We start from the raw sequence: 228,609 nt of genomic DNA on the forward strand, positions 1-228,609 counted from the left end.
GATGTACACGGGAACATGTTGCTTGCCGTTGTGAACCGCGATCGTCAGGCCGATGAACTCGGGCAGGATCGTGGAACGACGCGACCAGGTCTTGATCGGCTTCTTGTCTTTGCCCGCGACGGCCGTGTCCACCTTTTTGATCAGGTGAGCATCGACAAACGGGCCTTTCTTGATCGAACGTGACATAGTGTTCGCCTCTTACTTGCGCTTGCGCCGTTGGACGATCATATTGTTCGTCCGCTTGTTGCGACGGGTCTTGAAACCCTTCGCCGGGGTGCCCCACGGGCTGACCGGCTCGCGTGCTTCACCGGTACGGCCTTCGCCGCCACCGTGCGGGTGATCCACCGGGTTCATGGCAACGCCACGAACCGTCGGGCGGATACCACGCCAACGCATTGCACCGGCCTTGCCGATTTGGCGCAGGCTGTGTTCTTCGTTACCGACTTCACCAATGGTGGCGCGGCATTCGATGTGCACACGGCGAACTTCACCCGAGCGCAGACGAACCTGAGCGTAGATGCCTTCGCGAGCCAGCAGGACGGCGGAAGCGCCGGCCGAACGGACCATTTGAGCACCCTTGCCAGGCAGCATTTCGACGCAGTGAATCGTCGTACCCACCGGGATGTTGCGGATCGGCAGCGTGTTACCAGCGCGGATCGGAGCATCGGTGCCCGACAGCAAGGTAGCACCCACTTCCAGACCACGCGGAGCGATGATGTAACGACGTTCGCCGTCGGCGTAGCACAGCAGTGCAATGTGCGCCGTACGGTTGGGGTCATATTCCAGACGCTCGACCTTTGCCGGGATACCGTCCTTGTCGCGACGGAAGTCGACGACACGGTAGTGTTGCTTGTGACCACCACCACGGTGACGGATCGTGATGTGACCGTTGTTGTTACGGCCAGAACCACGGGTCTTCTTTTCCAGCAGCGGCGCGTAGGGCTCACCCTTGTGCAGGTTCGGGCTAACAACCTTCACCATGCCACGGCGGCCAGCCGAAGTCGGCTTAACTTTTACGAGGGCCATTTACTTCACCTCCGCAAAGTCGATTTCCTGGCCGTCCTTGAGCGACACGTAAGCCTTGCGCTCATTACGGCGACGGCCAACGAATCGGCCAAAGCGCTTGACTTTGCCCTTACGGTTGAGGACCTGCACGGACTCGACCTGCACCTTGAAGAGCAGTTCGACGGCAGCCTTGATTTCCGGCTTGGTAGCGTCAGCCACGACACGGAAAGCGACTTGCTGATTCTTCTCAGCGACGAACGTGGCCTTTTCGGTCACGATCGGAGCCAGAATGACTTGCATCAAGCGTTCAGCGTTCATCCCAGCATCTCCTCGAGTTGAGCGATGGCCGGCTTGGTGATCAGCACTTTCTTGTAGTGGACCAGCGACAACGGATCGGCATAACGGGGCTCGACAACAGCAACGTGCGGCAGGTTGCGGGTGGCGAGGTAAACATTCTCATCAACGCTGTCGGTGATGATCAGGACCGAGTCCAGGCCCAGGCTCTTCAGCTTTGCAGCAGCAGCCTTGGTCTTGGGCGATTCCAGATCAAAGGATTCGACAACGGCGATACGGTCTTCGCGAGCCAGTTGCGACAAGATCGAACGGATCCCGGCGCGGTACATCTTCTTGTTGACCTTCTGGCTGAAGTTCTCTTCGGGCGAGTTCGGGAAAATCCGACCACCGCCACGCCACAGCGGCGACGAAGTCATACCAGCGCGTGCGCGGCCGGTACCCTTCTGGCGCCAGGGCTTCTTGGTCGAGTGCTTAACTTCGGCACGATCCTTCTGAGCGCGGTTGCCGGCACGGGCATTGGCTTGGAAAGCCACCACGATCTGATGAATCAGTGCTTCGTTGAAGTCACGGCCGAAGATCGTATCGGGCGCGCTGAACGTAGCAGCGGCCTGACCTTGGTCGTTCAGGAGCTTGAGATCCATTTACTTACGCTCCCTTCTTGGCCGGGGCCTTGATGGCCGGGCGCACGACGATGTCGGCGCCAGCGTGGCCGGGGACAGCGCCCTTGACCAGCAGCAGGCCACGCTCAACGTCAACGCGAACGACGTCGAGGTTTTGAACGGTGCGGGTGACATCACCCAGGTGACCAGCCATCTTCTTACCCGGGAACACGCGGCCCGGATCTTGAGCTTGGCCAATCGAGCCGGGAACGCGGTGCGAACGGGAGTTACCGTGCGACGCGCGTTGCGAACCGAAGTGGTGACGCTTGATGGTACCGGCGAAGCCTTTACCAATGGTCGTGCCCGTCACGTCGACCTGTTGGCCGGCTTCGAACACGGATTCCACGGCGATCACGGCACCGGCTGCAAATTCAGCAGCGCGAGCGGGATCAAGGCGGAATTCTTTGAGGATGCTACCGGCTTCAGTGCCGGCTTTGGCGTAGTGGCCCGTTTGCGGCTGAGCCACACGCGAGGCACGACGAGTGCCATAAGCCACTTGGATCGCGGCGTAGCCGTCGGTTTCCAGCGACTTAACTTGGGTCACGCGGTTGTTAGACACGTCCAGCACGGTTACCGGGATGGATTCACCTTCCTCGGTAAAAATGCGGGTCATGCCGACCTTGCGACCCACCAGCCCCAGCCGGTGAGCGGCGGGCGTGGGTGTCGAATTCGACATCGTTTTCTCCATTCCTGACTGCGATTGGTCAGGGCTAATCAGGCAAAAGGTAACGGCCTTTGCCCTACGACTATGTTCAACCTGGTTGGTGTTGCCTCTAGCGACTTCTTTGCCTTGCAGCAAAGGAGCAATTCAAGCCAATCCGCCCATAGTTAGACTCGCCACAAAATGGCAAGCTTGGCATATTAGCATGATTTTTTCAGGCGGCACAAGCACTTAGCCCGCTTTGGGCCTGGGGAAGTGGGCTGTTTTGCCACACTTCAAACGGGCAAAATCGGTTACCGAACAGGTTCCCGGTTGGGTTGCCCAACAGGCGGCCCCGCGAACAGGGCGCCCTTGGGATAGTGAGTGACCGCTTACCTGGCGACGACGCTCGCCTCAGGGTCGCGATTCAAGCCGTTTTCCTGGCCCTGCCCGACTCGTGCCAGGGGATCAGCACCTTGCGAAGCGATCCCACCGCGAAGTACAGCGCAAAGCCGATCATGGCCAGCAACAGCACCACGGCGAATAGCGTGTCGACCTCCATGTCCTGCAACTTGACGGTGGCCAGGTAGCCCAGCCCTCGCGAGCCGGCCACGAACTCCGACACCACCGCGCCGATGATGGACAACACGATCGCCATTTCCATGCCCGTCAATATATAGGGCAGCGACGCCGGTATCACCAGCAGGCGGAAACGTTTGCGGCCGGTCGCGTTGCCCACCTGAAAGACCTCGACCAGGCCGGTGTCGACCGATTTCGCTCCCAGATAGCTATTGGCAAACACGGGAAAGAACGCCATCAGCGCCGAGATCACGATCTTGGATTCGATGCCAAAGCCGAACCAGAGGATAAATAGCGGAATCAGCGCAACCTTGGGCGTCAGTTGCAAGGCGACGACGAATGGCTTGAAGATCGTGTCCAGCAGTTCGACCCTGCCCAGCACCTGGCCGATCAACGTACCCGTCACCACCGCGATCACGAACCCGCCCAGGCATTCGGCCAGTGTCGTATAGATGTGGAAATAGGTATCGGGCCGCTGCATCAACTGCACCAGCGCGGCCAGCACGTCCTCGGGCGGCGGCAACACCAGCGGCGACACGTCAAAAAGCGTCACATAGCTTTTCCACAGAACAAAGAACACCACCACGGAACAGAGTTGAATGGCGAAGCGTTTCATTCAGATCTCCAGGTGCTTGCGCAGTTCGGCGCACAGCCGCGCATAGTCGGGGTGTTCGCGCTGCTCGGTGCGCGGACGCGGCAGATCCACGCGGATCTCCGCCGCCACGCGGCCCGGACGGGCAGACATGACAATGACGCGGTCGGCCAGATGTACGGCCTCGCTGATCGAGTGAGTAATCAGGAACGCCGCAAAGCCCTCGCGCATCCAGATGCGTTCGGCGTCCGCAATGATCTGCTCGCGAGTCAGTGCATCCAACGCACCGAAGGGTTCGTCCAGCAGCAGCAACTCGGGGTTTGAGAACAGCGCCCGTGCGAACGAGGCCCGCTGGCGCATGCCGCCCGATAGCTCCGACGGATTGCGCTTTTCGAATCCGCCAAGGCCCACCATGGCGCACAACTGCCGTGCGCGCTCCAGATCGGCGGACGTCGCCCCCGTGGTCATCAGTTTGGGCAGGGCCACGTTCTGCTCGATGTTCAGCCATGGCAGCAAACGATGCTCTTGAAAGGCGACGCCGAAGCGAACCGGATTGGAAGCGCCCCGCCCCGGCCAGGCGATCTGGCCTTCGCTGGGCGACTCCAGGCCGCACAGCAGCCGCAGCAGGGTGGACTTGCCGCAGCCAGACGGCCCGATGATGGCAACGAACTCGCCCGGCGCGATATGTTGGTTCACCCCCTGCAAGGCGGTGGTCACGCCTGAGTCGGTCTTGAATTTCTTGGTGACGTCGATAAAGCGGACGATCGCCGTGCCCGCATCCACCGCCGGCGCTATGGATAGGGCTTCAGGCAACAGCGCTCTCCCAGATGTCGTTGGTATAGAGCTTGCGATCGGTTGCGCGCATCAGGCCGGCGTCCAACAGCAGCTTGCTGCCTTCCTGCCATTGCTTGGGATCGTTGCGCACCGCCTGGTCCGCGCCATGGCTCAGCCACAGTTCGCGGTTGCCGCGCAGGTCTTGCAGCGCGATATCGGTCTTCTCGATACCGGGGATATCGAACGCGCCCCCCATCAGCACGATGGCTTGCATCAAGGCTGCGTCATCCATCGTGGCCAGCTCCCTCACGGCTTGCACCACGCCACGGATGAAGGCGACATAGGCGTCACGGTTTGCCGCCAGTTCACTTTCGCGCGCCACATAGACCTGGCCGGGCACGCCATCGTCGGCGTGCATGACCGAGATCGCCAGCTTTTGCGCCCGCAAACGCGACACTGTGCTGGTATTGCCAAAGAATGCGTGCAGGCGGCCTGCCTCGATCATCGCGAACGACGCGGGGCCATCAGCGACCCGCTCCCGGCGCACCGACTTCGGGTCGACGCCGGCGTGCGCCAGCATCAGGTTCAAGGTGGCTTCCATCGAGCCTCCAAACGAGGCCAGCCCGACGATCTTGCCGGCCAATTCGCGAGCGTCCGCGATCGGCGCGCGCTCGGCGGACACCACGACGAAGGGCGAAATCTGGGCGATGGTGCCGAAGGCGACGACGTCGGAGTTACCTTGCGCGCGGGCGGACATGTAGTTGGCGGCACCCGTGCGGCCGGCGCTGACTTGGCCCGCCGCGGCCAGTTGCACGACTTGCGCCGCGCCGCGGCCGACTTCCACGCGCAGGTCCAGGCTTTGCGCCTTGAACTTGCCGGACGCCGATGCATACAGCACAGGCGCAAATGCCAAGGACAAGGTGAACGGCGTCAGGAACGTGAATTTGCCGCCCGGTGCGGCACGCACCGCACCCGCCGCGGGCAACATCAGGGCGCCCGCCATGCCGGCGGCCGCCCTCAGGATAGATCTGCGATTCATCAAGGGGTCTCCAAACGGGGACTTCATACAGGGGCTAAATTCGGGGGCTCATTTCGGCAGATGCTGCAAGACACATGCATCACGCCTTCGCCGCTGCCGCAGCGCGTTTACGCTCCGCCTTGGCGATGGCGATCGGATGGTCGGCGGGATAGTCCGGCAGGTCCGGGCGGTTCGCGCCCAGCATCACGCACATCAGCGCTTCTTCCTGGCCTTCGTTGCGCAGCCCGCGATAGATGCCCGGCGGCACCGAGATCACGTCGCGTTCGCTCAGCACGGTTTCGAAGGTCTCGCCCTGGTATTCCAGGTACAAGCGGATGTTGTGGCCGCGCAGGATGAAAAAGGCCTCTTCGACATCCGGGTGTACGTGCATGGGACCTTCGCAGCCGGCGGGCAGCACCATCGTGGAGAACGTGAAGTGCTCGGCCGGAATCGAGTTCTGATCATCGCGCACGCCAGCCGCGCCGGTGCCGATGTAGCGCGTTTGCGCACGGCGATAGACGGGGTCGACTTCGGCCTGCCAGCCCAGCGCGTTCCAGTCGTAGGACCGCGTCGCGCGGCGGGCGACCCGAGTCTCCATCCATTCGCCCAGTGACTTGTCCTTGGGACGCTTCCAACTGGCGAATTGGGGGTTCTCCTGATCGGGAACGGGAATCTCGTGGTTTTGGGGTGCAGCATTCATGGCGTTTCCTTTTGGTCACGTTCGGCCAGGCGATTCCTGGCGGGAAAAGACGGGGATTGCGATCAGAACGAGTGCTGGATGCCGACGCCAAACTGGCGACGGCTGATGTCGTCGCCAGTGGTGTGGTCGCGCGTGTCGGTATCGTTGAAGAGCACGTACAGGTTTGTGCGCTTGGACAGGTAGTGCTGGTAGGCCACCCCCACGCCGGATGCCTGGGACAGTACGGCGTGCTGGTAGCTGGCCATGACGCGGCCGCGACCCGCCGGAACGCTGACGCCGAACGTGTAGACGCGGTCGCGGTCGCCACCGGCGGCGACGTAGCCGGGCGCGGGGTTCAGATTGATGTCGCGCTGTTCGTTGTAGCCGGCGTGCAGCTTCAAGATCTCGAAATCGTAGGCGGCGGCCAACTGTAGATTCTTGGCGTCGCGGCGTGCTGGCGTCAGGTTCGACGCGTTCAGTTGCTCGTAGGTGGCGGCCAGCTTCAGCGGGCCGTGGCCGTAGCGCAGGCCGGCCGTCACCACGCGGTCATTGTCAGCCGTCCGGAAGCCCTGCTCCGCATCGGGCGAAAAGCTGTAGCCGATGCCGGCCTCGAGCCCATTCCAGGCTGGCGTGAAGTACAGGACGGAATTGCTGATGCGACCGTCGACGCCGAAATCGCCGGATTTATAGCCAAAGGTGTTGCCGATCGAATTGCGTGACCACGACACGCCGAACGGGCTGGCGACAAACGGTGTCCATGCATAGCCGAACACCACTTGGCGTCCCACCCGTACCTCGCCGAATCCGCCCTTCAATCCGACCGTGGCCTGGCGGCCGAACAGCCGGCCTTGTGTGTTGGTGCCGTTGTCGCCGTTGAAGCCGCTTTCCAGCTGAAAGGTAGCCGCCAGGCCATTGCCCAGGTCCTCGACCCCGCGCAGGCCCCATCGCGACTGGCTCGAAATACCGCTGTCGACACTGAGCTTGGTGGCGTGGTCATTGGTGTCCGATCGGAAGCCCATGTCAATCAGGCCGTAGAGGGTGATGGACGATGCCTCCACGGCCGGCGTCGCGTGCACGGTATGGGTGACGATGGGCGCCAGGCTGGCGAAGGCGACGGCGAGGCCGACGGAAACCGCACGGCGCGGCGAGTACTGGGTCATGCTGGTATTCCCCTGGGTCTGTACTTCCACGCGTTAGGGTCGGGCGGCTGGCGCTGCTGCCCGGCCGTTGCGACATCGGAGTGGCGTACGTTTTATTGGTGAAACGTTGATTTGCAAATGAGACGAACGCAGTATAATTGCGCTGCATCAAAAACCATTCCCGGGATTACCCGTATGCCCACTGCACTCATTTCTTCCGTGTCGCCAACGGGATCTGGCCTGGGGCCCGACCCAACGCGCGCCCTGTCCGCCCGACTTGAAGACCTGGATGAAGGCTTCCCTTTGCACCAGGCGCCCTCGGCGATCGGCACCCTCACCTACCGAAGCGCGGGCACCGGCCCCGCCGTGGTTTTGCTGCACGGCATCGGGTCTGCCGCCGGCTGCTGGCTGGATGTCGCGCTGATGTTGCGCGACGGGTTTCGCGTCATCGCCTGGAACGCGCCAGGCTATGCCGGTTCCACGCCGCTGCCCCAGGCGCATCCGTCGGCCGACGATTACGCCGACGCCTTGCATCAGTTGCTGGCGCACGCGGGGGTGTCGGAATGCGTGCTTGTGGGCCATTCCCTTGGCGCCATCGTGGCGGGCGCTTATGCGGCGCGCGGGGCCGGCAACGCGCACGTCGCGATTCGGCGACTGGTGCTGCTCAGTCCCGCCCAAGGGTATGCAAGCCATGACGAGGCACAACGCGAGGCCGTACGCACGCGCCGCTTGACCTTATTAGAGGCAGAAGGCATCGAGGGCATCGCCGCGCAACGGGCTGCTGCATTGCTATCGAATGCGGCGACGCCAGCCATGCGGGAATGGGCGAGCTGGAACATGCGCCAGATTTCGCCGGCCGGGTACCGCCAAGCGGTCAGCGTTTTGTGCGACAGCGACCTCCTGTCCCGTCAAGCACCCGCCATGCCGGTGGACGTGCGGGTGGGCAATCACGACGTCATCACGCCCGCCGCTCAAGGCCAAACCGTGGCACAAGCCTGGCACGCTTCGTTTGCACTGATCGACGGCGCGGGCCATGCCTGCCATATCGAGCGCCCCGCACAAGTCGCCGAGATCGTGCGCGGCTCGGCCAGGAACGACGGCGGCGTCAAGACGGAGTCCCCTTTTGCTTGAAGACACCAACGTGAATGAAGACAAGCGCTACACCGTACCGGCGCTTGAGCGAGGCTTGCGGCTGCTGGGCGAATTCAACCGTCAAGATCGTGTGCTGGGCGCCCCGGAATTGGCGCGCCGGTTGAACATTCCACGCTCGACCGTGTTCCGGATGTTGAACACGCTCGAGACCCTGGGTTTCGTCCGCAAGGCCGACGGCGGCGCGGCGTACAGGCTGGACATGGCCGTGCTGCGCCTGGGCTTTGAGTATCTGGCGTCGCTGGAACTCACCGACCTGGGCCGGCCGTTGTTGGAACGTCTGCGTGACGCTACCGGCTATTCCACCAATCTGGTGGTGCGCGACCGCCGCTCCGCGGTCGTCGTTGCCAAGGTTTCCGCGCCTACGCCCTTCGTCAGTACGGTCTTCGTCGGCACCCGCCTGCCGACCCATGCAACGCTGCTCGGCCGGGCGGTCATGTGCGACCTTTCCCTGCCCGAACTACTTGATCTTTATGGCGCCGATCCCTTGCCGCCACACTCAGCGCACACGCCGCGCAGCGTGCCGGCGCTGCACGCCTTGCTTCAGGAAGATCTGGCGCGAGGCTATGTGATCGAACGCGGCTTCTATGAAGCTATCGTCGGCAGCATTGCGGCGCCCGTGCGCGACGCCAGCGGCCGAGTCGTCGCGGCGTTGGGCGTCACCATACCCACCCAAGGGCCTGAAAAACCGACGATCGACGAAGCCTCCGTCATCCACGCGGTATGCGCCGCTGCGCATGAACTGTCCGTCTCGCTCGATTATGTGCCGCCAGTGGCAGAGCACAACGTCGTCTCCGGAAGGACCTGACCCTGAACCCGTACCAATTTGAGGATGTACCGATGTTGAAGATAGCCATGGTGGGCTGCGGCGCAATCGGCGTCGCCGCGCTTGAGTTGCTTGCCAACCGTACTGACTTGGCGGTGACTACGGTGCTTGCGCCCGCATCGCATCTGGACGATGCGCGCCAGCGAATCCAGCCCTGGGCGCCGCAGGCCACCATTCACGCCGCGCTTGACGCGGCGCCCACGCGTCCGGACTTGCTGGTGGAATGCGCTGGCCACAGCGCCATCATTGAGCATGTGTTGCCCGCCCTGCGCGCGGGAATCCCATGCGTCGTCGCCTCGGTAGGCGCCTTGGCGGCGCCAGGGCTCATTGAAGCGTTGGAACAAGCCGCGCGCGCCGGCCAGACGCGCGTGCAACTGCTGTCAGGTGCGATCGGCGCCATTGATGCGCTGGCTGCGGCACGGCATGGCGGTCTGGACGACGTGGTGTACACCGGCCGCAAACCGCCGCTTGCCTGGCGCGGCACACCAGCGGATAAGCAGTTCGATCTGACAGCGCTGGACCACGGCGCTACGGTCATTTTCGAAGGCACCGCGCGCGAGGCCGCGGCCACCTATCCGAAAAACGCCAACGTGGCAGCCACGCTGGCACTAGCCGGCCTCGGGTTGGACCGTACACGTGTGCGCCTGTTGGCCGACCCCGATGTGCAGGACAACGTGCATCACGTTCATGCCAAGGGTGCGTTCGGCGAGCTTGAACTGACGATGCGCGGCAAGCCGTTGGCCGCAAACCCAAAGACCTCGTCGTTGACCGTCTACAGCCTGGTGCGAGCCATCTGCAATGCCGTGGAGCCGGTGGTGATCTGAACACATCGGCCGCAGGCTACGCCGCAAAAACAAAATGGCCGCATTCCCTGGGGAATACGGCCATTTTTTACGAGCCTACCGGCGAAGGTAGCAGGCTCGGTTCGCCTTACTGCAGCGCGATTTCGACGTCGACGCCGGCCGGCAGGTCCAGACGCATCAGGGCGTCAACGGTCTTGTCGGTGGGATCAACGATGTCCATCAGGCGCTGGTGCGTACGAATTTCGAACTGGTCGCGCGACGTCTTGTTGACGTGCGGCGAACGCAGGACGTCGTAGCGACGGATACGCGTGGGCAGCGGCACCGGGCCGCGGACAACGGCGCCGGTACGCTTGGCGGTGTCGACGATTTCAGCGGCCGATTGATCGATCAGCTTGTAATCGAAAGCTTTCAAGCGGATACGGATCTTTTGGTTTTTCATGGCGTTTCCTAAAGAACGAGAGGCGAAGGCGACGAGGCGCCCTCGCTGGTTGTTTGCTGCTTAAGTGATCCGAATTACTTCAGGATCTTGGCGACGACGCCGGCGCCGACGGTACGACCGCCTTCACGGATGGCGAAACGCAGGCCTTCTTCCATGGCGATCGGAGCCAACAGCTTGACCGTCATGGCCACGTTGTCGCCCGGCAGAACCATTTCCTTGTCGGCCGGCAGCTCGATCGTGCCCGTCACGTCCGTCGTGCGGAAGTAGAACTGGGGACGATAGCCTTGGAAGAACGGAGTGTGACGGCCGCCTTCTTCCTTGGACAGGATGTACACCTCGGACGTGAAGTCCGTGTGCGGCGTGATCGAACCCGGCTTGGCCAACACTTGGCCACGCTGGACGTCTTCACGCTTGGTGCCGCGCAGCAGAATGCCCACGTTGTCGCCGGCTTGACCTTGGTCCAGCAGCTTGCGGAACATTTCAACGCCCGTGCAAGTCGTCTTGACCGTCGGCACCAGGCCCACGATTTCGATTTCTTCGCCGACCTTCACGATGCCGCGTTCGATACGGCCGGTAACCACCGTGCCACGACCCGAGATCGAGAACACGTCTTCAACCGGCATCAGGAACGTGCCGTCCACGGCGCGCTCGGGCGTCGGGATGTACGAATCCAGTGCAGCGGCCAAAGCCATGATGGCTTGCTCGCCCAGTTCGCCCTTGTCGCCTTCCAGCGCCAGCTTGGCCGAACCCTTGACGATCGGGGTGTCATCACCCGGGAAGTCGTACTTCGACAGAAGTTCGCGAACTTCCATTTCCACCAGCTCGAGCAGCTCGGCGTCGTCAACCATGTCAGCCTTGTTCAGGAAGACGATGATGTACGGCACGCCAACCTGGCGGCTCAGCAGGATGTGTTCACGCGTTTGCGGCATCGGGCCGTCAGCGGCCGACACAACCAGGATCGCGCCGTCCATTTGCGCGGCGCCCGTGATCATGTTCTTCACATAGTCAGCGTGGCCCGGGCAGTCAACGTGAGCGTAGTGACGCGCTTCCGTTTCGTACTCGACGTGGGCGGTGTTGATCGTGATGCCGCGAGCCTTTTCTTCAGGAGTCGCATCGATCTGGTCGTAGCCCTTGGCTTCGCCACCGAACTTGTTCGACAGAACGGTCGTGATAGCTGCCGTCAACGTCGTTTTGCCGTGGTCAACGTGACCAATCGTACCCACGTTCACGTGCGGCTTGGTACGTTCAAACTTGCCTTTTGCCATGATCTCTATCCTTTAACTTTCAAGGAAACTTGAATCTGCCAGGCCACCCGGATGGGCGGACCTGGCTAGGGTTATTTACTTGGCCCGAGCGGCGATGACTTCGTCAGCGACGTTCTTGGGAGCCTCGGAGTAATGCTTGAATTCCATCGTGTACGTGGCACGACCTTGCGTCAACGAACGCAGGTTCGTGGCGTAACCGAACATCTCGGCCAGGGGCACTTCAGCCTTGATGGTCTTGCCGCCACCGACCATGTCATCCATGCCTTGGACCATGCCGCGACGCGAGGACAGATCGCCCATCACGGTACCAGCGTAGTCTTCCGGCGTTTCGACTTCAACGGCCATCATCGGTTCCAGCAGCACGGGGCTAGCCTTGCGCAGACCTTCCTTGAATGCCATGGAGCCGGCCATCTTGAACGCGTTTTCGTTCGAGTCCACATCGTGGTACGAACCGAAGAACAGCGTGCACTTGACGTCGACGATCGGGTAGCCAGCCAACACGCCCGAAGGCAGCGTTTCCTGAATGCCCTTGTCCACCGCGGGGATGTATTCGCGAGGAACCACACCGCCCTTGATGGCGTCCACGAATTCGTAGCCACCGCCAGGAGGCAACGGCTCGACCTTCAGCACCACGTGACCGTACTGGCCACGGCCGCCCGACTGCTTGACGAACTTACCTTCAACTTCGTCGCAGGTCTTGCGGATGGTTTCACGGTAGGCCACTTGCGGCTTGCCGACGTTGGCTTCAACGCCGAACTCACGCTTCATGCGGTCGACCAGAATTTCCAGGTGAAGCTCGCCCATACCGGAAATGATGGTTTGGCCGGATTCTTCGTCGCTGCGCACGCGGAACGACGGATCTTCCTGAGCCAGACGCGACAGCGCCAGACCCATCTTTTCCTGGTCAGCCTTCGACTTCGGTTCCACGGCCTGCGAAATCACGGGCTCGGGGAAAATCATGCGTTCGAGCAGGATGTGGGAGTCGGTGTCGCACAGCGTTTCGCCGGTGGTCACGTCTTTCAGACCCACCACGGCGGCGATGTCGCCTGCCAACACTTCCTTGATTTCTTCGCGGTTGTTCGCGTGCATCTGCAGAATGCGACCGATACGTTCCTTCTTGCCCTTGATGGGGTTGTAGACCGTATCGCCCGACTTCAGGACGCCCGAGTAAACGCGCACGAAGGTCAATTGACCCACGAACGGATCGCTCATCAGCTTGAATGCCAGCGCCGAGAACTTCTCGCCGTCGTCAGCTTCGCGCGTGATGGGATTGCCATCGTCGTCCTGGCCGTCAACCGCGGGAATATCCACGGGCGAAGGCAGGTAGTCGATGACCGCGTCCAGCATGCGCTGCACGCCCTTGTTCTTGAAGGCGGTGCCGCACAGCATCGGCTGGATTTCGCCAGCGATGGTGCGTTGGCGGATGGCCAGGTTGATTTCGGCTTCGTCCAAGGAACCCGTTTCCAGGTACTTGTTCATCAGCTCTTCCGACGACTCAGCGGCGGCTTCAACCAGCTTTTCACGCCATTCGTTGGCCAGGCCTTCCAGCTCGGCGGGAATATCGTGGTAGTCGAACTTGATGCCTTGGCTGGCTTCGTCCCAAATGATCGCCTTCATCTTGACCAGGTCGACCACGCCTTGGAACGTGTCTTCGGCGCCGATCGGGATCACGATCGGCACGGGATTGGCGCGCAGGCGGTTCTTCAGCTGGTCATAGACCTTGAAGAAGTTGGCGCCGGTGCGGTCCATCTTGTTGACGAAGGCCAGACGCGGCACGCCGTACTTGTTGGCTTGGCGCCACACGGTTTCGGACTGGGGCTGAACGCCACCCACCGCGCAATAGACCATGCAAGCACCGTCCAGGACGCGCATGGAACGCTCCACCTCAATGGTGAAGTCCACGTGACCCGGGGTGTCGATGATGTTGATGCGGTGTTCGGGATAGTTCTTCGCCATGCCACGCCAAAACGCCGTCGTAGCTGCCGACGTAATGGTGATGCCACGCTCTTGTTCTTGTTCCATCCAGTCCATGGTGGCAGCGCCATCATGCACTTCGCCAATCTTGTGATTGACGCCGGTGTAGAACAGGATACGTTCGGTCGTGGTGGTTTTCCCTGCATCGATGTGCGCAGAGATACCAATGTTGCGATAGCGCTCGATCGGGGTTTTGCGGGCCATGGTGGATTAGTCCTTAAATTACCAGCGGAAATGGCTGAAGGCCTTGTTGGCCTCTGCCATCTTGTGCGTGTCTTCGCGCTTCTTCATCGCGGCGCCACGACCTTCGGAGGCGTCGATCAGTTCGCCAGCAAGACGCAGATCCATCGACTTCTCGCCACGCTTCTTGGCGGCTTCACGGAGCCAACGCATAGCCAGGGCCAGGCGGCGCACGGGGCGCACTTCAACCGGCACTTGGTAGTTGGCACCGCCAACGCGGCGGCTCTTCACTTCGACGATCGGCTTGATGTTGTTGATCGCCAGGCTGAAAACTTCGATCGGCTCTTTGCCGGTCTTGGTTTGCACTTGCTCGAGGGCACCGTAAACGATGCGCTCGGCGACGGCCTTCTTGCCGTCCAGCATGACGACGTTCATGAACTTGGCGAGCTCGACGCTACCGAACTTGGGATCGGGCAGAATCTCGCGCTTGGGTACTTCGCGACGACGGGGCATTGTTGCTTCCTTGTGTCTGTTCAGTTGAACCGTGTTTCATTACACGGCCATGGCCGCCCATTGGGACGACCCCTTACGTGCCGCGCTCCATCCCAAAAGCCGGAGGGCGCGGTCGCACTTCCCTAGTGACGGGCTTCCGCCACACGGGGGTACTGCTGACTCGTTATTAAGCCTTCTTCGGGCGCTTGGCGCCGTACTTCGAGCGGGCTTGCTTACGATCCTTGACGCCTTGCAGGTCGAGGGAACCGCGCACGATGTGATAACGCACACCGGGCAAGTCCTTCACACGACCGCCACGCACCAGAACCACCGAGTGCTCTTGCAGGTTGTGGCCTTCACCGCCGATGTACGAAATGACTTCGTAACCGTTGGTCAGACGCACTTTGGCAACCTTGCGCAGAGCAGAGTTCGGCTTCTTGGGGGTGGTGGTGTACACGCGAGTGCACACGCCGCGACGTTGCGGGCAGTTTTCGAGCGCGGGGCTCTTGCTTTTGATGATGCTGACTTCGCGCGGCTTGCGCACGAGTTGGCTAATGGTAGGCATGACCTTTGAAATCCCTTTTACGTACCACTGGTAAGTACTTACGTACTCGTCTCCAGAAGAGTGTCTTTCGGAGAAGGCAGTTCGCGCAAAACCGCCTCAAACGTTCATGTACGTAAAAGAGCGGGCTTGCCAACAAACTATGACAAACGCACAAAACTGATAGCGGCCGGGCAGCCAAGAGGTAGTTGCAACTGATGGACCCGAAACTGATGGCCCTGAAACAAAAGGCTCGTGACGCACCTTGGTTTCAGACCGGGTTTCAGACCCTGACTAAGCTCTTGAACTGTTTGCCTTTAGCGTACAGATTTTGCGCGCGAAATAAAGCAGTAAGCCCTTTAGCATAACTGAGATCAAGGCGTACTGTCAAAGTTTTTTGTAAGTCGAGCGACGCGGCGCGCAAATTGCGAAAAGCCGGCGAAAAGGCAGCGACTTGGACGGTGCTTGTGAAAAATGGGGCCGCGTTGCCGGAGAGATTCGACATACCGACAGGCCGGGAAACCCTGCCTGCGAAGAGGCAAGCTGCGGGTAAACCATGGGGTTCAGCGCATTCGGCAGTGTAGCGCCAGGTGGCGGCTTAGCGGTCGGCGAACAAGTAACCGCTGCCGTACACCGTGCGGATCGGCAACATCACCCCCGCCAGTTCGGCCTTGCGGCGCAGGCGGCTGACGATGACGTCGATGCTGCGCGACCCACTGGCGCGCGCCCCGCCTCCTTCGACCCGCAGTTCATCGCCCAATTCAGAGCGTCCGACCGCCCTGCCCGCCACCTCAAGCAGCGCCCGGACGATCAGGCGCTCATTGGCCGACAGCGAGATCGTCGCCCCCGATGGGGCAACCAGTGTCCAGCCCTGATCGCGCAGTTCCCATTGACCGGTCACCGCGTCATCAGCCGCCGGGGTCTCTTGACTGGGCGGCAAGCGCCGCGCCAGCGCCAGCAGGATGCATGCGAGTTCGCGCGGATCCTGGGGATCGGGCAAGCAGGCGTCGGCGCCGCTTTGCAAGCAACGCAGCCGGCTATCCACGGAAATGCCCCTGCCTGTCACCACGATTCCCATGGGCGAAGACCCATGCAACCGGGCGACGAGCGCATAGCCGATTTCCCCCAACGTACCAACGTCCAGGACAACGGCATCGTAGACACCGCTATTGAGCAATCCGAACAGCTCGAGTGAGGTCGAACAGCCACGAGCGGAGATTCCGGCTTGCAGCAAGGCCGACACGGCGGCGTTTCGCGCGACCTCGTCCGGCGACATCATAAGTATGCGTAATTGATTCATAGCAATTTCAACCCCCTGACCGACACCGCCCACGCGACCGCATGTGACGCTGCACGTAGGACGGTTGCGACAGTGTGGCGCGTTGTTACGCAACAACTCCAGTCAAGATTCGTTAACTTTGCAATGTTTGACAGTTCTTGCCACAACGTAGCCAGACGCCTCGCCGCGCGAGTTATCATTCGTTTACACAAATTCGCCCACCTTTGCAGTAGGTCGCCGACGGCGAACTTGCGCAGCAAACCTCCGCGAGACTTTTCTGATGAAGATTGCGTCGCTGGAAGACGACCTTGACCAAGCCCGGCGCATCCACCAAGTGTTGACTGCCGCGGGATACACCTGCTCCAGCTATCACCAGAGCCGGGACCTGTTGGCTGCGTTGCGCTCGGAGACTTTCGATCTGGTGCTGCTGGATTGGCATCTGCCAGATATTGATGGCGACGATGTGGTGCGCTGGTTGCGCGCCAATATCGGCCCCCGCATCCCCGTCATTTTCCTGACCAATCGGTCTTCTGAAGACGACCTGGTGGAAGGGCTGCGCGCCGGCGCCGACGATTACATCGTCAAACCGCTGCGCCCCCTGGAATTACTGGCCCGCGTAGCCGCGCTGCTGCGACGCAGCCAGATCGCCGAACCTGCCGATGACACTTTCGACGTGGCGCACTACCGCATCGAGCCCGGAGCGCGCACGATCTCGCTAAACGGCACCGCCGTGTCGTTGGCGCCCAAGGAATTCGATCTTGCGCTGCTGTTCTTTCGCAATCTGGGCCGGCTCATGTCGCGCGACGTGATTGCCGAATGCGTATGGAACCGCGAGATTCCCGCAACGTCACGCACCCTGGATACGCACCTGTCCAACATCCGCCAGAAACTCCAGCTGCGCCCCGAACACGGCGTGCGCCTGAGTTCGTCCTATGCGCTTGGCTATCGGCTGGAACTGAACAGCGCCGTGGAAGACAACCCGGCCAGCCCGTCGTAGACACGACGCGCGCACTCCTGGAGAACTGATTCTTATGAGCCGCTGCCGCGCGCTTTCTTTGCTTGCCTTGCTTTCCTGCCTGTCCGTGTCCACGGCTGTGCGCAGCCAGCCCGCAGGAGCATTGGGCGACGACTTCATCTATCGCGTGCGTCAGGGAGACACCCTGATCAACCTGGCCACGCAGTACACGCGCAATCAGGCGAACTGGACGCAGCTGCAAACCTTGAACAAGGTCGTCACGCCGGAATTGCTGCCCATCGGACTCGAATTGCGGATTCCGCTATCGATGATTCCCGAACGTCCCGCCCAAGCGCGCGTGGTGCACGTCAGCGGGCAAGCCGACCTGAACGGCAAGGCCCTGCAAGCGGGCGCCAGTGTGGCGGAAGGCAGCACGGTGGTGACTTCACCGAATGGCTTCGTGACCCTGGAATTGGCTGACGGATCCAAGCTTACGTTGCCCGCTGGTGGCTCGGTCGAATTGACCCGGCTGCGCCAGTTCGAAGGCACCGCGCTGACCGACTCCGTCATCCATGTTCAGCGCGGCAGCGTCGAATCCACCGTCGCCCCCGCCGGCCAAGGCGTCGGCCGTTTTGAAGTCCGGACCCCTGTCGCTGTAACGGGCGTGCGGGGCACGCGATTCCGCGTGCAAAGCGGCGCAGGCGGTGTGCACAGTGAAGTGCTGGAAGGCAGCGTGCGGCTGCAGGCGCATGCGCCGGGAACCGCGCCCGCCAAGCCCGTCTCGGTGGCGCGCGGTTATGGCGCGGCCGTGCGCAATGACGGCAGCGTGTCCGGTGTGCGCGAACTGCTGGCCGCGCCGCAACTGAGCGCCCCCGAACGCACAGGCGGCGGCGCCTGGACCAGCGCCTTCGCGCCCGTGGCCGGTGCGCAAAGCTACCTGGTGCGCGTGTCACGCGATCCCGAAGGCGCGCTGCCGGTATCGTCGGCCAGCTTCGCCACGAACAGCATTAGCTTCAACGCGCCGGGTTCCGGCACGTTCTACGTTTCGGTGCGCGCGGTCGACGATCTGGGCCTGAGCGGACAAGACGCGGTCGCCACGTTTGAAGGCGCGAACCAGTTGATGACCTCGTTCGGCCTGGGGGTCAGCAGCGGCACAGGCGGACTCATCACGCTGACTGAATACTAGGCACTGCCCGATGGCCGACACCCCCGACGCCCTCGACCGGACCTCGCGCTCAGGGCTGTGGCTGACGGTGATATTGGCGGCACTGGCGGCCTTGCTGGGCTTGTTGAATGGCCTGGGCCGGGTCGATCAGATTCTGTACGACCGCGCCATCACCATGAGCGGCCGCGCGGCTGACCCGGATATTCTGATCGTCGCCATTGATGACGCCAGCATCGAGACGCTGGGGCGATGGCCCTGGCGGCGGGCGATCCATGCCGCGTTGCTGGACCGTCTTCAAGGCGCCCGGGCGGTTGGGCTGGATTTGATCTTCGCGGAAAGCGACACGGTCAATCCCAACGACGACTTGCTGCTTGCCCAGAGCATCCAGCGCAATGGCCGGACGGTGCTGCCGGTTGTCCTGGACCGCTTGAACAATCCTTCCGCGATGTCTGCGCCAATCCCCGCGCTGGCGAACGCCGCGGCTTCAACAGGCATCATCAACGCGCGCATTGATCCCGACGGCATGGTGCGTGAAGCCACGTTGACGACCCGATTCGCGGGCAAGCGCCACAACCACCTGGCTCTCTCCATGCTGGAGGTGGGCGGCCAAGGCAAAGAGGTGGAACGGTTTCTACAAAGAGCAGGGCCCAGCGGCGACATCCTGATCCCGTACACAGGCCCCGCTGGCCACATGCGCACCGTTTCCTACCTGTCTGTCTTGCGAGGCGACCTGAGCCCGGAGGCCTTGCGCGGCAAGTACGTGCTGGTAGGCGCCTGGGCGACCGGCCTGGGCGACGCTTACCCCACGCCGGTCGCGCACGACTTGAGCGGCATGTCGGGCGTCGAGATCATCGCCAACCTGATGCAGGCCGCCCGCGACGGCGTGTCCTACCATCGCCCGCCCGCTGCCTGGAACGCGCTGTTTTCCGCGCTTCCCGTACTGCTGGCCTGCCTGGCGCTGTGGCGGCTATCGCCCAAGCGGGCATTACTGGTCAGTGTTGCGCTCGTTGCCGGCATCCTTTTGACAGCGTGGTTGCTGCTGGCCTACGCCAGCCTGTGGTTCGCGCCGACCGCGGCCCTTGTGGGCGTGGCGCTTTGCTATCCGCTATGGAGTTGGCGTAGCCAGGAGGCGGCGCTGCGTTACATGGACCATGAACTACGCCGGCTGCAACGCGAATATCCCCCCGTCTTGAATGAAGCGCGCGCCCCGTTGACCGGCCCGAATGCATCGCTGGAAAGCCGAGTTGGCGAATTGCAGCGCGCGCTGGAGCGCGTGCGTAACCTGCGGCGCTTCCTGGCCGATGGACTGGACGGCATGCCCGACGCGACGCTCGTCTTCGACCAGGAAGGCCACATGCAGTTTCGCAACCAGGCCGCGGTCATGTACTTCCAACGGCTGGGCATGCGCCCGCCCCGCGTGGGCCACCCCGCCACGCACCTGCTTGAGAAAACGATTTCCGACGACACGACGCGGCAGCGCGTGGCCGACGCCCTGCGCGGCAAGCTTCCCACCAACGACACATCGCGATGGACGGCCGATCTGGAAGTGCGCGATTACGCCGGGCGCGACCTGATCTTGAAGTGCGCGCCGATCCACACCGCCGAAGGCAATTTCGCGGGCACCGTCGCCACGTTGACGGATATCTCGCGCATTCGCCAAGCCGAACGCCAGCGTGAAGAGACGCTGCGCTTTATCTCGCACGACATGCGCGCCCCCCAAAGCTCCATCCTGGCGCTGGTCGAGATGAAGCAGGAATCGGGCGCCCTGGATGGGCAGGGTGAAACGCTTGCCCGCATCGCCACCCTTGCGAACCGCACCCTGCATCTGGTTGACGACTTCGTACACCTGACGCGCGCGGAATCAATGACGATCGGTGCCGTCGAACTCGATCTGGGTAGCCTGCTGCAAGACGGCGTGGACGAGTTCTGGGCATCCGCGCACAAGCGCGGCATCACGCTGCGCCTGCGCACGCCGCTGCCGATTGCTTACACACTGGGTGATCAGACGCTGCTGATGCGCGCCCTATGCAATCTGATCGACAACGCCATCAAGTACAGCCCACCCCAGACATGCGTCGAATGCGCAATAGAACAGTCTCAGGATTTTTGGCGAGTAACCGTCCAGGACCAGGGACAAGGAATCGCCGAATCCGATCTGGCACGGCTGTTCGAACCCTTTTCGCGTGTGGGCGTCGAGACCCGGAATGACGTGGGCGGCGCCGGGCTGGGCCTGGCGTTCGTGCGCACCGTAGCCGAACGCCATGGCGGCACGGTGGAAGTCCGCAGCGCAATCGGCGTGGGGTCTGTGTTCACCTTGTGCTTGCCTGCCGCGCCGGAAGCCGAGGACGGGAAGTAGCCCGGCCAGTCCGGCGCATCACTGGAAGGTGTGGGAAATTACCGCCGGCTTGCCGGCCTTGATTTCAAGCGTTCCCCGGTACGGCGGCAGGTCCGCATTGCGCAGCACCACCTGGTACTTGCCGGGTATCAAGCGTATTTCCTTGACTGGCGGGCTGATGCCGCGCGCCACACCGTTGACCCAGACTTCTCCCCAGGGGCGGATGTCCAGGCGCACCCGGACAGGCACACCCATAGGCTTGGGTTTGTTGGCTACACCGTCGGCAGCCGTGGCCGCATCAGCAGGTGCCGGGGCTTGGGCGCCCGGCGTGGCCGCGGCCAACGGGGGCTGGGATGGCTCGGACGCTATTGCCGGCGCATTCTGCGCCCCGGATGGTGTGGCCGTCGCCGGCTCGACGGGCGTAGCGGGCGCAGCGGGGGTGGCCGGCACTTGTTGCGGCGCGGCGGGCGCGGCGGGAGGCGTGGCCACGACCGCGGGCGGCACGGCAGCTGGAGGCATCGGGTGCACGGCCGGCGGGTTGGGCATGACCACTTCGGAACGGGTGATCAGCGCATTGGGCGCGCCCTTGCCCCAGTGAAACCAGCCATACACGCCGATGCCGATCAAGGCCAGAAGCGCCAGCATTCCCAGTAACGGACGACGACTACGGCTTGGCTTGCGCACCGCCGCCGCCGCGGGCGGTGGCGTGTTGCTGGCACCGGCGACGAGATCTGCCTCGTCCGGAGATGGCTCGATATACGCGGCCACCCCCAACAGGGCAGCCAGCTCAGCCAAGGTCTGCGGCCGGTCAGCCGGCAACATTGCCAGGCCGCTATCAATGACGGACAGAAATTCCGGGTTGTATTTGGACAGGCCCAGCGACGTCAACGGTTCGTAGGCATCCTCGGCGCGCCGCTCTGGAGCGGGCGACGGCCGATGCCCGGTCACCAAGGCATACATCACCGCGCACAACGCGTAGATGTCGCTCCACGGGCCTCTGGGCCATTCCATGGAATCGGTATACAGCTCAAACGGCGCAAAACCGGGCGTCGGACTGCGGCTCGCACGACGCGAGCGCGCAACAACCAGTTCGGGCAGCAAATGGGCGCGCGCGTTCTCGTCCATCCCCACGGTGTCCAGCGAGATATCGCCACAAATCTCACCCTGCGCGTGCAGGGCGATCAGCGAGGGCAACAGGTCGGAGACAAGCCGCTTGATGCGAGATTCCGGCACGCCTCCCGCCATGCTGGCGGCGATCGCGCTCAATGGACGCAAGGCAAGCGGCGCGGCGCCTGAAAACGGCCCACGCGGCGTCAAGAGGCCGGTGGAGGAAGACATGATGGAAATTGCGCTCATGCGCGGAGTGATGCGAAGATGGAATAGTGTGAATATTATCCAATCCGCAACACCAGGACATTGCCGAAGATGTCCGAGCGCATCAGGCTGTGGCACGATTACGCTTCGCCCAATCCTCCTCCCCCTTATAAGCTATGAAAATTCGCCTTCTGAGCAGCCTGCTCGGCGCGACAGTATTGCTGGCGGGCTGCGCCGGGATCTCGTCGCAACCCGAAAGCCCGCCCAGCGCCGAGGCACTGGCTCAATTGCAACAAGTCCGCGACACCTACGGCGCGGGCCGGTACGGGGAGGTCATCCGCACCGTCGCCACCTCTGATACCTTGGCCTCATCGACGAAGGCGGTACGCATCGAGGCCTATAAGCTGCAGGCGTTCAGTTACTGCGTGAGCCGCTACGCTCAGTTGTGCGAAGACAGCTTTGCCCGCATCCTGGCGCTGGATCCTGCATTTGAACTAGCGCCGAATGAAGCCGGGCATCCTTCCTGGGGACCCGTCTTCCAGCGAGCCCGCAACCAAGCGGTGAAGTAAACCTACGCACAAACCGTAAACAAAAAAGCGCAAACAAAAGACGAAAAAAAAAAGCGCAAAAAAAAGGCCGCTGATTCACATCAGCGGCCTTTTTGCTTCCAGCCCCAGCGCCGAGCCTGCGCGCGGGGACTTGTCCGGGTTTCCTCTTATTCGGCGGAATTCTCGGTGCCGGCGTCGGCAGCCGGGGCTTCTGCGTCCGCACCCACCGTGACCGGCGAGTCTTCGAACGGGTTGGCCTGCTGGCGAGCGGCTTCGCGTTCCGCCGCTTCCAGCTCTTCCTTGTCGCGGCGTGCGTGGTGGTAAGCCAAGCCGGTACCTGCCGGGATGAGGCGGCCGACGATGACGTTTTCCTTCAGGCCACGCAGGTCGTCGCGCTTGCCCATGATGGCGGCTTCGGTCAGGACACGCGTGGTTTCCTGGAACGAAGCGGCCGAGATGAACGAGTCGGTCGACAGCGAGGCCTTCGTGATACCCAGCAGCACGTTGTCGTAGGTTGCCGGGATACGCTCTTCGGCAGCCATGCGATCGTTGGCGTTCAGCAGTTCGGAGCGCTCAACTTGCTCGCCCGGGATGAACTCGGTATCGCCAGCATCAACGATGTTCACACGACGCAGCATCTGACGAACAATCACTTCGATGTGCTTGTCGTTGATCTTCACGCCCTGCAGACGGTAAACGTCTTGCACTTCGTCGACGATGTACGTCGCCAGCTTCTCGATGCCTTGCAGGCGCAGAATGTCGTGGGGATCGGCCGGGCCGTCCACGATCATTTCGCCCTTGTTCACCACTTGGCCGTCGTGCACCAGAACCTGCTTTTCCTTCGGAATCAGGAACTCGTGGCTCACGCCTTCCAGGTCGGTGATGACCAGACGCTGCTTGCCCTTCGTGTCCTTACCGAACGACACCGTACCGGTAACGTCGGCGAGCATGCCGGCGTCCTTCGGCGAACGGGCTTCGAACAGTTCGGCCACACGCGGCAGACCGCCGGTAATGTCGCGGGTCTTTTGCGATTCTTGCGGAATACGCGCCAGAACTTCACCCACGGCAACCTGCTGGCCGTCGCGCACGGTAATCAGCGCACCCACCGGGAACGAGATGTTCACCGAGTGATCGGTGCCGGCGATCTTGACGTCTTCGCCAGCTTCGTTGACCAGCTTGATCTGCGGACGCATGACGATCTTGCCGCCACGGGTCTTCGGCGTGATGACGACGAGCGTCGACAGGCCGGTGACTTCGTCCACCTGCTTGGCAACGGTCACGCCTTCTTCGATGTTCTCGAAGCGGACGGCGCCACCGTATTCCGACACGATCGGACGGGTCAGCGGGTCCCACGTCGCCAGACGCGCGCCAGCCTTCACGGCTTCGCCATCGCCCACCAGCACGGTCGCGCCGTACGGGATCTTGTGGCGTTCGCGTTCGCGGCCGTTGTCGTCGAAAATCGCCAATTCGCCCGAGCGCGAAATCGCCACACGCTCGCCCTTGGCGTTCGTGACATAGCGCATCGTGCTGGCAAAACCGACCTGACCGCTGGACTTGGTTTCCACCGCGCTGGCCAGAGCCGAACGCGACGCCGCGCCACCGATGTGGAACGTACGCATCGTGAGCTGCGTGCCCGGTTCACCGATGGACTGAGCAGCGATAACGCCGACTGCTTCGCCCTGGTTGACCGGCGAACCACGACCCAGATCGCGGCCGTAGCAGTGTGCGCACAGACCGTGGCGCGTTTCGCACGTCAGCGGGGTGCGGACCTTGACTTCGTCCACGCCGATGCGGTCGATGGTGTCGACCAGATCTTCGTCCAGCAGGGTACCGGCAACGATGGCCGTTTCCTGCGTGTCCGGGTTGATGATGTCCACGGCGGCAACACGACCCAGGATGCGGTCGCGCAGCGGTTCGATGACTTCACCACCTTCCACCAGGGCCTTCATGTTGTAGCCCAGCGACGTACCGCAATCGTCCTCGGTGATCACCAAGTCTTGCGTCACGTCGACCAGACGACGAGTCAGGTAACCCGAGTTTGCCGTCTTCAGTGCCGTATCAGCCAGACCCTTACGCGCGCCGTGAGTCGAGATGAAGTACTGAAGCACGTTCAGACCTTCACGGAAGTTCGCGGTAATGGGCGTTTCGATAATCGAGCCGTCCGGCTTGGCCATCAGGCCGCGCATACCGGCCAACTGACGGATCTGGGCGGCCGAACCGCGAGCGCCCGAGTCAGCCATCATGTAGATCGAGTTGAACGATTCCTGGCGCACTTCTTCGCCGTGACGGTTCACAACCGGCTCGGTGGCCAGTTGTTCCATCATCGCCTTGCCGACCTTGTCGCCAGCCTTGCCCCAGATGTCCACAACGTTGTTGTAGCGCTCTTGGGACGTGACCAGACCCGACGAGTACTGCTTGTCGATTTCCTTCACTTCGCGGCTGGCTTCAGCCAGGATGCCTTCCTTGGCGGTCGGGATCAGCATGTCGCCCATGGCGATCGAGATACCGCCGCGCGTGGCCAGCTTGAAGCCGGACTGCATCAGCTTGTCGGCGAAGATCACCGTGTCGCGCAGGCCGCAACGGCGGAACGACTGGTTGATCAGGCGCGAGATTTCCTTCTTCTTCAGTGCCTTGTTCAGCACCGTGAAGGGCAGGCCCTTCGGCAGAATTTCGGACAGCAGCGCGCGGCCGACCGTCGTCTCGTGACGGCGGATAACCGGTTGCCATTCGCCAGCCTCGTCGCGCTCGTGCTCTTTCAGACGCACGGTCACGCGGGATTGCAGCTCGACTTCGCCGTTGTCGTACGCACGTTGCACTTCAGCGACGTCGGTGAAGAAGATGCCTTCGCCGCGGCCGTTGATGCGCTCGCGCGTCGTGTAGTACAGACCCAACACGATGTCTTGGGACGGCACGATCGACGGTTCGCCGTTGGCCGGGAACAGCACGTTGTTCGACGCCAGCATCAGCGTGCGCGCTTCCAGCTGGGCTTCCAGCGACAGCGGCACGTGAACAGCCATCTGGTCACCGTCGAAGTCGGCGTTGAACGCCGCGCAAACCAGCGGGTGCAGCTGGATGGCCTTGCCTTCGATCAGGACCGGTTCAAACGCCTGGATGCCCAAACGGTGCAGCGTGGGCGCACGGTTCAGCATGACCGGGTGTTCGCGGATGACTTCTTCCAGGATGTCCCAAACCACGGGTTCCTGGCTTTCCACCAGCTTCTTGGCAGCCTTGATGGTCGTGGCCAGGCCCATCATCTCCAGACGATTGAAGATGAACGGCTTGAACAGTTCCAGGGCCATCAGCTTGGGCAGACCGCACTGGTGCAGTTTCAGCTGCGGACCCACCACAATGACCGAACGGCCCGAGTAGTCGACGCGCTTGCCCAGCAAGTTCTGACGGAAACGACCGCTCTTGCCCTTGATCATGTCGGCCAGCGACTTCAACTGGCGCTTGTTGGCGCCCGTCATGGCCTTGCCACGGCGGCCGTTGTCCAGCAGCGAGTCAACCGCTTCCTGCAGCATCCGCTTTTCGTTGCGCAGGATGATTTCCGGCGCCTTGAGCTCCAGAAGGCGCTTCAAGCGGTTGTTGCGGTTGATGACGCGGCGGTACAGGTCGTTCAGGTCGGAGGTCGCGAAGCGGCCGCCGTCCAGCGGCACCAGCGGACGCAGGTCCGGCGGCAGCACGGGCAGCACTTCCATGACCATCCACTCGGCCTTGATGCCCGACTTCTGGAAGCCTTCCAGCACCTTCAGGCGCTTGGAAATCTTCTTGATCTTGGCTTCCGAGCTGGTGGCCTTCAATTCGCCGCGCAGCGTTTCCACTTCGCGGTCGATGTCGATGGTACGCAACAGTTCGCGCACGGCTTCCGCGCCCATCAGGGCACGGAAATCGTCGCCGTACTCTTCGGTCTTGGCGAGGAAATCGTCGTCCGACATGATCTGGCCGCGCTTGAGCGGCGTCATGCCAGGTTCGATCACGCACCAGGCTTCGAAGTACAGAACGCGTTCGATGTCGCGCAGGGTCATGTCGAGCACCATGCCCAGACGCGACGGCAGGCTCTTCAGGAACCAGATGTGCGCGACGGGGCTGGCCAGCTCGATGTGGCCCATGCGTTCACGGCGAACCTTGGCAACGGTAACTTCAACGCCGCACTTTTCGCAGATCACGCCACGATGCTTCAGGCGCTTGTACTTGCCGCACAAGCACTCGTAGTCTTTGATCGGGCCAAAGATCTTGGAGCAGAACAAACCGTCACGTTCAGGCTTGAACGTGCGGTAGTTGATGGTCTCGGGCTTGCGAACTTCGCCGTAAGACCACGAACGGATCTTCTCGGGCGAGGCGATGCCGATCTTGATGGCATCGAATTGCTCGTCTTGCGAGACTTGCTTAAATAGGTCGAGTAGCGCTTTCATTAGTTACGCTCCAAATCCATGTCCAGGGCCAACGAGCGGATTTCCTTCACCAGCACGTTGAACGATTCCGGCATGCCGGCGTCGATGACGTGGTCGCCCTTGACGATGTTTTCGTATACCTTCGTACGGCCAGTGATGTCGTCCGACTTCACCGTCAGCATTTCTTGCAGGGTGTACGCGGCGCCGTATGCTTCCAGCGCCCACACTTCCATTTCCCCGAAACGCTGACCACCGAACTGCGCCTTACCACCCAGCGGCTGCTGCGTGACCAGCGAGTACGGACCCGTCGAACGCGCGTGCATCTTGTCGTCGACCAAGTGGTGCAGCTTCAGGTAGTGCATGTAGCCGACAGTCACGGGGCGCTCGAATTTCTCGCCCGTGCGGCCGTCAAACAGCCATGCCTGCGTACGCGAAGGCGTCAGTGCCATGCGCTCGGCGACGTCGTCCGGATAGGCCAGCTCCAGCATCGTGGTGATTTCCTCTTCCGTCGCGCCGTCGAAGACGGGCGTCGCGAACGGCACGCCGTTCTTGAGGTTCTGGGCCATTTCCATGACTTCTTCGTCGGTCAGCTCGTCGATGCGGGCGCCGGAACCGGTCGTGTTGTAGACCTTGTCCAGGTAAGCACGGACGTTCTTGACCTGCGCGGTGCGCTCGTCGCGCAGCAGATCGGCAATGCGGTGGCCCACGCCCTTGGCAGCCCAGCCCAAGTGCACTTCCAGCACCTGACCGACGTTCATCCGCGAGGGCACGCCCAGCGGGTTCAGAACGATGTCGGCCGGCGTGCCGTCAGCCATGTGCGGCATGTCTTCCACCGGGGTGATACGCGAAACCACACCCTTGTTACCGTGACGGCCTGCCATCTTGTCGCCAGGTTGCAGACGACGCTTCACGGCCAGGTAGACCTTGATCATCTTCAGCACGCCCGGGGGCAGCTCGTCGCCCTGCGTCAGCTTCTTGCGCTTCTCTTCGAAGGCCAGATCGAACTGGTGACGCTTCTGCTCCAGCGATTCCTTGGCTTGCTCCAGCACGACAGCGTGCGGCTCATCGGCCAGACGGATGTCGAACCACTGCCAGCGGTCCAGATCAGCCAGGTAAGCCTTGGTGATCGTGGCGCCCTTGGTCAGCTTGCGCGGGCCGCCGTTGACGGTCTTGTTGACCAGCATCTTTTCGATACGGTCGAACTGGTCGTTTTCAACGATGCGCAGCTGGTCGTTCAGGTCTTGGCGATAGCGGCGCAGTTCATCGTCAATGATGGACTGGGCGCGCTTGTCGCGCACGATGCCTTCACGCGTGAACACTTGCACGTCGATCACGGTGCCGGTCATGCCCGAAGGCACGCGCAGCGAGGTGTCCTTAACGTCGGACGCCTTCTCACCGAAGATGGCGCGCAGCAGCTTTTCTTCCGGCGTCAGCTGGGTTTCGCCCTTCGGCGTGACCTTGCCGACCAGCACGTCGTCGGCGCTGACTTCGGCGCCAATGTACGTGATGCCCGAATCGTCCAGACGGTTCAGTTGCGTCTCAGCCAGGTTGCTGATGTCGCGCGTGATTTCTTCCGGACCCAGCTTCGTGTCGCGGGCGACAACCGTCAGTTCCTCGATGTGCACCGAGGTGTAGCGGTCATCGGCAACAACCTTCTCGGAGATCAAGATCGAGTCTTCGAAGTTGTAGCCGTTCCACGGCATGAACGCGATCAGCATGTTCTGACCCAGGGCGAGTTCGCCCAGGTCGGTCGATGCGCCGTCAGCCAGCACGTCGCCCTTGGCGACCTTGTCGCCACGCTTGACGATAGGACGCTGGTTGATGTTCGTGTTCTGGTTGGAACGGGTGTACTTGATCAGGTTGTAGATATCGACACCGACTTCGCCGGCGACGTTTTCTTCGTCGTTCACGCGAATCACGACGCGCTCGGCATCAACGTGGTCGACCAGGCCGCCACGCAGTGCTTGCACGGTCGTGCCCGAGTCAACGGCCACGGTGCGTTCGATACCCGTACCCACGACCGGCTTTTCCGGACGCAGGCAAGGCACGGCCTGACGTTGCATGTTGGCGCCCATCAGTGCGCGGTTCGCGTCGTCGTGCTCAAGGAACGGAATCAGCGAAGCAGCCACCGACACGATCTGCGACGGGGCAACGTCCATGTAATGCACGTTGGCCGGCGACGTCAGCATCGTTTCGCCTGCTTCACGGCAAGCGACCAGGTCGTCAACGAAGGCGCCCTGCTCGTCCAGCGCGGCGTTAGCCTGTGCAATGACGTAGTGGCTTTCTTCGATGGCCGACAGGTAATCGATCTGCTCGCTGACGCGGCCGTCGATAATCTTGCGGTAAGGCGTTTCCAGGAAGCCGTACTCGTTCAAGCGAGCGTACAGCGCCATGGAGTTGATCAGACCGATGTTCGGGCCTTCCGGCGTTTCGATCGGGCAGACACGGCCGTAGTGGGTCGGGTGCACGTCGCGGACTTCAAAGCCGGCGCGCTCGCGGGTCAGACCGCCCGGGCCCAGTGCGGAAACGCGACGCTTGTGCGTGATTTCCGACAACGGGTTGGTTTGGTCCATGAACTGCGACAACTGGCTCGAACCGAAGAACTCCTTGATGGCAGCCGAGATCGGCTTGGAGTTGATCAGGTCGTGCGGCATCAGGTTTTCGGTCTCGGCTTGGCCCAGACGTTCCTTGACCGCGCGCTCGACACGCACCAGGCCGGCGCGGAACTGGTTTTCGGCCAGTTCGCCAACGCAACGCACGCGACGGTTGCCCAAGTGATCGATGTCATCGATCTGGCCACGGCCGTTACGCAGCTCAACCAGCACCTTGATGGTTTCAAGGATGTCTTCGTTGGTCAGCGTCATCGGGCCGGTGATGTCTTCACCACGGCCCAGACGGCTGTTGACCTTCATGCGGCCCACGCGCGACAGGTCGTACGTCTCTTCGCTGTAGAACAGACGTTGGAACAGCGCTTCCACCGCTTCTTCGGTGGGCGGCTCGCCAGGACGCATCATGCGGTAGATGGCAACGCGCGCGGCCATCTGGTCGGCGGTTTCATCGGTGCGCAGGGTTTGCGAGATGTACGGACCACGGTCCAGATCGTTCGTGTAGAGCGTCTGGATGTCGTAGACGTTCGAGGCGCGCAGGGCGCCCAGCACGCTTTCCGTGATCTCGTCGTTGGCGTTGGCGATGACTTCGCCGGTATCTTCGTCAACGATGTTCTTGGCCAGCACGCGGCCGTACAGGAAATCTTCCGGCACGGAGATGCGCTGGATGCCACCGGCAGCCAGGTCGCGCAAATGCTTGGCATTGATGCGCTTGTCTTTTTCGACGATGACCTTGCCATCGCGATCCGAGATGTCGAAGCGGGCCATTTCGCCCTTCCAACGCTCGGGCACGAATTCCATCATCGCGCCTTCGCTCTTCAACTCGAAGTTATCGAAGTCGAAGAAGTTGGCCAGGATGGATTCCGGCGTCATGCCGATGGCCTTGCACAGGATCGTGACAGGCATCTTGCGACGACGGTCGACGCGGAAGAACAGGACGTCCTTCGGGTCGAATTCGAAGTCCAGCCACGAGCCGCGGTAAGGAATCACGCGGGCCGAGAACAGGAGCTTGCCGGAGCTGTGCGTTTTGCCGCGGTCGTGTTCGAAGAACACGCCAGGCGAACGGTGCAGCTGCGACACGATGACACGCTCGGTGCCATTGATGACAAAGGAACCCGTGCCTGTCATGAGCGGAATTTCGCCCATGTAGACTTCCTGTTCCTTCACTTCCTTCACGGTCGGCTTGCTGACTTCGCGGTCAAGCAGCACCAGGCGGACCTTGGCTCGCAGGGGCGAGGCATAGGTCAGACCACGTTGCTGACATTCCTTGACATCGAACACCGGTTCGCCGAGCACGTAGCTCACGAACTCCAAGCGCGCCATACCGTTGTGACTAACGATCGGGAAAATCGACGAGAACGCCGCCTGCAAACCGTCGGCTACGCGATCGGACGGGGCGGTATCCGCCTGCAGGAAAGTTAGGTAGGATTGAAGCTGTGTCGCCAAAAGGAAAGGAACGTTTTGAACGTCTTCACGCTTGGCGAAGCTTTTGCGGATGCGCTTTTTTTCGGTGTACGAGTAAGGCATGAGCACTCCGACTCGAGGTTGCATGGGCCGTCAACCACGGCCCTAGGTGATACGACTCCAGGAAACCCCCCTGAAAGGGCATACCCCCAGTAGGGGTTTCCTGGAAACGCAAAAGCCCGGGGACTGCAAACTGTGCTGTCCCCGGGCAGTTGACGCAGGTCTTACTTGACTTCGACCTTGGCGCCAGCTTCTTCCAGCTTCTTCTTGGCGGCTTCGGCGTCAGCCTTGGCCACAGCTTCCTTGACGGGCTTCGGAGCGCCGTCAACCAGGTCCTTGGCTTCCTTCAGACCCAGACCGGTCAGCTCGCGCACGGCCTTGATGACGCTGACCTTGTTCGCGCCGGCTTCCAGCAGGACGACGTTGAACTCGGTTTGCTCTTCAGCAGCGGCGGCAGCGCCACCAGCGGCGGGAGCAGCAACAGCGACAGCGGCGGCAGCAGCCGACACGCCGAACTTCTCTTCCATTTCCTTGATCAGCTCGGACAGCTCGAGCACGGTCATGCCAGCGATGGCGTCAAGGATTTCAGCTTTGTTAAGTGCCATTTTTAAGAACTCCAAATATTTTGGTAATGCCAGGGTTTGGGTGTCGCTTCGTCGTTCAGCGAATTCCGGACAGCAGGGCGATTAGGCCGCTGCCTTTTGGTCGCGCACAGCCGCGAGGCCACGGGCGAACTTGGTCGGAACTTCGTTGAGCGTACGCACGAATTGCGCGATCGGGGCTTGCATGGTGCCAAGCAGTTTCGACAGCAACTCTTCGCGGGACGGCATGGTGGCCAAGGCCTTCACACCATCTTGAGTCAGCAGGCTGTTGGGCAATGCGCCCGCCTTGATGACCAGCTTGTCGTTGCTTTTCGCGAAACCAGCGATAACCTTGGCCGCCGAAACCGGATCAGTGCTGATGCCATAGATCAGCGGACCGGTCAGTTGCTCAGCCAACGGCTCGAAAGCCGTGCCGGCAACAGCACGACGGGCCAGCGAGTTCTTCAGAACTCGCAGATACACGCCCGATTCACGCGCAGTTTTGCGCAGTACGGTGACAGAGGCGACGTCCAGACCACGGTACTCAGCGATAACAATCGATTGTGCCTTGGCGACTTCTGCCGAGACTTCCTCGATTACCACCGCTTTCTCTTGACGATTGAGACTCACGGTTTGAACACTCCATCAAAAGACGCCTGGGGCCTGAGCCTTGCGCGTCAACCGAATGCGGCGCCTGGTCGAGTTCTTCGTGTAAAGAAATCTTCCTGGGGACGCCGTCTACGCTGGATCCGAACTAGATGAGCTTCGGGATTAAGCGGGGTACCGGGGGTGTCAGACACCGATCCACTACCCTGCTCCAGCGGTCTTTGACAGCAACATCCGGAGGAATCCGGATGCAGCCCAAAGTACGTTTACTGCTGTTGGCTTAGTTGGAAGCCGACAGCGAGGCAATTTCAACGCGAGCACCGCCGCCCATCGTGGACGAAACGGCCAGCTTGCGCAGGTAAATGCCCTTGGCAGCTGCGGGACGGGCCTTTTGCAGGGCGTCGACCAGAGCAGCCAGGTTGGTTTGCAGCTGTTCCACGCCGAACGACGCACGGCCGATCGTTGCGTGGATGATGCCAGCCTTGTCGGTACGGTACTGAACCTGACCGGCCTTGGCGTTCTTGACAGCGGTCGCGACGTCAGGCGTCACGGTGCCGACCTTCGGGTTCGGCATCAGGCCACGGGGACCCAGGATCTGGCCCAGGGCACCCACGACACGCATCGTGTCGGGCGAAGCGATGACCACGTCAAAGTCCATTTGACCGGCCTTGATCTGGTCAGCCAGGTCGTCCAGGCCAACGATGTCGGCGCCGGCGGCCTTGGCGGCTTCAGCCTTGTCGCCTTGGGCGAACACGGCAACGCGAACCGACTTGCCGGTGCCGGCGGGCAGAACGACCGAACCGCGAACCAGTTGGTCCGACTTCTTCGGGTCGATGCCGAGCTGCACGGCCACGTCAATGGATTCATTGAACTTGGCGACGGCGGTTTCCTTGACCAGGGTCAGGGCTTCAGCGACCGGGTACAGCTTGGTGCGGTCGATCTTTTGCGCAATAGCGGCTGCGCGCTTGGACAGTTTTGCCATGATTAGATCCCCTCAACCGTGATGCCCATGCTGCGGGCGCTGCCAGCGATCGTGCGCACAGCGGCGTCCAGATCAGCGGCGGTCAGATCGGGGCCCTTGGCCTTGGCGATTTCTTCAGCTTGCGCGCGGGTCAGCGTGCCGACCTTGTCGGTATGCGGCTTGGGCGAACCCTTTTGCACGCCAGCAGCCTTCTTGATGAGGACCGTCGCGGGCGGGGTCTTCATGATGAAGGTGAAGCTCTTGTCCGCGAAGGCGGTGATCACCACCGGAATCGGCAGACCAGGCTCCATGCCTTGGGTCTTGGCGTTGAACGCCTTGCAGAATTCCATGATGTTCAGGCCGCGTTGACCCAGTGCCGGGCCAATCGGGGGGGAGGGGTTAGCTTTACCAGCCGGTACTTGCAGCTTGATAAAGCCGACGATCTTTTTCGCCATGCTTTGCTCCTTGCGGGTTATATCGCCCCGGCGTTCTCAGCCTGGGCTCCCCGGGGGTTGAAATCAGGTCTTTTCGACCTGGCTGAAATCGAGTTCGACGGGTGTGGCACGACCAAAAATGGTGACCGACACGCGCACCTTGCTCTTTTCGTAATTGACTTCTTCGACGTTGCCGTTGAAGTCTGCAAACGGACCTTCCTTGACCCGAACCATCTCGCCCACTTCGAAAAGAATCTTGGGACGGGGTTTCTCGACACCCTCTTCCATTTGGGAGAGGATCTTCTCGACTTCCTTCTCGGAAATCGGGGTCGGACGGTTGCCCGAGCCACCCAAAAAGCCGGTGACGCGGTTCGTGTTCTTGACCAAATGCCACGTTTCGTCGGTCAGGTCCATTTCAACCAGGACATAACCAGGGAAAATGCGGCGTTCGGTGATCGATTTCTGACCACCCTTGACCTCGACGACTTCCTCGGAGGGCACAAGAATGCGGCCAAAAGACGTCTGCAAGGCCGCGCGCTCAATGCGCTCTACCAGGGCCTTGTGGACACTCTTTTCCATGCCGGAGTACACATGGACGACATACCAACGCTTACTCATTCGCCGTCCTTATTTCCAGCCCAACAACAGGCCGTAAAGAATCCATTCGATGCCCTTGTCGAGCACCCACATGAAAATGCCCATGACAGCCACGAACGCAAAAACGATACCCGTCATCTGGGTCGTTTCCTTGCGGGTGGGCCATGCGACGCGCTTGACTTCGTTGTAGGACTCGCTGGCAAAGCTCAGGGTGCGGCGGCCGGGTTCGCTGAACCAGGCGATTACGGCTGCAATCACAAGGCCGCCGACGAACACGCCGATACGAGCAGGCATCGGCTGTGCGCTGAGCACGGAAAACCCGACGATGCCAGCAATAACGACGAGAACCGCCAGCCCGAGCTTGAGCCGGTCGGCGGTACTGGTTACGGTTTCTACGCTGGTATTAGACATATTGCGACGCGAGCCGCCGTGAATGCGTAACTCGCGATGATCTCCCGCGGGTTTATCCTGGCGGTGGCAGGGGCAGTAGGAATCGAACCTACAACCTTCGGTTTTGGAGACCGACGCTCTGCCAATTGAGCTATGCCCCTAAAACACTACTGGCTTGCACTACATTCACTGGCTTTCCCGGCCTTCGCATGACCAGCCTCTTGGGCTATTCACTGCTTAAGGTTACGGAGCCAAACATCATAACACTTTTACGGCAAAAATGGGTAGAGGGACTTTTCGTCCTCTCTACCCACTTGGGTATTGCTTACTTCAGGATCTTGGCGACGACGCCGGCGCCGACGGTACGACCGCCTTCACGGATGGCGAAACGCAGGCCTTCTTCCATGGCGATCGGAGCCAACAGCTTGACCGTCATGGCCACGTTGTCGCCCGGCAGAACCATTTCCTTGTCGGCCGGCAGCTCGATCGTGCCCGTCACGTCCGTCGTGCGGAAGTAGAACTGGGGACGATAGCCTTGGAAGAACGGAGTGTGACGGCCGCCTTCTTCCTTGGACAGGATGTACACCTCGGACGTGAAGTCCGTGTGCGGCGTGATCGAGCCCGGCTTGGCCAACACTTGGCCACGCTGGACGTCTTCACGCTTGGTGCCGCGCAGCAGAATGCCCACGTTGTCGCCGGCTTGACCTTGGTCGAGCAGCTTGCGGAACATTTCAACGCCCGTGCAAGTCGTCTTGACCGTCGGCACCAGGCCCACGATTTCGATTTCTTCGCCGACCTTCACGATGCCGCGTTCGATACGGCCGGTAACCACCGTGCCGCGACCCGAGATCGAGAACACGTCTTCAACCGGCATCAGGAACGTGCCGTCCACGGCGCGCTCGGGCGTCGGGATGTACGAATCCAGTGCAGCGGCCAAAGCCATGATGGCTTGCTCGCCCAGTTCGCCCTTGTCGCCTTCCAGCGCCAGCTTGGCCGAACCCTTGACGATCGGGGTGTCATCACCTGGGAAGTCGTACTTCGACAGAAGTTCGCGAACTTCCATTTCCACCAGCTCGAGCAGCTCGGCGTCGTCAACCATGTCAGCCTTGTTCAGGAAGACGATGATGTACGGCACGCCAACTTGGCGGCTCAGCAGGATGTGTTCACGCGTTTGCGGCATCGGGCCGTCAGCGGCCGACACAACCAGGATCGCGCCGTCCATTTGCGCCGCGCCCGTGATCATGTTCTTCACATAGTCAGCGTGGCCCGGGCAGTCAACGTGAGCGTAGTGACGCGCTTCCGTTTCGTACTCGACGTGGGCGGTGTTGATCGTGATGCCGCGAGCCTTTTCTTCAGGAGTCGCATCGATCTGGTCGTAGCCCTTGGCTTCGCCACCGAACTTGTTCGACAGAACGGTCGTGATAGCTGCCGTCAACGTCGTTTTGCCGTGGTCAACGTGACCAATCGTACCCACGTTCACGTGCGGCTTGGTACGTTCAAACTTGCCTTTTGCCATGGCTGACTCCTGACCTGGATTGCGCTTCAGACTGAAGAAAAGAACTTGGAAATTTGTGGTGCCCATGGCGCGGATCGAACGCGCGACCTCTCCCTTACCAAGGGAGTGCTCTACCACTGAGCCACATGGGCATTTAAAAATCTTGGAGCGGGTGAAGGGAATCGAACCCTCGTCGTAAGCTTGGAAGGCTTCTGCTCTACCATTGAGCTACACCCGCGGCATACCCATTCACCATCTCATCTCCCAAACTCTCAAAATCAAGGCCTGGGGAACCTTACAACCTTCTTTGCGAAGGCCGCCCAGTTCCCTAGGCCTAATTTTAAAATCCAGGCAGACATCGCCTGGATTAAGAGTTGGGTCTCTGGTGGAGGAGATTGGATTCGAACCAATGTAGGCGCAAGGCCAACAGATTTACAGTCTGCCCCCTTTAACCACTCGGGCACCCCTCCAGCGGAGAACTTGAGATTATGAACACTTTCGAATCCGGTGTCAAACCTTCCGGCTGAAAATATTCAAAAACTTTTGTTCGACCACTCGCGTTTCCGCGCAGAGGGGGCGAAGTTTACAGGTTTCCGCGAATTGATGCTCGCAAAAGTTGCGAATAGTCTTCGGCGGTGAAATTTACCGGATTGGTTGCGCCTGACGGATCTTCGCTGGCCATGCGCCCTACCCGCTCGGCCTGGCCCTCGTCGATGCCGATCTCGGCCAGCGTGTGGGGAATGCCGACGGCCTGGCGCAGCCGCAATACCCAATCAAGCACCGCGCCCGGCCCCGTGGCCGGCAGGTCCAGGTAACGCGCCAGCGCTTCCAACCTGGGCGCCACCGCGTGCTGGTTCGCCTTGAGCACATAAGGCATCAAGATGGCATTGAGCATGCCGTGATGCGCGTCGTACAGCGCCCCCAAAGGATGCGCCAGGGCGTGCATGGCGCCCAGGCCGCGCTGGAAGGCGGTGGCGCCCATGGTGGACGCCACGAGCATTTGCTGGCGCGCCTGCACATTCGAGCCGTCCGCCACCACTTGGGGCAGGTATTCCTTGATCATTCGCATGCCTTCGATGGCGATGCCCGCCGCCATCGGGTGAAAGAACGGCGAGCAATACGCCTCGAGATTGTGCGACAACGCGTCCATGCCGGTTGCGGCGGTGATCCCGGGCGGCAGGCCGAGCGTCAGCTCGGCGTCCAGAATCACGATGGCCGGCAACATTCGCGCGTGGAAGATGATGCGCTTGACCTCCGCGACTTCATCCGTGATGACGGATGCCCGCCCGACTTCCGATCCGGTACCCGCCGTAGTCGGCACGGCCACCACCGGCGCCATGCCGGTGACGTTCACGCGCTGATAGTTGTCGCCGATATCTTCGAAGTCCCATAAGGGACGATCCTGCCCCACCATCAACGCGATCGCCTTGGCCGCATCCAGCGCGGAACCACCACCGAAGGCGATGACGCCGTCGTGGTCGCCTTGCTGGTAGGCCGCCACGCCGTCTTCAACATTGCGCCCGGTGGGATTTCCCTTGATCCCATGAAAGACCGCACACGCCAGGCCCGCTTTGTTGCACGCCTGCACGGCGTTTGCCACCATCGGCAAGGGGGCCAGGCCCGGATCGGTGACGAGCAGCGGGCGCGTCATGCCAAGTTCGCGGCACCATTGAGGCAGCTCCGCCGCCCGGCCCGGGCCGGCCTTGATTGCAGTCGGATAGTTCCAGTTAACGCTGGGCACGGTCATGGTTCGGTTCCTGAAGACATCTTGGATCAGACGGTTCGCAGATGGAAGGACTTGGCCTGGGTAAGCTGTTCGTAGCCGATGGCTGACAAGGACACGCCACGGCCCGTGTTCTTCACGCCCGTCCAGGCCAGGGCCGGATCCAGGTAGTCGCAGCGATTCATGAAGAATGTGCCGGTGCGCACTTGCGCACCAAGCGCCAGCGCGGCTGCCTCATCTTGCGTGTACACCGCCGCCGTCAGGCCATAGGGGCTGTCGTTCATCAATGCGACGGCCTCATCATCACCCGCGACCGGCATGATGCCGACGACAGGCCCGAAGCACTCTTCGCTCATGATGCGCATGCGATGGTTTACTCGCGTAAGGATGGCCGGGGCAACATAACACGAGCTTTCACTCGCATTATTAAAATGCGACGGATCCATCATGTTTTGAGCGCCTGCCGAAATGGCTTCGCCAACAACATCACGAATTTCCGCTGCGGCGCGGGCACGAACCACTGGGCCCAAGGTCGTGGTTTCGTGAAGCGGGTTGCCCAACACATAAGCCTTGGTCAGGGCCACGGCTCGTTCGACGAAGTCGTCGTATCGCGCCTGCGCCACGTAGATGCGTTGAATACCGCAGCAGGACTGGCCAGAATTGAAGAACGCGCCGTCGACCAGGGATTCAACCGCGTGCTCCATATTGGCGTCGTCCCGCACATAGGCGGGATCGTTACCCCCCAGCTCCAAGCCCACCCCGATGAACCGGCCCGCCGCGCTTTCCTCGACAACACGCCCCCCGCGCACCGAACCCGTGAACGACACGTAGCCGATCTCCGGCGCTCGGATCAGCCTTTGCACCGTGTCATGATTCGCATGCAGGTACTGGAACACGCCCTGCGGCACGCCGGCGTCGCGGAATGCGCGGTCAAGCAATTCCGCACACAAGGGCGTCTGATCGGAGTGCTTCAGAATCACGGTGTTGCCGGCCATCAAGGCCGGCACGATGCTGTTCACGGCGGTCAGCAGCGGGTAATTCCAGGGCGCGATGGTCAATGCAACGCCAATCGGCTCACGACGAATGAAGCGCGTGAAACCCGGCTGCTCGGGCACCTGTATGGGCGCCAGCGCTTCGTCGGCAATCGAGATCATGTGGCGGGCGCGAGCCTCGAAGCCATCCACTTCGCCCGGCGTGTAGCGCAAAGGACGGCCCATCTGAATCGTGATCGCGCGGGCAATTTCGTTGCGGGCCGCGACAACCTGATCAATCGCCGCCGATACGATGCGCCCCCGCTGCGCGATGCCCAGCGCCTGCCAGGCCGGCTGCGCGGACTGCGCCTGTGCCAGCGTGCGCGAGATCAGCGCGTCACTGGCGTAAGCACGCCGGACGACTTCGCGTCCGTTGACGGGACTGATGGTGATGAGTTCCTCGGTCATGGTGGCCCTATGCAAACAGTTGGATTCGGATCAGATGATCTCGAAATAGCGCGCAAGCTCCCAGTCGGTGACATGGCGCCGGAATTGGCGTTCTTCCCATTCCCGGGTGGCCGCATAGTGTTCGACGAAGGCGTCGCCAAACAAGTGGCGCGCGGCCTCGGATTCGCGCAGGCGTTGCGCGGCTTCCCACAGCGTGGTGGGCAGGCGCAAATGCGCGGGGAATTGCTGGGTGTAGGCGTTGCCCTGCACCATTGGTTCCGGCACCAGGCCCAGCTGAATGCCGTACAACCCGGAAGCCAATGCGGCGGAGAGCGCCAGATACGGATTGGCATCCGCCGAACCGATGCGCACTTCCACGCGCTGAGACTTATCGCTACCGGGGATGAGGCGCAACGCGGTGGTGCGGTTCTCCATGCCCCAGGTGGCGTCCAGCGGCGCCCAATACCCCGGCACCAGCCGCGAATAGCTGTTGATGGTCTGCGCATAGAGCGCCATGAATTCCGGCAGATAGCGTTGCACGCCCGCCATGAACGACACCTGCACCGCGCTCATGCCATGCGGTTGCGATTCATCGTAGAAGGCCGAGCGGCCACTTTTTGTGTCACGCAAGGAAAGATGAATGTGGCCGCTCTGCCCGGGATGGTCGTGCGACCACTTCGCCATGAACGTCGCCATCAAGCCGTTCTGCTGCGCTAACGCCTTGGTGAACGTCTTGAACAAAAAGGCCTTGTCGCCCGCGGCCGCGGCCTTGTCGACGGCGATGGCCGCTTCCAGCACGCCCGGCCCCGTTTCCGTATGCAAGCCTTCGATGGGCATGTCCATGCGTTCGCACATGTCCAGCAACTTGCGGTAGAAGTCGCCTTCGACCGTGCTGCGCAGCATGGAATAGCCGAAGTTGCCTGGCGTCCAGTTCTCCATATTGCGATAGTGCTTCGCGCGCACGGAGTGCGGCGTTTCACGGAACATGAAGAACTCATATTCCAGCGCGGCGTAGACCTCGTAGCCCATGCCCTCTGCAAGATCCAGCGTACGTTGCAGCAAGCGGCGCGGGCAGATGGCGGCCGCATCGCCTTCGAACTCGGCCAGGAACAGCAGCATGTCTTCGCCCCCAGGACCCTGCTCGAGTGGCAGTCGGCGGCCGGTGTGGGGCAGGATGCGCAGCTTGGCATCGGGATAGGCAGTGTGCCACCCGGTGTACTTGGTGTTGTCGTAGAGTTGGTCATCCAGATCCCAACCTAACACCACGTCGCAAAACGCCAAGCCCGAGCGCAACGCAGCCAGGAATTTGTCGCGCCGCAGGTACTTGCCCAACATGACGCCGTCCACGTCGGACAAGCCCACCTTGATATGCGAAAGCGGACTGGCTTGCACCAGCCGTTCCGCGTCTTCCACCGTTGCTACCCCTAGTGAATGCATGCTCGTTCACCTTGTGGCTGAAGCCTTGCGTTGGACTGCGGGCAGACGCCACGGCGCTCCTTGCCGAACAAGGGAACATCGCGTGGCGTGCTCTCAGGGTTTCTCCGAGTCTAGACACCTTGCCGCGAATTTGCAGCCTTGGGCATGCAGTAGTTTCCCTAAGTAGGTCGCAAGCGATTCCCGCAGTGCATGGCCAACGCACCACGCAAAACAGGCGGCACACGGCCGCCTGTTGCTGACACCTCGAGCAAGACTTAGTCCAGCGACACGCCCGCCGTCTTCACCATGTCGGCCCAATAAACCGTGTCTTCCTGCAGGCGCGTCTTGAACGCATCAGGCTGGCTGCCCACCGGCCAACTTCCACCGCTGTTGATCTTTGCAATCACCTTGGGCGACTTCATCGCCTGGCTGACCGCTTGCGCCAGATAGGCGACGCGCTCGGCCGGTGTGCCCGCCGGGGCGAACAGGCCGTACCAGTCGTCAGCCGTGATGCCATCCAGGCCGCTTTGCTTCAGCGTGGGCGCGCCCTTGAAGATGCCGACGCTGTTCTCATGGCTCAATGCCAGAACGCGCAGCTTGCCGGCGGCCACCATGGGTTCGGCCGACGCCGGCGAGGTGATCAGCATGTCGACCGTGCCGCCCATCAGGTCAGTGATGGCCGGCGCCGCGCCGCGGTACGGCACGTGCACCAGGGTCACGCCCGCTTTCTTGGACACCAGCGCGCCCATCAGATGGCTCATGGTGCCATTGCCCGGCGTAGCGTAGGTGATGATGCCCGGTTGCTTGCGCGCGGCCTCCAGGTAGTCGGCCAAGGTCTTGTACGGGCTCTCGGTGCGCGCCACCAGCACGAGCGGCGCGGACGTGATCTGTGAGATGGGCATGAAATCCTTGACGGGATCAAAGCCGACGTTCTTGTACAGACGCGGATTGACGGCCATGACGCTCGTCTGCGACATCACCAGGGTGTAGCCGTCGGGCTTGGCACGCGAGACCTGCGCCGTGCCGACATTGCCGCCCGCGCCAGAGCGGTTTTCCACGACGACGCTTTGGCCCGTGATGGCCCCCAACTCTTGCGCGATCAAGCGGGCCACATTGTCGTTGCCACCCCCAGGCGGAAACGGCGACACCACCGTAATGGCCTGTTTTGGATAGTCGGCCGGCGCCTGTAGGTTCTGTGCTTGGGCCTGGACGCTCGCGCCCCCCATCAAGGCGGCAACGGCCAACGCGACGGCGCCGCAAGTGTGCAATGCGTGGTGCTTCATCTGGATTTCCCCTTGTCGTGGTGGCCGGATACCCGGCCATCCTTTGCATTCCGGTTCGCCATGAACCGTCCGCACCCCGTCGGCAACTGCCGCCGGGGCGTATTAATCGGGTTGATGCATCTGGTGTGCCGCGCGGTCTCTGCGGACCATTGCGGCGGTGGCGCTATCTGGTGCTATCCGGCACGCTGTGGCGTGTCCGCGTCAGCTTGCCGGAAAGCGGTACGTTGCCAACTCGCGTTCATCAATCTGCTTGACCAGGTTGGTCTCCCACGCCAGGTATTGGCGCGCCGCGGCCTTGTTGCCGTCGTGGCGGTCATGCACGAAGAACAGGTAGTCGATGCAGGCTTCGTCCGAAGGCACGGCGGGCGTGACTTCAAGCGCGATGCCCGCTGCCGACCAACTGGCTGGCGTGCCGGTGTTCACCTTGATGTCATGCAGACCCAAGGCACGCAAATCTTCTGCTGCCCATGCGGCCAAGTCGGCGTCGTCGGCCAGCAGGACGACGGGACGCGCGGGGTCCAGGTTCAAGCGGTCCAGACGCGGGCGAATGGACCACTGCGCGCCGGCGATATGCCCGGCGCGATAACGCATGCCTGCGCGGATATCGACAGCCTGCGCGCCCTGCGGCAAGGCTGCCGCCAGCGCCGCGTCGGTCAAGACAGAGAGATGTGGCGTCCGCGACCTCGGCGCCTCGTGCGACAAGGCGGCATGAACGCCCTCTTCCAGCACGCAAGCATCCCAGCCCATCTGCCGCAGCCAGCTCGCCACGACCGGCGCGCGCACGCCTTCGGCGTCGAACACCACGATCCGCGCGCCACGCACGGCCAGGTACTGGTCGGTGGCCTGCACCAGTTGGCCGCCGGGCGTGTGCTGCGCCCCCGGCAAGGAGCCTTGCGCGAACTCTTCGGCGCTGCGCACGTCGCACAGGAACGTCGTGCGGGTCGTGTCCAGCAGCCATGCCTGCACCGTGCGGGCATCCACCACCGGCACGTCATGGCGCTTGGCGAGTTGTGCCGATCGCGCAGCCAGCGCGGGCAGCGCTTCCGGCGACACGCCGTCGTCATAGCGGCGACGCGCGCCGTGTTCCAGTTCCAGGTCTTCCAGATACCAGCCCTGCGTGCCGTTCTCAAGCGCGTAGACAGGGTTGGGCACTCCCAGGTTGATCAGCGTCTGTGCGCCAATGATGCTGCGTGTGCGGCCGGCGCAGTTGATGACGATGGTTGTGTCCGGATTCTTGACCAGCGTGTGAGCGCGCAGCGCCAATTCACCGTTCGGGCAGCAGATGCCGCCGGGGATGCTCATTTTTTGGTATTCGGCATAAGGCCTGCCGTCCAGCACAATCAGATCGTCGCCACGCCGTTGGCGCTCGGCCAGTTCGCGGGCGCCGATGCGGGGGGTGTGGAAAACTTCTTCGGCCAATTCGCCGAAGGTTTTGCTGGGCACATTCACGCCGGCGAACGCGGCGTACCCGTCGCGCTGCCATTGGGCAATGCCGCCGGCCAGACGATGCACGTTGCCGTAGCCAAGCCTGGCCAAGGCGCGGGCGGCGCGTTCCGCCGTATGGTCATCGCCTCCGTTGTCGTACACCACCACGCGCACGTCGTGGCGCGGGGCCAGGCGCACGATGTCCACCTCCAGCCGGCTATACGGCACAGGTGCGGCGAAAAACAGATGGGACTCGCCGTACTGCCCGTGTTCGCGCACATCCAGCAAGGCGATCTCGCGGCCATCGTGCAGCCACTGCTTGAGCGTGTGGGGATCAACGGCTGCGATGGAAGGGGCGGAGGTGGGATGCGTCATGGAATTTAAAGGGATCCGGGTAGATAAGCTCAGTGCTGACAGGCCTTGTTCCAAGTCGCCGATCAGGTCTTCAGGGTCTTCAAGGCCGATATGCAGGCGCAGCATCGCGCCGCGTGGCGTGGGGTCCGGCAGCGCGCGTGATGCAAGCTGCACCGGAATCACAAGACTTTCAAAGCCGCCCCACGACGCGCCGATACCGAACAGGCGCAGGCTGTCGATCAGCCGCTCGGCGTCCTTGGCGCCATAGGCGCCATCCAGTTCCACCGTCAGCAGTCCATTGGCGCCGGTGCAGTGGCGCAACCACACCGCGTGCGACGGGTCGCCGGGCAAGGCCGGACACAGCACACGAGCCACTTCGGGGCGTCCCTGCAAAAATTGCGCAACCCGCATAGCGTTCTTCTCATGCTGCGCCATGCGCAGGGGCAGCGAGCGCATCCCACGCAACACCAGGAAAGCGTCGTCGGCACCCACGGTCTGGCCGAAGTCGATGGTGGCGCGCTCAAGCGGACGCCAGGCGCGCGCATTGACAACTACCGCGCCCATCATCACGTCGGCATGTCCACCGAGATATTTGGTGGCGGCCAGAATGGAAATATCGGCGCCCAACGTCAGCGGTTTGTATATCAAGCCCGACGCCCACGTGTTATCCACAGCCAGCCAGCAACCGTGTTTTTTCGCGGCTGTGGATAACTCGCAAAGGTCCGGCATCTCGTAAGTCAGCGAGCCCGGCGCTTCGGCGTAGATCATTCGCGTGTTGGGCTGGATCAGGCCGTCGATACCGCGTCCGTCAGGGCGATAGAACGTATGTTCGATACCCAGCCGCGTCAGATGCTCCGTGCAAAAGCGGCGCACCGGTTCATACACCGCGTCGGTAATCAGGACGTGATCGCCCGCGCGCAGGTACGCCAGCAACACCGTGGTGATCGCAGCCTGGCCGGTGGGATACAGCGCGGCGCGAAAGCCCTGTTCCAGTTCCACCAGGGCGTCTTCCAGCGCATGCGTGCTGTCGGTGCCGCGCGCGCCGTAGGACGGCAGGCGCTCTTGTTCGCGACGCTCGCGCGTGTCGCGCCAGGCCGCGACGCTATCGAACACGTAAGTACTGGCGCGCGTAACGGGGGTGTTCACCCATCCTTGATGGGGGCGCCCCGCACGCAGCAATCGCGTTGCGGACTGGTAGGGCTTGTTCATGATCAGCGGCGGGTCTTCACGCCAATCGGCATGATCTTGCAGGTGCCGGCGTCCAGGTCGAAACCCAGGCGTTCGTCCAGCGTTTCCAGCGCGCGGCCATACATGTGCAGATGGCGGATGACGCTGTCGCCCTGGATTTCAACGGCGTGGATATCGTCGGGCATCAACGCGATGCCGGCGCCCGGCCCCACCACCACGGTGCCCGTCTTTTGCAGGCGGCCCACGCCCGGCACGGAACCGTCGTCGAGGCGGTCGTAGACGTAGTTGTATTCCACGCCTTCCACGGCCGCGATACAGGCCCAGGTGGTGTGGTTGTGCGGCACGATCTTGTTGCCGGGGCGCATGACGTTCAAGTAGAGCGCGTAGCTTTTGTCGTCGTCTTCGGCAATCAGGTAACGGGCTTGGCGCTCGCCCTCTTCGGGCGGTGCATAGCGATCGCCCGTCCACCAGTCGGTATGGGCGGCCAGCTGCACAAGCTCTTGCAGCACCTCGTCGAGGCTGTCTCGGTTCAGCCCCTTATTTCCTACAGTTTTTTTAATATTTCCAATGGCGCTGTCAATGCCGGCCTGATGCGGATGTACGGTGCTCACGATGATTTTCCCTCTTGTTTCACGAGTTATTGGGCTTAATGTATCGCCGTGATGTCGCGCCAACAATTTAAATTGCCTTAACATTCCATTAGCATCGCTAATACTTTGGGCACATCATGCGCAACCTGGACCTGGACCTGCTTCGCACACTGACGGCTATCGCACGGCACGACACGTTCTCTGAAGCTGCCAATCGGCTGCACAAGACGCAGTCGGCCATTACGCAACAGATGCAGCGGCTGGAAGCCAGTATCGGTTTGCCGCTATTCGAAAAGCAGGGGCGCAACAAAGTGCTGTCGTCGCACGGGCGGCGGCTGGTCGAATATGCGCGTCATATGCTGGCCATCAACGACGAGGCGCTGCGCGCCCTGCAAGACGGCCCGCTGGAAGGCGATTTGCGTCTGGGTGCGCCCTTGGACGTGGCCGACACCATCTTGCCGACGCTCTTGACGCACATCGCGCGATCAGCCCCCCGCGTGAAACTCGAGATTCGCGTGGACCGCAGCCCTTTCTTGATGGACGCCCTGCGCGCCGGCGAGCTTGACCTGACGATCTCCACCCGCTTCGATCAGGATTTCGAGGGGGTTGCGCTACGCACCTCGCCCACCGTTTGGTTGGCATCTGCGGACTATGTCCACGACCCGCACGCCCCCGTGCCGCTGGTGCTGGCGGACGAGCCCAGCATCTTTCGCCGCCTGGCGTTAAACGCGCTGGAGCAAGCGCGCGTGCGCTGGCACACCAACTACGTGGCGCCGAATCTGGTGGGGATCAAGGCCGCGTTGCGCGCCGGGCTGGGCGTGACGGCGCGCAGCGTGGAACTGCTGGGGCCGGAAATGCGTGTGCTGGGGGACAAGGAAGGGCTGCCGCCCTTGCCGGACGTCACCTACTTCCTGTGGATAAGGCGCGATCTGATCAATCCGCTGACGCGCCAGGTCTACGACATGTTGCGCAGCAACCTGGGACTGGCGCAGCAGGGCGATGCAGCGGCCGGACCGCCTGGCGCTCAGTAGCGGTCGAAAATGGCCTGTACCGCATCCGTATCGCGTGTGACCGACAAGGCCAGCATCAACAGGATGCGCGCCTTCTGGGGGTTCAGGTCACGTGCTGCGATAAAACCCAGGCCGCCATCATCCAGTTCGACGTCGCGCGCGACAAAGCCGCTACCGGTGCGGCTGGAACGCACCACCGCCACGCCATTCATGGCGGCGCGGCTCAAGGCGTCAATGGCCAGGTCAGTGGCGTTGCCGTCGCCCACGCCGGCCAAGACGATGCCCTCGGCCGTGTCGGCCAGGAAGTCGATCACGTCGCCCTGCAGGTTCGCATGGGCATACACGATATCAACACGCGGCCAGCCCGCCGATTCCAATAATGCGAGTGAAAACTCGCTTTGTGTCGAATGCGTTGTTGTGTTGCGGGAATAGAAGCACGGCACGCCGCCATGCATGACGCCGGCGCGGCCACGGTTGGGCGATGCGAACGCGCACAGCCCGGCGCTGGCGATCTTCTGGATCTCGCGCGCGTAATGCACGTCTTCGTTCATCACGACCAGCGGGCCTCGGCCGCGCGCGTCGGGATGGCGGGCAAGCGCCACCGCGTTGTAAAGATTGGCGGGGCCTTCGGCACCCAGGGCCGTCGCCGGCCGCATGGCCCCCACCAGCACGACGGGTTTGTCGTGCTGAACAACAAGGCTCAGGAAGTAGGCGGTTTCTTCAAGCGTATCGGTGCCATGCGTAATGACGATGCCGGCCACCGAGGCGTCCTGGCAAAGCGTCTCGACACGCGCCGCCAGCGCCTGCCAGACCTCATGCGTCATGTTCTGGCTGCCTACGTTGGCAACCTGTTCAGCGCGAATGTCGGCAATGCGGGCCAATTGGGGTACGGCACTCAACAGATCATTGACGGAGAACGACCCCGCCTTGTATCCCGCCGACGTGGCATCTGCCTGGGCGCCCGCGATGGTGCCGCCCGTGGCCAGGACCGCAATCACCGGCAATGCGCGCTCAGGCATCGACCACTCCGGACAGGCCTTGGCGTTCAAGCAGCGAATTCAGGTGTTCCCAGCCGTGAAAGTCGATCACGATCTGGCCCTTTTCCTTGGCGCCCACCTTCAGGGCGACGCGCGTGCCCAAATGGTCGGACAGCGCCTCTTCCAAGCGCGTCAAATCGCGCGAAACCCCGTTGGCCTTCTTGCGCGGCGAACTGGCGGACTCCGCTTCCTTGGCGGTCTTGGCCACCAGCTTTTCCGCTTCGCGCACCGACAGGCGGCGCGCAATGATCTGGTTGGCCAACTGGATTTGCGTGGCCGCATCCACGGCCAGCAGCGCGCGAGCATGGCCCATGTCCACATCGCCGGCCAGCAGCATCGTCTGCACGGGCGCGGCCAGGTTCAGCAGGCGCAGCAGGTTGCTGGTAGCCGACCGCGACCGGCCGATTGCTTGCGCAGCCTGCTCGTGCGTCAAGCCGAATTCGTCCAGCAGGCGGCGCACGCCGTGCGCTTCTTCCAGCGGGTTCAGGTCTTCGCGCTGGATATTTTCAATCAGCGCCATCACCGCCGCATTTTCGTCGGCCACTTCGCGCACAAGCACCGGTACTTCTTTCAGGCCGGCCAGTTGCGCGGCGCGGAAACGGCGTTCGCCCGCGATGATCTCGTAATGGCCCGGCGCGGTTTCGCCCAGAGCGCGCACAAGAATGGGTTGCATGATGCCTTGCGTGCGGATTGATTCGGCCAGCTCGCCCAATGCGCCCTCGTCCATGCGCGTACGCGGCTGATACTTGCCCGCGCGCATCTTCGAGAGAGGCAAGGTGGATGGCGGACCCTCGGGCTTGGCCGCGGCGGCCTTGCCGATGTTGTCGATCGCAGGCGCATCCGCGCCCAGCAAGGCGTCCAGTCCGCGACCCAATCCCTTGGGTTTCTTGGTGGCCATAGTTAAATCCTCTTTCCTTCTGTTTTTGTATCCCGAGACCAGGCTCAGGTGTCCGGCTGCTCGGCAGGCAGCCGGTACCAATACGCGTAACAGTCTTTGAAACCGTAGCGGCCATACAAGGCCCGCGCGGCTGTATTTTCCGGCTCGACCTGCAAATATGCCGTCTTGGCGCCGCCGGCGGCGCCCTCGCTCAATAGATGTTGCATCAGGGCATCGGCGTAGCCTTTACGCCGTTGCCCTGGGTCGGTAACGATGTCGAACAGGCCCAGCAGTTCATCGTCGCGGACGGCCAGGCCCGCGGCAACACACTGCCCCGCCGCGTCAAAAACCAGCACCGGCTGCTTATCCACAGCCAATCCTTGCAGACGCGCTTGGTGTTCACCGATGTGCTCGAACGCCGAGCCACGCATGGCGCCGACCGCTTGCGCGAAGCGATCGGTATCGACGTTCGTGAAAGACAGGCCGCCCCGGACGCTGAGCGTGGGGGCGAGCGACATGCTCATGACTCGGGTCTCACCGGTGAAGGTATAACCACGGGCCTCCAGTTCGGCATCCAGGGAAAAATCGGGGCCGATGGAGGTAATGCGCAGCACCATGGGCAGGCCATGGCGCGCATACAACGAAGAACAATACGCCAGCCGCTCGTCCAGCGGACGTGTGGATAACCCCAGCACATTCACACTGCGCGCGCGTTTGGCCGACGAATGCGCAAAGCGCACGAGCCAGCCATCATAGAGCACCTGTGCATTGACGGCCGTCGCGTTCAGCGCCGCCTCTTCCAAGCGCACGCGCAGGCGATCCCGCTCGTCGATGGACGGCGTGCAAAAAGCCTGTGGCGCGGTGGGAACAAAGAGCGTGGCTGCGGACATGAATACGGCTTACTGGAAGTCTTTCCTGACGCGCTCGATCATTTCCGCGCCAAACGAGATATACGCTTGCGCACCCCGTGACGCGCGGTCATACACCACGCCCGGCATACCGTAACTGGGTGCTTCAGCCAAGCGCACGTTGCGCGGCACGACGGTCTTGAAGACCTTGTCGCCGAAGTGCGCTTCCAGTTGCGCGGACACTTGCTGTTGCAAGGTCATGCGCGGATCGAACATCACGCGCAACAAGCCGATGACACGCAGGTCGTCGTTGATGTTGCGATGCACGCGCTTGATGGTGTTGACCAGATCAGATAGGCCTTCCAGCGCGAAGTACTCACACTGCATCGGAATGATCACGCCATGCGCGGCAGCCAAGCCGTTGAGTGTCAGCAGCGACAGTGTCGGCGGGCAATCGATCAATACGAAATCGTACTGGCCTGAGACGGTGTCGATCGCCCTCTTCAACTGGCGCTCGCGTTCTTCCATCTGCACCAGATCAATCTCGGCGCCGGAGAGTTCGCGGTTGGCGGGCAAGACATCGTAGCCACCGGACTCCGACTTCACGCGGGCCTGTTCGATCGTGGCTTCGCCAATCAGCACTTGGTACAGGTTCGATTCCAGTGCGTTCTTGTCGATACCGCTGCCCATCGTGGCATTGCCCTGCGGGTCCAGGTCCACCAGCAACACGCGCTGATTATGCGTGGCAAGGCCCGCCGCCAAATTGATGGCGGTGGTCGTCTTGCCCACACCGCCCTTTTGATTGGCAATGCAGAAGACGCGGGCATTTGTGCTGGGGGGTAAATTCTTCATAGGGTTCCTTGACTGCGTCCTTCGCTGCGTTCTTCGCTGCGGCCTTCATTGCGGCGCATCCAGATCAGACAGCGTTCTGCTTGCAACTCCGGCACGCGGAGCGGCTGGATGTGGTCGACCTGCCATTCCCCGCGCGCATGCAACGCCTGAATTTCCTCTTCGGGGACCTTGCCCTTCATCGCGACGAGGGTACCATCGTTGCGCACGTGGCGACCCGCGAGCTGCGCAAAATCGTCCAGGGACGCGAAGGCCCGCGAGGTAACGATGTTGCACTCGGCTGGGTCCAGCGTTTCGATACGCGCATGGCGGGCGTGCAGGTTCGGCAAGCTCAGCGCGCCGCTCATCTGGCGCACGAATGCGGTTTTCTTTTCAACGGCGTCAATGCACGTCACGGACCATGCGGGCTGCATGATCGCAAGAACGACGCCAGGCAGGCCGCCACCCGATCCCACGTCGAAGATCTTGGCCGCGGCACCCGCTGCACCCAGCGCCTGGCTGAATGGAGCGACGGCGGACAGACTATCGAACAGATGCTGGATCAACATCTGCTGCGGGTCGCGAATCGCGGTGAGGTTGTACGTGCGGTTCCAGCGCTGCATCTGCGCCAGATAGTTCAGCAGCTTGGCTTGCGCCGCAGCGTCGGCGTGCAGCCCCAGTTGCTCGCATGCACGAGAGAGGCGGCCGGCCATGTCCGTGCCGGCCAGATTGGTGTTGGCGGTCATGCGGCTTGCTTGCGCGAGCCGTAGTGCAGGCGCTTCAGGTGGATAAGCAGCAACGAAATTGCGGCGGGCGTCACACCGGAAATGCGCGCGGCTTGGCCGACGGTTTCCGGACGGTGCGTCTTCAGCTTCTGCCGCACTTCGAACGACAGGCTAGTCACGGCGTCGTAGTCGACATCGGCCGGGATGGGCTGTTGTTCATGCGAGATCTGCTTCTGGACTTCGTCTTGCTGGCGAGCGATGTACCCGGCGTACTTCACCTGGATCTCAACCTGTTCGGCCAGGATGTCGTCCGCGACGACGCCAGGACCCGCCAGCAGGGAGCCGTCGGCGTTGCGTGCGGCCATCAATGCTTCATAGGAAACATTCGGACGTTTCAGCAGGTCAGCTAGTGAGTACTCACGTTCAATCGCCTTGCCCAGCAAAGGCTCGGCAATTTCCACCGGCATGATGCGAGGATTCACCCAGGATGATTTCAAGCGCTCGACCTCGGCCGCCACGGCATCGCGCTTGCGGTTGAATGCATCCCACCGCGCGTCGTCCACAATACCCAATTGGCGGCCGATCTCGGTCAGACGCAAATCCGCATTATCTTCACGCAGGCTTAGTCGGTACTCGGCGCGCGAGGTGAACATCCGATAGGGTTCGGTCACGCCACGCGTGACCAGGTCGTCTACCAGTACGCCCAGATAGGCTTCGTCGCGGCGCGGCGTCCATTGGTCGCGGCCCAGCGAAAGCAGCGCTGCGTTCACACCCGCCAACAGCCCTTGGGCCGCAGCTTCTTCGTAGCCCGTCGTGCCGTTGATCTGACCGGCAAAGAAAAGCCCGCCGATCGCCTTGGTCTCAAGCGTGCTCTTCAATCCACGTGGATCAAAGTAGTCGTACTCGATGGCATAGCCGGGGCGCATGATGTGCGCATTTTCCAGGCCACGCAGGGAATGAATCAGATCAAGCTGGACATCGAACGGCAGGCTGGTCGACACGCCATTGGGATAAACCTCGTGCGTATCCAGACCTTCCGGCTCCAGGAAGACCTGGTGCGATTCCTTGTCTGCAAAGCGGTGGATCTTGTCTTCGATGGAAGGGCAATACCGGGGGCCCACGCCTTCGATCACGCCGCTGTACATCGGCGAGCGGTCTAGCCCGCCGCGAATGATGTCATGCGTGCGCGCGTTGGTGTGGGTGATCCAGCAAGGTAACTGCCGGGGGTGCATGGCCACATTGCCCATGTACGAGAACACGGGGATAGGATCCAAATCACCCGGCTGCTCTTCCAAGATGCTGTAGTTGATGGAGCGCCCATCAATACGCGGTGGCGTGCCGGTCTTCAGGCGCCCCTGGGGAAGCTTGAGTTCCTTCAAACGCTGGCCCAGCGAAATAGCCGGGGGATCTCCCGCACGTCCGCCCGAATAGTTCTGCAAGCCCACGTGAATCAGACCGTTCAAGAAGGTACCCGCAGTCAGGACGACGGTCTTGGCCCGGAACTTCAAGCCAACTTGCGTCACGGCACCGACTACGCGATCCCCTTCCACCATCAGGTCTTCCACTGCCTGCTGGAACAGCCATAGGTTGGCTTGGTTCTCCAGCCGGCCACGGATCGCTTGGCGATACAGCACCCGGTCGGCTTGGGCGCGGGTAGCACGTACGGCCGGCCCCTTTGAACCGTTAAGGATGCGGAACTGAATACCCGCCTCGTCCGTAGCCAAAGCCATCGCGCCACCCAGGGCGTCGACTTCTTTGACCAGATGGCCCTTGCCGATCCCTCCGATGGAGGGGTTGCAAGACATTTGGCCTAGGGTTTCGATGTTGTGCGTCAGCAGCAGCGTCCGGGCGCCAGCGCGCGCGGCAGCCAGTGCCGCTTCAGTGCCGGCGTGGCCGCCACCGACGACGATGACATCGAATTCGCGGGGATAGTCCATGGTGGGGAGAAAAGATAAGAAGGCGTTCGGTGCTCATTATAGAGGCAGGGATTGTATGTTTCACGTGAAACATTCGTGTGCGTCTGGACACGTCGCCTGGAGCTAGGTTGCCGTCGGCAAATGGCAACGCCAAGCTAGGATGCGAGCGAAATATGTCTGCATCTGCCGATTTCTTGGAGTTCGTGTTCCACGTGAAACATCGAAGGAGGCCCTCTGTATCGGGGATCGTCGAGGCTTAACTCGCGTATGTTTCACGTGGAACATCTGCAATCTGATGACGGACCGGAGTGTTCCACGTGAAACATAGCGGAGATGGCTAACACCGAAAGCCAGGCCCATGCTGGGTACGCCAGTTCGATGTTTCACGTGGAACATCTTCGCGGGCGGGACCGCTAGTCATTCATCTCCACCTCGCAACCACTCCGAATCACAGCGCTCAGGTGAAATAGTTATGTTCCACGTGAAACACCGGCGCGAAAAGAGTCGCTATGTTCGAGCTACCAGATGGAATATCTGTCCCCATTCAACGGCGAGCTGGTTTTGCAAGCGGGAGCGATGAGATGTACCGAGCGCGTATCGACCAAGAAAAAAATCATTTTTTTGACCCCTACCCTACCCCTTACCCAAAACAAAACCAATTTTTTTAGGTTTCACGTGAAACACGGTGAGCTAAAGCCGTAGGGTGAGCCGTCAAACGCAACGGATAGACGTGCTTTCTCGTCTCTGATGTCGAACGCATTTAAGCGCTGCCAAATTATCCAAAGTCTCGACGACCATAACCTGCCGATTCAAGCTTCGAATGCGGACACTACTTATTCACATCCGTCAGTGGATATCTCAAGCGGGCAATTTCGAAACCTTCGGCGTCAACGCTGCGCGTAGTTATCAACAACGAAGAGGCGTCGAACCCGGCCCACGATGTCGCAAACTGCGCTGAATAACTTTGGGGATAACTTCTAAAACGCTGGACCGAATGGGAGTCGGAAACGCGAGATTGGCCGCGCGTTACGTCATAGCCTAAGGGACATCCAGCGAAGTAATTGTCCCGTGCTTCTCATAGGAGAAAACACGTTCTCAGGCACCCGAGAGTATTCAATCCCGGACCGGCGATCGCAATGACTCCACCGTCCATCCGCTGCCATTTTTCACGTGGAGAACTTTGTGGATAAGATCCGAAAATCACCACGCTTAAGCTTCGCGAATGCAGCGGATGCCCAAATAGAATTGCCGATCACCACCGGGAACTCCATAGCTTCGGGATAGTCAAATTGCGACGAAATTCAGGCCCGGATTTAGGCTAAGCATTTATCCACACCGTTGTACGGCGGCACGCATTTTTATCTCGCGTACTTCCCGCAGCACCGGTCGTGATCTTTGACATCACAACTATCTTGCCCGGCAGAAAGCCAGCCCGCCATCATCCATATGGAGGAGGACATGGCTTCATGTGAAGCCTGTGGAAAAGGTGTGGGGAAAAAATTCTGGGTCAAACTGAAGTGCTTGTGCGCCGACGAATACTGCGCCTCAACGCGTACGAAAACTCCTCTCGCATTCCTGCCGCCACATCAAAAACCCAAGATAAAGCCACGTCTGGCCTGCCCTATCCCCATTTCTATCCACAGGCCAAGGGCAGCATTTTTGGCCCGTCAGCCGCAAATTCTGTGCATAACCGGGATGGGGATATCTTTGTGAACAACCACGAAGAGAAGCTCAATAACCGGTATAAAACGCACAGCAAAACGCGCTGAACGCCGGAACACCAATCAGCATTGCCCGAACGGGAAAGAGCCACAAACCCCCGTTTTCATGGGGAAAACATCAGGTTTCACAATAAGCAGGCAAGTACAGACAGCGCGCACGCGTACGAAAAGCCGCTTGCGGCAATCTCAATAATGAAACCGATAAAACTGTGCAAAACCCTGTCGAAGCCAATGCCGCTGCTTCATTAATGAGCACATATTTCCTGATGCTCAAAAATAATTATCCACAGAGTTATCCAAGGCTGGAGGATATGTTAGTGAACACTAACAACGGTGTATTGGACGAGCCGGGCAAGCCTTCTGGCAGTGGCCCGTAACCGGCTCCCAAAATGAAACAACGCCCCAGATCCGAAGATCTTGGGGCGTTGTAGCCAGGTTGAACCTGGCGGACGGGAAAAGGGGATTTCCCGATTTAAAGCGGGCGAATTTCGGCCGCTTGAGGTCCTTTCGGACCATCCTTAACTTCGAATTCGACTTCCTGCCCTTCGTTCAGGCTGCGATAGCCGCGGCCCTGGATGGCGGAAAAGTGTGCGAAAACTTCGGTTCCGCCAACATCAGGGGTGATGAAGCCGTAACCCTTGTCGGCGTTGAACCACTTAACTTTGCCCTTCTGAGCCATTTTTTCTAGCGTCCTGTAATTAACTCGAAATGCAATGAATCAAGGACGCCGTGAGAACTGAACAACCAGTGGAAAACCCTGCGTTGCTGCTATGTTCCCGCTCGTCGCCAAGCAACAGAACGAGTCCGCGCGCTGCTTGAATCAACTGCGGAATCAGCATACTCATCCGGCATTGGCACCTCATATTGTTGTTTACCCCAATGTCGCATTTTTCAGACTCGGCCGAAGTACCGCCCTGCGGAATTAGGCCTGCCGGCGTGCAAGAAGCGCATAAATAGGCCCCGTCACGATCACCACGAACACCATGCGCGTGACGTGAAAGGCGGTCACCACCGGCACGCCCAGTTGAAGCACCTTGGCCGTGATGGCCATCTCTGCGATGCCTCCAGGTGTCGTGCCCAGGATCAGCGTCGGCACGGGCGCCACCGACCAGTAGGACAGCAACGCCCCCAAGCCAAATGCCAGGCCCAGGGCGGTCAGGGTAAACGCCGCCACGACCGCGATAAAGCGTGGCGCCGCGCGAAAAAAATCCGGACGGTAACGGTCACCCAAGGACCAGCCGATAAGCAGTTGCCCCGCCTTGGGCACGTAGTCGGGCAATGCCGACAGTTCAATGCTCCACGACGTCAACAGCATCGCCACCAACATCGGCCCCAGCACCCAAGGGTTCGGCAAGCGCAGCTTCATGAACGCCATGCCACCCATACACGTCAGCACTACCAGCGCGGCGAGGCCAACGCCGTCGACAACCGTCGGGCCCGGCACCGTCGGGTCGAGCCCGGCGACGCCCCACCACTGGAATATGAATGGCACCGTCACCACGACCAACAACACCCGCACACTGTGCGCCGTTGCCACGCGGTCGATACGCGCCCCATGGCGCTCCGCCAGGCTGGCCATTTCACTTGCGCCGCCGATGGCCGACGAAAACCACGCTGTCTTGAGATCCGCATCGGTGTAGCGCCGCAGCATCGCCGTCCCCATGAACGCGAGCCCCAACGCAAACAACATACCGACGACGATAGGGCCGGCATTGCTGCCGATGTGGCCGATGACTTGCGGCGTGAAGTACAAACCGAGCGACGTGCCGATGACCCATTGCCCCCCGTTGCGCGCCGGCCGCGGACAGACCGTGCCCACACCCGCGATCCGCGTGGCGGCAGTGACGAACAACGCGCCCAGCATCCACGGCAAGGGCATGTGCATCCACACCGCCAACAGCGCGCCAGCCAGCGCAAGCGCCAATCCCCCGAGCACCCTCAACAACACATTCTGACCCACCATTCCATCCACCTGCATCGCGAACGCGAAAACCGAATTATGAGTTAGTGGGATACTTACGAGAACTTTCTCCGCCCATTGCGCACTCCTTCGCGTTCACCATGATCCGATCCAAACTTCCCGACGTCGGCACCACCATCTTCACCGTCATGAGCCGCTTGGCCATCGAACACAAGGCCATCAACCTGGGCCAGGGCTTTCCTGACTTCGATCCCGACCCCGCGCTGTGTGCGTTGGTGACCCAGGCCATGGCCAATGGCCATAACCAGTATCCGTACATGCCTGGCGTCGCGCCCTTGCGCGAAGCCATCGCGGCCAAGACGCGCGAACTCTATGGCCACGCCTACGACCCGGAAACCGAGATCACGGTGACCAGCGGGGCCACCGAAGCCCTGATGGCCACGGTGCTGGCCGCCGTCAACAGCGGCGACGAAGTCGTCGTCATCGAACCCTGCTACGACTCCTACCTGCCCGCGATCCGGCTGGCGGGCGGCACAGCCGTGCCGGTGCCGCTGCGCGCCCCCACCGAAGCCGACCCCCACTACCGCATCGACTGGCAGCGTGTACGCGACGCCATCACGTCCAAGACGCGCTTGCTGATGCTGAACTTCCCGCACAACCCCACGGGTGCCGTGCTGGACGACAGCGACCTGGACGCGCTGGAAGCCATCGTGCGCGATACCGGTGTGCTGCTGGTGTCGGACGAGGTCTACGAGCACATCGTGTTCGATGGCAAGCCGCATGCCAGCGTGGCGCGCCGTCCGTTGCTGGCCGAACATGCTTTCGTGATCTCGTCGTTCGGCAAGACTTATCACACCACCGGCTGGAAGATCGGCTATTGCTGCGCGCCGCGGCAGCTTAGCGCCGAGCTGCGCAAGGTGCACCAGTTCATGGTGTTCACGGTGCCCTCGCCGATGCAGTTCGCGTTGGCCGAGTTCATGCGCGATCCCAAGCCCTACCTGGATTTGCCGGCGTTCTACCAGGCCAAGCGTGATCGCCTGTCGCAAGGCCTGGCCAACACGCGATTCCGTCCGCTACCGAGCCCGGGCACGTTCTTCCTGCTGGCGGATTACAGCCAGATTTCCAAGCAGAATGAAGCCGACTTTGCGCGCGACCTGACGGTGAACCACGGCGTGACCGTGATCCCTGTTTCGGCCTTCTATCGCCAACCCGATGCTGCTGAATCCAACCACCGCATCGTGCGCTTCTGCTTTGCCAAGAAAGATGCAACGCTGGATGCCGCGCTGGAAAGACTGGCACACGTTTGATCCTCTTTATAAATACGAGTAATTGCTCGTATTTATAAAATAAGCAAAGGGGCGCTTCGAAGCGCCCCTTTGCTTTACATGCCTTGTCGCCTTTATTTACGCAGCATCAGCCGCCGCTTTCCTGTTGCGCCGAATCCGGCGCAGCACTTGCGGCACCACCACTACAGCCAACGCCGCCGCCCACAGCGACAGCGACACGGGGCTGGAAAAGAGCACGACCACGTCGCCATCCGTCATCGACAGGGCACGACGCAGGTTTTGCTCCATCATGTTGCCCAGCACAACCCCCAGCACGAGCGGCGCCATTGGCACGCCAAACTTGCGCAGGAAGTATCCCAACGCGCCAATACCCGCCACCAGCAAGAGATCAAACGTGCCCGAGTTGATCGCATACACGCCGATATAGCTGATGCAAAGAATGCCCGGAACCATCAGCCACCCCGGCACCGACAGCACTTTCGAGAACAAGCGCACCAGCGGCACGTTCATGACGAACAACAGCACGTTGGCCACGAACAGCGATGCAATCAAGCCCCATACCAACTCGGGCTTGGTGTCGAACAGGACCGGTCCCGGCGTGATGTTGTAGAGCGTCAGCGCGCCCATCATGACGGCCGTAGTTCCCGATCCCGGCACGCCCAGCGTCAACATCGGCACGAACGACCCAATGGCGGACGCCGTGGCGGCGGCTTCGGGCGCGACCAGGCCCCGCATGTCGCCCTTGCCGAATTTGGCGTCAGGATCCTTGGCTTCGATGATCCGTTTTTCCTGTGAATACGCAACGGCCGCGGCCACGCTCGCGCCTGCCCCCGGCAGCACGCCCACGCCAAAGCCCACCAAGGCGCTGCGCACCACGCTCCACCACGTGAAGGCCAACTCTTTCAGGTTGAACAGCTTGCGGCCGCTGGGTTTGACCTCAACGCTGTGTCCACGCGCGACCTTTTCCAGCATCTCCAGCATTTCGCTGACCGCGAACAGCGCAATCACGACCACCACGAAATCAATGCCGTCCGCCAGGTGCACGGATTCAAAGGTGTAGCGGTATACACCCGAGTTCGCGTCCACGCCCACCACCGAAATCGACAGGCCGATCATCGCGGCCAGCACACCCTTGACGGGTTGTTTTCCCAGCAGGCTGGTCAAGCAGCAGAACGCAAAAATCATCAGCACGAAGTACTCGGCGGGACCGAAAGCCAAGGCCCATTTCGCCAACAACGGCGCCAGCAAGATGATGCCCACGACCGACACGATGGCGCCGAAAAATGCCGACCACGCCGACAGCGACAACGCAACGTTGGCCATCCCCTGGCGCGCCAGCGGATAGCCGTCCAGCGTGGTCATGATGGCGCTGGCTTCGCCCGGCACGTTCAGCAGAATCGCCGTGATCCGGCCGCCATATTCCGCGCCCACATACACGGCCGCCAGCAAGATCAACGCGGTCTCCGGCGGCAGGTTCATGGCAAAGGCGATAGGTATCAACATCGCCACGCCGTTGACCGGCCCCAGGCCGGGCAATACGCCCACCAGGGTGCCGATGAACGAACCGATCATCGCCACCAGAATATTGGTGAGCGTAAGCGCGACGCCGAAGCCGATTGAAAGATGATCAAGAATGCCGCTCATAGCAAGGTCTCCAGCAGGCCGCCGGGCAAGACAACGTCCAGCACTTTGTCGAACAGCAAGAAAAACAGAACGCTCATGACGATGCCGCCGATGGCGCATTTGACCCAGCCACCGCTAAACAAGCGGCCAACAAAAACGGTCATCAGGCTGGTTGCGATGATGAAGCCCAACCATTGGAACAAGAAGGCATAAGCCACCGTGAACGCCATCATCAACGCGATGCGCCCATTGGCCCCAGGCGGATTGCCCTCGACGGTGTGGCCGCCCTTGTAGACCAGCCACAATCCGCATAGGCCGATGATGGCGGCCACCAGCAAGGGGAAGGCGCGCGGGCCAACGGGTTCGTAGGCGAACGGGGCGGCGATGCCCCATCCGGCCGCTGTCATGAAGGCAGCCAGCGCCAGCGCGCCGATGCCCAGGATTCGATCATTCATGATCCACTTTTCCGTAGTGTGGGAACGCGCGGGCGCAGCCGCCCCCGCCGCCACCGGCCAGGCCGGCGGCGCGGAAACCCTTGCAGCGCGCGATGGAAACGGACGCCTTGCGGCGCGGCTTATTTCTTGGGCTTACTGCTTGGACTTACTTCTTGATGAGGCCGAATGAATCCGCGAGTTCGGCGTAGACCTTGACCCGTTCCTTCACGTAGGCATCCAGTTCAGGACCCGTCTTGTTGAAGGGAAACAGGCCCTGTTGCTGGCGCAACTTTTCGAACTCGGGCGACGCCGCGGTCTTGTTGAATGCATCGACCCAGAACTGGTAGTCCTTGTCGGACACCTTCGGGCCCACGTAGAAGCCGCGGATGATGGGCCAGACAATGTCATAGCCCTGCTCTTTGGCTGTCGGGACCGTATTCAGCTTGCCCGGCAGGCGCTGGTCGTTGAACACGGCCAGCACGCGGATGGGCGCGCCGCCTTCCAGCATCGTGAACGCTTCGGCCGCATCGCCCATGTAGGCCTGGATATGGCCACCGCGCAGCGCGGTGACGGCTTCGCCACCACCTTCGAAGGCGACGAAACGCATTTTCTTGAAGTCCACGCCGGCCGCCTTCGCGGTCAGGGCGGCCTTCATCCAATCCTGGCTGCCCACCGTGCCCCCCGCGCCCAGCACGATCTTGGTGGGATCCTGCTTGAAGGCCTCCATCAGGCTTTTCAGATCGGTATAGGGCGAGTCGTTGCGGACCACGGCCACGCCGTAGTCGGTGCCGATGCCGGCCAGCCAGCGCACGTCGTTGACGTTGTACTTGCCGAATTTGCCTTGGGCCAGGTTCAGCAACGAGCCGCCGGAGAACGCGACGATGGTGCCGGGTTCGTTGGGGTGTTGCGCCACGATGTTGTTGTAGGCCACGGCGCCGATGCCACCCGGCATGTAGACGATGCGCATCGTGTTCTTGAGCGCGCCGCTTTGCTTCAAGCCTTCGGTGGCCAAGCGGCAGGTCAGGTCGAAACCGCCGCCGGGCTGGGCCGGCGCAATGCATTCGGGGCGGCGAGGCTCGTCGGCGGCCTGGGCCACGCCCAGGGACAAGGTCATCGCGCCAAGCGCCGCCAAGGCGGCCAGGCGCAGCTTCAGGCTGGTCTGCATTCTTGCGTCTCCGATATTTATAGGTCTAGGTATGGCTGGTTGCACCGCGCCGGCGATGTCACGCCTGCACGAGCCCAGCGGACCCTACCGTACAAAATCGAAGCTTTCCAAACCCTTTCAAATTGGCCCGTTTTCATGACGCGGCGCAACATTCGCCTTGGGTACCAGGGAAAACACCAAGATCGTGCGCAATCCGGCTAACGGGGCGCGGTTCTCCAGCACCAGCTTGGCGCCAAGGATTTCGGCAATGGTGCCCACAATAGCCAGGCCCAGGCCTGCCCCCGATGTGTTCTTGCCCGCCGCGCCCCGGCGAAAGCGGACGCAGGCGCGGGCAATGTCCTCGGCGGACATGCCGGGGCCGTCATCTTCCACTACCAGCCTGGCCTCGTTCCCCTTCGCCTGGATGGTCACGGTGACCTCTCCGGCCGGCGACGCGTAACGGATCGCATTGTCGACCAGGTTAGTGACCGCTTCGCGCAGCAACCATTCACTGCCGTTGACCGCCAGGGGGCGTTGCGCGGCCTCCAGGCCTATGTCCAATTGCCGGGCGCGCGCGGCGGGCAGCAGGGTACGGATGACGGAGTCGGCCAGCTCCACCAGGTCAACGGATTCAACCGTGAAACCGCTTTCGGCCAGGGAAGCGTCCTTAGCGCGCGCCAGAGCGAGCATTTGGTTGGTGGTGCGTACGGCCCTGTCCAGGCCCTCCTGCATCGCCAGAAGGGCTGTACGGACCTCCTGGGGGTCTGTTTCGCGCAAGGCATAGGCCGTTTGGGTCCGCAAAACCGACAGCGGAGTGCGCAATTGATGGGAGGCGTCGTCCAGGAACTGGCTCTGCACCCTCCCCTGAGCCGCAAAACGGGCCATGTGGAGGTTTACAGCCGCAACCAAGGGCAGGACCTCACCTGGCATCTCCGAGTCGCTGACGGGGCTTAAATCGTCTCCAGAGCGCCCTTCCACTTCTTGCCTGAGCCGGGCAAGGGGGCGTAGCGCCATGAAAACCCCCAGGATGATCACTAAAACGCTGATGAGGATCACGGCCAGGTCTCGTTCCACTGACCGCAGCAGCACCTGGTGCAGGAACGCCTGACGGCCTTCCAGACCCTCGGCGACCTGGACAATTACCCGTCCCCCATTATTTGCGTACAGCGGCGGGTCCATGGGGCGCGCCAGCGCCGCAACTCGCACCGGCTTGCCTTGGTAGGTCGCGTAGAAAAAACGCGGTTCGCCGGATTTCAGCGCTTGATCGGGCATGGGCAGGTCTGGATGCCCTATTTCGGCCAGCCCATCCTCGGTCGCCACCCGGTAGAACACGTTGCCATTGGCCGTCAGCTCAAAAAATTCCAGCATCAGGTAAGGCTGTTCCATGGCTAATCCACCGCTGGCTGTGGATATGTTGTGGTCGATCGCGCGCAGTGCTCCAGAAAGCGAACGGTCGTACGCAACATCGACCTGGTTGCGCAGTTGATGGTTCGACAGCCACAACGCGCCCATCATCACAAAGACCAGCGTTGGAATCAGCCACCAGAGCAACTGTGTCTTGAGCGTGCGGTTGCGTTTTTTTGACGCGAAAAACCCGGTTTTTTTTGAACTTCTAGTTGTCAACAAGGTTCTCCAGGCAGTACCCCATGCCACGCATGGTCACGATCTGCACACCGGTATCCGCCAATTTTTTGCGCAAGCGGTGCACAAGTACCTCGATGGCTTCCAGGTTGATGTCCGCATCGTCCGACACGATGCGGTCAAGGATCTGCTGCTTGTTGATGGGTTCGCCACTTTTTTGGATCAGCACCCGTAGTACCGCGTTTTCACGTGGGGATAACTGCAAAGTCTGTCCAGAGACCGTGAATTTCTGAGCGGACGTCTCAAAAACCAGGTTTCCCAGAGCCAACCGCGGATGTTCGCGACCACGGCTGCGCCGAATCAGTGCGATCAAACGCGCTTCCAACTCTTCCACAACAAACGGTTTTGGCAGGAAATCGTCTGCACCGAGGTGCAGCGTGCCGATTTTTTCGGCCAATGAATCGCGCGCGGTCAAGACCAACACCGGCGTACGGTCGTCTCGCGCGCGAATTTTTGCCAGCAAGGCATGGCCATCCATGCCGGGAAGTCCCAGATCCAGGATGACCGCGTCGAATTCTTCGATTGCCAACCTTCTTTCGGCGACCAATCCGTCGTCAGCCCACTCAACGACAAAGCCAGCGTGCCTGGCCAGGCTTCGGGAAAGCCAACGGGCAAGTTCAGCTTCGTCTTCTATCAGGAGGATGCGCATGGACGGAGTCCGGGGGGGAGTGGCTGGGCGGAATGGGAAAGCATGTTTGGCTTTTCCTTTATTTCTCTTTATATAAAGACTAATGATTAATAAGGCCTGTGGATAACTACCTTAACCTTGAAAACCTGAATCTTTTCATCAGCTTGCAGCCGTTTTTGCCTGTGCAAGAACTCTGTGTGGGAAAAAAGTTGAAGTTGGACAACATTTCGGACACCCCTCAAAACCCCGGCTTGTTCAACTTGCCTCCACACAATGTGCACAACCTGGCTACTTAGGAGTTATCCACAGGCTGGTTTCTGCAAACGGGGTGGGAAAGCGGCACTTTTACCCCGAAAAACCGGCCCTTGCCTACCGGGTTTTTAGGCCTTGCAAGACCCCAAAAACGGCTCCAGGCGCGTTCGCTGAAGCGGCGATTCGAGGGGGTACCTTGTCGCGTTCTTGACGGCTAACTGAACAAAAAGTGAGCAATTTCAGCCGTAGAATTCGGCCATGGCTATCGAGATAAAAAACAGGAAATGGCGTTGGCTGAACGGTCTGCGAGACCGCTTTATTGCCGACAATTTGCCCGCCACCTTGTTCGCGGCGGCGTTGATGGGGTTGTTCGGCGCACTCGCGACGGTGGTGTTTCGTGAGCTATTGGGATGGGCGCAGATGGTGCTGGGCGGCGAAGATGCGCCGCATGGCATGGTGTCGCTGGCTCGGGGCTTGGACCCATGGCAACGGTTTTTGACACCAGCCCTTGGCGGCGCGATTGCCGGCGTCATCCTGCAAATGGCGGCCCGATGGCTCCCAAAACGTGGCGCCGCCGACTACATGGAAGCCATTTCCATCGGCCGCGGCGTCATCGGCTTGCGCCAGACACTCGCGCGCAGCCTGTCGTCCATTTTTTCCATCGGATCGGGGGCTTCCATCGGCCGTGAGGGCCCGATGGTGCAGTTGGCGGCCATGTTTTCGTCGCTGACCGGGCGATTTCTGCTGTTGCCGCCCCGCCATTTGCGGCTATTGGTCGCTTGTGGGGCGACTGCGGGCATCACGTCCGCCTACAACGCACCGATTGCGGGCGCGTTGTTCATCTCTGAAATTGTCTTCGGCGTGATTTCGTCCGCCACCCTGGTGCCGCTGGTGGTGTCGTCGGTGGTGGCCAATATCGTCACGCGCCAAATCCTGCACTACGACGCGGTGTTCCACATGCCGCACTTTGAATTCGTGTCCGGCTGGGAAGTGATCAATTACCTGGGACTGGGTGTGCTCGCGGGCTTGGTCGCGCCCCAGTTCCTGCGCTTGTTGGACACGGCGCGCGCCACCTTTTCCCGGCTGCCTTTTCCGTTATGGCTACGCATGGCGCTGGGCGGATTGATCGTGGGGGCGCTATCGGTCATCAACCCCGAGGTATGGGGTAACGGCTACAGCGTGGTCAACAGCATGTTGCACACGCAATGGGCGTGGCAGGCGGTGGCGGCCATTTTGCTGATGAAGATCCTGGCCACGGCAGCAAGTGCGGGCTCGGGCGCGGTAGGGGGTGTTTTTACCCCCACATTGTTCGTGGGTGCGGCGTTGGGCGCGTTGTACGGCACTGGTTTGCAAAGCCTGATTCCGTTGGATGGTCTATCGCCGGTTTCCAGCTACGCCGTCGTAGGAATGGGCGCGTTACTGGCCGCCACGACGCATGCGCCGCTGATGTCGATCTTGATGATTTTTGAGATGACCTTGAGCTATGAAGTGATGCTTCCGTTGATGCTGGCTTGCATCACCGGCTACGTGATTGCGCACCAAATACGGCCGGAATCGGTGTATGCGAAGTCGCTTGCGAACAACCGCCGCGCGCAAAAAATCGCGGCAAAAACATCGCCGGATAAAGACGAGTAAATGCTCATATTTGTTGATCGCTACATTGAAAGCAAGCTCTTGCGCATGAATACGCGACGCAACCCAAGCTCTTCAGCGCGGTGCGTTTCAACATAGCCATAGCGAAGGTAGATCGCTATGTTTTCCGTCATTTTTTCCTGCGTATAAAGACGGATATTTGCTAGCCCCGCTTCGCGCGCGCTGGTTTCCGCGAAGTGCATGAGGACGCGGCCAAGCCCTTTTCCTTGCGCGTCCGGAGACACCGCAATGTTGTCCAATAACAGGCAATCAGGTTCGAGAATCAAGACCAGTACCGCCTGGATAACGTCGGCCTCTTCCAGCACGTGGACCACCCCTTCGGCGACACGCTTTGCGTAGTCGTCACGCATCGGACCCGGGACGGTTCCGATGCGCGCGATATACGGGGTGTAGGCGTCCGCGACGATTCGTTCAATGACGGGGATGTCGTTTGGGGTGGCAAGCCGGATCACGGATGGCATGGTGTGTGCGTCTTCTGAAGCGCGAGGTAAACGGAAACTCCTCCTGAGACGAAGGATTAACCGAATCCTACTCCGGCCGTTATTTATGGCGCTTTTGGATGCAGAGCCAAGATCGTGCTCATCGCTCCATCAAATTGTTATGACCCCATTTTATGAAATGGGTGTAAATGGATGCGAATTTGGTGAACTGCTCTGGGTATTAATGGGTGTAAATGGGTTTACTATTGGGTGCATGATTCGTACAGACTCCCTTCAGATCACCCCTGAGACTCTTAGCCTGATCTCCGGCATCGATGAGTTCAAGGGCGCGTGGCGTGCGCTCGGTACATTAGCCCCTGACCGGTTATCAGCGCTACGTCGTGTTGCCACTATTGAGAGTATTGGTTCTTCTACTCGGATCGAGGGCAGCAGGCTGTCGGATCGGGAAGTCGAACGCTTGCTGTCCAACCTGCAGATCAAGTCGTTTGAAACTCGCGATGAACAGGAAGTGGCTGGGTATGCCGAGGTCATGGAACTGGTGTTCTCGTCTTGGCAGGACATCGCGCTGACAGAGAACCACATTCGGCAATTGCACCGTGACCTACTGACCCACAGTGACAAAGACGCCTGGCATCGCGGTAACTACAAGACCACCAGCAATAACGTGGTCGCGTTCGACGAACTCGGCAACCCATTGGGCGTGGTATTCGAAACCGCAGCCCCTTTCGATACGCCGCGGCTGTTATCCGAACTCGTGACTTGGTTCAACGAGCAACGCAGCGTTGGGCGTCTGCATCCCCTGTTGCTGATTGGCATCTGGGTTGTCGTGTTTCTGGAGATCCATCCTTTTCAGGATGGAAACGGTCGATTGAGCCGGGTCCTGACTACGCTGCTGTTGCTGCAATCGGGCTATGCCTACGTACCCTACAGTTCGCTCGAAAGTGTGATTGAGCAAAACAAGGAAGCCTACTATCTGGCGCTGCGTCAGACTCAAGGCAGCATACGCAGTGATGTTCCGGACTGGCAGCCTTGGCTCTTATTCTTCCTGCGCGCCCTGTCCCGCCAAGTCAGCCGGTTGGAGCGCAAGGTTGAGCGAGAGAAGCTGGTATTGGCTAAGCTGCCAGACTTGGCACTACAGATTGTTGACTTCACGCGCGACCATGGTCGGATCACCATGGCCGAAGCGATACGCCTGACCGGAAGCAACCGCAATACCCTCAAGCAGCACTTCCGCACGTTGGTGGAACAGGGGCATCTTATTCTGCATGGCAGCGGCCGCGGAACCTGGTACGAGCTGCGTTAAGACGTCTGCCGGCTGAGCGCTAGTGCTACTTCCCAATACAGAAACTGGAAAAAATCTCGCCCAGCAAATCATCGCTGGTGAACTTGCCGGTGATGCTCGTCAGGCTGTCATGCGCCAGCCGTAGCTCCTCGGCAAACAGATCCAGTACCCGGTCGTCCTGACCCGCGTGTTCACCCGCCAGCTCCAAATGCTCGGCCGCTTGCTGCAAGGCGTGCAGATGGCGTTCGCGCGCCAGCCAGGGGGATTCGGCGCCGGGGTTCCAGCCGGCGATGTTCAGGAGTTCGGCGCGCAGCGCATCCAGGCCCGCGCCGCGCTTGGCGGAGATGCCCAATTCGCCGGCGCCCGCCACGAAACCTGTGGATAACAGGTCCACCTTGTTGAAAACCTTAAGTACCGGCGTGCGCGGCGGGAGTCGCGCGGTGATCTGGGCGTCCAGCTCGTCGCCGGGTTGGGTGGCGTCTTGCAGATGCAAAATAACATCAGCGCGCTCGATTTCCTGCCAGGTTCGGGCGATGCCGATGCTCTCTACGGTGTCTTCCGTTTCACGCAGGCCGGCCGTGTCCACAATGTGCAATGGCACGCCGTCTATATGGATTTCCTGCACCACTTTGTCGCGCGTGGTGCCCGCAATGGGGGTGACGATGGCGATGTCGTCGCCCGCCAAGGCGTTCAGCAGGCTGGATTTACCCACGTTGGGTTGGCCGGCCAGCACCACGTGCAAACCCTCACGCAGGATGACGCCTTGGCGTGCTTGCGCAATCAGCCGCGACAGGTCGGCGGTAAGTGCATCAAGTGTGGGCCGGGCCTGATACTTTTCCAGAAAATCGATCTCTTCTTCGGGAAAATCCAGCGTCGCCTCGACCAGCATGCGCAAGTGGATGATGCGGTCGGATAGGTCGTTCACGCGCGCCGAGAATTCGCCCGACAGCGAGGCCATGGCGCCGCGCGCGGCGGCTACCGATGACGCATCGATCAGGTCCGCAACGGCCTCGGCTTGCGCCAGATCCATGCGGTCGTTAAGAAAGGCGCGGCGGGTGAATTCGCCGGGTTCGGCAAGGCGCACGCCAAGGTCGCGGCCAGCGGCCAGGCAGCTTTCCAGCACACGGCGCAACACGGCCGGACCGCCGTGGCCTTGCAACTCCAGCACGTCTTCACCGGTATAGGAATGGGGGCCGCGGAAGTAGATCGCGATGCCTTCATCCAGCAGTTCGCCGTCCACGGATTTGAACGGCAGATAGTGCGCGTGGCGCGGAGTGAGTTCGCGCTGGAACAGGCGGCGCACCAATTCGGACAAGTCCGCACCAGAAACGCGCACGACGCCGATGCCACCTCTTCCGGGGGCGGTGGCAATGGCGGCAATGGGGGCGTAAGCGGACATATCTGAAGGGGACGGAAGCGAGAACAATAGGGGAATATAACTGTTGCGCAGCCCCTTGTTTGCTGGTTAATGTGGCCCCGAGGTTCAAAACCCGAATCAACTCAGGGAGATCACGATGGCATCTCGGTTTTCGCGTGTCTTGGCCTGCGGCTCAGCCGCGGTGATGTTGGCCTTTGGCACATTCAGTTCCGCAATGGCTCGCGATCTGGTGATCGCTCTGAAGACCGAGCCCTCGTCGATGGATCCGCAATATCACGCGCTGACGCCGAACACGCAGATCTCCCAAACCATTTTCGATACGCTGGTTGCTACCGACGCCCAGTTGAAACCGAAGGCCGCGCTGGCGGAATCGTGGACGGTGGATGGCAAGGTCTGGACGTTCAAGCTACGTCCCAACGTGAAGTTTTCGGATGGCACGCCGTTCACCGCCGAAGACGTGGTGTTCACGTATGACCGCGTGCCCAAGGTGCCCAACAGCCCGTCTCCCTTTACGCTGTACTTGGGTTCGGTCGAGAAGACCGAAGCGGTCGACCCGATGACCGTGCGCATCACCACCAAGCAGGCCGCGCCGAATCTGCTCGTGAACCTGGCGCAATTGCCCATCTTGTCGAAAAAGGCCGCTTCCGGCCCAGCGCCGGAAGGCAAGACGACAACTGAATTGAACAGCGGTGATGGCCTGATTGGCACGGGCCCCTACAAGTTTGTGTCGTGGAAACGCGGCGCCGAATTCGTATTGGCACGCAATGAAAACTACTGGGGCAAAAAGCCTGAGTGGGACCGCGTGGTGTACCGCCCGATCAGCAACGCCGCCGCGCGCGTGGCCGCACTGCTGGCCGGTGACGTCGACATGATTGAAGATCCCCCCACCGACGACCTGCCCAAGCTGAAGAGCGATAAAAAGCTCTTTGTGGAAGAGACGCCGTCGGTGCGGGTGGTGTACGTGGCGCTGGACCAGCACGCCGAGCCGTCGCCTGGTATCCAGGGCACCGACAAGAACCCCATGAAGGACAAGCGCGTGCGGGAAGCGCTGTCGCTTGCCATCAATCGCGATGCGCTGGTTGAGCGCGTGATGGGCGGTGTGGCCTTGCCCGCGGGCAACATGCTGCCCTACCCCATGTTCGGGTCCAGCAAGGAACATTCCAAAGCGCCGAAGGCCGATGTGGAAAAGGCGAAGGCCTTGTTGAAGGAAGCCGGTTATCCCAACGGGTTCTCGATCACGCTGGGCTCGCCTTCTGGTCGCTACGTGAATGATTCGAAGGTGGCGCAAGCGATCGCATCGATGTGGACGCGCATCGGCGTGAAGACCAGTGTGGACGCGATGGCGCCCCCGGTGTTCTTCAAGAACCGCGACAGCTATGCGTTCTCGGCCTATCTGGCGGGCTGGTCGGTGACTAGCGGCGAGATGTCCAACGCGCTGACATCCCTGCTGGTGACGCGCAATCCGGAAGCCGGCCTGGGCACCACCAACCGCAGCCGTTATTCCAATCCGAAGATGGACGAATTGGTGAAGGAAGCATCGTCCACCATGGACGACGCCAAGCGTGCCGAGCTGCTGTCCAAAGCCAGCAACATGGCGATGGACGACTACGCCATGCTGCCGATTCACTTCGAGTTGTCGGTCTGGGCAATGAAGAACGACATTCGCTATCAGGGCCGTCCTGACCAGGTCACGCTTGCGCAGTTTGCAACCTTGAAGAAGTAACGCGCAACGCGGGCGGTTTCCAGTGCTGGCAACAATCGTAAGAAGACTGCTGCAAACCATCGTCGTCATGCTTGTCATGTCGGCGTTGGTTTTTGCAGGCATCTACATGGTGGGCGATCCGGTTTCGATGCTGGCCAGCCCGGAAGCAACCGAGGCGCAGCGCGCCGCGATCAGCGCGTCGCTGGGTTTGGACCAGCCGCTGTGGCGGCAATATCTGATTTTCATGAGCCAGGCAGTGCAAGGTGATTTCGGCAACAGCTTCCTGACGGGCGAGCCGGCCATGCACCTGATCCTGGAGCGCATGCCGGCCACCGTCGAACTGGCCTGTGTGGCCATGCTGATGTCGGTGCTGATCGGCGTGCCGCTGGGCATCCTGGCGGGCTTGAAGCCGCAGGCGCCGGGCTCGCGCGCCATCATGACGGGGTCCGTGCTGGGCTTTTCGCTGCCTAATTTCTGGGTCGGCCTGATGCTGATCATGGTGTTCGCCGTGATGCTGGGCTGGGTGCCGGCGGGGGGGCGTGGAAAGACAGTCAGCATCGGTTCGCTGGAGTTGAGCGTGCTGACGTTCAGCGGCTGGATGAGCCTGGCCTTGCCCGCCGCCACGATCGCCATCGCCAAGTGCGCGATGATCATCCGCGTGACGCGGGCGGCCACGCGCGAAGCACTGCCCATGGATTACATCAAATTCGCGCGTGCCAAGGGCCTGTCGGAAAAGCGCGTGCTGGGCGTGCATCTGTTGAAGAACATCCTGATTCCGGTCGTGACCGTGGCGGGCCTGGAGTTCGGCCAGGTGATGGCGTTCGCCGTGGTCACTGAAACCGTGTTTTCGTGGCCGGGCATGGGCAAACTGCTGATCGACTCAATCATCAATCTTGATCGTCCGGTCGTCGTGGCGTATCTGCTTTTGATCGTGTTTTTCTTGGTCATGTTGAACCTGGTGGTGGACATCATCTATACGGTGCTGGACCCCCGCGTACGTCTGGATAGCCGCCGATGAACACCAACGTCAATGTTCCCGTCGCACCGGCCGCCACGCGCAAGGAAGAGACGCCCTGGCGCCGCTTCGTGAAGGATTTCTTCGCCAGCAAGCTGGCTACCTTGGGCTTGGTGATGCTGGTGGTGATTGTGGGTGCTGCGTTGTTGGCGCCCTGGATTGCGCCGCAAAATCCCTACGACCTGGCGGCGCTGGACATCATGGATTCCAAGCTGAAGCCCGGCAGTGAAAGTGGTGATGGGTCCATGCACCACTGGCTGGGCACCGACGGGCAGGCGCGCGACCTGCTGTCGGCCATTCTCTATGGCATGCGCACCAGTTTGATGGTGGCTACCGTGTCGGTGCTGGCGGCCTTTGGCATCGGCGCCACCGTGGGCCTGATCGCGGCTTATTTTGGCGGCCGTATCGACGCGCTGCTGATGCGGATTGTGGATATCCAGTTGTCGTTCCCCGCCATTCTTGTTGCGCTGATGCTCTTGGCGATTTTGGGCAAGGGTGTGGATAAGGTGATCATCGCGTTGATCGTCGTGCAGTGGGCGTATTTCGCGCGGGCCGCGCGCGGCGCCGCGCTGGTGGAGCGTGGCAAGGAATATGTGGAGGCCGCGCGCTGCATGTCCTTGTCCTGGGGGCGCGTGCTGTTCCGCCACGTGCTTCCCAACTGTATGCCGCCGCTTATCGTGATCGCCACCATCGACCTGGCGCACGCCATTGCCCTGGAAGCCACGCTGTCGTTCCTGGGCGTGGGGGTGCCGGTGACCGAGCCGTCTTTGGGCATGCTGATCTACAACGGCTTCGAATACCTGTTGTCGGGTCAGTACTGGATATCGTTCTTTCCCGGCATTGCGCTGGCGCTGGCCATCATCGCCATCAACCTGGTGGGCGACCACCTGCGCGATGTGCTCAACCCGCGTCACGCGAACTAGAGGCGGACGCGATGCAGACAAACGCTGTGGAAACGCCATTGGCCGCGCCCCCGAATGTTCTTGAAGTGCAAGGATTGAAGACGCACTTCTTCACGCGCAATGGCGTGGTGAAGGCGGTGGATGGCGTGGATTTGAGCTTGGCCGAAGGCGAAATCCTGGGTCTGGTGGGCGAATCAGGGTCAGGCAAGAGCATTACTGGCTTTTCGCTGATGGGTTTGCTGGACGAGCCAGGCCGCATCGTTGAAGGGCACCTGCGCTTGAACGGTGAAGACCTGCGCGGTGCGACGCCGAACCGATGGCGTCAACTGCGGGGCCAGGAGATTGCGATGATCTTCCAGGACCCGATGATGACGCTGAATCCCGTGCTGCGCGTGGATACGCAGATGATCGAGGCGGTGCAGGCGCACCATAAGGTATCGCGTGAACAAGCGCGCCAGCGCGCCTTGCAGACGTTGACGATGGTGGGCATTCCGTCGCCGCAGGAGCGCCTGCGCGCGTATCCGCACCAGTTGTCCGGTGGCATGCGCCAGCGCGTGGCAATCGCCATCGCGCTCTTGAATTCACCGCGCCTGATCATTGCCGACGAGCCCACCACGGCGCTCGACGTCACGATTCAAGGGCAGATTCTTTTCGAAGTGCAGAAGCTGTGCCGCGAAACCGGTACCGGCTTGATATGGATCACGCACGATCTGGCGGTGGTGGCTGGCTTGGCCGACCGGGTGTCGGTGATGTATGCGGGCCGTGTGGTCGAGACCGGCAGCACGTATGACGTGATCACGCACCCCATGCATCCCTACACGCATGGGTTGATTGCATCGATCCCCACGCCAGAATCGCGCGGCAAGCCGCTGGTGCCGATTCCTGGCATGACGCCTTCGCTGTTGAATCTGCCGCAAGGCTGTGCGTTCCGTGGGCGCTGCCCGCGCGCGACCGACGCCTGTCTGATCGAACCGCAGCCTGTGGAAGTTCGCCCGGCGCAATGGGTGCGCTGCTGGCACGCCGGAGACCCAGACCCCAAATGAGCGCAGCAGAACGCGACGCCGCCACCCCCATCCTGTCCCTGCGCGACGTGGAACTGCGCTTCGTGCAGCCCGTGGACCTGGCCGGGCGCATTGCCAATTTGCTGGGGGCGGGCTTGAAGACACAGGTGGTGCACGCCGTGGCGGGTGTGGACCTGGATGTGCAGCCGGGCGAAGTCATCGGCATCGTGGGTGAATCGGGCTGTGGAAAATCCACGCTGGGCCGCGTCGTGTCCGGCATTCTGCCGCCCTCGTCGGGCGATGTGCACTACCAGGGCAAGGCCGTGCGGACGATGACGGGGCCGGAGCGGCGTGCCTACGAGCTGGGCGTGCAGATGATCTTCCAGGACCCCTACGCCTCGCTCAACCCGCGCATGCGGGTGCGCGAAATCATCGGTGAGGCCCCCGTGGCGCACGGCCTTATCGCTGCGCGCGACAAGGCGGAATACGTGGCGGGGCTGATGCGGCAAGTGGGCCTGGACCCGTCTTTCGTGCAACGTTATCCGCATCAGTTTTCAGGCGGGCAGCGCCAGCGCATCGGTATCGCGCGGGCGCTGGCGCTCAAGCCGTCCGTGATCGTCTGCGATGAAGCCGTGGCCGCCTTGGATGTGTCGATTCAGGCGCAGGTGCTGAACCTGTTTGAACAGTTGCGCGACGACCTGGACCTGACGTATCTGTTCATCAGTCACAACCTGAGCGTGGTCAGCCACATATCGGACCGCGTGGCGATCATGTACCTTGGGCGCGTGGTGGAGCTTGCACCGACCGACACGGTTTTCCAGCGCGCCAACCATCCGTATACACAGGCACTGTTGAAAGAGTTGCCGACGTTGACGCCCGGTCGGCGCACGTATCAGCCGATCAAGGGCGAACTGCCGTCCCCACTGGACCCGCCCACAGGCTGCGCATTCCACCCACGTTGTCCCCACGCCATGGCACGCTGCAAGGCGGAACGGCCCTTGCTGCGGGAAATCGCGCCCGGCCAATTCAGCGCCTGCCACCTGAACGACATGCCCTGACTAGACGTAGGATGGGTGAAGCGCGAGAATCCCTGGAACAAGAATGCCGATACCCAGCGCGCGCAACCCATCAAGCAACCGCCGATCGCCTCAATGAATTCACCTAATTTAATTCTGACGCCATGAAAACCATTGCCGAAATCGAACGCGCGCACCCGGAACTGACCGCCTTGCGTCGCGACATCCACGCGCACCCGGAACTGGCCTTCCAGGAAACGCGCACGTCGAACTTGGTGGCGCAACGCTTGCGCGAATGGGGCCTGGAAGTGCATACGGGCTTGGGGAAAACCGGCGTGGTGGGGGTGTTGCGCGCGGGTAGCGGCAAGAAGATGATCGGCCTGCGCGCCGACATGGATGCGCTGCCCATGCCCGAGCACAACCGCTTTGCGCACAAGTCCACCATCAGCGGCCGCATGCACGGCTGTGGCCATGACGGCCATACCGCCATGCTGCTGGGCGCGGCGCAGTATTTGTCCACGCATCGCAACTTTGATGGCACGGTGGTGTTCATTTTCCAGCCGGCCGAAGAAGGCGGCAACGCCGGCGCGCGCGCCATGATGCAGGACGGCCTGTTCGACAAATTTCCCTGCGATGCGGTGTTCGGCATCCACAACATGCCCGGCATGCCAGTCAACCAGTTCGGCTTTCGAGCGGGCCCGACGATGGCATCCAGCAACCGCTGGGACATCGTCATCAAGGGCGTGGGCGGCCATGCGGCGCAGCCTCATGCCTCGGTCGACCCCATCATCGTGGCCGCCGACATGGTGCACGCTTTGCAGACCGTGATTTCGCGCAGCAAGAATCCGCTGGACCAAGCCGTGCTGTCGATCACGCAGATCCATGCGGGCGACGCCTACAACGTGATTCCTGGCGAGGCCGTGCTGCGCGGCACGGTGCGCACGTATTCGGTGGAAACGCTGGATAAGATCGAAGCCGACATGCGCCGTATCGCCACCACTTTGCCGCAGGTGTATGGGGGCACGGGCGAACTCGATTTCGTGCGGGCCTATCCGCCGCTGGTGAATTGGGAAAAGGAAACGGCCTTCGCGGCGAAGGTGGCCGAAGAGGCCTTCGGCGCCGAAAACGTGCTGCGCGATATGCCGCCCTTCATGGGCGCCGAAGATTTTTCCTTCTTCCTGGAAGCCATCCCGGGCGCGTATCTGTTCCTGGGTAACGGCGATGGCGACCACCGCATGGAAAGCTATCACGGTATGGGTCCGTGCCAGTTGCACAACCCGAACTACGATTTCAACGATGCCCTGTTGCCGGTGGGCGCCACGTATTGGGTGAAGCTTGCCGAGGCTTTCTTGCCGGCTGCCTGAATGCCCGGCAACGACCGATAGGCTATTTGCTTATCAGCATTGTTGATAAAGCCGCGGGGCGTACTCCCGCGGCTTTTTCTATATGACGTAGAGCTTTGATCAAACGCCGATAACTTCGTTTGAGATAGCAGGCATGGTTCCCATAATGGGTCGATCCACAGCAAGCGGACACCCCACGGATAAACACTTATCCACAAGGAACACCATGCGCATGTCATCCGAACTCCAGGACCGCTTGGTCCAAACTGCTACCGCCACCGGCCTGGCGCTGGTGCTGGCCCTATTGGCGCTGGCCTCGCCCACTCCGGCTTTGGCTGAAGGTATGGATACCTTGTCTGCGTGCGTCGCCGCGTCGGTGAACCTGCCCTGAGCGTCGTCCGTGGCGCGGTCCAAAGTGCTGCACCCCATGGCCAGTCCTGTGGATAACGTTGAAAACATGCCGTTGCCACGAGCTGTGGATAAGGTGAAGTTCGAAGCTGACGGACGAAATCACCTTCGAAATCACCTTCGAAATCACGTACGGCACACGACAGAACACGACGGATCCCGTACAAAAATACCGTTGCGCCTAGCCCGCAACCATGAAAAAAAGGGCGGTTCCTGTACGGAACCGCCCTTTTGCTATTCAGACTACCGGCACCCTCAGAGCGTCAGCCCCAACGCCTTGGCCACGCCAGCCGCGTAGGCCGGATCGGCCTTCTTGAAGTGTTCCAATTGACGGCGCTGGATCTCTTCCGGCACGCCCGCCATATGGCGGCCGATATTGCCGAACAGCAGCTCCTGCTTTTCCGGCGTCATCAAGCGGAACAAGTTGCCGGGCTGTGAGTAATAGTCATCGTCCACGCGATGGTTCCAGCGCGCGGCGGCCTGGCCGTCCAGCGCCAGCGGGGGTTCGCCGGCGGACGGGGTTTCCTTCCACTCGCCCGCGCTATTGGGCTCGTAGTTCAGCGTGCCGCCCACGTTGCCGTCAACACGGCTCGCGCCGTCGCGGTGATAGCTGTGGAACGGGCAGCGCGGCGCGTTCACGGGGATCTGGTGATGATTGATGCCCAAGCGATACCGGTGCGTGTCGCCGTACGAGAACAAACGCCCTTGCAGCATCTTGTCCGGCGAAAAATCGATGCCGGGCACGATGTTCGCCGGGGTGAAGGCGGCTTGCTCGACTTCGGCAAAGTAGTTTTCCGGGTTCTTGTTCAGCTCCAGCACGCCCACTTCAATCAGCGGGTAGTCGCCATGAGGCCAGACCTTGGTCAGGTCGAACGGGTTGATGTGATAGGTCTCGGCTTCGGCCTCGGGCATGATCTGCACCTTCAGCGTCCACTTCGGGAAGTTCTTTTGTTCGATGTTCTCGAACAGATCACGCTGCGAGCTTTCGCGGTCGTGCGCAACCACCTGGGCGGCTTCTTCGTCGCTCATACAGACGACGCCCTGCTGCGACTTGAAGTGGAACTTCACGTAGAAGCGTTCGCCGTCCTTGTTGACGAAGCTGAACGTGTGCGAACCGAAACCGTGCTGCTGGCGCAGGTTGGCGGGAATGCCGCGGTCGCTCATCAGGATGGTGACCTGGTGCAGCGATTCGGGGCTGAGCGACCAGAAGTCCCAGGCGGCGGTGGCGCTGCGCAGGTTTGTCTTGGGGTCGCGCTTTTGCGTGTGGATGAAATCGGGGAACTTCAGCGGGTCGCGAATGAAGAAGACCGGGGTGTTGTTGCCGACCAGGTCCCAGTTGCCTTCGTCGGTGTAGAACTTGATGGCGAAGCCGCGCACGTCGCGTTCGGCATCGGCCGCGCCGCGTTCGCCGGCCACGGTGGAAAAGCGCAGGAACAGCGGGGTTTGCTTACCAACTTGCGAAAAGATGCTGGCGCGCGTGTAGCGCGAGATGTCGTGAGTGACGGTGAAGGTGCCGTAGGCACCGGACCCCTTGGCGTGGACGACCCGTTCCGGAATGCGTTCGCGGTCGAAGTGGGCCAGCTTTTCAATCAGCCAGAAGTCTTGCAGCAGCGCCGGGCCACGGGGGCCGGCGGTCAACGTGTTGTTGTTGTCCGGCACCGGCGCGCCCGAGGCGGTGGTCAAAGGCTTCTTGTCGGTCATAGCACACTCCGTACGTAATTCTGGGAAGGCGCGAGCCGCTTCGGGCTCGTGCTGTGTTGTGGATACCCCCTGGCGCCGGGCGCTGGGCGGTATGTGGGACACATCATAGGGGCCAAGGTTGCGTTTGTGAAGTTGATTGAACTACCAGAATCAATTACTAAAACCTATCGACTATGGACTCATCTTCAGGAACAGGATGGGATGGCAGAACACCGCGCGCGCATAAAAAAACCGGCCACAAGGGCCGGCTTTTTGACGCTCTCGAGCGCAAGGCTTATCGGATTAACGGTTTGCCGCCGCTTCCGCCTTGCGCTGCATGGCGCGGGTGATGGACCACTGCTGTGCGATGGACAGCGTATTGTTCACGCACCAGTACAGCACCAGGCCGGCCGGGAAGAAGAACATCATCCCGCCGAACACCAGCGGCATGATCATCATGACCTTGGCCTGGATGGGATCCGGCGGCGTCGGGTTCAGTTTGATCTGCAGGAACATGGTGGCCATCATGATGGCGGGCAGAATGAAGAACGGGTCGCGGATCGACAGGTCATGGACCCACAGAATCCACGGCGCGCCGCGCATTTCCACGCTGGCCAGCAGCACCCAGTACAGCGAGATGAACACCGGAATCTGCACCACCATCGGCAAGCAGCCGCCCAGCGGGTTGATCTTTTCGGTGCGGTACATCTCCATCATGGCGGCGTTCAGCTTTTGCTTATCGTCGCCGTACTTTTCCTTCAACGCCTGCAGACGCGGGGCCACTTGCTTCATGCGGGCCATCGAGCGGTAGCTCGCGGCGGCCAGCGGGTAGAAGATGGCCTTGATCAGCACGGTCAGCGCAACAATGGTCCAGCCCCAGTTGCCCAGCAGCGAATGCAGCCAGGTCATCAGGGTGAACAGCGGCTTGGCGATGATGGTCAGGAAACCGTAGTCCACCACCAGTTCCAGCCCGGGGGCGAGCGCCGCCATGGCCTTCTGGTCTTGCGGACCGACCCACAGGTGCGAGTCAACGCGCGAGGCGGAACCCGGGGCGATTTCACCCACGGCTTCGATGCTGCGGGCGGCGTACAGGTTCTTCTGCACTTCCAGCAGTTCGTTCGTGCGCGGCTTGCCTTGCGGCGGCACCCAGGCGGTGGCGAAGTAGTGCTGCACCACGGCAATCCAGCCGTTGTCCGCCTGCTTGACGTAGGTGGCCTTCTTCTTTTCGATGTCGCTGAACGTGCTCTTCTGGAATTTTTCCTGTTCAGAGTAGACGGCGAAACCGGTGAACGTGTGATAGAAGCTGGACGTGTCGGCGGGGTCGTTGCCGTCGCGCTCAAGCTGCAGGTACAGCGCGGGCGATACGGGGGCGGAGCCGACGTTGGCCAGGTCGTGGCGCACGTCAATGTCGTAGCGGCCCTTGTGCAGGGTGAACGTCTTGGTGACCTTCACGCCACCCGATTCGCCTTCAAAGGACACGACCAGGTTGTCGCCAGTGAGTTGGCGTTCGGTGGACGTGACGCGGAAAGGCGTCTGGTGCGTGGGGAAGCTTTGGCCGTTGGGCGCGCCGACCACGCCGGACTGCACGACGTAGGTCAGGCCGGCCGAACGGTCCAGCAACACGGTGGGTTGGTCGGCATGGCCGGTTGCCGGGTACTTCAGCAGCTCGGCGCGCACCAGTTGGGCGCCCATGGTGTCGAAGGTCAGGCGCAGCACGTCGGTGGTGACAACGACTTCTTCCGAGCGGGCGGCAGCGGGCGCGGTGGCGCCAGGAACCGCCGACGGCGCGGTAGCCGTGGTGGTGGGCGCGCTGGGCACCGAAGGCGTGGCGTTATTGGCGCCGGTCTGCGGTTCAGCCGTGCTGGCCGCGGGCGTCGGGCCCCCGAACAGGGACGGCTTGCCGTTATGGATTTGCCAGTTGTTCCATAGGAGCAACAGCGAAAAGGAAAAAATCATCCAGAGGACGGTTCGTCGGATATCCATGGTGCCTACTGAAGTGAATACGGGCCAGCAAAGCCCGCCAGTTTAGCGTCAATCGTGCTCGATGCGGTGGCTGTGGGAACAGCACGAGGGGCCATTGGTTCCCTTGGACGGCGGAACCGGATCCCAGCCGCCCGGCGACCACGGGTGGCAACGGCCAATTCGCCGGACCGCCAACCAGAAGCCGCGCCAGGCGCCGTGACGTTCGATTGCTTCAATCGCGTACGCCGAGCATGTGGGGGTAAAGCGGCACTGCCTGCCGATCCAGGGACTCAGGAAAAACCTGTAGAAGCGGATCGGAAGAATAAGCAGTGCTTTGAAAATCATCGCGCAATCCGATCAAAGTGAGCGTCCACTTCGGCTCTGACCAAGCGTTTAAGCGAGGTAAGCGTGGTGGGAGCGACTTTGCTATGCAAGCGCACGACGTAATCCTTGGCCGGCAGCGCCAGGCGCCGGTGGCGGAACGCTTCGCGGATGACCCGCTTGATGGCGTTGCGCGTACTGGCGTGGGCGGCGAACCGCTTGGCGATGATGAGACCCAGCCGGGCACAGGCATCCTGGCCGGGGGGCAGATCATTGGGAGCGGACGTCACAATGAATAACGCCCCTCGAGCAAGACGCCGGCCTTTGAGGGCAGCGGCGAACTCGGAGGGGCGATGCAACCGCGCCTCCGGGGGAAGCGTGGAGCGCGGCATGGACTGCGGGTCAGGCGTTTGCGCGGAACCAGAACGAGATTGCGAGAGGTCTTGCAATATGGCTGGTCCGTGCAAATAGTCAGGCTTCCGGAAAGAAAAACCGGAAAACCCGGACTTAGACAGCCAGACGCTTGCGGCCCTTGGCGCGGCGGGCGTTCAGGATGGCGCGGCCAGCGCGGGTTTTCATGCGCACGCGAAAGCCATGGGTGCGCTTGCGGCGGGTGACGGAAGGTTGGTAGGTACGTTTCATGGACGATCCACAAAAAGAACAAAAGTCAGAAGGGACCTGCCCGGAGGGTTCCAGGACGCAAAATCAGAAGCGGGTATCTAGTGGGCATTTTTGCAACAGGTGCAAAAAACATCTCGTAGACGGGGCTCTGGACAAGGGATTTCTCCCCAGGCGACCTATTCAGCAAAGCTAAAAACCGGACAGTGCAGTAAGCGCCCAAACCTATGAAAGGAGGGTACTTGCTACAACTCCGGCTAAGCTCTCTGTGAAACCTTCTGACAGACAGAATTCGGAAAAGCCCACCATTTCAGCAAGTTTTCCCTGTCTTGTCAAACAGTTAAGCCTGGGCAGTGTAGACGCTTATGTCCTGCCCTGTGGATAACCCCAGCCCAGGCAAGGTAGAATCGAGGTTTGAATAAGAGCGACATGAAAGAATTCTGGCAGACCTGCGTCAGTCGTCTTGAGCAGGAACTCCCCCCCCAACAAATCAGCGCGTGGATACGACCGCTGGTCCCGCTTGCGTACGACGAAACGCAGGCGGTGCTGCGCGTTGCCGCGCCCAACCGCTTCAAGCTGGATTGGGTGCGTAAGAACTTTTCCCACCAGATCGAAGCGTTGGCCGCGGAGTGGTTCAAGCGACCGGTACAGGTCTTGTTCGAGTTGCCCTCGCATGGAGCCGCCCCGCGTATGCCGGTCGCGCCCGTGCGTGCGCCGCAGCCCGATCAATCGCACCTGTCCGCTGCACAGCCCTCAGGCGGCGCGCCGCCCATGCAGGCCCCGGCTCCGGCCGCCCCACCCCAGCCCGCCACGACGGTCGCGGCGCAGGCGGTGAACGCGGATGCCGCCAACATCGTGTACGAGCGCTCGCGCCTGAACACGGACCTTACCTTCGAGAATTTCGTGACGGGTAAGGCCAACCAGTTGGCGCGCGCCGCGGCATTGCAAGTGGCCGAGAACCCTGGCACGTCCTACAACCCGCTGTTCCTGTATGGCGGCGTGGGCCTGGGCAAGACTCACTTGATCCACGCCATCGGCAACGCCATGGTCGCGGCGGGCACGGGCGTGCGGGTGCGCTACGTGCATGCCGACCAATACGTGTCCGACGTCGTGAAGGCGTACCAGCGCAAGGCGTTCGATGACTTCAAGCGCTATTACCATTCGCTGGACTTGCTGCTGATCGATGACATCCAGTTCTTCTCGGGCAAGAACCGCACGCAGGAAGAGTTCTTCTATGCGTTCGAAGCGATGGTGGCCCAGCGCAAGCAGATCATCATCACCAGCGATACGTATCCGAAGGAACTGTCCGGCATCGACAGCCGCCTGATTTCGCGCTTTGACTCCGGCCTGACGGTGGCTATCGAGCCGCCGGAGCTGGAAATGCGCGTGGCGATCTTGCTGCGCAAGGCGGAATCCGAAGGCGTGCCCATGCCCGAGGAAGTGGCCTTCTTCATTGCCAAGCATCTGCGCAGCAACGTGCGCGAACTGGAAGGCGCGCTGCGCAAGGTCCTGGCCTACGCCCGCTTCCATGGTCGCGATGTGCTGACGGTGGATGTCTGCAAGGAAGCCCTGAAGGATCTGCTGTCCGTGTCCAACGGCCAGATCACGGTGGAAAACATCCAGAAGACGGTGGCGGATTTCTACAAGATCAAGGTCGCGGACATGTACTCGAAACGCCGGCCCGCCAATATCGCCTTGCCGCGTCAGGTCGCGATGTACCTGGCTAAAGAGCTGACGCAGAAAAGCCTGCCGGAAATCGGTGATCTGTTCGGGGGGCGCGATCACACCACCGTACTGCATGCCGTACGCAAGATTTCCGACGCCCGCGCAAAACAAGCGGAGCTCAACCATACCCTGCACGTGTTGGAACAAACTCTAAAAGGATGAACATGCAACTCGTACAAACCACACGCGATGCATTGCTGAAACCGCTGTCGACTGTGGCGGGCATCGTCGAAAGACGCCATACCCTGCCCATTCTTGCGAACATCCTGATGCGCAAGGAAGGCAACAAGGTTGCCTTTATTGCGACCGACCTGGAAGTACAGATCACCACCCATGCCGATTTCGGCGTGGGCCAGGACAACGAGTCCACCACGGTTGCCGCGCGCAAGCTGCTCGACATCCTGAAAGCGCTGCCGGATACCGGCGACGTGCGCCTGGCCCTGGCCAGCAACAAGCTGTCGGTGCAGTCGGCCAAGAGCCGCTTCGCGTTGCAGACGCTGGCCGCCAGCGAGTTCCCCACCGTCGCTCAGCCCGAGCAGTGGGACGTCTCGCTGACCATGCCGCAACGCACGCTGCGCCACCTGTTCAACATGGTGCACTTCGCCATGGCGCAACAAGACATCCGTTACTACCTGAACGGCATGCTGCTGGTGTTTGAACCGGGTCGTGTGCGCGCCGTCGCCACCGATGGTCACCGCCTGGCGCATTGCTCCACCGAAGCCGACGGCATTGCCGAACGCCACGAAGTGATCGTGCCGCGCAAGACCGTGCTGGAAATGCAGCGCCTGCTGGAAGACTCCGACGAGGTGGTTTCCATTGATGTGGCGCCGGGCCAGATCCGTTTCCGCTTCGGCGATGTCGAACTGGTGTCCAAGCTGGTCGAAGGCAAGTTCCCCGATTTCACGCGTGTGATTCCCACGAACTACACGCGCCACTTCATGGTGGGCCGCGAAGCGCTTCAAGGCAGCTTGCAGCGCGCCGCCATTTTGACGACCGACAAGTTCAAGGGCGTGCGCCTGCAATTGGCGCAGAACCAGATGAAGATCTCGTCTTCCAACGCCGAGCAGGAAGAGGCGCAGGAAGAAATCGACATCGACTACGGCCATGAGGCCCTGGACGTGGGCTTTAACGTGGGCTATTTGCTTGATGTGCTGGCCAACGTGAAAGTCGACAACATCCAGTGGTCGGTCATGCCCGATGCCAACGCATCGGCGCTCATCACCCTGCCCGAAGACGACCAGTTCAAATACGTCGTCATGCCCATGCGGATCTGATCCGCGCCCCACACGTTTGTGGGTTTGTGCCGCTTGCGGGCCTGAGGGCTCGCGGGCGGTCCGGCCGCCAGGCCGTTCTTTAAAGCGTTATCGAACCAGACATGTCAGATCAGCAGAACACCACTCCCGAGAACAGCGGCTACGGCGCAGACTCGATCAAGATGCTCAAGGGGCTGGAGGCCGTGCGCAAGCGCCCCGGCATGTACATCGGCGACACATCCGACGGCACCGGCTTGCACCACATGGTGTTTGAAGTCGTGGATAACGCCATCGACGAAGCCCTGGCCGGCCATTGCGACGACATCGTCGTCACCATCCACACCGACAACTCCATCTCGGTCACCGACAACGGCCGCGGTATCCCCACGGATATCCACAAGGACGACGAATTCCACCGCAGCGCGGCGGAAATCGTGATGACCGAACTGCACGCCGGCGGCAAGTTCGACCAGAACTCGTACAAGGTGTCCGGCGGCCTGCACGGCGTGGGCGTGTCTTGCGTGAACGCCCTGTCCGAATGGCTGCGCCTGACCATCCGCCGCAACGGCCAGGTCCACCAGATGGAATTCCGCCAAGGCGCGCGCGTGGCGCCCCTGGCTGTGACGGGCACGACGGACATGCGGGGCACGGAAGTGCGCTTCCTGGCCGACCCGATCATCTTCAACAACATCGAATACCACTACGAGATTCTCTCCAAGCGCTTGCGCGAGCTCTCGTTCCTGAACAACGGCGTGAAGATCCGCCTGGTGGACCAGCGCCACGGCAAGGAAGAGAACTTTGCGTTCTCGGGCGGCGTGAAGGGCTTTGTTGAATACATCAACCGCGCCAAGACCGTGCTGCACCCGAACGTGTTTTCGGTCAGCACCGAATCGGCCGCCGGCGGCGTGTCGGTGGGCGTGGAAGTGGCGATGCAGTGGAACGACAGCTACAGCGAAAGCGTGCTGTGCTTCACCAACAACATTCCGCAGCGCGACGGCGGCTCGCACTTGACCGGCCTGCGCGCGGCGATGACCCGCATCATCAACAAGTACATCGCCGACAACGAACTGGCCAAGAAGGCCAAGGTGGAAACGTCCGGTGACGACATGCGCGAAGGCCTGGCCTGCGTGCTGTCGGTGAAGGTGCCCGAGCCCAAGTTCAGCAGCCAGACGAAGGACAAGCTGGTGTCCAGCGAAGTGCGTCCGGCCGTGGAAGAGGCTGTGGCCCGCACGCTGGAAAGCTGGCTGCTTGAAAACCCGAACGACGCCAAGGCGTTGTGCAACAAGATCGTGGAAGCCGCCCGCGCGCGTGAAGCCGCGCGCAAGGCCCGCGAAATGACGCGGCGCAAGAGCGTGCTGGAAGGCGCCGGCCTGCCCGGCAAGCTGGCCGACTGCCAGGAAAAAGATCCGGCGCTGTGCGAGCTGTACATCGTCGAGGGTGACTCCGCAGGCGGCTCGGCCAAGCAAGGCCGCGACCGCAAGTTCCAGGCCATCCTGCCGCTGCGCGGCAAGGTGCTGAACGTGGAGAAGGCGCGTTTTGACCGCCTGATCGCCAGCGAACAGATCGCCACGCTGATCACGGCGCTGGGCACCAGCATCGGCCCCGATTTCAACGTGGAAAAGCTGCGCTACCACCGCCTCATCATCATGACTGACGCGGACGTTGACGGCGCGCACATCCGCACCCTGCTGCTGACGCTTCTGTATCGCCAGATGCCGGAACTCGTGCAGCGCGGCTATGTGTATATTGCCCAACCGCCGCTGTACAAGGTGAAGGTTGGCCGCGAAGAGCGCTATCTGAAGGATGACCAGGAAGAAGCGCAGTTCATGCTGCAACAGGCCCTGAAGGATGCCGAGATCATCTCGGGCGGCAACATCATCCGTGGCGAAGAACTGACCGACCTGGCCAGCCAGTACGTGGCGGCCGACGGCGTCATTGCGCGCCTGTCGAAGGTGTTCGACGTGGGCGCCTTGTCGGCCATGGCCGAAGGCGTGGAAATCAACCTGGAAACGGCAGAGTCGACCGCGGATTCCGCCAAGCGTCTGGCCGAGGCCATGCGTGACCCGATCAGCGGCAACGGCGTGGACGTGGTGCCGCAGTTTGATGAGGCCACCGAACGCCATCGCCTGTCGGTGCAGCGCATGCACCACGGCAACGTGCGCGTCAGCATCATCGACGCCGACTTCGTCAATGGTTCCGATTACGCCATCCTGTCCAAGGCCGCCAAGAGCTTCCTGGGCAAGGTGGGCACGCGCTCGATGGCCGCGCGGGGCGAAGGCGAAAAGCGCAAGGAACAGACGGTGTCCGACTTCCGCGAAGCCATGCAATGGCTGCGCAGCGAAGCCGAACGCGGCATCTCCAAGCAGCGCTATAAGGGCCTGGGTGAAATGAACCCGGAACAGTTGTGGGAAACCACGATGGACCCGAAGGTGCGCCGCCTGCTGCGCGTGCAGATCGAAGACGCCATCGCGGCGGACGAAGTCTTCACGACCCTGATGGGCGACGACGTGGAACCGCGCCGCGCGTTCATCGAACGCAACGCGCTGTCGGCGGGCAACATCGACGCGTAAGCGTTTGCCTCGCATGACCCGGGCCAGCCTGAAAAGGCTGGCCTTTGTTTTTTCCGGCTGGTCGCGCACAGATAGAGCGTTGGCCAGCGTGCTTCAAGGATGCAGTGATGGGTAATCGCGCGTGGTTGTCTTTGCAGGTGGACCGGAACGGCCGCACGCTGTCATCGGAAGAAATCGCCGCCGCCAATGGCAACCTGCCGACGTTATGGCAGGTGTTGCTGGCCGACGGCAGCTTGCGGGATGCCGATGCGTCGCAGCGCGTGTTTGGAGACGCGGGTACGGCGGCGCTGGCCGCCCCCGCGCAAGCCGCGCACGATCGCTTGCGCCAGGTGGCGGCATTCTTGCGGACGCATGCGGCAAGCGGCGACGCACCGCATTGCGTGCAGTGGGATGCGGCGGTGGCTTACCTGGCCGAACGGATGGATGCGCAGGACGCGTCGGGCGAGCGGGACGATACCGCCGGCTTGTGGATAAGCGCCAATCTTGATGAACTGGCGTGGCTGCATGGGGATGGCGCGCAGGCGTATCTTGCCCACGCGCGCGCGCTGTGCACGGATCGCTGGAACGCTTTGCAGGACAGCATGCGCGAGGACGACATCGCGGCTGCGTTGCGCTTGCTGGACGTGCAAGGCGCTGATGATGAATCCGGTTGGGCGTGGCGGGTTGGGCTGGGCGGCCTGGCGCATCCGTATTTCTTTCCGCAAGAACCCGCCCGGCGGGTGCGCTATGAAGACTTCGACGAGGACGAAGACCAGGGCGAGGACGAGGACGAAGATGAGGACGACGGCAACGACACCCACCTCGGCGACGGCTTGCATCGCTTTGTTGTGGACAACCTGTGTGGCGTGCGTGCAGGACGCGGCGAGAACAGCCGCGTGGTGGTGCCACCGCAGTTCGATTCCATCTGGCGTTTTGAAGACGGCGTGGCGGCGGTTCTCAAGGACGACAAGCTTGGGCTGATCGATACCGACGGCCGTCAGTTGATGCCGTGCGAGCTAGACGAAGTGTGGAGTTATTCACAGGGTTTGGCGATGGCCCGCGTAGGTGACCTGATCGGCTTTGTGGATAGATCGGGGGCGTGGGCGATTCCGCCCACATTCGAATCGGCCGGCGATTTTTCCCCCGGCGGCTTGGCGCCCGCCTACGAGGCCGGGCGCTGGGGCTTGATCGACCGGCGCGGTGCCTGGGCAAGCGCGCCGGTATGGGACGACATCAATTGGGACGACGCGCTGCATGCCTATGTGACGCAACGCGGTGACGGTTGCGGCCTGATCGATGCGCAAGGTCGACTCGTGCTGGACGCCCTGTACGCCGCGTTGGGGCCGGTGGAGTCGGAGTCCGATCCCGCCACCCTGTGGATAAGCGGCCAGATGCGGATCCGGGTGCTGACCGAGGACGATCAGCGCGGCATTGTGGACACCCAGGGCGGAATCGTCGTGCCCGTGGCCTATACGGATCTGGCCGACATCATCTGGCTACCCGCGCCCGACCCGGCAGAGATCACGCCGCCGCCCGCGGGCCAGGCCGGCCGCTATGTGCGCGTGCTGCGCTGCGTGGAGCACGGGGAATGGGACGAATGGTTCCAAGGCGCCTACGACATGGTCGAACGCCGCGAGGCGCTGCCGTGCACGCAGCACATGGTGTTCGGCCTGATGTGGAAAGACACGCACGGCTGGCTCTGCGCGGTGACGCCGGAACAGGCCAGCGACCACAGTCCGGATGACCTGCACATCGGTATCGCACAAGCGGACGGTGCGTGGCTGCACGAACCGGTCTATGCGTGGATTGGCGTACCCGAGTCGCTGCGCACGGGGGATGGCGTGCACGGCGTGCCATCGGCGATTGCGCACTGCTGGAGCCAGGGTCAGGCCGTGCCGGCCATGCATGTTGACGGCGCCATGCGCTACTTGCATGCGGACGGACGGGTACAGACCGAGCCGCAATAGCGCGGGCACCTTCTAATCCACCCCCTCACACACCTGCTTGATCGTCTGCCTTAACCACCGGTGCGCCGGGTCGCTGTCCAGCCGGGGCGGCCAGGCTTGCACCACCCTGACCGCGGGCGTCACCACTGGCATCGCAAAGCCGCGCAAGGCGAGTCCCAACCGTTCAATGCCCGGCATCAGGTGCTGCGGCATGGTGGGCAGGATCAGGTCTGAGTCGGCCAGCGCAAACAGCGCGGCGTGGAAGGTGGGGGTGATCAACGCGACGCGCCGGGTCAGGCCCAGGCTGGCCAGCGCCTGGTCGATAGGGCCTTGCGCGCGGCCACGGCGCGACACGCTGATGTGGTCGTAGTCCGCCAGGCGGTGTGGCGTGACGGCTCCATCGAAAATCGCGTGCCCGTCGCGCGCCAGGCCGCAGAAAGACGTGGTGAAAAGCGTTTGCACCTTGATGTCCGCGCCGAACTTTTGCGACGAACCAATGTAGAGGTCGGCGTCGTCACGCAAGGCTTCCTCGTCGTCTTCGCTTTCGGAGACAAAGCGCAGCACGGCGCGCGGGGCGTGACGGCAAAGATGTTCGCGCAGGCGGCCACCGAAAGCGCCGACGAACACATCATTGGCGCGCAGCGTGAAGATGCGGGTCAGCGCGCCTAGGTCCGTGTCGCGGCTGAATGCCGACCACACGGATTGCGCCTGCTCCACCGCCGCGCGCACCTGATCCCGCAGTTCCAGCGCGCGCGGGGTGGGCGCCAGGCCGCGTCCTGAACGCACCAGCACCGGGTCGCCCACGGCGTCGCGGATGCGGGCCAGCGTGCGGCTCATGGCGGGCGTGCTCAGGTTGAGCCGACGCGCCGCGCCGGCGACGCTGCCCTCCTGGACGAGCACGTCCAGGGCCAGCAGCAGGTTGAGGTCGGGCGTCGTCATGGCGCCAAGCATAGCGTGCGCGCCGGGCGCGGCTTGGGGCGCAGCGTTGCACGCGATGCAATCGTGGATTGCGATGGGCGGCATTCCCCGGTGTGCGCGCGGGCGCCATGATGCCGTTCGTGGCGGTGCATGGGCGCCGGCCGGAAAACGAAGGAGATAGACATGGCGCTGAAGGTTCTGGAACTGCACCACCACGCGGTGCGCATGCCACTGGGAAAAGTGGCGGCCATGGGCGCGTTCTATGGAGGCGTGCTGGGGCTGGACACGGATGAAGGCCGCTGGGAGATACCGGGCATCGCCGGCTACTTCCTGGACATGGGCAACGATTGCCAGATCCATTTGCTGGGCAGCGATGGCCCCTCGCCCTATTCCCAGGGGCCGGGACGCGACCCTGTGGAAAACCACGTGGCGCTGGCGGTGGACGATATCGCCGAGGCCGAGGCGGAGTTGCAACGCATGGCGGTGGACTACTGGAAGCTGAACAACGTGGCGGCGCCGGAACTCATGCAGCTTTTTCTGCGCGACCCCGTCGGCAACCTGATCGAGCTGCACCAGTTGGGACGCTGCCGCTGCAAACGCAGCGACCGTCTCTTCGCGGATGCGAAGGCCGCCCAGGGCGCGGCGCCGACGCCTGCGCAAGACTGAGCAGTTGGGGATAAGTCATGTTCATCGACCTGAACGTCTTGGCGGGCCCCGAACGCTACAAGCTGCTGACGGCGGCGATCGTGCCTCGGCCCATCGCCTGGATCGTGTCGCGCGGTGACCCGGGGGCCACCAACGTGGCGCCTTTCTCGTTCTTCAACCTGATGTCGGGCGATCCGCCGTTGATCTGTGTGGGCATCGGCATGCGCGACGGCGCGCCCAAGGACACCGCGCGCAATATCGCCGAGCGCGGCGAATTCACCGTCAACCTGGTGTCGACCCGGTTGGCCGCCAGGATGAACGTGACGGCGGTGGACTTCCCGGCCGGCGTGGATGAATCACAGGAAGCGGGGCTGGTGCTGGCGCCGTCCGAACGCATCGGCGTGCCGCGCGTGATGCAGTCGCCCGTCGCGTTTGAGTGCCGGGTGCATGAGCTGCTGCGCATCGACGGCCGCAGCCTGGTGGTGGCCGACGTGGTGGCCATGCATGTGCAGGATGAATTCGTGGCCGACCGCCAACACCTCTATCTGGACGGCGGAAAAATGGACCTGCTGGCCCGGCTGCACAACCCGGGCTGGTATGGCCGCCCGCAGCCGGCGTTCCAGATGCCGCAGTTGAACCTGGCGCAATGGCAGGCGCTGAAGCGGTCTGGCGAAGCGGCCGACTATCTGGAACGGTCCTTCATCTAGCAGGCGGGAAAGGCCGGCCCCTTCACCGGGGCGGCCGCGCCTTCAGATCCGCCATCTCTTCATTCATCAGCTGATGCGCGTAGCGCGAAAACACGCTGACCAGCCGCGTGCGCGTGTGATACGGCGGATACAGCAAGGCCACCGTCACCGGCACCGCCGGGCTGAACGGGCGGACTTCAACGCCGTTGGCCTCGTACTCTTCGCGCGCGGCCAAGGGGTTGATCAGCGCCACGCCCAGGCCCGCGCCCACCAGCGCGCATACGGATGAACCCAGGCCCGCTTCGGCCACCGTCTGCCGTTCCACCTTGGCCGACTTGAAGACGGCGTCGATCTTTTCGCGCAGCGGCGTGGCGCTGGGAAAGGCGATGAAGGGCTCGCCCGCGAAGTCAGCGGGCTTGAGCTTTTTCAGCTTGGTCAGGCGGTGCCCCCTGGGCAGTACCGCCACGCAGTTCATCGTCATCACAGGTTCGACTTGAATGCCCGGGCTGTCGCCCGACAGCATGGCCAGCCCCGTGTCGCAAAAGCCCGAACTGATCCAGTTGTGCACCGCGCTGGCGTTGCCCGAATGGATGGACACCATCACGTCGGGGTACTCGGTCTTGAAGGCCGCGACGATGCGCGCCAGCATGCCGCCCGCCAGCCGTGGCATGGCCGCCACGCTCAGGCGGCTGGCGCTGAACGAGCGGATGCTGGCCGCCGCCGACTCCAGGCCGGCCAGGCCTATAAAGGTTTTTTCCACCTCTTGAAAGAAGCGCGAACCGTCCTGTGTGGGGCTCAGGCGGCTGCCATTGCGATCGAACAAGGGAAACTGGGTGATGGCTTCCAATTGCGCAATTAAGCGGCTAACGTGCGGCTGCGAGGTGTGCACGCGTCGCGCGGCGGCCGTCATCGAGCCGGTCATCATGACGGCTCGGAAGGCCTCGATGTGTCTTAAGCCCATCCGTGGAATGGCCATATCAAATCCGTATAGAGGAATACCTGATTGGAACTGGATAAAACCATACTGCTAGTTGATACTTTTTGCCAGCCGCGGGGCTCATCGCGGGACGTGGCGGACGCCGGACAAACCGGCGCCGCCGATCGTGACTACAAACACGCGCCGATCGCACGGCGCCAAGGGAATCAGATGAAAGCATTTGCCGCGATCTCCGTTGCTGCCGCCCTGCTGGGCAGCACGGCCACCGCCCACGCCGAAGGCACCAGCCGCCTGGACAAGATCCGCGAAACCGGCGTGATCACGCTCGGCCACCCCGAGACCTCGGTACCCTTCGCCTATCTCGACGGCAACCAGAAGCCCATCGGCTACTCGGTCGAGATCTGCCAGGAAGTGGTGCAACACATCAAGACCGCGCTGAAGCTGCCCAAGCTGGAAGTGCGCTACAACCCGACGACTTCCGCCACGCGCATCCCGCTGCTGGCCAATGGCACCATCGACCTGGAATGCGGCAACACCACCAACAACCTGGCACGCCACAAGCTGGTGTCGTTCGCGCCCACGACCTTCGTGGCGCAGGTGGTGCTGGTGGCGCGCAAGGACGGCGGTGTGGATCCCAACAACCTGGAATCGTTCCGGGGCAAGACCATCGCCGCACAAGCCGGCGGCCAGACTTTCCGCCTGATCTCGGAATTGAACGCCAAGGGTAACCTGGGCATCACGATGGCGCCCACCAAGGACACCGCCGAGACCATCCTGATGGTGGAATCGGGCCGTGCCGCCGGGTCGGCCAACGACGACGGCATCGCCTATGGCGCCGTGGCCTCGTCGAAGAATCCGGATGCGTTCGTGATCGGCACCAAGGGCCTGGAAATGGCGCCCTACGGCATCATGGAACCCAAGGACGACCCCGCATTCAAGAAGGTGGTGGACGACGCCGTGGTGGACCTGATGAAGACCGGCAAGGTCGCGGCGATCTACAACAAGTACTTCAATTCGCCGATTCCCCCGAAGCAGATCAACCTGAAGTATCCGATGAGCGATGCGCTCAAGCGCGCGCTGGCCAACCCGACCGACTCGGGTGACCCGAAGGCATACGAGTAACCAGCAAGTTGTCCGCGGGACGCCCAGGCGTCCCGCGGCGGTTTTGGGGCAAGGCGCCACGCACGGCGCCGCCATCTAGGGCACGGGCATGAATTACAACTGGAGTTGGAGCGTCTTCCTGGAGATGTCGCCGGACGGCGTGCACACCTTCCTGGAAACGCTGCTGATCGGCGTGGGCTGGACGCTGGCGCTGGCGCTGACGGCGTGGGTCTTTTCGCTGTTGCTGGGGTCTTGGCTGGGCGTGATGCGCACGGCGCAGTCGCGCGTGATGAACGTGCTGGGGGCGACCTACGTCGAGCTGTTTCGCAACATACCGCTGCTGGTGCAGATGTTCCTGTGGTATTTCGTGCTGCCTGAATTGCTGCCGCATGCCTGGGGCCTGGCGATGAAGCAGATGCCGCAGCCGTGGGGGCAATTCGTGCCTGCCGTGCTGTGCCTGGGGTTTTATGGTTCGGCGCGCGTGGCCGAGCAATTGCGCGCCGGCATCCAGTCCTTGCCGCGTGGCCAGTTCCAGGCGGGGACCGCCCTGGGGCTGACCGAGGTGCAGGTGTACCGCTACATCATCCTGCCCGAGGCGTTTCGCATCGTGCTGCCGCCGCTGACGTCCGAGTTCATGGGCACCATCAAGTATTCCTCGGTGGCGCTGACGATCGGCCTGCTGGAGCTCACCGGCCAGGCGCGTTCGATGCAGGAATTCAGCTTTCACATCTTCGAGGCGTTCTCCGCCGCGACGGTGATCTACCTGATCCTCAACGGTATCGTCGTGCTGGGCATGCGCCTGCTTGAACGGCATATCGCGGTGCCCGGCTTGATCGGCGCGGCCAGCAAAGCCGGTCCGGCCGCGGTCAAGACCGCCGCCCTGAGCCGATAGGGGATCGCGATGGGTAAATTTGATTTCGACGTTATTTCGACCGCGCTGCCCTATCTGTTCCAGACGGGCATGACGTTCACCCTGACGCTGACGGTGCTGGCCGCCGTGATGGGCCTGGCGCTGGGCACGCTGCTGGCCATGATGCGGCTGTCGCGTTTCAAGATTCTGTCGGTGCCGGCGGGCATCTACGTGAACGTGATGCGCTCGATTCCGCTGCTGCTGGTGATCTTCTGGTTCTACTTCCTGATGCCGTACATCGCGGCCTGGGTGGTGGGCTCGGCCACGCCCTTGCGCGTGGGGGCGTTCAATTCGGCGGTCATCACTTTCACCTTGTTCGAGGCCGCGTACTTTTGCGAAATCATGCGGGCCGGGATTCAGTCGATTGCGCGCGGCCAGGTGTCGGCCAGCATGGCGATCGGCCTGACGCCGTGGCAGGGCATGCGCTACGTGGTGCTGCCGCAGGCGTTTCGCAACATGGTTCCCGCGCTGTTGACCCGCGTGATCATCCTGTTCCAGGACACGTCGCTGGTCTATGTGCTGTCGTTGACCGACTTCCTGGGCGCGGCGTCCAAGATCGGCCAGCGCGATGGCCGGCTGGTGGAGCTTTATCTATTCGTGGCGGTGGTGTATTTCGTGATCTGCTTCACGGCGTCCCGCCTGGTCAAACTACTGGAAAAGCGCACCCGTGTGCTGCGATAGGGTTTAGCGATGCAACTATCTTCGACGCCTCCGATGATCGAGATCTCGCAGGTCAGCAAGTGGTACGGCGCCTTTCAGGTGCTGGATGAATGCACGACGACAGTCGGCAAGGGTGAAGTCGTGGTGGTGTGCGGGCCGTCGGGTTCCGGCAAGTCCACGCTGATCAAGACCGTGAACGCGCTGGAGCCCTTTCAAAAGGGCAACATCGTGGTCAACGGTATCTCGGTGGGCGACCCGCGCACCAACCTGCCGAAGCTGCGTTCGGTGGCCGGAATGGTGTTCCAGCACTTTGAACTGTTCCCGCATTTGTCGGTGACCGAAAACCTGTGCCTGGGCCAGACCAAGGTGCTGGGCCGTGGCAAGGAAGAGGCCCGCGCCCGGGCGCTGACGCTGCTTGAGCGCGTGGGCCTGTCGGCGCACAAGGATAAGCACCCCGGTGAACTCTCGGGCGGCCAGCAGCAGCGCGTGGCGATTGCGCGCGCGCTGTCGATGGACCCCGTGGTGATGTTGTTTGACGAGCCCACCTCGGCGCTGGACCCCGAGATGGTCAACGAGGTGCTGGACGTTATGACCGACCTGGCCAGCGAAGGCATGACGATGATGGTGGTGACCCACGAAATGGGGTTTGCCCGCCGCGTTGCCGACCGTGTGATCTTCATGGACGGCGGCAAGATTGTCGAAGACTGCGTCAAGGACGAATTCTTCGGCAATGTCGAGGAGCGTGCCCCGCGCACGCGCCAGTTTCTTTCCAAGATTTTGCAGCATTGATACCCATGACCCAGCGGACTCCCGCCGACAATCCCGCCCTTCCCGTCGACCTGCGCAGCGACACGGTGACCCATCCGACGGCGGCCATGTACGAACGCATGCGCACCGCCCCGATCGGCGACGACGGCCTGGATGGCGACCCTTCCGTGCGCGCGCTGGAAGCCCACGTGGCGACGCTGCTGGGCAAGGAAGCCGGGCTGTTCGTGCCCAGTTGCACGATGGCCAACCTGCTTGCCGTATTGGCGCAAACGCAGCGTAACGAGCAGGTGGTGCTGGAGTCGTCCGCCCACATGTACACCTCGGAACGCGGCGCGGCTACCTTTACCGGGCTGTTCTACCAGGGCGTGTCCGGCACCGATGGCGCGATGGACCTGAACCGGCTTGAAGAGGCGCTGTTGTCCGGTGGGCACCGGCTGAAGACGGCGCTGGTGGCGATGGAAACGTCGCACAACAACGCCGGGGGCGCCGTCCTGCCGCTGGAGCACATGCGCGCGGTGTACGGCATGGCCAACGCCGGCGGCATCCCCGTGCACCTGGACGGGGCGCGCTTGTTCAACGCGGCCGTGGCGCTGGGCGTGCCGGCGGCCGACATCACGCAGTACGCCGACACGGTGTCGCTATGCCTGTCCAAGGGCTTGAGCGCACCCGTGGGCGCGGTGCTGGTGGGCAGCAAGGCCGTGATGGCCCGCTCGCGCACGCTGCGCCGCATGCTGGGCGGCACGCAGCGCCAGTCGGGCATCATGGCGGCGGCCGGCCTGGAAGGCGTGCAGACGATGACCGACCGGCTGGTCGAAGACCACGTGCGCGCGCGCCGCTTGAGCGATGGCATCAACCGTCTGGCGCCGGCCTTGTCGGCCACGGTGCCGCAGACCAATATCGTGCAGGTCGAGACCGCCGACTCCGGCATGACCAACACGCAGTGGGTGGCGGCCTTGCAAGCCGAAGGCCTGCTAACGCGCCCCTGGGGCCGCACGCGCCTGCGTTGCGTCACCCATCGCCACATCGAGGACGAGGACATCGACAGCGCTGTCCAGGCCTTCGCGGCGGTGCTGGAAAAGCGCTGAAAGTCACTGAAGAATCGCTGAAAGCCAGCGCTGAAAACTGGCCCTGAAACCCCGTGTTCATCGACGCCGCCGGCTGGTTCCGGCGGTGCGATAATGCCGCATGTCCACGACTCACCTCACCCGAAAAGACTATTTCTGCGCGCTGGCGGTTGTGGTCATATGGGGCCTTAATTTTGTAGTCATGAAGGTCGGCATGCGGGGCTTGTCGCCCATGATGCTGGGCGCGCTGCGATTTGCGCTGGCTGCCTTTCCCCTGATTCTTTTCGTGCGCCGGCCGCAACTGCCGTGGCAGTGGATCGCGGCCTACGGGCTGGTGCAGGGGCTGGGCCAATTCGGCCTGCTGTTCACCGCGCTGAAATTCGGCATGCCGGCGGGCATGGCTTCGTTGGTTATCCAGACCCAGGCATTCTTCACCTTGCTGCTGGCGGCGCCCGTGCTGGGCGAACGCGCGCGGCGGCATCACTGGATCGGCCTGGGCGTGGCCGCGCTGGGGCTGGCGGTGATTGCGGGTGGCCGGGGCGAAGGGCCGGGCCAGATGACCATGCTGGGCTTTGCGCTGACGCTGGGCGCCGCATTCATGTGGGCAGCGTCCAACATGATCGTGCGGCGGGCCAGCCGCAAGGCGCCCGGCTACGACCCGTTTGCCTTCATTGCCTGGAGCAGCGCCGCGCCGGTGCTGCCGTTCCTGCTGCTGGCCGTGCTGATCGATGGCTGGGAGCCCGTGGTGGGCATGATCACCGGCATCGGCTGGGGCGAGGCGCTGTCGGTGCTGTACCTGGCGGTCCTGGCGACGCTGGTGGCCTACACGCTGTGGACACGCTTGCTGACGCGCCACCCAGCGGCCAAGATCGCGCCGTTCTCGTTGCTGGTGCCGGTGGTGGGCCTGTGGGCGGCGTCCATGGCGTTTGGCGAACAGTTGCAGCCCTTGCAGTGGCTGGGCGCGGCCGGCGTGCTGGCGGGCCTGATCATCAATCAGGTCGGCGGGCGCTGGCTGCGCAGCCGCTGATTTTCCCGTCGAACCGGGTTACCAAGCTCGTCGCAGCCCCGCCGTAACTACTGTCTCAACCCGGCCTCAACTCCTCGGCCGACCGGACTACGGCTTAACGCCGAGGCGCTGGGTCGCCTACTCCCTGCCTACACCTGTTCAAAGCGGATGTAACGCTTGTCGGTGTATTCGCGGCGGGTCGTGATTTCCTGCACGGACGCGCCCGGCGGGCCGCGCCGCAACCACTCAAGCATGTGATCCACCTGGTCGGGCGTGCCCTGCACCAGGGCTTCGACCGTGCCGTCCAGCAGATTCTGCACCCAGCCCGTCACACCCAGCATGTGGGCGCGCCGCACAGTGGCGTGGCGATACCCCACGCCTTGCACCGTGCCGCTGACGGACACGAGGACGGTTTCGATAGGGGAGTCGGTTTTAGGGTCTTGCATGGATTTTTCCTTCGGATGATGCGCCGCCAATGGGATGAGTAGGCGGATAAGGCTACAGCGGATGGTCTATAGGCCCGGTGGGCATCGAAGCGATACGTTAGTGCTCATGTCAAAACGTGCCAACGGGAACACCCGCTACTAGAGCTTGGAGAAGCCATTATGGAAGAGACCAGTTTGTTGTCGGAAGCTGAGACAGCGCGCTACAGGGATCAGGGCTACCTGGCCCTGAAGGACATGTGCCCGCAGGATGAGGTGGGCTACATCCGCCGCACCCTGCTGGACTTGTTCGCGAATAAAACGGGATACAACGAGGGTGCGCAGTATGACTTCGTCAGCCGCGACGACCCGTCCAAGCCCGCGAAGTTTCCAAGCCTGCACGATCCGCGTCATTATGCCCCTGGTCTGCTGAAGACGACTTACCACGAGCGTACGCTGGACCTGGCGCGGCAGTTGCTGGGCGAAGAGGCGGCGCTTTATGGCGAGCACGCACTGCTCAAGCCTGGCCCGTTCGGCCCGGAAACGCCGTGGCACCAGGACGAGGCGTTCCGCTCGCCCGACTTCGTCTACAACGAGCTGAGCATCTGGCTGGCGCTGCAACCCGCCACCGTGGAAAACGGCTGCATGCAGTTCATCCCCGGGTCCAACAAATGGGACGTGCTGGAGCACCGTTCGCCCGGCGGCGACAAGAGCCTGCATCCGCTGGAATGCTGCGGCGACTTCCGGCGCGACCAGGCGGTGGCCGAACCGCTGGATCCGGGCGGCATCACCGTCCACGACGCCCGCACGCTGCACTTCACCGGGCCGAACACGTCGCCGTCACCGCGGCTGGCGTACATCCTGATCTACAACACGCCGCCGGTCTACAAACCGGGGCGTCGCGAATTTCCGTGGCTGGAAGGCCGCTGGACCGATAGCCAGACGCGCAAGAAGCAGTGGCACAAGCGCGGCGGGCTGGCCGTGGACGTGATGCGCCGCTTGCCTGGCGCGCGGCTGACCAGCCCGCGTTGGGTGGCGTGGGCAACCATACGCGCGGTCAGCAAGGTCTGGCCGCGATAGCTCGGGCGACGGGGCCGTAGAGCCCCAGTCAGAGGGGGGGCGAACGAGGCCGGCAAGCGACGCTTGCCGGCCTCGGCGCGTATACTGGGCGGCGCCGCAGGGCCTGTCGCCCAAGCGTTGCGGCGCAGCCGCCCGCAGCCGGCGGCTCCAGATTCCAAGAATACAAAACGTAGCTGGCGCCCCTCTCTCACTCCTCAGACCTCTCATGACCGCTAACCTTTCTACGATCACCTGCATCGAAGATCTGCGAGTCGTCGCGCAAAAGCGCGTGCCGCGCATGTTCTACGACTACGCCGATTCCGGCGCCTGGACCGAAGGCACCTACCGCGCCAATGAAAGCGATTTCCACAAGATCAAGCTGCGCCAGCGCGTGGCGGTGAACATGGAAGGCCGGTCGCTGCGCACCACGATGGTGGGCCATGACGTGGTGATGCCGCTAGCGATTTCGCCCACCGGCCTGACCGGCATGCAGCATGCCGACGGCGAGATCCTGGCGGCCAAGGCCGCGGCGGATTTCGGCGTGCCGTTTACCTTGTCCACCATGAGCATCTGCTCGTTGGAAGACGTGGCCGAAGCCACCAGGAAGCCGTTCTGGTTCCAGCTCTACGTGATGCGCGACCGCGAGTTCGTGGCCAACCTGATCGACCGCGCCAAGGCCGCCGGCTGCACGGCGCTGGTGCTGACGCTGGACTTGCAGATCCTGGGCCAGCGCCACAAGGACATCAAGAACGGTCTGTCGACGCCGCCCAAGCCCACGTTGCGCAACCTGATCAACCTGGCGACCAAGCCGCGCTGGTGCATGGGCATGCTGGGCACCAAGCGCCGCACGTTCGGCAACATCGTCGGGCACGCCAAGGGCGTCAGCGACCTGTCGTCGCTGTCGGCCTGGACGGCCGAACAATTCGACCCGCGCCTGAGCTGGGACGACGTGGAATGGATCAAGCAGCGCTGGGGCGGCAAGCTCATCATCAAGGGCATCCTGGATGTGGAAGACGCGCAATTGGCCGCCAACAGCGGCGCCGACGCGTTGATCGTCAGCAACCACGGCGGCCGCCAACTGGACGGCGCCATGTCGTCGATCGCCGCGCTGCCGGCGATTGCGGATGCGGTGGGTTCGAAGATTGAAGTCTGGATGGACGGCGGCATCCGTTCCGGCCAGGACATCCTGAAGGCGGTGTCGCTGGGTGCGCGCGGCACGATGATAGGCCGCGCATTTTTGTATGGCCTGGGCGCGTATGGCCAGGCGGGCGTCACCCGCGTGCTGGAGCTGCTGTACAAGGAAATGGATACCACGATGGCGCTGTGCGGCCGCCGCAATATCGAGGTGGGCGATCGCAGTATTTTGCTTCCGGGCACGTATCCGACGTGATGCGGTAGGCCCGGCAATGTGGCCGGGTTGTTTCGGGTTCTGGCGTTGCTTGATGGGTTGCGCGCGATCGTCATCTGCATTCTTGCCGCGAATCTTGCGCGCTTCACCCATCCTACGAGCTTCGTAGGATGGGTGAAGCGCGCGATGCTTTGCACAAGAACCCCATCGCCAATCGCGCGTAACCCATCACCCCCCCGCCAAGATATAGCCGGATCATTTCGGGTTCCACCGACGCCCACCCCCCAACATCACCCCCCGTTGCCCGCGCCCAGGTACTGGCTGGGGCGGCGCAGCGCGGGGTCGAAGGGGTTGATCTGCGCGCCTACCGCGTCGGCCTCGCGGCGCAGCATTTCAACGATCAGCGGCAGGCGTTCGTCGTCGATGCGTTCAATGGGGGCGGCCACGCTTAGCGCTGCCACCGTAACGCCGTTGGGGTCGTAGACCGGCACCGCCAGCCCCGCAATGTTCGGAAACACGCCCTGCCCCTGGCTGCGCGCGTATCGCCGTTCCAGGCATTCCTTGATGCGTACCCGCATCGAAATCTCGTCCACAAACCCCAGATGGTGCAAGCGCGGGATGTTGAAGCGGATGACTTCTTCGCGTTCGGCTTCCGGCAGGCTGGCCAGCAGCACCAGGCCGCCCTGGCCCATGCCCAGGGGCACGCGCCCGCCGATATCGCCGGTATGCGAACGCACTGGGAATGCGCCATCCACGCGGTCCACGCAGACCGCGTCAAAGCCGCTGCGCACCAGCAGAAAGATGGTGTCGTTCAACATGCCCGACAGGCGCAGCATGGCCGGGCGGTATAGCGAGCGCAGGCTGGACTGGTGCGTGCCGGCCGCCGCCGCCAGCGCAAAGAACGCCACGCTCAGTTGATACCCCTTGCTTTGCGCGGGCTGCTCCACCACGCCTTCCTGCATTAAGCCCTGAAGCACGCGGTGCACCGTGGCTTGCGCCTGCCCGGTACGCGCCGCGATGTCGGTCAGGCGCAGCTTTTCCCCCTTGGCGTCGGCCAGCACGCGCAGCACGGCGAACGCCCGTTGCAACACACCCTGGCCGCCCGAATCATCCGCTGTCTCTGATTTCTTCATTATTGAATTCCGATAATCAAAATATTTAACCGTATTTTTATCAGTAAATTCAGTCAGATGGAAAGTATCAACAAAAAATTCGATTCTTCGGAAAACCCTAATTGACCCTGCCTTTTCGCGAATCCTAGACTGCCCCATCAATAAGCCGCCGCACCGGGAAACCGGATCAACGGGCGGCACAACGCCCGCACCGGGCGACGGGGTTTGGAAAATGTCATTTCTGCGGCTGGACAACGTCTCGAAGAACTACGGCGACCTGCGCGTCGTTTCCGATCTGAACCTGACCGTTGAAAAAGGGGAATTCGTCTCGCTGCTGGGGCCGTCGGGCTGCGGCAAGACCACCACCTTGCAGATGATTGCCGGCTTTGCGGACGTGACGCAGGGCGTCATCACGCTGGACGGGCGCGACATCACCCACGCCAAGCCCAATACGCGCGGGCTGGGCATCGTGTTCCAAAGCTATGCGCTGTTCCCGCACCTGACCGTGACCGACAACGTGGCCTTCGGCTTGAAGATGCGCAAGGTCGAACGCGCCGAACGCCAGGACCGCGTGCGCGAAGCGCTGGCGCTGGTGAAGCTGGACAAGCATGCCGACCGCTACCCGCGCGAGCTGTCCGGCGGCCAGCGGCAACGCGTGGCGCTGGCCCGCGCGCTGGTCATCCGCCCGCCCGTGCTGCTGCTGGACGAGCCCCTGTCCAACCTGGATGCCAAGCTGCGCGAAGACATGCAGTTTGAACTGCGCGGCATCCAGAAAAAGATCGGTACGACCACCGTGATGGTCACGCATGACCAGGCCGAAGCCTTGTCCATCAGCGATCGCGTGGTGGTCATGCAGGACGGCCGCGCCACGCAGGTCGACGCCCCATTCCGCATGTACGAACATCCGCAAAGTGAATTCATTTCGCGCTTTGTGGGCAAGACCAACCTGCTGCCCGGCCGCGTCACCCGCTGCGGCGAGCAAGCCGAAATCGAGACCGGCGCGCTGCGTGTCCTGGTCGATGGCGAAGGCTTGCGTCATGGCGACAACGTGCAGTTGTCGCTGCGCCCGGAAAAGCTGGTGCCGGTGCCCCCAGGCCAGGGCAAGCTGGCCTGTGTGGTCAGCACGCGCTACTTCCTGGGCAGCCAGTGGATGTACGACCTGGATTCGCCGGTGGGCACGCTGACCATCCTCACGCCCAACGACGGCCGCCGCCCGCATGACGATGGCGAGGCCATCGGGCTGGACTGGGCCGAGGGCGTGTTGCGCGTGCTGCGCGCCCCGGCCGCCCCGGCCGTGCAAGAGGCCGCCTGACATGGCAACGCTGACTCACGCCGCGGCCGGCCCCAAGCCCCGCAACGACGGCCTGCTTGCCATCCTGGGTTCCATCCCGCTGACCATCGTATTTTTGACCCTGGTGCTGACGCCGCTGGGGCTGACGCTGGTGCTGTCCTTCCGTCCGTTCGACTACAGCGCGGGCATCCTGCCGGGCCATACGTTCGAACACTATCTGGCGGTGGTCACCGACAGCTACTTCGTCGAAATCTTCTGGCGCACCTTCTGGATCGCCGGCGTGACCACGCTGATCTGCGTGCTGATCGGCGCGCCCGAGGCCTACATCCTGTCGCGCATGGGCAAGCCCTGGCGCTCCATCTTTCTCTTGGTGGTGCTGTCGCCGCTGTTGATCTCGCTGGTGGTGCGCGCCTTTGGCTGGAGCATGCTGCTGGGCCCGCACGGTGTCGTCGGCCGCGCCGCCGACGCCTTGGGGCTGGGGCCGCTGCTGTACACGCCCACCGCCGTCATCATCGGCCTGGTGCACGTGATGCTGCCCTTCATGGTGATCCCCGTTTGGACCTCGCTGCAAAAACTGGACCCCACCGTCGAGCACGCCGCGCTATCGCTGAACGCCTCGCGCTTTCAGACGCTGACGCGCATCGTGCTGCCGCAGGCCATGCCGGGCATTCTGTCGGGCAGCCTGATCGTGTTCGGCCTGTCGGCAAGCTCGTTCGCCATTCCCGCCCTGCTGGGTGGACGCCGCCTGAAGATGGTGGCCACCGTGGTGTACGACGAGTTCCTGACCGAGCTGAACTGGCCGCTGGGCGCGGCCATCGCCATCATCCTGCTGGTGGTCAACGTCGTGATCATGATGGCCTACAACCGCGTTGTTGAACGCTCTTACCGCCGCAGTCTGGGCTAAGGCGCCAAGGAACCAACATGCAAAAAAATGGCCCCTTCGCGCTGGCGTTCAACTTCCTGGTGGTGGTGTTCGTGCTGGCGCCGCTTGCCATCGTGTGCCTGGTGGCATTCACGCCCGACACCACCCTGACGGTGCCCACCACCCGCTTTTCGCTGCGCTGGTTCCGCGCCGTGTTCGAGCACCCCAACTTCATGCAGGCATTCCAGAACAGCCTGTGGCTGGCCTTTCTGTCGGCCACCATCGCCGTCTGCCTGGCCGTGCCCGCCGCCATCGCCATCACGCGCTACCGCTTTCCGGGGCGCGACGTGTTGAACGGCTTGTTCCTGTCGCCGCTGATGATTCCGCATCTGGTGCTGGGCGTGGCGCTGCTTCGATTCTTCGCGCTGATGGGCATGGCGGGCAGCTTTCCCTGGCTGGTCGCCGCGCACGTCGTCGTCATCACGCCTTACGTGATGCGGCTGGTGATCGGCGCGCTGGTCGGCTTTGACCGCTCGATTGAACACGCCGCCCTGTCGCTGGGCGCCAGCCGCGCCACGGTGTTCTTCCAGATGACCTTGCCGCTCATCATTCCCGGCGTGTCGGGCGGCTGGCTGCTGGCCTTCATCAACAGCTTCGATGAACTGACGATGTCGGTGTTCATCACCGCGCCGTCCACCATCACCCTGCCCGTGCGCATGTACATGTACGCCACCGAATCCATCGACCCGATGATGGCGGCCGTGTCCGCGCTGGTCATCGCGCTAACCGCCGTCACCATGCTGCTGCTGGACCGCGTGTATGGCCTGGACCGCGTGCTGGTGGGGCAGAAATGAAACCCTTGCCGATGGCGAAAAGAGAGGCGCCGGCATCATGGCAATACTGAAACGCCTGGCCGAAACGGCCCGGCCCGCCGTGCCCTTCATGCTGGACGGTCAAGCCTGCCAGGCCCTGGCGGGCGACACCGTGCTGACCGCCGTGCTGACGCAAGCCGAACGCCTGCGCCATTCCGAATTCAGCGGCGCGCCGCGCGCCGGCTTTTGCATGATGGGCGCGTGCCAGGACTGCTGGATGCAGCTGGAAGACGGTTCGCGTCTGCGCGCGTGCTCCACCTTCATCGAACCCGGCATGCGCCTGCAAAGCACGCCCCTGCCGCCCGCCGCCGTGCCGGGCACCTTGGCGGTGGCCGCCTGGCCCGAGGACGACATCGCATGAGCATCGTGATGCCCGTTATCGTCGGCGCAGGCCCTGCCGGTGTGCGCGCCGCCCAGGCGCTTGTGGCACAGGGCCTGCGGCCCGTAATCCTGGATGAGGCCCCCCGTGCGGGCGGCCAGATCTACCGCCAGCCGCCGCCGGGATTCCAACGCGCAAAGCCCGCGTTGTATGGATTCGAACACCGCAAGGCCGATGCCGTGCACCGCGCCATGAACGACATGCTGGCGCAGGTGGACTACCGCCCCGGCAGCCTGGTGTGGAACGTGGAAGGCAAGACGCTGGACGTGCTGCAAGACGGCGTCAGCACCGCCGTGCCCTACACGCATCTGATCCTGGCCACGGGCGCCACCGACCGCGTGCTGCCCTTTCCCGGTTGGCTGACACCCGGCGTCTACACCTTGGGCGGATCGCAAGTGGCCTTGAAGTTCCAGGGCTGCGCCATCGGGTCGCGCGTGGTGTTCATGGGCACCGGGCCGCTGCTGTATTTGGTGGCCTACCAATACGCCCGCGCCGGCGCGCAGGTGGCGGCCGTGCTGGACACGTCGCGCTTTACCGACCGCCTGGCGGCGCTACCCGGCATGCTGCGCGCGCCCGGCCTGTTGGCCAAGGGGCTGTACTACATGGCGTGGTTGCGCGCGCATGGCGTGCCGCTGCGTAGCGGCGTGCGGCCGATAGCCGTGCAGGGCCAGGCGCGCGTCACGGGCCTGAGCTACCGCCAGGGCGGCCGCGAATACAGCGTGGAATGCGATGCGCTGGCCTATGGCCTGGCTCTGCGTTCCGAAACCCAACTGGCCAGCCTGGTTGGCTGCGAATTCGAATTCAACGCGCGCGACCGTAACTGGACGCCTCGGCGTGACGCCGCCGGGCGCGGCAGCGTGCCGGGCGTCTACGTGGCCGGCGACGGCGCAGCAATCGCAGGCGCCGATGCCGCGGAACTGGCGGGCGAGCGCGCCGCGTTGGCGCTACTGGAAGACATCGGGCAGCCCGTGGATGCCCAGCGCGCGAGAGAGTTGGAAAGCCACCTTGCCGCCAACAGCCGAATCCGGACAGCGCTGGAACGCGCCTTTCCCTTTCCGGAAGATTGGGCGGCAAGCATCGCCGATGACACCGTCATCTGCCGCTGCGAAGAGGTCACCGCCGGCACGGTGCGGCGCGCGGTGCACGACACGGCGGCACAAGAGATGAACCGAGTGAAGGCGCTGACGCGCGTGGGCATGGGCCGCTGCCAAGGCCGCATGTGCGGCGCGGCCACAGCCGAGGTGCTGGCGCAGGCCTGCGGCCGCACACCCGCCGAAGTCGGGCGCCTGCGCAACCAGCCGCCGGTCAAGCCCGTGCCGGTGCGCGTGGTGTGCCTGGAGCGCCAGGAAAAGGTGTCGGCATGACGCAGCGCATCGACACCGAGGTGGCCATCATCGGCGGCGGCATCGTGGGTGGCAGCGCCGCGCTGTTCCTGCGCCGCGCGGGCGTGCCCGTCGTGCTGTTGGAGTCCGCGCTGTGCGGCGCGCGCGCAAGCGGCGTGAACTACGGCGGCGTGCGCCGCCAGGGACGCGGCCTGGAACAGATGCCCCTGACGCGGCGCGCGCACGAACTCTGGGGCCAGTTGCCCGCGCTGATCGGCATCGACGGCGAATACGTGCGCTCTGGCCATTTGAAACTGGCGGCGTCTGACGCCGACATGGCGCTGCTTGAGGCGTATCGCGACCGCACGCGCGGCTTCGGCATGAACCTGCGGCTGCTTGGCCGCCACGACCTTGCCGACCGCTTCGGCTGGCTGGGGCAAGACGTGGTGGGCGGATCGCTCTGCCCGGAAGACGGCCATGCCAACCCCAGGTTGGTGTCGCCCGCCTTCGCGCGAGCCGCCGCCGCGCTGGGTGCCGACGTGCGCGAAGGCGTGCGCGTCACCACCGCTGAACATGATGGCTCGCGCTTCATCGTGCGCGCGGACGGCCTGGAAGTGCGCTCGCGCTACCTGCTGAATTGCGCGGGTGCCTGGGCCGGACAGTTCGCCCAAAGCTTTGGCGAAGCCGTGCCTGAAACCGCCATCCATCCCTTGATGATGGTCACCGAACCGCTGCCCGTCTTCATGGACGTCAGCCTGGGCGTGCAAGGTGGCGGCATCTATGCGCGCCAGGTCGCGCGTGGCAATTGCGTGATCGGAGGCGGGCGCGGCGTGTCGTCCGGCGCGGACTACGCACGCCCCGGCCGCGCTGGCCTGGGGGCGCTGATGGCCAACGCCATGAAGCTGCTGCCGGTGCTGCGCGGTGCGCAGGTCATCCGTTTCTGGACGGGCGTGGAAGGCAACATGCCCGACCACAATCCGGTGCTGGGACCCAGCGCCACCACGCCTGGCCTGTTCCATGCCTTCGGCCTGTCGGGCGCGGGCTTTCAGATTGGCCCCGCCGTGGGTGAAGTGTTGTCCGAACTGGTCGTGCGCGGCCAGTCCTCCATTCCTATCGATGCGTTTCGCATCGAACGATACGCGGTGGCCGCTCACGCCGCCGTGGCTCGGCCCGGACCTGTTCGTGAGCAAACGCTGGAGTCACCATGATGGATAAGAAACAGGGCGCATCGCGCCTGAGCAAGGGGAAGCGGTTGTTGGGCGCGGCGATGTTGATGATGCTGTCGGCAGGCGCGATGGCGGATCAGAAAACCTTGTACGTCGGCATGAACGGCGGCGACATGGAGCGCGCGTTCACGCAGTACGTATTCCCTCCCTTTGAAAAAGCCAACAACGTGAAGATCGTCGTCGTGCCCGGCACCTCGACGGACGTGCTGGCCAAGGCCCAAGCCTACAAAGACAACCCGCAGATGCACGTCATGTTCCTGGACGACGGCATCATGGCGCGCGCCATTTCCATGGGCCTGTGCCAGCAGCTTAACGACGACCCCGTTCTGAAAGAGCTCTACCCCACCGCCGTGATGAAAGACCGCATGGCGGCCGGCATCGACATCGGCATGACCGGCCTGGGCTACAACACCAAGATGTTCGCCGAAAAGGGCTGGGCGCCGCCCACGTCGTGGATGGACCTGGCCGACCCCAAGTACAAGGGCAAGGTTGTGTTCCAGTCGGCCTCCAGCAGCACCTTCGGCCTGCATGGCTTCCTGATGTTCAACCGCATCCAGGGCGGCGACGACAAGAACTACGAGCCCGGCTTCAAGAAGTGGCCCGACACCATCGGCCCCAACGTTCTGGAATACATCCCCAACTCGGCCAAGCTTGCCGAGATGATCCAGTCCAACGAAGCCGCCATCTTCCCGCTGACGCCCACCGCCATCGCGCGCCTGAAGAAGCGCGACATTCCGGTGGAATACGCGCAGCCCAAGGAAGGCTCGGTGATCCTGATGGTGGGTGAATGCGTCATCGCCAAGAACAGCGAGCCCGAACTGTCGCAGAAGCTGGCGCTGTACCTGTTGTCCGCCAGCGCGCAGGCCAAGGCGCTGGAAATGGGCGGCCACTTTCCGTCGAACAAAAACGTGAAAGCGCCGGCCGACAACGTCGATGCGCTCAAGCGCTTCCAGGGCTACATGGAAAACGCCGAGATCCTGGACTGGGACGACGTCAACAAGGCGCGCCCCGCCTTCAACGCCCGCTGGAACCGCACCGTCGAACGTTGATAAGATCTTGCGGCGCGGCACCTGTGGATAAACCACCGGCGCCGCGCGCAAACCGACGGTGCGCCACGCCCGACGCGCCCGAAGCGTTCGACACAAGGAAAGAGACCCATGCGGCTCATCATCAACTCCGGCGGCCCCCAGGCAATCGACGCCTGGCGCGCGCAGTTCCACACCTTTGCGCCCGGCCTGGACGTGGTGGGCTGGCATGAAGACGTCGAGCCCGCCAGCGTGGACTACGCGTTGGTCTGGGCGCCCGACGCCGGCCGCCTGGCCACCTTTCCCAACCTGAAACTGATCATCAGCGCCGGCGCCGGCGTCGACCACATCCTGGCCGACCCGCACCTGCCACGCCACCTGCCCATCGCGCGCATGGTCACCGCCCGCACCCAGACCGAAATGGCCGAGTTCGTGCTGACCTCTGCGCTGATGCTGACTCGCGATATCAAACGCGTTGTGGATAACCAGGCACGCCGCCATTGGGAGCTTTTTGATTCCCTGCGCGTGGCCGCCGATGTGCGCGTGGGCATCATGGGGCTGGGGCATCTGGGCGTGGCGGCAGCCCAATTGCTGTCGCGCGTGGGCTTTCAAGTCAGCGGCTGGTCACGCGGGGCCAGCAAGCTGGAAGGTTTGCCGTCCTATGCGGGGCAGGAGCAGTTTGGCGAATTCCTGGGCAATACCGATTTGTTGGTCTGCTTGTTGCCGGCGACGGAAGCGACGAAGGGCATATTGAACACCACCACCTTGTCGCAATTGCCGCGCGGCGCCAGCCTTATCAATGCGGGGCGAGGCGCGCACATGGTGGAGAAAGATGTGATTGCCGCGTTGGATAGTGGCCAGTTGCATCAGGCGGTGTTGGATGTGTTTGAAGCCGAGCCGTTGCCGGTGGAGTCACCGTTGTGGTCGCATCCGGGGATCATCATTACGCCGCATTGCGCGGCGATTCCGGACCGCAAGGAACGCGCCCGTCATACGTCGTGGTTGATTGCGGCGAATGAGCGTGGGGAAGCGTTGCCGAATATTTTTGATCCGGGGCGGGGGTATTGAGTGGTGAGGTGATGGGTTACGCGCGTTAGTCGTCGTCGCCCTTGCACAGACCCGGACGCGCTTCACCCATCCTACGATGCAGAGCAGAGCCCAGAAATTGGCGCATGGCGTAGCCCAATAGTTGGCGCATTACGTAGGCGCGAAAATGTGGTGCGATGCATAAGTCCGAAGATTGGCACGTTGCGTAAGCCCCAAAAGGCCGCCCGCGCGGCCGGCCTGGGGCGGGCCCTGCAAGATCTTTCATGCCGCCGACATCGTACGCAAAAATGCCAAGCACGCAGCTCTCCCCCGCTGACGCCAGATTGCCGCAATTCGAGCATGGTGGGGTGGTGGCTGGTGGGGGGCGGGGAGTCGATCAGCCCGAGGGAATCCGTAGGGAGCCGTAGGCGTACGAGGATGACGACGGGGCAGTCCGGAGCGAAGGCTCCGGACCGCAATCGTTGACCCGCTCCCACCAGCCGCCGCCCCGCCGTGCGCCACCAGAATGCGCCACGCCGTGCGTAACGAGAACCCCACCATGCTGTGCGCCACCAGAATGCCGCCACGTCGCGCCTCACAAGAACGCCACCAGCCCCCCCCGTCAAAAATCCCCGCACCCCTTCCAAAAAAACCGCAAAATCCGCAAATCGCCCAAAGCTACATTGCCCTCCAAGGAGCAAGCATGAAGCCCGAAACCCGAACCCTTTACATCGAACGCCTCGACCCCGTTTTGCGTTGGCTTGCCGCCCACCCTGACGCCGACCCCGATCTGCACCAGCTTGCCGACCTGGCTTGCCTGTCGCCGTATCACTTTCACCGGGTCTACCGCGCCATGATCGGCGAAACGGTCAACGCCACCGTCCAGCGCCTCCGCATGCATCGTGCCGCGGCGGCATTGGCGGATTCGCAGGCCTCGCTCAGGGATGTTGCACAACGCGCCGGCTACGACTCCGACGCTGCGTTCAACCGGGCCTTCGGTGCTTTATTCGGCATCCCGCCGGGCCGGTATCGCGCCGCGCGCTCCCTACCCCTAGCCTCCCAGGAGATTGCCATGTACCCCATCGTCATCGAAAACTTTCCCGGCGCCACCTTGGCCGTCCTGCCGCACCAAGGCAACTACCAGGACATCGGACCCGTCTTCACCCGCGCCTTCCTGCTTGCCTTGGGCCGTGGCATCGCCAACCCCGAGGCCACCGGCTTCGGCATCTACTTTGACGATCCCGAACAAGTACCGGTCAGCCAACTGCGTTCATTGGCAGGCATGGTCGTCCAACCCGACGCCGACCTGGGCGACGAACTCGAACGCTTCGACATCCCCGCCACCCGCTGCGCCATCCTCACCTACACCGGCCCCTACAACGAAATGGCCAAGCCCTACCAATGGATGTTCTCGGAATGGCTGCCCGCCAGCGGCTTGGTCCCCGCCGACATCCCCATGTTCGAGCAATACCTGAACGACCCTCGCACCACCCCGCCCGCCCAGCTGCAAACCCGCATCTGCCTGCCGCTGAAATAGCACCCCACGCTACCCCAGCACGCCGGCCAGGTACTGCCTGAGCCAGGCGTGTGCGGGGTCATCCTGATAGCGCTCGTGCCAGTACAGCGACACCGCAATCGGCGGCAACGTCAGCGGCACCTTCTGCGTCACGATGCGTGCCGCGCCCGCCATCGCCCGCGCGATGCTCGCCGGCATCGTCGCAATCAGATCCGACCCTTCCACAATGAACGGGCAAACCAGATAACTCGACAGCGTCGCCACGATCTTGCGGCTGCGGTTCTGCCCCAACAGAATGCGGTCAATCGCCGTACTGAAATAGCGCGTATGCGCCGCCAAATCCAGATGGCCATAACGCAGGTACGCATCCAGATTCCAACGCTTGCGCAAACACGGATGGCCTTCGCGCACGATGCACACCGCCGGCTCCTGATACAAGAACCGCGTGCGTAGATCCGGCGCCGGGTCCGGGAAATAACCCGCAATCAACTCCACATGATTCGTGTCCAGCATGCTCAAACCATGCTGCGGCCGCGCCGGCACGATCTGCAACTGGAAATGCGGAGCATCCACCGCCAGACGCGGGATCAGCTTCGGCAGCAAGGTGTATTGAACATAGTCCGTGGCATACAGCGACAGCGTGCGCGATGAATGTGCCGGGTCGAATGCCTCGCGCGTGCGCGTTGCGCGATGCCAGCTTTCCAGCAAAGGCTTGAAGTTCTGATGCAGCTCCAGCGCGCGCGGCGTCGGCTGCCACGTGCCCCCCTCGCGCACCAGCAACGGGTCGCCAAACAATTGCCGCAGCCGATTCATCGCCGCGCTCATTGCCGGCTGGCTGATGTTCAGTGTGTCCGCCGCGCGCGACACGTTACGGCACGCCATCAAGGCGTCGAAATGCATCAGCAGATTCAAGTCCGGGTTTTTCACGGCCGCGCACCTATAAATGGCATCTATACAAATATAAACCTGTAGGACTGCTGTCATTGAAGTCAGAAGCCTAGGATGGCCCTGTTGTTGCAGCGAACCAGGACCGGACACGCATGATCCGGCCACCACGAAGTTCTATCAACAAGGGGAAACCAAGCCATGAACCAAGGGCTGATACGCAGTTGCTTCCGCATTGCCGCCGGGGTCGCGTTGTTTGCCGCTGCCGGCACCGCCACCGCCGCGTGGCCGGACAAGGTGATCCGCATCGTCGTGCCGTTTGCCGCGGGTGGGTCCACCGACCTCATCGCACGCAAGATCGCCGACGGATTGGGCCAGCGCTTGTCCGCCAACGTTATCGTTGAAAACCGGCCCGGCGCCGGCGGCACCGTCGGCACCGAATACGTGGCCCGCCAACCGGCCGACGGCTACACCATTCTGATGGGCTCGGTCAGCACACACGGCAGCGCCCCGTGCATCTACTCCAAGCTGCCCTACGACGCCGTCAAGGACTTCACGCCCCTGACCGTGGTGGCCACCATTCCCAACGTCATGTCGGTGAACCAATCGGTGCCCGCCAACAGCTTGAAAGAGTTCGTGGCGCTGCTGAAAAAGGAACCCGAGAAGTACTCCTTCGCCTCCAACGGCCAGGGCACGTCCAACCACCTTGCGGCCGAACTGTTCAAGTCCACCGCCGGCGTCTCCATGGTGCACGTGCCGTATCGCGGCTCCGGCCCCGCGCTCATTGATCTGGTGGGCGGCCAGGTCAACATGATGATGGACGTGGTGATGACGTCGTACCCCTACATCAAGGACGGCAAGATCAAGGCGCTGGCCGTGACCTCGCCCGAACGTTCTTCCCTGTTGCCCGATGTGCCCACCGTCGCCGAATCCGGTTACCCCGGCTACGAGGCCATGGTGTGGTTCGGCATGCTGGCGCCCGCCAACATGCCCGAGCCGCTGCGCCAGCAGCTCACGGACGGCCTGGTGCAGACCCTACACGCGCCCGCCATGAAGACGTACCTGGAACAACAGGGCGCGCAGGTGTCGGACGTGGCGGGCCCCGCGTTCGCCACGATGATCAAAAGCGAGATCAGCAAATGGTGCGGGGTGGTCAAGCAAGCCGGCATCCGCCTGGACTGATCTTCCCCGGCTCGACCTTTTCTTTGGAACACACGATATGTATCGCATAGGGATAGACGTCGGCGGCACGTTCACCGACTTCACGATGATCGACGAGGACGCGGGCGTGGTGCACTTCCACAAAGTGCCCTCCACCCCGCACGATCCGTCCGAGGCCATCGCCACCGGCATTGGCCAGATGTTGGCGGACCATGACGTGGCGCCCTCGCAGGTGTCGCACGTGGGCCACGGCACCACCGTTGCCACCAACCTCATCATCGAGCGCAAGGGCGCGCGTGTTGGCCTGATCACCACGCGCGGCTTTCGCGACGTGCTGGAAATTGGCCGCCAGACGCGGCCCCACCTGTACGACTACAGCGTCGGCAAGCCGCCCGTGGCCGTGCCGCGTGAGTTCCGTGTTGAAGTGAGCGAGCGCGTGAGCGCGTCGGGAGACGTGCTCACGCCGCTGGATGAAGCCCAGGTGCAGGCCGCCGCGCGGCAATTCGCCGAAGCCGGTATCGAAGCCGTCACCATTTGCTTTCTGCACGCCTACCGCAACCCCGCGCACGAGCGCCGCGCCGCGCAGATCGTGGCCGAGGTCATGCCCGGCGCCTACATCAGCATGTCGTCCGATGTGCTGCCAGAATTTCGCGAATACGAGCGCCTGTCCACTACGGTGCTGAACGCGGCGGTGGGGCCGAAGATGGCGCGCTATCTGGAACGCTTCCTGCAACGGGTGCGCGACCTGGACATCAGTCACGAGCCGCACACCATCCACTCCAACGGCGGCCTGATGTCGATCGGCACCGTGCGCCAATACCCCGTGCGTACCTGCCTGTCGGGGCCGGCGGCCGGCGTGGTGGGTGCGGCGGCGGTGGGGCGCGCCATCGGCAGCCTGAACCTCGTCACCTTCGACGTCGGCGGCACCAGTACCGACGTGTCGCTGGTGTGCGACGGGCGTCCGCTGTTTACCTCGCATCGGCAGGTGGCGGGCTACCCCGTCAAGACGCCCATGGTCGACATCCACGTGATCGGCGCGGGCGGCGGCAGCATCGCCTGGCTGGACGACGCGGGCGCCTTGAAAGTGGGCCCGCACAGCGCGGGCGCGGTGCCCGGGCCGGTGGGCTATGGCCGTGGCGGGCAGGAGCCCACCATTACCGATGCCGAAATCGCGCTACAGCGCCTGAACCCCATCGCATTGCTGAACGGACGCATGCCCGTGCACGCCCAGGCCGCGCGCGACGTGATCGAGCAGCGCGTGGCGCAGCCGCTGGGCCTGCAACCCGAGGCCGCGGCCGAAGGCATCCTGCGCATCGCGGCAGCCAACATGAGCCGCGCCATTCGCGCGGTATCCACCGAACGCGGCTACGACCTGTCCTGCTTCGCGCTCTACGCCTATGGCGGCGCGGGGCCCTTGCATGCGGTGGAAGTGGCCGAGGAATGCGGCATCCCCGTCGTCATCGTGCCGCAGGAACCGGGCACCATGTGTGCGCGCGGCATCTTGTTGAGCGACATCTCGTTCGACTTCGTGCAAAGCGAAATCTCGCTCGCGTCCGATGACACCTGGCCCGCCATCGCCGCCATCTTCGACGGCTTGCGCCAGCAGGCCGAGCGCTGGCTTGAAACGGAGCGCGTGGACCCGGCACTACGCGTGTGCCATAGCGCCATCGATGCGCGCTATGAAGGCCAGAACTTTGAAGTGCAGGTCAGCCTGGATGGCGTCGACATGGGCGCGGGCGGCCATGCGGAATTCGCCCGCCGTTTTGCCGAGGCGCATGAACGCGAATATGGCTACACGGTGGATGACCGCAAAGTGCAGATCATCAATTGCCGCATGCAGGCCGTGGGCCAGGTGGTGAAGGCGCCGCTTGCGCCGCGCTACATCGGTGGCGTGCTGGAAGACGCCAGCCTGGGACGGCGCAAGGCCTACTTCGGCGCCGAGCACGGCTGGCGGGAGACGCCCGTGTACGACCGCGACCGTGTGCCCACCGGCGCATGCTTCACCGGCCCCGCCCTGCTTGAGGAAATGAGCTCGACCACGGTGGTGGGCGTGGGCCACGCAGCCAGCGTGGACGAGTACGGCAACCTGATCATCCGTTTGCAAGGAGGCTTGCATGAATAAGCCCGACAACGCTAAGCCCGACAACGCCACGCCCGACCATTCCAATACCGCCGTGGCGCTGGCCGACCCCATCGGCATGGAGGTCTTCTGCAACCGCCTGCTCTCCATTACCGAGGACATGAACAACACGCTGGTGCGTGCGTCGTTCTCCACCAACATCAAGGAACGCAAGGATTGCTCGGTGGCCTTGTTCGACGCGGCCGGCAGGCTGGTTGCGCAGGGCACGCAGATTCCGCTGCACCTGGGTTCGCTGGACGGGGCCATGGGCGCGATCTTGCGCACCTACTCCGTCGAGGACATCCGCGAGGGCGACGTGTTCATCTGCAACGACCCCTATCTTGCCGATGGCAGCCACCTGCCCGACATCAACATCGTCACCCCCGTATTCTGGGACGGCGTGCTGCGCTTCTTCGCCGCCAACATCGCGCACCATTCGGACGTGGGCGGCGCGGTGCCAGGGTCCATCGCGGGCGGCTTGAAGTCGATCTTCGAGGAAGGCATTCGCATCCCCGCCTGCCGCATCGCGCGCCACGGCCAGAACGATGAAGACATGCTGCGCCTGATCTGCGCCAACACCCGCGACCCCGAAGAGCGCGTGCTGGACCTGCGTGTGCAGATGGCCACCAACCGCCGTGGCGCGGCCGCCGTGCAAGGCCTGATTCGCCAGATGGGGCTGGACGCCGTGCTGCGCTCGGTGGACGACGTCATCGCCTACACGCGCCGCCGCCTGCTCAACCGAATCGCCGAACTGCAAGCGGGCAGCTACACCTTTCGTAGCGATCTGGACGACGACGGCATGGGCGGCGATCCCGTGCCCATCCAGGTGACGCTTACCGTCAGCCACGACAACCTGCACTTTGATTTCGAAGGCTCCGGCAAGCAGGCGCGCGGCGCGATGAACCTGCCGATCAATGCCCTGCGCGCCTGCGTGTATTACGCCGTGAAAGCGCTGCTGGACCCTGACCTTGCACCCAACGCCGGCTTGTTCGATCCCATCACGCTGTCGGCCCCGGTGGGCACCATCACCAACCCCGAGCACCCGGCCGCCGTGGGCGCGCGGTCCATCACCGCGCAGAAAGTCGCGGGCGCCATCTTCGGTGCGTTCCGTGGCCTGCTGCCGCCGGAAAAGACCATGGCCTCCAGCAATGACTGCTGCCCGGCCATCGTGTTTTCAGGCCGCTGGCGCGAGCGGGCGGGCCACTTCGTGTACTTGGAAACCTTGGGCGGCGGCGCGGGTGCGCGCTTTGATGCGGACGGCATGGACGCCGTGCATGTGCACATGACCAACACCTCGAACCTGCCCGTGGAAGCGCTGGAGAACGAATACCCCCTGCTGATGGACGAGTACGCCATGATCCAGGACTCGGGCGGCCCCGGCCGCACGCGCGGCGGCATGGCGATTGCCAAGCAGATTCGCGCGGTAGGCCCAGGCATCGTGTTCTCGGCGCGGTCGGATAGCCATACGGTGGGTGTGGCGGCGGGTGTGGATGGTGGCGGCGAGGGGCGGCGTGCCCGGCTGGTGCGCAACTTCGGCACGCCGCAAGAGGAAGAGCTGTTTTCCAAGACCGCCAACATTGCGCTGGGGGCCGGCGAAAGCGTGCGTATCGAAACGCCCGGCGGCGGCGGCTATGGGCCGCCCGCCGAACGCACCCGGGCACGCATCGCCCAAGACCTGGCCGACGGCAAGATCAGCTTGGATGCGGCACGCACGGCCTACGGTATGCGAGGCGTGCGCGCGGCCGACGGCGCAGGGGCAACTACCCCACGTTGAGGGTCATGGAGTACTTCATCTTGTCGTGCGGGAAGGTGGTGATGGTGGCCAGCAGCAGCAAGCCGCCATCGCCGTAGTAGCGGCGGGTGATGACGAAGCCCGCCGTCTTGGGTTCCACCTTGAGCTGCTTGGCGATGGTGGCGTTGATGGGCGTGGCCGAGAACTCCTGGTTGACCTCGGTGATGCGGTCGCCGAAATGGTCTTCGATCAGGCGCAGTAGCGAGATGCGTGATTTGACGTCCACGCGCACGTCCGAATGCTCGGGGTCCGCGTAGATCAGCGTGCTGGCCGCGGCGGTGCCCTGGTCGTCGAGCGTTTTGATGGAGTTGATATGCAGCCAGGACTTGTCAGCGGGGCAGCCCAGCGATTCGGCCAGCCGCTTGGGCAGCTTGATGGTGCGCACGTCCTGCACCAGCAGCGCGGCGTTGCGCGCGTACTGGAGCAGGTCGGGGAATTGCGAGATGCGTTGCGTGAAGCGCGTGCTGGCGCGAGCCGTTTCAACGCGGGTGCCCACGCCGGGGCGGCGCGACACCATGCCCGCCACGGTCAGCATGCGGATGGCTTCACGGATGGTGTGGCGGCTGGCGTCGAACTGGTCGCAAAGCTCGTGCTCGGTGGGCAGCAGCGTCATTACGGGATAGCGGCCGGCGCTGATGTCCTGCGACAAGGTTTGAAAAATGCTCTTGTAGCGGGGGCCGCCGGTGTCAACGTCCGGCGCTTGCGATTCGGGCTTGCCACGCGCTTGCCGTGCTCCGCCGGGGCCGGTTGCGCGCTCGGAGGATCGGGTCATGAGGAGGCTCCTTGAATTGTTATATGGGGTTTGTACGGACGATAACCCGATTGACAACGATGTCCGGTCGGATTCATTATTTGTCCGGACATTCATGTACGGACAAAGTGTACCAACAAATCGGGGGTTCTCATGAGCAAGGTACTTGCAGTACTCGCAGCGGCAACGGTAGCCGCAGGGCTCAGCGCCAACGCCATGGCGCAGCAGAAGTTGGTGGTGGCAGGTTATGGCGGCTCGTTCGAAGACATCATGCGCAAGGACATCTTCCCGCCCTTCGCCAAGCAGCACGGCATTGAACTGGACTATGTGGCCGGCAATTCCACCAACACGGTGGCGCGCCTGCAAGCGCAGAAAAGCAACCAGCAGATAGACGTGGCCATCATTGATGACGGCCCCATGTATCAAGCCATCGCCCTGGGCTTTTGTGCTCCCATCAAGGGCCTGCCCGCCGACGACCTCTACAGCACCGCGCGCTACAAGGACGACAAGGCAGTGGCCATCGGCATCGTGGCCACCGGCATCATGTACAACAAGAAGGCTTTCGAAGAGAAGAAGTGGGCCCCGCCCACGTCCTGGAAAGACCTGAAGGACCCCAAGTACAAGAAGCTGTTGGTGGTGCCGCCGCTGAACAACACCTATGGCCTGCACGCCGTGGTGGAGTACGCCCGCGAGGGTGGCGGCGGTGAAAAGAATATCGACGCCGGCTTTGCCACCTTCAAGAATGAAATCGGCCCCAACGTGCTGGTCTACGAGCCTTCACCGGGCAAGATGACCGAGCTGTTCTCCAGCGGCCAGGCGCTGATCTCGGTCTGGGGCAGCGGCCGCGCCAAGTCCTTCGCCGACACCGGCTTCCCGGTGGGCTTCGTCTACCCGCAGGAAGGCGCCTACGCCTTGCTGTCGTCCGTGTGCCCGGTGGCCAAGCCGAACGCCAACCCGGCCGCGCAGGCGTTCGTGCAGTACCTGGTGTCGCCCGAGGTGCAGGAAAAGCTGGCCTCTGCCTATGGCTACGGCCCGGTCAACAAGAAGGCCAAGGTCACCGACGACCCGCGCGTGCCGCTGCCGATCGGCAAGCGCGCCGCCGACCTCATCGTGATCGACTGGGACACCGTCAACCAGAACCGCGACGAATGGAACAAGCGCTGGACGCGCGAAGTCGAGCGTTGACGCGCAATCGCCGGTAGTGCAATACGGGGCGGCGCGGCGCGTCGCCCACGGGAGCCTTCATGACCTATCTAGTGTTGAACCGCCTTAGCAAGCGCTATGGCGAGACCACCGCCGTGCAAGAGCTGAGCCTATCCGTGAATCGGGGCGAATTCATTTCGCTGCTGGGGCCCTCGGGTTGCGGCAAGACGACCACGCTGCAAATGATTGCGGGCTTTGTCGAACCCACGGGCGGCAGCATCGTGCTGGACGGCCGTGACGTCAGCCGCGTGCCGGCCAACAAGCGCGGCCTGGGCCTGGTGTTCCAGAACTACGCGCTGTTCCCGCATATGACGGTGGCCGAGAACGTGTCGTTTGGTCTGGAGATGCAGCGGGTCAAGAAGGACGAACGCGAAGCGCGCGTGGCCGATGCGTTGAAGCTGGTGGGGCTGTCGCACCTGGCAGACCGCCATCCCGCACAGATGTCGGGCGGGCAGCAGCAGCGGGTGGCCTTGGCCCGCGCGCTGGTCATCCGGCCCAGCGTGTTGCTGCTGGACGAACCGCTGTCGAACCTGGACGCCAAGCTGCGCGAGGAAATGCAGTTGGAACTGCGCAGCATTCAGCGCACCATCGGCACCACCACCATCCTGGTCACGCACGACCAGTCCGAGGCGCTGGCGCTGTCGGACCGCATCGTAGTCATGAACCAGGGCCGCGTGGAACAGGTGGCCGAACCCTTCCAGGCCTACGAAGGGCCGGCCAGCCATTTCGTGGGCGGCTTCCTGGGCAAGGCCAATGTGTTCACGCCCCAGGCCGAGCAGTACGAAAACGAAACGCGCGCCCGCATCGGCGAGGCGCATATCCCGATGGCCGGCGCGGCCGTGCCGCATGGCTCGGTGATCGTGCGGCCCGAAAAAATCCTGTTTTCCGAACCCGCCGCCTGTGCCCTGCCCGGCCGCATGAAGACCCGCGTCTTCCAGGGCAACCACTGGCTATGCCAGGTGGATACGTCGGTGGGCGAAGTGATGGTGATCCGCCAGAACGACGGCGTGCCGGTGCCCGCCGAGGGCGAGACCGTGCACTTGCGCTGGCGCGCGCAAGACATGTGCGAGGTGGCGTCCGCGCCGCGGGGCAGCGCGTCATGAGCACGCGCACCAACCCCTGGGTACTGAGCGCGCCGGCGCTGGTGGTGTACGCCACCTTTCTGGTGGTGCCGATGGCGCTGGTATTCCTGATCAGCTTTTTTGACTTCCAGTTCTACGGCGGCATGCAGGCCACGTTTACCTGGAAGAACTACTTCGAGATTTTCAGCGACGGCTATTACTACGAGATCTACGCGCGCACGTTCGGCGTGGCCGCCGCCGTGACCGTGGCCTGCCTGATTCTGGGCACGGCCGAAGCGTATGTGCTGTCGCGCATGGCCAACCCGTGGAAAGGCTTGTTCCTGATGGTGGTGCTGGGGCCGCTCTTGATTTCGGTGGTGGTACGCACGCTGGGCTGGGCGCTGCTGTTCGGCTCCACCGGCCTGATCAGCAAGGTGCTGATGGGTATCGGCCTGACCTCGACTCCCGTGGACCTGATGTACAGCAACCTGGGCGTGGGCATCGCGCTGACGCACGTGCTGGTGCCCTTCATGGTGATTTCGGTGTGGGCTTCCCTGCAACGGATCAACCCGGCTACGGAGGCCGCCGCGCTGTCGCTGGGCGCGTCGCAGTTCACCGTGATTCGCCGCGTGATCGTGCCGCAGGTGATGCCGGGCATTCTGTCGGGCGCCATCATGGTGTTTGCGATGGCGGCCAGTTCGTTCGCCACGCCGGCCATCATCGGCGGACGGCGGCTGAAGAACGTGGCGACCGCCGCCTACGACGAATTCCTGAACACGCTGAACTGGCCTTTGGGCGCGGCCCTGGCGGTGGTGCTGCTGCTGGCGACCGTGGTGGTGTTGCTGTCGGCCAACCGCATCATCGAACGCAAGTACGGCGCCGTCTTCAACCAGGCCGGAGGCTGAGATGCAATTTCGAAACGGCCCCATCGGGCTGATCTTCCACACGCTGTTCATCCTCTTCATCCTGGCGCCCATCGTCATGGTGTGCGCGGTGGCGTTCACCTCCGAAGGCTTTATCTCGCTGCCCACCACCGGGCTGTCGCTGCGCTGGTTCCGCGCCATTCTGGACAACCCGCGCTTTGTCGAGGCGTTCTGGTTCAGCCTGGGCCTGGGCACGCTGTCGGCCACCTTGGCGATCGGCCTGGCCGTGCCCAGCGCGCTGGCCCTGGCCCGTAACCGTTTCCGTGGCCGCGAGGCGTTGGTGGCCTTCTTCATGTCGCCGCTGATGATTCCGCATGTGGTGCTGGGGCTGGCCTTCCTGAAGTTCTTCACCACGGTGGATCTGGCCGGCACTTATGTGGGTTTGGTGGTCGCGCACGTGATATTGGTGATGCCGTATGCGCTGCGCCTGGTGCTGGCGTCGGCCACCGGCATCGACCCCGCTCTGGAACGCGCCGCGCAGTCGTTGGGCGCATCCAACTGGACGGCGTTTCGGCGCGTGGTGCTGCCGCTGCTGCTGCCGGGGGTGGTCAGTGGCTGGGTGATCGCCTTCATCACGAGCTTTGACGAATTGACCATGTCGATCTTCATTGCCTCGCCGTCCACGACGACGTTGCCGGTGCGCATCTTCCTGCACATCGAAGACACGATCGACCCGCTGGTCACCGCCGTGTCGGCCGTGCTGATCTACGTGACCATCATCGCCATCTTCATCCTGGACCGCGTGGTCGGCCTGGAAAAGCTGTTTGTAGGAAAGGGACGCTAATGACGGACGAGAAAGAACTGGCGCCCCGCGCGCCCGTGCATCGCGGCATTTATGACGCCGTGGTGATTGGCGGGGGCTTGGTGGGTTCAGCAATCGCTTATGGCTTGCGGCGCGAACTGGACCACGTGGCCGTGCTGGACGAAGGCGACGTGGCTTACCGCGCGTCACGCGGCAACTTCGGGCTGGTGTGGGTGCAGAGCAAGGGCATGGGTCTGCCGCGCTACGGCGTGTGGACGATGACGTCCGCGTCCGGCTGGCCCCGGCTGGCCGCGCAACTGCTGGATGAGACCGGCGTGGACGTGCATCTGGAGCAGCGCGGCGGTCTGCACGCGCTGCTGAGTGATGAAGAAGTGGAAGCGCGCGGCCAGTTCATGAAGACCCTGCTCGCGCAGCCCGGCATGGCGCAGTACGACTGGAAGCTGCTGGACCGCGCCGAAGTCGCCGACCTGGTGCCGGGCATCGGCCCCGACGTGCGTGGCGCGACGTGGACACCGGTGGATGGCATTGCCAACCCGCTCAAGCTGCTGCGCGCGCTGCATGCGAGTTTTGCACAGCGGGTTGTGGATTACTTGCCGCGCCGTCCGGCACAAAGCGTCAAGCAGCGCGACGGCGTGTTCGAGATCGGGACGCCAGGCGGCACGGTGCGTGCACACAAGGTGGTGCTGGCCTCGGGCCTGTCCAACAAGGATCTGGGCGCGCAAGTTGGCCTGGACGTGCCGGTGCGCCCGCAGCGTGGCCAGATCGTGGTGCTGGAACGCACGCGCCGCATGCTGGAGACGCCGCTATCCACCTTGCGCCAGACCGATGAAGGCACCTGGCTGATCGGCGATTCGCAGGAAGAAGCCGGCTATGTGGATAACCTGGTGGGCCTGCCCATCCTGGGTACGCTGGCCGATCGTGCCGTGCGCACGCTGCCGGCTTTGCGCGACGTGCGCGTGGTGCGCAGTTGGGCAGCGCTGCGCGTGATGTCCAAGGACGGTTTTCCCATTTATCAGCAATCCGAAACGTGCCCCGGCGCCTTCGTCGCCACCTGTCATAGCGGTGTGACGCTGGCCGCCGCGCATGCGCTCAATCTGGCTCCCATGATCGTGGCCGGCAAGCTTGCCGACGACATGGCGCCCTTCTCGACCCGGAGGTTTCATGTTCAAGAGGCTTGACGAGGCGCAGCGCCAGACGCAAAGCGCGCCCGTGCGCGTGACGGTCAATGGGGCCGAACTGCAATGCCGGCCGGGTGATACGGTGGCGGCGGCGTTGTTCGCGGGCGGTGTATCGGCCTGTCGCGACACGGCGGTGAACGAAGTGCCGCGCGGCCCCTATTGCATGATGGGCGTGTGCTACGACTGCCTGGTCACCATTGATGGCCAGGCGAACCAGCAGGGCTGCATGACGGCCGTGCGCGAGGGCATGAAGATCGAGCGCCAGTTGGGCGCGCGCAAGGTGCAGGCATGATCGAAACAACGCAATGCGATTTGCTGGTGGTGGGCGCGGGCCCGGCGGGCCTGGCGGCGGCGACGCTGGCGGCCACCTTGGGCGTGGACACGGTGCTGCTGGATGAACAGCCGGCGCCGGGCGGCCAGATCTACCGTGCCATCACCACGACCCCGGTCACTGACCGGGGCATCCTGGGCGAAGACTATTGGCATGGCGCGTCGCTGGTGGCGCCGTTCAAGCAATCGGGCGCGCGCTACGTGCCGGGCGCCACCGTCTGGGCCGTGGCCGAACGCACCGCGCCGGAACCCGACAAAGGCTTCGAGGTGGCGTATTCGGTGGCGGGCGAAGCGCGCATCGTGCACGCGCGCCGACTGCTGCTGGCCACGGGAGCGCAAGAGCGGCCCTTTCCGATTCCGGGCTGGACGCTGCCCGGTGTCATCACGGCGGGCGCGGCGCAGATTCTGCTGAAGTCGGCGGGTGTGGTGCCAGCCGACCGCACGGTGCTGGCGGGCAGCGGCCCCCTGCTTTATCTGGTGGCCTGGCAGTACCTGAATGCCGGCGTGAAGATCGACGCGCTGCTTGAAACCACGCCGCCCGGACGCATGGGCCAGGCGCTGCCCAAGGTGTGGGGGTTCTTGCGCTCGCCTTACCTGGGCAAGGGCCTGAAGCTGCTGCGCGCCGTCAAGGCGGCCGTGCCGATCACGCGCGGTGTCACTGCCTTGGAAGCGTTGGGCAACGGCAAGCTGGAAAGCGTGCGCTACACGGCGGGCGGCGTCACCAAGACCTTGCCCGCCGCGCAACTGATGCTGCATCAAGGCGTGGTGCCCAACGTGAACCTGTCGCGCGCCGTGGGCGCGGAGCACCGCTGGAATGACGCGCTGGACTGTTGGGAGCCGCAGGTTGATGAGTGGGGGCTGACGACGGTGGACGGCATCGGCATGGCGGGCGATGGCGCGGGGATCGCGGGCGCGCTGGCGGCGGAACACCGGGGCCGGCTGGCCGCGTTGCAGGCCGCGCATCTGCTGGGCCGCATCGATGCCCGCAAACGCGATAGCGAGGCCGTGGCGCCGCGCGACGCGCTGGCTCGCGCCGTCAGGGGCCGCGAGTTCTTCGATGCGCTGTACAAGGCGCCTGACGCCTTCCGGCGGCCCACCGGCGACACCATCGTGTGCCGCTGCGAGGAAGTCACCGCCGCGCAAGTGCGCGAGACGGTCAAGCTGGGCTGCACCGGTCCGAACCAGATGAAGGCCTTTCTGCGCTGCGGCATGGGGCCGTGCCAAGGGCGCTTCTGCGGGCTGACCGTGGCCGAGATCATTGCCGAGGAACGCGGCGTGCCGACACAGGAAGTGGGCTATTACCGGCTGCGCTTCCCGACCAAGCCGCTGACCTTGGGAGAACTCGCGTCGCTGCCGCAGACGGATGATTCCCGCCAGGCCGTGGTCCGCTTGAAGAAGTAATGCCATGACCGATGCAACGCGGTCGGCGCAAGTCATCATCATCGGCGGGGGCCTGCATGGCAGCTCGGCGGCGCTGCATCTGGCGCGCGCGGGCGTGTCGGCCCTGGTGATCGAAAAGAACTACGTGGGGCGGCATGCCTCGGGCGTGAACGCGGGCGGCGTGCGCACCTTGTCGCGGCACCTGGCCGAGGTGCCGCTGGCGCTGGCCTCGCGTGAACTTTGGTATCGCATCGGCGAGCTGGTGGATGACGACTGCGGCTTCGAGCAGCACGGCCAGGTGCGCGTGGCCGAGAACGCCGCCGACGTCCAGGCGCTGCAAACTCGCTTGCGCACGATGACCGATCACGGCTACACGCATGAACAATGGATCAGCGCTGAAGAGCTGCTGGACATGATCCCGATGATTGCGCCGACCATCCAGGGCGGCTTGATCGCGCGCGAAGACGCGGCGGCCGACCCCTACCGCACGACGCTGGCGTTTCGCACCAAGGCCGCCAGCCTGGGCGCGCGCTTTCTGGAAGGCGTGCGCGTGGACCGCGTGGCGCAAGATGGTGGACAGTGGCGCGTGGAGACCGATGCGGGCACGTACACCGCGCCGCAAGTCTTGAATTGCGCGGGCGCCTGGGCCGACCGTATCGCGGCGCAATGGGGCGAGCCCGTGCCGCTGCTTGCCATCAGCCCCATGATGCTGGTGACCTTGCGCATGGACCATTTCCTGGACCCGGTGGTGCTGGGCACGGGACGCGCGCTATCGTTCAAGCAACGCACGAACGGCACCGTGCTGATCGGCGGCGGCCGGCGCGCCTGGGTGGACCGCGACGCGGAATGGACCGAGCTGGACTTTCGTTCCCTGGCCGAGGGCGCGCGCACGGTCTGCGACCTGTTTCCGCACATGCGCGACGCCATCGTGAACCGAGGCTGGGCGGGAATTGAAGCGGCCATGCCGGACGAGATTCCGGTCATTGGCCGCAGCAGCCGCCACGAGACGGCCTTCCATGCCTTCGGCTTTTCGGCGCATGGTTTCGAACTGGGCCCGATCGTGGGCCGCATCATGGCCGACCTGATCACCACCGGCGCGACGGACATGCCGATCGAGCCATTCCGGATTGAACGTTTTTCGGACGCCACGATGGCGTCCACCCCATCAGAAAAGGAGCAGGACGTATGAACAACGATATCGTGCGCAAAGACACCAACCAGCGCTTGAGCCGCATCGTGATCCATGGCGATACGGTCTATGTGGCCGGCGTCACGTCAACGGCCGAAGGCGGCATCGTGCCGCAGACGCGCGACGTGCTGGCGAAGATCGACGGCTATCTGGCGCAGGCCGGCACCGATAAGTCGAGGCTGTTGTCGGTGCAGATCTGGTTGAAGGATATCGACCGCGACTTTGCGGGCATGAACAGCGTGTGGGCCGAGTGGGCGCTGCCCGAGGCGATGCCCACCCGCGCCACCTGCGAGGCCAAGCTGGCCGCGCCGGAGCTGCTGGTGGAGATCATCGTGACGGCCGCCAAGCGGCCGGGTTATGTCAGCGGGCCGGTGTCTGAAAGCTGACCTGACCGGGGCGGCTCGGCAGATTCAGCGTGGCCGTGGCGGGCGGCGTGGTCGCGATGACCTGGCCGGCGCGCAGCACCATCAGCCGGGTCGCGCGCAGGCGTAGCGCTTCGACGGGGTCGCGCGCTTGCAGCAGTACCAGGTCGGCACGCTTGCCGACCGCGATGCCCGTGTCGTCCAGCCCCAGGATCTTGGCGGGCGTGGTCGTCACGGCCTCGAAACAGGCGCGCATGGCGTCCTGGCCCGTCATCTGGGCCACATGCAGACCCATGTGCGCCACTTCCAGCATGTCGCCCGAACCCAGGCTGTACCAGGGGTCCATCACGCAGTCATGGCCGAAGGCCACCGGCACGCCGGCCGCCAGCAGTTCGGGCACGCGCGTCATGCCGCGGCGCTTGGGATAGGTGTCGTGGCGCCCTTGCAGCGTGATGTTGATCAGCGGGTTGGCGATGGCGGCCACGCCCGCTTCGCGGATCAGCGGGATCAGCTTGGACACGTAGTAGTTGTCCATCGAATGCATGGACGTCAGGTGCGAACCGGTCACGCGCCCATGCAGGCCCAGGCGCTGCGTGTGATAGGCCAGCGTTTCGATGTGGCGCGACAGCGGGTCATCGCTTTCGTCGCAGTGCATGTCCACGCGCAGGCCGCGCTCGGCGGCCAGTTCGCACAGGATGCGCACGGATTCGGCGCCGTCCTGCATGGTGCGTTCAAAGTGCGGAATGCCGCCCACCACGTCCACGCCCATGTCGAGCGCGCGCTTCAGGTTGTCCAGCGCGCCGGGTGCGCGCAGCACGCCGTCTTGCGGGAAGGCGACCAGTTGCAGGTCCAGGTACGGTTTGACCTTCTCGCGTACGTGCAGCAGCGCTTCGGTGGCCAAGAGGCGCGGGTCACAGACGTCCACGTGCGAGCGAATGGCCAGCAGGCCACGGGCGACGGCCCAGTCGCAATACGCCAGCGCGCGTTCCACCAGCGCTTCCTGCGTCAATAGTGGCTTCAGTTCGCCCCACAGCGCGATGCCTTCCAGCAGCGTGCCGGACTGGTTCACGCGCGGCAGCCCAAACGACAGCGTGGAGTCCATATGAAAGTGCGCGTCGACAAAAGGCGACGACACCAGTTGACCGGCCGCATCGATGCTCTGGCCAGCGTCAGCCTTCAACGCCGGTTCCACGGCAGTGATGCGACCTTGCGCCACACCAATGTCGATGTTCGTGCGGCCATCGGGCAGCGTGCAGTTCTTGATGATGAGATCGAGCATGGTTAGGTCCTAGCGAAAATTCTCAATAGTTATAACGCTGCAATGGTCTCCGGCCCCGCCAGGTCGCACGGAGCCGGCTCCGCCGGTCCGTCGCGACGCCCCCTTGAGGGGGAAGCGCGTAGCGCTTCGGGGGTGGGCCCACCTTAGCGTTCGCCCTTGCGGTAGGGCTTCATCAGAGCTTGAGGGTAGGCGGCGCGGCGCGCCATCACCACCAGGGCCAGGATGGACAGGATGTAGGGCAGCATCAAATACACCTGATACGGTAGCTCAGGCAATCCGGGCAAGGCCGCGCCGCCTTGTTGCAGGCGCAGTTGCAGCGCGTCGAAGAAGGCGAAGATCAGCGCGCCCAGCAAGGCCTTGCCGGGACGCCAGGACGCGAACACGACCAGCGCCACACACACCCAGCCACGGCCGTTGACCATGTTGAAAAAGAAGGCATTGAACGCGGCCAGCGTCAGGAAGCTGCCGGCAACCCCCATCAGCGCCGACCCGGCCACGATGGCGCCCATGCGCAGGCGCGTGACCGACAGGCCCTGCCCTTCGGCGGCGGCGGGGTTTTCGCCCACCATGCGGATCGCCAACCCGACCGGCGTGCGGTTCAGCACCCACGCAAGAATCGGCACGGCGGCCAGCGCGATCAGCGTCATGGGCGTCTGCCCGGCCAGCACGGGCCCGATCAACGGAATGCCGTCCAGGTATTTCATTTCAGCAAACGGCGTGATCGTGGGCGGCGTGTTCACGCTGGGAAACGTCACGCGGTACGCAAAGTACGACAGGCTGGTTGCCAGCAAGGTCACCCCCAGCCCCGACACGTGTTGCGACAGCCCCAATGGCACCGTCAGCACGGCGTGCAACAGGCCGAACACGGCCCCGGCGAACGCCGCCGCCAGCACGCCCACATACAGCGGCGCGCCCAGGTACACAACCAGCCAGCCGGTGAAGGCGCCGGCGGCCATGATGCCTTCGATGCCCAGGTTCAGCACGCCGGCGCGTTCGCACAGCAGCACGCCCAGCGTACCCAGAATCAACGGCGTTGCCAGGCGCAGCACGGCCACCCAGAAGGCCGAGGTGCTCAATAGATCCATCCATTCCATGGCGTGTTCCTCAAGCCTGGTTGCGGCGCAGGCGGTACTGCGCGAATAGCGTCGCGACCAGCATGGCAAGCAACGAAGTGGCGACGATGACGTCGGCGATGTAGTTCGGCACGGCAATGGCGCGGCTCATGCTGTCGGCGCCCACCAGCATGCCGGCCACGAAGATGCTGGCCAGGATCACCCCCAGCGGATGCAGGCCGGCCAGCATGGCGACGACCACGCCGGTGTAGCCGTAGCCCGGCGACATATCCAGCGTGACGTAGCCGGTGCGGCCCGCCACTTCAATAGCGCCCGCCAGGCCGGCCAGCGCGCCGGACAACATCGCGGTGCCCAGCATCACGCGGTTGACCGGCAGGCCCAGAAAGCGCGACGCATGCGCGTTGGCGCCCACGGCGCGCATCTGGAAACCAAACACCGTGTAGCGGTTCAGCAGCCACAAGCCCAGCGCCAGCCCCGCCGCCCACAGCAGCCCGGTATGTGCGCGCGTGCGCTCGATCAGCTTGCCCAATTCCAGGTCGCCGTTAAGCGCCACGGACTGCGGCCAGCCCATCGCCATCGGGTCCTTCATGGGGCCGTCCAGCATCATGGACACGAACAGCAGCACGATGAAGTTGCCCAGCAAGGTGGTCACCACTTCGTCCACGCCCAGGCGGGTCTTGAGCAGCGCGGGAATCAGCAGCAGCAAGGCGCCGGCCAGCGCGGCCGCCAGCATCATGCCGCCGAACAGCACGGGCACGGGCAGGTCGAACCCCGTGCCGTCGTGCAGCCCGCCGATGGCCACCGCCGCCAGCGCGCCCAGATACAGCTGGCCTTCGGCGCCGATGTTGTAGAAGCGCGCGCGAAACGCCACGGCACAGGCCAGGCCCGTCAGCATCAACGGGGTGGCGCGGGTCAGCGTTTCAGACAGCGCGAAGCGCGAGCCGAAGGCGCCTTCGAACAGCAGCGCGTAGGTGCGGCCCACGGGCGCGCCGGCCCAGGCGACCAGCAAGGTGCAGATCGCCAGGGTGAAAAGGATGGCCGCGATCGGGGCCAAGGCCAGCGCCATGCGGCTGGGCTCGGGGCGACGTTCCAGGATCAGTTTCATGCGAAGATTGCTCAATAGAAAAGGAAGCGGCGCGGGGCGGCGTGAACCGTCACGCGCGGGTTCCTGTCATGGCCAGGCCGACGGTCGCGGGCGTCCAGTCGGCCACCGGCTTGATGGCGACGAGCTTGCCGCCGCACAGCACGGCGATGCGGTCGGCCAGGGCGAAGATTTCTTCCAGGTCTTCCGACACCAGCAGCACGCCGGCGCCGCGTGCACGGGCGGCCAGCAACTGCTCGCGCACATAGGCCACGGCGCCGATGTCCAGGCCCCAGGTGGGCTGGTCGGCCACGATAAAGCGCGGTTCGCGCGCCAGCGTGCGTCCCAGGATCAGCTTCTGCATATTGCCGCCCGACAGGCTGCGCGTGCGTACGTCCAGCGACGCCGCGCGCACGTCGAACTGCTTGGCCAGCGATGCGGCGTAGGCCCGGCCCGCGCGCGCGCGGATCAGGCCGTAGCGCGCGAAGCGCTTGTCCTTCAGGTCTTCGACGATGGCGTTTTCCCAAAGCGGGCTGTCGCCGATCATGCCTTCGCCGTGGCGGTCTTCGGGGATGCGGCCGACGCGGGCGGCGGTCCAGCCGGCGGGCGACGTGGGCGCGGGCGCGTGCTCGGCGCCCAGCCGGATCGTGCCGTCGGACGGTTGCGCCAAGCCGGTCAAGACCGATACCAGCGCCTGCTGGCCGTTGCCGGCCACGCCCGCGATCGCCACGATTTCATGTTTGTGGACGGTCAGGTCCAGGCTGTCCAGGCGCGGCGCGCCGGCGCGGCTGTCGCGCACGGTGACTTGAGACAGCGTCACCACGGGCGCCGCCTGTTCGGCGGCGGCCACCGCTTCGGCGCGTGGCATGACCACCTTGCGCCCGACCATCAATTCAGCCAGTTCGGCGGGGCTGGTGGCGGCGGTGTCGCGTTCGGCCACCAGCTTGCCCTGGCGCAGCACCGCCACGCGGCGCGACACGGCCATCACTTCGTCCAGCTTGTGCGAGATGAAGATGACGGCCAGGCCGTCGGCGACAAAGCCGCGCAGCGTGGCGAACAGGTCCTGCACTTCCTGCGGCGTCAGCACCGCGGTGGGTTCGTCCAGGATCAGCACGCGCGCGCCGCGATACAGCGCCTTCAGGATTTCAACGCGCTGCTTTTCGCCGACGGACAAGCCGCCCACGCGCGCGTCCGGGTCCACGCCCAGGCCAAAGCGTTGGCCCAGTTCAACCAGGCGGCGGCGCGCCTTGCTCCGGCCGGACGCCAGCTTCCACAGCGATTCCGTGCCGACCATGATGTTGTCCAGCACGGTCAGGTTGTCGGCCAGGGTGAAGTGCTGGTGCACCATGCCCACGCCCGCCGCCAGCGCGGCGTCGGGCCGGCCGGGCGGCAAGGGCTTGCCGAACACGTCGATGCTGCCGGCGTCGGCCAGATAGTGGCCGAACAGAATCGACACCAGCGTCGATTTGCCGGCGCCGTTCTCGCCCAGCAGTGCCAAGACCTCGCCCTGCCGCAGCGTCAGCGAGATATCGTCGTTGGCCGTCAGGCTGCCGAAGCGTTTGGTGATCCCCGTCAGTTGCAGGGCGAGAGGCGCTTGGTTCATCGTGCCGAGGACTTGGGTTCTTTGTCGTTGACCTTGACGGTGAAGCTGCCGTCCAGAATGGCCTTCTGCTTGGCTTCGACCTTGGCGACGAGCTCGGCGGGAATCTTCTTTTCGAAGGTGCCCAGCGGCGCCAGCGACGAGCCCTTGTACTTCATCAGCGAGTACTGGCCGTAGTCGTCGGCCTTGAACGTGCCGGCCTTGACCTGCTTGAGTGCTTCGTCGATGGTGGGCTCCATGCTCCACAGGGCCGAGGCCACCACGGTTTCGGGGTACTGCGGCTGCGTGTCGATCACGTTGCCGATGGCCAGCTTGCCGCGTTCCTTGGCGGCATCCGACACGCCGAAGCGCTCGGCGTACAGCACGTCGGCGCCCTTGTCGATCATGGCGAAGGCGGCTTCCTTGGCCTTCGGGGGATCAAACCACGAACCGATGAAGGTCACGGTGAATTCGGCCTTCGGGTTCACTTCCTTGGCGCCTTCGATGAAGGCGTGCATCAGGCGGTTCACTTCCGGAATGGGGTAGCCGCCAACCAGGCCGATCTTGCCGCTCTGGCTCATGCCGCCGGCGATCATGCCGGTCAGGTAGGCGGGTTCCTGGATGTAGTTGTCGAACACCGAGAAGTTGGGCTGCTGCGGCTTGCCCGACGAGCCCATCAGGAAGGCGGTTTGCGGATAGTCCTTGGCCACCTTGCGGGCGGCGGATTCCACCGCGAAGGCTTCGCCCACCACCAGCTTGTTGCCCTGCTCGGCGTACTGGCGCATGACGCGCTCGTAGTCGGCGTTGGTGACGTTTTCCGAGAACGTGTAGTCAATCTCGCCACGGTCGCGCGCGGCCGTCAGCGCCTTGTGGATGCGCGACACCCATTGCTGTTCGACCGGCACCGTATAGATGGCGGCAACCTTGGTCTTGGCGGGCGCCTGGGCTTGCACTGCGCCCGAGAACAGCAGCGCGCCGGTCGCGGCGGCCGCGGCCAGCTTGAGCAGCCCACGGCGAGCGATGCCGCCTGTGGACAGGGTGGACAGGGATTTCATGCGGGTGACTCCTTCGCGGGGGATGGAAACGTGATGGGATGGCAGCGATGCGGCGGCAGGATCGGCATCACGGCCCATCCTGGCGAAGCAAGTTGTATGCCATGCGGCATTCCTCGCGACAAGTCGGGGAAACCTGATGGACGGGCAGGATTATAGGCACCCCGGCTGGGATCCGTGGCACCAATTTGGTGCCCGTCGTTTCATGGGATGGACACGCGGGGGCAAAACGCGGTGTACCCCTATTGGCCACTCCGACAAACCGCTGCGCGGGCGGCCACGCCCTTAAAATCGCCGCTTCGGTCGCGCGTGGCGCGGCATGCTGGAAGATCCATGCAAGACATTCAATTGCTGCTCGAGCAGTACGGCGGGTGGCTGGTGTTCGCCAACGTCCTGGTAGAACAAGCGGGCCTGCCCGTGCCTGCCTATCCCATGCTGATTGCGGCGGGCGCGTTGGGCGGCGCGGCGGGTTGGCTGACGCCCTGGCTGGCGGCCACCGTGGCCTGTCTGTTGGCCGACACGCTTTGGTACGTGGCGGGGCGGCGCTATGGCGCACGGTTGCTGGGCGTGGTGTGCAAGATGTCCTTGTCGCAGGACTCCTGCATCCGCCAGACGCAGCGGCTGTATTTGCGCATTGGCGTGCGAGCCTTGCTGGTCTGCAAGTTCCTGCCCGGCGCGGGCGCGCTGTCCACCGTCATGGCGGGCCTGACCGGCACGGCCTATCGTCGCTTCCTGCTTTATGACCTGGCAGGGTCCATGATCTGGGCGGGTTCCGCCTTGTTGCTGGGCGGGCTGTTCCACAGCGTGATCAACGATGTGCTCGACGTGCTGGGCACCTACGGCCCGACCGGGCTGGGCGTGCTGGCGGCGGTGCTGGCGATTTACATCCTGGCGCGCTTCCTGCGTCGTCGGCTTCTGTTGCGCAGCCTGCGCGTCATTCCCCGCGTGTCTGTCGACGAGCTCATGCAATGGCGCCAGGACGGCCGCAACACGCTGGTCTTCGACGTGCGGCCCGAGGCGCAGCGCGACGCCGCGCGCATACCCGGCGCGATCGCCGTGGACCTGAAGGCGCCCCTACCCGCGCTGGACCCGCAAGCGCTGGAGTCCGACATCGTGGTCTATTGCGCCTGCCCCAACGAGGTCTCGGCCGCGCTGCTGGCCTCGCGCCTGCGCGCGGCGGGGTATCCGAAGACCTGGGCGTTGCGGGGCGGCTTTGAAGCGTGGACGGAACGCAATCACGAGGCGTGAGCCGCCGCGCTCGGAAGGCACTGCTATCGACGCGCGCGTCTGGCGGACGCCTGGCCCTCTGACACGCGGAATCGTACAGATCCTATAGACGCCCCCTGCGCCCCTTGCGCAAGATCTTGGCTTCGGTTGAGTTCTGGGGAGCACCGCGCCATCACGCATGGACGACTTCCCGTTTCCCCGTCGCAAGGAGGTCTTCCATGGCAGCCCCCGCTGTCGGCGCGCTTATCTGGGGATATCGCGCCTATCGTGCTTATGCGGCGTACGAAACCGCGCAAACCGCCATCGAGACGGCCGAGACGCTGGCGCAGATCAGCCAGCGCAGAAGGGACGTCGAGACCATCCTGAAGGATGTCATTGGCGGCATGAAAGAAGAAATCGACATCAAGAGCTCGACGTTCGTGCTCACTGGCGGCAACGTCACGGTGTCGCGCGGCCGTCGCGAAAACGTGACGTACCAGCAGTACATCGAACGCAAGATTCCATTCCGGCCCGTCATCAGCAGGGTGTGCCAGTGGGCGTTGAAGTCGCCGCTGGTCGTGCCCAGGCGGATACGCAAGAAAATCCCCGGCGAGGTCATCGAAACCACGATCGATATTGCGCTGAAGCAGACCACGGCATCGCTGGTATTTGAAGCGGTGGATGACTTGCTGTCGTGGCAGAGTCCCTTGAAGGCGGAACCGAACTACAACGCAACGACGGGGGCGGCGATGCTGGGAGAGCCCGCGACGAAACCGATGCGTATCAGTGAGGTTTTTCCCTTCTGGCCAAGGCCTAAGGGCAGCCTGGCGCCGGATCTCGTGATCGTGGAATACCGGCAGCAGCCGTTTGAAGTTAGCAACGTGTTCGCGGCGGTGGAGATCAAGTTTCCGAATGATTGGGTGCGGGACGCGCAGATGCAGGATTACCTCGATCTCATGGGTCGAGATTCCCGGAAAGTTGCACTCCTGCGGGTGCCGGAGGATTGCACTGGCTATCAGCCCAAAAAGGCGGGCGATAGCGATCGAAAGCCAAGGAGAGGACGATGAGCACCAGCCATCCTTTGATCGACGACGATGATCTGTCCGGCATGATCACCGACCTAAAAAATTGGCCCCACACAGCAATTGACAACGGCATGTTTGAAATGTCGACGACCTTGTTTTCGACGTTCTACTTTACCTACGAGCCCACGCATTATCTCCAGACAACGCTCGCGATGATCGATGTGAAAGAGTCATTTGAGAAGCTGCTTGGCCGCCCCTTTTCTGTCGCCACGCATCCGGATTCCGAGCGCCCACATCCCTATGGTTCAAAGCGTCTTGGCGATCTACGTGATTGGGCAAGGCGAACTCCTTTGGAAAAGGCCTTCGTCGTGAAGTTCACTGACGAAAAGAACCATCAAAGTTCGCCAACGCATTCCGCTTATCTGTGGCGGCACAATTTGCGGGGTGACCGTGAACAGAACTACTCATCAATCCAGTTCTACTACCGCTGGCAATGGTGGCTGGATAACAAGGATGCCTGGCGCCGATTCGTGCTCGATACGATCGGACGCCTGAAGCCCGCGCAAGTCTATAGCGGATTCTCGATGGGCAACCCGCTGGAATTCGGCATGCGCGCCGAAGCGGCGGTGTGGGACCGTGCGCTGACCCCGCACTTCTACGGCCTGGATACCGATTACCCGTTCGGCATGTCTCTTACGCCGCAACTGCCTTCAGGCATCCGCCCGCCCACCTGGGGCTTCTTCCTGTCCGACATCTGGCGTGAAAAGCTCTCTCTATCCCGCGACGACGTCGCCACGCAGCTTGCTGACCCGCGCATTCGCGTCGACACCTTGAGTTGCGGGCAATGGGTAGAACTCGGCCCTCAGCCCGAGCTCTACCCCGTCGAAGACGGCGTGCCCGAACTTCCCGTGTTGCTGAACCGAGTGCTGCGCCGCATCCGTCATCCGCAACTGGACCTGATCGGATTCGGTGAATGGGATGGCGATCCCAACGAACGCTTTGACCGCCGCGATACGCAGCGTTGGCTGGGCCGGTTCGATGACGACAGCGATTGGCCCACACCGGAGATCCGTGGCCGTGTGCCTGGCATGCCGGGCGTCCCGGCGGTCGAACCCACGCCGACCCACGTCGTTGTGGGCGAAACGATTCCGTCGGAAGGCTATTGGTACACCCTGGCGAAAACCCATTCACGCCGCTACTTCAAGGCGGGCGAGCTGGCGCCGCCGATATCGCAAGATACGTCGCGCGGGCGTGTCATCTGGCAGCGGGACGTAGACCAGCGCGCGCCGGAGCCCGAGCCGGCGCGTCGCGCCGAGAGCGGCCAGCTTGCGCCCCGCGCCGGCCAGTGGCGGGCCGATGAGAAGGGCGAAATCCTCTGCGTCGTGTCCAAGCACGAACCCTTGCCGGCGTATCGCGGCGAATCGGTAACGTGGCACTGGATGCACGACGCCGCTGTGGCCCCCGCGAGCGCTGTGCGTGTGCGGTCTGGCGCGCCCTGCCCTTACCCCGGAACGTGGACGTGCGAAGAATTTCCCACCGGTCCCCAGACCTTCATGCATCAGGTGATCTTGCCGCAAGTCAACGGCCAGGACGTGACCTGGGTGTTGGTGAGGTTCTTGAAATAGCAGCAGGCCACTGGCGACCCTCAGCCGTGACGCCGGGGTCGGCGTGGCCCGGCCGCGCGCTGGACTGACCCGCTCGGCCGGGCTGGGCGATGTTCCGCGCCAAGCGCATAATTCCGTATCAGCCCGCAAAACAGGCGGGCGGCTACAGGAGAGACGAATGCGGTTGTTGTTCTTGGGTGCTGGCGGCACCGGTGGATATTTTGGTGGACGCGCGGCGCAGGCTGGCGCGGATGTGACCTTTCTGGTGCGCGAGCCGCGCGCGGCGCGTCTGCGTGAACAAGGGCTGCACATCCAGAGCCCGCTGGGTGATGTCACGTTGCAGCCGAAGCTGGTCACTGAAAAGACCTTGCAGGGCGCGTATGACGTGGTCGTGCTCAGTTGCAAGGCATATGACCTGGCCAGCGCCATCGACGCCATCCGCCCCGCGGTCGGGCCCGATACGGCGGTGCTGCCCATCATGAACGGCGTGCTGCAATACGACGTGCTGGACCGCGAGTTCGAGCCGCATCGCGTGCTGGGTGGCCTGTGCCAGATCAACGCCACGATGGGCCCGGAAGGTGAAGTGGTGCACTTGGGCAAGCACGCGAATATTGTCTTCGGTGAACGCGCCGGCCCTGCCCGTAGCGAGCGTTGCGTGGCGTTGGAGCAGGCGCTGGCCGGGGGCGAATACGTCAGTCGCCTAAGCGAAGACATCCATCAGGACATGTGGGAAAAGTACGTCATGCTGACTACGCTGGCGGCCGCCACGTGTCTGATGCGCGGCTCGATCGGTCAGATCGCGTCCACCGATGACGGCATCGATATCCTGAAAAGCCTGTTGCAGGAATCGCAGTCCGTGGCGGCGGCGTCCGGCCATGCCGTGCGCCCTGAAGCCGATGCGTTTGTGCAGAACCTGATCAGTGACCGCAAGCAGCCCATGACGGCCTCCATGTTCCGCGATCTGCGCCAGGGCCTGCCGGTCGAGGCCGATCACATCGTGGGCGACATGGTCAACCGTGCACGTACGCTGGGCGTGGATGCGACGTATCTGCGGGTGGCCTATTCGCACTTGCAGGTCTATCAAGCGCAGCGCGCGGCGGCTTGAGCCACGGATTGAGGATTGAGGCATTGATGTATTGATGCATGGATTGCAAAAAACTCGTCTGATCTATTGGGTTTTTTGTTCGGATTTGACCGAATAGTATGGATTGCCGAATTCGGGGCGGCGCAGGGCAAAGGCGCGTGGTGCGCCGCCAGCCGCCCCGGTTCCCGCTTAAGGAGCAAGACCATGAAAATCGCATTGATCGGCATTTCAGGCCGGGTGGGTTCGCGCGTGGCGGACGAACTGCTCAAGCGCGGCCACCAGGTGACGGGCATCGCCCGCAATCCGGCCGACGTCAACACCCAGCCAGGCTTGACCGTGCAACAGGGCGACGCTACCGACCCTGAAACCCTGACGCCCCTGCTGACCGGCCACGATGCCGTGGTCAGCGCCACGCGCTTTGTATCCACCGACGCCAAGCCCTTGCTGGCCGCCGTGAAGAACGCGGGCGTGCCGCGCCTGCTGGTCGTGGGCGGCGCGGGCAGCCTGCAAGTGGCGCCCGGCACGCTGCTTATCGACACCCCTGAATTTCCGGACGCCTACAAGCCCGAGGCCCGCGCGGGCGTCGTCTTCCTGGACACGCTGCGTCAGGAAAAAGTGCTGAACTGGACCTTCCTGTCGCCATCGGCCATGTTCGAACCCGGCGAGCGTACCGGGGCATTCCGGGTCGGCGATGACACCCTCTTGGCCGACGAGGAAGGCAAAAGCTGGATCTCGATGGAAGACTATGCGATTGCGTTGGCCGACGAAATCGAATCCCCCAAACATTCCCGCCGCCGCTTCACGGTCGGGTATTGAAGCCGGCAACCTGAAGCCGGCAACCCGCCCTGCAACCCCATCTTGCAACGTCCATGTCCAACATCGAACCCGTCGAACTGCCTCGCTCTTATCTGCTTTTAAACCATGGCCCGACGGTGCTCGTCACCAGCGCCCACGGCGCGGCCCGCAATGTCATGGCCGCCGCCTGGGCGATGCCCCTGGATTTCAATCCGCCCAAGATGCTGGTGGTGGTGGACAAGAACACCTACACGCGCGAACTGATCGAGGCCTCCGGCGAGTTCGCGCTGTGCATTCCTTCACGCGCGCAGGCCGCCGCCACGCTGAAAGTGGGTTCGGAAACGGGCCGCGACGAAGACAAGTTCGCGGCTTGCGGCTTGAGCACGTTCGCGGCCAGCAAGATCGGCGCGCCGCTCGTCAGCGACTGCCTGGGTTGGCTGGAATGCAAGGTGGTGCCCGAGCCGCACAACCAACAGGCTTATGATCTGTTCATTGGCGAAGTGGTTGCCGCCTGGGCCGCGCCGGATGTGTTCTCGCAAAACCGCTGGCACTTTCCGGCGGACGAGCGGCGTTCAATCCACTACCTGGCGGGCGGTTCGTTCTTTACCACCGGCCAGCCGTTCAATGTTTCAGAACCCGTTTCAGAACCGGAGCAGCCCTGATGCGCAGCGTGTATCTCGCGGGGTTCGACGTATTCCTTCCCGATGCCGTGGCGCATGGCCAGCGCCTGAAGGCGCTATGCGCCACCTACGGGTTCGACGGCCTGTTTCCCTTGGACAATACGGCGCCCCAGGACTTGTCGGGGCCCGCGCTGGCGCAGTGGATCTATCGCGAAAACGTCGCGTTGATCCGCCGCGCCGACATGGTGATGGCCAACCTGAACACCTTTCGCGGCGCCGAGCCGGATTCGGGCACGGCTTTTGAAGTGGGCTACGCCATCGCCTGCGGCAAGCCGGTCTGGGGCTACACCAGCCAGGCCGGGTCTTTGATTGATCAGGTGGCGGTGGGGGCGGCGGCGGACGACGGCGCGTCGCGCATGGTGGATGCCGAGGGGTATACGGTGGAAGACTTCGGCCTGAACTTGAACCTTATGCTGGCGTGCAGCGCGCGCATCGTGGTGGGCAAGGCCTCGGACTGCCTGGCCCTGATGGCGGCAGAGGCCAGCCGGTGATTGCCAAGCGGTAATCCCTAGCCGCTATTTCGCCGCCTTTTTGCGCGCCGGCTTCTTGGCCGTAGGCGTACCCAGATATCCCATCACCGCGTCCACCACGGCTTGCTCAAGCTGCTCGGTGGAAAAGCCCACGGGCGGCTCCAACGCCGCCGCATGCACCAACGATTCCATGATGCGCAGCACCACATAGGTGGCCAGGTCGCGGTCCTGTTGCGCGATCTCGGCCCGATGCAGTTCCAGCAAATGCCGCATGCGGCGGTGGATGTCCTGGTCGGCCAGGCTGTGGTCGCGCGGCGTGTCGAACAGCGGAAACTCGCGTTCAAGCACCCGGTGCAAGGCGGGTTCCAGCAGATGCGCATGCAGCATGGCCTGCACGATGGCCGCCACGCGCTGCTTCAGCGTCGCGGCGGGGTTGGTGTTCAACACCTCGTCGATGACATCCAGCATGTCGTTGTCGTGGCGCTGATGCAGCGCGGCGATCAGCGCATTCTTGTTCGGAAAATACTGGTACAGCGACCCGACGCTGACCCCAGCCGTTTCGGCGATCAGGTTGGTGTTGGTGCCGGCATAGCCATGCGTGGCCAAAATGCGAGCCGTGGCTTGCAGGATCGTGTCGACGGTGTGCTGGGACCTGAGCTGGCGCGGCGATTTTCGGGGCTGAGGGATAGCAGTCATGGATGCGTGGAAAGGCGAGTATCAAACCTGAGCAATGGCTCATAAAATTCATGGCAGGCAATCTGATTGTTTACCCGCAAGCGCGGATTATGCCATCGACGAATTCTCCGCGATGGTTTCAGATTGCCACAACCCTATCAAGGATTTCTCATGTCGAATGTATCGACGGCTGGGGCCGCGCCCGCGGCCCGCGAACCCGTGCGCTCTGTTTTTGTGCAGTTGTCGCCGTTGGTTGTGGTGGTATTCATTGCATTTTTCATGGTCGGCCTGCCGATGCCGGTCTTGCCGCTCTACGTGACCGGCACGCTGATGATGAGCGCGCTGGTGGTGGGCGTGGTGGCCGGCCTGCAGTTTGCCGCCGCCCTGCTGTCGCGCGCCTACGCCGGCGCGCTGGCCGATCGCCAGGGCGCCAAGCGGGCGGTGGTGATCGGCTGCCTGCTGGGGGCGGCGGCGGGTGTGCTGTATGTGCTGGCCGACATCTTGTCGGCGCGGCCGCAAGGGGCGCTGACGGCGCTGTTGGCGGGCCGTGCGCTGATGGGATGCGCCGAAAGCCTGATCGTCACCGGTGCGTTGAGCTGGGGCGTGGGCCGCGTGGGGCCGCAGAACGCGGGCCGCGTCATGGCCTGGGTGGGCGTCGCCATCTACGCCGCCTATGCCTTGGGCGCACCCGCCGGCATGCGGCTGTATGCCTATGCAGGCTTCACGGGCCTGGCGTGGGCAACGGTCGTGATTCCGTTGGTGGCGCTGGCGCTGGTGGTGCCGCAACGCGCCGCGCCTGCGCTGGGTGGAGTGCGCACGCCCTTCTACCGGGTGCTGGGCATGGTGCTGTTGCCCGGTCTGGGGCTGGCCCTGACCAGTGTGGGGTTCGGCGTCATCACCGCGTTTGTCAGCCTGCTGTTTGTGCAACGCGGCTGGGACGGCGCGGGATGGATGTTCAGCGCGTTCGGCGTGGGGTTCATTCTTGCCCGCGTCTTCTTCGCGGGTCTGCCTGACAAGTTGGGCGGTGCGCGCGTGGCACTGGTGTGCGTGCTGATCGAGGCGGTGGGCCAGAGCTTGATCTGGCAAAGCGTCACGCCGATGTGGGCGTATGCCGGCGCATGCCTGACCGGCGCGGGCTATTCGCTGGCGTTCCCGGCGTTCGGTGTCGAAGCCGTGCGGCGCGTGCCGGCGGCAAGCCGTGGCGCGGCCATGGGGGCGTATGTGGCGTTTCTGGACGTGGCGCTGGGTATCAGCGGCCCGGTGGCGGGCGGGCTGGCCGGCGAGCAAGGAGTTGGCGCCGTGTATGCGATGGGCGGCGCGTGCGCGTTGGCCGCGGTGTTCGTGGCCCTGGCGCTGCGACGTCCGGCAGGGCAATAAGCCATCGGGGCCGCATATTGCGGCGGTCCCGACGGGATGCGGTTCACCTTAGACGGTGGCGGCCATTTCCAGGACTTCGTCGTCCACGGTTTCGGCGTTGCCGTCTTTCAGCTTTTGCAGGTGGTCGGCCAGTTCGGCAATGGTCAGCGCAACCAGGCCGTGCTGGGCCGCATAACGTTCCAGCGAGGCGCCGCGCATCATGGTGCCGTCTGCGTTCATCAGTTCGCACAGCACGCCGGCGGGGCGCAGGCCGGCCAGCACGGCCAGGTCCACCGAGCCTTCGGTGTGGCCACGGCGCGTCAGCACGCCGCCGGGTTGGGCGCGCAGCGGGAACACGTGGCCGGGGCTGACGATGTCTTCGCTTTGGGCCGACGGCGAGATGGCGGCGCGGATGGTGGTGACGCGGTCAACCGCCGACACGCCGGTGCTGACGCCTTCGCGCGCTTCGATGGACACGGTGAAGGCGGTGGCGAAGCGGCTTTGGTTACGCGTGACCATAGGCGGCAATTCCAGCCGGTCCAGGGTTTCGCCGGGCAGGCACAGGCAGACGATGCCGCTGCCGTCGCGGATCAACTGCGCCATGACGGGCACGGTGAGCTTGTCGGCGGCGACGATCAGGTCGGCTTCGTTTTCACGGTCGAAGTCGTCCATGAGGATGACCGGACGGCCCAGGCGCAGATGATGCAGCGCGCGCTGCAAGCGGGCGGCGAAGGGTTGCGAAGCCAGGCTGGGAAGGGACTGCGGGGTATTGAGGGTGGACATTGAAACGCTCTCGCAAAATAAAGTGGGCGAAAAACGTTTCAGGGCTAATCGACAGCCGAACGCAATACGACGTTCCAGGCGCATGGGCGCCTGGATGACGGGTGTTGTGCCGGCACATCTTCTCTCATCCGGACTATGACCGTCGGCTCTGGCATCTCACCAGATCTGCTGACCCCGATGTCCGTGAAGGACGCCGGGCGCTCGCGGGCTCGCCACATTGCATGGCATACCGCCGGTGGGGAATTGCACCCCGCCCTGAAGACGTACTGCATGTCGTGTTAACGACATCGGCGATTGTACGCCTGTCTGCGCGGATGGCGGAACTGGCCGGGCGGGACGTGAGCGCGGATTTTCAGGGGACGGATTTGTCGGCCCGGGCGGATTTGGTCGCCGGCTTCTTGGTCGCCGCCTTCTTGGTGGGCGGCTTCCTCTCCGGCTGCGACACCTTATCGGTCACCGGCTCCGACGCCTTCTCAGCCGCCACCTTGGTCGCTTTCTTTGCCGTCTTCTTTTTCGGCAGCGCCAGCATCGTGCCCCGGCACGGCGGCGTGCCGCACAGGCAGCGGTAGCCTTCCTTCAGCGCCTTGGTGATGCGGCCGTCCAGGACCAGGCCGTAGTCATAAGACAGTTCTGTGCCGCGCGCGATGTCCTGCAAGGCGACGATGTACACGCGCTTGCCGTGCTTGCCTTCCTGGGCCTCGCAGTTGGGCTCACAGGAGTGGTTGATCCAGCGGGCGTCATTGCCTTCGTCGCCACCGTCGATCACTCGGCCGGAGCTGAGCGCGAAGAAGAAGGTGTGGAAGGGGTCGTCGGGGTTGGTCGGGTGGCGCCGGTCGGCTTCCTTGGCGCTGATGCGCGCGCCGCCGTATTCGATGATGCGCGTGCCGGCGGGAATCTTGCGGGCGGCGAAGACGCCGGTGCCATGCAGCTTCGAGCGGCGGACAACATGCCAGGGCTTGATCGGGGTGGCTTCGGTGGTCATGTAGGCGTTGGGGAAGGCGTTGAAGGAGGCGTCGGGGCGCGCGAGACGAAACAGAATTATATCGACGCGCTTGTGACGCGAGCACAGGCGTATAGTTGGCGCCGCCTTGTCCTTACTTGATATTCATCATGATCGTCCGTCCGCGTCCCTCCGCGCTGGCTCTGTTCTTTGTGATGCGCGGTTCCATCATCCCGCGCATCTTCGGCAAGATCCTCGTCATCACGCTGTTGTCGTGCGTGGTGGTGTGGATGTACCACCGACTATGGTTCTCGCCCGCGCACCTGACGGCGGTGCCCTTCTCGCTGTTCGGCCTGGCCTTGTCGGTCTTCATGGGCTTTCGCAACAACGTCTGCTATGACCGCTGGTGGGAAGCCCGCAAGCAATGGGGCGACCTGATCGTGCAGGCGCGCAGCCTGGCCCGCGAAAGCGCGGTGCTGCTGGCCGCCAGCACGGCCAACCCGATTCAGGAACGACTGGTGCGGCGCTGCATCGGATTCGGCTACGGGCTGGCGGCGCGGCTGCGCGGGCAGGACATGGTGCAGGCCGTGCGCCCCTGGGTGCAGCAGGACGAGCTGGACACGCTTGCCGGTTGCCGCAACGTGCCGGACGCGCTGCTCATGGCCATCAACCGCGACCTGGCCGGCTGCCTGCGGCGCGGCGAACTCAGCGACATTCTTTACCAGGCGCTGACCCAGCGCGTGGCGCAGTGCGCCGCCATCCAGGCCGCCTGTGAACGCATCAAGTTCACGCCCTGTCCGTTCGCCTATTCGCTGCTGCTGCATCGCACGGCCTGGCTGTTCTGCCTGCTGCTGCCGTTCGGCCTGGTGGGCACGCTGGAATATCTGACGCCCGTGGCGGTCACCATCATCGCCTACACCTTCTTCGGGCTGGATGCCTTGGGCGACGAGCTCGAAGACCCGTTCGGCCTGGAGGAAAACGACCTGCCGCTGTCGGCCCTGGCGCGCGTGATCGAGATCGACCTGCTGGAAGGCCTGGGCGTACGCCCGTTGCCGGACGCCGCGGTGCCTGAAGACTTCATCCTGCGCTGACGCCGTCTTAGCCCACCGGCCCGGTCAACGGCAGCATGGTTTCTTTCAGGCGGCGCAGCACAAAGCACGATTTGCTGTGGCGTATGCCGGGGATGCGGTAGAGCTGCTCGCGCAGCAGGCGCTCGTAGTCGCGGGTGTCACGCACGGCGATGCGGATGTAATAGTCGTAGTCGCCCGACACCAGGAACGCTTCCAGCACCTCGGGTATGGCCGCCAGCGCGCGGCCGAACTCGTAGAGTGTTTCCTCGCTGTGGCTTTCCAGCGTGACGTGGACGATGACCGTGTCCATGAAACCCAGGCTGGCCGGATCGATGTCCACGGTATAGCCCCGTATGACCCCGGCGCCCTCCATGCGCTTGATGCGATTCCAACACGGGGTGGACGACAGCCCCACCGCCGCGCCGATCTCGTTCAGGCTGGCGCGCGCGTTGTCTTGCAAGACCTTCAAAATGGCTAGATCAAACTTGTCCAGGTTCATTTTCTTTGATTCCTCCAAATCAAAGATGAATTTACTCTGGATGGCCCTGATTCGTAGAAAAGAAGATAAAAATTCTTCGGCGCTCCGAATAAGATAGATAGCATGAACGATCGCCTGCACCCCACCGCCGCCGCCGCGCTTGCCGCCACTGAAACCCCCCCTGCGAACGGGGCCAAGATTCTGCTGGACACCTTGATTGCGAACGGGGTCGACACGGTCTTTGGCTACCCGGGCGGCGCGGTCCTGCCGCTGTACGACGCCCTTTATGCCGAGCCGCGCTTGCGCCACGTGCTGGTGCGCCACGAACAGGCCGCCGTGCATGCCGCCGAAGGCTATGCCCGCACCACGGGCCGCACGGGCGTGGTGTTCGTGACGTCGGGCCCCGGCATGGCCAACACCACATCGGGCCTGCTGGACGCCATGTGCGATTCGATTCCGGTGCTGTGCATCAGCGGCCAGGTGGCCACGGCCGCCATCGGCACCGATGCGTTCCAGGAGTGCGACGCCATCGGCATTTCGCGTTCCGTCACCAAGTGGAATACCCAGATCCGCGCCGTGGACGACGTAGCCAATGTGGTGGCGCGTGCGTTTGAATTGACCCGCCAGGGCCGCCCCGGCCCGGTGCTGGTGGACTTTCCGAAGGACGTGCAACTGGCCGTGCCGCGCGACGCGGACGATGATGTGCCGGGTTTGCCGTCGCAGCAAAAGCTGGCCGCGCTGCGGGCGCGCCGGCAGTCCGGCAAGCTGGCGGCCAAGCTGCCGCAGTCGGCCGTGCGGCGTGCCGCCGCGCTGATCGCCCAGGCCAAGCGGCCCATCTTTTACGGCGGGGGCGGCCTGATCAATGCTGGCCCGGAAGCCTGCCAGGCCTTCACCGACCTGGTCCGACACACCGGCGCACCCTGCACCTTGACGCTGATGGGGCTGGGCGCCTTCCCCGCGTCCGACCCGCAGTTTGTCGGCATGCTGGGCATGCACGGCACGGTCGAGGCCAACCTGGCCATGCACAACTCAGATCTGGTGGTGTGCATCGGCGCCCGTTTCGATGACCGCATCACCGGCAAGCTGTCCGAGTTCTGCCCGCATGCGCGCAAGATCCATATCGACATCGACCCCGCTTCCATCAACAAGGTGGTGCGCGTGGACGTGGCGCTGGTGGGCGACTGCCTGCCGCTGGTGCGCGCGCTGCGCGCCGAAATGGGCGATGCGCCGTTGGACGCCGCGCGGCTGGCGCCCTGGTTCAAGCGCATCGAGGCGTGGCGCGCGCAGGACTGCCTGGGCTTCACGCCCGCCGCCGATGCGATCCTGCCGCAGCACCTGATGGCAAGCCTGAACGCCGCGCTGGCCGACCGCGATGCGATCGTCTCCACCGACGTGGGCCAGCATCAGATGTGGGCCGCGCAATACCTGCGTTTCGACAAGCCGAACCGTTGGCTGACGTCCGGCGGCGCGGGCACGATGGGCTACGGCGTGCCGGCCGCGATTGGCGCGCAGGTGGCGCATCCGGACAAGACGGTGGTTTGCGTCAGCGGCGATGCATCGGTGTTGATGAACATCCAGGAACTGTCCACCGCCATGCAGCACGAGACGCCCGTGAAGGTCGTGTTGTGCAACAACGGCTACATGGGCATGGTGCGCCAATGGCAAGAGCTGATCCATGGCGGGCGCTATAGCCACAGCTATAACGCGTCATTGCCGGATTTCGTGGCGCTGGCGCGGGCGTTCGGCTGGGGCGCGGCGCGCGTGGACGATCCGGCAAAGCTGGACGCGGCGCTGGCCGAATGTTTGGCGCACGACGGTCCTTACTTTTTGGACGTGGCGGTGACGGCGCAGGAAAACTGCTTTCCGATGATGCCTGCCGGGCACGGGCATCAGAAGATGATGCTGGCGGAAGGGGTTTGGTATCAGGACGAGACGACCTGAGTTTTTGCGGGGGGTGATGGGTTGCGCGCGATGGGCGTGGCCGTGCGCGGGGCGATATTTTCCGCGCTTCACCCATCCTACAGTGGTGGCGCACGGCATTCGCCGTGTGTGATGAATGACCCCCGCTACTTCGTAGGATGGGTGAAGCGCGCACTGGTCTACCTGTTCCAAGATGCCCGCGTTCGCGCGCAACCCATCACCGGCGTTCGCGCGCAACCCATCAACCGGGTTCGCGCGCAACCCATCATCGCCACAAAAACGCCCATCACCTCAAACGTCGATTCACCTCAAAACTGAATCGACAACCCCCCATCCACCACCAACACGTGCCCGTTCACATACGACGCCGCCGGTGATGCCAAAAACACCGCCGCTCCGGCGATTTCCTCGGGCTCACCCCAACGCCCCGTCGGGTTGCGCGCCGCGATGCGCGGACCGAAATTCGGGTCCGCCACCATGGCCGCGTTCGTCTCGGTGGCGAACGTGCCCGGCGCGATCGCGTTGCTGGTGATGTGGTGGCCGCCGAACTCCGCCGCCAATGCCCGCACCATGCCCGTCAGGCCCTGCTTGGCGGCGGGATAGACGGCGTCGCCCGCGCGCGCCAACTCGCCCACCACCGACGTGATGGCGATCAACCGGCCGCCGCCCTGGCGCATCATGCGCTCGGCGGCGAACTTGGCCAACAGCATGCCGGCCACCAGATCCGTATCGATCAACTCGCGAATCTCGGCGGGGCTGGTGTCGCGCAGCGTCTTGCGGTTGCGCGCGCCCACGTTGTTCACCAACACGTCCAGCCGGCCATGTTCGTCGTCAATGCGCTGGAACGCGCGTTCCATGTCGGCATCGTCGCTGACATCGAACGGCAAGGCGTGCGCGTCCAAACCCGCGTCGGTCAGCTCGGCCACGGCCGCGTCCACGGACCCGCTGTTGCGGCCGTTGATCAAGACGCGCGCGCCGCAACCGGCCAAGGCCCGCGCAATGCAAAAGCCCAGCCCGCGCGCGGACCCGGTCACCAGCGCGACCTGCCCGGTCAAGTCGAAGTTGCGCAGGTACGGAAGTGTGCTCATCGATGATGCCCCGCCTTGTTCCATAGTCATTCCCTGAACTCCGGCGCCCAATGCAAAAGCCGCCGTTCCAGCCAGGTCACACAATAAACCAACACAATGCCCACGATGGACAGCAGCGTCACGGCCGCGAACATGTCGGTGGCGTTCAGCGTGGCCAGCGCGGTGATCATCAAATACCCCATGCCCGTGGTGGACCCGACGAACTCGGCCAGCACCACGCCGATCAGCGCGAAGCTGATGGCGTTGGGCAAAGCGGCGAACGTCCATGCCGCCGCGGTCGGAATACGCACGCGCCACAGGATCTGGCGCGGCGAGCCGCCTAGCGTGCGGCAGAAGTCGACCAATTCACGTTCCACGCTGCGCCCGCCCTTGTAGGTGTTGAAGAACACCAGGAAGAACACCACGAACCACGAGGTAACCACCTTGGACGCCAGCCCCAGGCCGAAGAACATGGTGATGAGCGGCACGAAGGCGATGCGCGGCATGGAATTGAACGCCACGATGAAGGGGTTGAACACGTCGGCCAGAAAGCGGCTGCGGCTAAGCGTCATGCCGACGATGAAGCCGCTGCCCACGCCCACCACCAGCCCCACCATCGTGGCCTGCAAGGTCAGCCACAGATGCGGCCAGACCGAGCGCGGGCCGGGTTGCAGCCATTCCCAAAGCCGCACTGCCACGCGCGACGGCTGGCTGATGAAGAAGGGGTCGAATAGCGTGTTCTGCGTGAACCATGGAATGCGCGTCAGCGTTTCCCACGAACCCAGGATGACGGCAAGAATCAGCACTTGCCACAAGGTGATGCGGACGCGGCGCTTGACGGAGGTGCGGCGGTCCAGCCGTAGCTGGTCTTGCAGGGAATCGGAAGTGTCAGTCGAAATCATGGTGCGAATCGGGTCAGGCGGCGGCGCGGAACTGCTGGCCCAGCACGCTCCAGAGGCTTTGCACGTGAGAGACGAACTGCGGTGTTTCGCGCAAGGTGAAGACGTCGCGCGGATGCGGAATGCGGATGCGCTCGTCCAGCAGCACGCGGCTGGGCGGGCCGGACAGCACCACCACGCGGTCCGACAGCAGGATGGCTTCGTCCAGGTCGTGCGTGACCATCACGATGGTCTGGCCCAGCTTGCGCCAGATCTCCATCAGTTCGCGATGCAGGTGCGTCTTGGTGTGCGTGTCCAGCGCGCCGAAGGGCTCGTCCAGCAACAGGATGCGCGGTTCGACGGCCAGGCTCATCAAGAGCGCCACGCGCCGCCGCATGCCGCCCGATAGCTGATGCGGAAAGGCGTCGGCGAAGGCGCTCAGGTGGCCCAGTTCAAGCAGTTCGGCCACGCGGCGTTCGATCTTGTCGGCGGCCACGCCCTGGAACTTCAGCCCCAGCGCCACGTTCTTTTTGACGCTGAACCACGGCAACAGCGTGTCTTTCTGAAAGATGTAGCCCAAGGCGGGCGGCACCTGCCCGTCCACGACCCGGCCGTCTACTTGGATCGTGCCCGTGGTGGGGCGCAGAAAGCCCGCGATCATGTTCAAGAGCGTGCTCTTGCCGCAGCCCGAGGGGCCCACGATGGACACGAATTCGCCTGCCTCGATCGTCAGGCTGACCTCGCCCACCGCATGCGTCGTACCCTGGCGGGATTGGTACGCCTTGCCGACCTTGTCCAGCGTAATCATCAAAGGCCCCGCGCTTTGCGCACGAAGCTCATATTCACGCACTTGGTGTAAGGCACGGTCTTGATCTCGTCGTTCGAGAACTGGCGGCCGTCGCCCATGATGGCCGTCATGCGGTTGTAGGCGTCTTCGGTGATGATGTTGTCTTTCAGAAACACCGTGTCTTTGTAGACGCCCAGCGTCTTCTCGATGGCGGCGCGCGGAAAGGCGCTGAGATAGTCGTCGTAGATCGCGTCGGTGACGCCCGCGGCGCTGTTGGCGGTGATGAAGTCTTGCGCCTTGACCATGGCGGTGACGAAGGCCTGCACCACTTCCGGCCGCTTCTGGATGGTGTCTTCCAAGGTCAGCGCGGCAATGCCCGGCACGTCGCCGCCCATGAATTCGTTCCATGAACTTTCGGTGGTGGCGTCGAATATCGGCACGCCCCAGCCTTCCTGGCGGGCCTGTTCCATCATGGACATGGTGGCCATGCTGGCGGACACCGAACCGGTCTTCAGCGCGCCCAGCATCGTGGCCAGATCGCCCAGCGGACGGATGTCGACCTTGTCGGCCACGCCGGCCTTCTGCATCAGGTACAGCGCCATCAGCCAGGTGCTGGACTGCGGCTGCGTGGCGCCCACGCGCTTGCCGGCCAGGTCCTTCAGCGACTTGATCTTGCCGCTGTCGAAGTCTTCGCGGCGCACGATGATGTTGGCGTAGGTCAGCTTGCGGTCAAAGCCGAACACCAGCGTGGCGGCCTTGCCGGCGATGGTCAGCGCGGGGGCGGCGGTGGCCGCCGTGGCGCCGAACACGATCTGGCCCGCCGCCAGCAACTGGTTAGTGCGCGGGCCGCTTTGCGAATTCAGGTATTCAACGTCCAGGCCGCCTTCGCCAAAGTAGCCCTTTTTCAAGGCCACGTAGCCCGCCGCGAAGAAGGGGTCGATGCTGCCTTGCCCGTAGGCCACGCGGCCCAGCTTGGGCTGGGCGAAGGCGATGCGCCCATCAAGCAGGCTGACGCCGGCCAAGGCCCCGGCGGCGGTCAGCATGCGGCGGCGGGTGGTGAAGCGGGGGCTGTGGGTCATGTCGTCCTCGGATTGAGTTTGGGTGTTGCTGTTTTGGGGTAGACGATAACGCAGGGGTGTGGGGGCAACAATGGAAAACGCCCGGCGGGGCCGGGCGTTCTGGGGGTGGTGATGGGTTACGCGCGTTCTGCGGTTGGGTTCTTCTTTCCGGATTTTCGCGCTTCACCCATCCTACGTGGCTTTTTTAGGGGCGGCTTTTTTGGCGGCGGTTTTTTTTACGGCGGCTTTTTTGACTGCCGTTTTCTTTACCGCGGCTTTCTTGGCCGGGGCCTTTTTCGCGGCCGTTTTGGTTGCCGTTTTTGCCGCCGTTTTGGTCGCGGTCTTGGACGGGGCACGGCCGGGCTTTTCAGGACGCGGCTCGAACTCGAAGCCGATCTTGCCGTCGGGCTGACGCACCAGGAAGGCCTTGAACTTGCGGTTGGTGCGGCTGGACACGAAGCCTTCCAGCAGGTCGGTGCGGCCGTTACCCAGCAGCTTGCCCATCTGTTCGGCTGAGATCTCTTGCTGCAGGATGACCTTGCCCGAACGGAAGTCGCAGGTCTTTTCGGGGCCGACGGACTTTTCGCACACGTAGCTCATGCCGTGCTCGAACACGCGCGACTGGCACTTGGGGCAGGCCCCCACCGGCGTGTGGCCGGAGAAGTCCACCGCTTCGGCATCGTCTTCGTCGTTCTGGCCGAAGTCGAATTCCAGCTTGTATTCATCGCTGATGCGCAGGATGGCGGCAAACGGCCGGCCCATCTTGCTGATGAAGCCTTGCAGCGGACCGATCTCGCGCTTGGCCAGCAGCTCTTCCACTTCCGGCAGCTCAAACGTGCGGCCGCCCGGGTGCTTGCCGATTGAAAAGTCGCAGGCGGTGCAGGCGAAGCGGCGGTAGTTTTCCTTGACCACCGCGCCGCACTTGGGGCACGGCGTTTGCAGCGTGGCGTAGTCGCCCGGCACCGTGTCGCGCTCGTATTCCTTGGCGCGCTTGACGATCACTTGCGTCATCTGCGCGATTTCGCGCATGAAGGCTTCGCGGCCCAGGCCGCCCTGCTCGATCTGCTTGAGCTTGTGTTCCCACTCGCCCGTCAGTTCGGGCGAGGTCAGTTCGGTGACGTCCAGGCCCGACAGCAGCGTCATCAGCTGGCGCGCCTTGGCGGTGGGCACCAGGTCGCGGCCCTCGCGGCGCAGGTAAACCTCGTTGAGCAGGCCTTCGATGATGGCGGCGCGCGTGGCCGGCGTGCCCAGGCCGCGCTCGGACATGGCTTCGCGCAGTTCTTCGTCGTCCACCAGCTTGCCCGCGCCTTCCATGGCGGACAGCAAGGTGCCTTCGTTGAAGCGGGCGGGCGGCTTGGTCGACAGGCCGACGGCTTCGACGTCTTCCGTGCGCACCGTTTCGCCGTCGGCAACCGGCACCAGGTTGGCGTCTTCGCCCTGGGCTTCCTTGCCGTACACGGCCAGCCAGCCCGGGGTGACCAGCACCTTGCCGTCGGTGCGGAAGCGGTGCCCCTGCACTTCGGTCAGGCGGGTGGTAACGCGGTATTCGGCGGCCGGGAAGAACACGGCCAGGAAGCGCTTGAGCACCAGGTCGTACAGCTTGGCCTCGGCTTCGCTCAGGTCATGCGGGATTTGCAGCGTGGGGATGATGGCAAAGTGATCCGACACCTTCTTGTTGTCGAAGATGCGGCGGTTGGGCTTCACCCACTGCTGGCTGACGACGGTGTCCGCGTGGCGCGACAGGCCGCCCACGGCATTCGAGCCGCCCTTGGCCAGCGCGCGCATCGTTTCCTGCACCGTGGTGATGTAGTCCTCGGGCAGGTAGCGCGAATCGGTACGCGGATAGGTCAGCGCCTTGTGGCGTTCGTACAGGGTCTGGGCCAGCGACAGCGTGGTCTTGGCCGAAAAGCCGAACCGGCCGTTGGCCTCGCGCTGCAACGACGTCAGGTCGTACAGGGCCGGCGACATCTGGGTCGACGGCTTGGATTCCTCGGTGACGTTGCCCGGCTGGTCGCGGCAGGCGGCCACCACGCTTTGCGCGGCGGCGGCCGACCACAGGCGCGATTCGCGCTTTTCCGGGTCACGGTCGTCTTTCTTGAACTGGGGGTCGATCCAGCGGCCTTCGTACAGGCCGGCGGCGGCGATGAAGGTGGCGCGCACTTCCCAGTAGTCGCGGGGCACGAAGCGGCGGATGCGCTCTTCGCGCTCGGCCACGATGGCCAGCGTGGGCGTCTGCACGCGGCCGACCGGCGTCTTGAAGAAGCCGCCGTCCTTGCTGTTGAAGGCGGTCATGGCGCGCGTGCCGTTGATGCCGACCAGCCAGTCGGCTTCGGCGCGCGAGCGGGCGGCCGCTTCCAGCGGCTTCAACTGGGAGTCGTCGCGCAGGTTGGCGAAGGCTTCGCGGATGGCGGCCTGCGTCATCGATTGCAGCCACAGGCGCTGAATCGGCTTTTTCACGCCCGCATACTGAATGATGTAGCGGAAGATCAGTTCGCCTTCGCGACCCGCGTCACAGGCGTTGATGATCGAATCCACGTCCTTGCGCTTGGCCAGGCGGACCAGCAGCTTCAGGCGTTCTGCCGACTTCTTGTCGGTGGGGCCCAGTTCGAATTCCGGCGGAATCACGGGCAGGTGCGTGAAGCTCCACTTTCCCTTGACCGGATCATTGGGCGCGACCAAGCTCAGCAGGTGGCCGATGCTGGACGCGAGTACGTAACGTTCGCTTTCAAAATAGTCGCCCTCGCGCGCAAAGCCTCCCAAGGCGCGTGATATATCAAGGGCCACCGAGGGCTTCTCGGCAATAATCAGCGTTTTATTCATGTGTATCCAGTGGCGGTAGTCCCGCCTTAGTAGCGCGGATAATAAGATCGGAGATTCGCCAGATGCAAGTCGGCACTGAAAGGCAAGCGGGATCCGAACTGCACGCTTGGCGTCAATTCTTGGCGCGAAGCACCTTGTGGCTAGGCGTTTTGCTGCTGGGCAGCGCTGCGATTTGCTGGGTCGCCGCCAACTGGCAGGACATGACAAAAGTGCAACGCTTTGCCGGCACGCAAGGCTTGCTGGCCATTTCCGCGCTGGCTGCTGCCTGGGCCGGATTGCGCCTACGCGGCAAGCCTGGCGTGCGGCGCAGCGTCCCCGGCGCGCTTCTGGCTTTGGCCGGCATCTTGCTGGGCGCCTTGCTCGCGTTATTGGGTCAAACTTACCAGACTGGCGCCGATACCTGGGAATTGTTCGCCTGGTGGGCGGTTCTGCTGCTGCCCTGGGCGCTGGCCTCGGCCAGCCAGGCCGTGTGGCTATTGTGGGCCCTGGTGCTGAATATGGCGGTTGCCCTGTGGCTGGGCGAGCGCGTCTTCACCTGGTTCGCCATCCTTGACGGCACGGGGCTGCCCAACCTGATCATGGCGGCGCTGAACCTGACCTTGCTGCTGGGCTGGGAGCTGGCCGCACGCCGCTGGCGCGCCAGCACGATGATCGGCCCGCGCGTGCTGGCGGCCATCGCCATCAGTGCCTTGGTGCTATCGCTGATGTTCGGCGACTTCCTCGTGCGCGGCGTGGGGTCGCTGAACGGCATCGCCTGGCTGGCGGCAACCCTGGGGCTGGGCTTTTACTATCAGCGCGGCCGGCTGGACCTGGTCATTCTGGCCATGCTGGCCGCCGGCGTCATCTGCGTATCGCTGCGGGTGGTGGGCGAATGGCTGCTGCGGCTGGAGCCCGGCGTGTGGGCCGCCCTGCCCCTGGCCGCCTTGCTGATGGCCGAAGCGGTGCTGGCGGCGCGCTGGCTGCGCGGGTTGGCGGCTGGCCCCAAGGCCGCCGTGGCCGCCGCGGATGCGGAACCGGCCGCGGCCTCGGCGGGCAATGCCGTCGAGCCGGGCGATTCCGGCGCCGCCGTGGCGCAACTGGCGCCCGTTGCCACGCCGCATGCCGAACCCCCCTGGTATGTGCAATGCCTGCTGGGCCTGAGCGCCTGGCTGGCGACCTTGCTGCTGTTGGTGTTCGTGGCGTTCTCCGGAATTGTGACGTCGGACGAAGGCGCGCTGGTGGCCGGGCTGGTGTTGTGCGGCGCGGGCGTGGCGGTGCTGCGCAGCGACGCCGGGCCGTTCTGGCGGCAATGCGGCACGGCGATGGCGTTCACGGGCCAGATCCTCATCATCTACGGCCTGTCCAGCTCGACCTCGTTCACCAGCGCCTGCTTCTTTGTGCTGCTGCTGGCGGCGGTGATCTACGCGCTGGGGCCTGACGTCATCCTGCGTTTTCTGTCGGGCCTGATGATCGCGGCGGCAGGCGCCGCCTTGATCTGGCGCGGCTTGTCGCCGGAGTTGATGCGGGACGACCTGCTGGACGCCTGGCTTTATTTCGACGCGGGACGCGCCGGCTTTGTCTGGCTGCCGATCGCCGTCATCGGCGCCTGGGCTACCGCCGTCATCCTCACCTGGAGCCACCACGTGGGCGGCAAGCGCGGTCATGCGCTGGAGCCGCTGGCGTGGGCCTTCCTGCTGTCCGTGCAAGGCATGGTGTGGCTGGCGGGCGGCATTTCGGCCCTGCATCTGCCCGCCATGTGGCAACTGAACCCCCAGGGCGCCTTGCTGCTCGTGGCGGGCGCGCTGCTGCCGGCGGCGGCGGCAATGGCGGTGCTATGGCCACGCCGCCATGTGCTGACGGCTGGCGTGACCTGGGGCGTGCCGATCGCCCTGCTGGTCCTGGCGCTGTTCTGGCTGCCCAGCCCGGGCGTGGGCTTTGCGCTGGCCTGGCTGTTGCTGGGTTTTGGGCTGAACCAATTGCGCCTGGTCATTTTCGGGGTCTTGAGCCTGCTGGCCTATCTGGGCGTCTATTACTACCAGTTGGACGTGCCCTTGCTGCAAAAAGCCTTGTGGCTGGGCGGCGGGGCGCTGCTGCTGTTCGTGCTGCGCGGCCTGGTGTGGCTGGTGCCCAGGCTGATGCGCACGCAAGCCCCCCAACGGCGCGTGCCGCTGCCGCCGGTGTCGGCGCTGTTGCGCTGGCGCACGCTGGCCATTCTGGGCGGCCTGGCGCTGGTGCTGGTGGTGGCCAACGGCGGCATCTGGCAGCGCGAGAAGCTGCTGGCCACGGGCAAGGTGGTGATTCTGGAATTGGCCCCGGTCGACCCCCGGTCGTTGATGCAAGGCGACTACATGGCGCTGAACTTCGCGGCCAGCCGGGATATCACGCGCTTGCGGCTAAGCGCTGATCGCACGGCGGACGATGACGCCGTCCTGGGTTTCGAGCCCGACGGCTATGTGATGCTGCAAGCCGATGCGCGCGGGGTCGCCACGCCCTTGCGCATCCAGCCCGACGCGCAGCCACATGCGGCCGATGAGGTGCCGTTGCGCTATCGCCTGCGCGACCGGGGCGTGCGCATTGTGACCAATGCGTACTTCTTCCCGGAAGGCCAGGCCAAGCGCTACGAGGTCGCGCGTTATGGCGAACTGCGCGTGGCCGAGAACGGCGAAGCCTTGCTGGTGCGGATGCTGGGTGAGGACTTGCAGCCGCTGTAGCGAATCAGCGGCTAAGGCATCGGAAAGCGCCGCGCCCACTGCGCGGTGGCCGTCCGCAGAAAGTCGGCACGGTCTGAGGCGGCGATGGGGGCGAACCCCAAGGCACGCCAGGCGTCTGCCAGCGCGGCTAACGCGTCTTGCGGCGTGTCGACATCGATGGCGGCGGCGCCATTCTGCTTGGACAGCTTCAGCCCGCTGGCGGCGTCCAGGATCAGCGGCACGTGCAGATAGCGCAGCGGCGGCAAGCCAAGCAGGCGGCCCAGCACGCGCTGGCGCGCCGTGGAACTGAGCAAGTCCGCGCCCCGCACCACATCCGTCACGCCCTGCTCGGCGTCGTCCACCACCACCGCCAGTTGATACGCCCACAAGCCGTCCGCGCGCCGCAAGGCGAAGTCACCGACGGCGGTTGCCACGTCCTGCTCCTGCGGACCCAGCCAGCGGTCTTCAAAGCGTTCGATGCCGTCGGGCACGCGCAAGCGCCAAGCGCGCGCTTGCCGGCCGGGCGGCAAGCCGTGACGGCAGGTGCCTGGGTAGGGACGCTCTCCGTCGGCGCCTGGCGCGGTCTGGCCGCGCAGTGCGGAATCGGCGATTTCGCGCCGCGTGCAGCCGCAGCCGTAGATCAGGCCACGTGCGGCCAGGGCGTCAAAAGCGGATTGGTAAGCGGCGTTGCGTTGCGACTGCCACATGACGTCGCCGTCCCAATGCAGGCCCAGCGCATTCAACTGCGCCATGATGGTGTCGGCGGCGCCCGCGACGGTGCGGGGCGTATCCACGTCTTCCATGCGCAGCAGCCAGCGCCCGCCGTGGGCGCACGCGTCCAGCCAACTGGCCAGCGCGGCCACAAGCGAACCCGCGTGCAGCGGGCCGCTAGGGCTGGGGGCGAATCGGCCTACGTAGGTCACAGCAAAAGCAAGGGCCTGCGCGTCGGGTCAGTGCAACAGCCGCACGCCTTCTTCGTCCAGCAGCTCTTCCAGGACCAGGTTGTCGATCTCGGCTTCCTGGCTCCAGAGAACCATGAGGGCGATGATCTTGATCTTGGATAGCGGCACGGGCGTTTCGGGCGAAGCCAAGCCTCGGTCGATGACGATCTCACGCAGGGGCGCCGGCAGCACGCCGGCCGATTCCAGGAAGGCGATGAAGCCGATGGATTCGGTGCCGAGCTGGCTGTATTCGTTGTCGGTGTAGATCCGGGTTCCGGTGTTGGGCGCCTGAGCGAGGTCGACACATCGTTCGGTAGTCTCGGCAAGGCCATACAGCCAACCGAGAGCGTCGTCGATGTCTTCGTGCTCGAAACCGGCAGCGGCAAGCCGCTTAGCGAGCACATCGGCCGCAGGACAGGCTTGCGGCGTGTAGTAATTCTCGAACAGATAAACCAGGATATCGAACATATGGCGCAGTTTGTGCCTGTTTGCACAGTCGGCCCGCATATCGGCAGACCAGCAAACATGAATTTTACTTTACGCTGATTTATTTAGCCGGGCAACCGGCGAAAAGGCGGAATGTTGTATGACGTCACCCTGTCGTTTGACGGCCCCCATTCTGCCCTTATTTGCTGACAAAATGCGTGATTGGCCGAAAGAAAAACAGGGGCGGACACCTAAGTCCGCCCCTGTTTAATCTTTTGGCAGATTGCTTCGTTGCCAGATTGCTTTTGGCGTGCCGCGCTAGGCCGCCTTGGCTGCATTCTCCAGCTTCAGTCCGGCAAGCTGGCGGATGAACACCGGGATGCAGATGGCTAGCCCGATCAAGCCGCTAGCCACGCCCGGCACGATCGTCAGCAACGCTCCCACCGTGCACACCCACCGTTCCCAGCTCTTCATGCCGACCAGCATGTAGCGCGAGAACGCGGCCGACAGCAGCACCAGGCCCACCATGCAACCGATCAGCGTCACGAAGAAGTCGTACCAGGTAAAGCCCTGCACCGATATCAGCAGCGATGGCGAAAACACGAACACGAACGGCACGATGAGCTTGGTGATGCCCAGCCTGAACGCCGTGTTGCCGGTCTTGAACGGGTCGCTGCCCGCCATGCCGGCCGCCGCATAGGCGGCGAGTGCCACCGGTGGCGTGATGTCTGCCAGGATGCCGAAATAGAACACGAAGAAGTGCGCCGCGATCGGCTGCACGCCCAACTGCACCAGCGTGGGGGCGGCCACCGCCACCATGATCAGGTAGTTGGCCGTGGTGGGAATGCCGCAGCCCATCAGGATGCAGACGATGCCCGTCATGATCAGCGCGGCCACCAGCGTCAGCGACTGCGTGTTGGCGATGGCTTCCGGGATCACCACCGATGCGACGCCGGCGATGGACTGCGCCGCCGAGATCACGATGTACGACACCTTGAAGCCCACGCCGGTCAGCGTGACCACGCCGATGACGATGCCCACGGTGCCGGCGGCGGCGCCCACGGCCAGCGCGTACTTGGCGCCGGTCTCGAAGGCTTCGTACAGGTCGCGCAGGCGCAAGCGCTGATACGGATTCAGCAAGCCCACCAGGATGCATCCCGTAATGCCCGCGAACGCCGCCAGATAAGGCGTGCGGCCGCTGGCCAGCACGCCGATCAGCAGGACCAGCGGGATCAACGTGGGCCAACGCATCTTGATCGACTGCTTCAGCTTCGGCATTTCTTCGGGCGTCAGGCCGCGCAGCCCTTCACGCTTGGCCTCGAAGTGCACCTGCATGAACAGGCCGAAGAAATACAGGAAGGCCGGGAAAACGCCGGCAATCGCGATCTGCTGGTACGGGATGCCCAGGAACTCGATCATCAGGAACGCGGCCGCGCCCATGATGGGGGGCGTGATCTGTCCGCCCGTGCTGCTGGCGGCTTCGACGCCCGCCGCGAAATGCCGGGGGTAGCCGACGCGGATCATGGCGGGAATGGTCAGCGACCCGACCGTGACCGCGTTGGCCACTGACGAACCCGACAGCATGCCGAACATGGCCGAGCCGAACACCGACACCTTGGCGGGTCCGCCCGCGTAGCGGCCGGCTACGGTCGAGGCCACGTCCAGGAACAACTGGCCCAAGCCGATACGGGTGGCCAGCACGCCGAACAGCACGAAGTGGAACACGTAGGTGGCCACCACGCCGACCGCCACGCCATACACGCCCTGGCTGGTCAGGTACATGTGGTTGACGATCTGGGACCAGGTGTTGCCGGCGTGCTGCAGCAGCCCGGGGAAGTAAGGCCCGAACATGGCGTAGGCCATGAACACGATGGCGATGATCGGCAACGGCCAGCCCATGGCGCGGCGCGTGGCTTCCAGCAGGCCGATCAGGAGGATCGACCCCATGAACACGTCGATGGGCAGCGGATTGCCCACGCGGAACGCCAGGTCTTCGAAGATGTACGGGATGTACATCACCGACAGCGCCAGCGCCACGGCGATGATCCAGTCATACAGCGGGATGCCGCCCGGCGCCCACCACGTGGACTTCGGCTCGCGCTGGTAGTGCGACTTTGAAAAGCCGAACACCAGGAAAATCAGGCTCAGCACAAAGGCCAGGTGCACGCCGCGATGGGTGGCTTCGCGCAAGAGGCCGAAGCCGGCGGTGTAGTAGTGAAAGATCGAGAGCGTCACCAGCAGGCCGGAAACGATCCAGGTGGCGGTCTTGTCCAGGGGCCGGAAGCGGATTTCGGAATCGTACTTTTCCGCTAGTTGCTGGGTCTTTTCGTGGTCTATTTCCATCGACGTATTTCTCAGGTGAATCCGCAAACAGGGCCGCACTAGGCGGCCCTGCGCAATGCCGGGGCGACACCGGAGTGGCCCGGCGCGCTGGCGTATCGCCGTCGGGAGGACGGCTTGGGCTTACTTCAGCAGGCCGATTTCCTTGTAGAACTTCTCGGCGCCCGGGTGGAACGGGATGCCCGCGCCCTTGATCGCGTTTTCGCGCGTGATGAGCTTGCCCTTGGCGTGGCCGTTGTCCAGCGTCTTGCGCGTGGCGTCGCTGTACAGCGCCTTGGTGACGTCGTACACGACCTGTTCGGACTGCTTGGCCGACGTGACCATTTGCGCGTTGACCGAGATGGTCTTCACTTCGCCCACGTTCTGATAGGTGTTGGCGGCGATGGTGTCAGGCGTGAAGAACTCCTGCTTGGCGCGCAGCGCATCGATTTCCGGGCCGACCAGCGGCACGATTTCGATACCGCCGCCGCTGGAGGCCAGTTCGGCGATGGCGCCGGCAGGCGCCCCGCCCACGAAGAAGAACGCATCCAGGCCGCCGTCCTTGAGCTTGTCGCCCGCTTGGTTGGGCTTCAGGTATTCGGCCTTGATGTCCTTGTCGGTCATGCCGTAGGCGCCCAGGATCAGGCGCACGTCAACCAGCGTGCCCGAGCCCGGTTCGTCCATCGACACGCGCTTGCCCTTCAGGTCGGCCACGCTCTTGATGCCCGCGCCCTTGCGCGTCACCAGGTGGATGCTTTCCGGGTACAGGGTTGCAATCAGGCGCAGGTCTTGCGCCTTGGGCTTGCCTTCGAAGGTGCCGGTGCCGCTGTAGGCCCAGAACGCCACGTCCGACTGCGTGAAGCCGGCTTCGAACGAGCCGCCCAGGATGCCGTTGATGTTGGCCACCGAACCGTTCGAGGCCACGGCCGTGGCGACGAGCTTGCCCGGCTGCGACACGGCGTTGGCGATGATGCCGCCGATGGGGTAGTACGTGCCAGCCGTGCCGCCCGTGCCAATGCGGAAGAACTGCTGGGCCTGTGCGGAGCCCACGGTGCCGACCGCGGCAACCGCGACGGTCAGGGCGGTGATCCAGTGTTTGAGTTTCATGCGTGCTTCTCCGGGTGTTGTTGGGTAGGGTTCGTGTGACGAAAATCGTCTTGTCATTCCTGCATCGGGCGGTTCAAGAAAAGCGCCGCCACGGCGCAAAAATGGGCCTCCCCTTGGGGGCCGTTTTCATGTTGAAATTCTGGCATGCGGGGCATGCGTAGCCAATGGTTACGGAGCTATCGTTTACCTGGGGGTCAATGAACCCTTTGGTTATGGATGGTCGTGCTTTGGTTATGGCGTCCTGCCCCACGGTTACATCCCACGCGCTGTAGATAACGGAGTTACCCCGATGTCCCAGGAAGTCATACGCGGCATAGCGCTGCCCCCGGCCGCGCAACCCGGCGATCCCTTGGCCCGCGTCGACACCCCTAGCCTAGTGCTGGATCTGGTGCCGTTCGAAGCCAACCTGCGCGCCATGCAGGCCTGGGCCGACCGCCACGACGTCGCGTTGCGCCCGCACGCCAAGGCGCACAAATGCCCCGAGATTGCCCTGCGCCAACTGGCCCTGGGCGCGCGCGGCATCTGCTGCCAGAAAGTCAGCGAAGCCTTGCCCTTCGTGGCCGCCGGCATCCATGACATTCACATCAGCAACGAAGTTGTGGGGCCGTCCAAGCTGGCCTTGCTGGGCCAACTGGCGCGCATCGCCAAGATGAGCGTTTGCGTGGACAACGCCAAGAATCTGGCGGACATTTCCCAAGCCATGGTGCATGCCGGGGCCGAGATCGACGTGCTGGTGGAAGTTGACGTCGGGCAAGGCCGCTGCGGCGTGTCGGACGACGCCTTGGTGCTGGCCCTGGCGCAGCAGGCGCGCGACCTGCCTGGCGTGAATTTCGTGGGCTTGCAGGCTTATCACGGCTCGGTGCAGCACGCCCGCACGCGCGACGAACGCGCCCAGGTCTGCCGCCAGGCGGCGCGCATTGCGGCGTCCTACGCGCAACTGCTGCGTGAAAGCGGCATCGCCTGCGACGTCATCACCGGCGGCGGCACGGGCAGCGCGGAATTCGACGCGGCAAGCGGCGTCTACACGGAACTGCAAGCGGGGTCCTATGCCTTCATGGACGGCGACTACGGCGCCAACGAATGGGACGGACCGCTCCGCTTCCAGAACAGTCTGTTCGTGCTGGCCACCGTGATGAGCGTGCCGGCGCCCGAACGCGTGATCCTGGATGCAGGCCTGAAATCCACCACCGCCGAATGCGGTCCGCCCGCGGTCTTCGGCGTGGACGGCCTGACCTATGCCGCCATCAACGACGAACACGGCGTGGTGAGCGTGGCCCCCGGCGCGCAGGCGCCCGCGCTGGGCGATGTGCTGCGGCTGGTGCCCTCGCATGTGGACCCGACATTCAATTTGCATGACGGCCTGGTGGTGGTGCGCGACGGCGTGGTGCAAGACATCTGGGAGATCGCGGCGCGCGGCTTTTCGCGCTGATCGCCACCGCACGAAGGTCGACGTATAACGTTCAACGTTCAACCTTCACCGCCGCACGGCAATTCAAAGGTTCGTCATCCCCAGGAACTGGCGCAATTCGGGGGTGGCGGGCGCCGTGAACAATTCCTCCGGCGGGCCAATCTCATGCACGCGGCCCTGATGCATGAAGACGACGCGGTTGCAGACTTCGCGCGCAAAGCGCATTTCGTGCGTGACCATCAGCAGCGTCATGCCGTCGGCGGCTAGCTCGCGCACCACCGCCAGCACCTCGTTGACCAGCTCCGGGTCCAGCGCCGACGTGATCTCATCGCACAACAACGCCAAGGGCTGCATCGCCAGCGCGCGGGCAATCGCCACGCGCTGCTGCTGCCCGCCCGACAGTTCCTCGGGCCACGCATCGAACTTGTGCGCCAGCCCCACGCGCGTCAGCATGGCGCGCGCCATGTCGGCCGCTTCCGCTTCCGGCATGCGCTTGGCCACCATGGGCGACAGCATCACGTTGCGCCCCACCGTCAGGTGCGGGAACAGGTTGAACTGCTGAAAGATCATACCCACCTTGAGCCGCAGCGCGCGCAGCCGCAGTTCGTCGTCGCCCAGTTGCGCGTCGGCCACCATGATGGCGCCGCCGTCAATCTGTTCCAGCCCGTTCACGCAGCGCAAAAGCGTGCTCTTGCCCGAGCCGCTCTTGCCGATGATGGCGATGACCTCACCGGGTTCGACGCGCAGCGTCACCCCCTTCAGGACTTCGTTGTCGCCGAATTTCTTGCGGACGTCTTCAAGGGCGATGAGGGGCATGCAACTTCCTTTCCAGCCGGAGGCTAAGGCGCGACAGGGGCCAGCACAGCGCGAAGTAGATCAGCGCGGCGCAGGCATAGACGGTGAAGGGACTGAACGTGGCGTTGGTGATCACCGTGCTGGCCTTGGACAGCTCGGTGAACCCGATGATGGAGGTCAGCGCGGTGCTCTTGACGATCTGCACGGCGAAGCCGACGGTGGGCGCAATAGCGATGCGCAGCGCCTGCGGCAGCACCACGTAGCGCATCTGCTGCACGTAGCCCAGCGCCAGGCTGGCGGACGCTTCCCACTGGCCTTTCGGAATCGCTTCCACGCAGCCGCGCCAGATCTCGGCCAGGAACGCGCCCGACCACAGCGTCAGCGCCGCGCCCGCGGCCAGCCACGGCGGCACTTCCAGGCCCAGCAACGACAGGCCGAAGAACGCCAGGAACAGTTGCATCAGCAGCGGCGTGCCCTGGAACAGTTCGATATACGCCCAACTGGCTCGCCGCATCAGCGCCACGCGAGACGTGCGCATCATCAGCGCCAGCACGCCCATCAGCGCGCCACCCGCGAACGCCACCAGCGACAGCAGCACCGTCCAGCGCGCGGCCAACAGCAGGTTGCGGACGATGTCCCACATTGAAAATTCAATCATCGCGCCGCCTTGCGAAACAGACGCCGGCCCGTCATGCGCAGCAATTGGCGCAAGACGATGGCCAGGGCCAGATAGATGCCGGTGGTGACCAGGTACACCTCGAACGCGCGGAAGTTGCGCGACTGGATGAAGTTGGCGGCAAAGGTCAGGTCTTCAGCGGCAATCTGCGAACACACCGCCGAGCCCAGCATCACGATCACGATCTGCGACGACAGCGCGGGCCAGATGCGTTGCAACGCGGGTTTCAGCACCACGTGCCGGAATACCTGAAAGCGCGTCATCGCCAGGCTGGCGCCGGCCTCGTACTGCCCTTTGGGCGTGGCATCGATACCGGCGCGGATGATCTCGGTGCTGTAGGCGCCCAGGTTCAAGGCCATCGCCAGGCAGGCGGCCTGCATTTCGCCCAGTTGTATGCCCAGCGACGGCAAGCCGAAGAAGACGAAGAACAACTGGATCAGGAACGGCGTGTTGCGTATGACCTCGACATAGGCCGTCACGGGGGCGCGCAGCGCGCGCGGCCCCTGCGTGCGGACCCAGGCGCAGGCGATGCCCAGCGCCACGCCCGCCACCGCGCCGAAGGCAATCAGTTCGATCGTGACGCCGATGCCCTTGATGAGCACCGGCGTGTAGTCGAACACCGACGCGAAGTCGTATTGATAAGCCATGATGGCCGCCTTCCGGACTTACAGATCCTTGGGCAGCTCGGCCCCCAGCCACTTCTGCGAGATCGCCGACAGCGAGCCGTCGCGCTTGGCGGCGGCCAGGATGTCGTTGACCTTGGCGCGCAGCTTGGGCTCGTCCTTGTTCATGCCGATGTAGCAAGGCGAGTTCTTGATCAGGAATTTCGTTTCGGGCTTCTTGGCCGGGTTGCGCGCCAGGATGGCGGCGGCGACCACGTTGCCGGTGGCGATCATCGGCACCTGGCCCGACAGGAAGGCGGTGATGGTGCCGTTGTTGTCTTCATAGCGCTTGAGGGTGGCGGTTGCCGGTGCAATCTTCGACAGCTCGATGTCTTCCACCGCGCCGCGCGTCACACCGATGGTCTTGCCGGCCAGGTCGGCGGCCGACGAGACCTTCAGGTCCGCCGGACCGAACACGCCGTTGAAGAATGGCGCGTAGGCATCCGAAAAGTCGATGGCCTTCTCGCGTTCCGCGTTCTTGCCCAGGCTGGAAATCACCAGGTCCACCTTGCGGGTCTGCAAGTACGGCACCCGGTTGGCGCTGGTGACCGGCACCAGCTCCAGCTTCACGCCCAGTTGCTTGGCGATCAGTGCTGCCGTATCGATGTCATAGCCCAGCGGCTTCATGTCGGCGCCCACCGAACCGAAGGGCGGAAAATCCTGCGGCACGGCGATCTTGATGGTGCCGGCTTTGACGATATCGTCCAGCGTGTCGGCATGCGTCAGCGGCGCGGCCAGCAGGCTGGCGGCGGTGCAAAGGGACAACAACAGGGTTCTGCGGTTCATGAGGGGACTCTCCAGGGCGCGCATCGCCCAGGGCGGGCCAATGCGTTGCACACCAATTCGGTATACAAAGCTGGAAAAGCAAGTTCCGTGCCATTTTGCGTGCGCCGGGAGCCGACCCTATAGGGCCCACGCCCTGCCCCGATTTGGTGCGCGCCGTGCGCTGAATTCGGGCACGGACGGCACCGGTTTGGGGGCGGTGGGGGACGGAAGCGCCAAGCGGGCTTCAAACGTCCAGATGGGGCCGCATCAGGGCTTCAAACCACTCTTGAAAGACGGTCAGTCGGCGCGTGCGTTGGCGGCGGTGTGGGTAGATCAAGGACACCGGCATCGCCTCCGCCCGGAACCCGGGCATGACTTCCATGAGCTCGCCAGCGTCCAGCAGGTGCTGGACATCGAAACGCGGAATCTGAATCAGCCCCAGTCCCGCGAGACAGCAGGCGATGTAGTTCTCGGCGTTGTCCACGACCACGCGGCTGGGTAGGGCCGCGGGCGCTGTGCCCGCGTCACCGGGGCCCACTTCCCAAGGCAGTTCCCGGCCCGTCTTCGGCGACGCATACCCCACGCTCCAGTGTCCGTCGGACAAGTCCGCGGGCTGACGGGGTTCGCCATGGTCGCGCAGGTAAGCGGGGCTGGCGCAGTTGATCAGCGCAATACGCCCCAGCGGCCGCACCACCAGGCTGCTGTCGGCCAACGCGCCGATCCGCACCGCGCAGTCCACGCCTTCGTGCACCAGGTCGATGGCGCGGTCCGTGGACCGTAGCGCCAGTTCAAGCCGGGGATGCCGGCGCAACAGACTGGGCAGCGCCGGGGCGATCAGCCGGCGGGCAATGCGGCTGGGCACGTCAACACTCAACCTGCCCGACACCTGCCGCTGGCTGGCGTGGAACAACTGGTCTATGTCTTCCACTTCGGCCAACAGCGGGCGCACGCGCGCCAGCAATTGTTCGCCGTCGGCCGTCAGGCGCACCTGCCGGGTGGTCCGGTGCAGCAGGCGCACGCCCAGCTGCGATTCCAATTGCTGGATCGCCGCGGACACCGACGCCCGCGGCGCGTCCAGGGCGTTGGCGGCCTTGATGAAGCTGCCCATCTCGGCGACTTGGGCGAATACGCGGTACTGGTCGAATCTGTCCATGCGTGACAGATTAGCCGCTTACTTCGTGGTGTAGCCGCCGTTGATCAAGATCGTCTGGCCGGTGATCCACCAGCCGTCGCTGACCAGGTGGCGAATGAAGGGCACCACGTCTTCAATGTCGGTCAACCCCGTCTTGCTGAACGGCGACAGCGCGGCGGCGGTCTTGTGATACGCCACCGCGTCGGCGCCTTCGGCCGGGTAGAAAAACGGCGTGTCCATGGGGCCAGGGCCCACGGCGGTGACCGAGATGCCGCGCGCGCCGAACTCCTTGGACGCGGCGCGGGTGTAGTGCTCCACCGGCGCCTTGGTGCCGGCATAGGCCGCGTAGAACGGCGTGAAGGCGCCCAGCAGCGATGTCACCAGCGTGCAGATCTTGCCGTTGTCGTTGACGTGGCGGCCCGCTTCGCGCAGGAAGAAGAACGCCGCCTTGGAGTTCACCGCCGTCATCTCGTCGTAGTCGGCCTCGCTGATCTCGGTGAATGATTTCTTCATGACCTTGCCGACGGTGTTGATGGCGATGTCGGGCTTGCCGACGGCGGCGATCGCATCGGCAAACAGCTTCTCGACGGCCGTCGCGGTGGTCAGATCGCCTTGCAGGGCCACGGCTTTGGCGCCCGCCGCTTCGATGGCGGCCACCGTGGCATCGGCATCCGCCTTGGACGCGGCGCTGTTGTAGTGGATGGCAATGGCGCGGGCGCCGTGCGCTGCCAGGTCGCGCGCAATCAGCCCGCCCAGATTCTTTGCCCCGCCCGCAATCAGCGCGACTTTGCCCTTGATGGAATGGTCTGCCATGGAATGCCTCTTTCTTGAATCGATGGAGCTTCGAGCTTAGGCAAGCGCACGCCACCGATAAACCCGCTGGCGCGAGATGCATCATCCAGAAAAACCGCCCAATCCGAGGGCGCCGTGCTCAATGCGCGGCAATAAAAAAAGCCGCCCCGGGGTAAAACCCGGGACGGCTTCCTGGAGACGCCTGGACGCTTAGTCCACCTGCGCGCCGGACTGCTTCACCGCGCGGCCCCACTTGTCCACTTCAGCGGCAATGAACTTGCCGGTGGCGTCAGGCGTGAGCGGCATCGGCTCGGCGCCTCGGTCACGCAGGAACTTCTGCATTTCCGGCGTGTTGAGTGCTGCGCTGATCTGCTTGCTCAGGTAGTTGGTCACCTCGGGCGGCGTGTCGCGCGGGGCCAGCACGGCGGCCCAGCCGATGGCCTCGAAACCCGGGTAGCCGGATTCCGCCACCGTCGGCACGTCCGGCAATTGCGGCAGGCGCTTGGCGGTGGTGACCGCCAGCGCCACGGCCTTCTTGCTTTGCACGTGCGGCAGGCCGGCCGTGACCGAATCCACCATCAGCGGCACCTGGTGCCCCAGGAAGTCCGCCTGCGCCGGGCCACTGCCCTTGTACGGAATGTGGCGGATATCGATATCGGCAGCCGCTTTGAACATCTCGGCCGACAAGTGCTGCGTGCCGCCGATGCCGGCGCTGGCATAGGCCAGTTCGCCCGGATTGGCGCGCGCCTGCGTCACCAGTTGCTTAAGCGAGGTAATGCCCGAGGCCGGCGTGGCCAGGAACATCAGCGGCACCGAGAACACGCCCGAGACCGGCGCGAAATCCTGCGTCAAGCTGTACTTGATGTTCTTGTAGAGCGTCTGGTTGACCGCCGCCGCGCTGCCTGCGATGACCAGCGTGTAGCCGTCCGGCGTGGCGCGGGCGGCCTGCTCCATGCCGATGTTGCTGCCGGCGCCCGCGCGGTTTTCCACCACGATCGGCTGCTTGACGGCGGCGCCCAGCTTTTCAGCCAGGGCGCGGGCAAAGATGTCGGTGGCCTGCCCGGGCGGGAAAGGCACCACCAGGCGGATGGGGCGGTCGGGAAACTCGGCGTGCGCCGTGGCGCTGGCCGCCGCCAGCGTCAGGCCAGCGGCAAGACTGGAAAGGATACGTTTCATGATTGGTCAGTAAAAAGCGACAACGGAGTGCGCGCGCGGGGCGCGCCACTGCTCATAAAATAGAGCGCCCGATCAGGCGGCCCTTGTGAGGCGGCCCGGGGCGATTCGGCGGGGGGTGCGTCACGATAGCATCCCTCTGTCGGTGCTACATTTGCCTTTTCGCGCTTTCCGCCGCGAACTTCTTCCTTCACCGCTGTCCTTACCCCCCGCAGGAACCGCCATGGAATTCAGCCAGTTCAACGTCAACACCCTCATGGATATCACTTCCCGCCCGGACCTCGTGTTCGTCAGCGGCAAGGGATCCTGGCTGGAGGATCACGCGGGCAAGCGATATCTGGATTTCGTGCAGGGCTGGGCCGTGAACACGCTGGGCCATTCGGCCCCGGAAATGCAGCGCGCGCTGGTTGAACAGTCGCAAAAGCTGATGAACCCGTCGCCGGCGTTCTACAACATCCCCTCGATCGAGTTGGCCCAACGCCTGACCGGCGCGTCCTGCTTTGACCGCGTCTTCTTCGCCAACAGCGGCGGCGAAGCCAACGAAGGCGCCATCAAGCTGGCGCGCAAGTGGGGCCAGGTCAAGAAGAACGGCGCCTACAAGATCATCACCATGAACCACGGCTTTCACGGCCGCACGCTGGCCACGATGTCCGCATCGGGCAAGCCGGGCTGGGACAAGATGTTCGCCCCGCAAGTCGAAGGCTTCCCCAAGGCTGAACTGAACGACCTGGAATCCGTGAAGAAGCTGATCGACGACAAGACCGTCGCCATCATGCTGGAACCGGTGCAGGGCGAAGGCGGCGTCATCCCCGCCACCAAAGAGTTCATGCAAGGCCTGCGCAAGCTGGCCGACGAGAACCAACTGCTGCTGATCGTGGACGAAGTCCAGACCGGCATGGGCCGCACCGGCAAGATGTTCGCCTACCAGCATTCCGACGTCACGCCCGACATCATGACGCTGGCCAAGGGCATCGGCGGCGGCGTACCGCTGGCTGCGCTGCTGGCCCGCCAGGACGCCTGCGTGTTCTCGCACGGCGACCAGGGCGGCACGTACAACGGCAACCCGCTGACCACCGCCGTGGGCGTGGCCGTGTTCGACGCACTGGCCGCCCCGGGCTTCATGGACGCCGTCAACGCGCGTTCCAAGCAGTTGTCCGAAGGCCTGCTGGCCCTGTCGGCCAAGTACGGCATGAAGGGCGAGCGCGGCCAAGGCCTGCTGCGCGCCTTGATCATGGACCGCGACGACGGCCCCGCCATCGTCGAAGCCGCCCGCAACCAAAACCCCCAAGGCCTGCTGCTGAACGCCCCGCGCCCGAACCTGCTGCGCTTCATGCCGGCGCTGAACGTCACGGCCGAAGAAATCGACCTGATGCTGACGCAACTGGACGCGCTGATCGCGCAGGTGCGCAAGGCTTGATTGGTGCAGGTAGGTAGGAAATGAGCAAGGGCCGCGGATTTGCGGCCCTTGTTCTTATCGGTGTACGAACATGCGGGGCGATCAACGAGCATTCACGTTTGCTCTAGTGCTGTTAGCCTATGTCGCCGCCCGCATCCATTCGCAGCTGAAAATGCCGCCTCACCCAGCCCTCGCATTCTTCCCATAGTCGGGGCGCACCCCGTTGGATGGCAGGTCCATACCGCGCCAGCACCTGTTCAAGAGACACGCCGCTCTCCGTCCACGTGCCCCCACCCGTGTAGATATTGATCAGCAGCGGCTGAAAGCGATCAAGCGCTTTCGCAAACCTGGCATCCTCTGTTTCCGCCCGCTCGAACTCCTGCCACAAGCCAAGGAATTCATCGCGTTGCGGCGGCGGCAATAAGCCGAACAAACGCTCGGCTGCCTTCTGCTCCAGCTCTGCCTGTAGTTCGCCTGACGATCCACCATGAATCGGAAAATCGCCGACATCTATCTCCACGATGTCATGCAGCAAGAGCATCCGCATAACCCGATCCGTATTCACGGCGCCGCTGGCGTACGCGTTCAGGATCAGGGCATACATCGCCAGATGCCAGGAATGCTCGGCCGAGTTTTCCTTTCTGCTGCGATCAAGCAGCGGAGACTGCCGCACAACGGTCTTGAGCCTGTCGATTTCTCTTAGGAAGGCAAGCTGGCCTTCCAGGGGGCTTGGTGGCATGCGCGGCTACCCGTGATGTGGAACGTAAAGTGTACGGAAATGCTTGCCGGACGAACACGCCGTCCAAGCGCTCCGCCGCCTGCCTCAGATAGGCCCCCCAAATCAGTTGTATTCTTTTGGCCGTTGTCATCATTCGCGAGGAAGCGCGTGCATTGCGAAACTTGTGGGGCCGCGTATCGCGGCCGTGGCCGTCTTTGCGACGAATGCACCAAGACCTTGTCCGGCTTTTCCGAGCCCAACAGACTTCCGCCCCTTGGCGACTTCAATACCGATCAAACGTTTCCCGCGCCGCAGCCGCAACAGCCGCCACCGAACGAAGACGGCTGGAACGAGCCGAAAAAGCCGCTATCCAAGGAAGGCGGCTGGGATGAGCCGCAACTGGTTCGAACCGACGTCATTCCCCTGGCCCTGGGCGGTCGCCCAATCAAGCGCGGTTGGCTCACCGCGCTTGGCGCGGCCGGCGTGCTGATGACAATCGGCGAAATGGCCTTTAGATGGGGCGTCTGGTGGTTTTGGCTGATCATTCCAAGCGGCATCGCGTTCCTTGTCGGCCGTGGCCTGATGCGCAAGGGCTTCGTTCGCTTATTGGGCCTGTTCAACGTCGAAGCCGATAAGGCGGGGCGCGTCTATCTCACCACCTTGAGTGGAGACTGCCCGGTATGTGATGGCGAGATCAAGTTGAAGGACGTTGGGCCGAGCCGAACGGTCAAAACCGTCATCCAATGCACGGCGAACAACACCCACCAATGGGCGTTCAACCCCAAGCGTCTGGATAAGCTGTAGCGCCAGCGTCAGTGCGACGACACATACGTGGCGTCGGCAAACGACGCCGGTATCGCGAAACTCTCGCGCATGCGTTTCGCTTCGGCTGCCGGCGTCAACCCGAAAAGCCGCTTGAACTCGCGGCTGAATTGCGATGGGCTCGTGTAGCCCACGGCATGGCCCGCCGCTTCCGCCGTCAAGTCCTGGCGCACCATCAACAACCTGGCCTGATGCAGCCGCGTCGACTTCACGTACTGCATCGGCGACACCTGCGTAACCGCCTTGAAATGGCTGTGGAAGCTGGGCACGCTCATGCCCGCCTTCTGGGCAAGCTGCGTCACATCAAGCGGCTTGGCGTAGTCGGCATGAATCTGCCGTAGCGACATCCCTATCCTGCCAAACTGTCCTCGCATCGCCAGTGCCTCGCGCATCGCCCCGCCTTGTGGACCGGTCAGCACGCGGAAGTACAGTTCGCGCAGCAGGCCCGGTCCCAGCACGGCGGCTTCGATTGGCTGGTGCATGGCTTCAAGAAAACGCAGAACGGAGGCATGCATCCTGTCATCCATCCGCGTCGACATCATGCTCTGAGGCAGGTCTGCGCCATCAGCCATGCCGGCGTTGCCGATCTGCGCGGCCAGCTCGGCAGCCACCGTGAAATCAAGATGCAGATACAGCGCTAGCAACGGGCGGTCCGGCGTGGCATCGGTTTCCATGCTGAACGGAACCGGCACCGAGACGGCAAGATAATGATCCGCGTCGTACTGGTACAGCTGCCCGCCAAAGTACCCGCGCTTACGCCCTTGGCACACGATCACGATGCCTGGGTCATACAAAACCGGGGTGCGCGAAAGCGCACGGTCGGAACGCAGGATACGTACGCTGGGCAGCGCGGTCAGGTTATAGCCTTCCGTGGGCGCCAAGTCGCGCAGCAGCGCGACCGTGCGCTTTCGCGTATCGGGCAGTGTGGCCGAATCCTGATTCGGGGTGTAGTCATGGCTCATAGCTTTATGCAAGAAATTCAGCGAATTCGGGCTGATAAGTCGTCCACCGCAAGAATAGTATGCAGTCTCTCTTTCGTATTCTGGAGACGCATCATGGCGTTGAGCAAGATATTTCTGATCACCGGAGTCAGCAGCGGATTCGGCCGCGCGCTGGCACAAGAAGCGCTGGCCGCCGGTCACACGGTGGTGGGCACGGTAAGAAGCGCAGAGGCAAAGCGCGATTTCGAATCGCTTTCCGAAGCGGCCCATGGACGCGTCCTGGACGTCACCCACTTCGACCGCATTGACGACGCCGTATCCGAAATCGAAACCAGCGTGGGACCCATCGACGTCCTGGTCAACAACGCGGGCTATGGGCACGAGGGCGTGCTGGAAGAGTCGTCGCTCTCGGAAATGCGCCGGCAGTTCGACGTGAACGTGTTCGGCGCCGTCGCCATGATGAAGGCCGTGCTGCCCTTCATGCGCGCGCGACGACGCGGCCACATCCTGAACATCACATCGATGGGCGGACACCTCACCATGCCGGGAATCGCCTATTACTGCGGCAGCAAATTCGCGCTGGAAGGCATTTCGGAAAGCCTAGGCAAAGAGGTCAAGCCCTTGGGCATCGCCGTCACCGCCGTGGCGCCGGGCTCGTTCCGTACGGACTGGGCCGGCCGTTCCATGACGCGCACCCCGCGTTCCATCCCGGACTACGACGTCATCTTCGATCCTATCCGGCAGGCGCGTGAAGAGAAAAGCGGCAAGCAGCTTGGCGACCCGGTGAAGGCCGCCCGTGCGATGCTTGCAGCGATCGAGGCTGAAGATCCTCCGGCACATCTATTGCTGGGCAGCGACGCGTTGATGCTGGTGCGAGCCAAGCTTGCTGCGTTGGAAGACGAGTTTCAAGCGTGGGAGGCGACTACGGTATCGACGGATGGGTGAAGGCGGATTGGCAATGGAATTTGGCGGCGCGGCGTTCGAGTGTCAGACTGCAATCCACACATCCCTTCGTAGGAACAACCTGGAGAACCGCCGATGAGCCGACCGGAATTCATCAAGCACTGGACCGAACTCGAAACCCCCGATGCGCATTCCTACCAGGGCGATACCGAACCCATGGCGCTGGACGCACCGCTTTCCGCGGCACTCGGCATCACACGCATCGGCATTCATCACGTCAGGCTGTTGCCCGGTCGACGTACCTCATATCCGCACGCCGAAAGCACCGAGCAGGAATTCGTCTTCGTGCTTCAAGGCAAGCCCGATGTCTGGATCGACGGCGTGTTGCATCCCATCGTCGAAGGCGACTCCGTTGCGTTTCCCGCCGGCACCGGCATCTGTCACACCTTCATCAACAACACGCAGGACGAAGTCAGGTTGATGGTGGTCGGCGAACCGACACGCGCCGACAACCTTGTGCGCTTCCCGCTCAACGAAGCGTATGAGAGTACCCGCGTGAACCGCTGGGCAGACTGGCCCGCCAGGCCGCTTGGGGACCATGATGGGAAGCCGGACTGAGTGCGTGGTGGCGCTATGAGCAACAGATTTGCCACTTGGTCGAAGCTTCTGATCCATTAATGGCCGCTATACCGGTCACACTACTATCCAATAGGCACAATCCCATGACCTTGACCCTGCGCCCCGAGAACGCCGAAGACATCGCCGGTATTTCCAAGCTGACCCGCGAGGCGTTCGAACATGAAGAACATTCCAGCCATACCGAGCAATTCATCGTGGATGCGCTGCGGCGTAGCGGGCAATTGACGATTTCGCTGGTGGCGGCAGAGGGCAAGGATATCGTCGGGCATGTTGCCATATCGCCCGTCACGGTGTCGTCGGGGGCGACAGGCTGGTTCGGGCTGGGGCCCATCTCCGTGCAGCCCGGGCGGCAAGGCCAGGGTATCGGCTCGCGCTTGATGAACGGTGCGTTGACCGCGCTGCAAGAGCGCGGCGCTGCGGGTTGCGTGGTGCTGGGAGACCCGGGCTTTTATGGCCGCTTTGGCTTCAGTGCCTGTCCGGGGCTTGAGTTGCCGGGAGTTCCACAGGAGTATTTTCAGGCCAGGGCTTTCTCAGGAGAACCGCCGGCAGGCTGCGTTCAGTACCACGCGGCTTTTGAGGCCACTGAATAAGCGTCCATTCGCCAAGCCTTGTACTCGCGCACCCTATTCCGTATGTCCTGAAACGGTAGGACGCCATCGCCAGGCGGCGTGCGCCAGCAGTCACATAGCCGCTATCGCGCAAAGACCTCTACGACGCGGAAGCGCTCGCACACCAGCATCATGTCTGGCGCATATCCGCCGTTGCGTTCAAAGTAGGCAATGTGCGCATCGCGCCAAACGGGGTACGGGCCCTCGCCTTCTGCCAGCGCAAAGGCCTCATCCACCTGGTCGAAGCGCTGTATCAACACGCCGGTGGTTTCGATGACGCAGGCGGGTCGGCCCTGGCCATCCAGCACGACATCGCGCCGGCCCGCTTGCGGCACGGGTTCTTCGTCGTCGAAGTGATGCAGCGCGCCGCAGGTGGCTGTCTTCGTGCCCGCCAGAACCAGCGCGAGCAATTCGTCGGCGAGTTCGGGCGAATCGCCGAATTGAAACGTCACGGCGTCTTCGTACGGGGCAGGCGGCTTGATGCTTGGTTTGGTCATGGGGATAAGGATGAGGGTTGAGGCGTCAGGCATGCTGGCACGGCAACGTAGTCTGACACGTTAATTCTGCTGCCACGGCAACGTAGTCTGACACGCTAATTCATAATGCAGTCTGACACGTTAATTCACCCGTCGATCCCTTCAGCCCGTCTCTTTCGCCGTGATGCCCAGCTCAGCGGCATAGCCCGCAAGCTGCTCGCCCACATGCAGCTTCAGCGCGTCCACGAACAGCTTGATCTTGGCGTCGACAAACTGACGCGATGGGTACAGCGCATACACGTTGCGCTGGTTCGTGTAGTGCCCGGGCAGTACGCGTACCAGCGTGCCTCGGCGCAGATCGTCGATCGCCGAGAAACCCGCCAGCAGGCCGATGCCGGCCCCATCGCGCAGCGCGGTGGCCATGGCGTCCATGTCGTTCACGCCAAGGTGGCCGCCCGCCGGCCGATGGGTGAAAGTGCCGCCCTCGCCTTCCAGATGCCATTCGTCCGGGGCATAGTCCACCGTGGTCAACAAGACGCAAGCGTGCTGGGCAAGGTCCTCGGGGGTGTGCACCGGGGGATGCTGCGCCAGGTACTCTGGCGATGCCGCCAAGATGCAGTGGCTGACGCCAATCTTCTGGCTGACGTAGGTCGAATCCGGCAAGGCGCGCGCGATCACGATGCCGACATCGAGCTGTTCTTCAAGCAGATTCGGCATGCGCTGCGACAGAAGCAGGTCCACCGAGACGTCGGGGTAGGTCTTTCTATACGCCAAGGCTGTGCGGGCGACCAGCGTACGCCCCAAGCCGGGTACGGCGTGAACGCGCAATACGCCGCGTGGCGACACCGTTGCATGCCCCGCCTCGGCTTCGGCTTGCTCGACGTCGCCCAGGATCGCAATACAGCGGTCATAGAAGCGATGCCCCACATCGGTGACGACCAGGCGGCGGGTGGAGCGCTGAATCAGCCGGGCATTCAGGCCTTCTTCCAGCACCGTGACGGCGCGTGAAATGTTGCCGACCGTGGTGGAAAGATGGTTGGCCACGGCAGTGAAACTGCCCATCTCCACCACTTTCGCAAAAACCGACATGTTGTATAGCTTGTCCATCGTGGGCCCATTGTGTTCGTGCGACTTTTCCTCTGGAAGGGAAAGTCATTCTTCCGCAAGGGGCTAAATCCGCGCGCCGCTCACGCCTAGACTCCATTCCGAGGTCACCAACAATCTTATCGGAGTTTGCAACCATGAACGGCAACTATGAACCGCTTTACCTCTTCATCAACGGCGAATGGATCGGCGCTGGCGAGCGCGACACGGCCGGCGTGGTGAATCCCGCCACACGTCAGGAACTGGGCCGTGTGCCGCTTGCGACGACGGCGGATCTGGATCGCGCGCTTGCCGCGACGCAGCCGGCCTTCAATGCCTGGCGCACGACTGTGCCCAACGAGCGCGCTCGTGTTCTCAAGCGCGGGGCGGAATTGATGCGCGAACGTGCCGAGCACATTGCCACGCTGATGACGCTTGAAGAGGGCAAGCCCTTGGCTGAAAGCCGTGATGAAGTGTTGCGCGCCGCCGAGTATTTCGAATGGTTTGCCGAAGAAGCCAAGCGGATTGACGGCCGCGTCGTGCCCGCCAACCGCCCCGGTGTGCAGCAACTGGTCAAGCGGCAGGCGATCGGTCCGGTGGCCGCGTTCACGCCCTGGAATTTTCCCGCGATCACGCCGGCGCGCAAACTTGCCGCCGCCCTTGCAGCCGGTTGCAGCGTCATCATCAAACCCGGTGAAGAGAGCCCGGCAACCGCGCTGGCGCTGGCCCGCGCCCTGGACGATGCAGGCTTGCCCAAAGGGGTGCTGCAAGTTGTCTTCGGCGTGCCGGACGATGTGTCGCGGCATCTGATTGCGTCGCCGGTGATCCGCAAGGTGACCTTCACGGGCTCCGTACCGATCGGCCGCTTGTTGTCGGCGCGTGCCGCCGAAGGCGTGAAACCCATCACGCTGGAACTTGGCGGGCATGGGCCGGTTCTGGTGTTCGACGATGCCGACGTCCAGCGCGCCGCGGTCGAGGGTGCCGCCAACCGCTTCCGTGGCACCGGCCAGGTCTGCATTTCGTCCACGCGCTTTCTGGTTCAGCGCGGCGCCTATGACGAATTCCGTGAACATTTCGTCAAGGCTACCCGCGCCCTGAAGGTCGGAAACGGGCTTGATCCCGATACGCAAGTTGGGCCGTTGGCGAACCCGCGCCAGTTGGAGAAGATGCAGGCGTTGATTGCTGACGCGGTGGCATGCGGCGCCACGGTATTGGCCGGGGGCAAGCCCATCGACGGCGCGGGCTACTTCTTCGAACCGACGGTGCTGGCCGATGTGCCGATGCATGCCAAGATCATGCACGAAGAGCCCTTTGGCCCGATCGCGGTACTGATGCCCTTTGATGAATTGGCGGACGGTTTGCAGGAAGCCAACCGGCTGCCTTATGGCCTGTCGGCCTATGCGTTCACCAGCAATGCTCGCACGGCGATAGACGTGGCCGACGGCCTGGAAGCCGGAATGATCGGCATCAATCAATACCGCATCGTGGCCACGGAACTGCCGTTCGGCGGCATGAAGGAAAGCGGACACGGTTCGGAGGGCGGCGTGGAAGGCATCGAGTACTACCTCACGCACAAATTCATCAGCCAGGCTTGAACCAGGAGCACACCATGTCGAATATCGATTTCAGCCGTCCGCGCGAAGCCGCGCGTGCCTTCACCCCGGCGCTGTCGGCCTTTGTCGACAACACGCTTTACCCCGATATCTGGAGCGACCCCGCGTTGGCGCCGCGAGACCGCAGCCTGATTACCGTGGCCGTCTTGATTGCCGCGGGCCACACGGATGAGTTGCCGGCGCACCTGCGCCGCGCGGTCGGCAATGGGCTGACGCAGAATGAGCTGTCGGCCGCCATCACGCACCTGGCGTTCTACGTCGGATTTCCCGCCGCGATCACCGCCTCGGCGATTGCGCAAGCCACATTGGCCGTGTCACACGAAAGCGCCCTGAAGGATAAGCAATGAAAGCGATTATTTTTGAACAGTTTGGCGAGGCGGATGTGCTCCAGGTGGCCGACGTGGCCCAGCCCGACATGCGGCCCGATGACCTTATCGTGCGCGTCCATGCAGCGGGTGTGAATCGTGCCGACCTGACCCACCGCCGTGGCGGCTATGGCCGGCCGAATTTTGGTGACTCCACCATCATGGGTCTGGAGATCGCGGGCGAAGTGCTGCAAGCCGGCAGCGCCGTACGCGGCTTCAAGGCGGGCGACCGCGTAATGGGCGTGGTGGGTGGCGGTGCGTATGCGGAGGTCGCCCGGTTGGACTGGCGCATGGCCTTGCCCATTCCCCAGGCGCTGGACTACGTACACGCGGCAGCCATCCCCGAAGTGTTCGTCACCGCGCACGAAGCCATGCTGCACCTGGGCCGTCTGAAAGCCGGAGATTCCGTGCTGATTCACGCGGCAGCGGGCGGCGTGGGGTCGGCGGCGGTGCAGCTTGCTCGGGCAACGGGCGCCACCGTGTACGCCACGGCCGAGGCCAGCAAGCTTGAGCAGGTTCAGCGGCTGGGTGCCGATTGCGTCATCGACTATCGCACGCAGGACTATGCGCAGGTCGTGGCCGAGCGGACATCGAAGCGTGGCGTGGACGTGGTGATCGACTTTATTGGCGCACCCAACTTTGCGCGCAACATTGCCTCGCTGGCCAACGGCGGGCGGCTGGTTCAGGTGGGTATCCTGGGTGGCGGCGGCCAGGTCAGTATTGCGTTGGAAGACATCCTGTATCGCCATCTGCAAATTTTCGGCACTGTCATGAAATCACGTCAGCAGACTGAAAAGCACGCGATGGTGCAACGCTTTCGCGAGCATTGGCTGGACCGCTTTTCCAGCGGCGCGGGTCTGGTGCCCGTGGTTGACAGCACCTATCCGCTTGAACGCGCAGCGGACGCGCATCGCCGAATGGAGTCGTCTCAGAACGTTGGGAAAATCATTCTGACGATGTCGGATGCCGGTAGGGATGGCAATTGATAGGGCGTCAGACTGCAATTCCTGATGCCGTGATGCAGGCTGAAACTTGACGTTGCGGAGCGGGGAACCGGGGAGGCCGAACAAGCGGACGGCTCCATGGGCGATATCATTTGGAAATTGCCGGCGTCCCCACCGCGATCGCGCGCCGCGATTTTCTGCCCTGATCGCCTAGGAGATTTATTAGTGGTTCTATCCGCAACGACAGCATCCGCGTCTTCCCTGTTCCGCAACCATGCCGCCAGTCTCTGGCGGCGCCGACGAGAAAGACCCTGGCTGGCGGCCCTGCTGCTGGCGGCGATGCTGAGTTGCCTGTCGTTGCTCTGGCAAGCCCCCGCCATGGCCGCGTTGCCCCTGCCAGCCAAGGAAGCCGCTGCGTCCCCCTCGGCGCTGACTCCCGCCGCGCTGGCCGACCTGTTAGAGAATCCCGAGGCGCGCAAAGCGCTGGTGGACGAGCTGCGCGCGCAGGCGTCCGGAACCAAACCGGCGGCCTCCCGCCCCGCAGGCGCGGCCGAGCCAGCCGAACCCGCCGTACCCGGCTTGCAGGCACGCATGGCAGACGGCGTGCAGCGTTTCCTGACCGGCGTTGCCGCCGACATGGGCCAGGGCGTCGACGATCTGCGCGTGCTGGCCTCGGGGCGCAGCCTGCGCATGGACAGCGGCACGGCGGGCCAGGCCTTGCTGCCCCTGACGCTGGCCGCCGTGGCCACCATCATTGCCTTCCTGCTGTTGCGGATGATCGCCATGCGCATCTACACCCGCATCGATCGCTGGGTGGCGCATCAGGGTGCGGGCGAGCCCGTCACGCCGCCCAAGCGCGGCGTGCCCGCCTCCATGCGTGTGCTGTATCGGCGTGGCGGGGCCATCGTGGGCGCGGTGGCGATCGACGCGGGCGTCGTCCTGCTGGCGGCCATGGCGGGCGGCGCGGCTGCCCTGTGGGGCACGCCGGGGCGCGGCACGCTGGACCCCTTGGCGGCCGTGTTTCTGCAAGCCTTCGTGGCGGTGGAGATCGTCAAGGTGCTGATCCGCACCGTGTTCGCCGTGCGGCATCCGCACTTGCGCCTTCTGCCCATGTCCGACGAACTGGCCAAGTACTGGAACGGCTGGCTGGTGCGCGTGGTGGCGGCGGCGGGCTATGGCACGTTGCTGATAGACCCCGTGATCTCGGCCACGCTGTCGCCCGCCCTGGGTCGGCTGGCCAACATGGTCATCATGCTGGCGGTGTACGTGTATGCGGTGCGTGTCATCTGGCAGAACCGCCAGTCGGTGCGCGAACGCCTTAGCCGACGCGCCGCCAATGCCGCCACCTTCATGGGGTCGCGGCTGCACTTTCTGTCGCGCGTGTGGCACGTGCTGGGTATCGGATACTTCACCGTCCTGCTGGTGGTCAGCCAGATCGACCCCACCAATGCGCTGCCCTTCATGGCCCGCGCCACCGCGCAGACCTTGCTGGTGATCGGCGTGAGCAGCCTGTTGGTGCTGTTGGTGAACACCGTACTGGCCAAGCCCATCGTGTTGTCAGACGACCTGCGGCGGCGCCTGCCGATGCTGGAGACGCGCGTCAACGCCTATGTGCCGGCCCTGCTGAAAGTGCTGGGATGGATCATCCGCATCGTCGCGGTGCTGCTTATTCTTGACGCCTGGCAGGCGTTTGACCTGTCTAGCTGGCTGGCCTCGGATGCCGGAGGCGCGGCCATCAAGGTGGTGCTTAACATCGTCATCGTGCTGCTGATCGCGGCGCTGGTCTGGACGGTTATCGCCAGCGTCATCGAACACCGCCTGAGCCAGAGCGAGGGGCGCGGCATGCCCACCGCGCGGGAACGTACCCTGCTGGCGCTGTTTCGCAACGCCGCGTTGATCGTCATTGTGACGATGACGCTGATGGTGCTGCTGTCGCAGATCGGAATCGACGTGGGCCCGCTGATCGCCGGTGCCGGGGTGGTGGGCCTGGCGATCGGTTTTGGCGCGCAGAAGCTGGTGCAGGACATCATCACCGGCGTTTTTATCCAGCTTGAAAACGGCATGAACGAGAACGACGTGGTGCAGGTGGCGGGCGTGTTCGGCACGGTCGAGAAGATGACGATACGTTCGGTGGGCATCCGCACGCTGGACGGCGGCTATCACCTGGTGCCGTTCTCGTCGGTGGACGTGGTGGCCAACCACATGCGTGACTTCTCGTACCACCTGGGCGAATACACGATCGCGCATCGCGAAAGCGTGGACGACGCCATCGAGCATCTGCGCGCGGCCTTTGCCGAGCTGATGACGGATTCGGTGCTGGGGCCGGAGATTCTTGAAGAGATCACCATTGCCGGCGTCACGGCGGTCAACGACAAGGGCGTGACCATCCGCATCCTGATCAAGACCACGCCCGGCATGCAATGGGCCGTGCAGCGCGGCTACAACCGGCTGCTTAAAAAGCACTTCGACGCCGCCGGCATCGAGCTGCCCTATCCGCACACGGTGGTTTACTTCGGCCAGGACAAGCGGGGCTATGCGCCTGCGGCGAACGTGGCGTTGCAAACCGAGCGCCTCGACGAGGGCGAAGACGCCCGCGCCGCGGGCCACACGCGCCGCCGCCTGACGCCGGAAACCAGCGGCGACGATGCCGCCGAGGTTCTGGGCAACGAGCTGGAGGCGCGCGAGGAAGCGGAGCTGGATTCGGAATCGCCAGGCACCCATGACCATCCGCGCAGCCAGTGATTCGCAGCCGCTTGCCGCCGCCTCGGTAACGGACTCATCCCGTCCGTTGGAGGATGCGGCGCTGCTGCGCCGCCTGCTGCGTGCCAAGGACCGCATGGACGCGGCGTCCAGCGAGGCTTGGCCGGTCAGCCGTCTGGCCGAAGTCAGCGGGGTTTCACAAGCCTATTTCGCGCGCTCGTTCAAGCGCGCCTTCGGGCTTCCACCGCACCGCTACTTGCTGACACGCCGGATCGAGCGCGCTATCGCCCTGTTGCGGGATACCGACATGAGCATTACGGAGATCGCGTTCGAGACCGGCTGGCAGAGTTTGGGTACCTTCGGCCGCATCTTCCATGACGTTACAGGGCTTAGCCCAGGGGGGATGCGCGCCCAGCTTCAAGCCCATCCCGAGGAACTTGCCCGTGTCCCGGCCTGTGTGGTCAAGGCCGCGCAACGCCCCGACCTGGACAGCGCAGTTTTGGAGAAGCGCCGTCGCGCCGCCGCCGCTACATTGCGTGAATCCACCAAGGAGGAGTCATGAACGAAGGAATCAATGTTGTCGGCTTGTACGTGAACGATCAGGACGAAGCGCTGGCGTTCTACGTCGAAAAATTGGGCTTTCGCGTTCACACGGATGTGCGCAATGGCGACTACCGCTGGCTGACCATCCAACATCCGGACCAGCCCTCGTTTCAGCTTGGCCTGTTCAAGCCCGGCCCGCCCATCCATGACGACGCCACCGCGCAAACGCTGCACGCGATGGTTGCCAAGGGCGCCATGCCGCCGCTGGTGTTGTCGGTGGCTGACTGCCGCGCCAGCCATGCCAGATTGCAGGCGCTGGGCGTTGAGTTCACCCAAGAGCCAACGGACCGTTACGGCAGCGTCGATGCCGGTTTCCGCGACCCGGCCGGCAATGGGTGGAAGATGATCCAGGCGGGCTAGCTTCCCGGCCCCTGTTCACCTGCCGTGGCGCCTAAGCGACGCCAGCAGCCAGTTGGATACTCAGGCCGACCAGCGCCAGGCCGGCACACCGGGTGGCCAGCAGCCTGGCGCTTGGAAACGTCGCAAGGCGCAAGGCCAGGGCGTTTCCGATCAGCACCAATGCGCTTTGATAGAGCAGGCTTAGCACGGTCACATGCAGCATCATCACCGCCAGCGTTACCGGGGATGCCGCCGGTTTAAGAAACAGGGGAAAGAACGCGACGAAGAACAGGATCACCTTGGGGTTGGTCAGGCTCACCATGAACGCCCGACGAAAGTACACCCAGGGTGATCGGTCGCGTTCGCGTTCCTGATCCTGCGCACTGAGACGTGTGCGGATAAGTTGCGCGCCCAGCCATAGCAGATACGCGACCCCGGCCCATTGCAGGCCTTGAAAGACCAGCGGATGCGTCCGCATGAGCGCGGCCAGGCCCGCCGCCGCCGCGACCATGAACAGAAAGTCGCCCGCGATGGTGCCCAACACCGCGGCCATGCCGGCGCTTTTGCCATGGCGCGCCGTGGCGTCCAGGATGGCGATGGTGCCCGCGCCGGGAATGGCCTGGAATACCAGGATGGCGAGGATAAAGCTGCCGTAGTGCTGGATGTCGAGCATGCCGCATCAGGATTCGCATTAAGAAGAATCGATTATCCCGTCGGTCCCATTGCCAGATACAGCGCATTATTCCGGTGAATGCTAAATTTAGCCGTCGGTTTTCTGGTAGAAACGGGCCATGGCAAGAACGGATAAAAATGAACTGGATGACGTGGCGTGGCGCTTGCTGCGCGCCCTTCAGGTTGACGCGCGCGCGCCACTGAAGACCCTTGCCGAGGCCGCCGGCTTGTCGGTTGCGGCAACGGCGGAACGGCTCAAGCGGTTGCAGGATGCCGGCATTGCGCAGCGATTCACCCTTGAGGTGGATGCGGCGCAAGTGGGCTACCCCGTAAAGGCGATTGTGGGGATCACCGCGACACAGCCCGGCAAGAAAGCCCTGCTTGACCGGCTGCGCCACGCACCCGAAGTGCTTGAGTGCCACCATGTGGCCGGGGCCGATTCCTACCTGATGACCGTGGTGGCAACGGGCTTGATGGATCTTGAGCGTTTTATCGGGACCATCAACGGATACGGAGAAACACGGACTTCCATTATTTTCTCTACCCCCATCGAGCGCCGCGGCCTGGTGCCGCCCGGCACTGCAAAACGCCAGTAGGGTTATCAGGGATTATTTATTTCGGGTTTTTTTGTTTGCCTGAAAAGGGTATTAGGACTCACCCGCGCCATATGGATTAACCCGTATCAAAGCGTAATCGCCCATGGTAATGTTGACGCCAGCGGTGATGCGTATTCCTTGCCGTGCATGTAACACCCAATATGCTGTTTGCCAGGCCGGCTTGGCCAGAGGGACATGATGCTGCGAACGGAATTTCCCATCGTGGGTCTCGGCGCGTCCGGCGGCGGAATCCAGGCATTGGAAGCGTTTTTCCGTGGCGTGCCCCTGAATCCCGGCATGGCCTTCGTGGTGGTTTCCCATTTAAGTTCTGGCCACGAACAACACCTGCTTGACGCCATCGCGCGCCACACCTCGCTGGCGGTGATGATCGGCGTTGATAATCAGCAGCTTGAACCAAATTGTGTATATCTGCTGCCGCGCGACGCCCTCATGTCTATTGGCCAGCGGCGCTTGCGCGTGATTAAGCGTCCGGCGAATCTGTCGGTTCGCCGCCCTGTTGATTTATTCTTTTCCGCCTTGGCGCAGGATTGCCTGGATTATGCGGCGGGCGTGGTGTTGTCCGGCGGGAATTCAGACGGCACGCTTGGCATCAAGGCCATCAAAGAGTATGGCGGGTTAACCATGGCGCAGGCCACGGACGAAGACGGCCCGGTCAATCCTGAAATGCCGGCCAGCGCCATCGCCAGTGGGTGGGTCGATTTTGCGCTGCCCGCGAGCGAAATGGCGCGCAAGCTGGCCGAGCTTGGCGTGGGCGTATCGCTGCGGGGCGAGGCGAGTCCCGACACGCAAGAAGGGGGTGAACCGGACGGCTTGGTCGCTTCGGGCATGAAAATCCGGGAGTTGCTGCGCGCCAGCATCGGCCACGATTCCAGTGGCTACAGCGATCAGGATTTCATGCGCCGTGTGCGGCGCCGCATGCAGGTCAAACAGCTTGGCGCCGTTGATGCCTACATCGACCATCTGAATCAAGAACCCCAAGAGGCCATTGCGCTGTTCCGAGATCTATCGGTCGGCATCACGAACTTCTTCAAGGACGCCGAGGCGTTCGACGTGCTGAACCGGCTGGTCATTCCGGAACTGCTGCAAAGCCGGGGGGCGACGGATACCGTGCGCGTATGGGTGCCCGGCTGCGCCACGGGCGAAGAGGCCTATTCGCTGGCCATGCTATTGCGCGAATACATGGACACCATGGCGGCGCCGCCTCGTGTGCGTTTGTTCGCCACCGATGTGGACGACTGGGCGCTGCTTGCCGCGCGCGCGGCAAGATACCCTGGCCAGTCGCTGGATGGGATGTCGCGAGAACGGCGCGATCGGCACTTTCTTGCGGACGGCGACGGCTATGTCGTGAACAAGCACCTGCGCGACATGTGCGTCTTCGCGCCCCATAGCGTGCTGCGTGATCCGCCCTTCGCCCGAATCGATCTGATCTCGTGCCGCAACCTGCTTATTTGTTCTGATCGCCAGGTACAACAACAGATCATCCCGACGTTCCATTATTCGTTGCAGCCCAATGGCTTTCTGTTGCTTGGCGCGGCAGAAGACGCGGGCGAGGTCGGCAGCCTGTTCAAGACCATTGAACGCAAGCATCGGATCTTTCAACGGCGTACCGGGCAAACGGCTGCGCCCCGCCTGGCGTTTTCATCGTGGCCCTTGCAGGCTGCCAGCCTGCCCAGTTTCACGCACCGCCCAGGTGATGCGGTCGGCGCGACGCTGCACGCGGCGATCGAACGCCAGGTGCTGACTCGGCATGCCCCCGCGCATGTCGTGATCAATGCCAACGGCGACGTGCTGTATTACTCGAACGGCACGGGCAAGTTCTTGCAGGCCGAGATGGGCGTACCCAGCCATCAGGTGCTGGCCTTGGCTCGCAAGGGCCTGCGGCCGGATCTGCGTGCCTTGCTGCACGAGGCGGCCGAGACCGGCAAGCGCGCGCGACGGGAGGGCGTGGCCTTTGAAGACGACGAAGGACGCTTGCAGCGGGTCTCGCTAGAGGTCGAGCCCTTATGCTGGCAGCGAGACACGGAAACGCGATATCTGGTCTTGTTCTTTCAGCGCGGCATGGAGAGCGCGGAGGGCGCCCATTCCCCCGCCCATGCACCGCAAGACGGCGCAGCCCGCCATGTGGAAATCGAACTGCTGCAAGCGCGTGAACGCTTGCAGTCCATGGCTGAGGAATACGAGGCCGCGCTGGAGGAATTGAGCGCGTCCAACGAAGAGCTGCTGTCCGTCAACGAAGAACTGCAATCCGCCAACGAAGAACTGGAAGCCTCCAAGGAAGAACTGGTTTCGCTTAACGAAGAGCTGCACACCGTCAACGACGAACTTCACGGCAAGGTCGACGAGCTGGACCGCTGCAACAACGATCTGAACGTGCTGTTCGATAAGGCGGCCATCGCAACCTTGTTCCTCGACCGCAACTTGATCATCCGCAGCTTCACGCCGGCAATAAGCGATGTGTTCAACATCCTGCCCAGCGACTGCGGCCGACCCATTACCGATTTGGCCAGCCGCTTCGACCTGCCCGCGTTTGCGAACGATATCGAGCACGTCTATACCGACTTTCGGCCCGTTGAACGCCGCATCGCCAGCCCCCTGGACGGAAAGCACTACCTGCTGCGGATGGTGCCGCACAGTGGCGCCGATAGCAGCGTGGACGGTGTCGTCGTCACGTTCATCGACATCACCGACATCATCAAGGTCGAGCGGCGCCACCGCGTGCTGATCGCGGATCTGCAACGCCGCACGCGCAGCTTGTTCGCGATTGCGCAAGCCGTGGCGCAGTCCCCGCTGGATGATGGCGACGCCTTCAAGCGTTTCAACAATCGCCTATCGGCGCTTGAGCGGGTGCGAGGCATGCTCGACGTCGAATGGCGCATCGAACGCCGCGACGCCACTGATTACCTGCTAATTGAAATTCCTTTGGACGGCACAAGCGCTAGTCAGGATGGCTCGGAATCGGTGCTTTCCTGACGGCCGGCGCGCAGCTTTTTCCATAGTGTCGTTCGAGAAATTCCTAGCCGCTTTGCCGCCAACCCCATATGGCCGCCGGATTCGGAAATGGCTTGCTGGATGGCGCGTTGTTCGGCGTCCAGGCGCGTGGCGGCCAGGTCTGGTTGTTCCGTAAGCCGCCTTTCAGGGAACAGGTCGCTGGCATGTAGCGTGGCGCCCTCCATCATGACGAGGGCGCGCGCGATCCGGTTCTTCATCTCCCGGATATTGCCGGGCCAGGCATGGTCATACATCGCCTGCATGGCGTTCGCCGAAAACGTGACGCCCGCCGTGTGTTGTTCTTCCAACAAGGCGCTGGCCAGCACGTCGATCGCCGCCGGCCGGTTTCTGAGCGGCAAGGTCGCAACCCTTGCCACGGCAAGCCGATAGAAGAGGTCGGCGCGAAACGTTCCCTGCGCCATCGCCGCTTCCAGGTTCGCGCAGGTGCTGGCAAGTATTCGGCAATTCGTCTGGCGGCTGGAAGACTCGCCCAAGGGTCGATACTCTCCATTTTCCAGCACACGCAACAGGGCGGCTTGCGCTCTGGGTGTCAGCTCGGCCACTTCATCCAGATACAGGGTGCCACCCGCCGCTTGGGCAAACAGGCCATCCCGCGCCGCGCCGGCGCCGCTGAAGGCGCCCTTGGCATGGCCAAACAACAGGCTCTCGACCAGGTCGGTGGCCAGCGTGGCGCAGTTGACCGCGACGAAGGGGCCGGACGCAAACGCCGAGCGCGCGTGGACGTATCGTGCGGCACGGTCTTTGCCCGTTCCGGTTTCCCCTTCAAAGAGCACCGGCAACGCGCTGACCGCAAACCGTTCCAGCTCTTGCGCGACAGCGTGCGTGGCGGCGTCAAGCACGAACGGATTGTCCTGGACGGCAGCGTTGCTGCCTGCGGGCTGGGCGGCGATGACGGAGCGGATGCGTGCAACCAGCGCGTCGGTGTCATAGGGCTTGGTCAGGTAGTCGTTCGCGCCCGCTGATACCAGGCGCACCGCCTGGGCAATTTCCCCATAGGCGGTGGCAAAGACCACGGTGGTGCGCGCCAGATGCGGAATCAGGCGGCGATACAGCTCTTCGCCCGAGCCGTCTGGAAGCCGGATATCGGCAAGCAGGAAGGCGGGCCGCATGCGCGTCCTGCGAAACAGCTCGACGGCCTGCGCGCAGCTTTGCACCCATTGCGCCGAGATACCCTCCAGCCGCAAGCGCTGCAAGAGCGCCCCGCCCAGCAAGGCATCATCTTCGATGAGCAGCACCTGGATATCGTTCACGGTGAGGGTTCCTCTGTGGCGAAGGGTAGGCGCACCGAGATGCGCGTGCCGCTTCCAAAGCGCGTCACGCGCAGACGGCCGTTCAGGGTGGTGATCAGGTCCGCAACGATGCGCAAGCCCATGCCGTCGCCGTCGGACGGATGGCCCGCCAGCGCGCGTCGCGCCGCGATCGGCAAACCAGAGCCGCTGTCCGCCACGTGCAGCGTCAAGGCATCGCGCTTGGCGCGCGCAAAGATCCGCACCCATGCACCGGGCGGCGATGCCTGGATCGCGTTCAGGACCAGGTTCAGCAGAACCTGGCGGACAGCGCCGGCGGGCAGGGCCAAGGCCTGGTCGTGGAGCATGCCCTCGCTATCGAGTTGCACGCGTACGCCTGCCTTGCCGGCTTGAGCATCCACCATCAGGCGGATGTCGGCGATATCTTCCTGGCGCAACCACGCGTTGCCGGGGCGAAAGGTACGTAGGCTTGCATCGACAACGGCCTGCAACGCCTGCACACCGCGTTCGATGAAATCCAGCGATTCGGCTCTGACCTCTGGGCGTTCACCGAACTGCCGCAAGGTTTGCACGGCGGTGCGTAGGCCGCCCAATGGATTGCGTACCTCGTGCGCTAGAGCCGCCGACATGCGGCCCAGTACCGCTTCGCGTTCGATGCGCGCGTTGCGTTCGGCAAGCGCCTCGCGTTGCAGGGCGCCTTCCGCCATCCAGTTGTAGGCAGAGAGCAGTTCCCGGAGTTCCGGGTCTGTGGTGTCAACGCGCATGGGGCGCAGCCGTTCTTCCGGCCCCGCGCGCAGTGCTTCGGTCAGCGAGATGATCGGGCGTTGTAGGCGCCGAGCCATCCCGAAGCACAGCACGGCGCCAAGCAGGCTGATCGCCAGGCCGACCAGGCCAAGCTCAAGGGCCAGTTCCTGGCGTTGCCGATGGAAGTCGCTGACGTCCAGGTTGGCCACCAAGGTGCCAAGCTGGGGCTGGTTGGTGTCCAACAGACGCCACGTCCACACGCCTTCCGAGCGTGCGCTGATCAGCGTGCCGGACGTGTCCGAAAGCCGCGCGAGCGGAACCGGCTCTACCTCGGGATAGCGCGCAACGTGCGCCAGCAGACGCTGATCGGCGCCCACCACGGCAAGCGTGCGATCAACCACGCCCAGATGGGTGTCCAGCGCCCGATTCAGCACCTCCACCATTTGCTCGGCGTCGTGGGCGCGCACGGCCGGAAGAATCGCAGCGGAGAGCCCGTCCAGATATACCTGGCCCAGGTTGGTGATCTGCCGGTCGAACTGCCGTGATACGCCATGCAGCGCCAGGGAAATGAGCGCGGTGGAGATCACAAGAAATAGCAAAGCGACCGCAAGCGGAATTCGCGCGGTAAGAGACAGGCGGAGCATGGCGGCGCTTCTGGACCTCGAAAACGAAATTATGCCTCGCGTTCTACCTGCTTCGGATTTGCAATATTTGGCAAGTACGTGACGCTTCGGAAAAATCCGTGCCAAGCGGGATTTCAGCGCGATAGCACGCGGCGATGTTCACTTTTGTGAACATCGACATTGAACCGCTGTTCACACTTGTTCACTCGGACTGCCGCCCTCATGCCCGCGCCATGGTTATCCCGCATAGTCGCCGGCAAAGCGTGAAAGCAGTTTGCAAGCCCCTCTCCTTAAAGTGCCCGCTCCTCCGGCATGCAACGGTTGCATGCCCGGAGCAAGTCAACAACAAACCGGGGAGCAAGCCGTGGGCAGCACCATATTCTCTAGAAAGCGCGATCTGTGGGGAGGTGCGTTCATAGCACTCTGCGGCGCGCTCACCATACTTGAAGCGACGTCATACAACATTGGAGAACTGGCCCGGATGGGGCCAGGCTACTTCCCCCTGATGGTGGGTTGTTTCCTGGTGGCGCTGGGCATTCTGATTCCGCTTAGCCCGGACCCCGACGAGGTGCAGGAGGAACTCGTCGAAGAGCATCTGCCGCAGCCGTCGCGCCGCGATCGCATCCGTGGCATGGCCTGCATTGCGGCGGGCATCGCGCTCTTCATCATCCTGGGCAGCTTCGTGGGATTCCTGCCCGCGACCTTTGCGCTGGTGTTTGTGTCGGCGCTGGGCGATACGTCGAATTCCATTAAATCCGCCGCCATTCTCGCCATTGCGATGACGGTGTTCGGCGCGGTTGTGTTCTCGTGGGCGCTGCAATTGCAGTTCCCGATGTTGCGCTGGGGGTAAGCCATGGATCTGTTCGATAACGTATTGCACGGCTTTTCCGTGGCGCTGCAGTGGGAGAACCTGCTGTGGTCGCTGTTTGGCGTCTTCATGGGCAACATGATCGGCGTGCTGCCGGGCATGGGCGTGCTGGCCGCCATTTCCATCCTGCTTCCGCTTACCTACGCCATGACGCCGGTGGCCGCCCTGATGATGCTGGCCGGCATTTACTACGGCGCCCAGTACGGCGGCGGCATCACCTGCATTCTGCTCAACCTGCCGGGCACGCCTTCCCATGCGGTGACCTGCCTGGACGGCAATCCGCTGGCGCGGCAAGGCAAGTCCGGGTCCGCGTTGTTCATGCTGGTGATGTCGTCTTTCGTGGGCGCCAGCGTGGGCATCGTCATCATGATCCTGTTCTCGCCCTTGCTGGTTGAAGTGGCGTTTCAGTTCGGCCCGGCCGAGTACTTTTCCATGATGATGCTGGGCCTGTTCGCCGGGGCCACCTTGGCCAAGGGTTCGGCCATCAAGGGCATCGCCATGGTGTTTCTGGGGCTGCTGCTGGGCGTGGTGGGCACCGACGTCAACACCGGCACCATTCGCTATGCCTTCGGCGTGATCGAGCTCAGCGATGGCGTGCCCTTGGTGGCGCTGGCGATGGGCCTGTTCGGCTTGGCGGACTTCTTTGCCAACGTCAATCGCATCGGCAAGGCCACAACCGTGGGCGCCGGCCCCAAGATGTCGGTACGGCCGGAACCGGGCGACATCAAGAAATCGGCCATGCCGATTGCGCGTGGCAGCGCCATTGGCGCGGTGTTGGGCATCCTGCCGGGAACGGGCGCGACCATCGCCTCGTTCATGTCGTATGCGGTTGAGAAGCGCGTGTCGAAGACGCCCAAGCGCTTTGGCAATGGCGCCATCGAAGGCGTGGCGGGCCCCGAAGCGGCGAACAATTCCGCCGCGCAGACAAGCTTCATTCCCACGATGAGCCTGGGCATTCCCGGTGACTCCGTCATGGCCTTGATGCTGGGCGCGCTGATCATTCACGGCATCCAGCCCGGCCCGCAGATGGTGACCGAGCATGCGGATTTGTTCTGGGGGCTGATCGCCAGCTTCTGGATCGGCAACATCATGCTGGTGGTGATGAACCTGCCCTTGATCGGCATGTGGGCAAGGCTCTTGAAAGTGCCCTACAAGTACCTGTTCCCGTCCGCGCTGTTCTTTGTTTGCGTCGGCGTGTACAGCACCAACAACAACCTGTTCGACGTGGGCATGGTGCTGGCGCTTGGCCTGGTGGGCTACCTGTTCCTGAAGCTGCGCTTTTCTCCCGCTCCGCTGCTGTTGGGTTTCGTGCTGGGCCCCATGGTTGAAGAGAACTTCCGCCGCGCGCTGTTGCTGTCGCGGGGCAGCATGAGCGTGTTCGTTGACCGCCCGATCAGCGCGGGCTTCATCTACGCGATTGCTGCGCTGGCCATCTGGCTGGTGTTTTCGACGGTGCGCAACAGGAAGAAGGTGCGCGCGCTGGAGGAGGCGCAGGCTCAAGCCTGATCGCGCAACACAGGCAGGACTGAACGGGGGCCATTCGTGAGCCCCCTTTCGATTAACAGGAGGGTGTCGTGAAGCAATGGGCGCGCGGTCCACGCGGCGATGAGCCAAGGGGGCCGCTGATGGTGATACGTGAGCTGGCCTTTGTTGAACTCATCGAATTGCTTGAATTCAGCCACCTGCGCTTGGACGCCCCGATACAAGGGGCAGGCACCCCGTGGGTCGGCACGCAGGAATGGCTGCGCCGCATTGAAGGCGAATCCAGCGACCCTGGCGCGGTCTACGTCTGCACCACGCTGGATGCACTCCATGACGCCGTCCTGGCGCCAGAACATGCCGAACTGAAGATCGATATGCCGACGCAAAGTCGCGTCCGCCTGCGCACCCTGTCAACGCGGCAGGGGGTGTCGCAAGCGTGCCTGCGCGTCGACTTGCAGGCCCTGATCCGGCGTGTCCTGGTACCCGCGAGCGCACCCGCGCATCTGTTTGATCTGGTCAAGCACGTTGTCATGACGCGGCTATGGGTGGAAGTGGCGCGCGTTTGAACTGGCGGCCACGGGCGACGTCACGCAAGCCGGCGCATCGATTAAACTTTCCGCCATGCTACGCATCGACAATCTCAGCAAGCGCTATGGCGACCACCTTGTATTCCAGGGGCTGACTCACACGTTCCCGCCTGGTTGCATGGCGCTGTGCGAAGAAGACAGCACCGGCAAATCCAGTTTGCTGGGCATCATCGCGGGCGTGATCGCGCCGGATGGCGGTGAGGTATGGATCGACGGGCATTCGCTGGCCAACGCGCCGCAACAAGCCCGTGCCCGCCTGGCTTACGTGCCGGATAACTGCCTGGCGTTCCCCACGCAGACCGGGCGCGAATTCCTGCTGAACGCCGCGGCCGAGAAAAACGTGAGTCTGGACGATAACGTCCTGGATCTGGCTTTTCGCCTGGGGCTGGAGCCGCATCTGGACAAGCGCTTTGAGCAAATGTCCACGGGCACGCGGCGCAAGGTCTACCTGACCGCCGCCGCGCTGGGCGCGCCGGCAGTCGTCATTGCGGATGGCCCCAGCAGTGGCCTGGACGCCCAGGCGCGCGGGGTGTTGGCCGAGGTTTTCACGACCTGGGCGCGAGACCGCGTCGTGCTGTTCGCCAGTCACGACCCCGAGCTGGTGCAGGCCTGCAACGCGCGCACGCTTAACGTGGGCGATCTGCGCTAGCCGCGCCTTGGTTGAACTAGCCGAGCCCTGGTCAAGCTCGCGCGTCAGCGCTTGGACGCCTGCAAGACCTCGATGAATGCCGTGCTGAACGCAGGAATGTCGTCGGGCTTGCGGCTGGACACCAGCGCGCCATCGACCACGACTTCCTGATCCACCCAGTTGGCCCCGGCGTTGCGCAGGTCGTCCTGCAGCGACGGCCAACTGGTCATGGTGCGATCGCGCACCACGCCTGAGGACACCAGCAGCCACGCGCCGTGGCAGATGACCGCCACGGGCTTGCCGGCGTCGAACATGGCGCGCACGAACGCCTGCGCCTTGGGGTGCATGCGGATTTCATCGCTGTTGACGACGCCGCCGGGCAATAGCAGCCCGTCGAACACCGAAGGTTCGGCTTCGGCTTGCGCGAATATCAGGTCCACGGGAAAGCGATCACCGGGTTTGTCGTGATGCATGCCCAGGATCGGATCATTGCGCGCCGATACCAGTACCGTGCGTGCGCCTTCGGCGTGAAGACGATCACGTGGACCGGTCAGTTCTACCTGTTCGAATCCGTCGACCGCCAGAATGGCGATGGTCATATCTTGGAGTGTTGCCATGATTGCTCCCTGTGCTTGGCCCCGTGCAAGCGATGCGCGGCGGGCCGGGGCGTGCTCGCCGAAGCCAAGGTGCAGCAAGTGGCATGCCGAAGGGGGTGAGGCAGATGGGAGGGAGGCGGATGGGAGGGGGACAGAGGGGAAGGAGACAGAGGGGGAGGAGACAGAGGGGAAGGAGACAGAGGGGAAGGAGACAGAGGGGAGGTCGGCAGATGGGTTTCGCGCGGCATGCGGTAGCGCTTTTTGCGTCGGTCCGCGCGCGCTACACCCATCCTACGGGCATAGCCGCAACAACATGGGCGCTGCCGAGGCCGTGGGTCAATGCGCAGCACCGTCATTCGTGCGACGGGGCAACATCTTCATTCGTAGGATGGGTGAAGCGCGGCAAGTTCGTCGCTAGAACGTGATGTCCAACGCGCGCAACCCATCACCACCCCCGCCTCAAGCCACGCCCGCGAAGCGCTTGTCCAGGTACGCAATGATCTCGCTGGATTCATACATCCAGCGCGTGCCGCCGGCCTCTTCAATACGCAGGCAAGGCACCTTGACCTTGCCGCCGCCAGCCAGCAGTTGTTCACGGGCCTGCGGGTCGTTCTTGGCGTCGTGCAACGTCACCGGCACGTTCAAACGATGCATTGCACGCCGCGTCTTCACGCAGAACGGGCAGGCATGGAATTGATACAGCGACAGCGCGGCGGCTTCCGCATTCACCGTAGCCTGGCCTTGTGCTGAACGTTGTTGCGGGCGCGGACGGGTCAGCGCGTCGCCAAGAACGATCAATTGACCCAGGCCGACACGCAAGGCTTTGACAAACATGGATGTTCAACTCAAACAAAGGAAAGAGGCGGTCAGTCTACTCTTTTGCAGGGTTGCGCCCCTGCAAGGTCCTTAGCGCGCTGACGGCATCCACAGCGCCCCAAGGGTCCATGTTCCACATCGACGATGCCCCGATCAGTGATGCCCAGCGGGCTAGCCCCCGATCGACACCAGTTCCGCGCCTTCGGTCACCTGGTCGCCCACGCCATAGAACACTTCTTCGACCTTGCCATCGGCGGGCGCCGAAATCGTGTGCTCCATCTTCATGGCTTCCATCACCAAAAGCGGCTGCCCTTTCTCGACGGTGTCGCCCGCCTTGACCGAGATCGAGATGATCTTGCCCGGCATCGGGGCCGTCAGGCCGCCGCCGTGCTCGCCCTGGGTGTCCTGGGCATGCGCCAAGGGGTCGTACAGTTCCAGCACGTGCACGCCGTCGTCGCCGAAGACGTGGGCGCGGTCGGCATGCAGCACGACGGTGCCGGCGTGCTCATGGCCGGCCAGCGTGACGCGCAGGCCGTAGGCCAGGTTGGGGTTGGCGCTGGCATGCGAGCGCCACAGGAACGGTTGCGCACCGGCGCCTGCGTCCAGCGTCCACGCGCCGCCTTGGCGGGCCACGGTAACGCGGCGCGTTTCGCCGTTGTCCACCCATTGCAGGTGACGCTGGTGCTGCCCGCCCAGGCGCCAGCCGTCGCGTGCATCCCAGGGGTCGGCGGGGGCTTTGCCCGGGGATTGCGCGCCGGGCTGCGCCAGACCCTGTCGCACCAGCACGGCGGCCGAGGCCAGCGCCAGCGTGGCGGCGTTGGCCGCTTGCGGTTCGGGCAGCAAGGTGGCGCGCTGGCGTTCGATCAGGCCGGTGTCGAGGTCGGCGGCGGCAAAGGCGGTGTCTTTCATCAAACGCGACAGGAACGCCACGTTGGTCTGCACACCCACTGCCTGCGTTTGCGCCAGCGCTTGCAGCATGCGGGCACGCGCCTGATCGCGGTCGGCGCCGTGCACGATCAGCTTGGCGATCATGGGGTCATAGAACGGCGTGATCGTGTCGCCCGTGCGCACGCCGCCATCCACGCGGATGTCGGCATTGGTGAACGCGCTGTGCGGGGGCAGGCCCAGGTACGCCAGGGTGCCGATCGACGGCAGAAAGCCTTTCTCGGGGTTCTCGGCGTAGATGCGGGCTTCGATGGCGTGGCCGTTGATGCGCAGGTCTTCCTGGCGCGCCGGCAGCGGCTGGCCGGCGGCCACGCGCAACTGCCATTCCACCAGGTCGTGGCCCGTGATCATTTCGGTGACGGGGTGTTCGACCTGCAGGCGCGTGTTCATTTCCATGAAGTAGAAGCGGCCGTCCGGCTCGGCAATGAACTCCACCGTGCCCGCGCCCACGTAGCCCACGGCGCGCGCGGCCGCCACGGCGGCTTCGCCCATGGCGCGGCGGCGCTCTTCGGTCATGCCGGGGGCGGGGGCTTCTTCGATCACCTTCTGGTGGCGGCGCTGCACCGAGCAATCGCGTTCGAACAGGTAGACGCAATTGCCATGTGTGTCCGCGAATACCTGGATTTCAATGTGGCGGGGCTTTTGCAGATAGCGTTCGATCAGCACGCGGTCATCGCCAAAGCTGGATGCGGCTTCGCGTTGGCACGAGGCCAGCGCGTCCAGGAACGCGCCCGACGATTCCACCACGCGCATGCCCTTGCCGCCGCCGCCCGCGCTGGCCTTGATCAGCACGGGGTAGCCGATGCCGTCGGCCTGGGTCTTCAGGAATTGCGGGTCCTGGTTGTCGCCGTGGTAGCCGGGCACCAGCGGCACGCCGGCTTTATCCATCAGCGACTTGGCGGCCGATTTGCTGCCCATGGCGGCAATGGCGGACGCCGGTGGGCCCACGAAGGCAATGCCGGCTTTCTCAGCGGCTTCGGCAAAGGCTTCGTTTTCAGACAGGAAACCGTAGCCGGGGTGGATGGCGCCCGCGCCGGTATCCCGCGCGGCTTGCAGGATGGCGTCGGCGCGCAGGTAGCTGGCGCGCGGTTCCGATCCGCCGATGTACACGGCTTGATCGCAGGCGGCCACGTGGCGCGCGTTGGCGTCCGCGTCCGAGTACACGGCCACGGTGCGGATGCCCATGCGGCGGGCGGTGGCGGCGACGCGGCAGGCAATTTCGCCGCGATTGGCAATCAGCAAAGTGTCGAACATGAATGTCATCCTGGCTGTAATTCTTCTTGAACTGCGGGCACGGCAATAGCGCGATGGCGCTACATGCGGAAGACGCCGAACTTGGTGTCTTCGATGGGGGCGTTCAATGCGGCGGACAAGGCCAGGCCCAGCACGCGGCGCGTGTCGGCGGGCGCGATGATGCCGTCGTCCCAGAGCCGCGCGGTGGCGTAGTACGGGTGGCCTTCGTGCTCGTATTGGTCGCGGATGGGCGCCTTGAACGCGGCTTCCTCGTCCGCCGACCATTGGCCGCCGCGCGCTTCGATGCCGTCGCGCTTGACGGTGGCCAACACGCTTGCGGCCTGTTCGCCACCCATCACCGAGATGCGGGCGTTGGGCCACATGAACAGCATGCGCGGCGAATACGCGCGGCCGCACATGCCGTAGTTGCCGGCGCCGAACGAGCCGCCGATCAGCACGGTGAACTTGGGCACGGCGGCGGTGGCCACGGCCGTCACCATCTTGGCGCCGTGGCGCGCGATGCCTTCGTTTTCGTACTTGCGGCCCACCATGAAGCCGGTGATGTTCTGCAGGAATACCAGCGGAATCTTGCGCTGCGCGCACAGCTCGATAAAGTGCGCGCCCTTTTGCGCCGATTCGGAAAACAGGATGCCGTTGTTGGCGACGATGCCCACGGGCATGCCCTGAATGTGCGCAAAGCCCGTGATCAGCGTGGGGCCGAAGCGGGCCTTGAATTCATCGAACTCCGAGCCGTCGACGATGCGCGCGATGACTTCGCGCACGTCATAAGGCTTGCGGGTGTCGGCGGGAATGATGCCGTTCAGTTCGTTGGGGTCGTAGCGCGGTTCGCGCGGGGCGATGGTGGCCAGTTGCGCGGGCTTCTTGCGATTCAGGCGCGCGACGGCGTTGCGCGCCAGTTGCAGCGCATGCATGTCGTTGGCGGCCAGGTGGTCCACCACGCCCGACAGGCGCGTGTGCACGTCGCCGCCGCCCAGGTCTTCGGCGCTGACTTCTTCGCCCGTGGCGGCCTTCACCAGCGGCGGGCCGCCCAGGAAGATCGTGCCCTGGTTCTTTACGATGATGGATTCATCGCTCATGGCCGGCACGTACGCGCCGCCCGCGGTGCACGAACCCATCACCACGGCGATCTGCGAAATGCCTTGCGCGGACATCTGCGCCTGGTTGTAGAAGATGCGGCCGAAGTGTTCGCGGTCGGGGAAGACTTCGTCTTGCTGCGGCAGGTTGGCGCCGCCAGAATCCACCAGGTAGACGCAGGGCAGATGGTTTTGCGCGGCGATTTCCTGCGCGCGCAAATGCTTCTTGACCGTCATCGGGTAGTACGTGCCGCCCTTGACGGTAGCGTCGTTGCAAACGATGACGCATTCGGTGCCGGACACGCGGCCGATGCCGGTGATGACGCCCGCGCCGGGCGCGTCGCCATCGTACATATCGTGTGCCGCCATGGGCGACAGTTCCAGGAACGGGGTGCCCGGATCGATCAGGTTTTCAACGCGGTCGCGAGGCAGCAGCTTGCCGCGCGCCACATGCTTGGCGCGCGCGGCTTCACTGCCGCCCAGCGCGGTCTGCGCCAGCTTCTGATTCAGATCATCCAGCTGCGCCTGCATGGCACGCGCGTTGTCGGTGAAATCTTGCGACCGCGGATTGATGCGGGATTCGATGATGGGCATGGGGTACCACCCGTCCTGCGAAATGGGGATTTGAAGGCGTAGGATGGGTGAAGCGCGAGAGACCAAAGGCAAGAACGCCAAGGTCTCAACGCGCGCAACCCATCAAACAGACGTTAAGTTGTGGCAGAAGATCAAAAGAACCGGGGTGTAGCGATGATGGGGTGTGGGGGCCATCGTTTTCTGGCCTAGGTTGTCTAGGAATTTGGCGCTGCTTGATGGGTTGCGCGCGTTGAGGCTTCTGGGTTTTTGCCATCGGTCTCTCGCGCTTCACCCATCCTACGGCTTCACCCATCCTACGCACTTCACCCATCCCACGCGCTTCACCCATCCTGCGAATTGGGCGGGACGTTGTCCCGCCCAATCCTCACACCATCTCGATGGCCATTGCCACGGCTTCGCCGCCGCCGATGCACAGCGTGGCCACGCCGCGCTTGCCGCCGGTCTTGCGCAGCGCGCCGACCAGCGTGGCCATCAGGCGGGCGCCCGATGCGCCGATGGGGTGGCCCAGGGCGGTGGCGCCGCCGTGGACGTTGACCTTGTCATGCGGCAACTTGAAGTCGGTCATGGCGGCCATGGTGACCACCGCGAAGGCTTCGTTGATTTCGTACAGGTCCACGTCCTCGGCCTTCCAGCCGGTCTTGGCGAACAGGTTCTTCAGCGCGCCGACGGGGGCGGTGGTGAACCAGCCGGGCTCTTGCGAGTGCTGGCTGTGGGCCACGATGCGGGCCAGCGGCTTCACGCCAAGTTTCTCGGCGGTGGACGCGCGCATCAGCACCATGGCGGCGGCGCCGTCGGAGATCGACGACGAGTTCGCGGCGGTGATGGTGCCGTCCTTCTTGAAGGCGGGCTTGAGCGTCGGAATCTTTTCCGGCATGGCCTTGGTGGGGGCTTCGTCGGTGTCGATTACGGTGTCGCCCTTGCGGCCGGCCACGGTCACGGGGGCGATTTCCCACTTGAAGCTGCCGTCTTCCGTGGCGGCACGGGCGCGGCGCAACGATTCCAGCGAGAACTCGTCCTGCTGTTCGCGCGTGAATTCATATTTGGCGGCGCAGTCTTCGGCGAATACGCCCATGGCCTTGCCCTTGTCGTAGGCGTCTTCCAGACCGTCCAGCGCCATGTGGTCATACACGGTGTTGTGGCCGAAGCGGTAGCCCTGGCGCGCCTTCAACAGCAGGTACGGCGCGTTGCTCATGCTTTCCTGGCCGCCGGCCACCACGACTTCGGCGCTGCCGGCCGCCAGCAGGTCGTGGCCGAACATGGCGGCCTTCAGGCCCGAACCGCACACCTTGTGGATCGTGGTGCAAGCCACGCCCAAAGGCAGGCCGGCGCCAAGTGCGGCCTGGCGAGCCGGGGCTTGGCCCTGGCCGGCTTGCAGCACGTTGCCCATGATGACTTCGTCGACTTGGTCCGGCTTGATTCCGGCGCGTTCGATGGCGGCCTTGATGGCCACCGAGCCCAGCTCATGCGCGGCCAGGCCGGACAGGCTGCCAAGCATGCCGCCCATGGGCGTGCGGGCGATGGAAACGATAACGATGGGATCTGACATGACTAACTCCTGTGAGGGTCGGGACAGCGTCTGGGTGTCGGCACTGCGCGGTCGCCAGGAAGGCGTGCCGGACGCAGGCGTCTGTCTGTATCGTAAGGGAAAAATTCTTCAATCCGGCCCTGCGCCACGTGGGCGCGGCAGGCCTGCCACCAGTCCGGTTCCAGCAAGTCGGCATGGTGACGCATGAAGGCGCCGCGCACGCGCGGGTCGCCTAGCAGAAAGCGGCCGAATTCTTCGGGAAATACGTCGTTCGGTCCGATGGCGTACCAGGGTTCGGAGGCCATTTCCGCTTCTTCGTTCGGCGCCGGCGGGATGCGCCGGAAATTCATTTCGGTCATGCGCTGGATTTCGTCGTAGTCATAAAAGACGACGCGGCCCAGGCGCGTGACGCCGAAGTTCTTGTAAAGCATGTCGCCGGGGAAGATGTTGGCGGCGGCAAGCTGGCGGATGGCGTCACCGTATTCGCGCACGGCGGGGTCCAGCAAGGCGTCGGAGGCCTGGCGCAGATAGATGTTCAGCGGCGTCATCCGCCGTTCGATGTAGACGTGGCGGATGACGACGGTGTCACTGGTTTCTTCGATCAGGCTGGGCACCAGGCGGCGTAGTTCGTCCAGCAAGGCGGGGGCGAAGCGGCTGCGCGGCAGCGCCACCTGTGAATATTCCCAGGTGTCCGCCATGCGGCCCACGCGGTCGTGCAGTTTCACCATCTGGTACTTGCGGCGCACGGTGGCGTGGTCCATGCCGTCTTTGTCGATGCGGTCCTTGATGAGCTTGAACACGTAGGGGTAGGACGGCAGCGTGAACACGCACATCACCATGCCCTTGATGCCGGGCGCGATGTCGAAGGCGTCGCGCGAATGGGCCAGGTGATGCAGGAAGTCGCGGTAGAACAGCGTCTTGCCCTGCTTTTGCAGGCCGATCATGGTGTAGAGCTCGGCCTTGGGCTTGCGGGGCAGCAGCGTCGCCAGGAAGTTGACGACGGCGGCGGGCGTTTCCATGTCCACCAGGAAATACGCGCGCGTGAAGCTGAACAGCGTGCTCAGGTCGTCAGCGCCCAGCAACAGCGCGTCCAGCGTCACTTGCCCGGCCGGGTTGCGCGTGAGCGCCACGGCGAAGGGGTAGACGGTGGTCTGGTTGATCAGCCGGCCGACGATATAGGCGCCCTTGTTGCGAAAGAACAGCGAGCCCAGCGCGTGGACCTGGCAGTCGCTGGCGATGCGCCGGCCCACGTGGCGCGGCAGCAGCGTGCGCAACTGCGCAACCGCCGCGCGCGCCAGCATGCGGGTATCGCGCGGCAGATCTTCAAAGGGCAGCGCCAGGCCGAAGTCGGCCACCATGCGGATCAGGCTCTTTTCCAGGCCGTCTGTCGCCGGGTAGTACACCCGGTACGACGGCATGCTGCTGTCCAGGTAGTCGGTGGCAACGGCGGGCCGCACGAAGAGGAAATCGTTGTGGAAATAGTCGCGGTGCAGCAGGCGGCACGTGACCGAATTGAAGAAGGTCTCGGCGCATTCGGGCTGCTTGTGTGCGCCCAGCAGGCCCACGAATTCCTGTTTGATCTGTTGCCAGTAGGCGGTCTGGGCGTCGGTCAGGGTGGGTACGGCCGCGCCCTTGCCGTTGCCATTTCCGCTGCCGCTGCCGTTGCCGTTGCCGGTGTGGCTTGGGATGTCGTCCAGCGCGCCTTCCGGGCGGCCGCGCAGCACGCTTTCCAACTGCGTGGCGCATTCGCGCACGCGCATGTCGTAGTACTCGATACGTTCCCGCGACAGGTGCTGGATGCCGTGCCAGTCGCCCGATTCAAACAGCGCCTTGGCGCGCTGCGCGCTGTAGCGAAACAGGGCGTAGTGGCGGTCGAAGCCGGCCAGGATCAGCCGCGCCACGTCCAGCGGAGAGGGCCCCGGGGCGGGGGCCTGTTCGATGTGCTGGACGTCGGACATGCGGATCATGGCGTGGCGCTCGGCCGAAGGATCAGGCGGTTTCGTTGAAGAGTTCGCGGCCGATCAGCATGCGGCGGATTTCGCTGGTGCCGGCGCCGATCTCGTACAGCTTGGCGTCGCGCCACAGGCGGCCCACCGGGTATTCATTGATATAGCCGTTGCCGCCCAGGATCTGCACGCCCTCGCCCGCCATCCAGGTGGCTTTCTCGGCCGTGTACAGGATCAGCGCGGCGCAGTCCTTGCGCACCTGGCGCACGTGTTCGGCGCCCAGCTTGTCCAGGTTCTTGCCCACCTGGTAGCAAAACGCGCGGCTGGCTTGCAGCGTGGTGTAAAGGTCGGCCACCTTGCCCTGGATCAGCTGGAATTCGCCGATGGCCTGGCCGAACTGCTTGCGGTCATGGATGTAGGGCACCACCACGTCCATCACGGCTTGCATGATGCCCAGCGGTCCGCCGGACAGCACGGCGCGTTCGTAGTCCAGGCCGCTCATCAGGACCTTGACGCCGCCGTTGACCTGGCCCAATACGTTTTCTTCGGGAATTTCGCAGTCCTGGAATACGAGCTCGCCCGTGTGGCTGCCGCGCATGCCCAGCTTGTCGAGCTTTTGCGCCACCGAGAAACCCTTGTAGCCCTTCTCAACCAGGAACGCGGTGATGCCGCGTTGGTGCGCTTCGGGGTCGGTCTTGGCGTAGACCACCAGCGTGTCGGCGTCCGGGCCGTTGGTGATCCACATCTTGGTGCCGTTCAGTACGTAGCGGTCGCCCTTCTTGTCGGCGCGCAGCTTCATGCTGACCACGTCCGAGCCGGCGCCGGGTTCGCTCATGGCCAGCGCGCCCACGTGTTCGCCGGAAATGAGCTTGGGCAGGTACTTGGCTTTTTGCGCCGCCGTGCCGTTGCGGTTGATCTGGTTCACGCACAGGTTGGAATGCGCGCCATACGACAGGCCCACCGAGGCGCTGGCGCGCGAGATTTCTTCCATCACCACCATATGGGCCAGATAGCCCATGTTGGCGCCGCCGTATTCCTCGTCGGCCGTCATGCCCAGCACACCGAGTTCACCGAATTTGCGCCAGAGATCCATGGGGAACTGGTCGCTGCGGTCTACCTCGGCCGCGCGCGGCGCGATCTCGGCTTGTGCGAAATTGCGCACGGCGTCGCGCAGCATGTCCAGGTCTTCGCCCAGGTCGAAGTTCAGGCCGGGAAGGTTCATCGATGTCTCCGTGATAGTGGGTACTTACATTCTTATGGGCGCCTGTTGCCGGCGCCGCGCCGCCGTCGTGTGGCTCATCATGCGCCGATCACGCACCGCTATGCAATGATGCACCGCAAATATTACGTTTACGTAAACGTAAATTGGAGTCGGGTTATCCCTAGGGAATGAAAATTCCCCGGCAAGAAGATCTGCTTATGTTTTGACGGCTGGCTGGGTGGCGCGCCTGCGCGGTTTGTGCGGCACGCCGCGGTCGTCCACGGGCAAGTCCATCACCCGATACCGCATGACCGCCAGGGACTTGGGGTTGGTGATCCGCGCCATGTGTGCGCACTGCGCGCACCAGTGGCCCGCCCTGATCGACGCGAACGGCGCATGCCAATCGTGCCCGCGATGGCACAGCCAGTGCATTTTCTTGGTGGTGTTCTGGTAGACGGAGGTCAGGCATTCACCGCCCCGCTCTCGCGCCGCCTGATGCGCCGCTTCGATGCCCAGGCGCTTGTTCAGGTTGGCGCACACGCCGCACCAACTGCCCAGCATGACCTTGCCGCCCGTGGTGAGCCATTCGTGGCCGTCGGCGCAGCGGAAGCGGTAGCGCACCCCAAGCCCGCCATAAGCGTCCGCCAGACATGAGCCGCCGCGTTCGGCGGCCTTGCGCTGCAAGCGCTCCAGGCCGTCGGGATGCCGATAGCCTTCGACTTTGCGCAGCCGCGCGCATTCCGGGCACCAGGTGCGCCGCAACACGTCGACACCAGCCGCTTCCCATTCATGGCCCGCGCCGCAGCGAAACAGGAATGTTCTTTGGCCACGGGGGCTAGAGGTGTCCAGGCATTGCCCGCCGCGCGACGCCGCTGTTTGGTGGATGCGCAGCAAGAGATCGTCGCGCCTGCGCCGGTAGCCCGCGTCGCGGCCGCAGACGGCGCAGCCTATCCGTTGCAGTGCCTTGTTGCCCTTGCGGTTCCAGGCGTGCCCGGCGTCGCACTGGAAGCGATGCGGCGCGTCCCATCCCAGCCAGTGCGGTTCCAGGCAGGTCACGCCATTCTGTCGCGACAGCTCGCGCAAGCGTCCGAAATTCGACGCCGCGGCACACAGCGGGCACTTGACCTCAAGCGCGCGGCCAAAGGTTTGCAGCGTGCGTTGGAACAAATGCCCTTCTCGGCATTGAAAGCGATACATCGCCGATAAACCGCGCCAATCGGTGTCCAGGCAGTCGAAACCGGCGGCGTCCGCGGCGGCGCGTAGCTGGGGTTGGCGGTCAAGGATGGGGTGACGACGACTCTTGTGCATGAGGAATCCTGTTGCCAAAGACACCGCCATGACTGTCGTGCGCGCAGCCACCGAACACCGCTTGGGAAACAGGACAGGTGCAGGCAACGGGCACGACGTGCTCCGGACAATCGCAAGCGCGACGCGCCGGGTATGGCGATCGCCGATCTTGCCTTCCTGTGGGGAGCAAAGATATTGGATAAATCTTATTTTTGGGCGGAACCGTCTGATCCGCCGGCCCTGCCCTTTAAGGCTTTTTCGCGAGCAGCGCGCGGCACTCGCGTTCCTGCTGCTCGATTTCTTGCAGGGTGTCTTCGATGTCGCGGCGCTGTTGTTCCAGCGTGGCGCGATGTTGTTCCAGTACGCTCAGGTACTGGCGCAGTTGCACCTCGGTGTCGCCCGGGCTGTCGTACATATCGATCAGCGTCAGGATTTCAGACAGTTGCAGCCCCAGGCGCTTGCCGCGCAGCGCCAGTTTCAAGCGCGTGCGGTCGCGCGGGCCGAAGATGCGGTTGCGTCCCTCGCGCGCCGGGCTGACGATTCCCTGGTCTTCGTAGAAGCGGATCGTGCGGGGCGTGACGTCGAACTCGCGGGCGAGTTCAGAGATGGTCCAGGTTGACGAGGGCATGCGACGTGTGGCAGTTTACGTAAACGTAAATTATGATGACTTGACGTGAACGTCAAGCGTGGAGCGCGAGGCAATGAACCCCAACGAACAGAAATTGCAGTACCCCTGGGCAGACTTCCAGCCCGAAGCCGGCCGGGCCCAGGTGGTGGCCGAAGGCGTCAAGTGGATACGGATGCCACTGCCGTTCGCGCTGGATCATATCAACCTCTGGCTGCTGCGCGACAACATCGATGGCCAGGATGGCTGGACCATCGTTGACTGTGGCATCTCGCGCGACGAAGTGAAGTCGCTGTGGGAAGACGTATTCAAGAACGAGCTGGAAGGCCTGCCCGTGCTGCGCGTGCTGGTCACGCACATGCATCCCGACCACATCGGCCTGGCCTATTGGCTGTGCGAGCGCTGGAATGCGCGTCTGTGGATGACGATGACGGACTTCATGGTGGCGTCGTTGTGGTCGTCGCGCCGCAACGATGCGGGCGCCGGCCCCGGTGGCCAGTCGGCGGTGGAGCACTTCGCCCGCCATGGCTTGACCGACCCCGACGCGCAAGAGCAGATCCGCCAGCGCGCCAACTACTTCCCGAACCTGGTGCCCGCCGTACCCGCGCGCTACACGCGCATCATGCACGGCGATCAGGTCCGCATTGGCGGCCACGACTGGCGCGTCATCGTGGGCTATGGCCATGCGCCCGAGCATGCGTCGCTGTTTTCGCCCGACCTGAACGTGCTGATCTCCGGCGACATGGTCTTGCCGCGCATCTCCACCAACGTCAGCGTGTTCGACTACGAACCCGATGCCAACCCCCTGCCCCTGTACCTGCGGTCGCTGGACGGCTATGCCGGCCTGCCCCGCGACACGCTGGTGCTGCCGTCGCACGGCCGCCCGTTCAAGGGCCTGCACGAACGTATTGCACAGCAGCACGAGCACCACCGCGACCGCCTGGCCGAAGTGCTGGAGGCGTGCGCGGCGCAGCCGCAGTCAACGTCCGACATCGTGCCCGTGCTGTTCAAGCGCAAGCTGGACCTGCACCAACTGACCTTCGCCATGGGCGAGGCGCTGGCGCACCTGCATGCGCTTTATTTCGAAGGCAAGCTCAAGCGCGCGACCGGCGCGGATGGCATTGTGCGGTTCACGGCCGCTTGATCTGCAAGCAATACGCGGCAAGCAAGACGGGTTCCAGGCGGAACCCGTCACTGTCAGCGCGTGGCGGTGGCCAGCCTGACGGCCAGGCCCACGAACACCAAGGCGGCGATGCGGTTCAGCCAGCGCTTGGCCGTCACCGAGCGTTGCAGCAGTTCGCCAAACGCGCCCGAAAAGAAGGCGATGGCGCCGAACACCAACAGCGTCGACACGATGAACACGGCGCCCAACTGCATGACCTGCAAGCCCACCGGGCCCAGCGCCGGCGTGGTGAATTGCGGCAGGAAGGCAAAGAAGAACAGCAGCACCTTGGGGTTGGTCAGGTTCATGACGATGCCGCGCCGGTACAGCGCGCCGGGCTTCAAGGGCTCGGGCGCCTTGCCTGCTTCTGATTCCACCGGCGCGCGCAGGATCTGCCAGGCCAGATAGGCCAGGTACGCGGCGCCCGCCAGCTTCAATGCCGTAAACGCCATGGGCGACGCGGCAAACACGGCGGCTAGCCCCAGGGCGACAGCGGCCGTGTGGCCCAGCAGCCCCGTGCACAGCCCCAGCACCACTAGCATGCCTGCCTTGCGTCCCCAGATGGCCGATTGCATCAGCACGAATACGTTGTCCGGCCCCGGCGTCAGCGCGAGCAGAACGGCAATGCCGAAAAAGGCGGTCAGGGTGTCTAGGGGCAGCATGGGTGTGGCCTGGTTGGGGGTGGGCGCCGGTCAGCCGGAGAATGGCATCATAAGGGCAAAACCACACCGTTCAGCCCCCGGCACGGGACACAAAGGACACAGAGACACGCCATGACGACACACGCCGCGCAAAGCCAGCAAGTCCCCGAGGATGATGACGGGAATCCCGGCGCGATCCCCGACTCGCCCTCGGTCTTGAACCCCGACACGAACGCCGACACGAATGCCGACGCGAATGCCGACGCGAACCCCGACGCCGCGCTGCAAGCCCTGCTGCTTGCCCGTCATAGCTGTCGCGCTTTCCTGCCCGCGCCGGTGCCGCGCAATGTCATCGAACGCATCCTGACGCTGGCGCAGCGCACGGCGTCCTGGTGCAACTGCCAGCCCTGGCAGGTGGCCATTACCGAAGGCGCGGGCACCGAGCGCCTGCGCGCGGCGCTGCAAGCGCGGGCGCAATCCGCCGATGCTGGCCCCGGCTTCACCCCTGACTTCCCTTTCCCCCGCGAATACCGCAACGAATATCTGGCGCGCCGCCGGGAATCGGGCTTCCAGTTGTACGGCGCGGTGGGCGTGGCGCGCGGTGACCGCGAGGCCTACCGCCGGCAAGAGATGCGCAATTTCCAGTTGTTCGACGCGCCGCACGTGGCCATCATCACCACCGATGAGGCGCTTGGCGAATACGGCGCGATGGACTGCGGCGGCTACGTCGCCAACTTCCTGCTGGCGGCCCAGGCCAATGGCGTAGCCACGGTGGCGCAGGCTTCGCTCGCGATGTATCCGGAAGTGCTGCGCGAGGTGCTTGGCATCGGCCCCGACCGGCGCGTGGTCTGCGGCATTTCCTTCGGCTACGCCGACGCCGCGCATCCGGCCAACAGCTACCGCACGCGGCGCGCCGAATTGCCGGAAGTCGTAAGCTGGATTTCTGGCTAAAGCGACTGGCCAACAATACGGCCCGGGACAGGCGTCCCTACGCCTGATATGGTTCATCCTGTTTGCCGCTAGCCCGACTCCATCAGGCAGGCGCCGTTGGCCCCGTCCGGCCCTGTTCATTTCTCCAGCATTCCCCTTGAAGATGACCTCCAAACACATCGATACGGTATTGCAGCACGCGGGCACCGCCCCGTTCGACCCCGAAACCGGCACGGCGCCCGTGCCGCTGCCGCCCATGCGCGCCAGCACCGTGCGGTTCCAGAACCTGGCTGCGTTGGAGCAGGCACAGCGCAGCAAGGCCGCTGGCGACCGTGCCACCACTTACGGCCGCATGGGCATGGATACCCACGCCGCGCTGGAAGAGGTCTTCACACACCTGGAAGGCGGCACGCAGTGCTATCTGGCATCGTCGGGGCTATCGGCGATGACGATGGTGATGATGGCGCTGTGCTCGGCGGGCGACCATGCGCTGATTTCCGATTGCGTCTACGGCCCGATGCGCGAGCTGGACGACGCGGTGCTCAAGCGCATGAACATCAGCATCACCTACTTCGCGGCGGGCGAAGACCTGGACGCCTTGGTGCAGCCCAACACCAAGCTGCTGTACGTGGAATCGCCGGGCTCGCTGCTGTTTGAAATGCTGGACATGGGCGCCATGGCGGCCGTCGCCAACCGCCACGGCCTGGTGCTTGCCACTGACAACACCTGGGGCTCCGGCTACATCTACCGCCCGCTGACGCTGGGGGCGCAGGTGTCCGTCATTGCCGGCACGAAGTACGTGGGCGGTCACTCCGACCTGATGCTGGGCGCGGTGGTGACGAACGACGAGGCCATCGCCAAAAAGCTGAACCGCACGCAGTACGCGATGGGGTATTCCATCAGCGCCGACGACGCCTGGCTGGCGCTGCGCGGTGTGCGCACGATGCCGATCCGCATGGCGCAGCACGCGCGCCATGCCATGCAAGTGTGCGAATTCTTCAAGAGTCGCCCCGAAACCGTGCGCCTGTTCCATCCGGCCTGGCCCGAAGATCCGGGCCATGCGTTGTGGCAGCGCGATTGCACCGGTTCCAACGGCATGCTGTCCGTCGAACTGCGTCTATCGCCCGCGGCGGCGGGTGCCTTTGTAGACGCGCTGGCCTTGTTCGGCATTGGTTTTTCGTGGGGCGGCTACGAAAGCCTGGTGCAACTGGTGTCGCCCAAGGACCTGTCCAAGCACCGCTATTGGGGCGAAGGCGACAACTCGCTGGTGCGCTTGCACATCGGCCTGGAGTCGCCGGACGACATCATCGCCGACCTGACCCAGGCGCTGGAGAAGGCCGCCACGGTCAACGCATAACGCTGACGGCGCCGCGACGGCTTCACACCGACGCGGCGCGTATCCACGTGCCGATGCGGGCGGCGATGTCGTCGCTGTTGTCGTCCATCATCGGCATGTGGGAATTACCGGCGATGCCCATTTCGGCGAGCCGCCAGGTGTCGACCCTCGCGCCGTGGCGCGCGAGCGTATCGGCATAGTCCCGGCCGCTGATGCATAGGCGCTGCCACAGCGGTGTGGCGTCCAGATAGTCGCCATAGACGAACAGAAACGGTTTATCCGCCACGGCGGCGGCCGCGACGTCGCCGGAAAATCCCGACGGCTCAATACCGATGACGCCGCGCACCAGATCGGGCCGCGCGTGCAGCGCCCGGTAGGCCACTTCGCCGCCATGGCTGTGCGCCACCACCAGGCAGGGGCCGACGCGGTCGAGCACAGCACAGAAGCCTTGCAGCGCCGCGTCGTTGTTGCCCAGCCAGCGCGGCACCGCGTGCCGGATGAAGTCGTCGAACGCGCTGACGGGAAAGCGTTGTCCCGCGAAGGCATGGCGCGCGTCGAAATCCTCGGCGCGGCCAAGCCGGAACAACGACCAGCTTTCCTGCGCGTTTCGGATGATGGGCTGTTCGGGCCACACCTGTTCGAACGGCGCCCAACCCGCGCGCCCACGCTCGACGTTATCCACCACGTACACCGCATGCCCCTGGCGCAGAAAATGCTGCATCCAGCCCGCGCGTCCGTCTGGCGTCTGCTCCCACATCGCGCCAGTCATGCCGCCGCCGTGCAGCAGCACGATGGGCAGCGGATGCACTAATTGCGCCGGAATGAAGTACTGCACGTAGGCCTGTTCAAAGTGGTACAGGCCGTTGGGGTCATAAGCCAGTGACGCGCTTTTGGTGAACGCGATCTCGCGCTGCGGCAGGCCGGTGATATTCACTGGCCTGCCGCCGGCATAGAAGCTGCCGAAGTCGGCCAGCGTGACGGGTTGGACCTGGACCTGGGCCTGCGTCATCGCTTGACCAACGGGCATTGACTATCCGACAGCGGCCATGCCAGCGTGTCGCCGGGGATACTGCGCACGATGTTGTAGTAGTCCCAGGGCCCCTTGGATTGCGCGGGCGTCTTCACCTGCGCCAGCATCATGTCGCGCACCACCAGGCCGTCCTCGCGGATGTGGGCGTTCATGCTGAAGGGGTCGTCAATGGGCAGCGATTTCATTTTCGCCATGACCGCATCAGCGTCCACCGTGCCGGCCGCCTTCACGGCTTGCAGGTAGTGGCGCACCGAGCCGTAGACGCCTGCCTGCAGGAAGGTCGGTGGCCGGCCGACGCGCGCTTCGAACTTCTTGCTAAAGGCGCGCGCGCCATCATTCATGTCCCAGTACGACGGCACGGTCAGATAAGTCTTTTGTGCCGCCTGCAGGCCCAGGCTGTGTACGTCCGTGATCAGCAGCAGCATGGCCGCAAGTTGCTGCCCGCCGCCGATACCGAATTCCGCTGCCTGCTTGATGGCCGAGATCGTATCGCCACCCGCGTTGGCGATAGCGATGATTTGCGCCTTGGTCCCTTGAGCCTGAAGCAGGAAGGACGCAAAGTCCGATGCGTTCAGCGGATGGAAGACCGTGCCGACGACTTCGCCGCCGTTGGCTTTGACGACGGTTTCGGTGTCGGCCGCCAGTTGCTTGCCGAAGGCGTAGTCCGACGCCAGGATGAACCAGCGCTTGTTGCCTTCGTTGACCACGGCGGTTGCCGTGCCGCGCGACAGGGCGTAGGTCGTGTACGTCCATTGCACGCCGTAGGGCGAGCACTGCGCTTGTGACAGCGCGGTAGTGCCGGGGCTGGAGAACAACACCAGCTTCTTCTTTTCGCGTGCGATGCCCTGCACCGCCAGTGCGACTGACGAATTAGGCACGTCCACCACCACGTCCACGCCGTCGGTGTCATACCACTTGCGGACCATGCTGCTGCCGATGTCGGGGCGATGTTGATGGTCGCCCGAGACCAGCGAAATCGGTTTGCCCAGTACGGTGCCGCCCATCTCTTCGATGGCCAGCCGGGCGGCCTCGACCGAGCCCTTGCCTGTGGCATCGGCAGTCACGCCCGCCATGTCGGTAAGCACCCCGATTTTCACGCCGTCAGCCGCACTGGCGTGCGTGGCGTTGGCACTGAACGCCAGGCACAGGCCCAGACACCATGCGGCGCGTTTGCGCAGGAATTGCTGTTTCATTTGTCTTCCACCCATGTGATGCCGTCTTTGCGGCGAATTCTTGTGGCGAAAGTGTAGCGCCGTGGGTGCAAAAGGGCGGCGCAATGTCTCAACGATTTTCCAAAAGAAAGCGCCCCAGCCATGTGGCCGGGGCGCTCTGCAATCCCTGCGCAAACCGAATTACTTGTTGCGCGCCATCGGGATCAGTTGGTTGACTTCCTTCAGGGCGCCTTCGTAGCTGTTGCCCGCCATGACCGGCGAGGTCATGAACTTGCCCCCGACGGCAAACGACGGCGTGCCGTCGATGCGGTAGGCGTCGGCCAGCTGGGTGGCGCGCTGCACCTGGGTTTGCACGCTGAACGAATCGAACACGGAATCGAACTTGGCGCGGTCCACGCCTTGCGTGGCAACCCAGTCGCCCATGGACTTCTTGTCGAACAGGCGCTTGTGTTCACCGTGGATGGCGGTGAAGAACTTGGCATGCAGGTCGGGGCGTTCCAGGGCCAGGAACGTGTAGTAGACCTGTTGCAGCGGCTTCATGCCGGCGTTGAACGCGATGGGGACTTGCTTGAGGACGACGTCCGAAGGAACCGTCTTGGCCCACTCTTCAACCATGGGTTCCATGGCGGCGCAGTGCGGGCAGGTGTAGGCGAAGAATTCCAGCACTTCCACTTTGCCCGGGGTGTCCGACGGCAGCGGCGGGTTGATTGCCACATAGGCTTGCGTGCCTTGAGCGTGGCTTACCGGGCTGAAGAACGCCGAGGCGCTCAGCGCGGCCGCGGCCATGATGCGAATAATCTTGGGGGACAACATGGATGAGAGGTTCCTGAGTAAAAAGTTACAGACAGGCTCGGGGCCGGATAAGTTCAATGCAAAAAATAGCGCCGGATAGGTTTACTGGCGCACCACGGCGGTTTCGATCTTATTTTCGCCCAGGCGGCCACGCGCGCGATTCATGTCGTCCAACCGCGCAAACGGGCCCACCCGCACACGGTTGAGCGGCTTGCCGTTGACTTCGGCCTTTTGCACCGCCACCGGCAGGCCCAGCAGGATGATGCGGGCCCTTAGCGATTCAGCGTCGCTTTCACCGCGAAACGCACCCGCCTGCAAGTAGTACGTGCCCGTTGCCGCCGGCGCGGCCTTGGCGGCTGGGGCTGGGGTGGGGGCGGGCTTGGACAGCGGTGTCGGGCTTGGATTTTGCGTTTGAGCCGGCGTTTGACCCGGCGCGGCGGCCTGCGGCTTGTTGGTGGACGGCAAGGTGGCGATCAGCGCACCCAGGTCATCCAGCCGGGATGGCGTTTCGTCGGGCTTGGACGCAGTGCCCGCACCCGGCAGCGGCATCGGCGCGGTGGCGGTGGGGCCGGTGGGCGGTGCGCCCGCCGCCCCGTCGCGGCCGTACAAGCCCGCGTTCGGGTCCGGCGCCTGGCGCGGGTCGGGCAGCTTGCCCGTGTCGCCCTGGCGGGTGGCCCGGTCCACGAAGGGCACGGGAGCCTTGGTGACGTAAAAGGCCACGACGGCGGCCACGATCAGGCCGAGGAGCAGGCCGGCGAGCGCCCCGTAAAGAGTGCTGCCGCTTTCGCCAGAGGAACGGCGGGTGGTTTTGCGCTTGGTTGCCATGAACCGATGTTACATCCGCTCGGGCGCGGACACGCCCATCAGCGCCAAGCCATTGGCCAGTACCTGGCGCGTGGTGGCGGCCAGGCGCAGGCGCGCCAGCTTCAAGGCCGCGTCGTCCACCAGCACGCGTTCGGCGCTGTACCAGGCGTGGAAGTCCGACGCGCAATCGCGCAGCCAGAAAGCAATGTGGTGCGGCGACAGGTCCTGGGCGGCCAGCGCCACCACGTTGGGGAATTCGGCCAGGCGTTGCATCAGCGCGAATTCAGACGGCGCGGTCAGCAAGGACGTATCGGCGGCGGCCACGTCGGCGGCGGGCATGCCGGCGTTGTTGATCATCGTGCAGATGCGCGCGTGGGCGTACTGGATGTAATAGACCGGGTTCTCGTCGCTTTTCGACAAGGCCAGATCTACGTCGAACACGAATTCGGTGTCGGCGCGGCGCTGGATGAGGAAGTAGCGCACGGCATCGCGGCCCACCCAGTCGATCAGGTCGCGCATGGTGACGTAGCTGCCGGCGCGCTTGGAGATCTTGACCTCTTCGCCGCCGCGCATCACCTTGACCATCTTGTGCAGCACGTACGACGGGTAATCCTTCGGGATGCCTTCGTTCAACGCTTGCAGGCCGGCGCGCACGCGGGCCACGGTGCCGTGGTGGTCGCTGCCCTGGATGTTCACGGCGCGGTGAAAGCCGCGTTCCCACTTGGCCTTGTGATACGCCACGTCCGGCACGAAGTACGTGTAGCCGCCTTCGCTTTTGCGCATGACGCGGTCTTTGTCGTCGCCCGTGCCCAGCTCGGTGGTGCGCAGCCAGAGCGCGCCGCCCTCTTCATAGGTATGGCCGCCGGCAACCAGCGCCTTGACGGTGGCATCGACGCGGCCCGAGGTGTACAGCGAGCTTTCCAGGTAGTAGTTGTCGAACGCCAGGCCGAACGCCTGCAAGTCCAGATCTTGTTCGCGGCGCAGGTAGGCCACGGCGAAGACGCGGATGTCGTCCAGGTTGTCGATGTTGCCGGTGGCGGTGACGGGCTCGCCGTCGGACGGCTGGATGGTCTTGCCGGCCTGGAAGTCGCGCGCGATGTCGGCGATGTAGTCGCCCTTGTAGCCGTCTTCCGGCCAGTCGGGGGATTCGGTCGTCAGGCCACGGGCGCGCGCCTGCACGCTGATGGCCAGGTTGTGGATCTGGTTGCCGGCGTCGTTGTAGTAGAACTCGCGGGTGACGTCCCAGCCGATGGCGTCGTACAGGCGGCACAGGGCGTCGCCCAGCGCGGCCTGGCGGGCATGGCCCACGTGCAGCGGGCCGGTGGGGTTGGCCGACACGAATTCAACCAGGATCTTCTCGCCGCTGCGCGGGGCGCGGCCAAAGCTTGCGCCCTGCTCGGCCACCGTGGCGATGACTGCCTGGCGCGCCGCAGCGGTAATGCGCAAGTTGATGAAGCCGGGGCCGGCGACTTCGGCGCTATCGACCAGATCTCGGGCCTCGGGGTTGGCGAGCAGCGCGTCCACGATGGCTTGGGCCAGTTCGCGCGGGTTGCGGCGGGCCGGCTTGGCCAGTTGCATGGCTACGTTGGTGGCAACGTCGCCGTGGGCGGCGACCTTGGGGCGCTCGAGCAGCACATTGGCCTGGGCGTCGGGAAGGCTCTGCGCAACGGCGGCCTGGATCAGGGAGATAAGCTGTTTTTGTTGCTCGGGGAGCATGGGCGTCTGAAGAAGTTCTGGGTGAGTGACCAAGGCGGGGATCAAGCGGACGGTGTCCGGGCCGGCGATGTCACGGGAATCATCCGGAATGATAGTTGATTTGGCGGTCCAACCGGCGGGCACGGGGGCGCAAACTGTCCGGCAAGCGTTCGCGCGGGCGGCGGAACTCTCAATAAAATCAATCGCCTAGGTTTCCGGGGACGTGCCGGCGGTAGCGGCCCCTGCACCCGCCCCGTAGCGCCAGTTGGCATCCCTGGGGCGTTGGGGTAGTGTATGTAACGTATTCATTGAGGGAGACCGCAACATGCTGATTACCTTTCACTCCAAGGTCGTGGCCGAAGTTCTGATGGTGTCCGACCACGCCATGCCCATCCTGCAGGCGGCGGGAAAGCCCATCGGCGACAAAATCCCCGAACGCGGTGTCTTCACCGCCGAGCAACTGGGCCCCGCCATCAACGGCATCGAGCGCGCCATTGAAAGCGCTGAGCGTCCCGACGAGGACGAAGACGACGAAGACAAGGCCCCGCGCTCGGCCATGGCGCGCGCGGTGGGCATGAAAGAACGCGCATATCCGCTGCTGGACATGATGCGGCAATCCCAGGCCGCGGGCGTTGAAGTCACCTGGGAAGCGTCGCGCGGCTGGTAGGCAATGTCGCCCGGCGGACAATCTGCCCGGCGTTTTTTGCCTACCCTTGCCGCCTGACGCCCTTTCAAGGAACCCTTTATGCGCTGCGACATCACCATTGTTTTCGACACCCGCCGGTCGCTGGACCTGAACGCCACGGTGGAAACGTCTCCGCAACGCCAGAGCGATGCGCGCGACTGGTTCGACGGCGCCTGGGAAACCCTGGGCTGCGAACCGTTGCGCCCCAGCGGCAAAGTGCTGCTGCTGGACAAGGTGCTGGGCGTGGCCGATGCCCTGGGCTACGACACCCTGTCCAGCGACGCCAAGGAAGCCCGCGAGTTCGCGGAGCACCTGGCCATGGCGCTGGAGCGTCCGCGCATCACCGTTGACCTGCCGGGTTTGACCGTCGGCTACTGACGGCACCGGCGCGGCACACGTGAAAATCCCCGCTCGCAAGGCGGGGATTTGTTTTGGGCGGCGTCCGCGCGTAACGCGGCAGCAGGAAAACCTAGCGAATCCCCGCCCGCATGAACGACTGCACGAACTGCCGCTGGAACAGCAGGAAAGCGATCAGCAGCGGCGCGGCGGACATCAGGGTGGCGGCGGTAATGACCGACCAGTCGATGCCCTGGTCGGTGGACGAGAACACCTGCAAGCCCACGGTCAGCGGCCGGGACTCGACCGAATTGGTGATGATCAGCGGCCACAGGAAGTTGTTCCAGTGGTGGCTGACCGACACCAGCCCATAGGCCACATAGATCGGCTTGGCCAGCGGCACGTACACCTTCCACAGAATCTGCATGGCGTTGGCGCCTTCCATGCGCGCCGCTTCCTCCAGTTCGCGCGGCACGGTCTTGAAGGTCTGGCGTAGCAGGAAGATGCCGAATGCCGACGCGAAGTACGGCAACCCGATGGCGAACACCGTGTCGCGGATGCCCAGTTGGCTCATCGAACGGTAGTTCTCCACCAGCAGCACGTCCGGCATGATCATCAACTGCAACAGCACCAGCATGAAGACGAAATCGCGGCCGCGAAATTCGAAGCGCGCGAAGGCGTAGCCCGCCAGCGTGGACAGCACCAGTTGGGCCGCCAGCACCATCGTGACCAGCATGAAGGTGTTCAGGAAGTAGCGCGGAAACGGCGCCGCATGCCAGGCGCGCACGAAGTTATCCAGCGTCAACGGCGCGAACAGCTCGAAGCGGGTCGCGTAGGCGGGCGGGTGGAAGGCCGCCCACATCGCGTAGGCCAGCGGCAGAATCCACAACAGGCCTAGCGCCCAGGCGCCCAGGGTATCTAGCTTGTCTTTCATTGATAGTGCGTCCTGCGATCCAGCCAGCGGAACTTGAACAGCGCGGTCAGCGCCAGTACCACCAGCAACACGACGGTCAGCGTGGCGGCGTAAGCCGTGTCCCAGAAACTGAACCCCACCTGGTAGATGTAGTACAGCAGCAAGGTGCTGGCGTTGTCCGGCCCGCCGCGCGTCATGACCACAACATGGTCCACCAGACGGAAAGCGTTGATCAGCGCATTGATCAGCACGAACAGCGTGGTGGGCATCAAGAGCGGCCACAGGATGCGGCGGAAATACTGCCAGCGCGATGCACCTTCCAGCATGGCGGCCTCGCGCAGCGACGGTGACACGGTCTGCAAGGCGGCCAGGTAGAAGATCATGAAGAAGCCGGCCTCTTTCCACACCGTCACCAGCATCAGCGCCGGCAAGGCGGTTGCGCTGCTACCCAGCCAGTTGGGGCCGGGCGCACCGAACCAGCCCATCACCTGCGCAATCAAGCCGTATTGCGGCGTGTAGAAGAACAGCCAGATGTTGGCCACCGCCACCATCGGCAGCACCGTCGGCGTGAAGTAGGCCATGCGCAGAAAGCCGCGGCCGCTCAGATTGCGGTTTACCCACAGCGCCATGATCAGCGCAATGCCGATGGACGTGGGGATCGTGCCCAGCGCAAACCACAGGTTGTTCCATAGCGACTGCCAGAACACCGGATCGTCGCGCATGACGGCGTAGTTCTCCAGCCCCACGAAGCGCGCCGGACGCGCGCCCTTGGGGGTAGAGAAAAAGCTGTGCCAAAGCGTCGCCACCGCCGGGTAATGCGTGAAGGCGGCGAGCAGCACGATGGCTGGCAGCAACAGCAGCCAGCCATAAAGCGCATGTAAAGAGCGGCTCATCGTGCTTGTCGGTTTACTTGTAGGAACGCAGGATGCGATCGGCCTCGCGCTGTGCGTCGGTCAGCGCCTGCTGCGGCGTCTTCGACCCAATCAGCGCGGCTTGCAAGGCATCGTTCAGGGTCTTGGTAACGCGCTGGTTCTCATGCGTGGAGAATTCCGCCACGCTGACTTCCAACTGGTCGCGCGCGACCGCCGCGGCCGGCACTTCCTGTGCGTACTTCTTCATCTTCTCGGTCTGCCAGGCGGCCGGCGTCACGGCGACGTAGCCCGTGGCGATGCTCCAGTCAGCCGCGCGTTCCGGCGTGGTGACCCACTGCGCGAACTTCAGCGCGGCTTGTTGCTGCGCCGGTGTACCGCTCTTGAAGATGTAGAAGTTGCCGCCGCCCGTCGGGCTGCCGCCGCGCTTTTGCTTCGGCATCATGGCCACGCCGAACGGGAAATCGGCATTCTTGCGGATGTTGGTGAGGTTGCCGGTGGTGGTCCAGACCATGGCCGCCTTCTTCTCCAGGAAGTCCTTCGGCGTGGTGCCCCAGTCGATCGTGCCCGTGGGCATGATCTTGTGCTTGGCGGACAGGTCGCGCCAGAACTGGGCGGCTTCCACCACCGCCGGCTTGTCCAGGTAGACCTCGTTGCCGGCCTCGTTCATCAGGATGGCGCCGTTGGGCGTGGTCAGCGCCTGGAACAGCCAGTAGGCGAACGCGCCGCCCGACGGAATTTCGATGCCCCACTGCGTGGTGTTGCCCGAGGCGTCCTGCTTGGTCAGTTTCTTGCCGTACTCAACCAGTTCGGCCCAGGTGGCCGGCGCGCGTTCGGGATCCAGCCCGGCGGCCTTGAACAGGTCCTTGTTGTAGTACATGACGATGGTCGAACGCTGGAACGGCACGCCCCAGGTGTGGCCGCCCGTGCGGCTGTTCTGCATGAAGGCGTCATAGAAGCTGCCCAGCCACTTCTTGTCGGCATCGGACTTGGCCAGCGAATCGATCGGCACGATGGCGTCTTCGTCGATCAGGGTGAACATGTCGGTCGACAACAGCACGGCCAGTTGCGGCGGCGTGCCGCCCTTGAGCGCCGTCAGCGCCTTGGCGATGGAATCCTGGTACGAGCCGGCGTAGATGGGCTTGATCTTGATGTCGGGGTTTTCCTTCTGGAAGTCCGCCACCATGTCGTCGACGATCTTGGTGATGGGGCCGCCCACGGCCACCGGATAGTAGAACTCGACTTCAACAGGCTTGTTCTGCGCCTGTGCCGGCAGGGACAGGCAGGCGGCGGCCAGGCTGGCGGCCAGGGTCTTCAGTACGATGCGTCGCATGGTGCGTTTCCTTTCCTGTGGATTGGGCGTCTTTCAGCGCCCGACGGTGTTGATGACCGCCGAGTCGGCGGCAAAGAAATGCTGTTGCTCGTTCGGCCAGCTCAGGCCCAAGGCCTCGCCGGCGCGGGCGCGCAGATGGCCGCCAACCCGCACGGCCACGCCACTGGTGTCTCCAACGCGGCACACCACGATGGAGTCCGCGCCGAAGTACTCGACGCTTTCGACAATGGCGGGTATGCCCGCGCTGTCGATGCGGATGTGTTCCGGGCGCACGCCCAGCTTGACCGCGCCCGCTGGCGCGTTCGCGATGGCTGGGCCCTGCGTGCCGGCGATCACCGTCGAACCCTGCTGGCTGGTCAGCGCGATCAGGTTCATGGGCGGGGTGCCGATGAAGCGGGCCGCGAATTCGCTGGCCGGGCGCGCGTACAGGCCGTCAGGCGTGTCGTGTTGTTCGATCTGGCCGCCGCGCAACAGCACCACCTGGTCGGCCATGCTCATGGCCTCGGTCTGGTCGTGCGTCACGTACACCATGGTGATGCCCAGGTTCTGCTGCAACGCGCGGATCTCGCGGCGCATCTCGTGGCGCAGTTGCGCGTCCAGGTTGGACAGCGGTTCGTCCATCAGGCACACGGGCGCTTCGGAAATCACGGCACGCCCCAGCGCCACGCGCTGTTGCTGCCCTCCCGACAACTGCGACGGCTTGCGGTCCAGCAGATGGGCCAGGCCCAGCAACGCGGCCACGCGCTGCAAGCGGCGATCGAAATCGCGCGCGGGTTCCTTGCGCACCTTCAAGCCGAACAGGATGTTCTCGCGCACGGACAAGTGCGGAAACAGCGCGTATGACTGAAACACCATCGAGATGCGGCGCTTGGCGGGCGGCAGTTGCGTCACGTCGCGGTCGCCGATGCGGATGGTGCCCGACGTGGGCGTGTCCAGCCCGGCAATCATGCGCAAGGTGGTCGACTTGCCGCAGCCCGACGGGCCCAGCAGCACGGTGAAGCTGCCTGCCGGCACCGTGAAGCTCACGCCGTGGATGGCGGCGGCGTTGCCGTACTGTTTGGTGAGGTTATCCAGAACGATGGATGACATGCTGTCTCGAAGATCTAATTGTTAGATCCGCATTGTTGCCTGTTATGAAAACCTTTTCATTGTGCAGCGCAAACATGACGGATTCGTGGCAAGCTCTACGGCTTCAAACTGCGCTTTGCGTGTCGGGCGCAGCGCTCATGCAAAGGGATACGGGCCGGGGTATTCCCCGATAACGGCGTGATGCGTGACCAGGTTCGCGCCCTGCCACCAATGCAATTGGTAGCCCGGCGGTTCCATGATGTATTGCAGTGTCGGGCGGGGACCAAGCTCCAGCGCCAACTGATGCGCGGTGCCGGGGCAGGTTGAGGCGATCGTGCCGCCGAAGCGCTGGAAGATCGTGCGGTGCAAATGGCCGCACAGCACGCGCTCTACCTTGGGAAAGCGCGACACGATGCGTTCCAGTTCCGGGGCGCCCGCCAGCAAGCCGATGGCGTCCATGTGCTCAATGCCGGTCAGGAACGGCGGATGGTGCATCAACACCAGCGTGGGGCGGTCGGGTTGTTCCGCCAGGCGCGCCGCCAGCCAGTCCAGGCGGTCCTGGCAAAGCTCGCCATGGCTTTTCATCGGCACCACGGTGTCCAGCGCCAGCAAGCGCAGCGGATACGTTTCGATCGCGTACTGGATGAACGGGCCGCCGCCTTGCAGATAGTGATGATCGGGAAACGCAGCGCGCAGCTCCGCACGATCGTCATGGTTGCCCGGCAGCAGAAAATACGGAATCTCCAGCGCGCTCAAGTGGTCGCGCAGCACCTGGTATTCATGCGGGCGGCCCAGGTCGGTCAGGTCGCCTGTGATCAGCACGCAATCGGGGCGCGGCGTCAGCGCGTTCAGCGCGCGCACGGCGGGCGCCAGGAACGCCGCCGGGTCGATGACGCCGTAGGCCTTGTCGCCCGGGGTGCGCATGTGCAGGTCGGTGATTTGTGCGATGAGCATGATGCGTACGGAATGTTGGAGTTGGATGAAAGCAGCGGAATACGGTCCGCGGTCAACGACGCACGGACGCCGCGGTACCACCGACCACGATGCAATGCGGCAGGCGATTCGATTGCGGGGGCTGGCCGTGAATCTGCGCCAGCAGGTTCGAGCACGCCGTCTGCCCGATGCCATCGCTGGGTTGCGCCACGGTGGTCAGCGGTGGGGTCAACAAGGCGCCAAAGCGCATGCCGTCAAAGCCGCAAACCGAAATGTCCGTGGGTACGCGCAACCCCAGCGCAACCAAGTCGGCGATGACGGCGGTGGCCAGCAAATCGTTCGAGCAGAACAGCGCGGTGGGCGCCTGCTTGCCGCGCAGCGCCGCCTTGAGCACGTCGGCGTCGCTGCCGGTATGCGAGCTCATGGCGATGTGCTGCACGGTGTCCAGATTCAGTTTCTTGGCGCAGGCGCGCGCGCCCATCAGGCGGCGTCGTGCGCGGTCGGACGCCGTCAAGGGGCCAGTCACCAGCGCAATGCGGCGGTGCCCCAGCGCGGCCAGGTGCGCCACCATGTCGCTGGCAGCGGCGCGATTGTCGACAGAAGCGAACGGGTGGGTGGACGACTCGTTGTAGACCAGCACATAGGGCATGCCCGCGCTGTCCAGATCGTCCAGTGTGGCGCTTTTGTTTACGTCGGCAACGGTCAGAATCAAGCCATCCACCTGGTGATCCATCAAGCCTTGCACCGCTGCCGATTCAACGGCGGGGTCATAGCCGGTGGCGGTCAGCATGACGCTGTAGCCGGATTCGCGCGCCCGCCGTTCCGCGCCTTCGAAGCATTCGGCAAAGACGGGGTTGGACAAGGTGGGCAGAATCAAGCCGATGGTGCGGGTGCTGCCCGACCGCAGGCTGCGGCCCACGCGGTTGGGCCTGAAGCCGGCGCGCTTGGCCACGTTGCGGATATGGGCCAGCGTGTCGGGATGCACGATCTCGGGCTGGTTGAACGCGCGCGAAACCGTCGCCGGCGAAACGCCTGCCTTGCGGGCCACTTCAATAATGGAAAAGCGGGGCGACGGGCGCGTGGCCATATCTTGATGACTGTCAATTTGCTGAAAACGATTTCATCTTACAAGACAAATATGACCTTTGTGTTGCACGGGTTTGCGCTATGCTGGTGCGAACGCAACAACATAAAGCCAGGGCGCGGCGCAGACGAATGACTCGGGAAAACACGGTGTTTTTTCGGTGTTTTTGGGTTTTTCCCAATTGACGCGGCGCGCACAATGGCTGGGATCGGTCCGCTGAATCCGCGTGGCGATAATGCCGCGCGGCAAGCAAGGACTGACCCCTCGGTCAAGGGGACCGGGTGCGCTTCAGCCGCCACGCAATGCGTGGCGCCGGGATAGAGGAAAAAGAAAATGTCTATTGCCTTGAACAGACTTGGCGCGCTTGAAGCCGCGCGCAAGCTGCAACGGCGCGAGTTAACCGCGGTGCAACTGGTGCGGGCGTGCTTTGCCCGTATCGAGCAGCGTGAGAACATCATTCATGCCTGGACGGCGCTGCAAAAGCAGGCGGCGCTGGACCACGCCCAGGCCCTGGATGAAGGCGCCCTGCGCGGCCCGCTGCACGGCCTGCCCATCGGTGTGAAAGACTTGTTCGACACCGTCGACCTGCCCACCCGCTATGGTTCGCCCATTTACGAACGCCACCGCCCCGGCCTTGACGCCGCGTCAGTGGCGCTTTGCCGTGGCGCGGGCGCTGTTGTTGTGGGCAAGACCGTCACCACGGAATTCGCCACCTACCAGGCTGGCCCCACGCGCAACCCGCGCAACGAAGCCTATACGCCGGGCGGCTCGTCCAGCGGTTCGGCGGCCGCCGTCGCCGACGACATGGTGCCCTTCGCGCTGGGGTCGCAAACGGCGGGCTCGATCATCCGTCCGGCCTCGTACTGCGGCATCGTGGGCTTCAAGCCCACGTTCGGGGCGATTCCGCGCGCGGGGGTGAAAAGCCTGGCCGAATCGCTGGACACCGTCGGCGGGTTCGCGCGCTCGGTGCCGGACGTGGCGCTGTTCGCCTCGGTCATGATGCGCGATGCGCGCATGCTGAACCTGTCCTACGACGCCAAGCCGCGCATCGGCATGTGCCGCACGCTGCAATGGCGGCATGCGCAGGCCGAAACCAAGGAAGCCTTTGCGCAGGCCGCGGCCACGCTGTCGCGCGCGGGCGCCGTGGTGCAAGAGGTGCCGCTGCCCGCGCAGGATTGCATGCTGGTGCAACTTCACGCCGACATCATGGCGTTTGAGGCCTCGCAGTCGCTGGCTTACGAACGCCTGCAACATGCCGGCCAGCTCAGCCCCAAGATTCAGGCGGTGCTTGAGGCGGGGTCGCAGATTACGGCGGAACAACACATCAAGAATCTGGCTCGGGCTGAAGAGTCGCGTGCCCGTGTGAATGGTTGGTTCGAGGACTACGACGTGGTGCTGGCGCCCAGCGCTGCCGGTGAAGCGCCGTTTGCCGACCTGGGCACCGGTGACCCGCAGTTCTCGCGGCCCTGGACCCTGTTCGGCCTGCCCTGCTTGAACCTGCCCTTCGCCACAGGCCCGCAAGGCCTGCCCGTGGGGTTGCAGTTGATCGGGCAACGCTACGACGACTACCGCGCGCTGGCAATTGGCGCCTGGGTCCATGAGCGGCTGCTTGAGGCCAATGACACCGACATCGGCGCCTCCGACATGTGGCCGCGTGGCTGAACGCTATCGGGATAGCGTTGTGCAGAAAGCAGAAAGCCCGCCGATAAGGCGGGCTTTTGTTTTGCCGGGTGCGCCAAAGAGAGGTGTGTCTTTGGGTGGCGGCCAGCCCATGTTTCGGGCTGGCTGTGGGCGTTCAGTTCAGGTTGCGCAAACGGAGTGCGCGTCGCAAGCGGAATGCGCGGATCACGCGGATTCGGCTTCTGCGGCTTCCTGCTCAGCGGACGCCACGGCGCCCGCGTTGATGTGGCGGTTGACGGCGCTCAGCACGGCCTGGAACGAAGCGGTCACGATGTCGCGGTCGATGCCCACGCCAAAGCCAGTGCTGGATTCGCCGACGCGCAATTCCACGTAGGAAGCGGCGCGCGTGTCGGTGCCGGTGCCGATGGCGTGCTCGTGGTAGTCCATGATGCGCACGGGCACGTCCAGCGCGGCAACGAAGGCCGAGATGGCGCCATCACCCTTGCCCGTCACGATGCGGCGTTCGCCGTTGTATTCAAGTTCGGCTTCGATGCTGAAGTGCTGGCCTTCGCCGGCCGACGGGTTGCCGTCGATGCGGTGGCGGATCAGCTTCCACGGCGTCTTTTGCTCAAGGTATTCGCGGTTGAAGATGGTGTGCACATCGTCGGCGGTGACTTCGCTGCCGGTCTCATCCGTGACGCGCTGGATGGCGCGGCTGAATTCAATTTGCAGGCGGCGCGGCAAGACCAGGCCGTGTTCCTGTTCAAGCAGGTACGACACGCCACCCTTGCCGGACTGGCTGTTCACACGGATCACGGCGTCGTAGCTGCGGCCAAGGTCGGCGGGGTCGATCGGCAAGTACGGCACTTCCCAGACAGCGTCGGCCTGTTGCAGCGCAAAGCCCTTCTTGATGGCGTCCTGGTGCGAACCCGAGAACGCCGTGAAGACCAGATCACCCGCGTACGGGTGACGCGGGTGCACCGGCAATTGGTTGCAGTATTCAGCGCAGCGGCGCACTTCGTCGATGTCGGAGAAGTCCAGGCCCGGATGCACGCCTTGCGTGTACAGGTTCAAGGCAAGCGTGACGAGGTCGACGTTGCCGGTGCGTTCGCCGCTGCCGAACAGGCAGCCTTCGATACGGTCGGCGCCGGCCATCACGGCAAATTCAGCGGCCGCGACTGCCGTGCCGCGATCGTTGTGCGGGTGCACGCTAAGGACGATGCTGTCGCGGCGCGCCAGGTTCTTGTGCATCCATTCGATCTGGTCGGCGTACAGGTTGGGGCTGGTGGCTTCGATGGTGGCGGGCAAGTTCAACACCATCTTGTGGTCGGGCGTGGGCTGCCAGACATCGGCCACGGCATCCGAGACTTCCAACGCGAATTCGGGTTCGGTGGTGCTGAACACTTCGGGCGAATACTCGTAGCTCCATTTGGTTTCGGGGCGCTGCGAGGTGTATTGCTTGATCAGGCGCGTGCCGGTGGTGGCGATGCCCTTGATCTCGTCCTTGGACATGTTGAACACGACCTTGCGGAAGGCCGGCGCGCAGGCGTTGTACATGTGGACGATGGCTTGCTTGGCGCCCGCGGCGGCTTCCACGGTGCGGCTGATCAGGTCTTCACGGGACTGCGTCAATACGATGATGGTGACGTCATCGGGGATGCGCTTTTCGTCGATGAGCTTGCGCACGAAATCGAAGTCGGTCTGCGAAGCGGACGGGAAACCCACTTCAATTTCCTTGAAGCCGATCTTCACCAGTTGTTCGAAGAAGCGGAGCTTGCGCTCGACGCTCATCGGTTCGATCAATGCCTGGTTGCCGTCGCGCAAGTCGGTGCTCATCCAGATCGGCGCCTTGGTGATGCGGCGGCTGGGCCAGGTGCGCTCGGAGAAGTCGCGGGTAAAGGGCGCGAAGGGGACGTATTTGGTGGCGGGGTTGGCAAGCATCATTACTACACCTCGATCGGTATCTTTTGAATCCCGTGAGCACTGAGTCTCGTCGGCGCCTGTGACCGGATGACGGTCTTGCGCCAGGGGTTGCCGTGATTAACCGGCAGGATTCACAAATAAATGGGGGAAATCGCGTGTGGCAAACGTGGCTGCCGAGCTACCACGGGGACACTAGGCCCGGCAACCGATCGGTAGGTATAGCGATAGCGCGGCGGCGAAGGAGGAGCGAGCGCGCAGGCCGGCGACCGGAGCGGCGAAGCGTCCGGTGGCAATCGCGGGGAGGGTGCGGTAAGCGGCCATAGGGTGCTAGTCAAACATACTTTTTCGACAAGCGCAAACAGAAACTGCCAGGTTGGGGGTCAGCGCGCCGGGCCGATACGCGGTTCGACGTAGCGTTCGGTGCGCGCGTCGCCGCGCGGTTCGCGACGGCCGTCATCGCGCGGATCCCGGGCTGGCAGGCTGGCCGATCCGTCCAGAATTTGCGCCTGTTCCGCCACCATGGCGATCTTGCCGATGCGATTGTGGCGAATTTCAGACAATGCGCGGCGCAAGTCGCCTACAGTGAAGGGTTCCTGGCGGTCGCCCCAGGTCCAGCGCAGCACGCCCAGCGATTCTTCAGTCAGATTGGGGGCCAGGTCGGCCAGAACGTCGGGGCCTACCGGCGTCGCGGCGCCCGAGGCCAGGCTGGCCGAAAACCAGGCCCGCACGGAGAAGAAGACGATCAGGGTCCAGATACCGGCGACGACCCACCAGATGTAAGGATTGACCTTCTGCGCCATGTCCTGGGTGGGTTGGCCCAGGGTATGCAGGAAGTCGTAGTTCATGCGCTTGCCGAAATCCAGTATCCACGAGGCAATCAGATACCAGAGGACGACGGCGACGGCGATGACTATCGCGCGCACAACGATTCGGGGTAGCGCCAGTTTGAGCAGGGTCTGGCCGATAAGTCGGCTGTCCTGGCGAACGCTTGCGGGCGAAGTCAGATTCATCATGCAAAATATTGTACCTATGACCCGTCCAATTTTAGAACTGCGACCTGGCCAGCATTTGACGCTGACCCCTCAGCTACAACAATCGATACGATTGTTGCAGTTGTCCACGCTCGACCTTGAGGCCGAGATCTCGCAAGTGCTCGCGGACAATCCCCTGCTGGAGCGGGAAGACGACACCCCCGCCGCCGAGGCGCAAGCCGAATCCGAGCGCGAATCCTCCGTGCAGGACGATGAACCCGCGGTGGAGCGCGAGACGCCCGTGGACGAAATGCCCGGCTCGGGCGGGGTGTATTCGGATGATGACTCCGGCCTGCCCGAGGCGGCGCGCCCTGACACCCTGCGTGAGCACCTGCTGGGCCAATTGATGTTGACGCGGGCCGCCCCGCGCGACGCTGCGTTGGCCGCGCTGCTGATCGACGAGCTGGACGAAAACGGATACCTGGGGTCGCCGCTTGAGGAAATCCTGACCTGGCTGCCCGCCGACATGGAGCCGGACCTGGACGAATTGCGCGCCGCGCTGTCTTTATTGCAGTCGTTCGATCCCCCCGGCATCGGTGCGCGCGACATGGCCGACTGCCTGGTGTTGCAGTTGCGCCACCCCGACCTGTCCCGGTTGCCGGAAGCGGCTGACCCGGCGGTCCTGGCGTGCGCTCGCGCAATCTGCGCACAGCATCTACCCGTGCTGGCGACGGGCAACGCCGCGCGTCTGTGCGCTGCGGTGGGCTGTGACGAGGCGACCTTTCGCGCCGCCCATTCCCTGATTCTGCGGCTAGAACCCCGCCCCGGGCGGGCCTGGACGGTGCCGGCAGCCGATTACGCCGTGCCGGACGTCATCGTGCGCAAGACCCGGCGCGGCTGGCAAGTCACCCTCAATAGCGCTGCGGTGCCCCGGTTGCAGATCAACGGCCTGTATGCGCAGATGTTGGGCAATCAGAAGGAATCCGCGCACGCGGGCCTGCAGACCCAATTGCAGCAAGCCAGATGGATGATCCGCAACGTGGAGCAGCGCTTTGACACGATCCTGCGGGTTGCCCAGGCGATCGTGGAACGCCAGACCGCGTTCTTCAGCCAGGGGCCGTCAGCCATGCGTCCGTTGATCCTGAAAGACATTGCTGGCGAACTCGGTTTGCACGAATCGACCATTTCACGGGCCACAACACAGAAGTACATGCTCACTCCGTTCGGCACGCTGGAGCTCAAGCGCTTCTTCGGCACGGGCGTGTCCACCGACGGCGGCGATGCGACTTCCGCCACGGCGGTGCAGACCTTCATCCGCCAAATGGTGGCCGAAGAGAACCGCGCCAAGCCCTTGTCCGATAGCCAGATCATGCAGAAATTGGCCGATCAGGGGATAGTCATCGCCCGTCGGACGGTGGCAAAGTACCGCGAAGCACTGCGGATTGCCCCCGCCACGCTGCGCAAGGCGCAGGCCAGCGCGCGTTGAAATAGGGGACGATTCCGCGCGGATTCGTCCTATGTTTCAAGGGCTTGCGTGACAATTCCGCTACAACTTTTTTTGTGGACGGGGCTTGTCATTCGCCGAATAATTTTCGATAATCATTCGCATGTACATTTGCGTATGTAATGCCATCACCGAACGCCAAGTCCGCGCCAGCGTGGACGGTGGCGCGACGACGCTGTCCGACCTGCAATTCGAGCTGGGCGTAGCCACGTGCTGCGGCTGCTGCGCGGCAACCGCCGCCGAATACCTGCCGGGCGGCCGCTGCTCCAGCGTGTGCGACGTTCGCTCCATCGCCGTTCCGGTCAGTGCTCCTGCCACTCTGGTTGAGTCGGGCGCGGCTGCCAACAACAGCAGCTTCCCCATTCCGCTGGTCGCCGCAGGCTGAGCATTGCCGTCCCATTCCGGCTCGCTGAGGTTTCCCAGCGGGCCGCGCTGTTTTTCCTGCCGGTTTTTCCGCCGCGCGTTCCCGCTGTTTTTCCCGCGTTTTCTCTATCGTCCCCTTTTGCCCGCTTTGGGTTGCAAAACCGCAACCTGACGGCATCAGCGCGTTTCTCACCGAAAACACCCCGTCTTCCTCCGATTTCCCAACCTCCTGCGCGCGATATGCCGAGCGTTTGCCGTGGATGGGTGCGCGCAAGGCCGCATATCGCTTGCCTTGCATGAGCAAGGCATCAAGGTCGCATACTCATTCTCATTGGCTTGTCGCTTTCTTGTAGCGGTCCTAAAGCGGTTTACCAAATGCAGAGCAAGGCTAGGCGCGGCCCCGCGCCAGGTGGTAGTCTGCCGGGGTTGCGTACGCGCGGCATCGTGCGCTCCTTTGTCGCGATGCACTCGCGTCGCGCCTGACTGCAAGGAGTCCATTATGAAAGGCGACAAAACCGTCATCCAGTTCTTGAACAAGCAACTGACCAACGAACTGACGGCCATCAACCAATATTTCCTGCATGCCCGCATGCTGAACCACTGGGGCTTCGACAAGCTGGGCAAGCACGAGTACGAAGAATCCATTGGTGAGATGAAGCACGCGGATCGCCTGATCGCGCGCATCTTCATGCTGGACGGCCTGCCCAACCTGCAAGACCTGCACAAGCTGCTGATCGGTGAAGACGTGCCCGAGCTGCTGGCCTGTGACCTGAAGCTGGAGCAAGCGGCGCACACCACCGTCGTGGAAGCCATCGCCTATTGCGAATCGGTGCGTGACTACGTTTCGCGCGATCTGTTCCAGGACATCCTGGACGACACCGAAGAGCACATCGATTATCTGGAAACCCAGATTGAACTGATCGACAAGGTCGGTATCCAGAACTACCTGCAAAGCCAGATGTCCGTGCCCGAGTAATCGGTCCGACAGCCAGGCAATGAAATGGCGCCCCTCGGGGCGCCATTTTCATGTGCAGCGTAAAAAATACGGAGTTACTGCGGACGGGCCGGGCATTCCGCCATCGTGCCCCAGGCGCGGTTGGGCGCACAGTACTTGTTGCGGGCGTTCCAGGAGCACGAAGGGCGCTCGAAGAAGCCCTGCGTGGCGCACTGGGCCAACTCGCGCTTGAGCGCGTCCTGCCAGCCGGGAACACCGGGCGCGGGCGACGTGTTGGGCGGAGGAGGAGGCGCCTGGACCATTTGTGATGTGCCGTAGCCGCCGGCCTGCATTTGGCCACCATTGATGGCGGTGGAGGTGCCAGGCACTTGCAGATCCATCGTGGTGACGTCCGACGAGCCGGACGGCAGCGGCACTTCCGAGGCCGCCGCGATTTCGCGGGCCTGCTCAGGCGTGATGCGTTCGCGCGAGAGCTTCACGGAGGGATCGCTGACGGTGTCGAATAGCGACACCGTATTGACCTGCCATTCCCGGTCAGCGGGCTTGTCCGGCACGCCTAGCGTGCCGTCGATGCGGGGCTGCGGGGGTTGCGCCACATAAGGGCGTCCGTTGGCGTCCAGCACAGGCTGCTGCGAAGCCGCCGCGTCCTGTCCAGGAGCCGGTGCAGCGGGCGGCGCGTGTGCTACCAGCCAGTCACCCAGTTGAATACCGCCCCAGGCCGACGCGCCAAGCGCGATCAGGAGCGTTGCGAATAATAAGCGCCAAGACATTGCTACCCTCATCTGCCGTGCGGAGCCCGAACGGGCCTACGCCTTGTCCCCGAAAACTTTGCCTCCATGCTCGCGCATGGCATGGAATTTAACCTCGGGATACAGATCCTCGGCTACGCGCAACTGCGCATGGGAACTGATCAAAAACGCCGCCGCATCGACAACATCATAGGCGATATGGGCGGCATTGGCATCCATGAACTTGCGCAGCGCCTTCGGGTTTTCAGACGTAATCCAACGTGCCATTGTGTAGCGCGAAGGCAGCATCCGAGCGTCCGCGCCGTACTCGGTTTTCAGGCGGTGGGCGACCACTTCAAACTGCAATTGGCCGATGGCGCCCAGCAGCAACGAGCCGCCGGCGGCCTCGGGGCGGAACACCTGAATGGCGCCCTCTTCGCCCAGTTGGGTCAGGCCGGTGCGCAGTTGCTTGGTGCGTAGCGGATCCTTCACTTCGACCGCCTGGAACAGTTCAGGCGCGAAGAACGGCAGGCCGGTGAACTGCAGCGTTTCGCCTTCGGTCAGCACGTCGCCCAGTTGCAGCACGCCGTGGTTCGGAATGCCGATCACGTCGCCGGCATAGGCCTCGTCCAGCAGCTCGCGCCGTTGCGACAGGAAAGACACCACGTTATTGGGCCGCATTTCCTTGTTGGTGCGGGCCACCTTCAAGCGCATGCCGCGTTCAAAGCGGCCCGAGCTGACGCGC

General features: G+C 63.5%; 206 protein-coding genes, 4 tRNA genes, 1 pseudogene and 1 riboswitch (2 of these 212 only partly in view). Of the genes and pseudogenes, 91 read left to right on the plus strand and 120 right to left on the minus strand.

Going from position 1 to position 228,609, the window contains the following annotated elements:
• From rpsS to M2361_RS19185, 10 genes are all read right to left on the minus strand, one after another.
• Positions 1–186: the 5' portion of a 30S ribosomal protein S19 gene (rpsS, locus tag M2361_RS19140; RefSeq protein WP_006216555.1), read on the minus strand. It extends 90 nt beyond the left edge of the window; only the first 186 of its 276 coding nucleotides appear in the window; its start codon is at positions 184–186; its stop codon lies beyond the left edge, outside the window.
• Between the two features lie 12 nt (positions 187–198).
• Positions 199–1,026 carry a 50S ribosomal protein L2 gene (gene rplB / locus M2361_RS19145; protein WP_006216556.1) on the minus strand — a complete coding sequence of 276 codons (828 nt, stop codon included), beginning with the start codon at positions 1,024–1,026 and terminating at the stop codon, positions 199–201.
• Positions 1,027–1,323, minus strand: coding sequence for a 50S ribosomal protein L23 (rplW, locus tag M2361_RS19150; RefSeq protein ID WP_006216557.1), 297 nt, complete (start codon positions 1,321–1,323; stop codon positions 1,027–1,029).
• Positions 1,320–1,940: a 50S ribosomal protein L4 gene (rplD, locus tag M2361_RS19155; protein ID WP_006216558.1), complete on the minus strand. Its 621-nt coding sequence runs from the start codon at positions 1,938–1,940 to the stop codon at positions 1,320–1,322. The genes rplW and rplD overlap by 4 nt, the downstream gene beginning before the upstream one ends.
• Before the next feature lie 4 nt (positions 1,941–1,944).
• A complete protein-coding gene (rplC, locus tag M2361_RS19160) occupies positions 1,945–2,634 on the minus strand; it encodes a 50S ribosomal protein L3 (protein WP_050448287.1) in 690 nt (229 codons plus the stop codon).
• A 391-nt stretch (positions 2,635–3,025) separates the two neighbouring features.
• Positions 3,026–3,793: an ABC transporter permease gene (locus tag M2361_RS19165; RefSeq protein ID WP_259251230.1), complete on the minus strand. Its 768-nt coding sequence runs from the start codon at positions 3,791–3,793 to the stop codon at positions 3,026–3,028.
• Positions 3,794–4,582, minus strand: coding sequence for an ABC transporter ATP-binding protein (locus tag M2361_RS19170; protein WP_259251231.1), 789 nt, complete (start codon positions 4,580–4,582; stop codon positions 3,794–3,796).
• Positions 4,575–5,582, minus strand: a complete 1,008-nt coding sequence (locus tag M2361_RS19175; RefSeq protein ID WP_259251232.1) for an ABC transporter substrate-binding protein — start codon at positions 5,580–5,582, stop codon at positions 4,575–4,577. The genes M2361_RS19170 and M2361_RS19175 overlap by 8 nt, the downstream gene beginning before the upstream one ends.
• Before the next feature lie 79 nt (positions 5,583–5,661).
• On the minus strand, positions 5,662–6,261 hold the full coding sequence (locus M2361_RS19180) for a cupin domain-containing protein (RefSeq protein ID WP_259251233.1): 600 nt from the start codon (positions 6,259–6,261) through the stop codon (positions 5,662–5,664).
• Positions 6,262–6,323: 62 nt separating this feature from the next.
• A complete protein-coding gene (locus M2361_RS19185) occupies positions 6,324–7,400 on the minus strand; it encodes a porin (protein WP_259251234.1) in 1,077 nt (358 codons plus the stop codon).
• A 174-nt stretch (positions 7,401–7,574) separates the two neighbouring features.
• Between M2361_RS19185 and M2361_RS19190 the strand changes: the two genes are divergently transcribed.
• From M2361_RS19190 to M2361_RS19200, 3 genes are read left to right on the plus strand one after another with little or no spacing between them, the layout of a single operon-like run.
• On the plus strand, positions 7,575–8,510 hold the full coding sequence (locus tag M2361_RS19190; protein ID WP_259251235.1) for an alpha/beta fold hydrolase: 936 nt from the start codon (positions 7,575–7,577) through the stop codon (positions 8,508–8,510).
• Positions 8,503–9,336, plus strand: coding sequence for an IclR family transcriptional regulator (locus M2361_RS19195; RefSeq protein ID WP_259251236.1), 834 nt, complete (start codon positions 8,503–8,505; stop codon positions 9,334–9,336). The genes M2361_RS19190 and M2361_RS19195 overlap by 8 nt, the downstream gene beginning before the upstream one ends.
• Before the next feature lie 32 nt (positions 9,337–9,368).
• Entirely contained in the window at positions 9,369–10,178 is an 810-nt protein-coding gene (locus M2361_RS19200) for an aspartate dehydrogenase (RefSeq protein WP_259251238.1), read from the plus strand.
• 106 nt (positions 10,179–10,284) lie between these two features.
• Here M2361_RS19200 and rpsJ read toward each other — a convergent pair whose 3' ends face one another.
• The 6 genes from rpsJ to M2361_RS19230 all read right to left on the minus strand — a co-directional run bounded on the left by rpsJ (position 10,285) and on the right by M2361_RS19230 (position 16,348).
• On the minus strand, positions 10,285–10,596 hold the full coding sequence (gene rpsJ, locus M2361_RS19205; protein ID WP_003806903.1) for a 30S ribosomal protein S10: 312 nt from the start codon (positions 10,594–10,596) through the stop codon (positions 10,285–10,287).
• 74 nt (positions 10,597–10,670) lie between these two features.
• Positions 10,671–11,861, minus strand: coding sequence for an elongation factor Tu (gene tuf, locus M2361_RS19210; protein WP_006221899.1), 1,191 nt, complete (start codon positions 11,859–11,861; stop codon positions 10,671–10,673).
• 75 nt (positions 11,862–11,936) lie between these two features.
• The gene (fusA, locus tag M2361_RS19215) at positions 11,937–14,039 is read right to left on the minus strand and encodes an elongation factor G (protein WP_259251240.1); all 2,103 of its coding nucleotides are present in this window, start codon (positions 14,037–14,039) and stop codon (positions 11,937–11,939) included.
• Between the two features lie 18 nt (positions 14,040–14,057).
• Entirely contained in the window at positions 14,058–14,528 is a 471-nt protein-coding gene (rpsG, locus tag M2361_RS19220) for a 30S ribosomal protein S7 (RefSeq protein ID WP_006216561.1), read from the minus strand.
• Positions 14,529–14,694: 166 nt separating this feature from the next.
• Positions 14,695–15,072: a 30S ribosomal protein S12 gene (gene rpsL / locus M2361_RS19225; protein WP_005017264.1), complete on the minus strand. Its 378-nt coding sequence runs from the start codon at positions 15,070–15,072 to the stop codon at positions 14,695–14,697.
• A gap of 574 nt (positions 15,073–15,646) precedes the next feature.
• Complete coding sequence (locus tag M2361_RS19230) at positions 15,647–16,348, minus strand: response regulator transcription factor (protein WP_259251245.1); 702 nt, start codon at positions 16,346–16,348, stop codon at positions 15,647–15,649.
• A gap of 259 nt (positions 16,349–16,607) precedes the next feature.
• Here M2361_RS19230 and M2361_RS19235 point away from each other — a divergent pair, with 259 nt between their 5' ends.
• The 3 genes from M2361_RS19235 to M2361_RS19245 are packed head-to-tail and all read left to right on the plus strand — an operon-like array spanning position 16,608 to position 20,803.
• Positions 16,608–17,324, plus strand: a complete 717-nt coding sequence (locus M2361_RS19235) for a response regulator transcription factor (protein WP_259251246.1) — start codon at positions 16,608–16,610, stop codon at positions 17,322–17,324.
• A 34-nt stretch (positions 17,325–17,358) separates the two neighbouring features.
• Entirely contained in the window at positions 17,359–18,468 is a 1,110-nt protein-coding gene (locus M2361_RS19240) for a FecR domain-containing protein (protein WP_259251247.1), read from the plus strand.
• A 10-nt stretch (positions 18,469–18,478) separates the two neighbouring features.
• A complete protein-coding gene (locus tag M2361_RS19245) occupies positions 18,479–20,803 on the plus strand; it encodes a CHASE2 domain-containing protein (protein WP_259251248.1) in 2,325 nt (774 codons plus the stop codon).
• Positions 20,804–20,821: 18 nt separating this feature from the next.
• Here M2361_RS19245 and M2361_RS19250 read toward each other — a convergent pair whose 3' ends face one another.
• A complete protein-coding gene (locus tag M2361_RS19250) occupies positions 20,822–22,120 on the minus strand; it encodes a serine/threonine protein kinase (protein ID WP_259251249.1) in 1,299 nt (432 codons plus the stop codon).
• Positions 22,121–22,272: 152 nt separating this feature from the next.
• Here M2361_RS19250 and M2361_RS19255 point away from each other — a divergent pair, with 152 nt between their 5' ends.
• On the plus strand, positions 22,273–22,665 hold the full coding sequence (locus M2361_RS19255; RefSeq protein ID WP_259251250.1) for a TssQ family T6SS-associated lipoprotein: 393 nt from the start codon (positions 22,273–22,275) through the stop codon (positions 22,663–22,665).
• A 146-nt stretch (positions 22,666–22,811) separates the two neighbouring features.
• On the opposite strand, the gene rpoC is transcribed toward M2361_RS19255, so the two are convergent.
• From rpoC to M2361_RS19355, 20 genes and pseudogenes are all read right to left on the minus strand, one after another.
• A complete protein-coding gene (rpoC, locus tag M2361_RS19260) occupies positions 22,812–27,056 on the minus strand; it encodes a DNA-directed RNA polymerase subunit beta' (RefSeq protein ID WP_259251251.1) in 4,245 nt (1,414 codons plus the stop codon).
• On the minus strand, positions 27,056–31,168 hold the full coding sequence (rpoB, locus tag M2361_RS19265) for a DNA-directed RNA polymerase subunit beta (RefSeq protein ID WP_259251253.1): 4,113 nt from the start codon (positions 31,166–31,168) through the stop codon (positions 27,056–27,058). The genes rpoC and rpoB overlap by 1 nt, the downstream gene beginning before the upstream one ends.
• Before the next feature lie 161 nt (positions 31,169–31,329).
• Positions 31,330–31,710 carry a 50S ribosomal protein L7/L12 gene (gene rplL / locus M2361_RS19270; RefSeq protein WP_006216571.1) on the minus strand — a complete coding sequence of 127 codons (381 nt, stop codon included), beginning with the start codon at positions 31,708–31,710 and terminating at the stop codon, positions 31,330–31,332.
• Between the two features lie 81 nt (positions 31,711–31,791).
• Entirely contained in the window at positions 31,792–32,316 is a 525-nt protein-coding gene (gene rplJ / locus M2361_RS19275) for a 50S ribosomal protein L10 (RefSeq protein WP_006216572.1), read from the minus strand.
• Positions 32,317–32,572: 256 nt separating this feature from the next.
• Entirely contained in the window at positions 32,573–33,274 is a 702-nt protein-coding gene (rplA, locus tag M2361_RS19280) for a 50S ribosomal protein L1 (protein WP_006392088.1), read from the minus strand.
• A gap of 2 nt (positions 33,275–33,276) precedes the next feature.
• The gene (rplK, locus tag M2361_RS19285; RefSeq protein ID WP_046806050.1) at positions 33,277–33,708 is read right to left on the minus strand and encodes a 50S ribosomal protein L11; all 432 of its coding nucleotides are present in this window, start codon (positions 33,706–33,708) and stop codon (positions 33,277–33,279) included.
• A gap of 63 nt (positions 33,709–33,771) precedes the next feature.
• Positions 33,772–34,305 carry a transcription termination/antitermination protein NusG gene (gene nusG / locus M2361_RS19290; RefSeq protein ID WP_006216576.1) on the minus strand — a complete coding sequence of 178 codons (534 nt, stop codon included), beginning with the start codon at positions 34,303–34,305 and terminating at the stop codon, positions 33,772–33,774.
• A gap of 9 nt (positions 34,306–34,314) precedes the next feature.
• Positions 34,315–34,695 carry a preprotein translocase subunit SecE gene (secE, locus tag M2361_RS19295; RefSeq protein WP_054428143.1) on the minus strand — a complete coding sequence of 127 codons (381 nt, stop codon included), beginning with the start codon at positions 34,693–34,695 and terminating at the stop codon, positions 34,315–34,317.
• Positions 34,696–34,759: 64 nt separating this feature from the next.
• Positions 34,760–34,835: transfer RNA gene (locus M2361_RS19300), tRNA-Trp, on the minus strand.
• A 164-nt stretch (positions 34,836–34,999) separates the two neighbouring features.
• A complete protein-coding gene (gene tuf, locus M2361_RS19305; RefSeq protein ID WP_006221899.1) occupies positions 35,000–36,190 on the minus strand; it encodes an elongation factor Tu in 1,191 nt (396 codons plus the stop codon).
• Positions 36,191–36,246: 56 nt separating this feature from the next.
• Positions 36,247–36,321 (minus strand) — tRNA-Thr (locus M2361_RS19310).
• A gap of 12 nt (positions 36,322–36,333) precedes the next feature.
• A tRNA-Gly gene (locus tag M2361_RS19315) sits at positions 36,334–36,407 on the minus strand.
• 145 nt (positions 36,408–36,552) lie between these two features.
• Positions 36,553–36,639: transfer RNA gene (locus M2361_RS19320), tRNA-Tyr, on the minus strand.
• Between the two features lie 113 nt (positions 36,640–36,752).
• Positions 36,753–37,916 (minus strand): iron-containing alcohol dehydrogenase, encoded by a 1,164-nt coding sequence (locus M2361_RS19325; RefSeq protein ID WP_259251258.1) that lies wholly within the window; start codon positions 37,914–37,916, stop codon positions 36,753–36,755.
• Positions 37,917–37,942: 26 nt separating this feature from the next.
• Positions 37,943–39,331, minus strand: coding sequence for an aldehyde dehydrogenase family protein (locus tag M2361_RS19330; protein ID WP_259251259.1), 1,389 nt, complete (start codon positions 39,329–39,331; stop codon positions 37,943–37,945).
• 30 nt (positions 39,332–39,361) lie between these two features.
• Positions 39,362–40,747 (minus strand): glutamine synthetase family protein, encoded by a 1,386-nt coding sequence (locus M2361_RS19335; RefSeq protein WP_259251260.1) that lies wholly within the window; start codon positions 40,745–40,747, stop codon positions 39,362–39,364.
• 254 nt (positions 40,748–41,001) lie between these two features.
• Positions 41,002–42,009 (minus strand): tripartite tricarboxylate transporter substrate binding protein, encoded by a 1,008-nt coding sequence (locus tag M2361_RS19340; protein WP_259251262.1) that lies wholly within the window; start codon positions 42,007–42,009, stop codon positions 41,002–41,004.
• A gap of 201 nt (positions 42,010–42,210) precedes the next feature.
• Positions 42,211–43,809: a rhodanese-like domain-containing protein gene (locus M2361_RS19345; RefSeq protein WP_259251530.1), complete on the minus strand. Its 1,599-nt coding sequence runs from the start codon at positions 43,807–43,809 to the stop codon at positions 42,211–42,213.
• 45 nt (positions 43,810–43,854) lie between these two features.
• Positions 43,855–44,997 (minus strand): annotated as a pseudogene (gene metC, locus M2361_RS19350) (cystathionine beta-lyase); the annotation flags it as partial.
• A 2-nt stretch (positions 44,998–44,999) separates the two neighbouring features.
• Positions 45,000–45,587 (minus strand): cysteine dioxygenase family protein, encoded by a 588-nt coding sequence (locus M2361_RS19355; protein WP_259251263.1) that lies wholly within the window; start codon positions 45,585–45,587, stop codon positions 45,000–45,002.
• A 116-nt stretch (positions 45,588–45,703) separates the two neighbouring features.
• On the opposite strand from M2361_RS19355, the gene M2361_RS19360 reads away from it, so the two are divergent.
• Positions 45,704–46,597 (plus strand): LysR substrate-binding domain-containing protein, encoded by an 894-nt coding sequence (locus tag M2361_RS19360; RefSeq protein WP_259251264.1) that lies wholly within the window; start codon positions 45,704–45,706, stop codon positions 46,595–46,597.
• On the opposite strand, the gene M2361_RS19365 is transcribed toward M2361_RS19360, so the two are convergent.
• From M2361_RS19365 to M2361_RS19400, 8 genes are all read right to left on the minus strand, one after another.
• Complete coding sequence (locus tag M2361_RS19365; protein WP_259251265.1) at positions 46,591–47,595, minus strand: asparaginase; 1,005 nt, start codon at positions 47,593–47,595, stop codon at positions 46,591–46,593. The two genes, M2361_RS19360 and M2361_RS19365, sit on opposite strands and share 7 nt — an antisense overlap.
• The gene (locus M2361_RS19370; RefSeq protein WP_100853709.1) at positions 47,588–48,511 is read right to left on the minus strand and encodes a ParB/RepB/Spo0J family partition protein; all 924 of its coding nucleotides are present in this window, start codon (positions 48,509–48,511) and stop codon (positions 47,588–47,590) included. Before M2361_RS19370 ends, M2361_RS19365 begins: the two co-directional genes overlap by 8 nt.
• A gap of 44 nt (positions 48,512–48,555) precedes the next feature.
• Positions 48,556–49,380: an N-acetyltransferase gene (locus M2361_RS19375; RefSeq protein WP_259251266.1), complete on the minus strand. Its 825-nt coding sequence runs from the start codon at positions 49,378–49,380 to the stop codon at positions 48,556–48,558.
• Positions 49,381–49,389: 9 nt separating this feature from the next.
• Entirely contained in the window at positions 49,390–50,190 is an 801-nt protein-coding gene (locus tag M2361_RS19380; protein WP_050447337.1) for a ParA family protein, read from the minus strand.
• A complete protein-coding gene (gene rsmG / locus M2361_RS19385; RefSeq protein WP_259251268.1) occupies positions 50,187–50,912 on the minus strand; it encodes a 16S rRNA (guanine(527)-N(7))-methyltransferase RsmG in 726 nt (241 codons plus the stop codon). The genes M2361_RS19380 and rsmG overlap by 4 nt, the downstream gene beginning before the upstream one ends.
• Positions 50,909–52,828 carry a tRNA uridine-5-carboxymethylaminomethyl(34) synthesis enzyme MnmG gene (gene mnmG, locus M2361_RS19390; RefSeq protein ID WP_259251270.1) on the minus strand — a complete coding sequence of 640 codons (1,920 nt, stop codon included), beginning with the start codon at positions 52,826–52,828 and terminating at the stop codon, positions 50,909–50,911. Before mnmG ends, rsmG begins: the two co-directional genes overlap by 4 nt.
• A gap of 2,172 nt (positions 52,829–55,000) precedes the next feature.
• On the minus strand, positions 55,001–55,207 hold the full coding sequence (locus tag M2361_RS19395) for a cold-shock protein (RefSeq protein WP_046806066.1): 207 nt from the start codon (positions 55,205–55,207) through the stop codon (positions 55,001–55,003).
• Between the two features lie 243 nt (positions 55,208–55,450).
• Positions 55,451–56,491 carry an AbrB family transcriptional regulator gene (locus tag M2361_RS19400; protein ID WP_259251271.1) on the minus strand — a complete coding sequence of 347 codons (1,041 nt, stop codon included), beginning with the start codon at positions 56,489–56,491 and terminating at the stop codon, positions 55,451–55,453.
• A gap of 98 nt (positions 56,492–56,589) precedes the next feature.
• On the opposite strand from M2361_RS19400, the gene M2361_RS19405 reads away from it, so the two are divergent.
• Positions 56,590–57,756, plus strand: coding sequence for a pyridoxal phosphate-dependent aminotransferase (locus M2361_RS19405; RefSeq protein WP_259251272.1), 1,167 nt, complete (start codon positions 56,590–56,592; stop codon positions 57,754–57,756).
• 96 nt (positions 57,757–57,852) lie between these two features.
• Here M2361_RS19405 and M2361_RS19410 read toward each other — a convergent pair whose 3' ends face one another.
• From M2361_RS19410 to M2361_RS19430, 5 genes are all read right to left on the minus strand, one after another.
• Positions 57,853–59,379: a tripartite tricarboxylate transporter permease gene (locus M2361_RS19410; RefSeq protein WP_259251273.1), complete on the minus strand. Its 1,527-nt coding sequence runs from the start codon at positions 59,377–59,379 to the stop codon at positions 57,853–57,855.
• Positions 59,376–59,813, minus strand: coding sequence for a tripartite tricarboxylate transporter TctB family protein (locus tag M2361_RS19415; RefSeq protein WP_259251274.1), 438 nt, complete (start codon positions 59,811–59,813; stop codon positions 59,376–59,378). Before M2361_RS19415 ends, M2361_RS19410 begins: the two co-directional genes overlap by 4 nt.
• A gap of 145 nt (positions 59,814–59,958) precedes the next feature.
• The gene (locus M2361_RS19420) at positions 59,959–60,957 is read right to left on the minus strand and encodes a Bug family tripartite tricarboxylate transporter substrate binding protein (protein WP_404976400.1); all 999 of its coding nucleotides are present in this window, start codon (positions 60,955–60,957) and stop codon (positions 59,959–59,961) included.
• 117 nt (positions 60,958–61,074) lie between these two features.
• Entirely contained in the window at positions 61,075–62,559 is a 1,485-nt protein-coding gene (locus M2361_RS19425; RefSeq protein WP_404976401.1) for a sensor histidine kinase, read from the minus strand.
• The gene (locus tag M2361_RS19430; RefSeq protein ID WP_259251275.1) at positions 62,549–63,226 is read right to left on the minus strand and encodes a response regulator; all 678 of its coding nucleotides are present in this window, start codon (positions 63,224–63,226) and stop codon (positions 62,549–62,551) included. The genes M2361_RS19425 and M2361_RS19430 overlap by 11 nt, the downstream gene beginning before the upstream one ends.
• A gap of 489 nt (positions 63,227–63,715) precedes the next feature.
• Between M2361_RS19430 and M2361_RS19435 the strand changes: the two genes are divergently transcribed.
• Positions 63,716–65,092: a ClcB-like voltage-gated chloride channel protein gene (locus tag M2361_RS19435; RefSeq protein ID WP_259251276.1), complete on the plus strand. Its 1,377-nt coding sequence runs from the start codon at positions 63,716–63,718 to the stop codon at positions 65,090–65,092.
• A 20-nt stretch (positions 65,093–65,112) separates the two neighbouring features.
• Here M2361_RS19435 and M2361_RS19440 read toward each other — a convergent pair whose 3' ends face one another.
• Positions 65,113–65,571: a GNAT family N-acetyltransferase gene (locus M2361_RS19440; RefSeq protein WP_259251277.1), complete on the minus strand. Its 459-nt coding sequence runs from the start codon at positions 65,569–65,571 to the stop codon at positions 65,113–65,115.
• 139 nt (positions 65,572–65,710) lie between these two features.
• On the opposite strand from M2361_RS19440, the gene M2361_RS19445 reads away from it, so the two are divergent.
• Entirely contained in the window at positions 65,711–66,853 is a 1,143-nt protein-coding gene (locus M2361_RS19445) for a Fic family protein (RefSeq protein WP_259251278.1), read from the plus strand.
• A gap of 25 nt (positions 66,854–66,878) precedes the next feature.
• Here the strand turns inward: M2361_RS19445 and mnmE are convergent, their stop codons facing one another.
• Entirely contained in the window at positions 66,879–68,231 is a 1,353-nt protein-coding gene (gene mnmE / locus M2361_RS19450) for a tRNA uridine-5-carboxymethylaminomethyl(34) synthesis GTPase MnmE (RefSeq protein WP_259251279.1), read from the minus strand.
• Positions 68,232–68,346: 115 nt separating this feature from the next.
• Between mnmE and M2361_RS19455 the strand changes: the two genes are divergently transcribed.
• The 7 genes from M2361_RS19455 (at position 68,347) to M2361_RS19485 (ending at position 75,580) form a co-directional block, all read left to right on the plus strand.
• Entirely contained in the window at positions 68,347–69,933 is a 1,587-nt protein-coding gene (locus tag M2361_RS19455; RefSeq protein ID WP_259251280.1) for an ABC transporter substrate-binding protein, read from the plus strand.
• 22 nt (positions 69,934–69,955) lie between these two features.
• Positions 69,956–70,930 carry an ABC transporter permease gene (locus M2361_RS19460; RefSeq protein WP_259251281.1) on the plus strand — a complete coding sequence of 325 codons (975 nt, stop codon included), beginning with the start codon at positions 69,956–69,958 and terminating at the stop codon, positions 70,928–70,930.
• Complete coding sequence (locus M2361_RS19465) at positions 70,927–71,850, plus strand: ABC transporter permease (protein WP_259251282.1); 924 nt, start codon at positions 70,927–70,929, stop codon at positions 71,848–71,850. Before M2361_RS19460 ends, M2361_RS19465 begins: the two co-directional genes overlap by 4 nt.
• Before the next feature lie 11 nt (positions 71,851–71,861).
• Positions 71,862–72,872 (plus strand): ABC transporter ATP-binding protein, encoded by a 1,011-nt coding sequence (locus M2361_RS19470; protein WP_259251283.1) that lies wholly within the window; start codon positions 71,862–71,864, stop codon positions 72,870–72,872.
• Entirely contained in the window at positions 72,869–73,888 is a 1,020-nt protein-coding gene (locus M2361_RS19475) for an ABC transporter ATP-binding protein (RefSeq protein ID WP_100853691.1), read from the plus strand. The genes M2361_RS19470 and M2361_RS19475 overlap by 4 nt, the downstream gene beginning before the upstream one ends.
• A 122-nt stretch (positions 73,889–74,010) precedes the next feature.
• Positions 74,011–75,210 (plus strand): M20 aminoacylase family protein, encoded by a 1,200-nt coding sequence (locus M2361_RS19480; protein ID WP_100853690.1) that lies wholly within the window; start codon positions 74,011–74,013, stop codon positions 75,208–75,210.
• 211 nt (positions 75,211–75,421) lie between these two features.
• Positions 75,422–75,580, plus strand: coding sequence for a hypothetical protein (locus tag M2361_RS19485; RefSeq protein WP_259251284.1), 159 nt, complete (start codon positions 75,422–75,424; stop codon positions 75,578–75,580).
• A gap of 272 nt (positions 75,581–75,852) precedes the next feature.
• Here M2361_RS19485 and M2361_RS19490 read toward each other — a convergent pair whose 3' ends face one another.
• The 5 genes from M2361_RS19490 to rpmH form a co-directional block, all read right to left on the minus strand.
• The gene (locus tag M2361_RS19490) at positions 75,853–77,298 is read right to left on the minus strand and encodes a catalase (RefSeq protein WP_259251285.1); all 1,446 of its coding nucleotides are present in this window, start codon (positions 77,296–77,298) and stop codon (positions 75,853–75,855) included.
• Between the two features lie 282 nt (positions 77,299–77,580).
• A complete protein-coding gene (yidC, locus tag M2361_RS19495; RefSeq protein ID WP_259251286.1) occupies positions 77,581–79,260 on the minus strand; it encodes a membrane protein insertase YidC in 1,680 nt (559 codons plus the stop codon).
• Between the two features lie 48 nt (positions 79,261–79,308).
• Positions 79,309–79,581, minus strand: a complete 273-nt coding sequence (gene yidD / locus M2361_RS19500) for a membrane protein insertion efficiency factor YidD (RefSeq protein WP_100857530.1) — start codon at positions 79,579–79,581, stop codon at positions 79,309–79,311.
• On the minus strand, positions 79,581–79,952 hold the full coding sequence (locus tag M2361_RS19505; RefSeq protein WP_100853687.1) for a ribonuclease P protein component: 372 nt from the start codon (positions 79,950–79,952) through the stop codon (positions 79,581–79,583). Before M2361_RS19505 ends, yidD begins: the two co-directional genes overlap by 1 nt.
• Positions 79,953–80,067: 115 nt before the next feature.
• Complete coding sequence (gene rpmH, locus M2361_RS19510) at positions 80,068–80,202, minus strand: 50S ribosomal protein L34 (RefSeq protein ID WP_003816025.1); 135 nt, start codon at positions 80,200–80,202, stop codon at positions 80,068–80,070.
• Between the two features lie 405 nt (positions 80,203–80,607).
• Here rpmH and dnaA point away from each other — a divergent pair, with 405 nt between their 5' ends.
• From dnaA to M2361_RS19530, 4 genes are all read left to right on the plus strand, one after another.
• Complete coding sequence (gene dnaA / locus M2361_RS19515; protein WP_100853686.1) at positions 80,608–82,065, plus strand: chromosomal replication initiator protein DnaA; 1,458 nt, start codon at positions 80,608–80,610, stop codon at positions 82,063–82,065.
• Positions 82,066–82,067: 2 nt separating this feature from the next.
• A complete protein-coding gene (gene dnaN / locus M2361_RS19520) occupies positions 82,068–83,177 on the plus strand; it encodes a DNA polymerase III subunit beta (protein ID WP_006227714.1) in 1,110 nt (369 codons plus the stop codon).
• 101 nt (positions 83,178–83,278) lie between these two features.
• Positions 83,279–85,726 (plus strand): DNA topoisomerase (ATP-hydrolyzing) subunit B, encoded by a 2,448-nt coding sequence (gene gyrB, locus M2361_RS19525; RefSeq protein WP_259251297.1) that lies wholly within the window; start codon positions 83,279–83,281, stop codon positions 85,724–85,726.
• 107 nt (positions 85,727–85,833) lie between these two features.
• Positions 85,834–87,672, plus strand: a complete 1,839-nt coding sequence (locus M2361_RS19530; protein WP_259251298.1) for a WG repeat-containing protein — start codon at positions 85,834–85,836, stop codon at positions 87,670–87,672.
• Positions 87,673–87,684: 12 nt separating this feature from the next.
• Here the strand turns inward: M2361_RS19530 and M2361_RS19535 are convergent, their stop codons facing one another.
• Positions 87,685–88,590 (minus strand): LysR family transcriptional regulator, encoded by a 906-nt coding sequence (locus tag M2361_RS19535; RefSeq protein ID WP_259251300.1) that lies wholly within the window; start codon positions 88,588–88,590, stop codon positions 87,685–87,687.
• 162 nt (positions 88,591–88,752) lie between these two features.
• Here M2361_RS19535 and M2361_RS19540 point away from each other — a divergent pair, with 162 nt between their 5' ends.
• Together M2361_RS19540 and M2361_RS19545 are read left to right on the plus strand one after the other, a co-directional pair.
• Complete coding sequence (locus M2361_RS19540; RefSeq protein ID WP_259251301.1) at positions 88,753–89,235, plus strand: VOC family protein; 483 nt, start codon at positions 88,753–88,755, stop codon at positions 89,233–89,235.
• Between the two features lie 17 nt (positions 89,236–89,252).
• On the plus strand, positions 89,253–89,921 hold the full coding sequence (locus M2361_RS19545; RefSeq protein WP_259251303.1) for a flavin reductase family protein: 669 nt from the start codon (positions 89,253–89,255) through the stop codon (positions 89,919–89,921).
• Positions 89,922–89,943: 22 nt separating this feature from the next.
• Here the strand turns inward: M2361_RS19545 and M2361_RS19550 are convergent, their stop codons facing one another.
• The gene (locus M2361_RS19550; protein ID WP_259251304.1) at positions 89,944–90,876 is read right to left on the minus strand and encodes a LysR substrate-binding domain-containing protein; all 933 of its coding nucleotides are present in this window, start codon (positions 90,874–90,876) and stop codon (positions 89,944–89,946) included.
• A gap of 171 nt (positions 90,877–91,047) precedes the next feature.
• Between M2361_RS19550 and M2361_RS19555 the strand changes: the two genes are divergently transcribed.
• From M2361_RS19555 to M2361_RS19580, 6 genes are all read left to right on the plus strand, one after another.
• Positions 91,048–91,959, plus strand: a complete 912-nt coding sequence (locus M2361_RS19555) for an amino acid ABC transporter substrate-binding protein (RefSeq protein WP_259251305.1) — start codon at positions 91,048–91,050, stop codon at positions 91,957–91,959.
• An 88-nt stretch (positions 91,960–92,047) separates the two neighbouring features.
• Positions 92,048–92,830, plus strand: a complete 783-nt coding sequence (locus M2361_RS19560; RefSeq protein WP_259251306.1) for an amino acid ABC transporter permease — start codon at positions 92,048–92,050, stop codon at positions 92,828–92,830.
• Between the two features lie 9 nt (positions 92,831–92,839).
• Positions 92,840–93,529, plus strand: a complete 690-nt coding sequence (locus M2361_RS19565) for an amino acid ABC transporter permease (protein WP_259251307.1) — start codon at positions 92,840–92,842, stop codon at positions 93,527–93,529.
• A gap of 33 nt (positions 93,530–93,562) precedes the next feature.
• The gene (locus M2361_RS19570) at positions 93,563–94,297 is read left to right on the plus strand and encodes an amino acid ABC transporter ATP-binding protein (protein ID WP_050447375.1); all 735 of its coding nucleotides are present in this window, start codon (positions 93,563–93,565) and stop codon (positions 94,295–94,297) included.
• A gap of 5 nt (positions 94,298–94,302) precedes the next feature.
• Entirely contained in the window at positions 94,303–95,361 is a 1,059-nt protein-coding gene (locus M2361_RS19575) for a low specificity L-threonine aldolase (RefSeq protein ID WP_259251308.1), read from the plus strand.
• Positions 95,362–95,461: 100 nt separating this feature from the next.
• On the plus strand, positions 95,462–96,367 hold the full coding sequence (locus M2361_RS19580) for an EamA family transporter (protein WP_259251310.1): 906 nt from the start codon (positions 95,462–95,464) through the stop codon (positions 96,365–96,367).
• Between the two features lie 128 nt (positions 96,368–96,495).
• Here the strand turns inward: M2361_RS19580 and M2361_RS19585 are convergent, their stop codons facing one another.
• Complete coding sequence (locus M2361_RS19585) at positions 96,496–96,792, minus strand: acylphosphatase (protein WP_259251311.1); 297 nt, start codon at positions 96,790–96,792, stop codon at positions 96,496–96,498.
• Between the two features lie 159 nt (positions 96,793–96,951).
• On the opposite strand from M2361_RS19585, the gene M2361_RS19590 reads away from it, so the two are divergent.
• The gene (locus M2361_RS19590) at positions 96,952–97,848 is read left to right on the plus strand and encodes a phytanoyl-CoA dioxygenase family protein (RefSeq protein WP_046804032.1); all 897 of its coding nucleotides are present in this window, start codon (positions 96,952–96,954) and stop codon (positions 97,846–97,848) included.
• 205 nt (positions 97,849–98,053) lie between these two features.
• Positions 98,054–99,217 carry an alpha-hydroxy acid oxidase gene (locus tag M2361_RS19595; RefSeq protein WP_100853675.1) on the plus strand — a complete coding sequence of 388 codons (1,164 nt, stop codon included), beginning with the start codon at positions 98,054–98,056 and terminating at the stop codon, positions 99,215–99,217.
• A gap of 248 nt (positions 99,218–99,465) precedes the next feature.
• Here the strand turns inward: M2361_RS19595 and M2361_RS19600 are convergent, their stop codons facing one another.
• Positions 99,466–100,308 (minus strand): IclR family transcriptional regulator, encoded by an 843-nt coding sequence (locus M2361_RS19600; RefSeq protein ID WP_100853674.1) that lies wholly within the window; start codon positions 100,306–100,308, stop codon positions 99,466–99,468.
• Positions 100,309–100,519: 211 nt separating this feature from the next.
• Between M2361_RS19600 and M2361_RS19605 the strand changes: the two genes are divergently transcribed.
• From M2361_RS19605 to M2361_RS19645, 9 genes are all read left to right on the plus strand, one after another.
• Positions 100,520–101,599, plus strand: a complete 1,080-nt coding sequence (locus M2361_RS19605; RefSeq protein WP_259251313.1) for an ABC transporter ATP-binding protein — start codon at positions 100,520–100,522, stop codon at positions 101,597–101,599.
• Between the two features lies 1 nt (position 101,600).
• Positions 101,601–102,482 (plus strand): ABC transporter permease, encoded by an 882-nt coding sequence (locus M2361_RS19610; RefSeq protein ID WP_259251314.1) that lies wholly within the window; start codon positions 101,601–101,603, stop codon positions 102,480–102,482.
• 17 nt (positions 102,483–102,499) lie between these two features.
• The gene (locus tag M2361_RS19615; protein WP_259251315.1) at positions 102,500–103,294 is read left to right on the plus strand and encodes an ABC transporter permease; all 795 of its coding nucleotides are present in this window, start codon (positions 102,500–102,502) and stop codon (positions 103,292–103,294) included.
• A 37-nt stretch (positions 103,295–103,331) separates the two neighbouring features.
• Positions 103,332–103,673 carry a (2Fe-2S)-binding protein gene (locus tag M2361_RS19620; RefSeq protein WP_259251317.1) on the plus strand — a complete coding sequence of 114 codons (342 nt, stop codon included), beginning with the start codon at positions 103,332–103,334 and terminating at the stop codon, positions 103,671–103,673.
• Positions 103,670–105,055, plus strand: coding sequence for an NAD(P)/FAD-dependent oxidoreductase (locus M2361_RS19625; protein WP_259251318.1), 1,386 nt, complete (start codon positions 103,670–103,672; stop codon positions 105,053–105,055). The genes M2361_RS19620 and M2361_RS19625 overlap by 4 nt, the downstream gene beginning before the upstream one ends.
• Complete coding sequence (locus M2361_RS19630) at positions 105,052–106,221, plus strand: FAD-binding oxidoreductase (protein ID WP_259251319.1); 1,170 nt, start codon at positions 105,052–105,054, stop codon at positions 106,219–106,221. Before M2361_RS19625 ends, M2361_RS19630 begins: the two co-directional genes overlap by 4 nt.
• Positions 106,218–107,288: an ABC transporter substrate-binding protein gene (locus tag M2361_RS19635; RefSeq protein WP_259251320.1), complete on the plus strand. Its 1,071-nt coding sequence runs from the start codon at positions 106,218–106,220 to the stop codon at positions 107,286–107,288. Before M2361_RS19630 ends, M2361_RS19635 begins: the two co-directional genes overlap by 4 nt.
• A gap of 108 nt (positions 107,289–107,396) precedes the next feature.
• Positions 107,397–108,332, plus strand: coding sequence for a glyoxylate/hydroxypyruvate reductase A (locus M2361_RS19640; protein ID WP_259251321.1), 936 nt, complete (start codon positions 107,397–107,399; stop codon positions 108,330–108,332).
• 661 nt (positions 108,333–108,993) lie between these two features.
• Entirely contained in the window at positions 108,994–109,827 is an 834-nt protein-coding gene (locus M2361_RS19645) for a GyrI-like domain-containing protein (RefSeq protein WP_259251322.1), read from the plus strand.
• Positions 109,828–109,836: 9 nt separating this feature from the next.
• Here the strand turns inward: M2361_RS19645 and M2361_RS19650 are convergent, their stop codons facing one another.
• Positions 109,837–110,733, minus strand: coding sequence for a LysR family transcriptional regulator (locus tag M2361_RS19650; protein WP_259251323.1), 897 nt, complete (start codon positions 110,731–110,733; stop codon positions 109,837–109,839).
• A 159-nt stretch (positions 110,734–110,892) separates the two neighbouring features.
• Here M2361_RS19650 and M2361_RS19655 point away from each other — a divergent pair, with 159 nt between their 5' ends.
• The 3 genes from M2361_RS19655 to M2361_RS19665 are packed head-to-tail and all read left to right on the plus strand — an operon-like array spanning position 110,893 to position 115,745.
• Positions 110,893–111,873, plus strand: coding sequence for a tripartite tricarboxylate transporter substrate binding protein (locus M2361_RS19655; protein ID WP_259251324.1), 981 nt, complete (start codon positions 110,893–110,895; stop codon positions 111,871–111,873).
• A 37-nt stretch (positions 111,874–111,910) separates the two neighbouring features.
• Entirely contained in the window at positions 111,911–113,974 is a 2,064-nt protein-coding gene (locus tag M2361_RS19660) for a hydantoinase/oxoprolinase family protein (RefSeq protein WP_259251325.1), read from the plus strand.
• Positions 113,967–115,745 (plus strand): hydantoinase B/oxoprolinase family protein, encoded by a 1,779-nt coding sequence (locus M2361_RS19665; protein WP_259251326.1) that lies wholly within the window; start codon positions 113,967–113,969, stop codon positions 115,743–115,745. The genes M2361_RS19660 and M2361_RS19665 overlap by 8 nt, the downstream gene beginning before the upstream one ends.
• Here the strand turns inward: M2361_RS19665 and M2361_RS19670 are convergent.
• Positions 115,732–116,535: a GntR family transcriptional regulator gene (locus tag M2361_RS19670; RefSeq protein ID WP_259251328.1), complete on the minus strand. Its 804-nt coding sequence runs from the start codon at positions 116,533–116,535 to the stop codon at positions 115,732–115,734. The two genes, M2361_RS19665 and M2361_RS19670, sit on opposite strands and share 14 nt — an antisense overlap.
• 132 nt (positions 116,536–116,667) lie before the next feature.
• Here M2361_RS19670 and M2361_RS19675 point away from each other — a divergent pair, with 132 nt between their 5' ends.
• Genes M2361_RS19675 through M2361_RS19715 form a run of 9 tightly spaced genes read left to right on the plus strand, consistent with a single transcriptional unit; the run spans position 116,668 to position 124,927 of the window.
• Entirely contained in the window at positions 116,668–117,699 is a 1,032-nt protein-coding gene (locus M2361_RS19675) for an ABC transporter substrate-binding protein (RefSeq protein WP_259251329.1), read from the plus strand.
• A 59-nt stretch (positions 117,700–117,758) separates the two neighbouring features.
• Complete coding sequence (locus M2361_RS19680) at positions 117,759–118,820, plus strand: ABC transporter ATP-binding protein (protein ID WP_259251331.1); 1,062 nt, start codon at positions 117,759–117,761, stop codon at positions 118,818–118,820.
• Positions 118,817–119,683, plus strand: coding sequence for an ABC transporter permease (locus tag M2361_RS19685; protein WP_100853658.1), 867 nt, complete (start codon positions 118,817–118,819; stop codon positions 119,681–119,683). Before M2361_RS19680 ends, M2361_RS19685 begins: the two co-directional genes overlap by 4 nt.
• Position 119,684: 1 nt before the next feature.
• Complete coding sequence (locus tag M2361_RS19690) at positions 119,685–120,485, plus strand: ABC transporter permease (protein ID WP_100853657.1); 801 nt, start codon at positions 119,685–119,687, stop codon at positions 120,483–120,485.
• Positions 120,485–121,642, plus strand: a complete 1,158-nt coding sequence (locus M2361_RS19695; protein ID WP_259251332.1) for an FAD-binding oxidoreductase — start codon at positions 120,485–120,487, stop codon at positions 121,640–121,642. The genes M2361_RS19690 and M2361_RS19695 overlap by 1 nt, the downstream gene beginning before the upstream one ends.
• Positions 121,626–121,934 carry a (2Fe-2S)-binding protein gene (locus M2361_RS19700; RefSeq protein WP_100853655.1) on the plus strand — a complete coding sequence of 103 codons (309 nt, stop codon included), beginning with the start codon at positions 121,626–121,628 and terminating at the stop codon, positions 121,932–121,934. Before M2361_RS19695 ends, M2361_RS19700 begins: the two co-directional genes overlap by 17 nt.
• Positions 121,931–123,373 (plus strand): NAD(P)/FAD-dependent oxidoreductase, encoded by a 1,443-nt coding sequence (locus M2361_RS19705; RefSeq protein WP_259251334.1) that lies wholly within the window; start codon positions 121,931–121,933, stop codon positions 123,371–123,373. The genes M2361_RS19700 and M2361_RS19705 overlap by 4 nt, the downstream gene beginning before the upstream one ends.
• 4 nt (positions 123,374–123,377) lie before the next feature.
• Positions 123,378–124,541: an FAD-binding oxidoreductase gene (locus M2361_RS19710; protein WP_259251335.1), complete on the plus strand. Its 1,164-nt coding sequence runs from the start codon at positions 123,378–123,380 to the stop codon at positions 124,539–124,541.
• On the plus strand, positions 124,538–124,927 hold the full coding sequence (locus M2361_RS19715) for a RidA family protein (RefSeq protein ID WP_259251337.1): 390 nt from the start codon (positions 124,538–124,540) through the stop codon (positions 124,925–124,927). Before M2361_RS19710 ends, M2361_RS19715 begins: the two co-directional genes overlap by 4 nt.
• Here M2361_RS19715 and M2361_RS19720 read toward each other — a convergent pair.
• From M2361_RS19720 to M2361_RS19740, 5 genes are all read right to left on the minus strand, one after another.
• Positions 124,902–126,182: an amidohydrolase family protein gene (locus M2361_RS19720; protein WP_259251339.1), complete on the minus strand. Its 1,281-nt coding sequence runs from the start codon at positions 126,180–126,182 to the stop codon at positions 124,902–124,904. The two genes, M2361_RS19715 and M2361_RS19720, sit on opposite strands and share 26 nt — an antisense overlap.
• Positions 126,183–126,325: 143 nt before the next feature.
• Positions 126,326–127,276, minus strand: coding sequence for an ABC transporter permease (locus M2361_RS19725; protein WP_259251341.1), 951 nt, complete (start codon positions 127,274–127,276; stop codon positions 126,326–126,328).
• A 10-nt stretch (positions 127,277–127,286) separates the two neighbouring features.
• Positions 127,287–128,360: an ABC transporter permease gene (locus tag M2361_RS19730; protein ID WP_100853649.1), complete on the minus strand. Its 1,074-nt coding sequence runs from the start codon at positions 128,358–128,360 to the stop codon at positions 127,287–127,289.
• Between the two features lie 49 nt (positions 128,361–128,409).
• Entirely contained in the window at positions 128,410–129,939 is a 1,530-nt protein-coding gene (locus M2361_RS19735; RefSeq protein ID WP_259251342.1) for an ABC transporter ATP-binding protein, read from the minus strand.
• Entirely contained in the window at positions 129,936–130,970 is a 1,035-nt protein-coding gene (locus tag M2361_RS19740) for a BMP family protein (protein WP_259251344.1), read from the minus strand. The genes M2361_RS19735 and M2361_RS19740 overlap by 4 nt, the downstream gene beginning before the upstream one ends.
• A 330-nt stretch (positions 130,971–131,300) precedes the next feature.
• On the opposite strand from M2361_RS19740, the gene M2361_RS19745 reads away from it, so the two are divergent.
• The 7 genes from M2361_RS19745 to M2361_RS19775 all read left to right on the plus strand — a co-directional run bounded on the left by M2361_RS19745 (position 131,301) and on the right by M2361_RS19775 (position 137,852).
• Positions 131,301–132,215, plus strand: a complete 915-nt coding sequence (locus M2361_RS19745) for a DedA family protein/thiosulfate sulfurtransferase GlpE (RefSeq protein WP_259251345.1) — start codon at positions 131,301–131,303, stop codon at positions 132,213–132,215.
• A gap of 197 nt (positions 132,216–132,412) precedes the next feature.
• The gene (locus M2361_RS19750; RefSeq protein WP_259251346.1) at positions 132,413–133,240 is read left to right on the plus strand and encodes a VRR-NUC domain-containing protein; all 828 of its coding nucleotides are present in this window, start codon (positions 132,413–132,415) and stop codon (positions 133,238–133,240) included.
• A complete protein-coding gene (locus M2361_RS19755; RefSeq protein WP_259251347.1) occupies positions 133,237–134,823 on the plus strand; it encodes a type VI immunity family protein in 1,587 nt (528 codons plus the stop codon). The genes M2361_RS19750 and M2361_RS19755 overlap by 4 nt, the downstream gene beginning before the upstream one ends.
• Positions 134,824–134,980: 157 nt before the next feature.
• Entirely contained in the window at positions 134,981–135,907 is a 927-nt protein-coding gene (gene panE / locus M2361_RS19760; RefSeq protein ID WP_259251348.1) for a 2-dehydropantoate 2-reductase, read from the plus strand.
• A 183-nt stretch (positions 135,908–136,090) separates the two neighbouring features.
• Entirely contained in the window at positions 136,091–136,702 is a 612-nt protein-coding gene (locus tag M2361_RS19765; protein WP_259251349.1) for an NAD(P)-dependent oxidoreductase, read from the plus strand.
• A gap of 53 nt (positions 136,703–136,755) precedes the next feature.
• Entirely contained in the window at positions 136,756–137,343 is a 588-nt protein-coding gene (locus M2361_RS19770; RefSeq protein ID WP_259251350.1) for a flavin reductase family protein, read from the plus strand.
• Entirely contained in the window at positions 137,343–137,852 is a 510-nt protein-coding gene (locus M2361_RS19775; RefSeq protein WP_259251351.1) for a nucleoside 2-deoxyribosyltransferase, read from the plus strand. The genes M2361_RS19770 and M2361_RS19775 overlap by 1 nt, the downstream gene beginning before the upstream one ends.
• 24 nt (positions 137,853–137,876) lie before the next feature.
• Here the strand turns inward: M2361_RS19775 and M2361_RS19780 are convergent, their stop codons facing one another.
• The gene (locus M2361_RS19780) at positions 137,877–138,527 is read right to left on the minus strand and encodes a TetR/AcrR family transcriptional regulator (protein WP_259251352.1); all 651 of its coding nucleotides are present in this window, start codon (positions 138,525–138,527) and stop codon (positions 137,877–137,879) included.
• A gap of 150 nt (positions 138,528–138,677) precedes the next feature.
• On the opposite strand from M2361_RS19780, the gene M2361_RS19785 reads away from it, so the two are divergent.
• Entirely contained in the window at positions 138,678–139,883 is a 1,206-nt protein-coding gene (locus tag M2361_RS19785) for an arabinose transporter (protein ID WP_259251354.1), read from the plus strand.
• A gap of 48 nt (positions 139,884–139,931) precedes the next feature.
• Here M2361_RS19785 and ribB read toward each other — a convergent pair whose 3' ends face one another.
• Both ribB and M2361_RS19795 read right to left on the minus strand, forming a co-directional pair.
• The gene (ribB, locus tag M2361_RS19790; protein ID WP_259251355.1) at positions 139,932–140,645 is read right to left on the minus strand and encodes a 3,4-dihydroxy-2-butanone-4-phosphate synthase; all 714 of its coding nucleotides are present in this window, start codon (positions 140,643–140,645) and stop codon (positions 139,932–139,934) included.
• Positions 140,646–140,757: 112 nt separating this feature from the next.
• Positions 140,758–140,912: riboswitch (FMN riboswitch) on the minus strand.
• 85 nt (positions 140,913–140,997) lie between these two features.
• A complete protein-coding gene (locus M2361_RS19795; RefSeq protein WP_259251356.1) occupies positions 140,998–141,627 on the minus strand; it encodes an SET domain-containing protein in 630 nt (209 codons plus the stop codon).
• 128 nt (positions 141,628–141,755) lie between these two features.
• Here M2361_RS19795 and M2361_RS19800 point away from each other — a divergent pair, with 128 nt between their 5' ends.
• Positions 141,756–142,676, plus strand: coding sequence for a bestrophin family protein (locus tag M2361_RS19800; RefSeq protein WP_259251357.1), 921 nt, complete (start codon positions 141,756–141,758; stop codon positions 142,674–142,676).
• A 7-nt stretch (positions 142,677–142,683) separates the two neighbouring features.
• Here M2361_RS19800 and M2361_RS19805 read toward each other — a convergent pair whose 3' ends face one another.
• Positions 142,684–143,154, minus strand: a complete 471-nt coding sequence (locus M2361_RS19805; RefSeq protein ID WP_050447422.1) for an Lrp/AsnC family transcriptional regulator — start codon at positions 143,152–143,154, stop codon at positions 142,684–142,686.
• 93 nt (positions 143,155–143,247) lie between these two features.
• On the opposite strand from M2361_RS19805, the gene ilvB reads away from it, so the two are divergent.
• Positions 143,248–145,074: a biosynthetic-type acetolactate synthase large subunit gene (ilvB, locus tag M2361_RS19810; protein WP_259251533.1), complete on the plus strand. Its 1,827-nt coding sequence runs from the start codon at positions 143,248–143,250 to the stop codon at positions 145,072–145,074.
• 287 nt (positions 145,075–145,361) lie between these two features.
• Here ilvB and M2361_RS19815 read toward each other — a convergent pair whose 3' ends face one another.
• From M2361_RS19815 to M2361_RS19835, 5 genes are all read right to left on the minus strand, one after another.
• Positions 145,362–146,141, minus strand: a complete 780-nt coding sequence (locus M2361_RS19815) for an SDR family oxidoreductase (protein ID WP_259251358.1) — start codon at positions 146,139–146,141, stop codon at positions 145,362–145,364.
• A 26-nt stretch (positions 146,142–146,167) separates the two neighbouring features.
• A complete protein-coding gene (locus tag M2361_RS19820; RefSeq protein ID WP_259251359.1) occupies positions 146,168–147,022 on the minus strand; it encodes an ABC transporter permease in 855 nt (284 codons plus the stop codon).
• 13 nt (positions 147,023–147,035) lie between these two features.
• Complete coding sequence (locus M2361_RS19825; protein ID WP_259251360.1) at positions 147,036–147,806, minus strand: ABC transporter ATP-binding protein; 771 nt, start codon at positions 147,804–147,806, stop codon at positions 147,036–147,038.
• Positions 147,806–148,864, minus strand: a complete 1,059-nt coding sequence (locus M2361_RS19830; protein ID WP_259251361.1) for an ABC transporter substrate-binding protein — start codon at positions 148,862–148,864, stop codon at positions 147,806–147,808. The genes M2361_RS19825 and M2361_RS19830 overlap by 1 nt, the downstream gene beginning before the upstream one ends.
• 171 nt (positions 148,865–149,035) lie before the next feature.
• Positions 149,036–151,663, minus strand: coding sequence for a DNA topoisomerase III (locus tag M2361_RS19835; protein ID WP_259251362.1), 2,628 nt, complete (start codon positions 151,661–151,663; stop codon positions 149,036–149,038).
• Between the two features lie 62 nt (positions 151,664–151,725).
• Here M2361_RS19835 and M2361_RS19840 point away from each other — a divergent pair, with 62 nt between their 5' ends.
• On the plus strand, positions 151,726–154,353 hold the full coding sequence (locus M2361_RS19840; protein ID WP_259251364.1) for a GDYXXLXY domain-containing protein: 2,628 nt from the start codon (positions 151,726–151,728) through the stop codon (positions 154,351–154,353).
• Between the two features lie 11 nt (positions 154,354–154,364).
• Here the strand turns inward: M2361_RS19840 and gluQRS are convergent, their stop codons facing one another.
• From gluQRS to M2361_RS19860, 4 genes are all read right to left on the minus strand, one after another.
• The gene (gluQRS, locus tag M2361_RS19845; RefSeq protein ID WP_259251365.1) at positions 154,365–155,255 is read right to left on the minus strand and encodes a tRNA glutamyl-Q(34) synthetase GluQRS; all 891 of its coding nucleotides are present in this window, start codon (positions 155,253–155,255) and stop codon (positions 154,365–154,367) included.
• Between the two features lie 27 nt (positions 155,256–155,282).
• Positions 155,283–155,741 carry a DUF494 family protein gene (locus M2361_RS19850; RefSeq protein ID WP_050447430.1) on the minus strand — a complete coding sequence of 153 codons (459 nt, stop codon included), beginning with the start codon at positions 155,739–155,741 and terminating at the stop codon, positions 155,283–155,285.
• Positions 155,742–156,017: 276 nt separating this feature from the next.
• On the minus strand, positions 156,018–158,042 hold the full coding sequence (locus M2361_RS19855) for a TRAP transporter permease (RefSeq protein WP_100853631.1): 2,025 nt from the start codon (positions 158,040–158,042) through the stop codon (positions 156,018–156,020).
• 120 nt (positions 158,043–158,162) lie between these two features.
• The gene (locus M2361_RS19860) at positions 158,163–159,125 is read right to left on the minus strand and encodes a TAXI family TRAP transporter solute-binding subunit (RefSeq protein ID WP_259251368.1); all 963 of its coding nucleotides are present in this window, start codon (positions 159,123–159,125) and stop codon (positions 158,163–158,165) included.
• A gap of 289 nt (positions 159,126–159,414) precedes the next feature.
• On the opposite strand from M2361_RS19860, the gene M2361_RS19865 reads away from it, so the two are divergent.
• Positions 159,415–160,554: a DSD1 family PLP-dependent enzyme gene (locus tag M2361_RS19865; RefSeq protein WP_259251369.1), complete on the plus strand. Its 1,140-nt coding sequence runs from the start codon at positions 159,415–159,417 to the stop codon at positions 160,552–160,554.
• Between the two features lie 63 nt (positions 160,555–160,617).
• Here M2361_RS19865 and M2361_RS19870 read toward each other — a convergent pair whose 3' ends face one another.
• The 7 genes from M2361_RS19870 to M2361_RS19900 all read right to left on the minus strand — a co-directional run bounded on the left by M2361_RS19870 (position 160,618) and on the right by M2361_RS19900 (position 166,531).
• On the minus strand, positions 160,618–161,349 hold the full coding sequence (locus M2361_RS19870; RefSeq protein WP_050447434.1) for an amino acid ABC transporter ATP-binding protein: 732 nt from the start codon (positions 161,347–161,349) through the stop codon (positions 160,618–160,620).
• Positions 161,330–161,986, minus strand: a complete 657-nt coding sequence (locus M2361_RS19875; RefSeq protein ID WP_259251370.1) for an amino acid ABC transporter permease — start codon at positions 161,984–161,986, stop codon at positions 161,330–161,332. The genes M2361_RS19870 and M2361_RS19875 overlap by 20 nt, the downstream gene beginning before the upstream one ends.
• Entirely contained in the window at positions 161,983–162,651 is a 669-nt protein-coding gene (locus tag M2361_RS19880) for an amino acid ABC transporter permease (RefSeq protein ID WP_100853627.1), read from the minus strand. Before M2361_RS19880 ends, M2361_RS19875 begins: the two co-directional genes overlap by 4 nt.
• An 18-nt stretch (positions 162,652–162,669) precedes the next feature.
• Positions 162,670–163,452 (minus strand): transporter substrate-binding domain-containing protein, encoded by a 783-nt coding sequence (locus M2361_RS19885; protein WP_100853626.1) that lies wholly within the window; start codon positions 163,450–163,452, stop codon positions 162,670–162,672.
• Positions 163,453–163,675: 223 nt separating this feature from the next.
• Positions 163,676–164,584: a LysR family transcriptional regulator gene (locus M2361_RS19890; protein WP_259251371.1), complete on the minus strand. Its 909-nt coding sequence runs from the start codon at positions 164,582–164,584 to the stop codon at positions 163,676–163,678.
• Positions 164,585–164,602: 18 nt separating this feature from the next.
• Positions 164,603–165,376: an SDR family oxidoreductase gene (locus M2361_RS19895; protein WP_259251372.1), complete on the minus strand. Its 774-nt coding sequence runs from the start codon at positions 165,374–165,376 to the stop codon at positions 164,603–164,605.
• A gap of 189 nt (positions 165,377–165,565) precedes the next feature.
• Entirely contained in the window at positions 165,566–166,531 is a 966-nt protein-coding gene (locus M2361_RS19900) for a tripartite tricarboxylate transporter substrate binding protein (RefSeq protein WP_259251373.1), read from the minus strand.
• A 220-nt stretch (positions 166,532–166,751) separates the two neighbouring features.
• Between M2361_RS19900 and M2361_RS19905 the strand changes: the two genes are divergently transcribed.
• On the plus strand, positions 166,752–167,945 hold the full coding sequence (locus M2361_RS19905; RefSeq protein WP_259251374.1) for an acetylornithine transaminase: 1,194 nt from the start codon (positions 166,752–166,754) through the stop codon (positions 167,943–167,945).
• A gap of 112 nt (positions 167,946–168,057) precedes the next feature.
• Here the strand turns inward: M2361_RS19905 and M2361_RS19910 are convergent, their stop codons facing one another.
• Positions 168,058–168,663 (minus strand): HD family hydrolase, encoded by a 606-nt coding sequence (locus M2361_RS19910; RefSeq protein WP_259251375.1) that lies wholly within the window; start codon positions 168,661–168,663, stop codon positions 168,058–168,060.
• A 216-nt stretch (positions 168,664–168,879) separates the two neighbouring features.
• On the opposite strand from M2361_RS19910, the gene M2361_RS19915 reads away from it, so the two are divergent.
• On the plus strand, positions 168,880–169,446 hold the full coding sequence (locus M2361_RS19915; protein WP_259251376.1) for an ECF transporter S component: 567 nt from the start codon (positions 168,880–168,882) through the stop codon (positions 169,444–169,446).
• Positions 169,447–169,454: 8 nt separating this feature from the next.
• On the opposite strand, the gene M2361_RS19920 is transcribed toward M2361_RS19915, so the two are convergent.
• Positions 169,455–170,426, minus strand: a complete 972-nt coding sequence (locus M2361_RS19920; protein WP_259251377.1) for an AraC family transcriptional regulator — start codon at positions 170,424–170,426, stop codon at positions 169,455–169,457.
• Between the two features lie 93 nt (positions 170,427–170,519).
• On the opposite strand from M2361_RS19920, the gene M2361_RS19925 reads away from it, so the two are divergent.
• From M2361_RS19925 to M2361_RS19935, 3 genes are all read left to right on the plus strand, one after another.
• On the plus strand, positions 170,520–171,350 hold the full coding sequence (locus tag M2361_RS19925; protein WP_259251378.1) for an oxidoreductase: 831 nt from the start codon (positions 170,520–170,522) through the stop codon (positions 171,348–171,350).
• A gap of 93 nt (positions 171,351–171,443) precedes the next feature.
• Positions 171,444–171,926, plus strand: a complete 483-nt coding sequence (locus M2361_RS19930) for a cupin domain-containing protein (protein ID WP_259251379.1) — start codon at positions 171,444–171,446, stop codon at positions 171,924–171,926.
• A 104-nt stretch (positions 171,927–172,030) separates the two neighbouring features.
• A complete protein-coding gene (locus M2361_RS19935) occupies positions 172,031–172,537 on the plus strand; it encodes a GNAT family N-acetyltransferase (protein WP_259251380.1) in 507 nt (168 codons plus the stop codon).
• A gap of 101 nt (positions 172,538–172,638) precedes the next feature.
• Here the strand turns inward: M2361_RS19935 and M2361_RS19940 are convergent, their stop codons facing one another.
• Positions 172,639–173,085 carry an ASCH domain-containing protein gene (locus tag M2361_RS19940; protein WP_259251381.1) on the minus strand — a complete coding sequence of 149 codons (447 nt, stop codon included), beginning with the start codon at positions 173,083–173,085 and terminating at the stop codon, positions 172,639–172,641.
• A gap of 108 nt (positions 173,086–173,193) precedes the next feature.
• Entirely contained in the window at positions 173,194–174,138 is a 945-nt protein-coding gene (locus tag M2361_RS19945; RefSeq protein WP_259251382.1) for a LysR family transcriptional regulator, read from the minus strand.
• A gap of 134 nt (positions 174,139–174,272) precedes the next feature.
• Between M2361_RS19945 and M2361_RS19950 the strand changes: the two genes are divergently transcribed.
• From M2361_RS19950 to M2361_RS19975, 6 genes are all read left to right on the plus strand, one after another.
• Complete coding sequence (locus M2361_RS19950) at positions 174,273–175,709, plus strand: NAD-dependent succinate-semialdehyde dehydrogenase (RefSeq protein WP_259251383.1); 1,437 nt, start codon at positions 174,273–174,275, stop codon at positions 175,707–175,709.
• Between the two features lie 14 nt (positions 175,710–175,723).
• Positions 175,724–176,074, plus strand: coding sequence for a carboxymuconolactone decarboxylase family protein (locus M2361_RS19955; protein ID WP_259251385.1), 351 nt, complete (start codon positions 175,724–175,726; stop codon positions 176,072–176,074).
• A complete protein-coding gene (locus M2361_RS19960; protein ID WP_259251386.1) occupies positions 176,071–177,078 on the plus strand; it encodes an NAD(P)H-quinone oxidoreductase in 1,008 nt (335 codons plus the stop codon). The genes M2361_RS19955 and M2361_RS19960 overlap by 4 nt, the downstream gene beginning before the upstream one ends.
• A gap of 297 nt (positions 177,079–177,375) precedes the next feature.
• Positions 177,376–179,778 (plus strand): mechanosensitive ion channel domain-containing protein, encoded by a 2,403-nt coding sequence (locus tag M2361_RS19965; RefSeq protein WP_259251534.1) that lies wholly within the window; start codon positions 177,376–177,378, stop codon positions 179,776–179,778.
• On the plus strand, positions 179,756–180,298 hold the full coding sequence (locus M2361_RS19970) for a helix-turn-helix domain-containing protein (protein WP_404976404.1): 543 nt from the start codon (positions 179,756–179,758) through the stop codon (positions 180,296–180,298). The genes M2361_RS19965 and M2361_RS19970 overlap by 23 nt, the downstream gene beginning before the upstream one ends.
• Complete coding sequence (locus M2361_RS19975) at positions 180,295–180,699, plus strand: VOC family protein (RefSeq protein WP_259251387.1); 405 nt, start codon at positions 180,295–180,297, stop codon at positions 180,697–180,699. Before M2361_RS19970 ends, M2361_RS19975 begins: the two co-directional genes overlap by 4 nt.
• A 31-nt stretch (positions 180,700–180,730) precedes the next feature.
• Here the strand turns inward: M2361_RS19975 and M2361_RS19980 are convergent, their stop codons facing one another.
• Positions 180,731–181,351 (minus strand): LysE family translocator, encoded by a 621-nt coding sequence (locus M2361_RS19980; protein ID WP_259251388.1) that lies wholly within the window; start codon positions 181,349–181,351, stop codon positions 180,731–180,733.
• A gap of 118 nt (positions 181,352–181,469) precedes the next feature.
• Here M2361_RS19980 and M2361_RS19985 point away from each other — a divergent pair, with 118 nt between their 5' ends.
• Positions 181,470–181,946: an Lrp/AsnC family transcriptional regulator gene (locus M2361_RS19985; RefSeq protein ID WP_259251389.1), complete on the plus strand. Its 477-nt coding sequence runs from the start codon at positions 181,470–181,472 to the stop codon at positions 181,944–181,946.
• A gap of 195 nt (positions 181,947–182,141) precedes the next feature.
• Positions 182,142–184,937 carry a CheR family methyltransferase gene (locus tag M2361_RS19990; protein ID WP_259251390.1) on the plus strand — a complete coding sequence of 932 codons (2,796 nt, stop codon included), beginning with the start codon at positions 182,142–182,144 and terminating at the stop codon, positions 184,935–184,937.
• Here M2361_RS19990 and M2361_RS19995 read toward each other — a convergent pair.
• On the minus strand, positions 184,907–186,226 hold the full coding sequence (locus tag M2361_RS19995) for a sigma-54 dependent transcriptional regulator (protein WP_259251391.1): 1,320 nt from the start codon (positions 186,224–186,226) through the stop codon (positions 184,907–184,909). The genes M2361_RS19990 and M2361_RS19995 overlap by 31 nt on opposite strands.
• On the minus strand, positions 186,223–187,611 hold the full coding sequence (locus M2361_RS20000) for a sensor histidine kinase (protein WP_259251392.1): 1,389 nt from the start codon (positions 187,609–187,611) through the stop codon (positions 186,223–186,225). Before M2361_RS20000 ends, M2361_RS19995 begins: the two co-directional genes overlap by 4 nt.
• A gap of 343 nt (positions 187,612–187,954) precedes the next feature.
• On the opposite strand from M2361_RS20000, the gene M2361_RS20005 reads away from it, so the two are divergent.
• The 4 genes from M2361_RS20005 (at position 187,955) to M2361_RS20020 (ending at position 191,176) form a co-directional block, all read left to right on the plus strand.
• A complete protein-coding gene (locus M2361_RS20005; RefSeq protein WP_242001359.1) occupies positions 187,955–188,440 on the plus strand; it encodes a tripartite tricarboxylate transporter TctB family protein in 486 nt (161 codons plus the stop codon).
• 3 nt (positions 188,441–188,443) lie between these two features.
• The gene (locus M2361_RS20010; protein ID WP_259251394.1) at positions 188,444–189,964 is read left to right on the plus strand and encodes a tripartite tricarboxylate transporter permease; all 1,521 of its coding nucleotides are present in this window, start codon (positions 188,444–188,446) and stop codon (positions 189,962–189,964) included.
• Positions 189,965–190,083: 119 nt separating this feature from the next.
• Positions 190,084–190,506: a hypothetical protein gene (locus M2361_RS20015; RefSeq protein WP_259251395.1), complete on the plus strand. Its 423-nt coding sequence runs from the start codon at positions 190,084–190,086 to the stop codon at positions 190,504–190,506.
• Between the two features lie 55 nt (positions 190,507–190,561).
• Complete coding sequence (locus tag M2361_RS20020; protein WP_259251396.1) at positions 190,562–191,176, plus strand: ATP-binding cassette domain-containing protein; 615 nt, start codon at positions 190,562–190,564, stop codon at positions 191,174–191,176.
• A gap of 44 nt (positions 191,177–191,220) precedes the next feature.
• Here the strand turns inward: M2361_RS20020 and M2361_RS20025 are convergent, their stop codons facing one another.
• From M2361_RS20025 to M2361_RS20065, 9 genes are all read right to left on the minus strand, one after another.
• Entirely contained in the window at positions 191,221–191,772 is a 552-nt protein-coding gene (locus M2361_RS20025; RefSeq protein WP_259251397.1) for a type 1 glutamine amidotransferase domain-containing protein, read from the minus strand.
• A 438-nt stretch (positions 191,773–192,210) separates the two neighbouring features.
• Positions 192,211–192,585 (minus strand): glutathione S-transferase N-terminal domain-containing protein, encoded by a 375-nt coding sequence (locus M2361_RS20030; RefSeq protein ID WP_050447462.1) that lies wholly within the window; start codon positions 192,583–192,585, stop codon positions 192,211–192,213.
• 153 nt (positions 192,586–192,738) lie between these two features.
• The gene (locus M2361_RS20035; RefSeq protein WP_259251398.1) at positions 192,739–194,766 is read right to left on the minus strand and encodes an acetyl/propionyl/methylcrotonyl-CoA carboxylase subunit alpha; all 2,028 of its coding nucleotides are present in this window, start codon (positions 194,764–194,766) and stop codon (positions 192,739–192,741) included.
• Between the two features lie 59 nt (positions 194,767–194,825).
• Entirely contained in the window at positions 194,826–196,433 is a 1,608-nt protein-coding gene (locus tag M2361_RS20040) for a carboxyl transferase domain-containing protein (protein ID WP_100853598.1), read from the minus strand.
• A 364-nt stretch (positions 196,434–196,797) separates the two neighbouring features.
• Complete coding sequence (locus tag M2361_RS20045; protein WP_259251399.1) at positions 196,798–197,979, minus strand: acetyl-CoA C-acetyltransferase; 1,182 nt, start codon at positions 197,977–197,979, stop codon at positions 196,798–196,800.
• A gap of 2 nt (positions 197,980–197,981) precedes the next feature.
• Positions 197,982–199,925, minus strand: coding sequence for a bifunctional isocitrate dehydrogenase kinase/phosphatase (gene aceK, locus M2361_RS20050; RefSeq protein ID WP_259251400.1), 1,944 nt, complete (start codon positions 199,923–199,925; stop codon positions 197,982–197,984).
• Positions 199,926–199,947: 22 nt separating this feature from the next.
• Entirely contained in the window at positions 199,948–201,126 is a 1,179-nt protein-coding gene (locus tag M2361_RS20055; RefSeq protein WP_100853595.1) for an isovaleryl-CoA dehydrogenase, read from the minus strand.
• 195 nt (positions 201,127–201,321) lie between these two features.
• Positions 201,322–202,413, minus strand: coding sequence for a hypothetical protein (locus tag M2361_RS20060; protein WP_259251402.1), 1,092 nt, complete (start codon positions 202,411–202,413; stop codon positions 201,322–201,324).
• 226 nt (positions 202,414–202,639) lie between these two features.
• Positions 202,640–203,020, minus strand: coding sequence for a MerR family DNA-binding transcriptional regulator (locus M2361_RS20065; RefSeq protein ID WP_259251403.1), 381 nt, complete (start codon positions 203,018–203,020; stop codon positions 202,640–202,642).
• Positions 203,021–203,093: 73 nt separating this feature from the next.
• Here M2361_RS20065 and M2361_RS20070 point away from each other — a divergent pair, with 73 nt between their 5' ends.
• Positions 203,094–204,161, plus strand: a complete 1,068-nt coding sequence (locus M2361_RS20070; protein WP_259251405.1) for an MBL fold metallo-hydrolase — start codon at positions 203,094–203,096, stop codon at positions 204,159–204,161.
• Between the two features lie 53 nt (positions 204,162–204,214).
• Here M2361_RS20070 and M2361_RS20075 read toward each other — a convergent pair whose 3' ends face one another.
• Positions 204,215–204,841, minus strand: a complete 627-nt coding sequence (locus M2361_RS20075; RefSeq protein ID WP_259251406.1) for a LysE family translocator — start codon at positions 204,839–204,841, stop codon at positions 204,215–204,217.
• A gap of 111 nt (positions 204,842–204,952) precedes the next feature.
• Here M2361_RS20075 and M2361_RS20080 point away from each other — a divergent pair, with 111 nt between their 5' ends.
• Together M2361_RS20080 and metC (M2361_RS20085) are read left to right on the plus strand one after the other, a co-directional pair.
• Positions 204,953–205,771, plus strand: a complete 819-nt coding sequence (locus tag M2361_RS20080) for a nitroreductase (protein ID WP_259251407.1) — start codon at positions 204,953–204,955, stop codon at positions 205,769–205,771.
• 142 nt (positions 205,772–205,913) lie between these two features.
• On the plus strand, positions 205,914–207,107 hold the full coding sequence (gene metC / locus M2361_RS20085; RefSeq protein ID WP_259251408.1) for a cystathionine beta-lyase: 1,194 nt from the start codon (positions 205,914–205,916) through the stop codon (positions 207,105–207,107).
• Positions 207,108–207,129: 22 nt separating this feature from the next.
• Here the strand turns inward: metC (M2361_RS20085) and M2361_RS20090 are convergent, their stop codons facing one another.
• From M2361_RS20090 to argS, 5 genes are all read right to left on the minus strand, one after another.
• Positions 207,130–208,113, minus strand: coding sequence for an alpha/beta fold hydrolase (locus M2361_RS20090; RefSeq protein WP_259251409.1), 984 nt, complete (start codon positions 208,111–208,113; stop codon positions 207,130–207,132).
• Complete coding sequence (locus M2361_RS20095) at positions 208,092–209,309, minus strand: ABC transporter substrate-binding protein (protein ID WP_259251410.1); 1,218 nt, start codon at positions 209,307–209,309, stop codon at positions 208,092–208,094. Before M2361_RS20095 ends, M2361_RS20090 begins: the two co-directional genes overlap by 22 nt.
• A gap of 159 nt (positions 209,310–209,468) precedes the next feature.
• On the minus strand, positions 209,469–210,101 hold the full coding sequence (locus M2361_RS20100) for a thiol:disulfide interchange protein DsbA/DsbL (protein WP_259251411.1): 633 nt from the start codon (positions 210,099–210,101) through the stop codon (positions 209,469–209,471).
• A gap of 81 nt (positions 210,102–210,182) precedes the next feature.
• Positions 210,183–210,905 carry an SPOR domain-containing protein gene (locus M2361_RS20105; protein WP_259251412.1) on the minus strand — a complete coding sequence of 241 codons (723 nt, stop codon included), beginning with the start codon at positions 210,903–210,905 and terminating at the stop codon, positions 210,183–210,185.
• A gap of 9 nt (positions 210,906–210,914) precedes the next feature.
• On the minus strand, positions 210,915–212,600 hold the full coding sequence (gene argS / locus M2361_RS20110) for an arginine--tRNA ligase (RefSeq protein ID WP_259251413.1): 1,686 nt from the start codon (positions 212,598–212,600) through the stop codon (positions 210,915–210,917).
• Positions 212,601–212,904: 304 nt separating this feature from the next.
• Between argS and M2361_RS20115 the strand changes: the two genes are divergently transcribed.
• Both M2361_RS20115 and M2361_RS20120 read left to right on the plus strand, forming a co-directional pair.
• Complete coding sequence (locus M2361_RS20115) at positions 212,905–213,246, plus strand: DUF1840 domain-containing protein (RefSeq protein WP_259251414.1); 342 nt, start codon at positions 212,905–212,907, stop codon at positions 213,244–213,246.
• Positions 213,247–213,324: 78 nt separating this feature from the next.
• Positions 213,325–213,642, plus strand: a complete 318-nt coding sequence (locus tag M2361_RS20120) for a hypothetical protein (protein WP_100853586.1) — start codon at positions 213,325–213,327, stop codon at positions 213,640–213,642.
• 91 nt (positions 213,643–213,733) lie between these two features.
• Here M2361_RS20120 and M2361_RS20125 read toward each other — a convergent pair whose 3' ends face one another.
• From M2361_RS20125 to M2361_RS20150, 6 genes are all read right to left on the minus strand, one after another.
• The gene (locus tag M2361_RS20125) at positions 213,734–214,534 is read right to left on the minus strand and encodes a carbohydrate ABC transporter permease (RefSeq protein ID WP_100853585.1); all 801 of its coding nucleotides are present in this window, start codon (positions 214,532–214,534) and stop codon (positions 213,734–213,736) included.
• Positions 214,531–215,406 (minus strand): carbohydrate ABC transporter permease, encoded by an 876-nt coding sequence (locus M2361_RS20130; protein ID WP_100853584.1) that lies wholly within the window; start codon positions 215,404–215,406, stop codon positions 214,531–214,533. The genes M2361_RS20125 and M2361_RS20130 overlap by 4 nt, the downstream gene beginning before the upstream one ends.
• A gap of 13 nt (positions 215,407–215,419) precedes the next feature.
• Positions 215,420–216,715, minus strand: coding sequence for an ABC transporter substrate-binding protein (locus M2361_RS20135; RefSeq protein WP_259251415.1), 1,296 nt, complete (start codon positions 216,713–216,715; stop codon positions 215,420–215,422).
• Positions 216,716–216,748: 33 nt separating this feature from the next.
• The gene (locus M2361_RS20140; RefSeq protein ID WP_259251416.1) at positions 216,749–217,804 is read right to left on the minus strand and encodes an ABC transporter ATP-binding protein; all 1,056 of its coding nucleotides are present in this window, start codon (positions 217,802–217,804) and stop codon (positions 216,749–216,751) included.
• Between the two features lie 135 nt (positions 217,805–217,939).
• Complete coding sequence (locus tag M2361_RS20145; protein WP_259251417.1) at positions 217,940–218,737, minus strand: phosphodiesterase; 798 nt, start codon at positions 218,735–218,737, stop codon at positions 217,940–217,942.
• 52 nt (positions 218,738–218,789) lie between these two features.
• Positions 218,790–219,803 carry a substrate-binding domain-containing protein gene (locus M2361_RS20150; RefSeq protein ID WP_259251419.1) on the minus strand — a complete coding sequence of 338 codons (1,014 nt, stop codon included), beginning with the start codon at positions 219,801–219,803 and terminating at the stop codon, positions 218,790–218,792.
• A 330-nt stretch (positions 219,804–220,133) separates the two neighbouring features.
• On the opposite strand from M2361_RS20150, the gene M2361_RS20155 reads away from it, so the two are divergent.
• A complete protein-coding gene (locus M2361_RS20155; RefSeq protein WP_259251420.1) occupies positions 220,134–221,462 on the plus strand; it encodes an amidase in 1,329 nt (442 codons plus the stop codon).
• Positions 221,463–221,645: 183 nt separating this feature from the next.
• Here M2361_RS20155 and leuA read toward each other — a convergent pair whose 3' ends face one another.
• Positions 221,646–223,364 carry a 2-isopropylmalate synthase gene (gene leuA / locus M2361_RS20160; RefSeq protein ID WP_259251421.1) on the minus strand — a complete coding sequence of 573 codons (1,719 nt, stop codon included), beginning with the start codon at positions 223,362–223,364 and terminating at the stop codon, positions 221,646–221,648.
• A gap of 359 nt (positions 223,365–223,723) precedes the next feature.
• Entirely contained in the window at positions 223,724–224,356 is a 633-nt protein-coding gene (locus tag M2361_RS20165) for a hypothetical protein (RefSeq protein WP_259251422.1), read from the minus strand.
• On the opposite strand from M2361_RS20165, the gene rpoN reads away from it, so the two are divergent.
• The 3 genes from rpoN (at position 224,355) to bfr (ending at position 227,157) form a co-directional block, all read left to right on the plus strand.
• Complete coding sequence (rpoN, locus tag M2361_RS20170; RefSeq protein WP_259251423.1) at positions 224,355–225,800, plus strand: RNA polymerase factor sigma-54; 1,446 nt, start codon at positions 224,355–224,357, stop codon at positions 225,798–225,800. The genes M2361_RS20165 and rpoN overlap by 2 nt on opposite strands.
• A 121-nt stretch (positions 225,801–225,921) precedes the next feature.
• Complete coding sequence (locus M2361_RS20175; RefSeq protein WP_259251424.1) at positions 225,922–226,203, plus strand: bacterioferritin-associated ferredoxin; 282 nt, start codon at positions 225,922–225,924, stop codon at positions 226,201–226,203.
• Between the two features lie 477 nt (positions 226,204–226,680).
• On the plus strand, positions 226,681–227,157 hold the full coding sequence (bfr, locus tag M2361_RS20180; protein ID WP_050448876.1) for a bacterioferritin: 477 nt from the start codon (positions 226,681–226,683) through the stop codon (positions 227,155–227,157).
• A 74-nt stretch (positions 227,158–227,231) separates the two neighbouring features.
• Here the strand turns inward: bfr and M2361_RS20185 are convergent, their stop codons facing one another.
• A complete protein-coding gene (locus M2361_RS20185; protein ID WP_259251425.1) occupies positions 227,232–227,918 on the minus strand; it encodes a hypothetical protein in 687 nt (228 codons plus the stop codon).
• Positions 227,919–227,942: 24 nt separating this feature from the next.
• Positions 227,943–228,609 carry the end of a peptide chain release factor 3 gene (locus tag M2361_RS20190; protein WP_100853574.1) on the minus strand. 941 nt of this gene lie beyond the right edge of the window, so only the last 667 of its 1,608 coding nucleotides appear in the window; the start codon falls outside the window, past its right edge; it ends in the stop codon at positions 227,943–227,945.

The sequence above is a fragment of the Achromobacter sp. JUb104 genome (assembly GCF_024806975.1).
In the GTDB taxonomy this organism is placed as follows: domain Bacteria; phylum Pseudomonadota; class Gammaproteobacteria; order Burkholderiales; family Burkholderiaceae_B; genus Achromobacter; species Achromobacter spanius.

Excerpts from the sequence above, each read along its gene's own strand:
- rplB (WP_006216556.1), bottom strand. The coding sequence starts at position 1,026 with ATGGCCCTCGTAAAAGTTAAGCCGACTTCGGCTGGCCGCCGTGGCATG.
- rplW (WP_006216557.1), bottom strand. The coding sequence starts at position 1,323 with ATGAACGCTGAACGCTTGATGCAAGTCATTCTGGCTCCGATCGTGACC.
- rplD (WP_006216558.1), bottom strand. The coding sequence starts at position 1,940 with ATGGATCTCAAGCTCCTGAACGACCAAGGTCAGGCCGCTGCTACGTTC.
- rplC (WP_050448287.1), bottom strand. The coding sequence starts at position 2,634 with ATGTCGAATTCGACACCCACGCCCGCCGCTCACCGGCTGGGGCTGGTG.
- M2361_RS19165 (WP_259251230.1), bottom strand. The coding sequence starts at position 3,793 with ATGAAACGCTTCGCCATTCAACTCTGTTCCGTGGTGGTGTTCTTTGTT.
- M2361_RS19175 (WP_259251232.1), bottom strand. The coding sequence starts at position 5,582 with ATGAATCGCAGATCTATCCTGAGGGCGGCCGCCGGCATGGCGGGCGCC.
- M2361_RS19180 (WP_259251233.1), bottom strand. The coding sequence starts at position 6,261 with ATGAATGCTGCACCCCAAAACCACGAGATTCCCGTTCCCGATCAGGAG.
- M2361_RS19185 (WP_259251234.1), bottom strand. The coding sequence starts at position 7,400 with ATGACCCAGTACTCGCCGCGCCGTGCGGTTTCCGTCGGCCTCGCCGTC.
- M2361_RS19190 (WP_259251235.1), top strand. The coding sequence starts at position 7,575 with ATGCCCACTGCACTCATTTCTTCCGTGTCGCCAACGGGATCTGGCCTG.
- M2361_RS19200 (WP_259251238.1), top strand. The coding sequence starts at position 9,369 with ATGTTGAAGATAGCCATGGTGGGCTGCGGCGCAATCGGCGTCGCCGCG.
- rpsJ (WP_003806903.1), bottom strand. The coding sequence starts at position 10,596 with ATGAAAAACCAAAAGATCCGTATCCGCTTGAAAGCTTTCGATTACAAG.
- tuf (WP_006221899.1), bottom strand. The coding sequence starts at position 11,861 with ATGGCAAAAGGCAAGTTTGAACGTACCAAGCCGCACGTGAACGTGGGT.
- fusA (WP_259251240.1), bottom strand. The coding sequence starts at position 14,039 with ATGGCCCGCAAAACCCCGATCGAGCGCTATCGCAACATTGGTATCTCT.
- rpsG (WP_006216561.1), bottom strand. The coding sequence starts at position 14,528 with ATGCCCCGTCGTCGCGAAGTACCCAAGCGCGAGATTCTGCCCGATCCC.
- rpsL (WP_005017264.1), bottom strand. The coding sequence starts at position 15,072 with ATGCCTACCATTAGCCAACTCGTGCGCAAGCCGCGCGAAGTCAGCATC.
- M2361_RS19230 (WP_259251245.1), bottom strand. The coding sequence starts at position 16,348 with ATGAATCAATTACGCATACTTATGATGTCGCCGGACGAGGTCGCGCGA.
- M2361_RS19235 (WP_259251246.1), top strand. The coding sequence starts at position 16,608 with ATGAAGATTGCGTCGCTGGAAGACGACCTTGACCAAGCCCGGCGCATC.
- M2361_RS19240 (WP_259251247.1), top strand. The coding sequence starts at position 17,359 with ATGAGCCGCTGCCGCGCGCTTTCTTTGCTTGCCTTGCTTTCCTGCCTG.
- M2361_RS19245 (WP_259251248.1), top strand. The coding sequence starts at position 18,479 with ATGGCCGACACCCCCGACGCCCTCGACCGGACCTCGCGCTCAGGGCTG.
- M2361_RS19250 (WP_259251249.1), bottom strand. The coding sequence starts at position 22,120 with ATGTCTTCCTCCACCGGCCTCTTGACGCCGCGTGGGCCGTTTTCAGGC.
- M2361_RS19255 (WP_259251250.1), top strand. The coding sequence starts at position 22,273 with ATGAAAATTCGCCTTCTGAGCAGCCTGCTCGGCGCGACAGTATTGCTG.
- rpoC (WP_259251251.1), bottom strand. The coding sequence starts at position 27,056 with ATGAAAGCGCTACTCGACCTATTTAAGCAAGTCTCGCAAGACGAGCAA.
- rpoB (WP_259251253.1), bottom strand. The coding sequence starts at position 31,168 with ATGCCTTACTCGTACACCGAAAAAAAGCGCATCCGCAAAAGCTTCGCC.
- rplL (WP_006216571.1), bottom strand. The coding sequence starts at position 31,710 with ATGGCACTTAACAAAGCTGAAATCCTTGACGCCATCGCTGGCATGACC.
- rplA (WP_006392088.1), bottom strand. The coding sequence starts at position 33,274 with ATGGCAAAACTGTCCAAGCGCGCAGCCGCTATTGCGCAAAAGATCGAC.
- rplK (WP_046806050.1), bottom strand. The coding sequence starts at position 33,708 with ATGGCGAAAAAGATCGTCGGCTTTATCAAGCTGCAAGTACCGGCTGGT.
- nusG (WP_006216576.1), bottom strand. The coding sequence starts at position 34,305 with ATGAGTAAGCGTTGGTATGTCGTCCATGTGTACTCCGGCATGGAAAAG.
- secE (WP_054428143.1), bottom strand. The coding sequence starts at position 34,695 with ATGTCTAATACCAGCGTAGAAACCGTAACCAGTACCGCCGACCGGCTC.
- tuf (WP_006221899.1), bottom strand. The coding sequence starts at position 36,190 with ATGGCAAAAGGCAAGTTTGAACGTACCAAGCCGCACGTGAACGTGGGT.
- M2361_RS19325 (WP_259251258.1), bottom strand. The coding sequence starts at position 37,916 with ATGACCGTGCCCAGCGTTAACTGGAACTATCCGACTGCAATCAAGGCC.
- M2361_RS19330 (WP_259251259.1), bottom strand. The coding sequence starts at position 39,331 with ATGACCGAGGAACTCATCACCATCAGTCCCGTCAACGGACGCGAAGTC.
- M2361_RS19335 (WP_259251260.1), bottom strand. The coding sequence starts at position 40,747 with ATGCATTCACTAGGGGTAGCAACGGTGGAAGACGCGGAACGGCTGGTG.
- M2361_RS19340 (WP_259251262.1), bottom strand. The coding sequence starts at position 42,009 with ATGAAGCACCACGCATTGCACACTTGCGGCGCCGTCGCGTTGGCCGTT.
- M2361_RS19345 (WP_259251530.1), bottom strand. The coding sequence starts at position 43,809 with ATGACGCATCCCACCTCCGCCCCTTCCATCGCAGCCGTTGATCCCCAC.
- M2361_RS19360 (WP_259251264.1), top strand. The coding sequence starts at position 45,704 with ATGCGCAACCTGGACCTGGACCTGCTTCGCACACTGACGGCTATCGCA.
- M2361_RS19365 (WP_259251265.1), bottom strand. The coding sequence starts at position 47,595 with ATGCCTGAGCGCGCATTGCCGGTGATTGCGGTCCTGGCCACGGGCGGC.
- M2361_RS19370 (WP_100853709.1), bottom strand. The coding sequence starts at position 48,511 with ATGGCCACCAAGAAACCCAAGGGATTGGGTCGCGGACTGGACGCCTTG.
- M2361_RS19375 (WP_259251266.1), bottom strand. The coding sequence starts at position 49,380 with ATGTCCGCAGCCACGCTCTTTGTTCCCACCGCGCCACAGGCTTTTTGC.
- M2361_RS19380 (WP_050447337.1), bottom strand. The coding sequence starts at position 50,190 with ATGAAGAATTTACCCCCCAGCACAAATGCCCGCGTCTTCTGCATTGCC.
- rsmG (WP_259251268.1), bottom strand. The coding sequence starts at position 50,912 with ATGACCGCCAACACCAATCTGGCCGGCACGGACATGGCCGGCCGCCTC.
- mnmG (WP_259251270.1), bottom strand. The coding sequence starts at position 52,828 with ATGGACTATCCCCGCGAATTCGATGTCATCGTCGTCGGTGGCGGCCAC.
- M2361_RS19395 (WP_046806066.1), bottom strand. The coding sequence starts at position 55,207 with ATGGCTCAGAAGGGCAAAGTTAAGTGGTTCAACGCCGACAAGGGTTAC.
- M2361_RS19400 (WP_259251271.1), bottom strand. The coding sequence starts at position 56,491 with ATGGTGGGTCAGAATGTGTTGTTGAGGGTGCTCGGGGGATTGGCGCTT.
- M2361_RS19405 (WP_259251272.1), top strand. The coding sequence starts at position 56,590 with ATGATCCGATCCAAACTTCCCGACGTCGGCACCACCATCTTCACCGTC.
- M2361_RS19410 (WP_259251273.1), bottom strand. The coding sequence starts at position 59,379 with ATGAGCGGCATTCTTGATCATCTTTCAATCGGCTTCGGCGTCGCGCTT.
- M2361_RS19415 (WP_259251274.1), bottom strand. The coding sequence starts at position 59,813 with ATGAATGATCGAATCCTGGGCATCGGCGCGCTGGCGCTGGCTGCCTTC.
- M2361_RS19420 (WP_404976400.1), bottom strand. The coding sequence starts at position 60,957 with ATGCAGACCAGCCTGAAGCTGCGCCTGGCCGCCTTGGCGGCGCTTGGC.
- M2361_RS19430 (WP_259251275.1), bottom strand. The coding sequence starts at position 63,226 with ATGCGCATCCTCCTGATAGAAGACGAAGCTGAACTTGCCCGTTGGCTT.
- M2361_RS19435 (WP_259251276.1), top strand. The coding sequence starts at position 63,716 with ATGGCTATCGAGATAAAAAACAGGAAATGGCGTTGGCTGAACGGTCTG.
- M2361_RS19440 (WP_259251277.1), bottom strand. The coding sequence starts at position 65,571 with ATGCCATCCGTGATCCGGCTTGCCACCCCAAACGACATCCCCGTCATT.
- M2361_RS19445 (WP_259251278.1), top strand. The coding sequence starts at position 65,711 with ATGACCCCATTTTATGAAATGGGTGTAAATGGATGCGAATTTGGTGAA.
- mnmE (WP_259251279.1), bottom strand. The coding sequence starts at position 68,231 with ATGTCCGCTTACGCCCCCATTGCCGCCATTGCCACCGCCCCCGGAAGA.
- M2361_RS19455 (WP_259251280.1), top strand. The coding sequence starts at position 68,347 with ATGGCATCTCGGTTTTCGCGTGTCTTGGCCTGCGGCTCAGCCGCGGTG.
- M2361_RS19465 (WP_259251282.1), top strand. The coding sequence starts at position 70,927 with ATGAACACCAACGTCAATGTTCCCGTCGCACCGGCCGCCACGCGCAAG.
- M2361_RS19470 (WP_259251283.1), top strand. The coding sequence starts at position 71,862 with ATGCAGACAAACGCTGTGGAAACGCCATTGGCCGCGCCCCCGAATGTT.
- M2361_RS19475 (WP_100853691.1), top strand. The coding sequence starts at position 72,869 with ATGAGCGCAGCAGAACGCGACGCCGCCACCCCCATCCTGTCCCTGCGC.
- M2361_RS19480 (WP_100853690.1), top strand. The coding sequence starts at position 74,011 with ATGAAAACCATTGCCGAAATCGAACGCGCGCACCCGGAACTGACCGCC.
- M2361_RS19485 (WP_259251284.1), top strand. The coding sequence starts at position 75,422 with ATGTCATCCGAACTCCAGGACCGCTTGGTCCAAACTGCTACCGCCACC.
- M2361_RS19490 (WP_259251285.1), bottom strand. The coding sequence starts at position 77,298 with ATGACCGACAAGAAGCCTTTGACCACCGCCTCGGGCGCGCCGGTGCCG.
- yidC (WP_259251286.1), bottom strand. The coding sequence starts at position 79,260 with ATGGATATCCGACGAACCGTCCTCTGGATGATTTTTTCCTTTTCGCTG.
- M2361_RS19505 (WP_100853687.1), bottom strand. The coding sequence starts at position 79,952 with ATGCCGCGCTCCACGCTTCCCCCGGAGGCGCGGTTGCATCGCCCCTCC.
- rpmH (WP_003816025.1), bottom strand. The coding sequence starts at position 80,202 with ATGAAACGTACCTACCAACCTTCCGTCACCCGCCGCAAGCGCACCCAT.
- dnaA (WP_100853686.1), top strand. The coding sequence starts at position 80,608 with ATGAAAGAATTCTGGCAGACCTGCGTCAGTCGTCTTGAGCAGGAACTC.
- dnaN (WP_006227714.1), top strand. The coding sequence starts at position 82,068 with ATGCAACTCGTACAAACCACACGCGATGCATTGCTGAAACCGCTGTCG.
- gyrB (WP_259251297.1), top strand. The coding sequence starts at position 83,279 with ATGTCAGATCAGCAGAACACCACTCCCGAGAACAGCGGCTACGGCGCA.
- M2361_RS19530 (WP_259251298.1), top strand. The coding sequence starts at position 85,834 with ATGGGTAATCGCGCGTGGTTGTCTTTGCAGGTGGACCGGAACGGCCGC.
- M2361_RS19535 (WP_259251300.1), bottom strand. The coding sequence starts at position 88,590 with ATGACGACGCCCGACCTCAACCTGCTGCTGGCCCTGGACGTGCTCGTC.
- M2361_RS19540 (WP_259251301.1), top strand. The coding sequence starts at position 88,753 with ATGGCGCTGAAGGTTCTGGAACTGCACCACCACGCGGTGCGCATGCCA.
- M2361_RS19545 (WP_259251303.1), top strand. The coding sequence starts at position 89,253 with ATGTTCATCGACCTGAACGTCTTGGCGGGCCCCGAACGCTACAAGCTG.
- M2361_RS19550 (WP_259251304.1), bottom strand. The coding sequence starts at position 90,876 with ATGGCCATTCCACGGATGGGCTTAAGACACATCGAGGCCTTCCGAGCC.
- M2361_RS19555 (WP_259251305.1), top strand. The coding sequence starts at position 91,048 with ATGAAAGCATTTGCCGCGATCTCCGTTGCTGCCGCCCTGCTGGGCAGC.
- M2361_RS19560 (WP_259251306.1), top strand. The coding sequence starts at position 92,048 with ATGAATTACAACTGGAGTTGGAGCGTCTTCCTGGAGATGTCGCCGGAC.
- M2361_RS19565 (WP_259251307.1), top strand. The coding sequence starts at position 92,840 with ATGGGTAAATTTGATTTCGACGTTATTTCGACCGCGCTGCCCTATCTG.
- M2361_RS19570 (WP_050447375.1), top strand. The coding sequence starts at position 93,563 with ATGATCGAGATCTCGCAGGTCAGCAAGTGGTACGGCGCCTTTCAGGTG.
- M2361_RS19575 (WP_259251308.1), top strand. The coding sequence starts at position 94,303 with ATGACCCAGCGGACTCCCGCCGACAATCCCGCCCTTCCCGTCGACCTG.
- M2361_RS19580 (WP_259251310.1), top strand. The coding sequence starts at position 95,462 with ATGTCCACGACTCACCTCACCCGAAAAGACTATTTCTGCGCGCTGGCG.
- M2361_RS19585 (WP_259251311.1), bottom strand. The coding sequence starts at position 96,792 with ATGCAAGACCCTAAAACCGACTCCCCTATCGAAACCGTCCTCGTGTCC.
- M2361_RS19590 (WP_046804032.1), top strand. The coding sequence starts at position 96,952 with ATGGAAGAGACCAGTTTGTTGTCGGAAGCTGAGACAGCGCGCTACAGG.
- M2361_RS19595 (WP_100853675.1), top strand. The coding sequence starts at position 98,054 with ATGACCGCTAACCTTTCTACGATCACCTGCATCGAAGATCTGCGAGTC.
- M2361_RS19600 (WP_100853674.1), bottom strand. The coding sequence starts at position 100,308 with ATGAAGAAATCAGAGACAGCGGATGATTCGGGCGGCCAGGGTGTGTTG.
- M2361_RS19605 (WP_259251313.1), top strand. The coding sequence starts at position 100,520 with ATGTCATTTCTGCGGCTGGACAACGTCTCGAAGAACTACGGCGACCTG.
- M2361_RS19610 (WP_259251314.1), top strand. The coding sequence starts at position 101,601 with ATGGCAACGCTGACTCACGCCGCGGCCGGCCCCAAGCCCCGCAACGAC.
- M2361_RS19615 (WP_259251315.1), top strand. The coding sequence starts at position 102,500 with ATGCAAAAAAATGGCCCCTTCGCGCTGGCGTTCAACTTCCTGGTGGTG.
- M2361_RS19620 (WP_259251317.1), top strand. The coding sequence starts at position 103,332 with ATGGCAATACTGAAACGCCTGGCCGAAACGGCCCGGCCCGCCGTGCCC.
- M2361_RS19625 (WP_259251318.1), top strand. The coding sequence starts at position 103,670 with ATGAGCATCGTGATGCCCGTTATCGTCGGCGCAGGCCCTGCCGGTGTG.
- M2361_RS19630 (WP_259251319.1), top strand. The coding sequence starts at position 105,052 with ATGACGCAGCGCATCGACACCGAGGTGGCCATCATCGGCGGCGGCATC.
- M2361_RS19635 (WP_259251320.1), top strand. The coding sequence starts at position 106,218 with ATGATGGATAAGAAACAGGGCGCATCGCGCCTGAGCAAGGGGAAGCGG.
- M2361_RS19640 (WP_259251321.1), top strand. The coding sequence starts at position 107,397 with ATGCGGCTCATCATCAACTCCGGCGGCCCCCAGGCAATCGACGCCTGG.
- M2361_RS19645 (WP_259251322.1), top strand. The coding sequence starts at position 108,994 with ATGAAGCCCGAAACCCGAACCCTTTACATCGAACGCCTCGACCCCGTT.
- M2361_RS19655 (WP_259251324.1), top strand. The coding sequence starts at position 110,893 with ATGAACCAAGGGCTGATACGCAGTTGCTTCCGCATTGCCGCCGGGGTC.
- M2361_RS19660 (WP_259251325.1), top strand. The coding sequence starts at position 111,911 with ATGTATCGCATAGGGATAGACGTCGGCGGCACGTTCACCGACTTCACG.
- M2361_RS19665 (WP_259251326.1), top strand. The coding sequence starts at position 113,967 with ATGAATAAGCCCGACAACGCTAAGCCCGACAACGCCACGCCCGACCAT.
- M2361_RS19670 (WP_259251328.1), bottom strand. The coding sequence starts at position 116,535 with ATGACCCGATCCTCCGAGCGCGCAACCGGCCCCGGCGGAGCACGGCAA.
- M2361_RS19675 (WP_259251329.1), top strand. The coding sequence starts at position 116,668 with ATGAGCAAGGTACTTGCAGTACTCGCAGCGGCAACGGTAGCCGCAGGG.
- M2361_RS19680 (WP_259251331.1), top strand. The coding sequence starts at position 117,759 with ATGACCTATCTAGTGTTGAACCGCCTTAGCAAGCGCTATGGCGAGACC.
- M2361_RS19685 (WP_100853658.1), top strand. The coding sequence starts at position 118,817 with ATGAGCACGCGCACCAACCCCTGGGTACTGAGCGCGCCGGCGCTGGTG.
- M2361_RS19690 (WP_100853657.1), top strand. The coding sequence starts at position 119,685 with ATGCAATTTCGAAACGGCCCCATCGGGCTGATCTTCCACACGCTGTTC.
- M2361_RS19695 (WP_259251332.1), top strand. The coding sequence starts at position 120,485 with ATGACGGACGAGAAAGAACTGGCGCCCCGCGCGCCCGTGCATCGCGGC.
- M2361_RS19700 (WP_100853655.1), top strand. The coding sequence starts at position 121,626 with ATGTTCAAGAGGCTTGACGAGGCGCAGCGCCAGACGCAAAGCGCGCCC.
- M2361_RS19705 (WP_259251334.1), top strand. The coding sequence starts at position 121,931 with ATGATCGAAACAACGCAATGCGATTTGCTGGTGGTGGGCGCGGGCCCG.
- M2361_RS19710 (WP_259251335.1), top strand. The coding sequence starts at position 123,378 with ATGACCGATGCAACGCGGTCGGCGCAAGTCATCATCATCGGCGGGGGC.
- M2361_RS19715 (WP_259251337.1), top strand. The coding sequence starts at position 124,538 with ATGAACAACGATATCGTGCGCAAAGACACCAACCAGCGCTTGAGCCGC.
- M2361_RS19720 (WP_259251339.1), bottom strand. The coding sequence starts at position 126,182 with ATGCTCGATCTCATCATCAAGAACTGCACGCTGCCCGATGGCCGCACG.
- M2361_RS19725 (WP_259251341.1), bottom strand. The coding sequence starts at position 127,276 with ATGGAATGGATGGATCTATTGAGCACCTCGGCCTTCTGGGTGGCCGTG.
- M2361_RS19730 (WP_100853649.1), bottom strand. The coding sequence starts at position 128,360 with ATGAAACTGATCCTGGAACGTCGCCCCGAGCCCAGCCGCATGGCGCTG.
- M2361_RS19735 (WP_259251342.1), bottom strand. The coding sequence starts at position 129,939 with ATGAACCAAGCGCCTCTCGCCCTGCAACTGACGGGGATCACCAAACGC.
- M2361_RS19740 (WP_259251344.1), bottom strand. The coding sequence starts at position 130,970 with ATGAAATCCCTGTCCACCCTGTCCACAGGCGGCATCGCTCGCCGTGGG.
- M2361_RS19745 (WP_259251345.1), top strand. The coding sequence starts at position 131,301 with ATGCAAGACATTCAATTGCTGCTCGAGCAGTACGGCGGGTGGCTGGTG.
- M2361_RS19750 (WP_259251346.1), top strand. The coding sequence starts at position 132,413 with ATGGCAGCCCCCGCTGTCGGCGCGCTTATCTGGGGATATCGCGCCTAT.
- M2361_RS19755 (WP_259251347.1), top strand. The coding sequence starts at position 133,237 with ATGAGCACCAGCCATCCTTTGATCGACGACGATGATCTGTCCGGCATG.
- panE (WP_259251348.1), top strand. The coding sequence starts at position 134,981 with ATGCGGTTGTTGTTCTTGGGTGCTGGCGGCACCGGTGGATATTTTGGT.
- M2361_RS19765 (WP_259251349.1), top strand. The coding sequence starts at position 136,091 with ATGAAAATCGCATTGATCGGCATTTCAGGCCGGGTGGGTTCGCGCGTG.
- M2361_RS19770 (WP_259251350.1), top strand. The coding sequence starts at position 136,756 with ATGTCCAACATCGAACCCGTCGAACTGCCTCGCTCTTATCTGCTTTTA.
- M2361_RS19775 (WP_259251351.1), top strand. The coding sequence starts at position 137,343 with ATGCGCAGCGTGTATCTCGCGGGGTTCGACGTATTCCTTCCCGATGCC.
- M2361_RS19780 (WP_259251352.1), bottom strand. The coding sequence starts at position 138,527 with ATGACTGCTATCCCTCAGCCCCGAAAATCGCCGCGCCAGCTCAGGTCC.
- M2361_RS19785 (WP_259251354.1), top strand. The coding sequence starts at position 138,678 with ATGTCGAATGTATCGACGGCTGGGGCCGCGCCCGCGGCCCGCGAACCC.
- ribB (WP_259251355.1), bottom strand. The coding sequence starts at position 140,645 with ATGTCCACCCTCAATACCCCGCAGTCCCTTCCCAGCCTGGCTTCGCAA.
- M2361_RS19795 (WP_259251356.1), bottom strand. The coding sequence starts at position 141,627 with ATGACCACCGAAGCCACCCCGATCAAGCCCTGGCATGTTGTCCGCCGC.
- M2361_RS19800 (WP_259251357.1), top strand. The coding sequence starts at position 141,756 with ATGATCGTCCGTCCGCGTCCCTCCGCGCTGGCTCTGTTCTTTGTGATG.
- M2361_RS19805 (WP_050447422.1), bottom strand. The coding sequence starts at position 143,154 with ATGAACCTGGACAAGTTTGATCTAGCCATTTTGAAGGTCTTGCAAGAC.
- M2361_RS19815 (WP_259251358.1), bottom strand. The coding sequence starts at position 146,141 with ATGAGCACACTTCCGTACCTGCGCAACTTCGACTTGACCGGGCAGGTC.
- M2361_RS19820 (WP_259251359.1), bottom strand. The coding sequence starts at position 147,022 with ATGATTTCGACTGACACTTCCGATTCCCTGCAAGACCAGCTACGGCTG.
- M2361_RS19825 (WP_259251360.1), bottom strand. The coding sequence starts at position 147,806 with ATGATTACGCTGGACAAGGTCGGCAAGGCGTACCAATCCCGCCAGGGT.
- M2361_RS19830 (WP_259251361.1), bottom strand. The coding sequence starts at position 148,864 with ATGACCCACAGCCCCCGCTTCACCACCCGCCGCCGCATGCTGACCGCC.
- M2361_RS19835 (WP_259251362.1), bottom strand. The coding sequence starts at position 151,663 with ATGAATAAAACGCTGATTATTGCCGAGAAGCCCTCGGTGGCCCTTGAT.
- M2361_RS19840 (WP_259251364.1), top strand. The coding sequence starts at position 151,726 with ATGCAAGTCGGCACTGAAAGGCAAGCGGGATCCGAACTGCACGCTTGG.
- M2361_RS19850 (WP_050447430.1), bottom strand. The coding sequence starts at position 155,741 with ATGTTCGATATCCTGGTTTATCTGTTCGAGAATTACTACACGCCGCAA.
- M2361_RS19855 (WP_100853631.1), bottom strand. The coding sequence starts at position 158,042 with ATGGAAATAGACCACGAAAAGACCCAGCAACTAGCGGAAAAGTACGAT.
- M2361_RS19860 (WP_259251368.1), bottom strand. The coding sequence starts at position 159,125 with ATGAAACTCAAACACTGGATCACCGCCCTGACCGTCGCGGTTGCCGCG.
- M2361_RS19865 (WP_259251369.1), top strand. The coding sequence starts at position 159,415 with ATGTCCCAGGAAGTCATACGCGGCATAGCGCTGCCCCCGGCCGCGCAA.
- M2361_RS19870 (WP_050447434.1), bottom strand. The coding sequence starts at position 161,349 with ATGCCCCTCATCGCCCTTGAAGACGTCCGCAAGAAATTCGGCGACAAC.
- M2361_RS19875 (WP_259251370.1), bottom strand. The coding sequence starts at position 161,986 with ATGATTGAATTTTCAATGTGGGACATCGTCCGCAACCTGCTGTTGGCC.
- M2361_RS19880 (WP_100853627.1), bottom strand. The coding sequence starts at position 162,651 with ATGGCTTATCAATACGACTTCGCGTCGGTGTTCGACTACACGCCGGTG.
- M2361_RS19885 (WP_100853626.1), bottom strand. The coding sequence starts at position 163,452 with ATGAACCGCAGAACCCTGTTGTTGTCCCTTTGCACCGCCGCCAGCCTG.
- M2361_RS19890 (WP_259251371.1), bottom strand. The coding sequence starts at position 164,584 with ATGGACAGATTCGACCAGTACCGCGTATTCGCCCAAGTCGCCGAGATG.
- M2361_RS19895 (WP_259251372.1), bottom strand. The coding sequence starts at position 165,376 with ATGGCAGACCATTCCATCAAGGGCAAAGTCGCGCTGATTGCGGGCGGG.
- M2361_RS19900 (WP_259251373.1), bottom strand. The coding sequence starts at position 166,531 with ATGAAACGTATCCTTTCCAGTCTTGCCGCTGGCCTGACGCTGGCGGCG.
- M2361_RS19905 (WP_259251374.1), top strand. The coding sequence starts at position 166,752 with ATGGAATTCAGCCAGTTCAACGTCAACACCCTCATGGATATCACTTCC.
- M2361_RS19910 (WP_259251375.1), bottom strand. The coding sequence starts at position 168,663 with ATGCCACCAAGCCCCCTGGAAGGCCAGCTTGCCTTCCTAAGAGAAATC.
- M2361_RS19920 (WP_259251377.1), bottom strand. The coding sequence starts at position 170,426 with ATGAGCCATGACTACACCCCGAATCAGGATTCGGCCACACTGCCCGAT.
- M2361_RS19925 (WP_259251378.1), top strand. The coding sequence starts at position 170,520 with ATGGCGTTGAGCAAGATATTTCTGATCACCGGAGTCAGCAGCGGATTC.
- M2361_RS19930 (WP_259251379.1), top strand. The coding sequence starts at position 171,444 with ATGAGCCGACCGGAATTCATCAAGCACTGGACCGAACTCGAAACCCCC.
- M2361_RS19935 (WP_259251380.1), top strand. The coding sequence starts at position 172,031 with ATGACCTTGACCCTGCGCCCCGAGAACGCCGAAGACATCGCCGGTATT.
- M2361_RS19940 (WP_259251381.1), bottom strand. The coding sequence starts at position 173,085 with ATGCCTGACGCCTCAACCCTCATCCTTATCCCCATGACCAAACCAAGC.
- M2361_RS19945 (WP_259251382.1), bottom strand. The coding sequence starts at position 174,138 with ATGGACAAGCTATACAACATGTCGGTTTTTGCGAAAGTGGTGGAGATG.
- M2361_RS19950 (WP_259251383.1), top strand. The coding sequence starts at position 174,273 with ATGAACGGCAACTATGAACCGCTTTACCTCTTCATCAACGGCGAATGG.
- M2361_RS19955 (WP_259251385.1), top strand. The coding sequence starts at position 175,724 with ATGTCGAATATCGATTTCAGCCGTCCGCGCGAAGCCGCGCGTGCCTTC.
- M2361_RS19960 (WP_259251386.1), top strand. The coding sequence starts at position 176,071 with ATGAAAGCGATTATTTTTGAACAGTTTGGCGAGGCGGATGTGCTCCAG.
- M2361_RS19965 (WP_259251534.1), top strand. The coding sequence starts at position 177,376 with ATGCTGAGTTGCCTGTCGTTGCTCTGGCAAGCCCCCGCCATGGCCGCG.
- M2361_RS19970 (WP_404976404.1), top strand. The coding sequence starts at position 179,756 with ATGACCATCCGCGCAGCCAGTGATTCGCAGCCGCTTGCCGCCGCCTCG.
- M2361_RS19975 (WP_259251387.1), top strand. The coding sequence starts at position 180,295 with ATGAACGAAGGAATCAATGTTGTCGGCTTGTACGTGAACGATCAGGAC.
- M2361_RS19980 (WP_259251388.1), bottom strand. The coding sequence starts at position 181,351 with ATGCTCGACATCCAGCACTACGGCAGCTTTATCCTCGCCATCCTGGTA.
- M2361_RS19985 (WP_259251389.1), top strand. The coding sequence starts at position 181,470 with ATGGCAAGAACGGATAAAAATGAACTGGATGACGTGGCGTGGCGCTTG.
- M2361_RS19990 (WP_259251390.1), top strand. The coding sequence starts at position 182,142 with ATGATGCTGCGAACGGAATTTCCCATCGTGGGTCTCGGCGCGTCCGGC.
- M2361_RS20000 (WP_259251392.1), bottom strand. The coding sequence starts at position 187,611 with ATGCTCCGCCTGTCTCTTACCGCGCGAATTCCGCTTGCGGTCGCTTTG.
- M2361_RS20010 (WP_259251394.1), top strand. The coding sequence starts at position 188,444 with ATGGATCTGTTCGATAACGTATTGCACGGCTTTTCCGTGGCGCTGCAG.
- M2361_RS20015 (WP_259251395.1), top strand. The coding sequence starts at position 190,084 with ATGGTGATACGTGAGCTGGCCTTTGTTGAACTCATCGAATTGCTTGAA.
- M2361_RS20020 (WP_259251396.1), top strand. The coding sequence starts at position 190,562 with ATGCTACGCATCGACAATCTCAGCAAGCGCTATGGCGACCACCTTGTA.
- M2361_RS20025 (WP_259251397.1), bottom strand. The coding sequence starts at position 191,772 with ATGGCAACACTCCAAGATATGACCATCGCCATTCTGGCGGTCGACGGA.
- M2361_RS20030 (WP_050447462.1), bottom strand. The coding sequence starts at position 192,585 with ATGTTTGTCAAAGCCTTGCGTGTCGGCCTGGGTCAATTGATCGTTCTT.
- M2361_RS20035 (WP_259251398.1), bottom strand. The coding sequence starts at position 194,766 with ATGTTCGACACTTTGCTGATTGCCAATCGCGGCGAAATTGCCTGCCGC.
- M2361_RS20040 (WP_100853598.1), bottom strand. The coding sequence starts at position 196,433 with ATGCCCATCATCGAATCCCGCATCAATCCGCGGTCGCAAGATTTCACC.
- M2361_RS20045 (WP_259251399.1), bottom strand. The coding sequence starts at position 197,979 with ATGTCAGATCCCATCGTTATCGTTTCCATCGCCCGCACGCCCATGGGC.
- aceK (WP_259251400.1), bottom strand. The coding sequence starts at position 199,925 with ATGATCCGCATGTCCGACGTCCAGCACATCGAACAGGCCCCCGCCCCG.
- M2361_RS20055 (WP_100853595.1), bottom strand. The coding sequence starts at position 201,126 with ATGAACCTTCCCGGCCTGAACTTCGACCTGGGCGAAGACCTGGACATG.
- M2361_RS20060 (WP_259251402.1), bottom strand. The coding sequence starts at position 202,413 with ATGCACAAGAGTCGTCGTCACCCCATCCTTGACCGCCAACCCCAGCTA.
- M2361_RS20065 (WP_259251403.1), bottom strand. The coding sequence starts at position 203,020 with ATGCCCTCGTCAACCTGGACCATCTCTGAACTCGCCCGCGAGTTCGAC.
- M2361_RS20070 (WP_259251405.1), top strand. The coding sequence starts at position 203,094 with ATGAACCCCAACGAACAGAAATTGCAGTACCCCTGGGCAGACTTCCAG.
- M2361_RS20075 (WP_259251406.1), bottom strand. The coding sequence starts at position 204,841 with ATGCTGCCCCTAGACACCCTGACCGCCTTTTTCGGCATTGCCGTTCTG.
- M2361_RS20080 (WP_259251407.1), top strand. The coding sequence starts at position 204,953 with ATGACGACACACGCCGCGCAAAGCCAGCAAGTCCCCGAGGATGATGAC.
- metC (WP_259251408.1), top strand. The coding sequence starts at position 205,914 with ATGACCTCCAAACACATCGATACGGTATTGCAGCACGCGGGCACCGCC.
- M2361_RS20090 (WP_259251409.1), bottom strand. The coding sequence starts at position 208,113 with ATGCCCGTTGGTCAAGCGATGACGCAGGCCCAGGTCCAGGTCCAACCC.
- M2361_RS20095 (WP_259251410.1), bottom strand. The coding sequence starts at position 209,309 with ATGAAACAGCAATTCCTGCGCAAACGCGCCGCATGGTGTCTGGGCCTG.
- M2361_RS20100 (WP_259251411.1), bottom strand. The coding sequence starts at position 210,101 with ATGTTGTCCCCCAAGATTATTCGCATCATGGCCGCGGCCGCGCTGAGC.
- M2361_RS20105 (WP_259251412.1), bottom strand. The coding sequence starts at position 210,905 with ATGGCAACCAAGCGCAAAACCACCCGCCGTTCCTCTGGCGAAAGCGGC.
- argS (WP_259251413.1), bottom strand. The coding sequence starts at position 212,600 with ATGCTCCCCGAGCAACAAAAACAGCTTATCTCCCTGATCCAGGCCGCC.
- M2361_RS20115 (WP_259251414.1), top strand. The coding sequence starts at position 212,905 with ATGCTGATTACCTTTCACTCCAAGGTCGTGGCCGAAGTTCTGATGGTG.
- M2361_RS20120 (WP_100853586.1), top strand. The coding sequence starts at position 213,325 with ATGCGCTGCGACATCACCATTGTTTTCGACACCCGCCGGTCGCTGGAC.
- M2361_RS20125 (WP_100853585.1), bottom strand. The coding sequence starts at position 214,534 with ATGAAAGACAAGCTAGATACCCTGGGCGCCTGGGCGCTAGGCCTGTTG.
- M2361_RS20130 (WP_100853584.1), bottom strand. The coding sequence starts at position 215,406 with ATGAGCCGCTCTTTACATGCGCTTTATGGCTGGCTGCTGTTGCTGCCA.
- M2361_RS20135 (WP_259251415.1), bottom strand. The coding sequence starts at position 216,715 with ATGCGACGCATCGTACTGAAGACCCTGGCCGCCAGCCTGGCCGCCGCC.
- M2361_RS20140 (WP_259251416.1), bottom strand. The coding sequence starts at position 217,804 with ATGTCATCCATCGTTCTGGATAACCTCACCAAACAGTACGGCAACGCC.
- M2361_RS20145 (WP_259251417.1), bottom strand. The coding sequence starts at position 218,737 with ATGCTCATCGCACAAATCACCGACCTGCACATGCGCACCCCGGGCGAC.
- M2361_RS20150 (WP_259251419.1), bottom strand. The coding sequence starts at position 219,803 with ATGGCCACGCGCCCGTCGCCCCGCTTTTCCATTATTGAAGTGGCCCGC.
- M2361_RS20155 (WP_259251420.1), top strand. The coding sequence starts at position 220,134 with ATGTCTATTGCCTTGAACAGACTTGGCGCGCTTGAAGCCGCGCGCAAG.
- leuA (WP_259251421.1), bottom strand. The coding sequence starts at position 223,364 with ATGATGCTTGCCAACCCCGCCACCAAATACGTCCCCTTCGCGCCCTTT.
- rpoN (WP_259251423.1), top strand. The coding sequence starts at position 224,355 with ATGCAAAATATTGTACCTATGACCCGTCCAATTTTAGAACTGCGACCT.
- M2361_RS20165 (WP_259251422.1), bottom strand. The coding sequence starts at position 224,356 with ATGATGAATCTGACTTCGCCCGCAAGCGTTCGCCAGGACAGCCGACTT.
- M2361_RS20175 (WP_259251424.1), top strand. The coding sequence starts at position 225,922 with ATGTACATTTGCGTATGTAATGCCATCACCGAACGCCAAGTCCGCGCC.
- bfr (WP_050448876.1), top strand. The coding sequence starts at position 226,681 with ATGAAAGGCGACAAAACCGTCATCCAGTTCTTGAACAAGCAACTGACC.
- M2361_RS20185 (WP_259251425.1), bottom strand. The coding sequence starts at position 227,918 with ATGAGGGTAGCAATGTCTTGGCGCTTATTATTCGCAACGCTCCTGATC.